Annotated in this window: 215 protein-coding genes, 1 other RNA gene, 2 riboswitches and 1 other annotated feature (1 of these 219 cut by a window edge); of the genes, 194 read left to right on the forward strand and 22 right to left on the reverse strand. The window is 45.2% G+C overall.

Going from position 1 to position 230,686, the window contains the following annotated elements; genetic code table 11:
* Positions 1-215: 215 nt before the first annotated feature.
* The 24 genes from asnS to AAC978_RS00120 all read left to right on the forward strand — a co-directional run bounded on the left by asnS (position 216) and on the right by AAC978_RS00120 (position 21,785).
* Positions 216-1,607 carry an asparagine--tRNA ligase gene (gene asnS / locus AAC978_RS00005; RefSeq protein ID WP_341545909.1) on the forward strand — a complete coding sequence of 464 codons (1,392 nt, stop codon included), beginning with the start codon at positions 216-218 and terminating at the stop codon, positions 1,605-1,607.
* An 18-nt stretch (positions 1,608-1,625) separates the two neighbouring features.
* On the forward strand, positions 1,626-1,934 hold the full coding sequence (locus AAC978_RS00010; RefSeq protein WP_341545910.1) for a hypothetical protein: 309 nt from the start codon (positions 1,626-1,628) through the stop codon (positions 1,932-1,934).
* A gap of 21 nt (positions 1,935-1,955) precedes the next feature.
* Positions 1,956-2,231, forward strand: coding sequence for a hypothetical protein (locus tag AAC978_RS00015; protein WP_341545911.1), 276 nt, complete (start codon positions 1,956-1,958; stop codon positions 2,229-2,231).
* Positions 2,232-2,510: 279 nt separating this feature from the next.
* Positions 2,511-3,683 carry a pyridoxal-phosphate-dependent aminotransferase family protein gene (locus AAC978_RS00020; protein WP_341545912.1) on the forward strand — a complete coding sequence of 391 codons (1,173 nt, stop codon included), beginning with the start codon at positions 2,511-2,513 and terminating at the stop codon, positions 3,681-3,683.
* A 234-nt stretch (positions 3,684-3,917) separates the two neighbouring features.
* The gene (gene sleB, locus AAC978_RS00025; RefSeq protein WP_341545913.1) at positions 3,918-4,604 is read left to right on the forward strand and encodes a spore cortex-lytic enzyme; all 687 of its coding nucleotides are present in this window, start codon (positions 3,918-3,920) and stop codon (positions 4,602-4,604) included.
* A gap of 11 nt (positions 4,605-4,615) precedes the next feature.
* Complete coding sequence (locus tag AAC978_RS00030; RefSeq protein ID WP_341545914.1) at positions 4,616-5,977, forward strand: PepSY1/2 domain-containing protein; 1,362 nt, start codon at positions 4,616-4,618, stop codon at positions 5,975-5,977.
* A gap of 243 nt (positions 5,978-6,220) precedes the next feature.
* Entirely contained in the window at positions 6,221-6,652 is a 432-nt protein-coding gene (locus tag AAC978_RS00035) for a DUF1934 domain-containing protein (RefSeq protein ID WP_341545915.1), read from the forward strand.
* Complete coding sequence (argS, locus tag AAC978_RS00040; RefSeq protein ID WP_341545916.1) at positions 6,649-8,334, forward strand: arginine--tRNA ligase; 1,686 nt, start codon at positions 6,649-6,651, stop codon at positions 8,332-8,334. Before AAC978_RS00035 ends, argS begins: the two co-directional genes overlap by 4 nt.
* Before the next feature lie 65 nt (positions 8,335-8,399).
* The gene (gene rpoE, locus AAC978_RS00045) at positions 8,400-8,846 is read left to right on the forward strand and encodes a DNA-directed RNA polymerase subunit delta (RefSeq protein WP_341545917.1); all 447 of its coding nucleotides are present in this window, start codon (positions 8,400-8,402) and stop codon (positions 8,844-8,846) included.
* A 241-nt stretch (positions 8,847-9,087) separates the two neighbouring features.
* Entirely contained in the window at positions 9,088-10,683 is a 1,596-nt protein-coding gene (locus AAC978_RS00050; protein WP_341545918.1) for a CTP synthase, read from the forward strand.
* Positions 10,684-10,818: 135 nt separating this feature from the next.
* Complete coding sequence (locus AAC978_RS00055) at positions 10,819-11,901, forward strand: lipid II:glycine glycyltransferase FemX (RefSeq protein ID WP_341545919.1); 1,083 nt, start codon at positions 10,819-10,821, stop codon at positions 11,899-11,901.
* A 6-nt stretch (positions 11,902-11,907) separates the two neighbouring features.
* Positions 11,908-12,087 (forward strand): hypothetical protein, encoded by a 180-nt coding sequence (locus tag AAC978_RS00060; RefSeq protein WP_341545920.1) that lies wholly within the window; start codon positions 11,908-11,910, stop codon positions 12,085-12,087.
* A 176-nt stretch (positions 12,088-12,263) separates the two neighbouring features.
* A complete protein-coding gene (locus tag AAC978_RS00065; RefSeq protein WP_341545921.1) occupies positions 12,264-12,425 on the forward strand; it encodes a hypothetical protein in 162 nt (53 codons plus the stop codon).
* Positions 12,426-12,519: 94 nt separating this feature from the next.
* Complete coding sequence (gene alr / locus AAC978_RS00070; protein ID WP_341545922.1) at positions 12,520-13,704, forward strand: alanine racemase; 1,185 nt, start codon at positions 12,520-12,522, stop codon at positions 13,702-13,704.
* Positions 13,705-13,730: 26 nt separating this feature from the next.
* Complete coding sequence (locus AAC978_RS00075; RefSeq protein ID WP_341545923.1) at positions 13,731-14,087, forward strand: response regulator; 357 nt, start codon at positions 13,731-13,733, stop codon at positions 14,085-14,087.
* Between the two features lie 126 nt (positions 14,088-14,213).
* The gene (locus AAC978_RS00080) at positions 14,214-14,885 is read left to right on the forward strand and encodes a hypothetical protein (protein WP_341546332.1); all 672 of its coding nucleotides are present in this window, start codon (positions 14,214-14,216) and stop codon (positions 14,883-14,885) included.
* Between the two features lie 2 nt (positions 14,886-14,887).
* Positions 14,888-15,742, forward strand: coding sequence for a class II fructose-1,6-bisphosphate aldolase (locus AAC978_RS00085; protein WP_341545924.1), 855 nt, complete (start codon positions 14,888-14,890; stop codon positions 15,740-15,742).
* Between the two features lie 10 nt (positions 15,743-15,752).
* Positions 15,753-16,394 carry a fructose-6-phosphate aldolase gene (fsa, locus tag AAC978_RS00090; protein ID WP_341545925.1) on the forward strand — a complete coding sequence of 214 codons (642 nt, stop codon included), beginning with the start codon at positions 15,753-15,755 and terminating at the stop codon, positions 16,392-16,394.
* Between the two features lie 235 nt (positions 16,395-16,629).
* The gene (gene glpX, locus AAC978_RS00095; RefSeq protein ID WP_341546333.1) at positions 16,630-17,604 is read left to right on the forward strand and encodes a class II fructose-bisphosphatase; all 975 of its coding nucleotides are present in this window, start codon (positions 16,630-16,632) and stop codon (positions 17,602-17,604) included.
* Positions 17,605-17,656: 52 nt separating this feature from the next.
* The gene (locus AAC978_RS00100; RefSeq protein ID WP_341545926.1) at positions 17,657-18,367 is read left to right on the forward strand and encodes a M23 family metallopeptidase; all 711 of its coding nucleotides are present in this window, start codon (positions 17,657-17,659) and stop codon (positions 18,365-18,367) included.
* 119 nt (positions 18,368-18,486) lie between these two features.
* On the forward strand, positions 18,487-18,684 hold the full coding sequence (rpmE, locus tag AAC978_RS00105) for a 50S ribosomal protein L31 (RefSeq protein WP_015263800.1): 198 nt from the start codon (positions 18,487-18,489) through the stop codon (positions 18,682-18,684).
* A 136-nt stretch (positions 18,685-18,820) separates the two neighbouring features.
* Complete coding sequence (prfA, locus tag AAC978_RS00110) at positions 18,821-19,888, forward strand: peptide chain release factor 1 (RefSeq protein WP_341545927.1); 1,068 nt, start codon at positions 18,821-18,823, stop codon at positions 19,886-19,888.
* Positions 19,888-20,739, forward strand: a complete 852-nt coding sequence (gene prmC / locus AAC978_RS00115) for a peptide chain release factor N(5)-glutamine methyltransferase (RefSeq protein ID WP_341545928.1) — start codon at positions 19,888-19,890, stop codon at positions 20,737-20,739. Before prfA ends, prmC begins: the two co-directional genes overlap by 1 nt.
* Positions 20,739-21,785 (forward strand): L-threonylcarbamoyladenylate synthase, encoded by a 1,047-nt coding sequence (locus AAC978_RS00120; RefSeq protein WP_341545929.1) that lies wholly within the window; start codon positions 20,739-20,741, stop codon positions 21,783-21,785. Before prmC ends, AAC978_RS00120 begins: the two co-directional genes overlap by 1 nt.
* Before the next feature lie 106 nt (positions 21,786-21,891).
* Here the strand turns inward: AAC978_RS00120 and AAC978_RS00125 are convergent, their stop codons facing one another.
* Together AAC978_RS00125 and AAC978_RS00130 are read right to left on the reverse strand one after the other, a co-directional pair.
* Positions 21,892-22,077: a hypothetical protein gene (locus AAC978_RS00125; RefSeq protein ID WP_341545930.1), complete on the reverse strand. Its 186-nt coding sequence runs from the start codon at positions 22,075-22,077 to the stop codon at positions 21,892-21,894.
* Between the two features lie 273 nt (positions 22,078-22,350).
* On the reverse strand, positions 22,351-22,479 hold the full coding sequence (locus tag AAC978_RS00130) for a hypothetical protein (protein WP_341545931.1): 129 nt from the start codon (positions 22,477-22,479) through the stop codon (positions 22,351-22,353).
* A gap of 73 nt (positions 22,480-22,552) precedes the next feature.
* On the opposite strand from AAC978_RS00130, the gene AAC978_RS00135 reads away from it, so the two are divergent.
* The 33 genes from AAC978_RS00135 (at position 22,553) to AAC978_RS00295 (ending at position 51,972) form a co-directional block, all read left to right on the forward strand.
* Positions 22,553-23,140, forward strand: coding sequence for a manganese efflux pump MntP (locus tag AAC978_RS00135; protein WP_341545932.1), 588 nt, complete (start codon positions 22,553-22,555; stop codon positions 23,138-23,140).
* An 11-nt stretch (positions 23,141-23,151) separates the two neighbouring features.
* Positions 23,152-23,595, forward strand: coding sequence for a low molecular weight protein arginine phosphatase (locus AAC978_RS00140; protein ID WP_341546334.1), 444 nt, complete (start codon positions 23,152-23,154; stop codon positions 23,593-23,595).
* Positions 23,596-23,795: 200 nt separating this feature from the next.
* Positions 23,796-24,245: a ribose 5-phosphate isomerase B gene (rpiB, locus tag AAC978_RS00145; protein WP_341545933.1), complete on the forward strand. Its 450-nt coding sequence runs from the start codon at positions 23,796-23,798 to the stop codon at positions 24,243-24,245.
* 17 nt (positions 24,246-24,262) lie between these two features.
* Complete coding sequence (locus AAC978_RS00150) at positions 24,263-24,811, forward strand: TIGR01440 family protein (protein ID WP_341545934.1); 549 nt, start codon at positions 24,263-24,265, stop codon at positions 24,809-24,811.
* Positions 24,812-24,856: 45 nt separating this feature from the next.
* Positions 24,857-26,110: a serine hydroxymethyltransferase gene (glyA, locus tag AAC978_RS00155; protein WP_341546335.1), complete on the forward strand. Its 1,254-nt coding sequence runs from the start codon at positions 24,857-24,859 to the stop codon at positions 26,108-26,110.
* 12 nt (positions 26,111-26,122) lie between these two features.
* A complete protein-coding gene (upp, locus tag AAC978_RS00160) occupies positions 26,123-26,752 on the forward strand; it encodes a uracil phosphoribosyltransferase (protein ID WP_341545935.1) in 630 nt (209 codons plus the stop codon).
* The gene (locus AAC978_RS00165) at positions 26,749-27,219 is read left to right on the forward strand and encodes a deoxycytidylate deaminase (protein ID WP_341545936.1); all 471 of its coding nucleotides are present in this window, start codon (positions 26,749-26,751) and stop codon (positions 27,217-27,219) included. The genes upp and AAC978_RS00165 overlap by 4 nt, the downstream gene beginning before the upstream one ends.
* Positions 27,220-27,276: 57 nt before the next feature.
* Entirely contained in the window at positions 27,277-28,380 is a 1,104-nt protein-coding gene (gene wecB / locus AAC978_RS00170; RefSeq protein WP_341546336.1) for a non-hydrolyzing UDP-N-acetylglucosamine 2-epimerase, read from the forward strand.
* A 182-nt stretch (positions 28,381-28,562) separates the two neighbouring features.
* Positions 28,563-28,793 carry an AtpZ/AtpI family protein gene (locus AAC978_RS00175; protein WP_341545937.1) on the forward strand — a complete coding sequence of 77 codons (231 nt, stop codon included), beginning with the start codon at positions 28,563-28,565 and terminating at the stop codon, positions 28,791-28,793.
* Positions 28,768-29,136 carry a hypothetical protein gene (locus tag AAC978_RS00180; protein WP_341545938.1) on the forward strand — a complete coding sequence of 123 codons (369 nt, stop codon included), beginning with the start codon at positions 28,768-28,770 and terminating at the stop codon, positions 29,134-29,136. Before AAC978_RS00175 ends, AAC978_RS00180 begins: the two co-directional genes overlap by 26 nt.
* A gap of 11 nt (positions 29,137-29,147) precedes the next feature.
* A complete protein-coding gene (gene atpB, locus AAC978_RS00185) occupies positions 29,148-29,885 on the forward strand; it encodes a F0F1 ATP synthase subunit A (RefSeq protein WP_341545939.1) in 738 nt (245 codons plus the stop codon).
* Positions 29,886-29,998: 113 nt separating this feature from the next.
* The gene (atpE, locus tag AAC978_RS00190; protein WP_015263785.1) at positions 29,999-30,229 is read left to right on the forward strand and encodes a F0F1 ATP synthase subunit C; all 231 of its coding nucleotides are present in this window, start codon (positions 29,999-30,001) and stop codon (positions 30,227-30,229) included.
* A 112-nt stretch (positions 30,230-30,341) separates the two neighbouring features.
* On the forward strand, positions 30,342-30,836 hold the full coding sequence (gene atpF, locus AAC978_RS00195) for a F0F1 ATP synthase subunit B (RefSeq protein WP_341545940.1): 495 nt from the start codon (positions 30,342-30,344) through the stop codon (positions 30,834-30,836).
* Positions 30,830-31,366, forward strand: coding sequence for a F0F1 ATP synthase subunit delta (locus AAC978_RS00200; RefSeq protein WP_341545941.1), 537 nt, complete (start codon positions 30,830-30,832; stop codon positions 31,364-31,366). Before atpF ends, AAC978_RS00200 begins: the two co-directional genes overlap by 7 nt.
* A 47-nt stretch (positions 31,367-31,413) precedes the next feature.
* Positions 31,414-32,922 (forward strand): F0F1 ATP synthase subunit alpha, encoded by a 1,509-nt coding sequence (atpA, locus tag AAC978_RS00205; RefSeq protein ID WP_341545942.1) that lies wholly within the window; start codon positions 31,414-31,416, stop codon positions 32,920-32,922.
* A 42-nt stretch (positions 32,923-32,964) separates the two neighbouring features.
* Positions 32,965-33,810, forward strand: a complete 846-nt coding sequence (gene atpG, locus AAC978_RS00210) for an ATP synthase F1 subunit gamma (protein ID WP_341545943.1) — start codon at positions 32,965-32,967, stop codon at positions 33,808-33,810.
* Positions 33,811-33,845: 35 nt separating this feature from the next.
* A complete protein-coding gene (atpD, locus tag AAC978_RS00215; protein ID WP_341545944.1) occupies positions 33,846-35,243 on the forward strand; it encodes a F0F1 ATP synthase subunit beta in 1,398 nt (465 codons plus the stop codon).
* A gap of 2 nt (positions 35,244-35,245) precedes the next feature.
* On the forward strand, positions 35,246-35,647 hold the full coding sequence (locus tag AAC978_RS00220) for a F0F1 ATP synthase subunit epsilon (protein WP_341545945.1): 402 nt from the start codon (positions 35,246-35,248) through the stop codon (positions 35,645-35,647).
* Positions 35,648-35,926: 279 nt separating this feature from the next.
* The gene (locus tag AAC978_RS00225) at positions 35,927-36,511 is read left to right on the forward strand and encodes a hypothetical protein (RefSeq protein WP_341545946.1); all 585 of its coding nucleotides are present in this window, start codon (positions 35,927-35,929) and stop codon (positions 36,509-36,511) included.
* Between the two features lie 131 nt (positions 36,512-36,642).
* Positions 36,643-37,893, forward strand: a complete 1,251-nt coding sequence (gene murA / locus AAC978_RS00230; RefSeq protein WP_341545947.1) for a UDP-N-acetylglucosamine 1-carboxyvinyltransferase — start codon at positions 36,643-36,645, stop codon at positions 37,891-37,893.
* A 248-nt stretch (positions 37,894-38,141) separates the two neighbouring features.
* Positions 38,142-39,683 carry an ATP-binding protein gene (locus AAC978_RS00235; RefSeq protein ID WP_341546338.1) on the forward strand — a complete coding sequence of 514 codons (1,542 nt, stop codon included), beginning with the start codon at positions 38,142-38,144 and terminating at the stop codon, positions 39,681-39,683.
* On the forward strand, positions 39,667-40,362 hold the full coding sequence (locus AAC978_RS00240; protein ID WP_341545948.1) for a response regulator transcription factor: 696 nt from the start codon (positions 39,667-39,669) through the stop codon (positions 40,360-40,362). The genes AAC978_RS00235 and AAC978_RS00240 overlap by 17 nt, the downstream gene beginning before the upstream one ends.
* 10 nt (positions 40,363-40,372) lie before the next feature.
* Complete coding sequence (locus AAC978_RS00245; RefSeq protein ID WP_341545949.1) at positions 40,373-41,584, forward strand: reductive dehalogenase; 1,212 nt, start codon at positions 40,373-40,375, stop codon at positions 41,582-41,584.
* Positions 41,585-41,742: 158 nt separating this feature from the next.
* Positions 41,743-43,149: a reductive dehalogenase gene (locus tag AAC978_RS00250; RefSeq protein WP_341545950.1), complete on the forward strand. Its 1,407-nt coding sequence runs from the start codon at positions 41,743-41,745 to the stop codon at positions 43,147-43,149.
* A gap of 31 nt (positions 43,150-43,180) precedes the next feature.
* A complete protein-coding gene (locus AAC978_RS00255) occupies positions 43,181-43,486 on the forward strand; it encodes a hypothetical protein (RefSeq protein WP_341545951.1) in 306 nt (101 codons plus the stop codon).
* A gap of 108 nt (positions 43,487-43,594) precedes the next feature.
* Positions 43,595-44,275: a 4Fe-4S dicluster domain-containing protein gene (locus tag AAC978_RS00260; RefSeq protein ID WP_341545952.1), complete on the forward strand. Its 681-nt coding sequence runs from the start codon at positions 43,595-43,597 to the stop codon at positions 44,273-44,275.
* Position 44,276: 1 nt separating this feature from the next.
* On the forward strand, positions 44,277-45,212 hold the full coding sequence (locus AAC978_RS00265; protein ID WP_341545953.1) for a 4Fe-4S binding protein: 936 nt from the start codon (positions 44,277-44,279) through the stop codon (positions 45,210-45,212).
* A 125-nt stretch (positions 45,213-45,337) separates the two neighbouring features.
* Positions 45,338-46,282, forward strand: a complete 945-nt coding sequence (gene spoIID / locus AAC978_RS00270; RefSeq protein WP_341545954.1) for a stage II sporulation protein D — start codon at positions 45,338-45,340, stop codon at positions 46,280-46,282.
* 185 nt (positions 46,283-46,467) lie between these two features.
* On the forward strand, positions 46,468-48,654 hold the full coding sequence (locus AAC978_RS00275) for a DNA topoisomerase III (protein WP_341545955.1): 2,187 nt from the start codon (positions 46,468-46,470) through the stop codon (positions 48,652-48,654).
* Positions 48,655-48,814: 160 nt separating this feature from the next.
* Positions 48,815-49,993 (forward strand): thiolase family protein, encoded by a 1,179-nt coding sequence (locus AAC978_RS00280; RefSeq protein WP_341545956.1) that lies wholly within the window; start codon positions 48,815-48,817, stop codon positions 49,991-49,993.
* A 97-nt stretch (positions 49,994-50,090) separates the two neighbouring features.
* Complete coding sequence (locus AAC978_RS00285) at positions 50,091-50,615, forward strand: murein hydrolase activator EnvC family protein (RefSeq protein WP_341545957.1); 525 nt, start codon at positions 50,091-50,093, stop codon at positions 50,613-50,615.
* Positions 50,616-50,905: 290 nt separating this feature from the next.
* Positions 50,906-51,475 (forward strand): HPP family protein, encoded by a 570-nt coding sequence (locus tag AAC978_RS00290; RefSeq protein WP_341545958.1) that lies wholly within the window; start codon positions 50,906-50,908, stop codon positions 51,473-51,475.
* Positions 51,476-51,546: 71 nt separating this feature from the next.
* Entirely contained in the window at positions 51,547-51,972 is a 426-nt protein-coding gene (locus AAC978_RS00295) for a universal stress protein (protein WP_341545959.1), read from the forward strand.
* Between the two features lie 124 nt (positions 51,973-52,096).
* Here the strand turns inward: AAC978_RS00295 and AAC978_RS00300 are convergent, their stop codons facing one another.
* Together AAC978_RS00300 and nifJ are read right to left on the reverse strand one after the other, a co-directional pair.
* Entirely contained in the window at positions 52,097-52,282 is a 186-nt protein-coding gene (locus AAC978_RS00300) for a DUF3787 domain-containing protein (protein ID WP_341545960.1), read from the reverse strand.
* A gap of 102 nt (positions 52,283-52,384) precedes the next feature.
* The gene (gene nifJ / locus AAC978_RS00305; protein ID WP_341545961.1) at positions 52,385-55,909 is read right to left on the reverse strand and encodes a pyruvate:ferredoxin (flavodoxin) oxidoreductase; all 3,525 of its coding nucleotides are present in this window, start codon (positions 55,907-55,909) and stop codon (positions 52,385-52,387) included.
* A 206-nt stretch (positions 55,910-56,115) separates the two neighbouring features.
* Between nifJ and spoIIID the strand changes: the two genes are divergently transcribed.
* From spoIIID to AAC978_RS00330, 5 genes are all read left to right on the forward strand, one after another.
* Entirely contained in the window at positions 56,116-56,364 is a 249-nt protein-coding gene (gene spoIIID / locus AAC978_RS00310; protein ID WP_015263764.1) for a sporulation transcriptional regulator SpoIIID, read from the forward strand.
* 291 nt (positions 56,365-56,655) lie between these two features.
* Positions 56,656-57,642, forward strand: a complete 987-nt coding sequence (locus tag AAC978_RS00315) for a rod shape-determining protein (RefSeq protein WP_341545962.1) — start codon at positions 56,656-56,658, stop codon at positions 57,640-57,642.
* Between the two features lie 162 nt (positions 57,643-57,804).
* Positions 57,805-58,542, forward strand: a complete 738-nt coding sequence (locus AAC978_RS00320) for a WecB/TagA/CpsF family glycosyltransferase (RefSeq protein WP_341545963.1) — start codon at positions 57,805-57,807, stop codon at positions 58,540-58,542.
* A gap of 71 nt (positions 58,543-58,613) precedes the next feature.
* A complete protein-coding gene (gene sigI, locus AAC978_RS00325; protein ID WP_341545964.1) occupies positions 58,614-59,327 on the forward strand; it encodes an RNA polymerase sigma factor SigI in 714 nt (237 codons plus the stop codon).
* Positions 59,324-60,625: an anti-sigma-I factor RsgI family protein gene (locus AAC978_RS00330; protein WP_341545965.1), complete on the forward strand. Its 1,302-nt coding sequence runs from the start codon at positions 59,324-59,326 to the stop codon at positions 60,623-60,625. Before sigI ends, AAC978_RS00330 begins: the two co-directional genes overlap by 4 nt.
* Before the next feature lie 141 nt (positions 60,626-60,766).
* On the opposite strand, the gene AAC978_RS00335 is transcribed toward AAC978_RS00330, so the two are convergent.
* Positions 60,767-61,888, reverse strand: a complete 1,122-nt coding sequence (locus AAC978_RS00335; RefSeq protein WP_341545966.1) for a glycosyltransferase — start codon at positions 61,886-61,888, stop codon at positions 60,767-60,769.
* Positions 61,889-61,982: 94 nt separating this feature from the next.
* On the opposite strand from AAC978_RS00335, the gene fabZ reads away from it, so the two are divergent.
* Together fabZ and AAC978_RS00345 are read left to right on the forward strand one after the other, a co-directional pair.
* Positions 61,983-62,420: a 3-hydroxyacyl-ACP dehydratase FabZ gene (gene fabZ, locus AAC978_RS00340; protein ID WP_341545967.1), complete on the forward strand. Its 438-nt coding sequence runs from the start codon at positions 61,983-61,985 to the stop codon at positions 62,418-62,420.
* Positions 62,421-62,609: 189 nt separating this feature from the next.
* Positions 62,610-62,984, forward strand: a complete 375-nt coding sequence (locus AAC978_RS00345; protein WP_341545968.1) for a hypothetical protein — start codon at positions 62,610-62,612, stop codon at positions 62,982-62,984.
* Positions 62,985-63,090: 106 nt separating this feature from the next.
* Here the strand turns inward: AAC978_RS00345 and AAC978_RS00350 are convergent, their stop codons facing one another.
* Entirely contained in the window at positions 63,091-63,453 is a 363-nt protein-coding gene (locus AAC978_RS00350) for a DUF2680 domain-containing protein (RefSeq protein ID WP_341545969.1), read from the reverse strand.
* 219 nt (positions 63,454-63,672) lie between these two features.
* Between AAC978_RS00350 and AAC978_RS00355 the strand changes: the two genes are divergently transcribed.
* The 31 genes from AAC978_RS00355 (at position 63,673) to AAC978_RS00505 (ending at position 99,478) form a co-directional block, all read left to right on the forward strand.
* Entirely contained in the window at positions 63,673-65,439 is a 1,767-nt protein-coding gene (locus tag AAC978_RS00355; protein WP_341545970.1) for a helicase-related protein, read from the forward strand.
* A 16-nt stretch (positions 65,440-65,455) separates the two neighbouring features.
* Positions 65,456-66,205: a ComF family protein gene (locus AAC978_RS00360; RefSeq protein WP_341545971.1), complete on the forward strand. Its 750-nt coding sequence runs from the start codon at positions 65,456-65,458 to the stop codon at positions 66,203-66,205.
* A gap of 95 nt (positions 66,206-66,300) precedes the next feature.
* Entirely contained in the window at positions 66,301-66,594 is a 294-nt protein-coding gene (locus tag AAC978_RS00365; protein ID WP_341545972.1) for a zinc-ribbon domain containing protein, read from the forward strand.
* Between the two features lie 243 nt (positions 66,595-66,837).
* A complete protein-coding gene (locus AAC978_RS00370) occupies positions 66,838-67,641 on the forward strand; it encodes a basic amino acid ABC transporter substrate-binding protein (RefSeq protein WP_341545973.1) in 804 nt (267 codons plus the stop codon).
* Positions 67,642-67,823: 182 nt separating this feature from the next.
* On the forward strand, positions 67,824-68,498 hold the full coding sequence (locus tag AAC978_RS00375; RefSeq protein ID WP_341545974.1) for an amino acid ABC transporter permease: 675 nt from the start codon (positions 67,824-67,826) through the stop codon (positions 68,496-68,498).
* Positions 68,485-69,204: an amino acid ABC transporter ATP-binding protein gene (locus AAC978_RS00380; protein ID WP_341545975.1), complete on the forward strand. Its 720-nt coding sequence runs from the start codon at positions 68,485-68,487 to the stop codon at positions 69,202-69,204. The genes AAC978_RS00375 and AAC978_RS00380 overlap by 14 nt, the downstream gene beginning before the upstream one ends.
* A gap of 166 nt (positions 69,205-69,370) precedes the next feature.
* Positions 69,371-69,568, forward strand: a complete 198-nt coding sequence (locus AAC978_RS00385; protein ID WP_341545976.1) for a cold shock domain-containing protein — start codon at positions 69,371-69,373, stop codon at positions 69,566-69,568.
* A 224-nt stretch (positions 69,569-69,792) separates the two neighbouring features.
* A complete protein-coding gene (hpf, locus tag AAC978_RS00390; RefSeq protein WP_341545977.1) occupies positions 69,793-70,320 on the forward strand; it encodes a ribosome hibernation-promoting factor, HPF/YfiA family in 528 nt (175 codons plus the stop codon).
* A 204-nt stretch (positions 70,321-70,524) separates the two neighbouring features.
* Positions 70,525-73,023 (forward strand): preprotein translocase subunit SecA, encoded by a 2,499-nt coding sequence (gene secA / locus AAC978_RS00395; protein ID WP_341545978.1) that lies wholly within the window; start codon positions 70,525-70,527, stop codon positions 73,021-73,023.
* A gap of 149 nt (positions 73,024-73,172) precedes the next feature.
* A protein-coding gene (prfB, locus tag AAC978_RS00400) for a peptide chain release factor 2 (protein WP_341545979.1) occupies positions 73,173-74,280 on the forward strand; the annotation gives its coding sequence in 2 pieces (ribosomal slippage) (positions 73,173-73,241 and positions 73,243-74,280; 1,107 coding nt in all).
* Between the two features lie 80 nt (positions 74,281-74,360).
* Positions 74,361-75,191, forward strand: coding sequence for a transketolase (locus tag AAC978_RS00405; protein ID WP_341545980.1), 831 nt, complete (start codon positions 74,361-74,363; stop codon positions 75,189-75,191).
* On the forward strand, positions 75,184-76,119 hold the full coding sequence (locus AAC978_RS00410; protein ID WP_341545981.1) for a transketolase family protein: 936 nt from the start codon (positions 75,184-75,186) through the stop codon (positions 76,117-76,119). The genes AAC978_RS00405 and AAC978_RS00410 overlap by 8 nt, the downstream gene beginning before the upstream one ends.
* A gap of 264 nt (positions 76,120-76,383) precedes the next feature.
* Positions 76,384-77,070 carry a cell division ATP-binding protein FtsE gene (gene ftsE / locus AAC978_RS00415; protein ID WP_341545982.1) on the forward strand — a complete coding sequence of 229 codons (687 nt, stop codon included), beginning with the start codon at positions 76,384-76,386 and terminating at the stop codon, positions 77,068-77,070.
* Positions 77,060-77,944, forward strand: a complete 885-nt coding sequence (ftsX, locus tag AAC978_RS00420; RefSeq protein WP_341545983.1) for a permease-like cell division protein FtsX — start codon at positions 77,060-77,062, stop codon at positions 77,942-77,944. The genes ftsE and ftsX overlap by 11 nt, the downstream gene beginning before the upstream one ends.
* A gap of 26 nt (positions 77,945-77,970) precedes the next feature.
* Positions 77,971-79,104, forward strand: coding sequence for a murein hydrolase activator EnvC family protein (locus tag AAC978_RS00425; protein ID WP_341545984.1), 1,134 nt, complete (start codon positions 77,971-77,973; stop codon positions 79,102-79,104).
* Positions 79,105-79,315: 211 nt separating this feature from the next.
* A complete protein-coding gene (locus AAC978_RS00430) occupies positions 79,316-80,500 on the forward strand; it encodes a S41 family peptidase (RefSeq protein ID WP_341546339.1) in 1,185 nt (394 codons plus the stop codon).
* Between the two features lie 120 nt (positions 80,501-80,620).
* Positions 80,621-81,643, forward strand: a complete 1,023-nt coding sequence (locus AAC978_RS00435; protein WP_341545985.1) for a hypothetical protein — start codon at positions 80,621-80,623, stop codon at positions 81,641-81,643.
* 142 nt (positions 81,644-81,785) lie between these two features.
* Positions 81,786-83,222, forward strand: a complete 1,437-nt coding sequence (locus AAC978_RS00440; RefSeq protein WP_341545986.1) for a sugar ABC transporter substrate-binding protein — start codon at positions 81,786-81,788, stop codon at positions 83,220-83,222.
* A 169-nt stretch (positions 83,223-83,391) separates the two neighbouring features.
* Positions 83,392-85,443 carry an excinuclease ABC subunit UvrB gene (gene uvrB, locus AAC978_RS00445; RefSeq protein WP_341545987.1) on the forward strand — a complete coding sequence of 684 codons (2,052 nt, stop codon included), beginning with the start codon at positions 83,392-83,394 and terminating at the stop codon, positions 85,441-85,443.
* An 844-nt stretch (positions 85,444-86,287) separates the two neighbouring features.
* Positions 86,288-89,122, forward strand: coding sequence for an excinuclease ABC subunit UvrA (gene uvrA, locus AAC978_RS00450; RefSeq protein ID WP_341545988.1), 2,835 nt, complete (start codon positions 86,288-86,290; stop codon positions 89,120-89,122).
* Positions 89,123-89,424: 302 nt separating this feature from the next.
* A complete protein-coding gene (locus tag AAC978_RS00455) occupies positions 89,425-90,087 on the forward strand; it encodes a GntR family transcriptional regulator (protein ID WP_341546340.1) in 663 nt (220 codons plus the stop codon).
* 35 nt (positions 90,088-90,122) lie between these two features.
* A complete protein-coding gene (gene hydA, locus AAC978_RS00460) occupies positions 90,123-91,490 on the forward strand; it encodes a dihydropyrimidinase (protein ID WP_341545989.1) in 1,368 nt (455 codons plus the stop codon).
* Between the two features lie 278 nt (positions 91,491-91,768).
* Positions 91,769-92,527 carry a maleate cis-trans isomerase family protein gene (locus AAC978_RS00465; protein ID WP_341545990.1) on the forward strand — a complete coding sequence of 253 codons (759 nt, stop codon included), beginning with the start codon at positions 91,769-91,771 and terminating at the stop codon, positions 92,525-92,527.
* 68 nt (positions 92,528-92,595) lie between these two features.
* The gene (locus tag AAC978_RS00470) at positions 92,596-93,573 is read left to right on the forward strand and encodes a 2-keto-3-deoxygluconate permease (RefSeq protein WP_341545991.1); all 978 of its coding nucleotides are present in this window, start codon (positions 92,596-92,598) and stop codon (positions 93,571-93,573) included.
* Between the two features lie 94 nt (positions 93,574-93,667).
* Positions 93,668-94,471: a fumarylacetoacetate hydrolase family protein gene (locus tag AAC978_RS00475; protein WP_341545992.1), complete on the forward strand. Its 804-nt coding sequence runs from the start codon at positions 93,668-93,670 to the stop codon at positions 94,469-94,471.
* A gap of 142 nt (positions 94,472-94,613) precedes the next feature.
* Positions 94,614-95,426, forward strand: coding sequence for a Cof-type HAD-IIB family hydrolase (locus AAC978_RS00480; protein WP_341545993.1), 813 nt, complete (start codon positions 94,614-94,616; stop codon positions 95,424-95,426).
* Positions 95,427-95,704: 278 nt separating this feature from the next.
* The gene (locus tag AAC978_RS00485; RefSeq protein ID WP_341545994.1) at positions 95,705-95,974 is read left to right on the forward strand and encodes a metal-sensing transcriptional repressor; all 270 of its coding nucleotides are present in this window, start codon (positions 95,705-95,707) and stop codon (positions 95,972-95,974) included.
* A 19-nt stretch (positions 95,975-95,993) separates the two neighbouring features.
* A complete protein-coding gene (sqr, locus tag AAC978_RS00490) occupies positions 95,994-97,247 on the forward strand; it encodes a type III sulfide quinone reductase, selenoprotein subtype (RefSeq protein ID WP_341545995.1) in 1,254 nt (417 codons plus the stop codon).
* A gap of 27 nt (positions 97,248-97,274) precedes the next feature.
* Positions 97,275-97,589 carry a TusE/DsrC/DsvC family sulfur relay protein gene (locus tag AAC978_RS00495; protein WP_341545996.1) on the forward strand — a complete coding sequence of 105 codons (315 nt, stop codon included), beginning with the start codon at positions 97,275-97,277 and terminating at the stop codon, positions 97,587-97,589.
* An 18-nt stretch (positions 97,590-97,607) separates the two neighbouring features.
* The gene (locus AAC978_RS00500; protein ID WP_341545997.1) at positions 97,608-98,081 is read left to right on the forward strand and encodes a DsrE/DsrF/DrsH-like family protein; all 474 of its coding nucleotides are present in this window, start codon (positions 97,608-97,610) and stop codon (positions 98,079-98,081) included.
* Positions 98,082-98,377: 296 nt separating this feature from the next.
* The gene (locus tag AAC978_RS00505) at positions 98,378-99,478 is read left to right on the forward strand and encodes a polysaccharide deacetylase family protein (RefSeq protein WP_341545998.1); all 1,101 of its coding nucleotides are present in this window, start codon (positions 98,378-98,380) and stop codon (positions 99,476-99,478) included.
* 97 nt (positions 99,479-99,575) lie between these two features.
* Here the strand turns inward: AAC978_RS00505 and AAC978_RS00510 are convergent, their stop codons facing one another.
* Positions 99,576-100,874, reverse strand: coding sequence for a glycosyl hydrolase family 18 protein (locus AAC978_RS00510; protein WP_341545999.1), 1,299 nt, complete (start codon positions 100,872-100,874; stop codon positions 99,576-99,578).
* Between the two features lie 227 nt (positions 100,875-101,101).
* Between AAC978_RS00510 and AAC978_RS00515 the strand changes: the two genes are divergently transcribed.
* The 25 genes from AAC978_RS00515 (at position 101,102) to glpK (ending at position 131,883) form a co-directional block, all read left to right on the forward strand.
* The gene (locus AAC978_RS00515; RefSeq protein WP_341546000.1) at positions 101,102-102,829 is read left to right on the forward strand and encodes a B12-binding domain-containing radical SAM protein; all 1,728 of its coding nucleotides are present in this window, start codon (positions 101,102-101,104) and stop codon (positions 102,827-102,829) included.
* Between the two features lie 57 nt (positions 102,830-102,886).
* Positions 102,887-104,068 carry an ABC transporter substrate-binding protein gene (locus AAC978_RS00520; RefSeq protein WP_341546001.1) on the forward strand — a complete coding sequence of 394 codons (1,182 nt, stop codon included), beginning with the start codon at positions 102,887-102,889 and terminating at the stop codon, positions 104,066-104,068.
* 23 nt (positions 104,069-104,091) lie between these two features.
* The gene (gene rapZ, locus AAC978_RS00525; RefSeq protein ID WP_341546002.1) at positions 104,092-104,985 is read left to right on the forward strand and encodes an RNase adapter RapZ; all 894 of its coding nucleotides are present in this window, start codon (positions 104,092-104,094) and stop codon (positions 104,983-104,985) included.
* Positions 104,982-106,355 (forward strand): gluconeogenesis factor YvcK family protein, encoded by a 1,374-nt coding sequence (locus tag AAC978_RS00530; protein ID WP_341546003.1) that lies wholly within the window; start codon positions 104,982-104,984, stop codon positions 106,353-106,355. The genes rapZ and AAC978_RS00530 overlap by 4 nt, the downstream gene beginning before the upstream one ends.
* Positions 106,356-106,370: 15 nt before the next feature.
* The gene (whiA, locus tag AAC978_RS00535) at positions 106,371-107,324 is read left to right on the forward strand and encodes a DNA-binding protein WhiA (RefSeq protein WP_341546004.1); all 954 of its coding nucleotides are present in this window, start codon (positions 106,371-106,373) and stop codon (positions 107,322-107,324) included.
* Between the two features lie 2 nt (positions 107,325-107,326).
* The gene (gene rpoN, locus AAC978_RS00540) at positions 107,327-108,730 is read left to right on the forward strand and encodes an RNA polymerase factor sigma-54 (RefSeq protein ID WP_341546005.1); all 1,404 of its coding nucleotides are present in this window, start codon (positions 107,327-107,329) and stop codon (positions 108,728-108,730) included.
* A gap of 126 nt (positions 108,731-108,856) precedes the next feature.
* A complete protein-coding gene (locus AAC978_RS00545; protein ID WP_341546006.1) occupies positions 108,857-109,492 on the forward strand; it encodes a phosphate signaling complex PhoU family protein in 636 nt (211 codons plus the stop codon).
* A gap of 6 nt (positions 109,493-109,498) precedes the next feature.
* Entirely contained in the window at positions 109,499-111,094 is a 1,596-nt protein-coding gene (locus tag AAC978_RS00550; RefSeq protein WP_341546007.1) for a Na/Pi cotransporter family protein, read from the forward strand.
* A 253-nt stretch (positions 111,095-111,347) separates the two neighbouring features.
* The gene (locus AAC978_RS00555; protein WP_341546008.1) at positions 111,348-112,532 is read left to right on the forward strand and encodes a phosphoglycerate kinase; all 1,185 of its coding nucleotides are present in this window, start codon (positions 111,348-111,350) and stop codon (positions 112,530-112,532) included.
* 53 nt (positions 112,533-112,585) lie between these two features.
* Positions 112,586-113,353, forward strand: a complete 768-nt coding sequence (gene tpiA / locus AAC978_RS00560) for a triose-phosphate isomerase (protein WP_341546009.1) — start codon at positions 112,586-112,588, stop codon at positions 113,351-113,353.
* The gene (gene gpmI / locus AAC978_RS00565) at positions 113,350-114,885 is read left to right on the forward strand and encodes a 2,3-bisphosphoglycerate-independent phosphoglycerate mutase (RefSeq protein ID WP_341546010.1); all 1,536 of its coding nucleotides are present in this window, start codon (positions 113,350-113,352) and stop codon (positions 114,883-114,885) included. The genes tpiA and gpmI overlap by 4 nt, the downstream gene beginning before the upstream one ends.
* Positions 114,886-114,957: 72 nt before the next feature.
* A complete protein-coding gene (gene eno, locus AAC978_RS00570) occupies positions 114,958-116,235 on the forward strand; it encodes a phosphopyruvate hydratase (protein ID WP_341546011.1) in 1,278 nt (425 codons plus the stop codon).
* A 230-nt stretch (positions 116,236-116,465) separates the two neighbouring features.
* Positions 116,466-116,690, forward strand: coding sequence for a preprotein translocase subunit SecG (secG, locus tag AAC978_RS00575; RefSeq protein WP_341546012.1), 225 nt, complete (start codon positions 116,466-116,468; stop codon positions 116,688-116,690).
* A gap of 151 nt (positions 116,691-116,841) precedes the next feature.
* The gene (locus AAC978_RS00580) at positions 116,842-118,857 is read left to right on the forward strand and encodes a sodium-translocating pyrophosphatase (RefSeq protein WP_341546013.1); all 2,016 of its coding nucleotides are present in this window, start codon (positions 116,842-116,844) and stop codon (positions 118,855-118,857) included.
* Positions 118,858-119,131: 274 nt separating this feature from the next.
* On the forward strand, positions 119,132-119,590 hold the full coding sequence (gene smpB, locus AAC978_RS00585) for an SsrA-binding protein SmpB (RefSeq protein ID WP_341546014.1): 459 nt from the start codon (positions 119,132-119,134) through the stop codon (positions 119,588-119,590).
* A gap of 312 nt (positions 119,591-119,902) precedes the next feature.
* Positions 119,903-122,512, forward strand: a complete 2,610-nt coding sequence (locus AAC978_RS00590; protein WP_341546015.1) for a molybdopterin-dependent oxidoreductase — start codon at positions 119,903-119,905, stop codon at positions 122,510-122,512.
* Between the two features lie 13 nt (positions 122,513-122,525).
* Positions 122,526-123,104 carry a 4Fe-4S dicluster domain-containing protein gene (locus tag AAC978_RS00595; RefSeq protein ID WP_341546016.1) on the forward strand — a complete coding sequence of 193 codons (579 nt, stop codon included), beginning with the start codon at positions 122,526-122,528 and terminating at the stop codon, positions 123,102-123,104.
* A 3-nt stretch (positions 123,105-123,107) separates the two neighbouring features.
* Positions 123,108-123,941, forward strand: coding sequence for a dimethyl sulfoxide reductase anchor subunit family protein (locus tag AAC978_RS00600; RefSeq protein WP_341546017.1), 834 nt, complete (start codon positions 123,108-123,110; stop codon positions 123,939-123,941).
* 269 nt (positions 123,942-124,210) lie between these two features.
* Positions 124,211-125,827, forward strand: a complete 1,617-nt coding sequence (locus AAC978_RS00605) for a c-type heme family protein (protein WP_445900270.1) — start codon at positions 124,211-124,213, stop codon at positions 125,825-125,827.
* Entirely contained in the window at positions 125,808-126,509 is a 702-nt protein-coding gene (locus AAC978_RS00610; protein WP_341546019.1) for a response regulator transcription factor, read from the forward strand. The genes AAC978_RS00605 and AAC978_RS00610 overlap by 20 nt, the downstream gene beginning before the upstream one ends.
* Before the next feature lie 120 nt (positions 126,510-126,629).
* Complete coding sequence (locus AAC978_RS00615) at positions 126,630-127,316, forward strand: TorD/DmsD family molecular chaperone (protein ID WP_341546020.1); 687 nt, start codon at positions 126,630-126,632, stop codon at positions 127,314-127,316.
* Positions 127,317-127,559: 243 nt separating this feature from the next.
* Positions 127,560-127,856 carry a DUF2325 domain-containing protein gene (locus AAC978_RS00620; protein ID WP_341546021.1) on the forward strand — a complete coding sequence of 99 codons (297 nt, stop codon included), beginning with the start codon at positions 127,560-127,562 and terminating at the stop codon, positions 127,854-127,856.
* Positions 127,857-127,877: 21 nt separating this feature from the next.
* Positions 127,878-128,471 carry a DUF3793 family protein gene (locus AAC978_RS00625; RefSeq protein ID WP_341546022.1) on the forward strand — a complete coding sequence of 198 codons (594 nt, stop codon included), beginning with the start codon at positions 127,878-127,880 and terminating at the stop codon, positions 128,469-128,471.
* Between the two features lie 142 nt (positions 128,472-128,613).
* The gene (locus tag AAC978_RS00630) at positions 128,614-130,200 is read left to right on the forward strand and encodes a prenyltransferase/squalene oxidase repeat-containing protein (RefSeq protein WP_341546023.1); all 1,587 of its coding nucleotides are present in this window, start codon (positions 128,614-128,616) and stop codon (positions 130,198-130,200) included.
* Between the two features lie 198 nt (positions 130,201-130,398).
* Positions 130,399-131,883: a glycerol kinase GlpK gene (gene glpK / locus AAC978_RS00635; protein WP_341546024.1), complete on the forward strand. Its 1,485-nt coding sequence runs from the start codon at positions 130,399-130,401 to the stop codon at positions 131,881-131,883.
* A 93-nt stretch (positions 131,884-131,976) separates the two neighbouring features.
* Here glpK and AAC978_RS00640 read toward each other — a convergent pair whose 3' ends face one another.
* Genes AAC978_RS00640 through AAC978_RS00655 form a run of 4 tightly spaced genes read right to left on the reverse strand, consistent with a single transcriptional unit; the run spans position 131,977 to position 137,140 of the window.
* The gene (locus AAC978_RS00640) at positions 131,977-133,308 is read right to left on the reverse strand and encodes an efflux RND transporter periplasmic adaptor subunit (RefSeq protein WP_341546025.1); all 1,332 of its coding nucleotides are present in this window, start codon (positions 133,306-133,308) and stop codon (positions 131,977-131,979) included.
* Positions 133,309-133,363: 55 nt separating this feature from the next.
* On the reverse strand, positions 133,364-135,742 hold the full coding sequence (locus AAC978_RS00645; RefSeq protein WP_341546026.1) for an ABC transporter permease: 2,379 nt from the start codon (positions 135,740-135,742) through the stop codon (positions 133,364-133,366).
* Positions 135,736-136,440, reverse strand: a complete 705-nt coding sequence (locus tag AAC978_RS00650) for an ABC transporter ATP-binding protein (RefSeq protein ID WP_341546027.1) — start codon at positions 136,438-136,440, stop codon at positions 135,736-135,738. Before AAC978_RS00650 ends, AAC978_RS00645 begins: the two co-directional genes overlap by 7 nt.
* 43 nt (positions 136,441-136,483) lie before the next feature.
* Positions 136,484-137,140 carry a TetR/AcrR family transcriptional regulator gene (locus tag AAC978_RS00655; RefSeq protein ID WP_341546028.1) on the reverse strand — a complete coding sequence of 219 codons (657 nt, stop codon included), beginning with the start codon at positions 137,138-137,140 and terminating at the stop codon, positions 136,484-136,486.
* Positions 137,141-137,367: 227 nt separating this feature from the next.
* Here AAC978_RS00655 and AAC978_RS00660 point away from each other — a divergent pair, with 227 nt between their 5' ends.
* The 4 genes from AAC978_RS00660 (at position 137,368) to AAC978_RS00675 (ending at position 141,661) form a co-directional block, all read left to right on the forward strand.
* Entirely contained in the window at positions 137,368-138,420 is a 1,053-nt protein-coding gene (locus tag AAC978_RS00660; RefSeq protein ID WP_341546029.1) for a sensor histidine kinase, read from the forward strand.
* A complete protein-coding gene (locus AAC978_RS00665; RefSeq protein ID WP_341546030.1) occupies positions 138,410-139,111 on the forward strand; it encodes a response regulator transcription factor in 702 nt (233 codons plus the stop codon). The genes AAC978_RS00660 and AAC978_RS00665 overlap by 11 nt, the downstream gene beginning before the upstream one ends.
* Positions 139,112-139,410: 299 nt before the next feature.
* On the forward strand, positions 139,411-141,237 hold the full coding sequence (locus AAC978_RS00670) for an APC family permease (protein WP_341546031.1): 1,827 nt from the start codon (positions 139,411-139,413) through the stop codon (positions 141,235-141,237).
* An 85-nt stretch (positions 141,238-141,322) separates the two neighbouring features.
* Positions 141,323-141,661 (forward strand): mannosyltransferase, encoded by a 339-nt coding sequence (locus AAC978_RS00675; RefSeq protein WP_341546032.1) that lies wholly within the window; start codon positions 141,323-141,325, stop codon positions 141,659-141,661.
* A 134-nt stretch (positions 141,662-141,795) separates the two neighbouring features.
* Here the strand turns inward: AAC978_RS00675 and AAC978_RS00680 are convergent, their stop codons facing one another.
* Entirely contained in the window at positions 141,796-142,245 is a 450-nt protein-coding gene (locus AAC978_RS00680) for a cupin domain-containing protein (protein WP_445900264.1), read from the reverse strand.
* 202 nt (positions 142,246-142,447) lie between these two features.
* Between AAC978_RS00680 and AAC978_RS00685 the strand changes: the two genes are divergently transcribed.
* On the forward strand, positions 142,448-142,687 hold the full coding sequence (locus tag AAC978_RS00685) for a CDGSH iron-sulfur domain-containing protein (protein ID WP_341546033.1): 240 nt from the start codon (positions 142,448-142,450) through the stop codon (positions 142,685-142,687).
* A gap of 291 nt (positions 142,688-142,978) precedes the next feature.
* On the forward strand, positions 142,979-143,830 hold the full coding sequence (locus AAC978_RS00690; RefSeq protein ID WP_341546034.1) for a ferredoxin: 852 nt from the start codon (positions 142,979-142,981) through the stop codon (positions 143,828-143,830).
* A 71-nt stretch (positions 143,831-143,901) separates the two neighbouring features.
* Here the strand turns inward: AAC978_RS00690 and guaA are convergent, their stop codons facing one another.
* Positions 143,902-145,209 (reverse strand): glutamine-hydrolyzing GMP synthase, encoded by a 1,308-nt coding sequence (gene guaA, locus AAC978_RS00695; RefSeq protein WP_341546035.1) that lies wholly within the window; start codon positions 145,207-145,209, stop codon positions 143,902-143,904.
* 220 nt (positions 145,210-145,429) lie between these two features.
* On the opposite strand from guaA, the gene ssrA reads away from it, so the two are divergent.
* Both ssrA and AAC978_RS00705 read left to right on the forward strand, forming a co-directional pair.
* Positions 145,430-145,779, forward strand: a transfer-messenger RNA (tmRNA) gene (gene ssrA / locus AAC978_RS00700).
* A 254-nt stretch (positions 145,780-146,033) separates the two neighbouring features.
* The gene (locus tag AAC978_RS00705) at positions 146,034-146,180 is read left to right on the forward strand and encodes a hypothetical protein (RefSeq protein WP_341546036.1); all 147 of its coding nucleotides are present in this window, start codon (positions 146,034-146,036) and stop codon (positions 146,178-146,180) included.
* A 128-nt stretch (positions 146,181-146,308) separates the two neighbouring features.
* On the opposite strand, the gene AAC978_RS00710 is transcribed toward AAC978_RS00705, so the two are convergent.
* Positions 146,309-146,875 (reverse strand): TetR/AcrR family transcriptional regulator C-terminal domain-containing protein, encoded by a 567-nt coding sequence (locus AAC978_RS00710; protein WP_341546037.1) that lies wholly within the window; start codon positions 146,873-146,875, stop codon positions 146,309-146,311.
* 308 nt (positions 146,876-147,183) lie between these two features.
* On the opposite strand from AAC978_RS00710, the gene AAC978_RS00715 reads away from it, so the two are divergent.
* The 7 genes from AAC978_RS00715 to AAC978_RS00745 all read left to right on the forward strand — a co-directional run bounded on the left by AAC978_RS00715 (position 147,184) and on the right by AAC978_RS00745 (position 156,457).
* Positions 147,184-148,299 carry a 4Fe-4S binding protein gene (locus AAC978_RS00715; protein WP_341546038.1) on the forward strand — a complete coding sequence of 372 codons (1,116 nt, stop codon included), beginning with the start codon at positions 147,184-147,186 and terminating at the stop codon, positions 148,297-148,299.
* A gap of 23 nt (positions 148,300-148,322) precedes the next feature.
* The gene (locus tag AAC978_RS00720) at positions 148,323-148,673 is read left to right on the forward strand and encodes a hydrogenase maturation nickel metallochaperone HypA (protein ID WP_341546039.1); all 351 of its coding nucleotides are present in this window, start codon (positions 148,323-148,325) and stop codon (positions 148,671-148,673) included.
* A 179-nt stretch (positions 148,674-148,852) separates the two neighbouring features.
* Entirely contained in the window at positions 148,853-150,046 is a 1,194-nt protein-coding gene (locus tag AAC978_RS00725) for an NAD(P)-binding protein (protein ID WP_341546040.1), read from the forward strand.
* 73 nt (positions 150,047-150,119) lie between these two features.
* The gene (locus AAC978_RS00730) at positions 150,120-150,875 is read left to right on the forward strand and encodes a hypothetical protein (RefSeq protein ID WP_341546041.1); all 756 of its coding nucleotides are present in this window, start codon (positions 150,120-150,122) and stop codon (positions 150,873-150,875) included.
* A gap of 36 nt (positions 150,876-150,911) precedes the next feature.
* Positions 150,912-151,592 (forward strand): hydrogenase nickel incorporation protein HypB, encoded by a 681-nt coding sequence (gene hypB / locus AAC978_RS00735; RefSeq protein WP_341546042.1) that lies wholly within the window; start codon positions 150,912-150,914, stop codon positions 151,590-151,592.
* A 741-nt stretch (positions 151,593-152,333) separates the two neighbouring features.
* Positions 152,334-154,538 (forward strand): FAD-binding protein, encoded by a 2,205-nt coding sequence (locus AAC978_RS00740; RefSeq protein WP_341546043.1) that lies wholly within the window; start codon positions 152,334-152,336, stop codon positions 154,536-154,538.
* Between the two features lie 17 nt (positions 154,539-154,555).
* A complete protein-coding gene (locus AAC978_RS00745; RefSeq protein WP_341546045.1) occupies positions 154,556-156,457 on the forward strand; it encodes an FAD-dependent oxidoreductase in 1,902 nt (633 codons plus the stop codon).
* Positions 156,458-156,532: 75 nt separating this feature from the next.
* Here the strand turns inward: AAC978_RS00745 and AAC978_RS00750 are convergent, their stop codons facing one another.
* The gene (locus AAC978_RS00750) at positions 156,533-158,443 is read right to left on the reverse strand and encodes a sensor histidine kinase (protein ID WP_341546046.1); all 1,911 of its coding nucleotides are present in this window, start codon (positions 158,441-158,443) and stop codon (positions 156,533-156,535) included.
* Positions 158,444-158,537: 94 nt separating this feature from the next.
* Between AAC978_RS00750 and AAC978_RS00755 the strand changes: the two genes are divergently transcribed.
* Both AAC978_RS00755 and AAC978_RS00760 read left to right on the forward strand, forming a co-directional pair.
* Entirely contained in the window at positions 158,538-159,263 is a 726-nt protein-coding gene (locus AAC978_RS00755; RefSeq protein ID WP_341546047.1) for a response regulator transcription factor, read from the forward strand.
* A gap of 577 nt (positions 159,264-159,840) precedes the next feature.
* Complete coding sequence (locus tag AAC978_RS00760; protein ID WP_341546048.1) at positions 159,841-161,415, forward strand: FAD-dependent oxidoreductase; 1,575 nt, start codon at positions 159,841-159,843, stop codon at positions 161,413-161,415.
* An 87-nt stretch (positions 161,416-161,502) separates the two neighbouring features.
* Here the strand turns inward: AAC978_RS00760 and AAC978_RS00765 are convergent, their stop codons facing one another.
* Positions 161,503-163,053, reverse strand: coding sequence for a sensor histidine kinase (locus AAC978_RS00765; RefSeq protein WP_341546049.1), 1,551 nt, complete (start codon positions 163,051-163,053; stop codon positions 161,503-161,505).
* 24 nt (positions 163,054-163,077) lie between these two features.
* On the opposite strand from AAC978_RS00765, the gene AAC978_RS00770 reads away from it, so the two are divergent.
* Entirely contained in the window at positions 163,078-163,782 is a 705-nt protein-coding gene (locus tag AAC978_RS00770) for a response regulator transcription factor (protein ID WP_341546050.1), read from the forward strand.
* Between the two features lie 110 nt (positions 163,783-163,892).
* On the opposite strand, the gene AAC978_RS00775 is transcribed toward AAC978_RS00770, so the two are convergent.
* Positions 163,893-164,480 carry an RNA polymerase sigma factor gene (locus AAC978_RS00775; RefSeq protein ID WP_341546051.1) on the reverse strand — a complete coding sequence of 196 codons (588 nt, stop codon included), beginning with the start codon at positions 164,478-164,480 and terminating at the stop codon, positions 163,893-163,895.
* Between the two features lie 190 nt (positions 164,481-164,670).
* On the opposite strand from AAC978_RS00775, the gene AAC978_RS00780 reads away from it, so the two are divergent.
* The 8 genes from AAC978_RS00780 (at position 164,671) to AAC978_RS00815 (ending at position 173,167) form a co-directional block, all read left to right on the forward strand.
* Positions 164,671-165,066 (forward strand): nitrite reductase, encoded by a 396-nt coding sequence (locus AAC978_RS00780; protein ID WP_341546052.1) that lies wholly within the window; start codon positions 164,671-164,673, stop codon positions 165,064-165,066.
* Positions 165,067-165,346: 280 nt separating this feature from the next.
* Complete coding sequence (locus AAC978_RS00785; RefSeq protein ID WP_341546053.1) at positions 165,347-166,498, forward strand: isochorismate synthase; 1,152 nt, start codon at positions 165,347-165,349, stop codon at positions 166,496-166,498.
* 15 nt (positions 166,499-166,513) lie between these two features.
* Complete coding sequence (gene menD, locus AAC978_RS00790; protein ID WP_341546054.1) at positions 166,514-168,166, forward strand: 2-succinyl-5-enolpyruvyl-6-hydroxy-3-cyclohexene-1-carboxylic-acid synthase; 1,653 nt, start codon at positions 166,514-166,516, stop codon at positions 168,164-168,166.
* 103 nt (positions 168,167-168,269) lie between these two features.
* Positions 168,270-169,091, forward strand: coding sequence for a 2-succinyl-6-hydroxy-2,4-cyclohexadiene-1-carboxylate synthase (gene menH, locus AAC978_RS00795; RefSeq protein ID WP_341546055.1), 822 nt, complete (start codon positions 168,270-168,272; stop codon positions 169,089-169,091).
* Positions 169,088-169,927 carry a 1,4-dihydroxy-2-naphthoyl-CoA synthase gene (menB, locus tag AAC978_RS00800; protein ID WP_341546056.1) on the forward strand — a complete coding sequence of 280 codons (840 nt, stop codon included), beginning with the start codon at positions 169,088-169,090 and terminating at the stop codon, positions 169,925-169,927. The genes menH and menB overlap by 4 nt, the downstream gene beginning before the upstream one ends.
* A 105-nt stretch (positions 169,928-170,032) precedes the next feature.
* Positions 170,033-171,388: an o-succinylbenzoate--CoA ligase gene (menE, locus tag AAC978_RS00805; protein WP_341546057.1), complete on the forward strand. Its 1,356-nt coding sequence runs from the start codon at positions 170,033-170,035 to the stop codon at positions 171,386-171,388.
* Positions 171,378-172,481, forward strand: coding sequence for an o-succinylbenzoate synthase (gene menC / locus AAC978_RS00810; protein WP_341546058.1), 1,104 nt, complete (start codon positions 171,378-171,380; stop codon positions 172,479-172,481). Before menE ends, menC begins: the two co-directional genes overlap by 11 nt.
* A gap of 344 nt (positions 172,482-172,825) precedes the next feature.
* Entirely contained in the window at positions 172,826-173,167 is a 342-nt protein-coding gene (locus AAC978_RS00815; RefSeq protein ID WP_341546059.1) for a zinc ribbon domain-containing protein YjdM, read from the forward strand.
* A 61-nt stretch (positions 173,168-173,228) separates the two neighbouring features.
* Here the strand turns inward: AAC978_RS00815 and AAC978_RS00820 are convergent, their stop codons facing one another.
* A complete protein-coding gene (locus AAC978_RS00820; RefSeq protein ID WP_341546060.1) occupies positions 173,229-173,834 on the reverse strand; it encodes a thymidine kinase in 606 nt (201 codons plus the stop codon).
* On the reverse strand, positions 173,797-174,321 hold the full coding sequence (locus tag AAC978_RS00825; protein WP_341546061.1) for a ferritin: 525 nt from the start codon (positions 174,319-174,321) through the stop codon (positions 173,797-173,799). The genes AAC978_RS00820 and AAC978_RS00825 overlap by 38 nt, the downstream gene beginning before the upstream one ends.
* 298 nt (positions 174,322-174,619) lie before the next feature.
* Here AAC978_RS00825 and AAC978_RS00830 point away from each other — a divergent pair, with 298 nt between their 5' ends.
* The 7 genes from AAC978_RS00830 to AAC978_RS16160 all read left to right on the forward strand — a co-directional run bounded on the left by AAC978_RS00830 (position 174,620) and on the right by AAC978_RS16160 (position 180,284).
* On the forward strand, positions 174,620-174,925 hold the full coding sequence (locus AAC978_RS00830; RefSeq protein ID WP_015263685.1) for a zinc-ribbon domain containing protein: 306 nt from the start codon (positions 174,620-174,622) through the stop codon (positions 174,923-174,925).
* Between the two features lie 135 nt (positions 174,926-175,060).
* On the forward strand, positions 175,061-175,486 hold the full coding sequence (locus tag AAC978_RS00835; protein WP_341546062.1) for a universal stress protein: 426 nt from the start codon (positions 175,061-175,063) through the stop codon (positions 175,484-175,486).
* Positions 175,487-175,774: 288 nt separating this feature from the next.
* A complete protein-coding gene (locus AAC978_RS00840) occupies positions 175,775-176,578 on the forward strand; it encodes a methyltetrahydrofolate cobalamin methyltransferase (protein WP_341546063.1) in 804 nt (267 codons plus the stop codon).
* 30 nt (positions 176,579-176,608) lie between these two features.
* Positions 176,609-177,241 carry a cobalamin-dependent protein gene (locus tag AAC978_RS00845; RefSeq protein WP_341546064.1) on the forward strand — a complete coding sequence of 211 codons (633 nt, stop codon included), beginning with the start codon at positions 176,609-176,611 and terminating at the stop codon, positions 177,239-177,241.
* A 52-nt stretch (positions 177,242-177,293) separates the two neighbouring features.
* A complete protein-coding gene (locus tag AAC978_RS00850; RefSeq protein ID WP_341546065.1) occupies positions 177,294-178,271 on the forward strand; it encodes a uroporphyrinogen decarboxylase family protein in 978 nt (325 codons plus the stop codon).
* A gap of 69 nt (positions 178,272-178,340) precedes the next feature.
* Complete coding sequence (locus AAC978_RS00855; protein ID WP_341546066.1) at positions 178,341-178,889, forward strand: DUF2284 domain-containing protein; 549 nt, start codon at positions 178,341-178,343, stop codon at positions 178,887-178,889.
* 870 nt (positions 178,890-179,759) lie between these two features.
* Positions 179,760-180,284 carry a methyl-accepting chemotaxis protein gene (locus tag AAC978_RS16160; RefSeq protein WP_445900271.1) on the forward strand — a complete coding sequence of 175 codons (525 nt, stop codon included), beginning with the start codon at positions 179,760-179,762 and terminating at the stop codon, positions 180,282-180,284.
* Positions 180,285-180,412: 128 nt separating this feature from the next.
* On the opposite strand, the gene AAC978_RS00865 is transcribed toward AAC978_RS16160, so the two are convergent.
* Both AAC978_RS00865 and AAC978_RS00870 read right to left on the reverse strand, forming a co-directional pair.
* Positions 180,413-180,916: a hypothetical protein gene (locus AAC978_RS00865; protein ID WP_341546068.1), complete on the reverse strand. Its 504-nt coding sequence runs from the start codon at positions 180,914-180,916 to the stop codon at positions 180,413-180,415.
* Between the two features lie 173 nt (positions 180,917-181,089).
* Positions 181,090-182,193 carry an aminotransferase class V-fold PLP-dependent enzyme gene (locus AAC978_RS00870; RefSeq protein ID WP_341546069.1) on the reverse strand — a complete coding sequence of 368 codons (1,104 nt, stop codon included), beginning with the start codon at positions 182,191-182,193 and terminating at the stop codon, positions 181,090-181,092.
* A 211-nt stretch (positions 182,194-182,404) separates the two neighbouring features.
* Between AAC978_RS00870 and selD the strand changes: the two genes are divergently transcribed.
* The 20 genes from selD to AAC978_RS00970 all read left to right on the forward strand — a co-directional run bounded on the left by selD (position 182,405) and on the right by AAC978_RS00970 (position 207,191).
* Positions 182,405-183,427 carry a selenide, water dikinase SelD gene (selD, locus tag AAC978_RS00875; RefSeq protein WP_341546341.1) on the forward strand — a complete coding sequence of 341 codons (1,023 nt, stop codon included), beginning with the start codon at positions 182,405-182,407 and terminating at the stop codon, positions 183,425-183,427.
* Between the two features lie 53 nt (positions 183,428-183,480).
* Entirely contained in the window at positions 183,481-184,074 is a 594-nt protein-coding gene (gene yedF / locus AAC978_RS00880) for a sulfurtransferase-like selenium metabolism protein YedF (protein ID WP_341546070.1), read from the forward strand.
* Positions 184,075-184,084: 10 nt separating this feature from the next.
* Positions 184,085-184,342 (forward strand): DUF3343 domain-containing protein, encoded by a 258-nt coding sequence (locus tag AAC978_RS00885; RefSeq protein WP_341546071.1) that lies wholly within the window; start codon positions 184,085-184,087, stop codon positions 184,340-184,342.
* A gap of 159 nt (positions 184,343-184,501) precedes the next feature.
* Positions 184,502-186,280, forward strand: a complete 1,779-nt coding sequence (locus tag AAC978_RS00890; protein WP_341546072.1) for an aminopeptidase P family protein — start codon at positions 184,502-184,504, stop codon at positions 186,278-186,280.
* Positions 186,281-186,301: 21 nt separating this feature from the next.
* Positions 186,302-187,066, forward strand: a complete 765-nt coding sequence (locus AAC978_RS00895) for an exodeoxyribonuclease III (protein ID WP_341546073.1) — start codon at positions 186,302-186,304, stop codon at positions 187,064-187,066.
* Between the two features lie 160 nt (positions 187,067-187,226).
* Positions 187,227-187,333, forward strand: a riboswitch (SAM riboswitch).
* A gap of 84 nt (positions 187,334-187,417) precedes the next feature.
* Positions 187,418-188,335 carry a homoserine O-acetyltransferase MetA gene (metA, locus tag AAC978_RS00900; protein WP_341546074.1) on the forward strand — a complete coding sequence of 306 codons (918 nt, stop codon included), beginning with the start codon at positions 187,418-187,420 and terminating at the stop codon, positions 188,333-188,335.
* Positions 188,336-188,448: 113 nt separating this feature from the next.
* Positions 188,449-189,051: an HD domain-containing protein gene (locus AAC978_RS00905; protein WP_341546075.1), complete on the forward strand. Its 603-nt coding sequence runs from the start codon at positions 188,449-188,451 to the stop codon at positions 189,049-189,051.
* A gap of 503 nt (positions 189,052-189,554) precedes the next feature.
* Positions 189,555-190,637, forward strand: a complete 1,083-nt coding sequence (gene serC / locus AAC978_RS00910; protein ID WP_341546076.1) for a 3-phosphoserine/phosphohydroxythreonine transaminase — start codon at positions 189,555-189,557, stop codon at positions 190,635-190,637.
* A gap of 89 nt (positions 190,638-190,726) precedes the next feature.
* Positions 190,727-191,890: a phosphoglycerate dehydrogenase gene (locus AAC978_RS00915; RefSeq protein WP_341546077.1), complete on the forward strand. Its 1,164-nt coding sequence runs from the start codon at positions 190,727-190,729 to the stop codon at positions 191,888-191,890.
* 19 nt (positions 191,891-191,909) lie between these two features.
* Positions 191,910-193,148 carry a DUF1015 domain-containing protein gene (locus AAC978_RS00920; RefSeq protein ID WP_341546079.1) on the forward strand — a complete coding sequence of 413 codons (1,239 nt, stop codon included), beginning with the start codon at positions 191,910-191,912 and terminating at the stop codon, positions 193,146-193,148.
* A 294-nt stretch (positions 193,149-193,442) separates the two neighbouring features.
* On the forward strand, positions 193,443-194,669 hold the full coding sequence (locus tag AAC978_RS00925) for a PucR family transcriptional regulator (RefSeq protein ID WP_341546080.1): 1,227 nt from the start codon (positions 193,443-193,445) through the stop codon (positions 194,667-194,669).
* The gene (locus AAC978_RS00930; RefSeq protein WP_341546081.1) at positions 194,666-196,702 is read left to right on the forward strand and encodes a molybdopterin-dependent oxidoreductase; all 2,037 of its coding nucleotides are present in this window, start codon (positions 194,666-194,668) and stop codon (positions 196,700-196,702) included. Before AAC978_RS00925 ends, AAC978_RS00930 begins: the two co-directional genes overlap by 4 nt.
* Positions 196,699-197,253: a 4Fe-4S dicluster domain-containing protein gene (locus AAC978_RS00935; RefSeq protein WP_341546342.1), complete on the forward strand. Its 555-nt coding sequence runs from the start codon at positions 196,699-196,701 to the stop codon at positions 197,251-197,253. The genes AAC978_RS00930 and AAC978_RS00935 overlap by 4 nt, the downstream gene beginning before the upstream one ends.
* Before the next feature lie 256 nt (positions 197,254-197,509).
* Positions 197,510-198,214 carry a TorD/DmsD family molecular chaperone gene (locus AAC978_RS00940; RefSeq protein ID WP_341546082.1) on the forward strand — a complete coding sequence of 235 codons (705 nt, stop codon included), beginning with the start codon at positions 197,510-197,512 and terminating at the stop codon, positions 198,212-198,214.
* 16 nt (positions 198,215-198,230) lie between these two features.
* Complete coding sequence (locus AAC978_RS00945) at positions 198,231-200,810, forward strand: molybdopterin-dependent oxidoreductase (RefSeq protein WP_341546083.1); 2,580 nt, start codon at positions 198,231-198,233, stop codon at positions 200,808-200,810.
* Positions 200,811-200,826: 16 nt separating this feature from the next.
* Positions 200,827-201,369: a DMSO/selenate family reductase complex B subunit gene (locus AAC978_RS00950; RefSeq protein ID WP_341546084.1), complete on the forward strand. Its 543-nt coding sequence runs from the start codon at positions 200,827-200,829 to the stop codon at positions 201,367-201,369.
* A 2-nt stretch (positions 201,370-201,371) separates the two neighbouring features.
* Positions 201,372-202,241 (forward strand): dimethyl sulfoxide reductase anchor subunit family protein, encoded by an 870-nt coding sequence (locus AAC978_RS00955; protein ID WP_341546085.1) that lies wholly within the window; start codon positions 201,372-201,374, stop codon positions 202,239-202,241.
* Between the two features lie 289 nt (positions 202,242-202,530).
* Positions 202,531-203,076 carry an NADH peroxidase gene (locus AAC978_RS00960; protein WP_341546086.1) on the forward strand — a complete coding sequence of 182 codons (546 nt, stop codon included), beginning with the start codon at positions 202,531-202,533 and terminating at the stop codon, positions 203,074-203,076.
* A gap of 209 nt (positions 203,077-203,285) precedes the next feature.
* The gene (locus tag AAC978_RS00965) at positions 203,286-205,790 is read left to right on the forward strand and encodes an HD domain-containing phosphohydrolase (protein ID WP_341546087.1); all 2,505 of its coding nucleotides are present in this window, start codon (positions 203,286-203,288) and stop codon (positions 205,788-205,790) included.
* 165 nt (positions 205,791-205,955) lie between these two features.
* Positions 205,956-207,191, forward strand: coding sequence for an LL-diaminopimelate aminotransferase (locus AAC978_RS00970; protein WP_341546088.1), 1,236 nt, complete (start codon positions 205,956-205,958; stop codon positions 207,189-207,191).
* 795 nt (positions 207,192-207,986) lie between these two features.
* Here the strand turns inward: AAC978_RS00970 and AAC978_RS00975 are convergent.
* Positions 207,987-209,009, reverse strand: a complete 1,023-nt coding sequence (locus AAC978_RS00975; protein WP_341546089.1) for a helix-turn-helix transcriptional regulator — start codon at positions 209,007-209,009, stop codon at positions 207,987-207,989.
* Between the two features lie 348 nt (positions 209,010-209,357).
* On the opposite strand from AAC978_RS00975, the gene modA reads away from it, so the two are divergent.
* The 21 genes from modA to yqeB all read left to right on the forward strand — a co-directional run.
* Positions 209,358-210,179, forward strand: a complete 822-nt coding sequence (gene modA / locus AAC978_RS00980; protein WP_341546090.1) for a molybdate ABC transporter substrate-binding protein — start codon at positions 209,358-209,360, stop codon at positions 210,177-210,179.
* A gap of 26 nt (positions 210,180-210,205) precedes the next feature.
* A complete protein-coding gene (modB, locus tag AAC978_RS00985; protein WP_341546091.1) occupies positions 210,206-210,895 on the forward strand; it encodes a molybdate ABC transporter permease subunit in 690 nt (229 codons plus the stop codon).
* Complete coding sequence (locus AAC978_RS00990) at positions 210,895-211,542, forward strand: ATP-binding cassette domain-containing protein (protein WP_341546092.1); 648 nt, start codon at positions 210,895-210,897, stop codon at positions 211,540-211,542. Before modB ends, AAC978_RS00990 begins: the two co-directional genes overlap by 1 nt.
* A gap of 210 nt (positions 211,543-211,752) precedes the next feature.
* Positions 211,753-212,520: an ABC transporter ATP-binding protein gene (locus AAC978_RS00995; RefSeq protein ID WP_341546093.1), complete on the forward strand. Its 768-nt coding sequence runs from the start codon at positions 211,753-211,755 to the stop codon at positions 212,518-212,520.
* Positions 212,513-213,319 (forward strand): ABC transporter permease, encoded by an 807-nt coding sequence (locus AAC978_RS01000; RefSeq protein ID WP_341546094.1) that lies wholly within the window; start codon positions 212,513-212,515, stop codon positions 213,317-213,319. The genes AAC978_RS00995 and AAC978_RS01000 overlap by 8 nt, the downstream gene beginning before the upstream one ends.
* Before the next feature lie 25 nt (positions 213,320-213,344).
* Entirely contained in the window at positions 213,345-214,358 is a 1,014-nt protein-coding gene (locus tag AAC978_RS01005; RefSeq protein ID WP_341546095.1) for an ABC transporter substrate-binding protein, read from the forward strand.
* A gap of 271 nt (positions 214,359-214,629) precedes the next feature.
* Complete coding sequence (locus AAC978_RS01010) at positions 214,630-215,625, forward strand: GGDEF domain-containing protein (RefSeq protein WP_341546096.1); 996 nt, start codon at positions 214,630-214,632, stop codon at positions 215,623-215,625.
* 99 nt (positions 215,626-215,724) lie between these two features.
* Positions 215,725-215,976: a binding site (T-box leader), on the forward strand.
* Positions 215,977-216,107: 131 nt separating this feature from the next.
* Positions 216,108-217,106 (forward strand): ABC transporter substrate-binding protein, encoded by a 999-nt coding sequence (locus AAC978_RS01015; protein ID WP_341546097.1) that lies wholly within the window; start codon positions 216,108-216,110, stop codon positions 217,104-217,106.
* A gap of 386 nt (positions 217,107-217,492) precedes the next feature.
* Positions 217,493-218,413, forward strand: a complete 921-nt coding sequence (locus tag AAC978_RS01020) for an ABC transporter permease (protein ID WP_341546098.1) — start codon at positions 217,493-217,495, stop codon at positions 218,411-218,413.
* 9 nt (positions 218,414-218,422) lie between these two features.
* Positions 218,423-219,217, forward strand: a complete 795-nt coding sequence (locus AAC978_RS01025; RefSeq protein ID WP_341546099.1) for an ABC transporter ATP-binding protein — start codon at positions 218,423-218,425, stop codon at positions 219,215-219,217.
* Positions 219,218-219,412: 195 nt separating this feature from the next.
* On the forward strand, positions 219,413-220,210 hold the full coding sequence (locus tag AAC978_RS01030) for an amino acid ABC transporter substrate-binding protein (protein WP_341546100.1): 798 nt from the start codon (positions 219,413-219,415) through the stop codon (positions 220,208-220,210).
* Positions 220,211-220,324: 114 nt separating this feature from the next.
* The gene (locus AAC978_RS01035; RefSeq protein WP_341546101.1) at positions 220,325-220,984 is read left to right on the forward strand and encodes an amino acid ABC transporter permease; all 660 of its coding nucleotides are present in this window, start codon (positions 220,325-220,327) and stop codon (positions 220,982-220,984) included.
* 18 nt (positions 220,985-221,002) lie between these two features.
* Positions 221,003-221,767 carry an amino acid ABC transporter ATP-binding protein gene (locus AAC978_RS01040; RefSeq protein ID WP_341546102.1) on the forward strand — a complete coding sequence of 255 codons (765 nt, stop codon included), beginning with the start codon at positions 221,003-221,005 and terminating at the stop codon, positions 221,765-221,767.
* Between the two features lie 420 nt (positions 221,768-222,187).
* Positions 222,188-222,934, forward strand: a complete 747-nt coding sequence (locus AAC978_RS01045; protein WP_341546103.1) for a GGDEF domain-containing protein — start codon at positions 222,188-222,190, stop codon at positions 222,932-222,934.
* 327 nt (positions 222,935-223,261) lie between these two features.
* A complete protein-coding gene (locus tag AAC978_RS01050) occupies positions 223,262-225,250 on the forward strand; it encodes a methyl-accepting chemotaxis protein (protein WP_341546105.1) in 1,989 nt (662 codons plus the stop codon).
* A 150-nt stretch (positions 225,251-225,400) separates the two neighbouring features.
* Positions 225,401-225,502: riboswitch (purine riboswitch) on the forward strand.
* Between the two features lie 154 nt (positions 225,503-225,656).
* The gene (locus AAC978_RS01055; RefSeq protein WP_341546106.1) at positions 225,657-227,003 is read left to right on the forward strand and encodes a nucleobase:cation symporter-2 family protein; all 1,347 of its coding nucleotides are present in this window, start codon (positions 225,657-225,659) and stop codon (positions 227,001-227,003) included.
* 161 nt (positions 227,004-227,164) lie between these two features.
* On the forward strand, positions 227,165-227,944 hold the full coding sequence (gene yqeC / locus AAC978_RS01060; protein WP_341546107.1) for a selenium cofactor biosynthesis protein YqeC: 780 nt from the start codon (positions 227,165-227,167) through the stop codon (positions 227,942-227,944).
* Positions 227,944-228,573 (forward strand): nucleotidyltransferase family protein, encoded by a 630-nt coding sequence (locus AAC978_RS01065; protein ID WP_341546108.1) that lies wholly within the window; start codon positions 227,944-227,946, stop codon positions 228,571-228,573. The genes yqeC and AAC978_RS01065 overlap by 1 nt, the downstream gene beginning before the upstream one ends.
* A 163-nt stretch (positions 228,574-228,736) precedes the next feature.
* Entirely contained in the window at positions 228,737-229,564 is an 828-nt protein-coding gene (locus AAC978_RS01070; protein ID WP_341546109.1) for an XdhC family protein, read from the forward strand.
* A complete protein-coding gene (locus AAC978_RS01075; protein WP_341546110.1) occupies positions 229,528-229,842 on the forward strand; it encodes an XdhC family protein in 315 nt (104 codons plus the stop codon). The genes AAC978_RS01070 and AAC978_RS01075 overlap by 37 nt, the downstream gene beginning before the upstream one ends.
* A 109-nt stretch (positions 229,843-229,951) precedes the next feature.
* Positions 229,952-230,686 carry the 5' portion of a selenium-dependent molybdenum cofactor biosynthesis protein YqeB gene (yqeB, locus tag AAC978_RS01080; protein ID WP_341546111.1) on the forward strand. It continues 117 nt past the right edge of the window, so 735 of the gene's 852 nt are visible here — the first part of the coding sequence; it begins with the start codon at positions 229,952-229,954; its stop codon lies off the right edge, out of view.

The raw sequence follows: 230,686 nt of genomic DNA on the forward strand, positions 1-230,686 counted from the left end.
CCTGTTCCTATTAATGTAACAGAAGTAACGTTGAAATATTCTCTATGATCGGTTAAATCCCTTTTTGTTCTAAGCGTGTGTATTGTATTCATGAAGATGAAGGATTATCCTACAAATACGTAGAATAAATCGGGTATAATAATTACTATGAAGTCTAGTTGAGTATCCACTGAGTGAATACGAGATAGCAGGATAGGAAGGGAGAATATCCAGCAATGGAAAACGCCTTAGTCAAGTCGATTTATCGCGATCCACGCCCTTACCTCAATGAAGAGATTCAGATTTCGGGATGGGTGCGGACACTCAGAGTATCTAAAACCTTTGGTTTTATCGAGATCAACGATGGTTCTTTTTTTAAGAATATCCAAGTGGTCTTTGATGAAGCCTTAAGTAACTTTGAGGAAATAGCTAAAGTTACCACGGGTAGTTCCCTAATCATTACAGGACAACTTGTAGAATCCCCCGGAGCCAAGCAACCCTTCGAACTTAAGGCCCAAGCCATAGAGCTTGAAGGAGCATGCGCTGGGGATTACCCCTTACAGAAAAAACGCCACTCCTTTGAATATTTGCGCACAATCGCTCATTTGCGGCCGCGGACGAATACCTTTTCTGCCGTATTCCGGGTTCGTTCTTTGGTTGCCTATGCAATCCATAAGTTTTTCCAAGAGAAAGGCTTCGTCTATGTTAATACACCTATCATCACCGGTAGTGATGCTGAAGGAGCCGGAGAAATGTTCCGAGTCACCACCCTTGACCTAAAGGCTTTGCCGCGAACAGAGGAAGGTCAACTGGATTTTAGCAAGGACTTCTTTGGCAAAGAAACCAACCTAACCGTGAGTGGTCAGCTGAATGCAGAATCCTATAGTATGGCTTTCCGTAATGTCTATACCTTCGGACCCACCTTCCGCGCGGAAAACTCTAATACGGCTCGCCACGCTGCTGAGTTCTGGATGATTGAACCGGAGATTGCTTTTGCTGATTTAGAAGACGATATGGAACTTGCGGAAGAAATGATGAAGTATTTAGTCACCTATGTCTTGGAGAATGCACCGGAAGAGATGGCTTTCTTCAATGAATTTGTAGATAAATCGCTCTTGAGTCGTTTGGAGAACATTGTGAATTCCGATTTCGGACGTGTGACCTACACAGAGGCGATCGAAATCCTGAAAAAAGAGCAGGATCGTTTTGAATATCCTGTCGAGTGGGGAGCCGATTTGCAAACAGAGCACGAAAGATTCCTCACCGAGCATGTTTACAAGAAGCCAGTCTTTGTCATCGATTATCCTAAAGATATCAAAGCCTTCTACATGCGCCTCAATGATGATCAAAAGACCGTAGCGGCTATGGACCTGCTCGTTCCCGGCGTTGGTGAAATTATCGGAGGCAGTCAGCGTGAAGAACGGTTAGAGGCTTTAGAAAAGAGAATGGTAGAGCTGGGTCTTCACCAAGAAGACTATAGCTGGTACTTGGATCTGCGTAAATATGGAGGCACTCGTCATGCCGGTTATGGTTTAGGTTTTGAACGAGTGATTATGTATCTAACGGGAGTTGCCAATATTCGCGATGTCATTGCCTTCCCGAGAACAGTGCATAATGCTGATTTTTAATGAGGAGGAATGAATGTAATGGAAGTAGCTAAGAATGCAGGTGCCTATAATATGGCAGATGAGTCAGGCGTGCTTGCCAAAGCTAGTCTTGTCATTGACATGGACAAATGTGCCGCCAACTATAAGGTGAGGCTTAATATGGGCGGGGATATTATTAAGCGGTTAATGTCAGCTGACAATACAAGAAAATTGCTGGAATGGGCCTCTGATATGGACAATGAAAGAACCTACATAGTGCTAACAAGTGCACTACATGGTAATTTCCAAATGATTAAGCACAGTGCAATTCTCGATATTCTAATCACCGCGGAAGAAGACGTAGTTTAGAGAAAATAAGGAGGTAAGAATTTGAAACTCTTAGTAACCACCGATGCTAAAAAATACATCCTTGACAATGGAAAGAATGCTATTGCCAAAAATGAGGGGTGGCCCAGTGTCAAGCTCGGCGTACCGAGCGAAGATGAGTTAAAGGACTATCAGGCCATTGACTTAGGAGAAGATATCAAGCTTTATACCCATATTAGTATATTGAGCTTGGATGATAATCATAATTTTCGAATTGACTACGGTTTTAAACTAGGCGGTAAGGGTCTAAAGATTAAAAGTCGTTGGATTAAAGCCTAATTCCAGAACCAACTGATGGCGCTTTATGGAGTAAATCATAGGGCGCCTTCCATTTTATTTTCATAAAGTATATTGCCTTACATACTTTCCTTCAGCAATGGAATATATGCTATTTCTCATGTATACAATGTTTTTGACTGGAAGAGGCAGGATAATTGCCTCTGATATAGAACACTTAGTGATTCACTTAGTATGTTCAATAGTTCCCAATCATAGCTGCAATGATAATTTTCGATAGATTAGGAATAATACTGTCGTAAATAAAAGGAGGATGACCCCATGCCAAATCAAGAAATGCTTCTCATACCCGGACCGACACCGGTTGTGGATGAAATATATGAAGCATTAGCCCAAGAGACCTATGCCCACACTGATCCACGGTTAGTTAAACGATTCAAGAACAGCTTGGAGATGACCAAACGCCTTTTTAATACAAAGGGTGAGGTCTTTATTGTGGCAGGTTCCGGTACCTTATCCATGGAGATGGCGATTGTTAATACGGTGGCACCGGGTGAAAAACTGCTGGTGATTAGTCATGGTTTCTTTGGAGATCGCTTTATCCCCATCGCTCAAGCCCATGGCATCCAGGTAGACGTATTACAACCAGAATGGGGACAACACATTGAGATATCTGCCATCGAGGAAAAGCTTGCTCAGGGTGGCTATAAAGCTGTTACGGTGACTCATGTGGATACCTCTACCGGAGTTATCTCAAACCTGGAAAAGCTGGTTCCTGCAGTAAAGAAACACGGCGTACTCTTTATCTTGGATGGGGTATGCGCCTCAGCTGCCGTTGAAGAGGATATGGGTAAGGAATATGGACACCCTGATTACACCATCGACGTGGTCCTGACAGGATCCCAAAAAGCTATTGGCGTGCCGCCGGGGTTGGCGATTGTCGCCTTTGGACCTAAGGCCTTAAAAGCCAGAGAAGCCATGGACAAGGTGGCTGCTTACTACATGGATATCCTTCGGTGGTTGCCGACGATGCAGGATCCGGGAAAATATTACGCCACCCACCCTGTCAACATGATTTATGCCTTAGAAAAAGGGATGGAAATCGTGATGGCTGAAGGACTGGAAGCTCGTTACAAGCGCCATGCTGCCTTAGGAAGAGCGGTCCGAGCAGGGCTTGCCGAGTATGGCATGAAGGCCCTGGCTGCAGAAGAAATCGCTGCACCGACCTTAAGCTGTATCCTTTATCCTGAAGGGGTCAATGACGCAGAATTCCGTGCCAAACTAGCAGCAAAAGGGATGGTCATTGCCGGCTCCCTAGCAGCTCTGGCCGGAAAGGCTTTCCGGATTGGGCATATGGGCAATGTGACCGAAGAAATGTTTGTGAAGGCCATAGAGCTGGTAGGTGAAACACTTACGGAAATGGGCTTCAAAGCTGATACAGCAAAAGCAGTTGAGACCTTTAAAAGGGTCTACAGATCGGGTTTGGCTGAGTAAAAGTGTGAACTGGGGACAGGTCCCACTTCGCATTCGTCCGTATCAAGTGATTCTTTAAAATATAAAGCAAGAGGCGATTGATTATCCGAGAATGATCATGTCGCCTCTTTTTGTTATCTTGATATGCAATTTAATATTTATATTTTTGTTATCTGGGAAAACCCGCATTTTCTGGATAAAAACCCATTTTCTCAGACACACTAAGAAGGAAAATCTAGGTGTGAGGTGAGCGTGATGATCGCAAAAAAGAGAGTTTGGGTAGGGATATTCACCCTAAGCATTGCCTTAATCCTTGCCGGGGTAGCCTATGGGGCACTGGGTGATCGCACCTTAAGTCAAGGGTCAAGGGGTCCTGAAGTGACTGAGCTTCAGAAGCGCTTGGCTTCCTTAGGGTATGTGGTCGGTAAGGTCGATGGTATCTACGGAACCAAGACTAAGGCCGCCATTACTCGTTTCCAAAGGGAACGGGGTTTAAAGGTGGATGGTATGGCCGGTACCCAGACGATTAAGGAGCTCAAATTAATGACCGGAAATAGTACCAATGCCTCCGGAAAATCCGTTGGACCGAAAAACGTGGATATCAACCTATTGGCCCGTTGTGTCAGTGCTGAGGCCAGGGGAGAGCCCTATGTAGGGCAGGTAGCGGTAGCTGCTGTTCTGCTCAATCGCTTGGAGGACCCAGCCTTCCCAAATACGATTGCGGATATCATTTATCAGCCCCTGGCATTTTCTAGTGTTGCCGATGGTCAGATTAACATGGCACCTACCTCTTCAGCTGTGAAGGCAGCCCAAGAAGCGGTATCCGGTGTGGATCCCACGGGGGGGGCCATTTACTTCTTTAATCCGGCGAAGACCAAGAATAAATTTATTTGGTCGAGACCGCAAATAATGCAAATCGGAAATCATATGTTCACTCGTTAGGAGGGGATTCCATGAGAAATCTCTGGATTGGTATTCTAGGAACCGCTTTCGTCCTCTCCCTGGCTTGGGGGTTTACTGAGTATCGACAAGCGGACCAATATGAGAAAGTCAGTGTTAATCAATATCAGCGTTCCCTAAGAGATTTGGCCAGTAACCTAGATCAATTGGAAACGGATTTGGCCAAAGGTCGTGTAGCAGCTACCTCAAGTCAAAAGGTCCTTTATCTGGGCCAAGCAGGTACGATTAGCGAATCTGCAGTTAAAGATTTAGCGCAGCTCCCTGCTGAGGAAAATGGACTAAGCTATATCAGTGAGTTTTTAAATCGCACAGGAGATTTTACAAGGAGTCTCGCATATCAAATCTCTGTCGGACATACACCGACGGCTGAAGAAGACAAGACCCTCACCGATGTCCATGAGCGTCTTTTGACAGTCAATCAAAACGTTCAGGATTTAGTTCAACGTGTGGATACGGAGGGTTTGGCTTGGGTGGATAATCCATCCATCTGGACTCGGGTGGCTGGGTTCTGGCAGACAGAAACTGCGGAAGCCGCCGCGGCAGCAGCTGATGGACCCGCAAGTTCGGTACGCTCCGGACTTGATCAGCTCAATGCCAGTTTGCAAAAGCTCCCGCCATTTTCCTATGTGGGAGAATATGAATCCCGTTCCGTAAGGGAACCCTTAGCCTTACCCAAGCAAGAGGTCGATAAGGATGTCGCCTTAAAAGCGGCTAAAAGTTTTCTAAGTAAAATGGGTTACCCCACCACCGAACTAGAGTTCAGCGGCGTCAGTCAAGGAGCCTTAGGAGTGTACATTTTTAAGCAGGGCAATCTCTTTATGACTGTCAGCAAACGAGGGGGAAAGGTGATTAACTATCGGGATCAACGGGAGTTTAGTGAGAGAACCCTGAGCCCTGACCAAGCCAAGGAGAAAGTAGCCCAGACCCTGAAAGCCTTGGAGTGGGATCTCGTTTTGACTTCGACCGAGGACTACGGAGGCTATCTGCAGCTCGAATATGTACAAGATGAGAACGGTGTTCGCTATTACCCCGATAAATTGCGCATTACGGTAGCTTTAGATAATGGCCAGATCATTGGCTATGATTCTACCCCCTATTACGCCTATCATCAAAAACGCAACTTTACGAAGAAGCTGACCCTCGAGCAAGCTAAAACCAAACTGAGAAAGGGCTTTCAAATCAAGGAGAACCGGATGGCGGTTATTCCTGTCATGGGAAATCGTGAGGTCATGGCCTATGAGTTCCGAGGTAAGTATCAGGATGAGGAATATTTAGTATATATCAACGCCGGTAGCGGTATTGAAGAAAGGATTCAACGGATTATCAAGACACCGAAGGGTGAGTATCTGCAGTGATAAAGCATTTATGACGACAACACTTCGTTGAAGTCATGCCAAAATAGGGTATACTAGAAGACAAGGTGATAATGCTTAGACATTATCACCTTGTTGATTTACCGGAAGTTTTAAGCACACAGAGAATAGAGATTAATATATAATAGTGCTTATCAGAATGAGCTCATACTGTCGAAGTACTTAGTATCCCGAACTGCTTAGCATCTTATAGTAAATAAGGATTGGCTGAGAAAGGAGATCCCCGTGGCTGATAAAGTAATAATTCAGGTTACCAGTAACCAACAATATCCTGAAGGTCAGAATGATCGCATGGAGTTTACCACTGAAGGCACTTCACATCATCGCGCCGGAGCCTTTTACATCATTTACCGTGATACAGAAATAACTGGGATGGACGGAGTGACAACCTCTCTTAAGATCGAGTCTAACCGAGTGACTCTGAATCGAATGGGGGCAATCGATCACAAGCAGGTTTTTGAACGAGGGGTACGCCATGGTTCATCTTACGTTACACCACAGGGTTCTTTGTTTTTTGAGATTGAGACGAAGGCAATGGAGATTCACTTGACAGAGCTGGAAGGAAAGATTACTCTAGAATATGATCTTTTTTCTGGCGATCAGTTAGTCAGTCACAATAGATTGCGAATTAATATAAAGGAGGACGCTCCTCAATGAGTTTGTACATTACTATTAAAGACACCATCTATGCTAACTTAGCAAAGGCTGCGGAGACAGCGCAAAAAAATGGGGAACTCAGCTTTGAAAGCTTGCCTAGCTATGTATTGGAAGTACCCCGCGAAAAGCAACATGGAGACTGGGCCACGAATCTAGCTATGGTTTTGACCAAGCAGGCCCGGAAGGCCCCCCGCGACATTGCGACAATCCTGATTGAGAATCTGGATACAGAAGGAACCTATATAACTTCTTGTGAAATAGCCGGTCCGGGGTTCATTAATTTTCGTTTAGATCCAAGTTGGTTGACAGGTGTCATTCCGGAGGTCCTTAACCAGGGTGTAGACTATGGAAGGGTCAACATAGGACAAGGGAAGAAGGTTCAGGTGGAATTTGTCAGTGCTAATCCCACAGGACTGCTTCATATGGGCAATGCCCGGGGGGCGGCCTTAGGGGATAGCTTAGCTTCTCTGCTAGATATGGCGGGTTATGAAGTCAGCCGGGAATTCTATATTAACGATGCGGGTAACCAAATTCATAACTTTGCCCTATCTCTAGAAGCCCGTTATCTCCAACTTCTTGGTCAGGATGTGCCCTTCCCTGAAGGGGGCTATCATGGGGAAGACTTAATTGATACAGTCAAAGGACTAATTGCCAAGGTCGGCGATAAATATGGCAATGTGGAAGAGGATCTCCGTCGGGAATTCTTGGTTCGCTATGCTTTGGAAGAGAAGCTCACCAACATCCGAGAGACCCTCAATGATATGGGGGTTCATTATGATGTCTGGTTTAGTGAGCAATCCCTTCATGATTCTGGTTTTGTCAAAGATACGATGGAGAAGCTGGAGCAAAAAGGCTATATCTATGAAAAGGAAGGTGCTCAATGGCTGAAATCCACCTTGTTCGGAGATGAGAAGGATGAGGTTGTAGTTCGCAGCAATGGGACACCTACATATTTTGCCGCTGACATTGCTTACCACCGCAATAAATATGAGCGGGGATTTGATCGGGTCATCAATATTTGGGGTGCTGATCATCATGGCCATGTCGCGCGGATGAAAGGAGCTATGTCTGCTTTAGGGTATGATCCGGAAAATCTCCAGATTATCCTTATGCAACTGGTTCGTTTGATTCAAGGTGGCGAAGTCGTGCGCATGTCTAAACGTTCCGGACAATACATCACCTTAAGAGAGTTGATGGATGAAGTAGGGAAGGACGCCGCTCGATTCTTCTTTATCATGCGGGATCCTGATTCTACTGTAGAATTTGACTTGGATTTAGCAAAAGCAGAGTCCTCCGATAATCCAGTGTATTATGTCCAATACGCCCATGCTCGGCTTTGCAGCATTCTGCGCCAAGCCGCTGAGCTTGGCTACACCACCGAAGGAATACCCCAAGCAGACAACCTTAAGGGTCTCGACAGCACAGAAGAGCGAGAGCTCTTAAAGAAGATTGCCGAACTCCCCAATGAAATAGAAGTGGCGGCCCGTTTGACTGAGCCCCATCGTCTGGCACGCTATGTTTTAGACCTTGCTGCACTTTTTCACTCCTTTTATAACAGTCAAAGAGTTTTGGTGGAAGAGGAAGGTATTAGAGAAGCCCGTTTGGGCCTGGTACATTCAACAAAGTACGTTTTAGCCAATGTCTTGGGCATTCTCGGGGTAACTGCACCAGAAAGAATGTAATATAAATGAAGCTTAGCAGGAAATAATTAGGGGCGGGTCGAATATACTGTCTAACTATTCAGAGATTGAAGAAGGGCGGTGTTATATTGACCCATTCCCTACCACAGAGACTCAAACCATCAGATGAAGATATAGCGGTTAGGATTCTTGCAGAACAAGGTCGTCCCATGTATTATCAAGACTTTATTGTCGAGGTATTAAGCCAACAAGAGAGACCTCAACATCCAGCGGCAATCTCGAGGGTATTAACGCAGATCAATTTGGATGCCCGATTTACCTATGTTGGTAATGGAGAATGGGGCCTAAAAGTATGGTCCCCCGGTAAGAGCCCACGTAAGGTTCCGACCATTACTTTACTCAACAAAAGAACGGTCGAAGATGATGTAAATGATGAGGTCGAGTTAGATTTAGATAAGGAATTGCTTTTCGACGATGGTGAAGAAGATGTCGAAGAAATAGTGGATTCAGAGGCGGAAGAAGATTCTTATCAAAAAGATGATTCATGGCGATGAACAATAATCGAGGAAAATTGCAATAAACTGCGGAAAAACCTATTGAATCGCCTTGACAGCCCTTTGAAATCTGGCTAGAATAAGTATAAATGGTAAAAATAAAGCTAGTGCGTCTTGCGGACTAGCTTTTTTTATGTGTATGCGTTCGGCTTTTTCAATGATAATTCATCATTTTACTGCTGTGCGGAAATCTTCATGGATATTTGAAAAGAGAATTTGGTCGAAGAAAGGATGGGGGAAAATGACAAAGTTTATTTTTGTCACAGGTGGTGTTGTATCTTCCTTGGGGAAGGGAATCACGGCGTCCGCTTTGGGATGTTTGCTCAAAAATCGAGGCTTAAGTATAGCTATACAAAAATTTGATCCTTATATTAACATTGACCCAGGAACCATGAGCCCTTACCAACATGGGGAAGTATTTGTAACGGATGACGGAGCAGAAACAGACTTGGACTTGGGGCACTATGAGCGCTTTATTGATGTACCTGTGTCTAAAAATAGCAATGTAACGACAGGAAAAATCTATTGGTCTGTTTTAAATAAGGAAAGACGCGGAGATTACTTAGGTGGAACGGTACAAGTCATTCCTCATATTACCAATGAAATTAAGGAGCGGATTTACCGCGTAGCTCGGGAAAACCATCCGGATATTGTTATTACAGAAATCGGAGGAACAGTGGGAGATATTGAATCCCTACCTTTCCTTGAAGCCATTCGCCAAATACGTAGCGATATCGGCAAAGAAAATGTCCTCTACCTCCATGTTACTCTGATTCCCTATCTCAAAGCCTCGGGGGAGCTGAAGACAAAGCCTACCCAACACTCAGTTAAGGAACTGCGGGGAATTGGGATTCAACCCAATATTTTAGTTTGTCGCACAGAACATGAAATATCGAATGATATGAAGGAAAAACTGGCCTTGTTCTGCGATATTGACAAAGAAGCGATTATTCAGATGGTGGATGCCAAGAGTATTTATGAAGTACCCCTGAATATTCTTGAAGAAGGAATGGACGATATTGTCCTGAAGATTTTGGGACTTGAAGCAAAGCCTGCTGATATGACAGAATGGAAGGCCATGGTCGATCGCATTAATAATCCCCAAAGTGAAACCGAGATTGCAATTGTCGGAAAATATGTGGAGCTTCCTGATGCTTATCTTAGTGTAGCCGAAGCTCTGCGTCATGCTGGAATTGAACATCGCACGAAGGTAAAAATTCGCTGGGTTAACTCCGAAGGGATTGAAGAATCCTCTGCGGAGGAACACCTAAAGGGAGTGTCAGGCATTCTCGTTCCCGGCGGCTTTGGTAACCGCGGAATCGAAGGAAAGATCGAGGCTATTCGCTATGCCCGGGAAAACAAAGTGCCTTTCTTAGGGATTTGTTTAGGTATGCAAACGGCTGTAATTGAATTCGCGCGCAATGTTTGTGGTATGAAAAACGCTAATAGCTCTGAATTTGATGTGGATACGCCATACCCTATTATTGATCTTCTCCCTGAACAAAAAGAAATAGAAGATAAAGGCGGCACCATGCGTCTGGGGATTTCGCCTGTGAAGCTTATCGAGAATACTAAGGTTAGCTCTGTTTATCAGGATGAAGTGATCTACGAACGCCATCGCCATCGCTACGAAGTGAATAACGAATACCGTGCTGAATTGGAGAAGGCGGGCTTAGTGTTCTCGGGAACCTCTCCAGATGGACGCTTAGTTGAAATTACCGAATATCCTGACCATCCTTGGTTTGTAGCTTCTCAATTCCATCCGGAATTCAAATCTCGTCCCAACCGTTCTCATCCGCTCTTTAGAGAGTTTGTCAAAGCTACATTGACGAAATAAGAATCTATTATTCCATGGCTTTATGAGCCATGGAATAATTTTAGGTGAGCCTAAGCAAAAATAAGAAAGTTTGCGTTTGTCTTATTATGGCAAAAATTAACATAGAGATTAGAATAATAACGGGAGGCTGTTGGGATGCCTTATACAGCAAGAATAATTGGCGACGCAGAAAAACAGCGTTTTGATGAATTTATGGCTCGCCACCCCAAAGGCCATGTGCTGCAAACCTGGGGTTGGGGAGAGCTAAAAAGTAAAACCGGTTGGCAGCCTTGGCGGGTGGTTCTTGAGCGCGAAGGGGAAATTGTCGCGGGAATCTCTATCTTGGAACGGAAGATCCCGGTAATTGGCACCCCGATTTTCTACGCTTCACGAGGACCTGTTCTGGATTGGCAGGATGAGTCGTTGTTCGATGCCCTCCTCCTAGAGGTCAGGAAATTAGCCAGAAAGAGGGGAGCAATTTTCCTTAAGGTCGATCCGGATGTTCCATCCTCCGCACAGGATCTTGAAAATTATTTAAAATCCCGTGGCTTTCGCTCGGCAGAAACAGGAAAGGGCTTTGAAGGTGTCCAGCCTAAATACGTCTTTCGACTCGATATTAGCCCCACTGAAGAAACTCTCCTAGCCCAAATGCATCAAAAGACCCGCTATAATGTCAAGCTAGCAACGAAAAAGGGAGTGTCCATCCGGGTCGGCACCAAAGCTGATTTGCCGGAATTTTATCGCGTCCTTAAAGAAACCACCGAGCGAGATAAATTCTTAGTTCGTTCGTACTCCTACTTTGAAGATATGTATGGAGAGCTCAACCCGGCAGGAATGGCCGAGGTATTTATTGCCGAATATGAAGGTCAGGTCATCGCCGGCACCCTAGCCTTAATTATCGGCGAGAAGGCCTGGTATCTCTACGGTGCCTCCTCTAACGCTCATCGCAACGTCATGCCCAACTATCTGATCCAATGGGAAATGATCCGCTGGGCCAAATCCAGAGGCTGCACCCTCTATGATTTCCGCGGTGTTCCCGGACATCTCACTGAAGATAATCCTCTCTACGGCCTATACCGTTTTAAGAAAGGCTTCAATGGCGAGTATACCGAGTTCATCGGCGAATGGGATCTGGTCTACCGCCCTGTGATCTATTCGCTCTGGAATACGCTTGAGCCTATTTACTCTGATGTGGTTAAGGGGATTATTGGGAAGCTGAGACGGAGAAATCGGGGGTAAAGTTGTTTGCTAAGGCTTTCCCCGGTAGGCTTTTCGGAAAGTCGGGTCATGCAGCTTCACGCACAACACTCACTCAGTAGCTCCGGGGCTGACAAACGCGCTTTCGTCGCAACTCCGCCAAACCTCTGGGCAATACCTGATGTAAACCGGTGGCTCCGTTATGCAACGAAAGCGTCGTTTGCCTGACCACCCCTCCACTAAAATCGTTCGCTAATGTGCGTGAAGCTGCGCTTACGGGTCTTTTTAGGGTAGCTCCGTGTGCTCTTCTTTAACTGAGCTAAAAGAAGCTCTAGTTTACGCAAAAGAAAAAACCATAAATTCTTCGTGAAAGTTTTGGTTCCAAATAAGATAACCCAAGGATTTTGATATACGGAAGAGAGCGACTTCAAAGCGAGCAGCTACCCGTTCTTCGCGAAAAGCTTGCAGCGGAGTCGGGTTGGAAACAGGACGTTTCCAACCAGCTAGAGAGCCAAGGAAGGCGATTTAGCTGGGCACCCGACGGAGCGGAGAGCTTGAGCGATTAGAATGGGTGCGCGCAGCTTTCTGAGCGAACGTGTATAGCAAAATCCTGGAGAACAATCCCCTCAAGAATTCCTAGAGAAAAAGGTGGCGATCTCAATGAGTAACGCTTGGATCGATATTAACCTAGACGCCATAGCCAATAACTACCGGGAAATAACCCAACGCCTTAGCCAAGGTGCCCGAGTCATGGCCGTGGTGAAGGCTGATGCCTATGGCTTAGGAGCAGTTCCCATCGCTCAGACACTGCAGAAATTAGGCTGCGAGGCTTTTGCGGTGACGACTGTCGAGGAAGGCCTGATTTTGCGTCAGCACGAGATTCAAGGCATTATTTTGGTGCTAGGACCTGTATCTTCTGAGCAGATGAAGGAGGCTCTCGAAGCTGACCTCCAGCTGACTCTCGGGGATTTTAATATGCTTACTCAATGTGCAACCGTGGCAGCTCAGTTGGGGAAGGAAGCCCAGGTTCACATCAAATTAGAAACGGGTATGGGCAGGACCGGTTTTTTAGAGAAGGATTGGGAGGATCTTGCTGAATCCATAAAGGCAACCGACTATATTAATCCGGTCGGCATTTATACCCATCTGGCGCGGGCCGCACAGCGTGATCGGTCCTATACTCAGCAGCAGCATGCCGCCTTTCAGCGCGGGGTCAAGATTATGGAGCAGCATGGCTTTGTAGGCTTATGGAAGCATATCTGCAACAGTGCTGCTTTTTTGGATTACCCGGAGTGGCATTGTGATTTTATCAGGACGGGGACTCTTCTTGTGGGTCATTTTCCTGCGATCGCCTTTGCCGGTATGCTAAAGCTTCAGGATCCTTGGGTTGCTAAGGCTCGAATCTTCAGCCTACGCCAGGTGCCCAAAGGAACCTTTGTCGGCTATCAAAGCATTTATCGCACCAAAGCCGAGACTCGTTTGGCTGTGATTCCCGTGGGATATACCGATGGCTTTGGGGTACAGCCTCATTTTGTACCTCAAGGATTTTGGGACTTCATTAAGATTATCATTAAAAACTTCCTCGCTCTTTGCGGGATCTATGTGGGTCAGGAGACCGTGGCTTGGCAAGGTCATTCGATTCGCGTCGCGGGCAAGATTGGTATGCAGTTGACAGTTCTCGATGTAGGCGGGCTTCCCTGTCAGGTTGGGGATGAGGTAATTCTGCCCTTAAGACGGACTCAGGCTAATCCTCGCATTCTAAGACAATACTGGTCAGAAGAAAGATTAATCACGAAACGTGAAATAAAAGAAGGATATTTACAAACATATCCAGAATATCCATAATTATTGGCGGAAGGAGATGGTAGAAAATGGCCAACATTCTCGTTGTAGATGATCAAATGGGGATTCGCCGACTTCTTTTTGAGGCCTTTAAGGAAGAAGGTCATAGTGTAAAATTGGCTAAAAATGGCAATGAAGCCCTTCGTTTGCTTAAAGATTTCCAACCGGAATTAATAATTATGGATATGAATATGCCAGTAAAGAATGGGATTGACACTTTAAAAGAGATCAGGACATTTAACAAAGATGTTCAAGTGATTATGATGACGGCCTATGGAGATGTTCAAACCATGGAGAGATCTCAGGAACAAGGGGTGAATTGCTATATTTGTAAGCCTTTCGATCTTTTCGAGCTACGTGATTACGTTCGTGAAATTCTTCAATAGATTAAGTTGAACAAGAGACACCGCAGATAGTTGCAGCGGTTGTCTCTTATTTTTTTAAATTGGAGATGGAGGAAAAACCCCACTACTTGCCGAAGTATAGTTTCGAGGTAGAAAGAGGTGGGAAAATTGATCCTGACGACCCATACATCCGTCGCCATACAGTGCTCTCAATGCGGAGAATTAGAATTTCACGGCCTTTCTCTTTTTGCGTTTTCCGGAAAGGGACGGGTAAACTTATATTGCCGTTGCGGTGAATCCCTGATATCTGTGGCAACACGAGACCGCAAGTATTTTAATACATCTTTCAATTGCGCATTTTGTGGACAGGTTCACTATCTCCGCCTTAAGCGCAGTGCTTGCTGGGGTAAAAATGCTTTGCCATTAGTGTGTCCTGAAGTGGAGGCTTCGGCAGGGTTCATTGGTCCCAAACAAAAAGTCACTCAAGCATGCCAGGAACGTGAGAAATCCATCGCAGAGCTTGCTTCTGAATTAGGATATGAAGACGAATTTGAGAATCCGGAAGTGATGTTGAAACTGCTAGATCATCTCCATTGCCTAGCAAAGGACGGGGCTTTGGGCTGTCAATGTGGTAACCATAATCTTACCTTTGAACTTTTACCGGATCGAATTGAGCTTTATTGTGATATTTGTGAAGCGGTTGGCGTAATCTATGGAGAGAATGCTGAGAACATTCGTATATTTGAGGGTATGACTGCGGTGAATTTAGACGAAAATAAAACCGTGCTGCTGAATTGTACGCAGCATGGACGTTTTCGCAAGGCAATTGAGGAGGAATAAGGATGAGTTTGGTATCTATGGCGGAGCTGTTGCAAGAAGCTCAAAGGGGACATTATGCGGTGGGAGCATTTAACTGCAACAATATGGAGATTGTTCAAGCCATCGTCGGTGCGGCAGAAGCAGAAAAATCCCCTGTCATCGTTCAGGCGAGTCAAGGAGCCATCAAATACGCGGGGATTGAATACATAGCAGCAATGACCAGCTTAGCGGCTGAGAAGGCCAGTGTGCCGGTAGCCCTTCATCTTGATCATGGCACCAGCTTTGCTCAAGTGATGAGTTGCGTAAGAAATCAGTTTACCTCCGTGATGATTGATGGTTCAAAGCTCTCCCTTGAGGAGAATATCGCCCTAACCAATAAAGTGATTGAAGCGGTTCGCCCCTTAGGAGTCTCTGTAGAGGCAGAGCTTGGTAAGATCGGGGGCACAGAAGATGATATTACCGTCAGTGAGAAGGAGGCCCTCTTTACCGATCCCAATGAGGCTGAGCGTTTTGTGAAAGAGACGGCAGTCGATGCCTTAGCCATTGCGATTGGTACTGCTCATGGACAGTATAAAGGGATCCCACAACTTGATTTTGATCGTCTCGCAGAAATCCGTAAGCGGGTTAACGCCCCCATCGTTTTGCACGGTTCGTCAGGGGTTCCGGATGATGCCATTCAAAGAGCCATCTCACTTGGTGTCTGTAAGGTCAATATCGACACCAATATTAGGGAGGCTTTCGTTGCAGCAGCCCGCAAGGTCATGACCGATAATCCTCGTGAGATTGATCCTAGAAAGATGCTGGGACCAGCTCGCGAAGCGACAATTGAGATTATCCGTGAAAAGATCCGCCTTTTCGGAAGTAGCGGAAAAGCCTAAGGAGGATAAAATGGAATTTTTATTAGACTCAGCTAATCCGGAAGAGATTAAGCAAGCCTGGAATATGGGAGTTATCGCTGGAATTACGACGAATCCCAGCTTGGTGGCTAAAGAGGGAAGAGATTTTCACCAGCTTTTAGAGGAGCTAATCGAAATCGTCGATGGCCCGATCAGTGCTGAGGTTATCGCTTTAGATACGACCGGAATGTTGACGGAAGCTCGAGAACTTGCCGCCAAGCATCCCCATATTGTGGTTAAGATTCCCATGACAGAGGATGGTCTCAAGGCAGTAAAAATTCTCAGCGCTGAAGGTATTAAAACCAATGTGACCTTGATTTTTTCGGCGGTTCAAGCCTTGTTAGCCGCACGAGCTGGAGCTACGTATGTAAGCCCCTTCTTAGGCAGACTGGACGACATTGGTGAAAATGGCCTCCTTCTGCTCGATGACATTTGCGAAATTTTTGGAGTTCATGGCTTGGAGACCAAAGTGATTGCTGCCAGTATCCGTAACCCCGTCCACGTCACGGAAGCGGCTAAGCTTGGGGCGGATTATGCGACAGTGCCCTTTAATGTATTACGCCAACTCTTCAAGCATCCTTTGACTGAGGCAGGAATTGATAAGTTTTTAGCTGATTGGCAGAAACTAAAGTAATAAAATGTTGATCATGGATTGGCAAAGCTCTGACAGACGATTTTCGGCTGAAAGAGCTTTCTTTCTGAGCTCTGGCATCCCACCTTGCATCCCCAAAAGAAGTATGGGACAATACATGTGGTACTGATGCTTTTGTTGAAGCAATAAAGATTGACGCAATGGTACTTCATTTAAATTGTTAGTTTAATAATAAGATAAAATAGTTGGAGGGATCATCATGGATAAAGATTTAACCATGGAACGTGAACTTACCATGGAATTTGCTCGGGTGACGGAGGCGGCAGCTCTAGCTTCAGCTCGTTGGGTTGGGCGTGGTAACAAAGAGGCTGCTGATGATGCTGCTGTGCAAGCCATGCGATCCGTTTTTGACACTATCCGTATGAGTGGAACGGTAGTGATCGGTGAAGGCGAAATGGATGAAGCGCCCATGCTTTACATTGGCGAGAAAGTAGGAAGTGGCGAGGCTCCTGAGTTAGATGTTGCCGTCGATCCGCTCGAAGGAACAAATATTGTGGCTAAAGGTCTTGCTGGTGCGATTGCTGTGGTAGCGATAGCGAAAAAGGGTGGCCTTTTGCATGCACCAGATATGTATATGGACAAGATCGCTGTGGGCCCTCTAGCCAAGGGCAAGATCCACTTAGATGCTTCGGTACAGGATAACTTACGCAATGTAGCCCAAGCCTTAGGGAAAAGTATCGATGAGCTTACGGTCGTCATCATGGATCGTCCTCGACATGACAAGATTATTCATGACGTGCGGGAAACAGGAGCGCGTATTCGTTTGATTACAGATGGAGATGTTTCCCCAGCTGTCGCATGTGCAATTGAAGGTACCGGGATTGATATCATGATGGGGGTTGGCGGAGCTCCGGAAGGAGTGCTTGCGGCCGCTGCTTTGCGTTGTTTAGGGGGCGAAATGCAAGGAAGGCTTTGGCCGGAAAATGATGCTGATGTTCTGCGCGCGAAAGATTTAGGTATTTCGGATGTAAGTAAGTTATTAACCATGGATGATTTAGTCTGTTCTGATGATGTATTCTTTGCTGCCACAGGTATTACGGAAGGTCCATTATTAAAAGGGGTGCACTTTACCGCCCAAGGTGCTCTGACTCATACGGTCGTGATGAGGGGTAAAACCGGTACGGTACGCTTTATTGAAGCACGACATAGCTTTGCTAAAAAGCCTGCTTATGCCATGAAGGGTGTCCTCTAGGTATTTTTTGCCTTATCATGGGAGAGACTACCTTTGAGGTGGTTTCATAAAAATGAATACAAGTAAACATAAGCAAAGGGGATTTTTGTTTAAAGGGTGTGCCCTTTTGCTTGTGTGCAGTTTCTGGATCAATGCCGGGATTTCTCTTGGGTATTGCCAAGAAGAAAGCACGGTGGCTCAATTTTCTATTGTCACAATGCAAGAAGGACAGACCCTTGAAGACTTAGCGAGGAAGTATCAAACGACAGCCCAGCAAATACGGTTAGACAACCCAGCGGTTAACCTTCAGCCGGGTGGGACTGTGACCATTCGCGAACAGTTCAACAAAGCTTCAACAGTAACTATTGAGATTCCGGTGGCTGTCGAGGCCCTTTCACGTGGAACTCAACAGATTTGGAACTGGCCGGCCCATGCCCGTATTAGCTCGGATTATGGTTGGCGGAATGGAGAATTTCATCACGGCATTGATTTAGCCATTCCTCATGGCACAAGTGTCTTAGCTGCTCGAGAGGGTAAAGTGGTCAAAGCTCGCTGGATGGATATCTATGGTTTAACCATACTTCTAGATCACGGTAATGGGGTGGAAAGCCTCTATGCGCACAATCAAAAGCTTCTGGTTGAGCCTGGAGACTGGGTCAAGCAGGGTGAGGCTATAGCTATTTCTGGGGATACAGGAAGAAGTACCGGTCCCCATCTTCACTTTGAGATACGTCTTCAGAAGAAAACCATTGATCCTCTACCTTATCTCCCTCGAATCAATTAATGCTACTAAAAAAAATTTCAAGATAGGGTTCTATTCTATTGATTATATCTTGACCTGCATGAAGTCGTTGTGGTACAATGTTCAGAGTTGACGACTCGGTTGGGAAAGAAGGTGACGACATGAAAGAAAAGACACACCCTAAATATGAACAAACCACTATCACTTGTGTATGCGGCGAAGTAATTCCAACCGGCAGCACTAAGAAGGATATTAAGGTGGAAATTTGTTCTAAGTGCCATCCCTTCTATACCGGTGTTCAACGTTTTGTAGATACTGGTGGACGAGTGGACCGCTTTAAGAAAAAATACGGAATGTAATAGAACAACGGCCTGCGGTCGTTGCTAAAGAAAAGGCAGAGCGCACGCTCTGCTTTTTCTTTAGCACTATGTCATTTCATAGATAATATCAAGGTTACTTCGTCAGAACTATTCTAGCTCGCTTGAGGTGTGAAAGATGCAAAATAAATTAATTGAAATTGAAAGGCGCTATGATGAGCTGACCCAGCTCTTAAGCGATCCTGAGGTCATTGCCAGACAAGAAGAGTGGCAGAAGTATGCCAAAGCCCAGTCGGGTATGACGGATATTGTGGAAGCCTTTCGTGAATATAGCTCGGTGGTGAAGAGTCTCGAAGAGACGCAAAGTCTTCTTCAAGAGAAATTAGATCCCGAATTTAAAGAGATGGCCGAGCTTGAACTTGAGGAATTGACAGAGAAGCGAGATGTTCTGGCTGAGCAGATGCGGGTTTTGCTCTTGCCAAAGGATCCCAATGACGATAAAAACGTCATTATGGAAATCCGTGCCGGTGCGGGTGGGGAAGAAGCTGCCCTCTTTGCCGGGGATCTTTATCGTATGTACACTAAATATGCCGAAGGCCAAGGTTGGCGGACAGAGATGCTTAGCGCCAGCTATACGGATATCGGTGGTTTTAAAGAGATTATCTTTCTTGTGGAAGGCCAGGGAGCCTATAGCAAGCTGAAATTTGAAAGTGGTGTTCATCGGGTGCAACGGGTGCCCGCCACCGAATCCGGGGGGCGGATTCATACCTCGACGACCACAGTGGCAGTACTTCCTGAGGCAGAAGAAGTGGATGTCCAGATCAACCCTAATGATTTACGCATTGATATTTTTTGTTCCAGCGGCCCGGGGGGGCAATCGGTTAATACTACCCAGTCAGCAGTACGGATCACGCATATTCCGACCGGTACAGTGGTATCTTGTCAAGATGAAAAATCTCAATTAAAAAATAAAGAAAAGGCTCTGCGAGTTTTGCGGGCACGGGTCCTGGAAAGGGCTCAGGAAGAGGCCGTAGGGGAATTAGCCAGTGAGCGCCGCAGTCAGGTTGGGACGGGTGATCGCAGTGAGCGAATTCGGACCTATAACTTTCCTCAAGGCCGGGTGACAGACCATCGAATTGGCTTGACTCTTCATCGACTCGATGCTATTTTGCTAGGTGAACTTGAGGATGTAATCAATGCTCTAATTACTACGGATCAGGCAGAGCGGCTTAAAGCGGAGGCATAATGCGTATCATCGATGTCCTTTTATGGGGAGAGCAAGAATTAAAACTGGCCCAAGTGGAAAATCCGCGCTGGGATGCGGATCTTCTGCTTGGGCATATTCTTAAGCTAAGGCGTGAACAACTTTATCTGAGTAGGGATCAATTGCTTGATCCTGATCAGGAAATTGCCTTTGCTCAGGTGCTCGAGCGCCGGGTCAAGCGAGAGCCTCTCCAGTATATTTTAAAGTATCAAGAATTCATGGGGCTTGATTTTTATGTGGATAGAAGAGTTCTTATCCCTAGAGCAGATAGCGAGATTCTAGTGGAAAAGATTCTGGAATTAAAAACAACGTGGAGTCCCCTTGAGGATGGAAACCCTCCTGCTATTGTCGATCTCTGTACGGGCAGCGGTGCTCTAGCTATCAGCGTTGCTCATTATTGGCCACAGACGAGAGTTGTGGGGACGGACCTATCACCCGATGCTCTTGAGGTGGCTCGTTTAAATAGTGAACGGCTTGGGGTTCAAGTACAGTGGCGGCAGGGGGATTTTCTGGCCCCGATTCGTAGCGAAAGCTGGGATATCATCATGAGTAATCCCCCTTATATAGCCGTAGACGAATACTCTGAACTTGCTCCGGAGATTGCCGAAGAACCGAGGATGGCCTTTCTGGGGGGCGAGGATGGTTTAGATTTTTATCGCGAACTTGCCAGAGAAGCACCCGCTTTATTGAAAGCTAAAGGAATAATTATAGTGGAAATCGGGTGGCAACAGAGTGAACCCGTGACACGACTTTTTCAAGAACAGGGTTTCGCTACTCAGACTTTTCAAGATTTAGGTGGGAGAGATCGGGTAGTTTTCGCGAGGTGTGAATAATGGAAACAAAACGAGTTACTATTGATGCTCAAAAGCCTGAATTCCAATGGATTCAAGAGGGAGCAAGGTTAATCCGTGAAGGAAAGCTGGTCGCCTTACCCACGGAGACGGTGTATGGTTTAGGGGCCAATGCGATGGATGCTGAGGCCTGTCGGGAGATTTTCCGAGTCAAGGGCCGACCCCAAGATAATCCGCTCATTGCCCATATCTCAGATTTGGATATGGCCAAAAAGTTAACAAAGCATTGGACTCCACAAGCTGCCCTCTGTGCGGAACGGTTTTGGCCGGGCCCTTTAACCCTCGTGCTGGAAAAGACTGATTTGGTGCCGGATGTGGTAAGTGGTGGATTAGGTACTGTGGGTATTCGCATGCCAAAGCATCCTGTAGCCTTACAGTTAATTCAAGAAGCAGGGGTCCCGATCGCAGCTCCCAGTGCTAACCTTTCTGGCAAGCCCAGCCCGACCAAAGGAAGCCATGTTTGGAAGGACTTAAATGGTAAAATCCCCTTAATCTTGGATGCCGGAGCGTGTGCGGTGGGAGTGGAATCCACGGTTTTGGATTTAACCGAAGAAGTGCCCACCATCCTTCGCCCCGGAGGAATTACTAAGGAACAGCTGGAAGAGGTACTGGGAGAAGTGGCAGTTGATCATCCCTCCGAGCTACAGGCTCCCAAGGCACCTGGTATGAAATACCGTCATTATGCCCCAAAGGGGGACTTAACCCTCCTCATCGGCGAACGCACAAAAGTTATTTCCAAGATGGTTGAGGAGATTCGCAAAGGACAATCCCGTCTGAAGAAAGTGGGAATCCTCTGCACCCTAGAGAGCGCAGCGGAGCTTCACTACCACTTACCGGACCTGCTTTACGTCTTAGGCTCAGAAAGCAACCCCGCAGAGGTTGCCGGCAATCTCTACGAAGGCCTAAGGCTCTGCGATGAGCAGGGTATGGATATTATTCTCGCCGAAGGGGTGTCGGATAAAGGGCTAGGCTTTGCTATTATGAATCGGCTGATCAAGGCTTCGGGGCAGAAGGTGCTTCGGGTGTAGGCCTTTGGTTTCACTGAAGTTCGGGTCTTGACTAAAGCGGCTTTTCGCAGAGTAGTTCGAGCCTTGTTTAATCAATCCATTGTGGAATAGTTTGGGTCGTGCAGCTTCACGCACAACACTCACTCAATAGCTCCTGGGCTGGCAAACTCGCTTTCGTCGCAACTACGCCAAACCTCTGGGTAATACCTGAAGTGGCCGCTCCTGCACGTCCATGTGCTCGCGGCATCAGGACATCCATGTCCAAGCAACCGGCGGCTCCGTTATGCAACGAAAGCTCCGTTCGCCTGACCACCCCTCCGCAAAAATCGTTCGCTATTGTGCGTGAAGCTGCGCTTACGGGTCTTTTTTGATAGAAGCGCTTCGTGCGCTCTGCCTTCGCTGAAAAGAAAGGCTCCAGTTCTAGGCTGAAAAAACTAACTCTGCTTCCTTAGGTAATTCACATTCCGGATAAGACAACCCAAGGATTTTGATATACGGAAGAGAGCGACTTCAAAGCGAGCAGCTACCCGTTCTTCGCGAAAAGCTTGCAGCGGAGTCGGGTTGGAAACAGGACGTTTCCAACCGGCTACGAGGCAGGAGCCGATTTAGCCGGTGTCCCGACGGAGCGGAGAGCTTGAGCGATAGAACGGGTGCGCACAGCTTTCTGAGCGAACGTGTATAGCAAAATCATGGTGACAAAACGTCCTTCATTCATGCCAGCCCCCTCCCCAGCATAGAATACAAAGACGCCATTTTGTAATCTATACCTCGAACAGGAGGAATGGGGATTGAATCTTGCCTGGATCTTAGCATTGTCCGTGGCCTTAGGCGCGGACGCCTTTAGTCTAGCCTTAGCCATCGGCCTAGTGGGAGTCGGAAAACGCATGACCCTTCGACTTTCCTTGCTGGTAGCAGTCTTTCATGTGTTTATGCCCTTAGGAGGCCTGCTCTTGGGCCAAACTCTGGGGCTGTTTCTGGGCTATTTAGCAAAAGGAATTGGCTCACTTGTCCTGTTATGGCTGGGCGGAAGGATGCTCTTTCATGTTTGGAGGCCGGAGCCGGAGTGTATACCTCTATCTAGAGCAAGACAGGCTCTGCATCAAAGACAGCTACCCGCGGGGGTATGCTTAAGTGGGGTAGGGCTATATGCCTTAGCAGCCAGCGTGAGTTTAGACGCCCTTAGTGTGGGATTTTCTTTAGGAACAGTGGACAGCCGGATTGGACTTACAGTATTGGTGATGGGAACGGTTGCCGGAATTATGATGGGCAGCGGTCTAGTGCTTGGTCGCTATGTGGGCTCTTGGTTAGGAAAACGAGCCGAGGCCATGGGTGGTCTCGTACTCGTGATGATTGGGATAAGGATGCTAGTGGGATAGGAGTAATCATGGTGCGAATTGTCTTTGTATGTACTGGAAATACATGCCGCAGCCCCATGGCCGAAGGCTTGGCAAGGCAGCTTTTGGGACCGGGAGTTGAAGTAGAATCAGCTGGTCTTGCCGCTTGGGGCGGAGATCAGGCGAATATCAAGGCCATTCAAGTGTTAAAGGAGAAGGGCATCGATATCACCTCTCATCAGGCTCGAGCTGTGAGTAGAGATATTCTTGCCTCAGCCGATTGGATTATTCCCATGACTCAAGCTCATGAGAGGCAGCTTAAGGATGCATTTCCGGAATGGAGCTCGAAAGTGAAACGACTGGGGGCTTGGCATAGCCGAGAGAAATATCAGGATGTCCGTGACCCCTGGGGCGGAAGCGTTGAGACTTATCGACAATGCGCTCAAGAAATAGAGACCTTACTTTATGAGGTCAAGGCAGGACTTGAGGCTCATTAAGGTAATAGGGTTGAATATTTATGGATAAACTAATGGGCGAGAATCATCAGTTTGGTTGATGATTATGAGCTTGGCGTAAAGCCAAGCATATTCTCTAACTATCCTTTTTGTAAATTATATGAAAACTCTTTTTTCATTGGGTGAGCAGGGATTGCCTCATTAATGTAGAAAAATGCAATAGAACATGGAGGTGTGTGACCTTGAAAATCGCCTTAGGAGCAGATCACGGCGGGTACGAACTCAAAAACGAAATCCGAGCCCATTTAGAGAATCAAGGTATTGAAGTCTATGATTGCGGCACGAACTCAAAGGATTCAGTCGACTATCCAAAGTATGGATTTCTTGTGGGTGATGCGATTAACAACGGCAAAGCTGATTTAGGTATCGTGGTCTGTGGGACAGGCTTAGGAATATCTATAGCGGCTAATAAGGTGCCGGGGATCCGTGCGGCTGTCTGCACGGAGACCTATTCGGCTCGGATGGCTAGAGAACATAACAATGCTAACGTCTTAGCACTCGGTGGCCGAGTGACCGGGGTGGGGCTGGCCATAGATATCGTTGATGTTTTTATCAAGACTCCTTTTGCCGGTGGGCGACATGCTCGTCGGGTGGATTTGATCACAGCCATTGAAAAGGGAGAACGTATTTAACACCGGAGGCAGTAATAATGAATTTTGGGGATATCATTAAAGATTGGAATCAAGTGCTGGAGGAATTTTTTGCTCAAGCAAATTTAAAACCCCGTCATATACTTGTGCTCGGTTGCAGTACCAGTGAAGTCATGGGTCATCACATTGGGAAGGCAAGCAGCGCTGAAGTAGCGGAGGCACTGCTTCCTCCTTTATTGGCAAGAGTTAAGCAAAAGGAAATTTATTTGGCCATCCAAGCTTGCGAACACCTCAATCGTGCATTGCTGGTTGAAGAGGCATGTATCGAACAGTATGGTCTGGATCCGGTCACAGTCGTACCATCATTACAGGCTGGAGGATCGATGGCCGTCAATGCTTGGCAGAGCTTTCAATCCCCGATGATGGTGGAAACCATCCGCGGACACGCTGGAATCGATGTGGGGGATACATTTATCGGCATGCATCTGCGTCCGGTAGTGGTACCTATCCGGCCCACGATTAAGGAAATTGGGCACGCACATCTCACTATGGCTAAGACAAGACCGCGGCTCATCGGCGGTCCCAGGGCTATGTATCCCATGGCCTAAAGGGACATGAATAAGGATAAAAAATTGGAAGTAGGAGTGGGAAATATGGATTATATTAAGGAATGGATTCTCCCTCAGGACCCAGAGGTAGCAAAGGCTATCGCCCAAGAAGAGGAGAGACAACGCAATAAAATTGAATTGATTGCCTCAGAGAACTTTGTCAGCCGTGCCGTTATGGCAGCTCAAGGCTCAGTATTAACCAATAAGTATGCTGAAGGATATCCGGGTAAGCGCTATTATGGCGGCTGTGAATATGTGGATATCGTTGAGGATTTAGCTCGGGAGCGCGTGAAGAAGCTTTTTGGTGCTGAGCATGCCAATGTACAGCCACATTCCGGCGCCCAAGCGAATACCGCTGTATACTTCGCTATATTAAAACCTGGGGACACCGTCCTTGGTATGAATTTATCCCATGGTGGTCATTTAACCCATGGTAGCCCGGTCAATCTTTCAGGAGTATATTACAATTTCGTGGCTTATGGTGTGAATCCCGAAACAGAGACTATTGATTATGATGTAGTGCGCAAGCTGGCACTTGAACACCAGCCGAAGCTTATTGTAGCTGGAGCCAGTGCCTATCCTCGCCAAATCGATTTTGCTCAATTACGAGAGATTGCTGATGCAGTAGGTGCCTACCTGATGGTGGATATGGCGCATATTGCCGGACTGGTGGCGGCAGGCCTTCATCAGAACCCCGTTCCTTATGCTCATTTTGTAACCACAACCACTCATAAAACCCTTCGGGGACCTCGGGGTGGACTCATACTCTGTAAAGAGGAATTTGCCAAGGCTATTGATAAGGCTATCTTCCCAGGAATCCAAGGCGGTCCCTTGATGCATGTCATTGCTGCTAAGGCTGTGGCATTCGGGGAAGCTTTAAAACCTGAATTTATGGAATACCAAAAGCGGATTGTGGAGAATGCCAAAATTCTTGCTGCCGCCCTGGCAGATAAAGGCTTCCGTTTAGTTTCCGGCGGTACGGATAACCACCTCATGTTAGTAGATGTAAGACCGAAAGGATTGACTGGAAAAGAAGCAGAGTCTATTTTGGATGAGGTCGGCATAACCGTAAATAAAAACACGATTCCTTATGATACAGCTAGCCCCACAGTGACCAGCGGTATACGTATTGGTACTCCTGCCGTCACGAGCCGGGGGATGGATGCAGAGGCTATGAAGAAAATTGCTGACGCTATCGATAGTGCATTGACTGAACGTAACGAAAAAGGAGCCGCCAAGGCCAGAGAAATTGTTGCTGGACTTTGCGCACAATTTCCACTCTACACAAATTTAGATTAGGAGTTGACAACGATGGCAATAGTTCATGTTCTGGACCATCCCTTAATCCAACATAAATTATCACTGATTCGTGATGAAAATACAGGTTCCAAAGACTTTCGTGAGCTTGTCGAAGAAGTGGCGATGCTCATGGCTTATGAAGTCACTAGGGATTTTCCCCTCCAAGAAGTCGAGGTGAAAACTCCCGTGGCTACTATGAAAGCCAAATCGATCGCCGGTAGAAAAGTCGGCTTAATTCCGATTTTGCGGGCTGGTTTAGGCATGGTCGATGGTATGCTAAAGCTTATCCCCACGGCTAAGGTAGGTCATGTGGGACTTTATCGTGATCCTGAGACCCTTAAGCCGGTGGAGTATTACTGTAAGCTCCCTACCGATGTCGAAGAGCGTGATCTGATTGTGATCGATCCCATGTTGGCAACGGGAGGGTCGGCTACGGCAGCCATCACCTTTTTGAAGGAGCGTGGGGCTAAGCATATTAAGCTGATGTGCTTGATTGCTGCCCCAGAAGGGATTCGTGAGGTTCAATCCTATCATGATGATGTGGATATTTTTGTGGCGGCCGTGGACGACCATTTGAATGATCATGGTTATATTATTCCGGGCCTCGGAGATGCCGGAGATCGGTTGTTTGGAACTAAATGAAAAAGATAGAACGACCCGGTTGGGACGAATATTTCATGCAGATGGCACAGGTCGTAGCAGGGCGATCTACTTGCTTGCGGCGCCAAGTGGGGGCTGTGATCGTGAAGGATAAGCAAATTCTGAGCACGGGCTATAACGGTAGCCCCTCAGGGTTGAGCCATTGTGCCGAGAAAGGTTGTCTCAGGCAGCAACTCGGCATACCCTCGGGTGAGAGAGCAGAGATTTGCCGGGCTGTTCATGCTGAGCAAAATGCCTTAGTTCAAGCTGCAAAACATGGGGTTGTCATTAATGGCGCAGATATTTACACAACAGTCCAGCCCTGTGTTCTTTGCACCAAACTTCTTATCAATGCAGGAATTAAGCGAGTGTTCTATCTTTACCCTTATCCGGATAGTTTAGCTTTAGAGTTGGCAACGGAAGCGGAATTGGAGCTTATTCAACTCAATCCTCAGGAATCGGAGGGCTAGGAATTAACCGAGCCCCAGGTGTTAAAGGAGCGTATACAGGTGGAAGGTAAAAAGGTGATGGTGGTCTTTGGGACACGACCCGAAGCTATTAAAATGGCTCCTGTCGTTCAGGCCTTAAGAAAATCAAGTCTCAGCTGTGAGGTCGCAGTGACTGCCCAACATCGAGAAATGCTGGATCAGGTTTTGGACTTATTTAAAATACAACCGGATTATGATCTCAATCTTATGCAAGCGGGACAGACCTTAACAGATATAACGACCCGAGCTCTTGATGGACTTAAAGAAGTCCTGGAGAAAGCTAAACCGGATCTCGTCTTGGTGCACGGAGATACCACCACTACTTTTGTGGCGGCTTTAGCTGCTTACTATGCACACATTCCCATTGGCCATGTGGAGGCAGGCTTACGTACAGGTCACAAATACTCCCCATTTCCGGAGGAAATGAATCGTAAATTAGCCGGAGCTTTGGCCGATTTGCATTTTGCTCCTACCACAACAGCTAAAAACAATTTATTGCATGAAGGGGTCGACGAGTCGATAGTCTTTGTGACGGGGAATACTGTGATTGATGCCTTGCTGAAAACTGTTAAGTCAGACTATACCTTTGCAGATCCGAGCCTCAGGAGCCTATTAAAATCTAATGAAGGCCTGCGTATGATACTCGTTACGACTCATCGCCGAGAAAACCTTGGGGAACCGATGCGACAGATTTATCGTGCCTTAGCAGCTGTTTTGGATCATTATCCAGATACATATGTCGTATTTCCGGTCCATAAGAATCCTTCGGTTCGTCAAGTCGTCGAGGAAGTCTTAGGGCATAACTCTCGGGTTCACTTGATTGAGCCCATGGATTATGAGCCCTTTGTGAATTTGATGGCCCAAGCGAATATCATTTTGACTGACTCCGGCGGGATTCAGGAAGAGGCACCCTCATTGGGAGTACCCGTTTTGGTGGTTCGTGACACTACGGAAAGACCTGAGGCAGTGGAGGCGGGTACCGTAGCCTTAGTTGGGACTTCTTATGAGAAAGTATTTGAGGAACTTGATCGCCTCTTATCGGACCGAGAAGGATATCAGCAGATGGCTCATGCCACAAATCCTTATGGAGATGGCCAAGCTTCAGAACGAATCGTTGCAGCACTGGTTAAATATCTTTCTTAGAAAATGCTTGTAAGATTGCGAAATTCATTATATTCTTCTTTATATAGCTGATGAATCTAGGTTTTTTCGCAAGTTAAATTATTTCTACTTTGTTGCTATAAAAGGTAAATGTTGTTATTATATTGAATAGATGAAATATTTAATGCTCTTTTTTGATGATTACATTGAGAAGGGAAACAAAGATGGGAGAATCGCGCAGGACTGTACTCAGGGCAATGGCTTTCGGGACGAGTATTGCGACGACCCTTGCCGGACTCGTCGGCGGGGGATTTTTCCTGGGACATTTTTTAGATCAACGTCTGGGAACTGAGCCTTGGCTTTCACTTTTGTTGATGATCTTGGGCTTGGTTTTAGGAGGGTGCTATTTGGTTGTTACACTGAGAAAGTTTGGCGTTATGGATGACAAAAAGTAATTTTATCCTCCTGCTGGTAGGTACCTCTTTAATTCTTATGGGAATTGCAGTGACTGGTAATGCGAACCTTTTTGGCGCGATCCTTGGCTATGGGTTTGGATTTCTATACACGGTATTGCTACATAGGGATACTCTGCGCAGCGTAGACGACGAGGTATTCGTCGCAGTGAATCGGATGCGTCGGAGTTTTTTTGCACGTTTAGGCATGGTTACTTTAGCGGTTGTTGCAGTGGGTCGGTTTCAACCTGACTGGCTGTTTCCTTTGGCTTTAGGGATTCCCTTAGGCCTTGTAGTCTCCCTCATTACAAGCTTGAAGCAAATAACGAAATATGGAAAGGGGTGAAATATTGAACAATGCATGAAACTGTATTATGGGAGATTGGGGGATTTACCCTTCATGGAAAGACCCTAGTCATGACTTGGATTGTAATGGCATTCATCTTAGTTTTTGTGCTCTCTGGAGTGCGCCACCTGACCAGCGGCAAGCCGGGGAAAATGCAAAATATTTTGGAATGGATCATTGATTTCGTTCGCAAACTCATATCTGACAATATGGACTATGAAAAGGGGAAACCCCTGCTTGGTTATCTGGTCACTTTAATTATGTTTGTCTTTTTCTCCAATATGTTTGGCTTGATTCCAAATTTTACGTTTGGTCTTCTACATAATGTAGAATTTGCTCAACTTGGTCACATCTTTGCTGGGGCAGCATTAATGTCACCGACGGCAGACATCAATACGACTTTGGCTTTGGCCATTATGACCATGATCTTGGTCATATACATGGGCATTAAGTACAAAGGAGCACATTATTTCCATCACTTTGTTGAGCCACATCCTGTGTTTTCAATTATTCATGTGGTTGATTTGCTGTCAAAGCCTATGACCTTGGCTTTCCGTCTTTTTGGTAACATCTATGCTGGGGAGGTTCTCATTTCCGTCATTTTGATGCTACCTGGGATTTGGGTCTTAGGTGGGATTTTACCCGATGCAATCTGGCTTGCTTTCAGCGTATTTATCGGAGCGATTCAATCCTTCGTCTTTACGGTTCTGACCACTGCTTATATTGCGCAAGCGGTCGCCGAGGAATAAGAAGGTTCACCTTTGCTAGACAAGGGAAAGTACATGCTTATTTTCAGTGCGGTAATACACACTGAGGAATAATATTTTAAAATTTTATGGGTAATAAGAAAGGAGGAAACTCTGTGGACGTATCTGCTGCTGCTGCACTTGGTGCAGGGATTGCTGCTGGCTTAGCAGCCCTCGGAGCTTCACTTGGTAATGGAAGTATTATCACGAAAACTGTAGAAGGTATTGCACGTCAGCCCGAAGCTAAAGGGGCTCTGCAATCTACAATGTTTATCGGTGTTGGTCTAGTCGAGGCCTTGCCTCTTCTGACTTGGGTACTTGCCTTACTTCTCATGTTCACAAAATAGTCTGGAATACATGGGCTAGATCTTAAGTCCCGGCCCATCAAGAACAAGGGGGAACAATGCGTTCCCCCTTGAAAAAATCATTCGATGGACAAGACTTGAGAGGGGGGTAAATATGAATCCCATACACATTGATTTTACATTAGTAGCCCAGGTCTTATCTTTTCTGCTCTTGGTCTATATTCTCAGAAGATTCGCTTGGAATCCCCTGATCAACATGATGGAGGAACGCCGCAATCAGATTGAGGCTAACATTGCCAATGCAGAAAAAGAACGACTGCAGGCTGAACAAATAAAGCGCGAATATCAAGAAGAAATGCGCAAGGCGCGTCAAGAAGCTCAGGAAGTTATTGCGAAGGCCACAAAAATGAGCGAAGTACGAGCTGCCGAGATTTTGGCTGATGCTCATGACGAAGCCGAAAAAATCAAACAATCGGCTTTAGTGGAAATTGAACGGGAACGTGACCGGGCGATCGCTCAAGTTCAGGCTCAAGTGGCTGATTTGTCTGTGGCCGTTGCCGAGAAGATTATCCGCAAAAACCTGGATGTCAGTGGCCAGGAAGCTATGATTGAGCAATTTATTCAAGAAGTAGGGGAATTGCCATGTTAAAGGGAGCGATAGCTCATCGGTATGCCCAAGCCTTATTTGAAATCGCCCTTCAAGGCAACTTGGACGCGATTGAGGCTGAACTTCAGGAGCTAACACAGTTGATCGAACAGAATGCTGAGGTAGCCCACGTCCTTTACCATCCGCATATTTCTCTTTCAGAAAAGAAAGACCTGATGAAGAAGATTTTCGCTGGCGAATTAAGCGTCACTGTAGGGAACTTCCTGAACTTGCTGATTGACCGGAGACGGCAGAATTACCTCCCGGACATTGCCCAGGAATTTGCCCGACTTGCCGATGGAGCACGTAATATTGTGGAGGCAAAAGTGACGAGTGCCGTTCCTCTCAATGACATCCAAGAACAGCGATTGCAGAAGGAACTGGTCCGCATCACTGGGAAAAATGTACGGATGGTTAAGGAAGTACGCCCAGAACTGATCGGCGGCGTCATGATTAAAATCGGGGACCGTGTAATGGATGGAAGCGTGGCCTTTAAGCTTCAGCGAATTCGCCAAAGCCTCAGCCACGCTTGATAGTAAGGGTCGAGAGAACCTCAAAAAATAGGGGTGAATAGACGAAGATGAATTTACGTCCAGAAGAAATTAGTTCAATCATTAAACAACAGATTGAGCGTTATGATAGTGCAGTTGAAGTCGTGGATGTAGGTACCGTTATCCAAGTAGGGGACGGAATTGCCCGGGTTCATGGTCTGGAAATGGCCATGTCTGGGGAGCTTCTGGAGTTTCCCGGTGGTATTTACGGGATGGCCATGAATCTAGAAGAAGATAACATTGGCTGCATTGTCCTAGGTAAATTTACGGCGATCAAAGAAGGAGACCAAGTCAAACGGACAGGTCGTATTGTGGAAGTTCCCGTAGGGGAAGCCTTAATCGGTCGGGTCGTCAATTCTTTAGGTCAGCCCATCGACGGAAAAGGTGAAATCAAAACCGATAAATTCCGTCCGATTGAAAACAATGCCCCGGGGGTTGTGTATCGGAAATCTGTGCATGAACCTCTCCAAACAGGACTCAAATCCATTGATGCTATCGTTCCCATCGGCCGTGGCCAACGGGAGCTGATTATTGGTGACCGTCAAACCGGAAAAACTGCGGTGGCAGTCGATACCATCATCAATCAAAAGGGTAAGGATGTTATTTGTATCTATGTGGCTGTAGGCCAAAAGGCTTCTACGGTTGCGGGAGTCGTAAAGACCCTTGAGGATCATGGGGCGATGGAATACAGTATTGTCGTCTCAGCTACTGCATCCGAACCTGCACCTATGCTTTACATTGCGCCCTACTCGGGTTGCGCCATGGGTGAAGAATTTATGTACAATGGTAAGCATGTCTTGATCATCTATGATGATCTCAGTAAACAAGCGGCAGCCTACCGTGAATTGTCCTTGCTATTAAAACGCCCCCCAGGCCGTGAAGCCTATCCCGGAGACGTCTTTTATCTCCATTCCCGACTTTTGGAACGATCTGCCAAGCTTTCAGAGGATTTAGGTAGCGGTTCCATGACCGCACTGCCGATCATTGAAACCCAAGCGGGCGACGTATCGGCGTATATTCCTACCAATGTTATTTCCATCACGGACGGCCAGATCTTCTTGGAAACGGATCTTTTCAATGCCGGCTTCCGTCCGGCAATTAACGTAGGAATTTCCGTATCCCGGGTAGGTGGCTCCGCTCAGATTAAGGCGATGAAGCAGGTCGCAGGACAACTGCGTTTGGATCTAGCTCAGTATCGTGAGTTGGCCGCCTTTGCTCAGTTTGGCTCTGACTTGGATAAAATCACCCAACAACGCCTCAATCGTGGTGAACGGATGATGGAAATCCTTAAGCAAAAGCAATATGAGCCAATGTTGGTTGAGGAACAGGTTGTAGTTCTCTATGCAGCCGTAAAAGGCTTCATTGATGAGATTCCTGTCGATAAGATTAAAGAATTTGAAGAAGCCTATCTGCGCTATTTGCGCACCACAAAAGCTGATCTCCTGACGAGAATCCGCACAGAAAAGGCGCTGAATGATGAGTTGAACGCAGAGATTGAAAAGGCGATCAACGAAGTTAAGCAAGATTTCATAGGGTAATCATTTTATCGAGCGGATTATTAAGGGGGTAGGTGAAACTAGGTGGCAAATGTACGTGATATACGACGCAGAATTCGAAGCGTACGGAACATGCAGCAGATTACAAAGGCCATGAAGATGGTGGCTGCATCTAAATTGCGTAAAGCTCAGGAAAAGGTCATCGCTGCCCGCCCTTATGCCCGTCAATTGCAAGAGGTTTTAGCACGACTTGCCCAGGATCATGCGGATGTAACCCATCCCCTCTTAGAAGAACGACCTGTGCAGCGTGTAGGCTATATCGTTATCACATCTGATCGAGGCCTCTGCGGTGGGTATAATGCGAACCTAATTCGGATGACGAATAGTATCATAGCTGAGGAGTCCCGCGAGGTAAGACTCGTCATCATCGGACGCAAAGGACGAGATTTCTATCGACGTAGCAAGATCGAGACCATTGCCGAGTTCGTAGGGCTTAGCGATAACCCATCCTATGGAAAGGCTAAGGAAATTGCTCGGGAAGTCACCAGCCTCTATATCAATGGTGAGTTGGATGAAGTCTATATTCTCTATAACGAGTTTTTAAGTGCGATTTCCCAACGTCCTACAAAAATTAAGCTTCTTCCCATTGAGAGCCCTAAGGAAGAGTCTCATAAGGAATACATTTTTGAACCCTCTCCAGAGGAGATTCTATCGACGCTTCTACCTAAATATGTAGAGACGCAAGTATTCCGAACCATCCTTGAAGGCAAAGCCAGTGAGATGGGAGCAAAAATGACCGCCATGGGCTCTGCAACGGATAACGCCAAGGATTTAATCGAGCGGCTGACCTTGCAGATGAATCGTGCTCGCCAAGCGGCGATTACCACGGAAATTTCCGAAATTGTCGGGGGCGCCAGCGCTCTCGAATAGGTAAGGTCAGAACATAAAAAGGAGGTTTCTCGCCTGTGAATATCGGCAAAATCGTGCAAATCATGGGAGCGGTAGTTGACGTTGAGTTTGCTTCCGAAGCACTGCCAGAGATTTATAGTGCCATTAAGGTCACAGTTCCCGAGAAAAAGATCGATCTCACCCTTGAGGTCGCTCAGCACTTGGGTAATAATACAGTGCGCTGCGTCGCCATGTCCTCAACGGATGGTCTGCAGCGGGGGATGCAAGCGTTAGATACGGGCGCTCCCATTACTGTACCTGTAGGCCCGGCGACGTTAGGTCGGATTTTCAACGTCCTCGGCGTTGCTATCGACAATGGACCTGAAGTTCATACCGAAACGACCTATCCCATCCACCGTCCGGCACCATCTTTTGTAGATCAAGACCCTTCCACAGTGATGTTGGAAACAGGGATTAAAGTTATTGACTTACTCGCTCCTTACTCTAAGGGGGGTAAAGTAGGACTCTTTGGTGGTGCAGGAGTAGGTAAAACCGTCTTGATCCAAGAGCTTATCAATAACATCGCCATGGAGCATGGTGGTCTTTCTGTTTTCGCCGGGGTAGGTGAGCGAACCCGCGAAGGAAACGATCTTTGGAACGAAATGAGAGAATCTGGGGTTATTGACAAAATGGCCATGGTATTTGGTCAGATGAATGAACCCCCTGGTGCCCGTTTGCGGGTAGGACTGAGTGGACTGACCATGGCGGAATACTTCCGCGATGTTCAACATCAAGACGTTCTTCTCTTTATCGATAACATCTTCCGCTTTACTCAAGCTGGCTCAGAGGTTTCCGCCCTTCTCGGTCGGATGCCATCCGCGGTAGGCTACCAGCCCACCCTAGCAACTGAGATGGGTGCCCTGCAAGAGCGGATTACCTCCACACGGAATGGATCAATCACCTCCGTTCAGGCTATTTACGTGCCTGCGGATGACTTGACTGACCCGGCTCCGGCTACAGCCTTTGCTCACTTAGATGCTACGACGGTTCTAAACCGGGCTATCTCCGAGAAAGGGATCTATCCTGCGGTTGACCCCTTGGATTCTAACTCCCGGATTCTTTCTCCCCAAATTCTCGGCGAAGAGCATTATCAAGTGGCACGGAGTGTCCAACAGATTCTGCAGAAGTATAAAGAACTTCAAGATATTATCGCTATCTTGGGTATGGACGAGCTCTCTGAAGATGAAAAACTCATCGTGGCTCGTGCTCGTCGGATTGAGCGCTTTCTTTCGCAACCCTTCCACGTGGCCGAAGTATTTACCGGTTCACCTGGAAAATATGTCCCGGTTAAAGAAACCGTCCGTGGCTTTAAGGAAATTGTGGAAGGAAAGCATGACGATCTGCCTGAAGCAGCCTTCCATATGGTGGGGACCATTGAGGAAGCTATTGAAAAAGCCAAAGCATTGGGGGCATAATTATGGCAGGGACGTTTACACTCCGTGTCGTTTCCCCGGAAGGCAATGTGCTTAAAGAAGAAGCAGAATTTGTGGTTTTACCCGGGGAAACCGGAGAGGTTGGAATTTTGCCTAATCACGCACCCTTGATTACCGCCTTAGGGATCGGGGTCATTCGCTATACTGTCAATGGCAAAGTAGAAAAAATAGCCACCTCCGGTGGATTCGTTGAAGTATCTGACAATAAAGTAACCGTCTTAGCGGATACAGCGGAGCCTGGTGATAAAATTGATCTTGAGCGGGCCATAGCAGCCAAGGAAAGAGCAGAAAAACGCCTTGCCCAGAAAACGGATGGTATCGACTCCAAACGTGCTGAGCTTGCCCTTTTACGAGCTGTAGCCCGGATTCATGCAGCCCAGAATTAAGTTGCTATAATCATCAATATGAAGAAGAGGTTGTCTCTAAGCCAGAGTATACCCAGTTTACTCATAGCTTCGAGACAGCCTCTATTTATATATTTATATAATTAATTTCCTTAGAAAAGACCGTTATCTTGGCTAGGCTTTGGCAAAACTAGATGGTAGAAGCTAAAGTATGAATTCATACTCCGCTAGCTAAAGAAAAGGTGTGAGGAAAAAATGGAGACCCACTTAAAGAGTAGGAGCAGAATCGTAGTATTAGGAGTTATCTTTTTATGCTATACTATGTTTCAGGTTTGGTTCTTTACTCAAGTAGTAGTCGAGAGAGAATTTCGCAGTCCCAGGGAGAGCCAGAGTAGCAATCCTTTGCTTTTAAACTCAGGTCTAGTGGAGGCTCAAAAAGCTGAAGTACGAGTTACCCTCTGGTTTGAACAAGGAAGGCCGGATAGCGAATTCAAGCAGAATCTCCCCCAAGCAGGTTGGGTGTGGACGGAGTCTGATTCAGCTGCTGTAGAAGGATTACCCTACTCCCTCGCTGGTTATAGGACCATTACTTTCGCTGAGGAGCCTGAGATTTTCGCTTGGTATCAGGATATCGAGCAAGAAGTCAGACTAGTAGGTGGAATCACTTATCTCGATGAAAGAATCCCAGAAGTAATAGATATTTCCCATTATGCCCTTGAGCAAAACATTCAACCTCGCCAATTTTCACTATCTGAGGGGACCATTTCCGTTACGGGTTGGCAAGAATCGCTTTCTTCCCCTGTCTTTGCAGGTGAAGACCGGGTGAATATTCAAATCATCAGTCAAGCCTATGAGGGGAAAGGAAGAACGGCTCTGGCTCTTCCGGTTTTATTGGAAGAATTTTAAAATTGCCTAAAAAGGGTGTTTAGCAGGAAATCAGGCGATTGGAAGAGAATATAAGCAAGTCGGATAGATTATTAGTGTATATATGTTGCCATGTAAAGGCAGTGATATGTAATTGGGGGTGCCTAGACACTTTGAACAAAATTATCGTGGCTGGCGGTAGGTCTTTGGAAGGAAAGATTACCGTGAGCGGAGCAAAAAACGCAGTATTGCCAATCATTGCTGCCAGCTTGCTGTCTCCGGAGCCTATACGCATCGACGACGCTCCACATCTCTTGGATGTGGATGTCATGTGTCAGGTTATCGGAACATTAGGAGCTAAAGTGCGGCGCGAGGGCTCGCAGCTTTACATAGAAACACCAGAGATCACAAATATCGAAGCGCCTCATGATTTGGTATCACGCATGAGAGCTTCTATTGTAACTATGGGGCCGGTCCTAGCAAGAACAGGCAGAGTACGGATTTCTCATCCTGGTGGGTGTGCGATTGGCTCCCGACCAATTAATTGGCATCTTAAGGGCCTAGAGGCTTTAGGGGCTGAGGTGCGAATGGATCATGGCTATCTGGATGTAAGCGCTCCCGTCTTAAAAGGAGCTCGGGTCTACTTAGATTTCCCCAGCGTGGGAGCAACAGAGAATATTATGATGGCTGCTGCCGGGGCCCAAGGGATGACCTATATTGAAAATGCAGCTCAAGAGCCAGAAATCATAGATTTAGCAAACTTTTTAAATCAGATGGGTGGTAAGGTTCGGGGTGCCGGTACCAATGTAATCCGCATCGAAGGCGTACGCGAATTCCACGGTGCAGTCCATACAGTCATACCTGATCGAATTGAAGCGGGCAGTTATCTTCTAATGGCCGCCGCCGCTGGTGGAGATATTTTTGTTCAAAATGTCATAGCCGACCACCTCAAACCCCTCTTAGCGAAAATGGAAGAAGCAGGGGTGTACTTCCGCGTCGTAGATGATGGAATTCGTGTAGTCGGTGAAGGTGTCTATAATGCTGTCGATGTAAAAACACAAGTTCATCCTGGTTTTCCCACAGATCTGCAAGCGCCTTTTTCGGCCTTTTTAGCCCGTGCCAATGGTACAGGAGTTGTTACAGAGACCGTCTTTGAGAACCGCTTTATGCACGTAGATGAGCTTAAACGTATGGGCTCAGATATTAAGATTGAAGGACGCAGTGCGATTATTCAAGGTATTCAGCGCCTCAATGCTGCTCCGGTAACTGCCACGGATTTGCGGGCTGGAGCCGCTCTGATCTTGGCTGCTTTAACAGCCGATGGGGAAACCGAGATTCAAGGAGTTCATCACATTGACCGTGGGTACGAGTTTATTGTAGAGAAGTTAAGTGGAATTGGTGCCCAAATCTGGCGTGAAGAATAAGCCATTTTAGCATATAAAATGAAAAGCTTAAGTTATGGAGCGTATCAAAAGATCTTTTGATACGCTCCATTTTATAATTAACTAGCTACTAGTTTCATAATTACTAGTGTTTGAAAAAGGTTTATTATTGAAAATGGCGAACAATTACAAAAAATTGATAACACCTAAAAGGAATAACATAACCCAATCTAACTCAATTGGAATTAGTAAATAAGCGTATATATATTGGAGTGATTATCTTGGAGAATATGTATCGGAGCATTGACCTTCTTAACGAAGTATCGAACCTTCTGGTTCGTTCACCGAGTTGTAGTTGTATACTCGGTGATATTTTAGAATTGATTGCTGACTTGTGGCAAGCAGACGAAATAACAGTAGCCATTAAGAACAGTCAAGGTAAGTTTATACCTATAGTAGACGTCGTGGGAAAAAACCCTCAGTGTATGTTAAGCTCACCAATAGAAAGTTTTTCCAGTACTATGGAGGGACAAACACAAAAAACTAGCTGTAAGAAGGATAAGACGGGGTTATTGCTATCTGAAGAAGGGGATTACTGGCTTATATCGATTCCTTTGTGGGCGTCAAATAAGATTATAGGATTGCTTGGAATATTAGCTAAAAAGAAAAATATTGAACCAGAATTAGATTTAAATATATTACGGGTTATAACCAATCATATTGGTTTTTCTTTAGAGAAGGAATTCTACAAAGAGAAAACTGATTCTATAGAGTTAAGATTCGACTCGATTTTTAATAGTATCACCGAAGGGATTATTTTAGTCCAAGATAAAGAAGTTTACTGTAATTCCAAGGCTAATGAATTATTAAAGATGAACGATTCCTACTCATACAAAAAGATTGAGGAACTATACTCTCATTTAATAAAATTAAGTAAGAATCCTTTTAATACTGCTATATATCTGGATACTTTCCTATCAACCAATAATTACTATCACTTCACAATAGAAACGAGGGAAAACCAGTTTTTAAAATTCTCAAGGTTTAATATTAAGAACGCCTCCGATGAAACGATTGGGTCAGGACTATTGCTAAGCGATGTGACAGAATATAAAGAAAAGGAAAGATTTAGGGATACTTTTATATCTATTTTGAGTCATGAGCTGAAAACGCCCTTGACCATTATCAACGGGAATGCTACTTCCTTACTTAGAGCAGATATTCGATGGGAAGAAGCTGACCGACAAGAGTTTTTAAAAGAAATTTCCGATGAGTGTCATAGGCTGAATGATATGATTGGAGAACTACTGACGATCTCCCTAATCAATACTAAAGAATATAAGGTTCATAAGCGAGCAATGACGATTGGCAGTTTTATTGATAAAGTAGATAAGGCGATTTCTAGAGTATATTCCAAGCAAGGAGGCATTTCCTTTATCGTCCAAAACAAGGATGATGTTATTGAAATTGATGAACAAAAAGTTCAGCAAGTGATCCAGAATTTAATTGATAATGCAGTAAAGTACGGTCCGGCCCAAGTCAAGGTGAATGGCTATGTAAAAAGAGAAGGGGACCGAGCGGTATTTAGCATAGAAGATAGTGGTCCAGGTATTTCTAAAGATGCCTTAGATAAGATTTTTCAACAGTACTATCGAGTTAAATCGGAAAGGACCTTAGTGAATAGTGGTAGTGGATTAGGGCTAAGCATATGTAAGGGCATCGTTGAGGCTCATGGAGGGAACATATGGGCTGAAAGTACATTAGGTAGGGGAAGTACTTTTTGTTTTACACTGCCCCTAAATAAAGCTAAAGCTGGTGATTATTTTGAATAAGAAAGTACTCATCGTCGAAGATGAACAGAAAATCTTGAGATTCATGCGAGCTAACCTTGAGGCCAGTAATTATACAGTATATACAGCGGGAGATGGGGAAGATGCCTTAAGAAAGTATGAGCAATTTTTGCCGGATATCATTCTTTTGGATATCATGCTGCCTAAAATGGAAGGCTATCAGGTACTTCGAGAAATACGTGAATTTTCGAATGTTCCAGTTATTCTCGTCTCAGCAAAGGAAAACGTTGTAGATAAGGTGAAAGGGTTGGAATTAGGAGCGGATGACTATATCGTTAAGCCCTTTGATATTACTGAAATGCTGGCCAGGGTGAAAGCTGTCTTGAAAAGGACTATGACAGATAAACCTGATAAGAATCCGGACATAGTTATCGGCTCATTATTAATTAGCTTAGTAACTCACACTGTTAAAGTGAATTCTAAAGAGATAAAGCTAACACCTACTGAATATAAGCTATTGGTTCTATTAGCAAAAGACAGTGGTTGTGTATTAACTCATACAGACTTATTAACTAAGATCTGGGGTGCTCAATATCAAGAAGAAACCCATTATCTAAGAGTTTGTATTGCGAGAATCAGACAGAAGATTAATATTCCTGAAGCACAACCTGGTTATATTCAGACAGTCCAGATGGTCGGATATATGATGGTAAAAGAGTAGGGGGAAATATATGAATATCCAGAAGCTTAATACCACAGCAGCAGAATTCTATGAAATTGATAAAAATTATGCAAGGTATAACCAAAAGAATAACATTTTCATGCGCTTATTTTGGGATGATGAAATAAAAGGGTTAGAGGAGAGAAGAAAGGAAAATTTTGAACAATACTCTAAAAGTAATAAGCCAGGATACTCGAAATTCGACAAAGCTTTTTTAGCTGGAACCAATAACTTTATGAAGGAGAAAATCGTTCAAAATCTTCATATCTGTGATCAGGAACTAAATGCTTGGAACGGTGACAAGGGCGCTAAAGAAGAAGGAATGGAAACTATTGCCTTGACAAAGGCAATAAAGAAAGCAGCTAAAATGTATGGCGCCTCTGCGGTAGGGATAGCTCAATTAGACCGTAGATGGGTGTATTCTAATTGGTATGACTTGCGAACGGGAGAAAGTTATCCTATACAGTTTTCAGATGAAGCCCCGGAATATATTGATATCCAAGACCCTACGCTTTTGGAGAATAATGTGAGGGTAATTCCAGCAAGTATGAAAACAGCGATTGTCATGTTATTCGAGATGGATTCTGAATGTTTGAAGTATTCTCCCACCTTGCTTCCCTATGCCAATGGTCGTTTCGTATACTCCGAAATGGGTTTGACTATCAATAGTCTAGCTGGATTAATCAGAGAATTAGGCTACAATGCTATACCGAGTGTAAACTGTACAGCTCTTAATATTCCCTTGGCTATTGATGCCGGCTTAGGACAAATGGGGAGAAATGGTAAACTTATTAATCCTTATCTAGGAACCCGTATGCGAATTGCTAAGATTATTACTGATTTGCCTCTGGATTATGATCAACCCATTGATTTTGGCGTGAATGAATTCTGTGAAGCTTGCAGAAAATGTGCAAGAAAATGTCCTATTGGCGCTATCGACTCCAATGCAAGAGTGCGTTCTGGAATAGATGAGTTGAGTAATTCAGGTTACTTACGATGGTCAATTGACCACAAGAAATGTTTTAACTATTGGAGTGAGTGTGGAACAAATTGTAATATTTGTATAACCGTTTGTTCTTACAATAGAGGATATAAATGGACGAAGAGTATCCTGAACTCAAGTAAAGAAAGTAATACTTTGATTGATAATCTACTGGAATCTCTAGATGATTGTGGACCGGATATTTTTGATCCTAAAGCAAATTTTTGGCTTAACGATTAGAATGTCCAGAATTTTTATATAATTTTTATATTCTTAAGTCATTTACAGGGAAAGTTTGATTTGGTTTTGAGATACACGTTTAGGTCATTGTGATAAGCTTAACATACAAAAGGTTTGCTACTTCTTAGCAGAAATCTAAAGTATGGGAGGCAGAATTTATGCCGGGGCAATTAACACGCAGACAATTGTTAAAAGCGATTGGATTTGCCGGAGCAAGCTTGACTTTGGCATCAACAGGTATCTTAGGCGCACCTGGAGTAACTAATGCTGCTGAAGCAACTGCAAAAGCACAAGAAAATGCTAAACGTTACTGGTGGGTAAAAAATGTTGATAAGCCGACTACTGAAATTGATTGGCAGCAGATGCAACGTTTTCGTGAATGGCAGACAACCAGAGGGAGTCTCGCCAAATACCGTGGTGAAGAATTCAATAAAAAGATGAATCAACTGCAAAAGGATAATCTGCTTAAGTTCGAAAAGGAAGGTGTACCTGGTTACACTACTAAAGATATGGCCTTAAAAGAGGCAGTGGGATTTGGACAACCAAAGATACAATTTATGGGCCCACAAACGGCTTCAACACCTGAAGAACGAGGAGTAGCTCGGTACGAAGGTACCCCAGAGGAAAATGCAAAGATAGTTACGGCAGCTCTCCGGCATATGGGAGCTGCAACAGTGGGCTTTGTTGAGTTAGAGACTGATACGACTCGAAAATTAATTTATGCTGAAGAACCAGCACCGAGTAAGAAGCCTATTGTCTTTGAAAACATTGAAGTAGGTTACGAAGACGAAAAAAAGCTAGTTATTCCTGAAAAAGCACGCTACACTATTGTTTTTACTGTTCAGATGTCCACTGAACTTATGAAGTATGGACCAACTGTACTCGGATCTCAGACAACTACTTTGAGCTATACTCGTTTGTACACTATTTATGCACAGCTCCATCAATTTATTAGAGCTCTAGGCTACAATTCCTACGGTGCTACTGCCATAAATGGTTTTGGAATTGGCCCGGCCTTGGCTGTCATGGCGGGTCTTGGGGAATTGTCGAGATTGAATCGAATTATTACTCCAGAATACGGACCCATGGTAAGAATTGCTGCACTCACGACGGATTTACCACTTGCCCCAACCAAGCCCATTAACTTCGGTGTTATGGATTTCTGTAAGGATTGTAAGACTTGTGCTGAGATGTGCCCATCGAAGGCTTTGAGTATGGATAGAGATCCTTCATGGGAAATTAAGGGAGAGTGGAACAGTCCAGGGCATAGAGCATATTTTGAAGACTCAGTGGCATGCAGAAATTACTGGAATCAATGTGGCACGAACTGCGGAATTTGTTTCTCCGTCTGTCCTTATGCAGTAGATGATGAAGCAAGCTTGCACAGGATTGTTAAAGGAACCATTGCCAGTACGACCATGTTCAATTCAGTACTTGTTTCTGCCGATCGCATGGCTTTCCCTGCACAGCCGGAACAACCGCTTAAGAACCCTGAAGATTGGTGGAAGGATATGAACTTAGCCGAGATGGGTATTGATACAAGAAGAGGCGGTCGTAGAATCTAGTATAAAGTATACAATTGATGGGGGTGAAGTTATGCTTTGGCTATTCCTAGGCATTATCATCGGATTTGGATTAGGCGTAGTACTTACACAGGTTAGAGCCGGACGATTTGATGTGAAGTGGTATCAATGGGTTCTTGCAGTAATATCTGTAGTTATGTTGCTACTCACTATAGAAAACTACTTAGGATTAAAGATGGAAATCGAATCCAGTGCGGCTAATTTTGTTTTGTGGGCTATGGGGTTACCTGCAGTTGTCTTAGGGGCACTCATTTGGATTATTCCCATGGTTGCAAAGAAAAGGAAAGCTGCTTCAGGTGGGCAAAACGTATCAGCTTAAGGTGTGCCATTAAAACTTCTTATTAGCATAGAGATTATCAAGAGCGAGGGTTGAATTTTTTTAACCCTCGTTAACTTATATAGATGATGACTGGTTTTGGAGGGACTCATGAAGATCTCTAGAAGAAGATTTCTGGAAAGGCTTGGTGCTATTTCTGCGTTAGGTATATTTGCCCCGTTTTCGATGGTAACTGCAGAGACTTACCAGAGGCCACCAGGGGCACTGAATGAGAAAGAGTTTTTGGCTCAGTGTATTCGCTGTCTCAAGTGTGGGGAGCAGTGTCCTACAGGTGCTATCACATTTAGTCAATCACTCAAGGGAGGGGTTATTGATACACCCATCCTAAGGGATAAGGATCAGTGTAATTTATGCATGAACTGCATTAGAAGTTGTCCAACGGGAGCCTTACGCCCTCTCACAGAAAATCCTGAACTACAGGCCAAGAAGGCCCAGAAGATGTATTCTAAGGAACACGACACACATCCAAGCTTTAACCTTGGAGTGGCTCAGTTGCAGAAAGATAAGTGTATTCTTTATCATGGTAGAAACAGAAAATGTCTTCTTTGTTATGAGGTTTGCCCGTTAAAAGATGAGGCGCTTTATACTGATGACCGAGGAAGGCCTATTATTAATAAAATAGTCTGTTACGGGTGCGGACTCTGTGAGATTGCCTGTCCCCCAATAGCTATAACCATGCCGCTCAGCCGGGAAGACAAACGTTCTCACGAGCTGTTTGAGAGAATCAATCAAGGTTCCTTTTACGAGAGTCGGCTCCCAAGGAGGACTTAAAATGCCAGTACTATGGCTGAGGAGACTGATACAGTTCGGGTCCCTTCTCCTAATCTTTATGATTCCAATCTATGAAAGCTACAAAAGCATCCTCTATCACATACCCAAGGATTCTATCGGCAATCTCTATCAAGAGGGGTTTGGCTCATTAGATTCATTTTTAAAAGGGGGTTATTTAGAACCGGGTCTACTCCTTCTCGATGGGTTGGTTGGATTATTATTCAATAATATCCATGCTGTAAAACGATTTCTTGATGGATTTAGTGGGTTCTTTTGGTCCATAACAATTGGTGGTTTTTCCTTTGTGGATCCTTTGGCCTCGCTACAAGTGCCAAGCAAAGAGTATTCTTGGGATGTGGACTTTTTGATATCGATTACTTTACCTATACTAATCGCCCTTGTTTTCGGAAGAGTTTTCTGCAGTTGGATATGTCCATATAATACCCTGCAGGAGCTTATTCGCTTTGTAGCGAAGAAACTAGGCGTTTCTGGGATAAATAAACAAGTATTAACAGACCACTATTTGCGTTATTGTATTTTAGGAATTGGTTTCGTACTCACAGTATTAGGTGTCGCTGTCTTTCCGTATATCTTACCTTATGTTCAACTAGGCAGAATTTTTTACTATTTGACCTTGAGATCAATTTTTTGGGTGGGTCTTATCTTTGTCATAGTACTTTTACTTGTCGACAGCTTTGTCCAAAAAGGCTTCTGGTGTAATTACCTATGCACTACAGGGGCCTTACTTAGTTTACTGGGAAGAAAGAAATTTGTAACTATTCAAAGAGACAAGAAAGTCTGTCTGGAGAGCTGCACGTTATGCGAAAAGGTGTGTGTCTGGGACTCACACCCCAAATTTGATGATGTGTCGAATTGTACACACTGCCATCTATGTATAAACCAATGTCCATCGAAAGCACTTAAAATTAGAAGTTAAAGAGAAGAAGTTAAGGACACTCATCTTATTTAATGATCAAGGATTCTTCTGCAAATATCATATTGTCCCTATCCTCAGCATAGTGTTAAGCATAGGCTTGGCCCAGGTGAGGAGGAGGGACTTTTGTGCGTAAAGAATGGCTGAAGATACTGGTTCTATTAGTTATCATCATCATATTATTTCCTTGGACGGTCCTCCGCTGGCATCAACAAGGAGAATTGAGCAACGAGGAGTTTACAATTCGGGTCCTCATGCCGGATGGTAAAGTCGTAGTCGAGAATCTGGAGGAGTATTTGATCGGCGTCGTTGCAGCAGAAATGCCCGCGGAATTTGAGGAGGAAGCCCTTAAAGCTCAGGCTGTTGCAGCACGAACCTATGCTGCCAAACGTATCACCCAGCAAACCAGCAATGGTGAAAACTATGATGTGGACACCACCGTTAGCACACAAGCATGGATATCGGAAAACCAGATGAGAGAAAAGTGGAAATGGCTGTCCTTTTGGCGTTATCATGGGAAGATAAAGGAAGCAGTTAATAGTACGAAGAATCAAGTGCTGGTCTTAAATGGACAATATATTGATGCCTTTTTTCATAGCAGCTCAGGTCGGAAAGATACTGAGCGTGCAGAGGATGTTTGGAGCTCATCTAGGCCCTATCTTCAAAATGTCCCTGCAGGAGAGGAAAACCCCAATCGTTTTGTGAAAAGCTACTCCTTTACTCCTAACAGTCTCTATCAAAAGTTGGGTGTCAATGGGTCGGTCAAAGCCTTTGCTGATTCGGATTTCACCATTTTAAGCGAGACAGCAACAGGGCGTGTTAAAGTAGTGCGGGTTCTGGGGAAGAACTATACCGGAGCACAGTTACGCCCCCTCCTTGGCTTAGCCTCAACAGATATGGAGATTCAACTGACGTCCCAGGAGCTTAAGATAACGACCTATGGCAACGGACATGCAGTAGGAATGTCGCAGTATGGCGCCAATGATCTAGCTAAGGCTGGACAAGATTATAAAGAAATTCTCCAACATTTTTACCCCGGCACTAAGCTACTCTTTTTAAAGAAAGCGACCTAGGATAAGGCTGGCTTGCTATTGTTTGTAGTGCAGGAAGCAAAAGGCTGTGTGGCTCACTGATGGCACGCGGCCTTTTAGTATTTCTGCGAACCCAGAATCGCTTGGTTTTAAAACCCTGTGTTATACTAAGTTATATGGGTATCACAAATACAAAACTCAATAAAAATAGCTATAGGAGAGAAACCATGGGAAAAAGTGTAGTCTTGACTGAAAAACCCTCTGTGGGACGTGATATTGCTAAGTTATTAGGTTGCAATCAGAAGGGTAATGGATGCTTCGTCGGCTCCAAATATATTGTAACTTGGGCCTTGGGTCACTTAGTAACCCTTGCTGATCCAGAAGCTTATGGGGATCGGTATAAAACCTGGCGACTAGAAGACCTGCCCATGCTACCAAAGCAAATGGAGTTAGTCGTCATCAAAGAGACATCGAAACAATATGCAGCAGTGAAGCAACTTTTACGCCAACCTGATGTGGATGAGCTCATTATAGCCACGGATGCAGGGCGTGAGGGTGAGCTGGTAGCTCGCTGGATTATTCAAAAGGCAGGCTGGAGAAAATCTATTAAACGATTATGGATTTCTTCGCAGACAGATAAGGCAATCAAAGAAGGCTTTAATAACCTCAAGCCAGGTAAAGCCTATGAGTCCTTATATGCAGCGGCAGAGTGCCGAGCCCAGGCGGATTGGTATGTGGGCTTAAATGTGACACGAGCTCTAACCTGTAAACACAATGCTCAGCTTTCCGCCGGAAGAGTCCAAACTCCGACCTTAGCGCTGGTAGTGGATCGAGAAAAGGAAATTCAGAAATTTATTCCCAAGGAATACTGGACCATCCATGCCCAAGGAAAGGGTTATTCTCTACGTTGGCAAGATAAAAGCAGTGGGCAAAGCCGGATCTTTGATGCGCAGAAGGTGGAGAATCTCCTGAAAAGGTTGTCAGGAAAGCAGGGACGTTTGGCAGACCTTAGGAAAGAGGCTAAAAAGGAGCTACCCCCACTGGCCTATGACCTAACTGAATTGCAAAGAGACGCTAATCGAAAATATGGCTATTCAGCTAAGAAGACTTCCTCAATTATGCAGCAGCTCTATGAGCATCACAAACTGGTAACCTACCCGAGAACCGATTCACGCTACTTGACGGAAGATATTGTGGATACAGTCCCAGAACGCCTCAAATCAATCGCAGTGGGGCCTTATGCAGAATTGGCTCGACGAGTTCTGCGTACCAAGATTGTTACCACGAAGCGATTGGTAGATAACTCAAAGGTCACGGATCATCATGCGATTATCCCCACCGAGCAAACCGTGTTCTTAGGCAAGCTTAGCCAGGAAGAAGCCAGAATTTATGACTTGATTGTTCGCCGCTTTATCGCGGTCCTATCCCCTGCCTTTGAGTATGAACAAACCACGATTAAAGTAGATATCCAAGGGGAAATCTTTACTGCCAAAGGCAAAATCGTGAAGCAGAGGGGCTGGCGGAACGCCTATGAGGGGAATGACTCTATTGATGAGGAAGGGGATCAGGAGGATCAAGAGCAAAGCTTGCCAGATCTAAAAATAAAACAAGATATTGAGGTGCTATCTATAAAATCAGCCTCAGGTAAAACCAAGCCTCCCAAGCGCTACACTGAAGCCACCCTACTATCGGCTATGGAGCATCCCGGTCAGCGACTGGAAGACGCCGAACTACGAGAGACCTTGGAAAAAACCAGTGGCTTGGGTACCCCAGCAACCCGCGCAGATATTATTGAAAAACTCTTCAACTCCTTCTATATGGAGCGCAACGGCAAAGAGATTATCCCGACCTCCAAAGGCATTCAGCTCGTTGGATTGGTTCCCGCCGAACTGAGATCCCCGGAATTAACAGCCAAGTGGGAACAACAACTTAATGAGATTAGTAAAGGGCGTGAAGACCAACAGCGCTTTATCCAAGGGATTAAAAACTATGCGACACAGCTTGTCGGCCAGGTTGTGGGAAGTGGCGAAACCTATCGTCATGACAATATGACAAGGGCCAAATGTCCAGAGTGTGGCAAGTTCCTATTGCAAGTTAAGGGCAAGCGTGGCGAAATGCTTGTCTGCCAAGATCGAGAATGCGGCTATCGGCAGGGTCTTTCCGTGCAGTCAAATGCCCGATGCCCTCAATGCCATAAAAAAATGGAGTTACGAGGGGAAGGGGAAAACAAGCTATTTACTTGCGGCTGTGGCTACCGTGAGAAACTCTCCGCCTTCAATAAGCGCAAAGAACAAGATGGTAAGGGTTCTTACAACAAAAAAGAAGTCAATCAGTACCTGCAAAAGCAAAAAGAGGTCGCTCCGGTGAATACAGCCTTAGCGGATGCTCTTGCCAAGCTGAAGCTTCCAAAATAAAGTCGACTACCATGCCCCATGCTCGAATTCTGATATTATTCCTCTGATGAACTGGATAAAGATTCAGGGTAAAGGTCTTTCCCTTTGGGGAGAGGCCTTTAATTTCTTACTATGAAGTTTGAATATTTTGAATTATAATACTTTTGAGAGGAGTGAGTTCATGGAAGAAGTTGTTATTGTAGGTGCCGCTAGGACACCCATTGGAGATTTCCAAGGATCATTAAAGGATATTTCAGCTGTTGAGCTCGGAATGATAGCGGTAAAAGGTGCTCTAGAAAAGGCTGGAGTGGACGCCAAACTTGTAGAGGATGTCGTCGGAGGAATGGTCTACAAGGCTGGGGTGAAGGGAAATCCCGCAAGGCAGATACAACTTGGGGTTGGTATCCCTCTTGAAGCTGCGGCCACTACTGTTGATCAGCAATGTGGTTCAGCTATGAGAGCTTTAGAGATTGCCACCCAACAGATGTACTTGGGTAAATCCGATGTCAGTGTGGCGGTAGGGATTGAAAATATGTCCCGCGCTCCCCATATACTGCTAAACTCCCGACAAGGTACAAAATTAGGACCTACTAATTTAGAGGATCATCTCACATATGATGCCTTAGTCGATGCCATGATGGGCTACCACATGGGTGTGACAGCGGAAAACCTCGCGGAGAGATACAACATCACTCGTGAGGAACAGGATCAGCTGGCCCACCTCAGTCATACTCGGGCCGTCGCTGCTATCCAAAATGGGTATTTCAAGGATGAAATCGTGCCTGTGGAAATAACCACCCGCAAAGGTACAAAGGTCGTTGAGGTGGATGAGCATCCGCGTGCCGATGTATCTTTGGAAAGCTTAGGAAAACTGAAGCCGGCCTTTAAGAAAGACGGAACAGTCACGGCAGGTAATGCTTCGGGGTTGAATGATGGTGCTGCTGCCTTAATCTTAATGACAGCTAGCAAAGCCAAAGAACTGGAAGTTAAACCGATTGCCAAGATTTTAGCGACTGCTTCTTATGGGGTAGCCCCGGAGATTATGGGGATTGGCCCAGCCTATGCTATTCCAAAGGCTTTGCAGTATGCCAAGCTTAAACTCAGTGATATCGATTATTTCGAAATTAATGAAGCCTTCGCCGCACAATTTCTCGCGGTAAATAGAGAACTGAATCTTGATATAGATAAAGTAAATGCCAATGGTTCGGGTATTGCCTTAGGTCATCCAGTAGGATGCACGGGTGCTCGTATCATCGTATCTATGCTTAGCGAACTAAAAAGACGTGGCGGAAAGTACGGCGTTGCCTCCTTATGTGTAGGTGGCGGGCCGGCTGTGGCAACCGTTATCGAGATGCTCTAGTAACTCAGAAAGATTTCACCTTCCCTTCCCTTGCCTTCCAGATTGTGGTCTATTTCTTCACTCTTTGGGTAAAGATAATCCTAGAGGTGATGTGAGTATGACAATCTGGAGAATCATGATATTGGTGCTGATGATAGGGGTCACTCTACTGGGAACGGAAGCTTTGCTTAAGGGCGAAGAAGTAGCGCAGAGCTCACCCACGCAGAGCTCACCTACTCTTCAAGCTCCTGCTAAAACGGTGAGCGATTTCCCCAGTCCTGTTCAAGGGAAACCTCTGCGGGTTGCTGGGGAATATTATTCTAGCGAAATGGCGACTATGCTTTTTCATCCGGGAACGGATTTTGCACAAGCTGAGGGAGCGGTTATTCGGGTTAAACATGAGGGCAGAGTGACCTATGCGGGGCCAGACCCATTCCTAGGCATTAAGGTTGAGGTAGATTGCGGAGAGGATTGGAGCGTAATCTACGGTGGCTTAAAAAACTTACGCGTGAAGGAAGGGGAATGGGTGCAAGTCAATCAAGCCATTGGCCAGATTGGCTATTACCCAGATATCTTTGGGGATATCGAACAGACTCATCTGCACTATGAAGTGTGGCAGGGGGATTTGGTACAGATTCCTTAGTTACAGTAGTACATTCGTAGACTTATACTCTCTGATATACCAACTCAAAGGGGACCGTTGCTAGCGAATCAACTTCGTTTGCAATGGTCCCTTTAGTATGGAACAAGATGATTCTCACTAAAAATCTGTGATTTGACTCACATCGGGAAAAAGTATTTTTAGGTAATATTGCCATATATTACGCATCCAGTTTATTTACTCTGTTGACCAAGTCTTCATACGAAGGGGATTCAATCCCTGCTAAAGTTTAGTTCAGTGTTCAATTTTTATTGAGAAAGGAGGGAATTAACTTGAATCTCTCGGATAGTGCCCAAATCCCCAAAAGTAATGAGAAGAGAAGTATACTTATAAAATATCTCATTAAATTTAAAGGGCATAAACGAATTACTCCCCTTGTCTCTCCTGCTCCTATAGACATTCTTATTACTTTATTTGGCACTATGTTAGGTATCTCGTTTTTAAGCATCTTGTTGTTTTTCTACAAAATGCCGATGTTAGCGGCTTCTCTAGGGGCCTCAGCGGTATTAGTCTATGGTGTTCCGGATGCTCCCCTATCTCAACCGCGTAACGTAATTTTCGGACATACATTCTCGGCGAGTATAGGCGTATTAGCCTATCAGGTTTTTGGAACAACATGGTGGTCAGTGACCTTAGGAACTGCCCTTGCATTATTCGTAATGTTATTGACTAAAACGACTCATCCACCAGGTGGGGCAACGGCAATGTTTGCTGTCCTCAATGGTGCCGGCCCGATGTATATTGTTGCCCCGATGCTCTTGGGCAGTGCAGTATTAGTTTTGATTGCAGTATTAGTGAATAATTTATCACCTAATCGAAATTACCCGCGCTATTGGTATTGAACGACAAATGCCGCTATTAAAGTGTGAGACTTCGGGCAGGTTAGTTATTAAGTTAGAGGTGGGGTGTTAATATGTTTACAAAGATTCTTGTCCCAACGGATGGCTCGGAGTATTCTCGCAGGGCATTATTAGTAGCCTTAGAGATAGGTAAAAAGTTTAATGCGGAGATAATGTTACTGAATGTGCTGATGACACCTGAAGCTCTGGGATATACCCTATCTGAGGATGAAACTGTAGTTCAACAGCAGTTTAGTTCTAATGGAGAAGCAACATTGGCTGCTACAACTAAAAATGTAGATCTTGAAGGAGTAAAGCTGACTTGTAGTCTAAAACCTGGTTATCCTGCATCAGTGATATTGAAAGAGATAATCAGTGAAAATATTGATTTGGTTGTAATGGGTTATCGTGGCTATACTTCGCTAGCCGGTACATTCATGGGGAGTGTAAGCCAGAAGGTCCTGGCAAAAGCATCACAACCAGTGCTTCTTATTAAATGAAATCCGGCTTCGTCGAACCTTTGAAGCACACATCCAAAAAGGCGAAGTCGCTGGTTACACTTAGGCTGGAGGAAAGTATAAATAAAGAGCGGGGAGGCCCCGCTCTTTTTTAATAACATATTTTCTAAGACAAAGAATTATTATCTACCCAGTCTTTCGCCTCATCGACAGAATCCTCCGTGGGAATGGCGACCTTGGATTCTGCTTTGAGTTCTTTGATCTCGGCTCGCCAAGCGGCAGAATCATGGCGTTCAATGGGATTGGCCATGAATTTTTCTTTAGGTTGGTTGTAGCTGCTTTTGTCGGTCATTACGGAACCTCCTTAATTGATGTCTCCAGTTTAAGATCGCAGTGTCATCCTAAGGGCGGGATGCCTGAGGGGTTTTTTCGGATGGCAAAGGATAAGCAGATTTTAATACTGCTGCTCTGCCATGCGTTTAAGGGTCTTATATTTATCCTGAGCGTGCTCCTCGGCGGCTTGGAACATCTCATCCGCAATTTCGGGGAAGACCGTTTTAAGGGAGGAGTAACGAATTTCGCCCTTGATAAAGTCTTGGAAGGAGTCTTTAGGCTCTTTAGAATCCAGCGTAAAGGGATTTTTTCCTTGATCCTTCAGGCGCGGGTCGTGCCGCCACAGGTGCCAGTATCCCGCATCGACAGCCTTCTTCATCTCCGCCATGCTCGTACCCATACCTGTTTTGATGCCATGGTTGATACAGGAGGCGTAGGCGATGATGATAGAAGGTCCTTTATAGCTTTCAGCCTCAGTAATGGCTTTGAGAGTATGGTTCATATTAGAACCCATGGCGACTTGGGCCACATAGATGTAACCATAGGTAGTGGAAATCAGACCCAAGTCTTTCTTGCGGACTTTTTTACCGCCAGCGGCAAACTTGGCGATGGCAGCAGTTTGGGTTGCTTTGGAGGACTGACCGCCGGTGTTCGAGTAGACTTCTGTATCAAAGATGAAAATATTGATGTCATCACCACTGGCGAGGACATGGTCTAGACCATTGTAACCAATATCATAGGCAAAGCCATCCCCGCCGAAAATCCAGACGGAAGGCTTGATCAGATAATCTTTTTTGGCCATGATTTCTTGGAGGAGGGGATTAGCGGAAATATCTTCTTTCCTGAGCAATTCTAATACACGGGCACTGGCTTTTTTGGATCCTTCCCCATCGCTGAAGTTATCTAACCAGTCTTGAAAGGCCCCCTTCAGCTCGGTGCTAATGTTACCCTCTAGACCCTGACTCATCAGTTGAGCGACCTTCTCGCGGATTTGTTTGGAGCCTAGATAAATCCCATACCCAAATTCAGCATTGTCTTCGAAGAGAGGATTCATCCACGCCGGACCTTTACCCTCGGCATTGGTGGTATAAGGGACAGAAGGTGCACTACCTCCCCAAATGGAAGAACAACCGGTGGCATTGGCGATGATCATCCGATCCCCATAAAGCTGGGTGATCAGGCGAGCATAAGGTGTTTCGCCGCAGCCCGGACAAGCTCCGTTAAATTCCAGAAGGGGTCGGGCAAACTGGCTACCGATCAAAGTTTTTACATCCAGGAGGTCTCGCTTTTCGGTGACCGTCATGGCGAATTCCCAATTCTCTGCTTCCATCTCAATGGCATGATCTGCAGGCTCCATGACGAGGGCTTTACCCGGTGCCGGACAGATATCGGCGCAGTTTCCGCAGCCAGTGCAATCCAAAGGAGAAACTTGAATTCGGTAATGATAACCTTCCAGCTTTTTCGAATTGGGTTTCTTAGTTTTGAAGGTGTCAGGCGCTTTCCCATACTCTGCTTCGTCTAATAGGAAGGGGCGAATGGTGGCATGAGGACAGACATAGGAACATTGATTACATTGAATGCACTTGTCAATTTGCCATTCCGGTACAACTACGGCAATGCCGCGTTTTTCGAATTTCGTCGTGCCCAAGGGGAAGGTTCCGTCTTCCCTACCGACAAAAGCGCTGGTGGGGAGATCGTCTCCGGCATGGCGTTCCATCGGACGTTGAATGGTCTTAACAAAGTCGGGTTCGTCTTTGACGGGCATATCCTCATCGGGAATGTCCGCCCAGGAGGCAGGAACCTTCACTTCAATGAGTGATTCAATGCCCTGATCCACGGCCTGCTCATTCATTTTGACAATATTGGCGCCTTTCTTGCCATAGACCTTGTTTATTGAGTCTTTCAAGTAGAGTATAGCGTCATCGATAGGTATGACCTTTGCCAGCTTAAAAAAGGCCGCCTGCATGACCATGTTAATTCGACCGCCTAACCCGATACCCCGAGCGATGGAGATGGCGTCGATTAGATAGAAATTGATCTCGTTTTTAGCCATATAGCGCTTTAGGGCCGCAGGGAGGTGATCTTCCACTTCCTCCTTGGTCCATGGACAATTCAAGACAAAAGTGCCGCCCTTTTTCAGACCCTTCAAGATATCGTAGTTATAGATGAAAGACTTATTATGGCAAGCAATATAGTCCGCATCAAAAACTAAGTAGGAAGATTTAATAGGATGCTTACCAAAACGCAAGTGGGAAATGGTTGTCCCACCCGACTTTTTGCTATCATATTCGAAATAGCCTTGAACATTGAGATTCGTGTTATCCCCGATAATCTTGATGGCACTCTTATTAGCACCGACAGTGCCATCAGAGCCCAGTCCCCAGAACTTGCAGCGAATGGTGCCTTCTGGAGAAGCATCAATAATTTCTTCTTCTGGTAATGAAGTGTGGCTGACGTCATCGACAATGCCGATGGTAAAGTTATTTTTGGGTTGGTTCTGGTTAAGGTTTTTATAGACAGCCAAAATCTGTGAAGGTGTCGTATCCTTCGAACCCAGACCATAACGGCCACCCACAATAAGGGGCCGTTTTTCTGTTTGGCTAAACATTTGGAGAATATCCAAGTAGAGGGGTTCCCCTGTGGAACCGGGTTCCTTTGTTCTGTCCAGGACTGCGATCTTTTTGACGGATTGGGGTAGAACATCGAAGAAATATTTCGAGCAGAAGGGACGATAGAGATGAACTTTGATCAGCCCCAGCTTCTCTCCTCTTTGGGCGAGGAAATCGATAGTCTCTTCAATGGTGTTGCATACCGAACCCATAGCCACGATGATGTTTTCGGCAGCAGGGTCTCCATAGTATTGAAAAGGATGGTACTCCCGACCGCTTATTTTTTTGAACGCTTTGAAATAATCTTCAATGATATCCGGAACAGCGTCATAGAAAGGATTAGCAACCTCCCGCCCTTGGAAGTAGATATCAGGGTTCTGAGCGGTGCCTCTCAAGACAGGATGATTGGGGTTCAGAGCGTTGTCGCGGAATTGTTGAATCTTCTCATAATCCACGAGCTTGGCGATTTCTTCATAAGGGGTAGTTTCAATCTTTTGCACCTCATGGGATGTCCTGAAGCCATCGAAAAAGTGTAGATGAGGAATTCGGGACTTAATGGCTGCCAGATGAGCTATGTAACCAAGATCCATGGCTTCTTGAACATCATTGGAGCAGAGCATAGCAAAGCCTGTTTGGCGGCAGGCATTAATATCGGCGTGGTCACCAAAAATGGAAAGAGCATGGGTGGCAAGACCCCGGGCACTGACATGAAATACTGCAGGAATCAGATTTCCTGCTATTTTATACATCTCGGGGATCATTAGCAGCAAGCCTTGAGAAGCAGTGTAAGTCGTTGTAAGGGCTCCTGCTTGGAGTGAACCGTGTACTGCTCCAGCTGCCCCAGCCTCGGATTGCATCTCTACAACTTTAACTGGTTGATCAAAAATATTTTTTTTGCTGTGGGCCGACCATTCATCGACTGCTTCGGCCATGGGTGAGGATGGGGTAATCGGGAAGATGGTCGCTACCTCAGTCAAAGCATAGGACGCTTCGGCTGCGGCCTGATTAGCATCCATCGTTTTCATTTTCTTTGCCACGAAACTACCTCCTTTAGACAATGAGCATTTGGCTATAGGCTTAGTATTCGTTATTCAAAAAGTCTCATACATTTTTTTCTTAGAAAAAAATAAGCTTTTATCCTTATACAGCATTTACCAATCACTGACATCCCTTGAGGATGTCTTTTTTAGTTTTATGTGCATATAAATGTATAAAATTTCGTTGCAAAAAGGAGGGCTTCTGGGTGCAAGAATATATCCGCAAACGTGTACTCGATATCGGGAATTACATAATGGAATCGAGCGCCACGGTACGACAAACGGCAGACATTTTTGGAGTCTCTAAATCGACGGTCCATAAGGATGTCACGGAAAGACTGCCCCTAATCAATGAAAAACTAGCCATGGAAGTGAAGCAAATTCTGGAGAGCAATAAAGCAGAGCGTCATATTCGTGGCGGGGAAGCCACTCGGAAGAAATATCAAGAGAATTAAGGGTAATAAAAGGTTATTATTTAAGTGATAGGGTACCCTAAGATAAACAAATCTCAAAAGATATTTGACAAAAGTAGATAAATAAAAATAATAGAGGAATTAGTGTATTTTCATCGAATAAAAGAATGTGGTATATTATGTATAATCTCCCGCAGGGGAGATTGTACTTTTGCGTTTAAGAGGTTAACTTAGGCTGCAAAAGTAATAGCCAACCATGAATGCCGGGAAAGTAAATTTTGGGATTTTTGAGGATGGACAAGCCAGAAGAGTAAGAAAGGGGTACCACAACCAATGTTCGGTATTGACTTAGGAATTGATTTAGGTACAGCCAGCGTTTTAGTTTTCGTTAAGGGAAAGGGAATTGTTCTCCATGAACCTTCGGTTGTTGCAATAGATAAAAATACCAACAAACGAATTGCTGTTGGGGAAGACGCACGGATGATGCTGGGAAGAACCCCAGGGAACATTATTGCTGTTCGCCCCATGCGTGATGGAGTTATCGCTGATTATCAGACCACCGAGCTGATGCTCAAATATTTTTTAGAAAAGGCCGGAGCGCGTCGTTGGCCCTTATTTAAAACACGGGTGGTCGTATGCATTCCCTCTGGGGTTACTGAGGTTGAAGAACGGGCTGTTAAACAAGCAGCTTATCAAGCTGGCGCCAAACAGGTCAAGGTGATTGAAGAACCCTACGCCGCTGCTTTAGGTGCAGGATTGGATATTTCCGGACCTACGAGTAATATGATTGTGGATATCGGTGGTGGAACCTCAGATGTGGCGGTCCTTTCCCTAGAAGGAATTGTTACCAAACGAAGTCTGCGAGTCGGCGGCGATAAGTTTGACGAAGCCATTATTCGTCATATTCGACGTGAGTATAACCTAATGATTGGTGAGCGGACGGCGGAAGAGGTAAAGATAGCCGTCGGTTCAGCTATTCCCGAGGGTCGTCCTGATCATGCTGAAATCGATGTCCGGGGCAGAGATTTAGTCACAGGCCTTCCCAAGACGATAAACGTGAATTCTCGGGAGTGTTATCTGGCCCTCGAAGAAAATGTGGAAGCGATTGTAGGGGCTGTTAAGGAAGTATTGGAGCGTACCCCCCCTGAGCTTTCTGCGGATATTTTGAATAAAGGGATTGTCATGACCGGTGGTGGATCCTTGATTTATGGTTTTGATACCCGCATCTCACGTGAAACAGGACTGCCGGTGACTTTGGCTGATGATCCTATTTCATGTGTAGCTTTAGGAACAGGTAAGGTACTGGAACATAGCTTTTAAGGACTAGATAATCTAAGCAGTTGGTTACAATGGACAAACATAAATAAGCCGAGGAAAGGGGCGGATCCGGTCATGACCGGGGAAAGCTGAGCCTCGGTTTTTATTATTTCTACCATCGACCTCAATTATTGTGAAACTTTTCGTCTTAAGGGGGTTTATTGCATGAAAGCAGATATATTAGGGGTTAAAGTTGACCGGGAGACCATGGCCGAAACCCTCCTTAAAATACAGGAAGCGGTAAGCAGTCATCAAGCCATCCAAGTGGTTACAGCGAATCCGGAGCTTATTTATGGAGCAGGAAAGGATGCCCGGCTGAAGCAGCTTATAAATTCTGCTCAGATTGTTACGCCCGACGGGGTGGGTGTCGTGTGGGCGGCCAAGCGCTTAGGATATCCTGTGGAGGAAAGGGTTACCGGTATCGATCTGGTTGAAGCTCTTTTACCTGTAGCGGCAGAAAAGCAATGGCGCATTTTCTTTTTGGGAAGTCAACCCGGCGTGGCTGAACGTGCGGCTCAAAAGGCCGCTGAAAGATACCCAGGCTTCCAGTGGCAAGCTGCCCACGGCTATTTTAGCCGCGAGGAAGAGCAGGGCCTGGTCGAGCAGATTCGCAGTTTTAAACCAGACCTTTTATTGGTTGGTTTAGGTGCTCCTCGCCAGGAATTCTGGATGTTTTCCCATTTGGATTTAGATACAATAAGCATCGGGGTGGGCGGTAGCTTCGACGCCTTGGCCGGAATCAATAAAAGAGCTCCCCGCTGGATTCAAGACATTCATCTGGAGTGGCTCTATCGCTTAATTAGACAGCCCTCGAGAATCAAACGTCAACTCGTACTTCCTCGCTTTGCTTGGAGGGTCATACGATCCAGTAAAGAACAAGCGCGAACCAGAAAAGCACGATAGAAAAAATAAAAAATTCGACACCGACACAAAAGAAAATCGTATTAACGTATTTATGGATAGGAGGTTGGAAAATGCCTGAATGGGAATTCAAATGGTCCTGGGAGAAGATAACACTCGACCCACAGGCCAGAGAGGACTTTTTACAGGAATCTCAGCCTTTTATTCGTCATGTTTCCATTCAGACCTGTCACCGAACCTTAGACTGGGGTAGAGATGAGGAATTATCGGAGGCTTTAATCGCTTTTAACGAAGCTATCGATCATTTTGAAGAAGAACGCGGGGTTCCTTTTTTAGCCTATGCTCGGCTTCTCATGAAACGCCGGCTTATTGATTATTATCGCAAGCAGCGTTTGCGTGACGCTTTGTCGCTGGATCAAGACGAAGTAGGTCAGGCTGTAGAAATCCATGTGGGCATCCATGAATTCCAGGAGCGTCAACAAAACCAAGAGCGAGCGGCTGAGATTCGAGAGTTCTCTTTAGCCCTTAAACGTTATGGGCTATCCTTTCAAGTCCTAGCTGAAGTATGTCCGAAGCACCGCGATAGTCGAGAAACCCTGCTCAGTGTTGCCCGCACTCTTGCTTTTTCCTCTGAATTATGGGCTCAAGTGGAAAGAACAGGTAAACTTCCCATGCAAGCCTTAACTCTTAAGACCCAAGTCCATCCTAAGGTTCTAGAGCGGGGTAGAAAGTATATCCTCGCTGTAGCCCTATTAATCGCAAATCAACATGACTATATCTATTTAAGGGAATATGTACTCCCAGAGGAAAGGAGGGCTGAAGGATGAACAAAAATAAGGGCGTAGTTTTGGAAAAAAACAACCAGAAGATTACAGTCCTAACCGGCGATGGAGAATTTAAAACACTTAAGTATAAAAGGGATGTCGAGATCGGAGAAGAAATTCAGCTTCCTGCTCAATACAAGGCACCTATCTGGCGGATCGGGGCCAGTATAGCGGCTGTGTTTATTTTGACCTTTATGAGTATCTTCGGGTGGAGTGTTTTTCAACCGAGGACGGCAGTTGCTATGATATCCCTCGACATCAATCCTAGCCTTCAGCTTACTCTGGACCAGAAGGGAGAGGTTTTGGAACTGGAATCTTTTAATTCTGAAGCAGAGCAGTTGATGCTGGGACTTTCCCTTGAAGGGAAGGTCTGGGAAGAGGCTCTGGATGAAATTATTCAGAAATCAGCTGAACTCCATTATTTGACGGAAGAACAAAACTGGGTTGTAGTTGGTTATGCGGCTGAAGAGACAAAGAAAATGCTACCGACTGCTACCATCAAAATGGAGGCAATAACCCAAAAAGTCCAAGAAGCAGTTCAGGAGCAGGGACTTAAACCGACAGTAGCGGCCTATGAATTGACCTCAGCTCAAAAACGACAGGCTCAAGAGACAGGGCTATCTTTAGGGGAGTATGCCTTAGTGGACACCGCCCAGAAGGCGGGTATCAAAGTAGATTCACAGGCAGTCAAAGAAAAGGACCAGCGGGAGAGCCTATTAGAAAACCCTGAGATTCAAGAGCAGTTGCGCAAGGATAAGCATATCATCGAAAGTAATGATTCCTTCACAGAACACTCTATGAGAAGCAAAACAAACAGCAAAGATGCACAAAAGGATGGCTCTAAGGAAGAAAGAGACCAAGAAAAGTATAACGACAACAATAACAATAATAAAAATTTCAATTTCAACAACTACAACAAGTACAATAATTCCAAGGACATGACTAAGGGTTGGGGCAGAGATGACGACAGCAAGGATGATGGCAGAAATAATTCCCGTAGCCCAGGTAACCGAGGAAGCTTGCCGGAACGCGACACTACGAAGGATTCTAAGGAAAATGATAACCCTGAGAAGTCCAATAACAATAAGGTTAATTCAGACACTAGGGACAACAGGAGCGGAAACGACAATAGTTCAGGTAAGGCCGATGAGCGGTCAAAGCATGATGAGAATAGTCAGAATCATGGGGATGAGAGTCAAAGCTCAGAAAGAGATTCCCGGGAAGGGCGAAGCAGTCACCAAAATAAAGATACCTGGAATTTCCTCACGATTTTAGACTATACATATCAGCGAAATAGATAGATGGTAATTAGATAAATGGTAATTAAATAGATAGTGAATAGATTGATGGTAAGCTAAAAATAGATGCTTTTCTAGGGGTAGTTCCGTGTAGGATAATCACCTAGAAGAGCATCTTTTTTGTATATTGTTAACATCATGAATTTAAATCATCAACACTTCACCATATAAATCCTGAGTTTGCCTAAGCATCTCTTGGACGCTGAAATCCTGCCAGCGCTTCGCTCCAGAAGCTATACACGAGGCAGCAAAGTCAGGTTTCTTGAGAAATTCAGCACAGGATTCGGCGAGGGCTTTCGGCTGCTCGGGTGGGACCAGTAACCCATCCTGGTTGTGGCGGATGACTTCGGGTATACCTCCAACAGTCGTCGCAACAATAGGCAAACGGGCTTGCATGGCTTCAAGGAGTACGAGACCCATCCCTTCGCTAACGGAGGGAAGAACAAAAAGATCCATAGCGGGAAGGGCTCGGTAAGCATCAGGTAGATAACCCGCCAAGGTAAGTGGCAGATCAAGGGCCTTTGCTTGGTTTTGGAGTTCTGAGTGGAGGGGTCCGTCGCCGATGATAAGAATATGGATTGAGGGGAATTGACTCCGGAGGATTCGCGCTGCTTCAAGGAGCGTGCTTAAGCCTTTTGTTGGGTGTAGGCGAGCGACAGAACCGATTACTAGGGTACCCTCAGGAATTTGCCATTTTTGGCGAAAACACTGACGTAGATTGCCCCGTTTCTCAAGAGAATCAAGCTGAGGTAGAGACGGGATTCCGTTGTAGATCGTGCGGATCCTTTGCCCGCCACGGGTTGCAACCTCTTGAGCTAAAGCCTCGGAAACCGTGATAATTCCAGAAGTCAAGGGCAGAGTTATGCGATCTAAGGTTAGGGCTAAGCGGGCAGCCTGGGGGGAAAGATAATCTTGCCGAAGGGAGCTATGAACCGTGCTGATCACAGGGGTCTTTAAACGCCAGCCGGCTAATCTGCCAAGAAGATTAGCTCGAGAGCCATGAGTGTGGAGAAGCGAAAACTTTTCTCTGCGTATCGCCTCGATTAGCCTAGGCAAAGGGGAAAGATCCAGAGCATGTTTCATGGGAAAGAGTAGAGTAGGAATTCCAAGCTCTTCAGTTAGCTTGGCGAAAGGTCCGGCAACTAAGCAGCCGGAAGTCAGAGATAAGGAGGTCGAGTTAAGCCCCTGTAGCAAGGTCAATACATGCTGCTCGGCACCCCCGATCTCTCCACCGCCGATTAATTGTAATACTTTGTAGGTAGCCAATGCGGTTCTTCCCTTCTTCGCCAAACTCGGTTATACTAAGGATACACAAAATTGTGACTAGGTACTAAAAGTCATGGGATAGGAGGTCCTAGATATGTTAGAAAGTCAAGAAATCCAAAAAATCATTCCCCATCGGTATCCCTTTTTACTGGTTGATCGCATTCTCGAATTAGAGGAAGGGAAACGCGGGGTTGGATTGAAAAATGTTTCCGGCAATGAGCCCTTTTTCCAAGGGCATTTTCCCGGTTATCCGGTGATGCCTGGAGTGCTGATCATGGAAGCCTTAGCCCAGGTGGGAGCCGTCATTCTTTTAAAGCTACCGGAATACGCAGGACATGTGGCCCTTTTCGCCGGACTTGAGGATGTGCGGTTCCGCAAACAAGTCATCCCAGGGGACCAACTTCGTCTGGAAGTTGAACTCCTAAAGCTGAAACGCGGTATTGGCGTTGCTCAAGGCAAAGCTTTTGTGGGAAACGACGTAGTAGCTGAGGGAACCTTGAAATTTGCGGTAGGCCCGAAATTAGATAACTAAGACGAATTTGAACTATATAAACCATTTAAAAGCTAGGGAGAGCGTTGCTCAGCCCTAGTTTTTTTGCGCTATTTTTAGCACTCTAAGAATTCTTTCCTAATGCTTGATATCCCTGCTTTATAATGCCTATCTTAAGACAAATTACCCTTCAGCAATTCTTGCATAGTCTAGGATAGGAGGGAGAGAAAGATGAATATACAACTTACAGCACTGGGAGCCATAGTGGCCTTGCTTTGGCTTCTCGCTGATTATTGGGAATGGACAATGCCGGCGACTGCAGAGAAAAGAATTGTAGATTGGAAGAGAAACTACTATAGATCCCAAGTCATTGTGAAATTCATCAATCACGAATCCATCGACCAGCAGGAACGCTTCGCCTTTTCCTTGAGACATTTTATTAGAGATATGGAGCAAGAAATGGGAATACCTGTCCATTGTGAGATTGAGTTATCTGGACAAAGGGGTCAACTCACTACGGAAGAGTTACGCCATCTTCAATGTCTAAAGCAAGCGTTTTCCAGCTTTACATGGCGAATGCAGGAGTCGGAGCTTGATCAGAATTAGTAGTGTTGAGCTCTAGTGTTCCATACATAGTTATTTAAAAATAAAGGAATCCCCCAACTTGAGTTGGGGGATCAGAGTTCCAGTTAAAAGTGGGTGCCTTGCAAAGTCAGCGCGTACTTGAAGAAGATTTTGTACCGGGTGTTTTCTGATCGCCATCAGTTTTTTTGACACCATCTTTATGATGTCTTTTCCCGAAGTCATACTTTCCATTAGCCAGATCCTCTTCGACCTTCTTTTGGTGATGCTGGATTTTCGTCTTGATCTCAGCAGCTTCTTCTTTTTCAAGAATTCCTGCTTCGACTTGTTTGTCGAGCAATTGCACCTTGAGCTCAACCATTTGTTGATGGAGAGCTTTGATTTCCGCTAATTTGGCAGGATCAGGTGCAGCAGCTGTTGCTCCCAAGGCGTTACCAGCACCTAATGAGAGAAAGGCTAAGGTGAGTAAACTAACAGCGAATTTCCTCAACAATTTGCACTCCTCCTTTGTGTTTAAGAGACAAGCCCTTTAAACCGGAACGATGATAGATTACCCCAAAAGAGAAAGAAACATATTGGGAAATGCTGGGATGACCGAAAAAAATTAATGGGAAAAACAAGAAGGGGAACAACAGGTGAGGAAGAATAGTGTAATAACTTGGACTTTTGTACTATAGAAGATGGGATTACTATGAAGGAGTGATTTTTGGCGATGTTCTATATTCTGCTAACGGAATCAGAGAAATTGCATATCACTCCTCTTAAAGAAGTGAGCTACCTTCAGGAGAAGACTGAGGTCTTGCTGCCTAGTCTACCTTTGAGTGTTGCCTTGTGCTTGCTAGATGAAATAAGCAACAAAAAAACTAAAGCAGAGAGGTCAACGACTTTTTGGACCAGGTGGAGAAAGGGAGAAGAAAAGGTCCTGAAAAGGGATCGGGATTGGCTCAAGGAGGAGCTCCTCAAAGTTTTGCAGAAAAGGGTAAACGTCTCCCAAGCTTGGCACTGGGAGGGTATGGAGAGTTTCCAACTCAATTCGGAGGAGAAGATTCGGGATAAGAACAGAGAAGATTTTCAAGCTAGAACGGCGGGAAGGTTGCTAGCGAAAGCCGATCTTCAACGGTTGGGGAAGGAATGTCACATCCCTTATGCTGAAGTTTTATTCCTATGCCATGAACAAATTAGCAAAGGGTATGGGGAATGGATCCCTGCGGTTATTAAGGATGGACAAGGCTGGAGATGCCAACGCTGCGGGGGGATAAGGGTAGAGGAATGGGTAAGCATTTATGGGTTAACCGCTACCTGTGTGGAATGTACGGTCTTAGGGGCAGTAAGCTCTCTTCATGCTCTCTATCGAAGTATAGGTCCACCAGATAGAAATTGGGTTAAGGATATTAAGCTTGTCTTCTCGCCACGCTGGGAGCTAAGTAAGGCTCAAAGACTGGCTTCCCAAGATATTTTAAAATATGTCCAAGGTGATTCGACAAGTGAGTGTGTGGAGAGGGAAATCTTGCTCTGGGCAGCCTGTGGAGCGGGTAAAACAGAGGTCTGTTTTCCGGCTACTGCATGGGCACTTGAGCGAGGCAAAAGAGTTCTGTTTGCAGCTCCCCGACAAGATGTGATTCATGATGTAGCGCCTCGTTTGCAAGAGGATTTTCCAGATCTGCAAGTAAGCGTCTTAACCGGAATCAGTCCGGAGCACTTTGCCTCATCTCACTTGGTCATTGCCACCACTCATCAGATACTCCGCTTTTACCAAGCCTTTGATGTAATCTTTCTTGATGAGATGGACGCCTTCCCCTATTATGGCAACAATGCTTTAGCATGGGGAATTCAGCAAGCCTTGCGACTGGGGGGGAAGATTGTATATCTAACCGCCACCCCAACCACAGAGAGTTTGGATAAGGTGAGGCGAGGGAAGATGGGGCTCATTCGCATACCCGCTCGACACCACCGACGGGCTATTCCAATGCCTGAATGGCGAAAAGTTTCCGAGGCTTTGGAACCGGAAAGATTTAGTCGTCATCCGAGTCTGAAGGTATGGGAGTGGCTGAAAGAGTCAGTGCAGCTGGGACCGATTCTCATCTTTGTCCCGAAAATATCCTGGGTTAACTCATGGGTTGATCTGTTGCAAAGTGAATTCCCAGAGTGGACCATTGCCGGAAGCTATAGCTCAGACCCTGCGCGACGGGAGAAGGTCGATGGGTTAAGAAGAAGGAAGTATGATGCCTTTGTCTGTACCTCCATTTTGGAACGGGGAATAACGATTCCTGATGCCCAGGTCGTCGTGCTACAGGCAGACCATGAACTATTTGATGTGAGAGCTCTCGTGCAGATGGCGGGACGGGTGGGGCGAACCCAAGAAAATCCGACTGGAAGCGCACTCTTTCTTGCCGCGGGGAAGACTCCCGGGATGGAAAAAGCGATGGCTTGGATCAGGGAGCAAAATGAAATAGCCCTGACCCAGGGCTTAATTGATTAGGCAAAGGAGGCACCTCATGGCACGTGATACTTACTCCCTTTGGCAAGATTTAAAAGACCTTGTTCGCTCCTTGGTTTATGAAAAGCAAACCAACTGCCTGCTCTGTGATACCTCAGTCAACGGGAGTCAGGTTTTTTGTGGTGTCTGTGAGTCTGCTTATTTTTATCCCCGTCTTATGCGTTGTAGCCACTGCGGTAAGATTACCGAAGGAAATACTGAAGAGTGTCATGACTGTTCCCAAGGAAGGGGCCCCAAGGGACTAAAAAAAGTGGTGGCTTGGGGGCATTATACCGAGGCCTGGCGGGAATTGATTCAGGATGTCAAATTTAAGTCCCAGCCCTATCTCCTCAAAAGACTCGGGCAGCCCTTGGCGGAATTTGCAATTCATCACTTGCCGCCACCGGATGTCTTGGTGCCTGTGCCAATGAATGCAGAAAGAATAGCGGAGCGGGGCTTTAACCAAGCGGCGGCAATTGCCTCGCTTCTGCACTGGGAACTGGGGGTTCCACTATGGGAGGGGCTCCAAAGAGTTCGGACCACTACACCCCAGGTGGGCTTAAGCCGCCAGGAGCGGCTGCATAATTTAGATGGAGTTTTCCGGATGCCGACCGCCGAGAAAAAGGTCATTCAAGGAGCAAAGATATGGTTAATTGATGATGTAACGACTACCGGAGCAACCTTGGAACACTGCGCGAAGGAGCTGAGGGAGAACGGCGCAGAGGAGGTCTATGGGCTTGTTTTGGCTGCCGGTATGGTGAAATCCTAAGAAAAAAAGGACTATCCAGCCTCCAAATTCGATGGTATAATAGGGTCGGATAGGCGTGAGTCTGTTACTATTTTTTAGGTAAGGGGATTATCTTCATGGCGTTTCAAGACAAAGATCTAGTATGCAAAGATTGCGGTACCACATTTGTATTCACCGTAGGTGAGCAAGAATTCTATGCAGAGAAAGGCTTCGAAAACGAACCACAACGTTGCAGAGATTGCCGTAATGCTCGTAAAACAAGCCGTAATGGCGGTGAGTCTCGTCAACGCGAAATGCACACAGTTGTTTGTGCAGAATGCGGAGTTGAAACTCAAGTTCCTTTTCAACCAACTTCAGATCGCCCCGTTTACTGCCGTGATTGCTACCAAGCTCAACGCGTAGGTCGCTAATCAGAGAGTAACCGAGCAATATATCAAAGCATTGGGTGTAGAACCCGATGCTTTTTCTTATCTTCAAGGAAACTAAAATCAATGCGAATAAACATATTTAGGCAAAGTCATTGCATAAACTTACTCCCTTATGTATAATATTTACTAGCCAAAGAGACAAGATATACTTAAAAAAATGGCATGAATTACAAAGTGGATAAGTAAAGTAAATTAAAGTAAGAAGTAAAGGAAGAGGGAAAAGAAATGAAAAAAGGGTTACGTAATGGAGTTATTGCTGTCGTCATGATGAGCTTGCTCGCTCTGACAGGTTGCGGAGCTAGCCAAACTCCAGCTCCGGCTAAGGATCCAGCAACTTCGAATGCTGGGACGGAAAAAGTTTTAAAAATTGGTTCGGCTATTGAGTATGCACCTTTTGAATTTATGGATGAAAAACAAAATGCCGTCGGCTTTGATATCGACTTAATGAATGAGATCGGCAAAGATCTGGGATACACTGTGAAGTTCGAATCTTCATCCTTTGATGGTTTAGTGACTGCTATTGGCCAAGGAAATTATGATGCGGTGATCTCTGCAATGACTATTACTGACGATCGCTCCAAGTCCGTACTTTTCAGTGCTCCTTATTTTGAATCCGCTCAAGTTATTGCTGTGAAAAAGGGCAGTGATATTAAATCCGAGAAGGATTTGACAGGTAAAAAGGTCGGTGTTCAGCAAGGAACTACAGGTCAAGGTGCTGTTGAGGGATTAGGTATCGATCCGAAGAAATTCGAGACTATCGGGGATGCAATCAATGATATGATGATTGGCGGATCTGATGCAGTCGTAGCAGATACACCAACCCTTTACTATTTCATCAAGCAAAACCCAAATATGGATATCGAAATCGTATCCAGTGATTTCCCTAAAGAATATTTTGGTATCGCCTTCAAGCTTGACAATAAGGAATTAGCAGATCAAGTCAATGCTACCCTTAAGAAATTCATGGACAATGGGAAGTATAACGAGATTTATAAAAAATGGTTTAATGAGGATGCACCTAAATTCTAAGTGTTTTATAAGCCAACTATGACCCAAACGCCTAGCAATGCTGGGCGTTTAATTTTTAAGACAAGCTATTGGGGAAAACTGCATGCAGGATAGTTCTTGAATAAGCTTGCTATGGACTGTATAATTATCAGGTAAAAATCAGCCTAGGCTTGATGATCTTGTAAATAAAGGAGGATGTGGGTGTGGAACTCCGTTGGGAATTAATGATTGAGAGTATCAACCCCTTGCTGAAAGGGGCAGTCATTACTTTAGAACTTACGGCCGGGGCAGTGGCTATGGGTATTGTCATTGGGCTGTTTATGTCCCTGATGCGTTTATCCGGTAGCCGGATTGTGCGTGGCTTTGCCATTGCTTATATTGATTTCTTTAGAGGCACGCCCCTCTTAGTACAGATTCTTATGGTATATTTCGCTGTCCCGCAGCTTTTTAATTTTCAAATACCCAATAATTACCAGTTTATCGCTGGGATTGTGGCCATGGGGCTGAATTCCGGAGCTTACATTGCCGAAATATTTCGAGCCGGCATCCAGTCCATCGACCGTGGTCAGGGCGAGGCAGCTCGCTCCTTGGGTATGAGTCAAACACAAGCCATGCGCCACGTTATTCTTCCCCAGGCTTTTAAGCGGGTTATCCCTCCCCTTGGTAATGAGTTTATTGCCTTGTTAAAGGACTCATCTTTAGTATCTATTATCGCTCTACAAGATCTCATGTATACCGGCAAACTTATCGTCAGCCGAACCTACCAACCCTTTGTCATCTACATGGAAGTAGCCTTATTCTATCTGGTGATGACCTTGATTTTATCGCGGTTCGTCAGCTACACGGAGAGGAGGTTCGGTAAGAGTGATAACCGTTAAAAATCTGCATAAACATTTTGGCAAACTGGAGGTCCTGCGCGGGATAGATTGTCATATAAAAGAAAAAGAAGTTGTGGTCGTGATTGGTCCCAGCGGGTCAGGAAAAAGCACCTTTCTGCGTTGCCTCAACAAGCTTGAGGAAACGACCCAAGGGGAAATTACCATCGATGGAATTCCCTTGAATTCAGAAGCTAATGTGAATGCTATCCGCCGTGAGGTTGGAATGGTTTTTCAACGCTTTAATCTGTTTCCTCATAAGACTGCTTTAGAAAATGTCGCCATGGCCCCGGAAATTGTTCGTAAGACTAACAAACATCAAGCCCAGGAGATCGCCTTAGAGCTACTCAAAAAGGTTGGTTTGGAAGATAAAGCGGATGAGTATCCTGATCGACTCTCCGGTGGACAGCAGCAACGGGTGGCTATCGCTCGCGCCTTGGCTATGCATCCAAAAGTCATGCTTTTTGATGAACCGACCTCTGCTCTTGATCCCGAGATGGTGGGAGAGGTTTTAGCTGTCATGAAGGATCTAGCCCGGGAAGGTATGACTATGGTTGTGGTTACCCATGAAATGGGTTTTGCCCGAGAAGTGGGCGATCGAGTGATCTTCATGGACGAGGGAGTGATCATGGAAGAAGGATCACCGGCTGAGCTCTTTGGCAATCCACGGAATCCACGGACCCAGTCTTTCCTGAGCAAGATCTTGTAAAAGTTGGAATGCCTTGCTGATAGAATAAATAGTTAATGCTTTTCATTATCCCGCCAAAAATATTCTCTATAGCTAGGTTTAAGCTAGCTGCGCTTTGGGCATCCTTCCTAAGAGACCAGCTTTCGTTCGCATCGAAGGCTGTGAAGGAACCAAGGAGGTATATTTCGTGCTGGGTAAAGTAAAGTGGTTTAGCAAACAAAAAGGATATGGCTTTATTGAAGGGGATCATGGACAAGACATTTTTGTGCACTTTTCTTCAATTAGCGGTGATGGTTTTCGCACGCTCGATGAAGGACAAGGGGTGGAGTTTGATATTAGTCAAGGTCCACGGGGGGAGCAAGCGACAAACGTACAATTAAGATAAGGGAACTATGGATAGGATAACCAGATACACAGCTTGGGGATAGTTTCTGTGACATGAATAAAAAAGAGAAGTGTTGGCAAAATTACAACAGTTCTCTTTTTTTATTAAGGTTTTGTTAATTTAGTTCAACGGAAAGGAAAATTGGGGAAGGATTTTTGAAGATAAACGGGAATATTATAGTTATTCAAATAAATAGGTATCCAGGATAATAAGGGGGTTTTACTATGAACATCAGCGTTCGCGGCAAACAAATGGAAGTCACCGATGCCCTGAAGGATTACGTTTTGAAAAGGGTTGGTAAGTTAGAGAAATACTCTGATCAGTTCATGGATGTGAAAGTAACCCTGCTGGTTGAAGAAGGCCGTCATCGTGTTGAGGTTACTGCACCCCTTCAGGGGATGATACTCCGCGGTGAGGAAGAAAGTACAGATATGTATACTTCCATCGATCTGGTTGTCGAAAAGCTAGAGCGCCAGATTGATAAATATCGGACTCGGATCAACAAACGCATGCGGACAAAAGTACTGAAAGACCATGAGGTACAACAACCGTCGAATCTGGAAGATGATTCCGAAGAAGTAGTTCGCCACAAAAAGTTCGGGACAAAGCCCATGTCTGTGGAAGAAGCGATTATGCAGATGAACCTAGTTGGCCACAATTTTTATGCTTTTACCAACATGGACACTCAAGATATTAACGTGATCTACCGGAGGAAAAGCGGAGATTATGGCTTACTGGAACCCGAAAAGTAATCAAGGCTCGTGAAAGTTCAAAGCGGATATCTAGGAATGGCCTACTGCAGTAGGCCATTCTTACGTTTATTTGTTTATTTTAGCGCTCTGATATAAACTTTAGTAGAGAATTTCCTATTGTGCGTCCGGGGATTGGCTTGCACCCTGTTGTCGGTAATGATAAAATGAGACGATACCCTTGGACAGATGGAAAGGTGGTCAATAATGGGTTTCTTAGACAAGTTATTCGATGATAATGGACGTGAGATTAAAAAGTACCAAAAAAGAGTTGAGGTAATCAATGCTCTAGAGCCGGAAATTAAGGCTCTGTCAGATGAACAGTTGCGTGCTAAGACCGATGAATTCAAACAACGCTTGGCTGACGGGGAAAGTCTGGATGACCTTTTACCCGAAGCCTTTGCCGTGGTTAGAGAAGCTTCATGGCGGGTCATCGGCCAAAGGCATTACGATGTGCAGCTCATCGGCGGCATGGTCCTCCATGATGGCCGAATTGCGGAGATGCGTACTGGGGAAGGAAAAACGCTGGTAGCAACTCTTCCGTCCTATTTGAATGCCTTAACAGGTCGAGGAGTCCATATTGTAACCGTAAATGATTATCTTGCCCGTCGTGACAGTGAAATGATGGGCCTCATCCATCAATTCTTAGGGCTATCCGTAGGTCTCATTGTTCATGGTTTAAACTATAGCCAGCGGCGTGAAAGCTATGCTGCAGATATAACCTATGGTACCAATAATGAATTTGGCTTCGATTACCTCCGTGATAATATGGTGACCCGGCCGGATGGTCTTGTGCAACGGGAGCTACATTATGCCATTGTGGACGAAGTAGACTCTATCTTAATTGATGAGGCACGGACCCCTTTGATTATTTCCGGTGAAGCGGACAAGCCGACTGAGCTTTATTTCCGCGTTGCCATGATTATTCCCCGCTTAAAACCGGAAGAAGACTATAATGTTAATGAAAAAGACCGGGTGGTGACCTTGACGGAACAAGGGGTCAGCCGGGTTGAAACCATGCTCGCCGTAGAAAACCTCTTTGATGATTTGCATACAGAATTGGCTCATCATGTCAATCAGGCTCTTAAAGCCCATGCCCTATTTAAGCGAGATCGGGATTATGTAGTCAAGGATGGCCAAGTCATTATTGTAGATGAGTTCACGGGACGACTGATGTTCGGAAGGCGTTATTCGGAAGGTTTACATCAAGCGATTGAAGCCAAGGAAAAAGTAAAAATTGAAAAAGAATCGCAAACCTTAGCAACCATCACCTTCCAAAACTATTTCCGGATGTTTGAAAAGCTGTCCGGCATGACCGGGACAGCGATGACTGAAGAGCCGGAATTCAGGAAAATTTACAAACTGGATGTCGTCGTTATTCCCACCAACATGCCGATGATCCGCGAGGATATACCTGATGTGGTCTATCGGACTGAAGAGGGTAAGTTTAAAGCTGTTGTGGAAGAAATTATTGAACGCTATAAAAAGGGACAACCGGTCCTTGTGGGTACCGTATCCGTTGAAAAGTCTGAGCGTTTAAGCGATATGTTGGAGCGTCGTGGTGTCCCACATCAAGTGCTCAATGCCAAGTTCCATGAGAAAGAAGCTGAGATCATTGCCGGTGCAGGGTTAAAAGGCATGGTAACCATTGCCACCAACATGGCCGGTCGTGGTACAGATATTATCCTCGGTGAGGAAGTAGCCCCTCTGGGCGGTCTGCATATTATTGGAACAGAGCGCCACGAATCGCGCCGGATTGATAACCAGCTGCGTGGACGTGCCGGACGTCAAGGGGACCCGGGTTCCTCTCAATTTTTCCTCTCCCTCGAAGATGATCTGATGCGCCTCTTCGGTGCTGAAAACATCATGGGGATGATGGATAAATTGGGTATGGATGACTCCATTCCCATCACCTCCAAGATGATTTCTCGTTCGGTAGAGACGGCTCAACGTCGCGTGGAAAATCGCAACTTTGAGATTCGGAAGCATGTCTTGGATTACGATGATGTCATGAATCTCCAGCGTGAAGTGATCTACGCTCAACGCCGTCAGGTGCTGATGGGTGGAAACATCCAAGAAAGCATTGCGGATATGTTGGAAAAAGTGGTTCGGGAAACGGTGGATATGTTTGGTGCCCAAAGCCCTTATCCGGAAGAATGGGATCTCAACAGCTTCCTTGAGTATGTGGAGAATCTCATCCTACCCAACCATGATATTTCCACAGACCAAGTGGCCAACATGGAAAAAGAAGAAATCGTCGAGATGCTTCTGGAAAGAGCCCGCGCACATTACAAAACTCGGGAAGAGGCCTTCGGCGAAGAGATTATGCGGGAAATCGAACGGGCTGTTATGCTACAAGTGGTGGACAAAAAGTGGATGGATCACTTGGACGCCATGGATATGCTCCGGGAGGGCATTGGTTTACGGGCTTATGGGCAAAAGAACCCCTTGGTGGAATATCGCCATGAAGCCTATGATATGTTCCAAGGCATGATTAGCTCTATCCAAGAAGATACAATTCGCTATATCATGAGAGTGACCCCTCAAGTAACGGAGCAAAAGCAGGAAGAACCTCAGCATGTCCGTACGAATCGAGATGAGGAAGAGGCTGCCCGCCCAGTCCATAATGAAGGACCTCAAATCGGACGTAACGACCCCTGCCCCTGTGGAAGTGGCAAAAAGTATAAGAAATGCTGCGGAGCGTAAAGCGCTTAAATTTGATAGTACCAGAGACCAAGTAAAGTAGGGAAAATTGAGGGCGAAGCACCGGCCGAGGCTGTGCATCGCCCTACCTTATTGATTGTGCTATTACACTAGATCAGTTTAGTGATAAATATTTGGGTGGTGATTGTTAAGTGATATTTGAATGGAAAAGGGAGCTCGAAAGTTTAGAAACGCGCTTGGCAGATTTGAGGGACTCTCTTTGACGTCGCTCAAAGAGCAGATAAGATTAGTATATTAGAGATCGAGTTGCAACGGCCAGATTTCTGGGATCACCCAGAATCCGCCCAAAAGGTGATGCAGGAAATTTCTTATCATCAAGAAAAGTTGAAAACTTTCACCACCTTGAGGCAACAGTTGGACGATCTATTGACCCTCTATCAATTGGCAGTGGAAGAAAACGATGAGTCCCTAGAGGCTGAGATTGAAGAAGGGGTGAAGGCACTCCAACAACGTCTCGAGGGTTTAGAACTAGAAATCCTATTGAGCGGTCCATATGATCGTAATAATGCCATTTTGACACTTCATGCTGGGGCAGGGGGGACAGAAGCTCAAGACTGGGTCTCCATGCTCTATCGGATGTATGTACGTTACGGTGAGCGTCATGGGTATAAAGTAGAAACCATGGATTTGCTACCTGGTGATGAAGCCGGGATTAAGAGCGCTACTCTCTCGATCTCCGGAGAAAATGCCTATGGCTATCTGAAATCAGAAAAAGGGGTTCACCGTCTCGTGCGGATTTCCCCCTTTGATGCTTCGGGGCGCCGACATACCTCCTTTGCTTCCTTGGATGTGATTCCCGAAGTCATGGATGATGGCGAGGAAGTCCCGATTGCTGCGGAGGATCTTAAGGTAGATACCTACCGGGCCAGCGGTGCAGGAGGGCAGCACGTCAACAAGACCAGTTCAGCAGTTCGCATCACCCACATACCCACGGGTATTGTCGTTCAATCCCAAAGTGAACGTTCGCAAATCCAGAACAGAGCCTATTGTATGCGTATCTTGCAGGCCAAGCTCTTGGAGCTCAAACGCAAACAGCAGGAAGATGAAATTTCGGAGATTCGAGGGGAACAGCAGGATATCGCTTGGGGTAGCCAGATTCGTTCTTATGTCTTCCATCCATATAACATGGTGAAGGATCATCGAACTAATGAGGAGACAGCGAATACCGGAGCGGTGATGGACGGCGAGATTGATGAATTTATCGCCGCTTATCTGCAAAAAACAAAAGTTGTGAAATGATAAAAGGCTTGGCGCAAGCCAAGCCTTTTATGAAACCCAAGTGGCGCAAAATGTAATAATAAAATTTTGGAGGGATTAGCGTGACAATTCTTGAACTGAAACGTATGGCCAACCAAATACGCCAAGATATTATCACCATGCTGGTGCCAGCTAAATCAGGTCATCCCGGAGGTAGCTTGTCAGCAGCGGATATACTTACGGTTTTGTATTATCATGAAATGAATGTTAAACCGGAAGATCCTCAATGGGCAGAGCGAGATCGCTTTGTTTTAGCTAAAGGGCATGCCGCACCTGTGCTCTATGCGGCACTTGCAGAGAAAGGCTACTTTCCAAAGGAAGAAATGATGGGACTTAGACAAACCGGTCGGATCCTGCAAGGGCATCCGGATATGAAAAAGGTGCCCGGTGTGGATATGTCAACAGGCTCTTTGGGTCAAGGATTATCCGCAGCCAACGGCATGGCTCTGGCAGGGAAACTCGATAAGAAAGATTTCCGTGTCTATGTGGTATTAGGGGACGGGGAAATGGCAGAAGGCCAAGTCTGGGAAGCTGCCATGGCTGCGGCCCATTACAAACTGGACAATGTAACCGCAATTCTCGATTACAATGGCTTACAAATTGATGGAACTACAGATAGTGTCATGTCCTCTGATCCACTAACTGATAAATGGCAGGCCTTTGGCTGGCATGTCCTAGAGGTAGATGGCAATGATATTGAAGAGCTTTTAGCTGCTTTAGCTGAAGCCAAAAAAGTCAAGGGAAAACCCACCATCCTCATTGCCCGCACCATCAAAGGCAAAGGGGTATCCTTTATGGAAAACCAAGTGGGCTGGCATGGCAACGCTCCCAACGCGGAGCAAGCTGAGCAAGCTTTAAAGGAATTAAGAGAGGAGGCGGCTCGCCTTGGCTAAACAAGCGACACGCGATGCTTATGGTAAGGCTTTAGTAGCCTTAGGAGCAGAAAATGAATCGATCGTCGTCCTGGATGCGGATTTATCTAAGTCCACGAAGACTGCAGATTTTGGCAAGCTCTATCCGGAACGATTCTTCAACATGGGGATTGCCGAAGCAAACCTCATGGGCACGGCGGCCGGTTTAGCCGCTGCCGGGAAAATTCCTTTTGCCAGTACCTTTGCTATCTTTGCTACGGGTCGGGCCTTTGAACAGATTCGCAATTCCATTGCCTATCCCAAGCTCAATGTTAAGATCGCAGCCACTCACGCTGGGGTTACCGTCGGTGAAGACGGGGGCTCCCACCAAGCTGTAGAGGATATAGCCATCATGCGAGCTGTTCCGAATATGACAGTTTTGGTGCCAGCTGACGGAGAGGAAACCCGCCAAGTCATCAGGGCTGCTGCAGAATATAAAGGGCCGGTCTATATTCGTATGGGACGCCTCGATGTTCCCCTGCTTTTTGATGAGAATTATCAGTTTGAGATCGGCAAAGCCAATGTTCTTCGTGAAGGCTCTGACTGTGTTGTTTTTGCTAACGGAGTCATGGTAGCCGCTGCTATGGAAGCTGCCCAAGAGTTAGAGCAAGAAGGTCTGCAAGTGGCTGTCGTCAATGTGGCTTCTGTCAAGCCTCTTGATGTAGAAACGATAATTTCCTATGCACAAAAAACTGGTGCAGTAGTCACCGCCGAAGAACATAACATAATTGGCGGTTTGGGAAGCGCCGTAGCTGAGACACTCGGGGAAAGTGCGCCCACTCCTATGGTACGGGTAGGCATTAAAGATACCTTTGGCGAATCCGGTCGTCCCCTCGAGCTGTTAGAAAAATATGGTTTGACTAAGAAGGAAGTCTTAGCTGCTGTAAAAGCAGTTATGGCAAAGAAATAAATTACATCAAACTCGGCGAAGTCTCGTTCATCAAATCAACCGACCTGTTCTTTATGAATAGGCCGGTTTTTTTGCCTCCAACCTTGATTGCAGCGTAAGTTTTTAGCTGGCTTTTCGTCATTAATAACAGGAAATCCACACCCCATGTCGAATAGTCTTATAGTTTGGGTATAGGAAATCGGTAATATATGGAGAGTTAAACCCATAATAAGGCTGATTTTAGTGGATAGAGAGAACTGTAGGCAAAATTCAAGGAGGATAAAGATGATCCAATTGACTAATGTATCGAAGATATATCCGAACGGCTCACGGGCCCTTGTCGATATTAGTCTAAAAATAGACAATGGGGAATTCGTCTTCTTAGTTGGGCCCAGTGGGGCTGGAAAATCGACACTCATTCGCTTACTCTATCGAGAGGAATTACCAACCCGTGGTCAAGTGACCATGAACGGTAGGAGCATGATTCGTCTACGCGATCGTGAGGTTCCGCAGCTCAGGCGCACCGTTGGCGTGATTTTCCAAGATTTCAGGTTGTTGCCCAATAAAACAGCCTTTGAAAATGTTGCTTTTGCCCTGGAAGTCATCGGTGTGGGCAGGCGGGAAGTAAAAAACCGAACTAAGAAAGCCCTTGAGCTTGTGGGTTTAGCCAATAAAGAGAATTGCTTTCCTCATCAATTATCGGGTGGAGAACAACAACGGGTGTCGGTAGCCAGAGCGATTGTCAATAATCCTGCCCTTTTAGTGGCGGATGAACCGACGGGCAATCTGGATCCGGAGACTGCTTGGGGTATTATGGAACTCCTCTATAATATTAATCGCCGAGGAACCACCATTGTTATGGCTACCCATGCGCGCGAAATTGTCGATCAAATGCAGAAACGCGTGATTGCCATTGAAGACGGTAAAGTGGCACGTGATCAGAAGCAGGGGGCCTATGGCTATGGGACTTAATTCAGTAGGGTACATATTTCGTGAAGTGGGCAATTCAATCCGAAGGAACGCATGGTTGAGTCTTGCTTCAGTGTTGACGGTTACCATTTCCATGGTGATTTTAGGTGCATCCATTTTCTTTTTGCTCAATGCCTCCAATTTAGCTGCGGATTTTGAGTCGGAGTTAGAAATAGCTGTTTTTGCTAAAGATACCCTAGATTCTCAGGAGATTAAAGCTCTAGGGGAAAAGATAAAAGACCTATCCGGAGTAGATACTATTGAATTTGTTCCTAAGGAGCAAGCCTTAAAGGACTTAACTAAATCCATGAAGTCCACCTCCATTGTCGAGGATATCGGAGATACTAACCCTTTTCCGGATAAGTATACTGTCCATGTGGTGGATCCTCAGCAGGTACAAAATGTAGCCGATCGCATCACTAAGCTGACCGGTGTGGATAATGTAGTATATGGTAAAGATGTCGTCGAGCCCTTGCTCAAATTTACAGAATGGTTGCGCTGGGCAGGAACGATTATCGTCGGGCTATTTGCCGTCGCTTCACTTGTCTTGATTTCTCTCAATATCAAGATGAATGTTTTTTCACGCCGCAAGGAGATTGAGATCATGAAGCTGGTAGGGGCGAGTAACGCCTTTATTCGTTGGCCTTTTATCCTTGAAGGACTATTCTTAGGATTAATCGGAGGGCTACTTGCAGTATTAGTCGTCGGTTTAGGCTATGATTGGCTTGCAAGATACATTCAGGACACCCTGACCTTTATGCCCGTAGTCCATGAAACTGAGTTGATTGGGAAGGTTCTCGGCTCTCTCGTGCTGGTGGGTATGGGAATCGGTGCCTTGGGAAGTACCATTTCTTTGCGCAGATTTTTAAAAGTATAAATACGCAATGAAGAGGAGGAAAAAGCATGGCTAAGAAAAAGGGGATAGTTGCCCTTTTACTCACAACCGTAATGCTGGCTGGTTCAGTCATTCCACTTCAAGCTGGGGAATTAGAGGATGCCCTCAACAAACAGCGGGACTTGCAAAGGAAGGAAGAACAAGCCCGTAGTCAGTTAAATAAGCTAACCTTTACTGCAGATAAGCTTCAAGGTCAGATTAAGAATTTAGCCACCCAAATTGCCGTAGCTGAGAGCACGTTGGATACTACCGAAGTAGCTTATAACGAGGCAGCGGAAGCAGTTGCCCTATCCGAGCAAGAGCTAAAAGAGCGGGAGGAAGAGCTAGCTAATCGTCAAGTTGTATTGCGTCAGCGTATCCGGGAGATTTATGAAGCAGGTCAAGTGAGCTATCTGGAGATAATATTTGAAGCTGAGGACCTCAGCGATTTTATTACCCGCTTAGAGTATTTTAATCGCTTAGTTACCAATGACCAAAAGATTCTCACTGATATTAGCATGGAAAGAGCGAGAATTGAAGAAGAAACTAAGCTTCTTCAAGTACGTCGTGATGAAGCAGCCCAATTGAAGGTAGCAGCAGAACAAGCGAAAGCAGCACTGGATGGGAAGAAACGAGAGCATCAGGTGGCGCTGGATTCCAATAAGAAGGCTCAAAATGATATTTTCGAACAAATCGAACAGATGGAAGCGGACTCGAACGCTATTGCCGAAAAAATCCGTAAATTGACTGCTAATTCCGGGGTGGTTCATGGAACAATCAGTACCTATCCCTTGCCTGGGTATACTGAAGTGAGCAGCTCTTATGGATGGCGTATTCATCCCATCACGAAAAAGAAGAGCTTACATACAGGGACGGACCTCCCTGCTCCCACGGGAACGAAGGTTTTGGCTGCGGGTAACGGTGAAGTCATTATGGCCAGTTGGTATGGTGCCTACGGCAATGCTGTTATTGTCGACCATGGGGGCGGGTATACCACCCTTTATGGACATAATTCTAAGCTTGCCGTTAAGGTAGGCGACATGGTCAAGGCGGGTGATGTGGTAGCTTATGTTGGCTCAACCGGTTGGAGTACCGGACCGCATCTTCATTTTGAAGTACGCATTAAAGGAGAAACTACAGATCCTCTACAATTTTTCCGCTAGGCATTAGTGCGAAAGCAGTGCTGACCTGGCGCAAGCCAAGTTTTCTTTAAATAAGTATGTCCCGAAGTGGATAGGCATATAATAAAAGAGACTTGCTTCTGATGGACATCATCAGAATTTAGCAAAGTGAACGAGCCGCCGCCACTTATCTCCTACCAAAGATCAAGGGGAGAGTCACGGTTAAAAATAGGGATCAGAGTAGGAAGGGGATATCGCTTTGCAGGAGAGCAAATGGAAAGAGTATTTGAAAAATATCGGATGGGTTGTCGCGATTGTCAGCTTGCTTTTTACAGTAATCGTCGGAGGATTCATTGTCACCAACTTGGATCATGTGGGCCGTTTGGGGCGGGTGCTACAACTCATTCAAAGTGATTATTTAGAAGATGTACCAGTGGATACACTGATTGATGGAGCCACGAAAGGAATCGTGGACTCCCTAGGAGATCCTTACTCAGCCTATATGAACGCCCAAGAGAACGCAGAGCTCATGCAGCAAATCGAAGGGAAATTTGGGGGTGTCGGGATTATCCTGAGTCTCAAAGATCCTCAGAAACTCGTGGTGCTCAGGCCCATCAAGAACACCCCAGCAGCTAAGGCGGGACTGCTACCCGGTGACGTCATCGTCAAAATTGATGAAGTGGATGCTGCCACGATCGACCAAGAAAAAGCGGTGTCCTTGATGCGTGGAGATCCGGGGACGAAGGTCACGCTAGTTGTATATCGTGAAAGTATCAAAAAAAGTGTGACCGTACCGATAACACGGGAACATATTCAGGTTCCTACTGTAGAAGGCATATCCTTACCGGGGAATCCGGACATAGCCTATATCAGCATCTCGCAGTTTTCCTCTAATTCTGCCCTTGAACTGAATGAAATTCTTGCGAATATGAATATCAGCAAATACAAAGGAATTATTTTGGATTTGCGATATAACCATGGCGGGGAGTTAGAGTCTGCCGTGGGAGTGTCCAGCTACTTTGTTCAACCTGGCCCTATTGTCTATATTGTCGATAAAAACGGTAATACCGTGACTAAAGCTTCCGAGGGTAACTACTTAGGCATTCCTTTTGTCGTATTAGTCAATGAAGAAAGTGCTTCGGCAGCAGAAATTGTTTCCGGAGCGATTCGAGACCGTGGTACGGGTACTCTAGTCGGAGTCAAGACCTTCGGCAAAGGGATCGTGCAGACGATTTATCAGCTGGATAAAGGAACCAGTGTAAAGTTGACCACAGCGAAGTATCTCACCCCTAATAAAGTAGATATCCATAAGAAAGGTATTGAGCCGGATGTAGTCGTGGAGTTGAAGGAAGGGGAGGAAGCAACCCTATCACCCACAACAACAGAATTTGATACCCAGCTTAGAGAAGCCCTGAAGGTGCTTCGTCAACAGCTTTAAGCTCTCTTGTTTAAAAGCAGGACAGATCATCTGTCCTGCTTTTTGTGACCTGTCCCCAGGTCACATTTTTTTTGGGTGAGCATACACTACACCGCAAGCTAAATTCGAGGGGGAAAGGACATGGGGAATAAACCCAATGGGCGACATTACTTTGTAGAGGGGATTACCAACCGCGGCTACATATCACTATTGCCCAATATGATGTCAGAATGGGAACGTACTTATGTCCTCATGGGTGGGCCGGGAACGGGTAAATCTACCTTAATTAAAATGATTGGACTGGAGTTACTGGACCGGGGGCATGACGTTGATTTCTTTCGCTCTGCTTGGGATTCGGACTCAATGGCCGGTGTGCTCGTCAGGCGCTATAACTGGGCGATACTGGATCAGTATGAAATAACCCCTTTACACTGGCGTGCTCCTGGAGTCATTGAACACTTCATTGATTTTTCAAAGTTCTGTCATGAAGCAAAGCTGAAACAAAAAAAACCAGTTATCCTCGAATTTGAAGCTAAGATCAATAAAGGGCAGCAAAGGATAAGTGAAATTCTTGCTGAGGAATTTGGCGAACGTATGCGCGAAAAAAGATATTCATCGGCTCAAAATGAGGGACGGCCATGGCTACCCAAACTCCATGCGGCAGATCTCTTCAAGGATGCTAAAGGACCCTGGACTAAGGCCCAGGATGCGCTAAGAAAGATACAAAAGAGCGCGGTCCAATCCTTTTTTCTCCACGGAATTCATACGGAGGGTTGGTTAAATCTTGCTCCTTATTTTTTAATGGATTATGATCAGATCCGCTTTAGCGGGGAAGAGGCATATGAAGCCATGGAATGGGTTCTCAAAGAGTCGGAATCTTTAGGGCAGGTTATTGATATTGTTTTACATCCCCTTTATCCTGATGAGATACTAGGCATTGTATTTTCTGAGCGGAATTTAGTTATTTGGCAGGGAGACCCAGAGTGTCTAGGTGATCAGGGCTTAGGTCGTCCTTTTAGCAATGATTTAAAGGAGGCTCTCCTAACTACCCAGAGCTTCAGAGATCAATTAAAAAAAATATATACCGAAACAGTTGATTTTGACCAAGTGGATGAAACAAGAGCAGACTTAATGAATTCTATCCTTAGAGATATGACCTTTTGACAACATTTAGCTTTCATATTTAAGCAAATCAGGGGAAAACTAAATTCGCGCAAAAGCACCAGAGAAAAGGTGCTTTTTTGTTAACAGGAAAATGGAGTAGGTTAAGATAAAAATGGATCGACCCTGGAAAGGAGCGGGTTCCATGAAAAGATATCTTTGGCTTGTCCCTTTCATCATGTTGAGCATGATTTTAACCGGTTGCAATATGCAAAACATGTTAGGTAACTTGATGGGGAACAAAGAAAAGACCTCAAGCAAATCCTCGCAGCAGCAAGAAGAGAAAAAGATTATTGCAGTTGCCTTGAATGAGGAAGACCCTAACAAAGCCATGTTTCTGCTGGGTATTCAGGAAATGGCTGCCAAAGAAGAGATGGAAGTTAAAGTCCTTACTGAAAAAGAATTAGGGGATTCCGAGGCCCTGAAAGAAGCTAAGATTCTCATCTATCAAGATGGGGAGCAGTCCTTTTTAAAGGATGCCGAAAAGAATGATATTCCAATTTTGGCCTTAAACAATTTACCTCCGGGAGTTAAGGCGCAAGGGGTAATTCTTCCGGACCCAGTTCAAGTAGGCACCTTGATGGCGCAGCAGATTCAGGGGAAGATCACGGAAGGACAGGTAGTATACCTGCAAGGAGAGTCCGAGGATCCACTAACCCAGATGAGCTTAGCGGCTCTCAAGCAAGAAGCTAGGAAAAATCCAAAGATCGTCATACATAGCATTGCGAACCCTCCGGAATCAGAAGTAATAGCGATTCAAGGCCTGAGGGAACAATTGCAAAAAGAACCGGGGCAAGTGAAGGTCATCTGTGCCCAAAATGAGAAGTTAGCATCCCAGGCCTATCAGCTGCTCAAGTCGCTGCAACTCACTGAAAAGGTTTTTCTCATTGGTGGACAAGCTAACCCTCAGTCTCTACAGCGTATTGCCTCAAACGACCAGATTGCCGACATCGATACAGCACCCTATGTCCAAGGAGTCAATGCCCTGCAATGGGCTCAAAAAATCATGAATAAAGAATCCATCGACATCACTCAATCCATTACCGGAGATCAAGGGGAAGTAGCAGCAAAGATCATTCCTGTAAAACCTGTCACCGCAGAAAATCTATCCTTAATCCAAAAAAGTTATACCAAGGCAGCTCAAGCGCAAAAAGAATTGGAAAAGAAGCAAGAAGAATCTCAAGCAAAGAGTGCTGGAAGTAAAGGGGCTAAGGAAAGTAAAGGCAATGTTGATAGTGGGAATAGCGGAGATGGGAAAAGCAGCAAGAGTAAAGAAGGAGATTCCCAGGATCAAGGGCAGGAAGGTGCATCCTCTCAAGGAAAAGAAGGAAGTCAGGGTGTTATGCCTGAAGGGGTAAAGAAAGTGACAGAAAAAGTCCATACCGAGATTATTCGGGAATACCTTGATGATAACGGCAAGGTTCTGGGAACAGAGAAGAGTGCTAATGACCAAGTACGCACGATTCCGCCGGAAATGTTGCTTAAAGAGCAGCAAAAGCAGCAAGGTGGGCAGCAAGGACAACAAGAGAAGCAAGATGGAAAGTCTTCAGGATCAGAGAATAGCGGTGATCAGAAATCCTAGAATTACCATCTGAAATCACAAAAAAACCGAACGTATTTTCGGTTTTTTGTTTTGTTTCCCGTACAAGAAGTGGTATAATTTTGTTTAGAATGATTGAAGGGTTGTCAAAGTTCTTATTTGAAAGCAAGAACATAAATAGTGTATCAAGGAAAGGAGATTGGGGTACCCCATGGAGTTTCGTTTACATTCCCCATATAAGCCCGCCGGTGATCAGCCACAGGCGATTGATGCTCTGGTTGAAAGTATAAATACTGGCAGACGCCATCAAACTTTGTTGGGAGTCACCGGTTCAGGGAAAACCTTTACAATGGCCAATATTATTGAAAAAGTGCAGCGCCCAACCCTTATCTTGGCCCACAATAAGACCTTAGCCGCTCAACTCTACAGCGAGTTCAAGGAATTCTTTCCTGAGAATGCTGTGGAGTATTTTGTGAGCTATTATGATTATTATCAACCGGAGGCCTATGTACCCTCCAGTGATACTTATATAGAAAAGGATTCCTCGATCAATGAAGAGATTGATAAAATGCGCCACTCTGCTACGGCGGCATTGTTTGAAAGACGTGATGTAATTGTAGTGGCAAGCGTATCTTGTATCTATGGTTTGGGTTCTCCTGAGGAATATCGTGACCTGATGGTTTCCCTGCGACAAGGGCAAGAGATTGATCGCAATGATATCCTGAAGAAGTTGATTTCAGTCCAATACGATCGCAATGATATGGCTTTTGAACGCGGGACCTTCCGAGTCCGTGGCGACGTCGTCGAAGTCTACCCGGCTGGGTCCAGTGACCATGCTATGCGCATTGAAATGTTTGGTGATGAAATCGAACATATCTACGAGATCAATGTTCTCACCGGGGAAATTATCGGTGAACGGCGACATGTCTCCATTTTCCCGAATTCTCACTATGTTACCGCTCGTGATAAAGTCTTGTTAGCTGCCGAAAATATCGAGCAAGAGTTGGAAGAGCGACTCAAACTCTTCAAGGAAGAGAACAAGTTATTGGAAGCTCAGCGAATCGAGCAGCGAACCCGCTACGATTTAGAGATGCTGAGGGAAATGGGCTTTTGCAACGGCGTCGAGAACTATTCCCGCCATTTGACCTTTCGCGAACCGGGAGAAACACCCTACACCTTGCTGCACTTTTTTCCAGAAGATTATCTCATGATGATTGACGAATCTCATGTGACTCTGCCCCAAGTCCGCGGAATGTATGAAGGGGACCGCTCCCGTAAGTCCACCTTAGTGGAATTTGGTTTCCGGCTTCCTTCAGCCTTAGATAACCGTCCGCTGAAGTTTGAGGAATTTGAAAAACAGGTACCCCAAAGGGTTTATATTAGCGCTACCCCCGGTCCCTATGAACTGGAGAATTGCCCGCAGATTGTCGAGCAAATCATCCGACCTACGGGACTATTGGATCCGGAGATATCTGTCCGGCCGACGAAAGGTCAGATTGATGATCTGATCGGTGAGATTAACCAGAGAATCGAGCGGGATGAGCGGGTCCTAGTCACCACCCTTACCAAGAAGATGGCTGAGGATTTAACGGATTATCTTAAAAACCTCAATATGTCGGTTAAATACCTCCACTCCGATATTACGACCCTAGAGCGGGTAGAAATACTTCGGGAACTGCGCCTAGGAGATATCGACATTATTGTCGGGATTAACCTTTTAAGAGAGGGGTTGGACCTTCCGGAGGTTTCCCTAGTGGCTATTCTTGATGCAGATAAAGAAGGTTTTCTGCGTGCCGAACGTTCTCTCATTCAGACCATCGGACGCGCCGCCCGCAACGCCGAAGGTAAAGTTATCATGTACGCCGATCAGATGACACGGTCTATGAAAATTGCTATCGAAGAAACCGATCGACGCCGGGCGATTCAAAAAGCCCATAACGAGAAGAACGGAATTACCCCGCAAACCATTCGTAAAAAGATCTACGAAGTCCCTGAAGCCACCAAAGTCGCGGAGAGGAAAGCAGCCTACGCAGCTAAGTTGCCCGCTGAAGAGCTGAAGGAGCTTTTGAAGAGCCTTGAACAAGAAATGCGCTTAGCGGCCAAAGATATGGACTTCGAGCGAGCAGCTCAGATCCGCGACGCCATCATCGAGCTAAAAGGGGAAGAAAACAAATATAAACGATCTACCCAAGGGCGTGACCGTAAGAAGGAGGCGTCGGCACCTGCAGGCCGAAAGAGTGGGGCTCGAAAGAGGGGCAAGTAAGTTGGGCCTTTGGCTCGGCTTGGTCGATGAGAGCTGGTCTCTAGGGCGTTGCTTTGGCTAAGTCGATTAGAGCCAGTCTCCAGGGCTTTGCTTTACACGTTCACTCTATAAGCTGCGCGGAGCAATCTAATCGCTCATGTCTTCCGCTCCGTCGGTACCTGCGCCGCTAAGTTTTCGTCTGTGGATTGCGGCTTGGGCGAAACCCTCATCCGGGTTTCGTCCCGGCTAAATCGGCTCCTGCCTCGTAGCCGGTTGGAAACGTCCTGTTTCCAACCCGACTCCGCTGCAGACATTTCGCGAAGATTGCTTACCTGCTCGCTTAAAAGCCGTTCTCTGCTGTAAAGCAAAGCCCTTGGGTTTGCTTCATTCTGATTATGCCTGGGGATAGCTTATAAGCAAGGTGAGAAGAGGGGCTAAGAAAGCTCTCCGCAGGTTTTGGGAGTAGCCCGAAGAATCCATTATACAACCATAGTCACCTGTATGAGCAACTGGATAGCCAACGTGGACCCAAGAGGCTGCTTAAATATCATAAGAGCTGACCCAAGGATTTTGCGTTACAAGAGTGCGCGACTTCTAAGCGAGCAGGATGCCAAACTTCGTGAAAAGCTTGCAGCGGAGAAAGGTTGGAAACAGGACATTTCCAACCAGCCATAGAGCCAAGGATGGCGATTTGGCTGGGGACCTTTCGGAGCGGAGAGCTTGAGCCTTAGTTTGGCACCGCGCAGCTTACTGAGCGAACGGTGTAACGCAAAATCCTGGAGACAGACCCTGACAATATAAAAGTATCGAAGAGCACACCTATACAACTACCCCAAAGAAGCAAACTAACCTGAGGAGGACCATAATGACCCAGAACTTCATCAAAGTACGCGGCGCCCGCGCCCATAACTTGAAAAATATCAATATCGATATTCCCAGAGACCAGCTCGTGGTTGTCACCGGCTTATCCGGCTCGGGGAAATCCTCGCTAGCCTTCGATACCATCTATGCCGAAGGTCAACGACGCTACGTAGAATCCCTATCCTCTTATGCCCGGATGTTCCTTGGGCAAATGGACAAGCCTGATGTTGACTACATTGAAGGGCTTTCGCCTGCCATTTCCATCGATCAAAAGACAACGAACCGCAATCCTCGCTCCACCGTGGGAACGGTTACGGAAGTTTATGATTATTTACGTTTGCTTTATGCGCGGATCGGCCATCCCCATTGCCCTAAATGCGGCATGAAAATTAGTCAGCAAACCGTACAACAAATGGTTGATCAGATCATGGCGTATCCAGAGCGGAGCAAGCTTCAGATTTTGGCGCCCTTAATTAAGGGTAAAAAAGGGGAGCATGTCAAAGTCCTTGACGATGCTCGAAAGGCTGGTTATGTACGGGTGCGCGTGGATGGTGAGAATCGGGATTTAAGTGAAGATATTAAGCTTGAAAAGAATAAAAAGCATTCTATAGAAGTTGTGGTTGACCGTATAGCCTTAAAGCCGGAAAGCGCCGCTCGTTTGGCGGATTCTTTAGAGGTAGCCTTGAAACTGGGCGAAGGGAATGTCCTTGTGGACATCATCGGTGAAACAGAGATTCTCTTCAGCGAGAATTTTGCCTGCCCGGACTGCGGTATTGCCCTTGAAGAAGTCTCCCCACGACTCTTCTCCTTTAACAGCCCCTATGGAGCCTGCCCTGATTGCACCGGATTAGGCGCTAACTTAGAAGTAGATATTGACTTGATTATTCCTGATAAGAAGCTGACCCTCAAGGAAGGAGCCATCGTGCCTTGGGCTAAATCTCAATCGAATTATTATCCTGCTATGCTTGCGGCTGTCAGTGAGGCTCTTGACTTTACCATGGATACTCCCTTGGAAAACCTCTCAGAGGAACAATGGAAGGGGCTGCTTCATGGCATTGAGAAACCTATAAAGTACAAGTTTATGAGCTTCTTTGATGATAAACCGAAGGTGCACTCAGGACCCTTTGAAGGGTTGATCCCTTTTTTTGAGCGCCGTTACAAGGAATCGTCTTCCGACTATGTAAGGAGCGATATAGAAAATTATATGGGCGAGCGAGCGTGTCCGTCTTGCAAAGGGAAACGTCTAAAACCGGAAGCTCTTGCAGTCACCGTTGGAGAACTTTCCATCGATGATTACACGAGGTTGCCCATCACTGACGCCCTAGAGTTTATCAACCAACTTCAGCTCACTGAAAAGGAAGAAACTATCGCCCGCCAAATCCTCAAAGAGATTCGCGAACGCTTGGGATTCTTAATCAATGTCGGACTCAATTATTTGACCTTACATCGAGCTGCGGGAACGCTCTCCGGTGGAGAAGCGCAGCGGATTCGCTTGGCTACCCAGATTGGCTCGAGCTTAACCGGAGTTCTTTACGTCCTAGATGAACCTAGTATCGGCTTGCACCAGAGAGATAACGAAAAACTTTTAACTGCCTTACAGCATTTAAGAGATTTAGGAAATACATTACTGGTGGTTGAGCACGATGAGGATACTATGTTGGCTGCCAATCACATTATTGATATCGGTCCGGGGGCAGGAGTTCACGGCGGGCAGATTATTGCCGAAGGTACTATCGAGGATATCAAAGCTAATCCGGCTTCCATCACCGGCCAATATTTGACCGGTACGCGGAAAATCCCTGTACCGGTGGAGAGAAGGCACCTCAACGGTAAGTGGCTAGATGTGAAAGGTGCCCGGGAAAACAATCTGAAGAATATCAACGTGCGCATTCCGCTTGGGGTATTTAATGTGGTTACCGGCGTATCAGGTTCCGGGAAGAGCACTCTAGTCAATGAGATTATCTATAAAACTTTGGCTACAAAACTTAACCGCGCTACTAAACTTCGTGCAGGTCTTTTCAAAAGTATGGAGGGCTTAGAGCATCTGGATAAGGTCATTGATATTGACCAATCTCCCATTGGTCGGTCGCCTCGTTCTAATCCGGCGACCTATACCGGGGTATTTGATTACATCCGTGAGCTTTTCTCCCACATACCCGAAGCCAAGATGAGAGGCTATTCTACGGGACGCTTCAGCTTCAATGTGAAAGGCGGACGTTGTGAAGCTTGTAAAGGAGATGGCATCATCAAAATTGAGATGCATTTTCTCCCAGATGTCTATGTTCCCTGTGAAGTGTGTCGGGGAGCTCGCTATAATCGTGAGACCTTAGAAGTGAAGTATAAAGGGAAAAGCATTGCGGAGGTCCTCGACATGACGGTAGATGAGGCGGTGGAGTTTTTCCAGGCAGTACCGAAAATTCTCCGCAAAATTCAAACCCTCCAAGATGTAGGATTAGGCTATATTCGCCTTGGACAACCTGCCACCACGTTGTCCGGCGGGGAGGCTCAGCGTGTAAAACTAGCTACCGAACTAAGTCGTCGCAGTACCGGTAAAACCATTTATATCTTGGATGAACCCACAACCGGACTGCATATGGCGGATGTAGACCGTTTGCTGGAGGTACTGCATCGTTTAGTGGATGGCGGGGATACCGTCCTGATTATTGAGCATAACCTCGATGTTATCAAAACTGCAGATTATCTTATTGATCTTGGTCCTGAAGGGGGCAATGGGGGCGGTCAAGTCCTCATCACTGGAACTCCCGAGGAAGTGGCCGCTTGCTCTAAGTCATATACTGGGAAATTCTTAAAGAAGTATTTGAACAACGGACTTAATTGATATACTCGATAGATAAGCCACGAGAACGGTAATGAACTGCCCTGTCAAGTATTCAGTCAGTGGGCTATTCATTATTAGGACCTTGTGGCTTATTTTTAATGAAAAAAAGTATAACCTAAGGAGAGAGCCTCTAGCACAATGGGCGTCCGTAAGCTGAATCCAAAACAATAAATATTTTGCATGTTGGCAGGAGTCTAAATAAAGAAGCCGAATATTCATATAAGTGGGCTGTCGACAGAGTACAGTTATCATCTTGTTGGTCAACTAAATACAAATTAAATAAGAGGTGAGCACTTTTGGCCGTGGTTAAGAATATGCCTTTCCATCTACAGGTCTATCAAATTTTAAGAGAATCAATCCTTACCGGAAAATATCGTCCAGGGGAAAGATTACTAGAACAAAAACTTGCTCAAGAACTTGAGGTTAGTCGAAGCCCTGTCCGTGAAGCTTTGCGTATGCTAGAGCAAGATGGACTAGTAGTGACCATGGATAATGGGTCAGGAACGGTGGTCAATCCGATGGAGGTCGAGGATATCGAAGAAATTTACCAGTGCCGGATTGCGACTGAGCCTTATGCAGGATATCTTGCTACTCTGAGGATTAAGGTTGAAGAGATCGAAGAGCTAAATCAGCTTGTTCAGGAGGCAGAATTGGCCTATCAGAACAAGGACTCGGAACGTGTGGTTGAGTTGAATACCCTGTTCCATGATCAAATCGTTCGAATCAGTGGGAATCGCAGACTTAGCGAAATCGTGGATAAGGTTCGTTCCTTAAGTATTTTGGCTAGAAATACTGAATTCATGCTGTATTCAAGACCGGGGGATTTCTTAGATGAGCACAAGGCCATTGTAGAAGCCTTGGCAAAGAAGGATCCTCAGCGAGTCGAATCCGTAATCCGTAAACATATTGAAAATGACTGGAAGTATTACTCCCAACATAATCAAACGGTCGCAGAGACACCTTAAAATTCATGATTAAAGCAGAATACTAGGAGTGATTCATGATGAAACGTACTTTGCTTAGAAACGGTATTATTGTCACGGCCTCAGATCAATTTCTCGGAGATTTATTGATTGAAGATGGAAAGATTGCTGCCATTGGCAAAGAGCTCAAGTTGGAGGCTGACAAAGTCATTGATGCTGCCGGAAAATATATTTTCCCTGGTGGGATTGATGCCCATATTCATATGGACGTGCTATGCAGTGATGGAAGTGTCTCTGCAGGCTATGACACCGATTCTGTAGCTGCAGCGGTGGGAGGAACGACCACGATCCTGGATTACGTCATCCAGGAAAAAGGCAATTCACTTTTGGAGACTGCAAACCTGTGGAAGGATCATGCTAAGCAATCAGCCATTGACTATGGATTCCACCTCATTATTACTCAACCTAACGACACAAGCCCCCAAGAGTTAGATACTCTCGTGGAACAAGGAATTACCTCCTTTAAACTCTTTATGGCTAACCAGATCGCCATGTCGGATAAAGAACTTTTTAATATGATGAAAGAGCTAAAGAAGCGGGGATGTACAGCAGCGATTCATGCAGAAAACAAAGATATCATTGCAACTTTGCAAGCGGAGTATGTAGCCCAAGGAAAAACTTCTCCAGCTTATCATGGCAAAACCCGTCCTGAACTGACGGAGGTAGAGGCTATCAATCGAGCCATTACCCTCGCAGAATTAACGGGGTGCCCTACCCTTATTGCACACATCAGTACAGCTAAAGGCCTTCAACTTGTTCAAGAGGCTAAGGCAAGAGGAGTACAAGTTTATGCAGAAAGCTGCCCCCATTACCTGTTGTTATCCGATGAGAACTATAACTTAGAAGGGTATGAAAGCGCCAAATTTGTCCTATCTCCACCCTTGAGAAGTTCAGAGAATTTTAATGGACTTTGGCAAGGTATGTTGAATGGAGCAGTGGATATTATCTCTTCAGATCACAATGGCTTTAGTTATTCCACTCATAAGCAGCTGGGGCAAGATGATTTTCGTAAGATTCCCAACGGTGCCCCCAGTATTGAACATCGCTTTGGTTTAATTTATAGCTATGGATTAGAAAAAGGAATGGATCCCTGCCGATTTGTTGAATTGGTTTCCACAAACCCGGCAAAGATCTTTGGGCTTTATCCTCAAAAGGGGACCATCTCTCCCGGAAGTGATGCAGATCTCGTTATTTTCGACCCAGAAGCAGAACACGTGATTTCTGCAGAGACCCAATATCAAAAATCAGACTATACACCCTATGAGCAAAGAAGGTTACAGGGAAAAGTTGATACTGTCCTCCTTCGAGGTGAGTGCATCGTCAAGGAAGGAAAGTATGTCAGTGGCCTTGATTATGGGCAATATCTTAAGAGAAGCACAAGGTAACCTTTATCTCAATTAGAATCAAGAGATATTGCAAGTTTAGAATAGGAAATCTAAAATTTTGGTATATTCTTAAGTAGAGGACCGACCGGTTTGGTTGGTCCTTTTTAGTGCTTTTATATGGATTCTTCTTTGAATTTTCAAAGTAAAAATATTTTAAAATATTTAGATTAAGAAAAGAGGATTTTTTTAGAATATGCAGAATATATAGCGTGTAAACAGTTTACAGAATTCTGTCGACAAAGAAATAGGCGCTAAATTACTTTATGAAGGAGGACCCAATGATGCAAAAAACTATGTATGACCCAAAAGAACAAAAGAAGATAGGTATGCTTACTCCATCTTCAAACACAGCCCTTGAACCTATTTGCTCAAGAATGGTTTCAGGTTTGGAAGATCAAGTAACCATGCACTACTCACGTTTGGTGGTCACGAAGATTTCTTTAGAAGAGGATGCGCTTTCCCAATTTGATATGGATCCATTTCTCCGTGCAGCAGAATTGTTAGCTCATGCTGATGTAGATGCTATCGCCTGGAATGGTACTTCAGGTGGATGGACAGGATTTGATTTCGACAGACTGGTCTGCGAAAAAATCACCGAGGCTACAGGAATTCCGGCAACTACTTCGATGCTCGCAATGCTCGATTCCTTCGAAGAAAACAATGTAAAATCACTTCACATGGTTACCCCTTACATTCCTGAGATTGATGCACTGATCAAAAAGCAGTTTGAGGAAAAGTGCGGTTACAAAGTAGTCAATTCTCGCGGCTTAAATCAAACCGTCAACCGTTCCTTTAGCCTTGTAACTCCTGAACAGATTGATCAGATGTGCAAAGAAGTCAGTGTTGAACCTGCTGATGGAACAAGCATTATTTGTACCAATTTAAGATCCACCTGGCAAATTGAACAACTCGAAAGAGATTACGGAATTACCGTTTATGACAGTACTGCAGTCACTGTATGGAAAACACTAAAAATGGTCGGCATTGACCCGAGTGTCGTTAAGGGTTGGGGAAGACTGTTCGAAGCAAAAAACTAATAGGGAATAGTTTATACCAAAATATAAGAATCAACAATACCAGCTGTTGAATATTGGAGGAAGCTAAGATGAAAATAATGAAGACCGTTCAAAAATTCCCCGGTGGCTTAATGGTTATTCCCCTTCTATTGGCATGTGTTATCAATACCGTAGCGCCGCAACTACTGCAAATTGGCGGTTTTACCTCCGGGCTGCTTTCAAGTGCCGGTGTTAAAACATTCGTTGGTTTGTTCTTATTCGTTTCTGGTGCGACAATCAACATTAAACAAGTCGGTGTTCCCGTGTATAAGGGTGCCGTACTAACTGTTTCTAAAGTGGGCATCGGTCTGGCTTTAGGGATTCTCCTTGGTAAGATCTTTGGACCTTGGGGAGTATTAGGCATTACCCCATTGGCAGTAATGGCTGCACTTGCCAACTGTAATAGCGTTATGTATGCTATTCTCGCTGGACAAGTTGGAGACTCCACAGATGTTGGTGCCGTTTCCGTATTGGGATTGGATGATGGTCCTTTCTTCACCATGATGGCTCTAGGCGCAGCAGGTATGGCTACTATTCCTTTCATGGATATGGTCGCAGTCGTTGTTCCCTTAATCTTAGGACTTATTTTAGGTAACTTGGATGAAGAAATCCGTGATCTTTGTGAAAAAGGTACCCCATTGGTTATTCCTTTCAACGGTTTCGTTCTCGGTGCTGGCATGAACCTTCGTGATGTTGTTAAAGCTGGGGTTCCTGGTGTTATCTTAGGTCTTGTTTCTCTGATCGTTACTGGATTCTTCTGCTACTGGGTTTATAACCTTTTCTTCGGAAGAAAAAGAAAGACAGCTGTTGGTTTTGGTGTAGGAAATACTGCTGGTAATGCTGTTGTTACACCAAATGCTATTGGTCAATCTGACCCGTCGTGGGCTCCTTATGCGGCAGGTGCAACTGCTCAGGTTGCTGCAGCTTGCGTTGTAACTTCTATTCTATGTCCGCTCATTACGACTTATCTACACAAGAGAATTCAAAAGAAGTATGGTGAGGTACCACCTCAAGTTGCCGCGAAATAAAAGCCAAAAAGAATTGCATCAAGTTTTTAGGAACAGATGACTTTCGGGCTCCCTGGAGGGCATCTGTTTCTTGCTAAGGAGGCTAGGTCAATCAATGGAACGTTATGTTCGTTTTAATAATGGCAGCAAAATCAGTTATGGGATTGTTAATGGAGATCAAGTTGTAGAATTAGTTGGAGATGAGTTATCTCACTTTCAAGAGACGGAAATCATTCATGACCTTTCCTCACTCAATCTATTACCCCCATGCTCACCGACGAAAGCAGTATGTGTGGGCTTAAATTATAAAGATACTATTTTGGAGCCTGGAGCAAAATGGCCAGTGGAGCCGTTGCTTTTTATAAAGCCATCCACAAGCCTCGTCGCTAACGGGAAGAGTATTGTAAAATGGCCAATGACAGAGCACCTAAACTTTGAAGCAGAATTAGCTATAGTTATCGGGAAAGAAGCTCATCTTGTTCCGGAAAAGGAAGCACATCATTATATATGGGGATATACCATCGCCAATGATGTAACTGCGAAAGATCTTCAGAAATCGGACGGACTCTGGGGACGTTCCAAGTCCTTTGACACCTTTTTGCCTTTAGGACCTTGGATAGTTAGCGGCATCGATCCCCATAACTTAACCATTACTTCCTATTTGAATGGTGAGCAAAAACAAAAAGGGAATATAGGTGATCTAATATTCGGGATAGAATATCTGGTCAGTTTTATATCTCATATCACCACCTTGCTTCCAGGGGATATTATTCTGACTGGAACACCCGGGGGTTATGGTAAAACATTAAACGTGGGTGATAAAGTCGAGATCGAGATCTCCGAGATTGGCAAGCTTTCAAATCAATGCGTAGAGTGCAAGGAAGCCTGGAGCATGCCGCCGAGAATTAAGGAACAATAGTTCTATATACGTTTAATTTTAGGATGACGTAACCAGTGATTAAGGGTTACGTCATCATTTTTAAAGCATGAACGCGTTCTTGAGCTGTCGAGAGGATTCCCTATCCCACTTGTCGAAGTAATCTCCAGAGGAGATGAACGAATTGAAGATTAAACTGGTGGCAACTGATTTAGACGATACCTTATTGCGGGATGATCTTACTCTATCCCAACGAGTCATTGATGCCATTCGGCAGGCGAAGGAGCAAGGAGTTTATGTAACCTTTGCAACAGGAAGAATGCCTGTGTCAGCAAGACCCTATGCTGAACAGCTGGGGTTAGATGTTCCGATTATTACGTACAATGGGGCTATGATCCAGGAAGCGATCAGCCATAAGATACTTTATCGCAAGGTCATTCCAGTAGAATTTGCCCGAGAAATTGTTCGTTATTTGTTAGGAGAGGGGCTTCACCTTCATATGTATCGAGGTGACCAGGTGCACGTACAAAAAGCGAATGAGTGGTCTGAGGCCTATGGACAAAAAACTGGGGTCCAAGTGGAAGAAGCTGATCTCCTTGAGATTCTTCGAGAAGAAAAGGAAGGGGTAGAGAAGATCATAATTTTTGCTGATCCCGATGAACTAAAGATTTGGCGAGAGAAGCTCCAGGTTATGTTCCCTAACATGCTCCACCTCACCTCATCGAAGCCATATTTCCTTGAACTAAATCATCCAGAAGTCAATAAGGGTAATACCTTACTGAACTTTGCCAAGGGACTAGGCATTAAGCCGGAAGAAGTTATGGCCATTGGCGATAGCCTTAACGACCTCGAGATGATCCGTTATGCAGGGCTAGGGGTGGCAGTGGAGAATGCACATCAAGAAGTAAAGGATGTCGCTAAGGTTATAACATCCTCCAATGAGGAAGATGGTGTAGCAAAGGCTATTGAGGACTATGTGCTAAAAGAAAATAGATAAAGTAGATATGTAAAATAGAATGGTAAAGGTAGATGGCTAATGAAATTTTTCGTTAGCCATCTACTTTTTATTTGGGATTAAGCTTGTTTAAAGGCTGTGTTGAACAGCATATAGGTCTGGAAAATAAGTTAAAAAATTACTCTGAATTTTATGCTGATTATGTATTGACAACACTATTAGTGAAAGAGTATACTAATTTCGAAGACCCCCATACCGGGAGGGGGTACCAATTTCATAAAATAATGATGAAGGGGATTATTGAGTAAGGAGTTGTTAGAATGGCCTTAAGTGAAAAAGATGACATATTATTACGTTTAAAAACAATTAAAGGCCATATCAGTGGTATCGAAAAGATGATCGAAGAAGAAAAAGAGTGCGCAGATATTCTTGTTCAATTTGCGGCAGTAAGCGGTTCTATGAACAAGGTAAAAAGCATGCTCAATAAGCATTTCGTTGATCGTTGCTTAGACAAAGCCATATATGAAGAAAAAGATATAAAAGAAGAAGTCAATAGAATTCTAAACAATATCCTAAAATTTAATGAATAATTGGGGAGGGGGCAGTTCTATGAAAAGAGTACTCATTCTAGGTGCAGGCACAGCGGGAACGATGATGGCTAACCATCTTAATAGAAAGCTTAACAAAAAAGAATGGACTATTACCATAGTGGACCAATATGAAAAACATTACTATCAGCCGGGGTTCCTCTTTATTCCCTTTGATATCTATTCTGAAAAAGATGTCATTAAGAGAAAGACGGACTTTATTCCTAAGGATGTAGAATATATCAAATCGGCCATAGAATTGATTGAAGCGGATAAGAATCAAGTTGTGTTAAAAAATGATTGGGTGATTCCCTATGACGTGCTGATTATCGCGACGGGATGCGAAATCGTACCGGGAGAGGTCGATGGCGTAATGGAAGCATGGCGCAAAGACATCTTTGATTTCTACACCATCGAGGGATCAGTTGCCCTGAGAGAGAAGTTTAAAAATTGGCAGGGTGGAAAGCTAGTTGTTCATGTTACTGAAATGCCGATTAAATGTCCAGTGGCGCCTTTGGAATTTGTCTTTTTGGCGGATTGGTTCTTTAGAGAAAAACTTAAGATGCGCGACAAAGTGGAACTTATTTATGTTACTCCTTTGGATGGTGCCTTCACTAAGCAAAGATGCTCGGATACCCTAAGCTACCTATTCCCTAAGAAGAATATAAAAATGATCAATAACTTTAGCATCCCCCATGTCGATGAGAAAAATAAGAAGCTTATTTCGATCGACGGCAAAGAGGTAGACTACGATCTCCTAGTGACGGTACCCGTGAATATGGGGAGCTCTGTAATTGAGCGCTCAGATCTGGGCGATGAATTGAACTTCGTTCCCACGGATAAGCATACCCTGCAATCGAAACAGCATGAGAATATTTTTGTGATTGGAGATGCCTCTGATCTTCCCGCTTCTAAGGCTGGGTCTGTTGCTCATTTCGAGGCAGAGATATTAACCGAGAACATCTTGAGCTATATTGCGAATAAACCCCTAACAGCTCATTTTGATGGTCATGCCAATTGTTATATTGAATCTGGCTATAACAAAGCCTTGTTAATTGATTTTAATTACGATATTGAGCCCGTGGAGGGAACCTTCCCCTTGCCTGGAGTCGGACCCTTCTCACTTCTCAAAGAATCGAGAATTAATCACTTAGGCAAATTAGCCTTTAAGACAATCTACTGGAACATGCTGCTAAGAGGAATCCCAATTCCCACAGTTACAGCTGAATTAAAAACTAGCGGAAAAAAACTAAATAATCCAGCTAATCTATCCTAACCAAAAATTTAAAGGAGGGCTTTAAACATGAAAAAGGACATCGCGGGCTTTTCAGTTGATGTAACAGAAGAAGGTTATTTGGTAAGTAGCGCTCAGTGGAACAAAGATATCGCCGAAGCCATCGCCAAGGAACTTGGGTTAGGGGATCTAACACCGGGTCACTGGAAAGTGATTGAGTTTCTCCAGAAAGACTTTGCCGAGACAGGCAAAATCCCAACCATTCGCAGGGTAAACAAGGTCGGTAACATCGGTACTCAAGAACTCTATGCTTTATTTCCCGAAGGCCCCCTTCTTAAAGCGACTAAGGTAGCCGGAATGAGCAAGCCAGTAAGTTGTGTTTAGAAAGGAGTAGGTTCCACAATGAGCGACGAAGGAAAAATTAAAAAAGTCTCAATAATTATCTCTCAAGGGTCCTTAGAAGGAGCGTATCCCGGATTGATTATGGCCAATGGCGCCAGAATGATGGGAATCGAGGTAAATGTATTCTTTACCTTTTTTGGCTTGAACACAATTACCAAAAGTAAAATGAACAACATTAAAGTGGCTACAGTAGGGAACCCGGCCATGGGTATTCCTTCTCTCATTGGGATATTGCCTGGAATGTCTTCTATGGCTACGAATATGATGAAAAAGCAGATGGAAGAATTGGATATCCCACCGATTGGCGAATTCATCGAAATGATCTCTGATGCCGGCGGGAAAATCTATGCCTGCTTAGCCACTGTGGAGATGTTTAAACTAAAGAAGGAAGATTTCTGCGACCAGTTGGATAGCATCCTCACTGTCGGGGATTTCTACAATCTTGCCGCTGGTGGTCAAATTATCTTCACTTAAACAATTCTTGTCCGCCTAGGTTATTCACTATAGTATAAAATTGGAAAGCACCGCTGTTTGGCGGTGCTTTTGTCATTAATCAATGAGATGTGCAATTTAGGCTTTGGTAACTTGGCATAATCCTTCCTTATAGGGTGGGAATTTCATTAAATTTTAAATATTAAATTTCTATTAACTTGCTTTTTCGTGGAACAAAATGAGCGGGTTATACGTCTATTATTAATGAGTAAGAATTCTTGCTTATTAGTAACTATTCGACAGAGATGATGAGACAGCAGAGAAGAGGGGCGTATAATTTGAGAAGAGAAAGTAGTATGTGGCGAAAATGCGGGCTAATTTTCCTTATCATGGGATCGCTTATCCTAGCCGGGTGTGACACATCCTTGGAATCACTGACTATGGTCAAAGGAAATCCTGACATTCGGGACAAGCAAAAGCCTGGGAAACTGGAGATACCTACCGAAGAACCGTCAGAAAGACCTTCCGAAGAACTCCCAGAAGAACACGAATCCGATAAGGTCGATGGTAAATCTTCAGAAGAACCAGCAACGGAGGAGCTGAAGGATGATGGTACCATCGATCCGAATGATAGTGATGATGAAAGCACTCCAGTATTTACAGAGATATCCCCTTCGGAATACCCCGCCAAGGACCCGCTAAAGCAAGCTCCGGTACCGGCGCCCCCGGGCACACCGATCCGCACCTTTTATGAATTATCCGGCACCCCACCTACCGCACCGGGATTAGCCATGAAACATCGGGTTTTTAAAGAAGAGCCTCCGAAGATAGTATATTTGACGATTGATGATGGCCCTTCAGAGAATACGGCTCCTATACTAGAGGTTCTCAAGAGAGAAGGGGTAAAGGCTACGTTCTTTGTGATCGGGACCCAGGTGGAGAAGTATCCGGAGTTATTCAAGCAAACCTATGCACAAGGCAATGCTATTGGTAATCATACCTATTCTCATAACTATAGTGAGATCTATCGCAGTCCGGAAGATTTTGTTGCCAACCTTAAGAAGAATGAGGAATTGATTTATCGACTCATTGGTATTCGCCCGCAAGTGATTCGTACCCCGGGAGGTACCCACGGCAATTTCCACATTAGTTATTATAACGCGGTGGATGCTGAAGACTATTTAATGTATGACTGGAATGTCAGTACAGGGGACGCCACTGCTCCAGTGGTGTCTGTAGAAACGATCCTAGGCAACATCAAGGAACAAGTTCCGGGGAGGGATCGGGTAATCCTTCTTATGCACGACTCTTATGGTAAAGGAACTACAGTGGAAGCCTTGCCCCAGATTATTCAGTTTCTCAAAAAGCAGGGATACGAGTTCGGTGTGTTATCCCCTGAAGTTGCTCCCATTCTTTTCCCGGGAGGGTTTTATAGTTGAAATTTTAGATTTAAAATACAAAAGAGGCCATCTAACGAGATCATTCTCGGAGGAGGCCTCTTTTGCATCATGTCATCCTAAAACACGGGATAATGAATCACTCGAGTCTATCCTGAATCACTGTATAAATTTGGGGATCATCTCCGCCGGGATGCCAAATAGAGATCCCACGGATATTATATTCATTGACAATATCCACAAAGGTAGAAAAGTTGACTGCGTTAGTGAACCAGACTTGATGGGATACTCCATTATCTGTATAGCTGAAGTGAGGACCATTTTGGGAATCTTGGATGATCTGCGCTTGGTGTTGCTGGGCGAGACGGATAGCAGCATCATAGGTAACACTGCTCCGACTGGTCCCCCAATCATAACCGTAGGTGGGTAAACCTGCTTCGAGCTTGGCACGAGGGATGACGGTTACTGCGTAGTTCAAGACCTGGCGAATCCAACTTGCTGGAGCAATCGATCCCGGGGTATCCCAACTGTAATCGTAGAGCATGAGACGAACGACGTCCACAGCGCCCCCGATTCCCGGGTAATCATGACCGGCACTGCTGCCCGGCTCGTCAGCCCTAGTTTTAGCTTGAATTGCGACGTATAGCTTTTTATTATAGGGTGCCAAGGCCGCTTTGAGCTCCCTTAAGAATTCTACGAAGAGGTAACGATCAGCCGCAGCGATATTTTCATAGTCAATCTCAATTCCCTCATAGTTCATGGAGCGAACTTTATTAACGATAGTCGTAATATGGTGCTGGCGAACGGTAGGGTTGTTTAGCATGGTCGAGACAAGTTGTTGATTAAAATTGTTGGCGATCAGGGGGATAAGTTCAATGCCATGGGAACGTGAAAATTCAATAAGGGAGGAGTCTTCTCCATTAGGATAAACAATCAGATCACCGGTAGGAGTAAGCTCATACCAGAAGGGAGAAAGAGTTGTAATCAGCTCGGCATGCTGACGAACAACAGCCATAGCCTCCTGCTGAACCCAATAAGGAATCCAAGCAGAGAACGTATGCCGTTTGCCGGGGGCTTTGGGGATTTTTATGCGCTGTCCAATTCGTAATTGATAAGGATCCACTCCAGGGTTGGCGGCGATGATTTCATCCACAGAAACCCCATAGCTTAGGGAAAGCTTATAGAAGGTATCCCCAGCCTTGATTGTATAGAGAATGTAGTCCGGTTGGGGTCCGGGCTGAAATAATGCATTGTAAGTAAGAGGACCAACGATGCCATCGGGGATCAGACCGCGATCCCTTTGAAATTGTTTAACAGCCGCCTCTGTCCTTACCCCAAAGATGCCATCAATGGGTCCTGGAAGATAGCCTAGTTCACTTAAGCGTGCCTGTACCTCAGACACATCGCTACCTCGAGAACCTCTTCTTAATATTCTCATAGTAATCACCTCATACCTGCGCTATACCATAGAACAGTATATTCATAAGCTCCATGAAAAGGTGACATTACACCATGCATTAGACACACCGTGAGGATATTTCTTCTGTACTGATGGAATTAAAACCATTAATATATTATAAAATTTTCGTTTAGGATAAAGTTTGGCATCGTAATTGCAAAGGTCGTCGGTTAAAGCTATACTAGAGAGGAAAGGAGTCGATCCTTTTGCGAATTTTACTGGTCGGATTAAACGCAAAATATGTACATACCAATTTGGCGATACGGTACCTGCGTGAGAGTGTAAAGGGTGAGTTTCCTGAGGTTAGGATTCGTGAGTTCACCATTAACGAACCGATAGAGCGGATTGAAGCGGAAATATATGAAGCCAAGGCAGATGTCATTGGCTTTTCCTGTTATATTTGGAACTTGAAGGAGACCCTCGCTGTGATCCGCCAGCTGCGACCCACCTCTCCTCGTACTCGAATTCTCGTTGGAGGACCCGAGGTATCCTTTGAGGCCGATTGTTTTTTGAGAGAAAATAATGAGATCGATGCAGTGGTTTTGGGCGAAGGTGAAGTGACCTTCCTTGAACTTCTTCGTGCTTGGGAGTTAGGAGCGAATCCGGCGGAAGTAGCAGGATTGGCTTGGCGGAATCCCCAGAACCAAGAAATCATGATCAATCAATCCCGCCAGCAACTGATCATGACTGATCTACCTAATCCCTATGCTGAGGAGGAAGATTTTCAGGGGCGCCTTGCCTACGTTGAGACCATTAGGGGCTGTCCTTTTAACTGTCAATATTGCCTTTCTTCCACATTCCAAGGGGTTAGATATCTTCCGTCCGAACGATTTCGGGAGATTATGCGTCGTGCTTTGCACTGTGGAGCACGTACAATTAAACTAGTGGATCGCACCTTTAATGTAAATAAGGTGCATTCCTTCAGAATCCTCGATATTGCCCGGGAAGAGGCGGCTCATTACCCAGCCGAGGCAGGGATTCGAGTTCATTGTGAAATGGCAGGAGAGCTACTCGATGCGGACTGGTTGGATTATTTGCGAGATTATCCCAAGGATTTGGTTCAATTTGAAATCGGGGTGCAGTCTACGAATCCCGAGACCCTCTCAATCATCTGTCGCCCCCAGCATTTTGATCGGTGGGCAAAATATGTTAGAGAGATTCAAGAAATGAACAAAGCCCATCTACATCTGGATCTTATTGCGGGGTTACCCAAAGAAGGTTGGTCTAGTTTTCGGACATCCTTTAATGAGGTGTATGCAGTACAACCGGATATGCTGCAATTAGGTTTTTTAAAAGTTCTAAAAGGCTCTGGTTTACGGGAGAAAAGTGAGCAATATGGATTGATCTATGCTCCCGATCCTCCTTATACTATTTTGCAAACGGCAGACTTAAGCCATGAAGAAATACTGAGGCTCCATCGTCTGGAAGATATTCTTGATCGCTATTATAATTCGGGGCGGTTTGGCAGAACCCTAACCTGGGTTGTTAAGCAATACCCTACCCCCTTTGATTTCTATCATGAGTTCGCGGAATATTGGCGTAAGCAGGGCTGGTTTAAGCAGAATTGGTCGGGGAAGGCCCTTTTTGAAAAACTATGGCACTACTGGTGTTCACAAAAGTCTAGTCCTGAGTCGGCAAGTATGATCTCCATTCAGGAGAGGCTGAGGTATGATTATTATCTTTGGGAACGGCCGAATTTCGTCCCGGATTATCTGCTTCCTGCTCAAGGGAATTTGCCACCGGATTATCCTGGGCAAAAACAATCTCTGCAACAGGATCGACGCTGGGAGAACCTCATCGCCGAGTATAACCAAATGGACCGTCGACAATGGCAAAGGGCAACTGCCGTGGACTATTTCCATGAACCTCAACCCCAGTGGGTACTTTTCTTCTATAAAAATGGCAAAACCAGTTGTTATCCAATGGATACCTAAGATAACAGATCAAGAATCCTTAAAAAAATTTTCAAAACAGATTAAAGGAGCATTTCTATGGTTAAGGGTTTGGCCAAGCGAGTTCTTCATTGCATTCTTATCATCGGACTTCTAACGCTTCTACTCTCAGGCTGTGGTGAGGATCCACAGCAAGGCTTGCCGGGAGGAGCCGCTCCGGCAGTGATCGAGCTGTGGCATTCCTTAACAGGAGCGGAGGCTCAAGAGTTGGGGAAACAAAGCCAAAGGATTATGGACGCTCACCCTGAAGTGATTATCCGACTAGAATATATAGAAGAAGGAAGAATGGTTAATCTTGCTTATCTTGCGCAAGCGGGTGGGGAAGGACCGGAGATTTTCCTTACCTCTTCCAAAGCCTTAACCGATCTTTTCCATCAAGGGGCCTTAGCCCCAATCATCGGTAACTCGGATCCGTTCCTTGGCTTAGTAACCCAATTTAAGTATGGGGATAAAACATTTGCACTACCTCTTACCGTCGATGTTCCTTTATTCTATTATCGTACTGATCTCGCCCCGTTGCCGGCTAATTTGGCGGAGTTCCCCACAACCAAGGGAGTACTTGCGCTAACGGCCCTGGATACCAAGACCCTAAGTCCTTGGTGGTTAGCCCAAGGAGGAAAGTTAGCTAGCAATGGCCAGCCTGCTCTTCAGGATCCGGCTAATTATATCTTTCTTCAACAGCTTTTGGCCTGGCAAGAGGGAAACCTCTTAGTCGTTGATCCCAATGCTTGGAATCTATTCATAAATGCTCAGGCTGCCTATACCATCGCCTGGGCTAGTCAGGCCCAGGGAATAGCGACGACTATTCCTTGGGGAAGCGTACCCCTTACTCAGTTGACGTCCGGAAAAGGGGAGATTTTAGGGGGAAAAACGATTGGCATCGCCAACTCCTCCATCAAATCCACAGAGGAGCTAAACCCTCTCATTCGTTTGGTTGAAGAGGAACTGCTTTCACCGGATGCCCAGTGGGCTATCGCTATGGCCGGAAAACGATTTCCAACCAGCAGTTCTTTTTATAGTCGTGAAGAAGCCCAAACAGGACTTCTTCGCCAAGTAGGGTTAAGTTTAGCTAGGGCCTGGTCCTTACCGAGTAATGCTATGGAAGGAAAGCTTATGCCCCTCCAAGATCAAGCTTGGCAAAAGGCTTGGAACGGAGTAAAGCCAGAGGATGCCCTTAGTTGGGCTCAGACGGAAGCTGTTAAAGTGCTTCAAGTAAAATAATCAGTAGAGAAGGGGGAGTAGCTATGTCGACAAAGCAAGTACGATTGTTGGTTATCACTGGACTCTCGGGAGCGGGGAAGACCCAGGCAATGCAGAGTCTCGAAGATCTGGGCTTCTTCTGTGTGGATAATCTACCCCCATCCTTGATTCTAAAATTTGCCGAGCTCTGTGTTCAGTCGCAGGGCAAGGTAACCCGCGCGGCCATCGTGTGCGACCTACGCGGGGGGGAGTTCTTTACTTCCTTAGCCGAGGCTTTAGAAGATTTACAAAGGTCCGGCTTTCAGTATGAGATGCTTTTCTTAGAAGCTTCGGATGAAGTCCTCGTTGGCCGGTATAAGGAATCTCGACGGAGACACCCACTTTCCCCTAGCGGTGGAATTCTTGAAGGGATTCAAAAGGAACGTCAAAAGCTCATCGAGCTTCGTGGTATCGCCCATAAGATTATTGATACCTCAAGTCTCTCCTCTCAGCAACTGCGTCACCAGGTGGCAGAACTGTTTGGCAACGAACAGACCTCAGGACCCTTAGCAGTTTCGGTGGTCTCCTTCGGATATAAATATGGCATCCCCCTCGACGTGGACCTGCTTATTGATGTGCGCTTTTTACCCAATCCTTTTTATATCAGCGAGCTCCGGCCACTTACTGGGCAACATCCTCAAGTCCAGAAATATATTTTTAGTAATACCTTGGCTCAAGAATTTGTAGACAAGTATCTGGATCTGTTAGAGTATATTCTTCCTCATTATGTGGAGGAAGGGAAGCGACATCTAGTGATTGGTGTCGGTTGCACAGGGGGACAGCATCGTTCCGTAGCTATTGCTGAACGAATCGGCACTTTTCTTCAAGAGCATCATTACACTATGAACGTTAATCACCGGGATGCTGCCCGTAATCGGAAGGGTGATAAGACTAAATGAAAAGCAGACTGGGTATATCACTCCCCAACTCTTTGAAATGGCTTTATCCAAATTTAGGTGTCAAACGTTGGTTTTTACTGGCAGTTCTCGGCGTGTTCTTATTTGCAGCGGGTTTTTCCGTAATGAATGATGGCATAGCTCTAGGTTATATAGAGTTGCAATTTCGCGAAGCCATCTATCGACTGACAGGCAGTGCTCCACGTACTGCTGTGCCGATGGGTCTGGTGATTAGTGCTTTGGGGGCTGCGGCCATGGTGATTGGCTTTCAGCGTATGCTCCGATCTATTATCTCTGTGTTGTTGCCTGATGAAGAAGCTCGGATTGTTGATGTTATGTATTCCCGTCAACATCTCCGACGCGGTCCGAAGATTGTGGTCATCGGTGGAGGAACCGGCTTATCAAACCTCCTTAGAGGCCTAAAAAATTATACCCGTAACCTCACTGCTATTGTTACGGTATCCGACGATGGCGGGAGTTCAGGAATGCTGCGCAGTGAAATGGGTATTCTTCCCCCGGGGGATATTCGCAACTGCCTCGTCGCGCTCTCCGATACGGAAAATATCATGGAAAAACTTTTTTCTTATCGCTTTGATACCGGTACGCTCAAAGGACATAGCTTAGGCAATCTGTTTTTAGCAGGGATGGCCGATACCTTTGGCGACTTCCAAAAGGGGGTCGAGCACGTAAGTAAGGTTTTCGCCCTTAGGGGCAATGTCTATCCTTCGACTTTGGAACAAGTAGTTCTAGGTGCAGATTTGGCTAATGGAACCACCGTGAAAGGGGAAACCCAGGTCAGGGATACTCAAGGTCGCATCATCAGGGTTTATCTGGAGCCTGAGGATTGCGAGCCCGTGCCAGAGGCGTTAAAGGCTTTGGACGAAGCGGATCTTATTGTCTTAGGGCCAGGCAGTCTCTATACCAGTGTTTTGCCGAATCTATTAGTAAAAGGCTTAAAAGAGAAAATTCGCGATGCCGATGCTCCCTGTGTCTATATCTGCAATATCATGACAGAACCGGGAGAAACAGACCAATTTCAAGTATCAGATCATTTGCAGTCTTTGGTCGATCACTGTGGTCATGGCTTAGTCGATGTTGTCTTAGCCAATAGACAGGAGATACCCCAAGACCTTCTGCAGCGCTATGCAGAGGAAGGCTCCTATCCGGTTCATGGCAATGCTGCCAGCGTGGAATGGCTGGGGGTTAAATACGTGGAAGCAGATCTTCTCCAAGAGGGTGAAACCATTCGCCACGACCCTGACCGTTTGGCACGAATGCTTATTCGACTTCTCTTTCGCTTAAAGCCCATGGGTGAGAGGATCGCTCTAGTGGATTCCTATCTATTAAGTCAGAAATTAAGGGAAGAATCCTAGAAAGGAGGGGGAGGAATGTCCTTCAGTGCCGAAACCAAGGATGAATTAGCACGCATCGAGGAAAAGAAGAGATGTTGTAATGTGGCCGAACTTGCAGCGCTTGTGCGTATGGATGGGACCTTGCAGATCTCTAATCAAATCTACGCACTGAACGTGACCACCGAGAGTGCCCCCGTAGCGCGTAAGGTATACCGGTTGGCTAAAAACATATTGGATCTACCGGTGGACATTATGGTGCGCAGGAAGCTGCGCTTAAAAAAGAATAACTCCTATATGGTTAAAATTTATCCAAGGGACTTAAGCGATTTTCAACAACTCGGGCTTATTGATGAAGAAGGTGAAATCCTACCGGGCATACCCGACTTCCTCGTCAAAAGGAAATGCGATAGAATTGCCTATTTACGCGGAGCCTTTCTGGCCGGGGGATCCATCAATAATCCTGAAGGAACATATCATTTGGAGATTATCACCAATGACGCTCTTCATGGGGACGCTCTTTGCCAACTTCTCAATCGATTTCAGTTGGGCGCTAAAGTGAGTCTGCGTAAAAATTGGCATGTTGTATATATTAAGGAAAGTGAGCATATTGTTAAATTTCTTGCTCTCATCGGAGCTCATCGCGCGCTTTTAGAATTTGAGAATGTCCGCGTGCTTAAAGATATGCGCAATCAAGTCAATCGTTTAGTTAATTGTGAGACAGCCAATCTCAATAAAACAGTAGATGCGGCTGTACGGCAAGTGGAAAATATTCAGAAGGTAGCCAACACCATTGGTCTTCAAGCTCTCCCGGATCCCATACGGGAAATAGCTGAGCTACGGCTGGAATACCCTGATGCCAGCCTCAAGGAATTAGGGGAAATGTTGAACCCGAAGGTAGGCAAATCAGGAGTGAATCATCGCCTACGCAAGATAGACGAGCTTGCTGATAAGCTAGAGGAACAGCAAAAGCGGGTGGGGAAAGGAGGATAAAAGTGCGGATAGGGTATGGCCTAAATCTAGAGCAAACACAGAAGTTAGTTATGACACCAGAGTTGCGCCAAGCGATTGCTGTACTGCAGCTGTCTGCCCTTGAGCTTTCTGATTATGTGGATCAGCAGATGTTGGAAAACCCACTCTTGGATGTCGTTGAAGATTCCGGTGATAAAGGAACAGAAGATCCTCAAGAAGATTCCCCCCCTTCCGAGAAGGAAGGGAATCCGGAGGATAGCGACTGGGATATGAATTGGGAAGATTATTTTCAGCATCAAGAGGAACGGATAAGCAGAGAGTATGACCCTGATGCCGGGCAGAACAAAAGGTTCGAGCCCTTTTTGGCAACAGCTCCTTCCCTACAAGAGCATTTGCTCGAACAGATTCATATCCAAAAGACATTGGCTCCTCATGATTTGCTTGAATATATTATCGGGAATTTAGACGAAAACGGCTATCTGCTCCTTTCTTTAGAGGAAATAGCTAAGCAGCTTCAGCGTCCCCTAGAGCAGGTAGAAACAGGTCTAACAATCATCCAAGGTTTGGACCCTTTAGGTGTAGGAGCAAGGAATCTCGAAGAATGTCTGAGATTGCAGCTTCCTTTGCTAAGCCATTACCCGCCCGAGATGCCAAGATTTCTCAAGCACCTCGAGGATTTAGCCGCCGGACGTTTGCAAAAGATCGCCAACCAACTTAAGGTGACTCCTCTGCAGGTCCAGTCAATGTCTGATCTCCTCCGTACACTTGATCCAAAGCCCGGTCGGCGTTTTTCCGGGCCGGGAGAGGTTCGTTATATTATTCCGGATGTGGTGATCGAGGAAGTTGAAGGAGAGTATATTATTCTAGTCAATGATCTCACTGTACCACGCTTGGGGATCAATCAAACCTATAAAAAAGCCTTGAGCCAGAGCAGTGAATCGGAAACCCGCAAATTCGTGGAGCAAAAACTCAATGCTGCTGCTTGGCTCATTCGCAGTATTGAACAAAGGCGCCTGACCTTATATAAAGTGGCTGATGCTCTTGTGCGACGCCAAGAGGAATTTTTACGACGAGGGGTACGCTACTTAAAGCCTCTCAATCTTAAAGATATTGCGGAAGAAATTGGGGTTCATGAATCTACGGTGAGTCGGGCAACAGCCAATAAGTATGTGCAGACCCCCCGAGGAATTTTTGAATTTAAGTTCTTTTTCGCAACCGGTTTAGGTAGCGAGGAGGGTATGTCTACAGAAGCAATTAAGCAAGCTTTAAAGAATATTATTGCTGAGGAAGACACTAAGGCTCCTTACTCTGATCAGAAGCTCTCCGAAATCCTCGGGGAAAAGAACATGAAGATTTCACGCCGAACCGTAGCAAAATACCGTGACGAGCTTGGTATCCCCTCAACAACTCTGCGCAAGCGATATTAATACGTGGCTCGACGTTTGGATGGTGTGTATTCTAAAAATTGGAGAATATAATAAAACAGAGCCGATCTCTCCTAAAGGCAACCCCGAGTGCTTTGGGTAGAGAAGTTTTATAGAGGAGTGTTGGGGATGACGTTTACGCGCTTAAGCGGGTATGATCGGGCATTAATGGAGATAAGGGCGATGATTCTCGAGCTAGCCCAAGGGGTAAAACATCTTTTGAGTAGAGGCCTCAGTCATCTTGAAACTCCAGATGCTTTGCAGGATGTGGACTGGCGTACAGAAGATGATAAAATCGATGCCATGCGGGACAAAGTGCTCAATCGCATCCTCGAGATGATGACCCTTCAGCAAATTAGGACCCAAGACCTTCGCTTCCTGCTGGGCTATCATAGAATTGCCCAAGAGCTGGAAAGAATCGCCGATTATGCCTGTGATATTGCTGAGCTCGCTGTGCTCAGTTCTAATATGGAGCATCTTGAGGAAGTTTTACAAATGGCCAATCAGACTCAGCAAATGTATCTGAGAGTAGTAGAAACGATTGAAAATGAAGAGGATAGCGTAGAGGCTCTGGATCAGATGGATGATGTATTGGATGCCACTTATGGTTTTTTGCAGAGGCAATTTCTCATGGGTGACCAGAGTGTGAAAACAGGCTCTTTAGCTTTCGCTCTCATTTTTGCGCGGACTATGGAGCGCATGGGAGATCATATATTGAATGTGGCTGAGGCTCAAGTCTATATCAAGACAGGCAAAAAGTTCTAGCTAGGGGTGATCAATATTAGTTTTAGTGCATGGGTTGCTTTCCTAGGTGGATTAGGGATCTTCATGTTTGGTATACATACGACTTCTTCCGGCTTACAGATGTTTGCAGCTAATCGACTTAAAGAGCTACTTGAATCCCTAACCAAGAAGAGCTACTTAGCAGTGCTTTTTGGAATCGTCATGACAGTAGCCTTCCAAAGCAGTACGGCCACTACTGTCCTTGTGGTGGAATTTGTTAATGTGGGACTGATGAGCCTCGGTCGGGCCTTAGGGATTGTTTTAGGCTCAGCGTTGGGCACTTCACTCTCCATCCAGCTCATTGCTTTCAAAATGCTTAATCTAGCCTTGGGTTTCATATTCATAGGCTTTATTCTATACCTTGTTGTAAAAACACCTCATATTAAGCCCTTAGGCCAGGCCATGATCGGTTTTGGTCTTATTTTCGTGGGAATATCCATTATGTCCGGTGCCTTCGCTCCATTAAAGGATATACCACAGGTTCAAGAATTTCTTGCTCATTTGGGTGTCAAGCCCTTCTTTGGAATCCTTGTGGGTCTAGTTCTTACAACCCTTATGCAGAGCAGCACTGCTACTGTAGCCATTCTCATTTCCCTGGCCGATCAAGGATTGATTAATCTAGGTGCGGTTATTCCTTTGGTTTTAGGAGCTCATATCGGTGGCACTGTAACGACCCTGATCTCCACGTTGACTGCACAGAAGCAGGATGCCCGTCGAGTTGCCTTGGCCAATACACTCTACAAGGTCCTTGCCACCCTTCTTGTCCTCCCCTTCTTGCCGGAAGTGGCAGATCTATTAATCTGGCTGGGAGGAGACCTTAAGCGTCAGGTGGCCAACTCTCATCTTGTCTTCTCAGTCCTGATGATTATCCTCTTCATGCCACTAAATAACCAGATTGCAAAAGTCATGGTTCGGATTTTGCCTGACTCTTCACGAGGGATAAAGAAGATTCAGTTCAGACATATTGACGAGACCTCTTTGGAAGTACCTGCTATTGCGTTGACACAAGTTCACCTGGAAATCCAAGGGATGGGCAAGTCCCTACGGGATGAGCTAATGGCGCGGATTCCTACAAGTGTTCTGGAGTGTCGTGCCCTGCCAAGTAAAGGTTCTCCCCTCGAGCAAGATTTTCAATGGTATTATCAGCATATTTTCCGTTTCCTGGCAGCCTTATCTGCTAAAGAGGTAACTGCCCAACAGCATGAGGATATTCTCAATACTCAATTCATTCTCAAAGAATTTCAATACGTTGGAGATGCCTTATTTGACCTGTCCACCCATATTGGAAATGTAACAAAGGAAAACCGACAGGAAGCCGAAGAAATTTGGGGAGATATGAAGGAACTTTACGAAACTGTGCTGAATAATTACAATCGGATGCTCGGAGCACTAAAGTCATGGGATAGGGATTTGGCAGGAGAAGTCATCCGCGAACATCCCGATATAGTCCGTTTGCAGAGAGCACTACAGTTTGGAATCTTGGCAAAAACAACTCAGTGGGAAAACCTAGATATCGTGAATTTACTTTATCGCATCGATAAGCATAGTGTAAATATTGCCCAAGTCGTGATGGGACTGGTTTAAAGAGTAAGATTTTCCTTTGGGCGGTATACTAAGATGATAGAAAGTGCTAAACTAATACACGGTGAAATCTTCATTATGCAAGATAGTTGGGGTCGTGCAGCTTCATGCGCACTACTCATTCAGTAGCTCCATCACTACGGTACTCGATTGACGCTTTCTAGCAATTTTACATACACTTACATAACAACGAACTACCCGAAAGGCTTCACCCAAAAGGAAAATGGAGCAAAAGAGGAAAGGAGAAATATATATAATGGTTAAGAAAGGGCTAAAAGATATTGCGGTTCAGGGGAAACGCGTTTTTGTGCGCTTTGATTTTAATGTCCCCATGGATGATCATGGAAATATTTCGGATGACACGAGGATTTTAGCAGCTTTGCCGACGATTCAGTATTTAATGGCCGAGGGCGCTAAAATCATTCTTGCTTCTCATTTAGGACGCCCCAAAGGTAAAGTGGACCCGGAATACTCCCTGGCCCCCGTGGCCCAACGCCTAAGTGAATTGCTTAACCAACCTGTTGCTATTGCTCCAGATTGTATTGGTCCAGAGGTAGAAAAGGAAGTAGCTCGGCTAAAAGAAGGAGAAGTCCTCCTGCTTGAGAATGTGCGATTCCACGCAGCGGAAGAAAAGAATGATCCTGAGTTTGTCACACGTCTTGCTAATTTAGCTGATGTTTTTGTTAATGATGCTTTCGGTACGGCCCATCGGGCACATGCCTCAACGGAAGGAATCGCCCATCGAATTCCCGGTGTCGCTGGTTTCCTACTTCAAAGAGAGATTGAGAGCATAAGTCAAGCTATGGAGGGAGCAGAGCGGCCTTTTGTGGCAATCATCGGTGGAGCTAAGGTGAGCGATAAAATTGGTGTTATCGAGAACCTACTTAGCAAAGTAGATGTTTTGATTATTGGTGGCGGAATGGCGAATACCTTTCTCAAAGCACAAGGGTATGAGATGGGGAAATCCTTAGTTGAAATGGATAAGTTACCCTTAGCCCAAGAAATTCTCGCTAAGGGCGAAGAACGGCGAGTCAAGATCCTTTTACCTCAGGACGTTGTTGTCGCGAAGGAGTTTAAGGATGACGCACCCTATCGCATTATCTCCATTAAGGATATTACTGAAGATGAAATGGCTTTAGATATCGGGCCGGAAAGTGCTCGAGTCTTTGGTAACACCATAATAGAGGCCAAGACGATTGTGTGGAACGGCCCTATGGGTGTTTTTGAGATGGACAATTTCGCCAGAGGAACTGAACGGGTTGCTCAGGCCGTCGCCAAATGCCCGGGGATGACTATTGTGGGTGGCGGAGATTCTGTGGCGGCTGTGGAGAAAATGGGTGTCGCCGATCAAATGAGCCATATTTCTACTGGCGGAGGAGCTTCCTTGAAGCTTCTAGAGGGAAAAACCTTACCCGGTGTAGCGGCACTTCAGGATAGATAAAGTTCAGATAGAACGATGGATTATCAAATCTTCATTTGAAGGGAGCTAAGTCAATGCCCATACGACATCCTATTATTGCAGGTAACTGGAAGATGAACAAAACCATCCGGGAAGCTCAGGACTATGCAGCAAGGCTGCTCGGTCTTCTGGGAGAAATCACCGAAATTGATGTTGTGGTGTGTGCTCCCTTTACAGCCCTTAGCACCCTCAAGGATGAATTGGAGGAAAGTGTTATCCATATTGGGGCTCAGGATATGTCCTTTGCCAGCAATGGTGCCTATACGGGTGAAATTTCTGCTGATATGCTAGTGGATACAGCTTGTACTTATGTCATTATTGGACATTCGGAACGCCGGGAAATCCTCCGAGAAACTGATGATGACATTGCTAAGAAGGTGAAAGCGGCTCTTAAGGCTGGGCTGACCCCGATTCTCTGCGTGGGGGAAAACTTGGCACAGCGGGAAGAGAGAAAAGCTTTTGCTGTCGTTCGTAGTCAGGTAGAAAAGGATCTCACTGAGCTGGCTCCCGCTGATTTGAAGCGAGTAGTCATTGCTTATGAACCCATATGGGCGATCGGAACCGGTAAATCGGCCACCAGTGCTGATGCACAAGAAATGTGTACCATGATTCGTTCTACTCTAGCAGGGATTGCCGGGGCGGTTGCTGATGAAGTCAATATTCTCTATGGTGGAAGCGTCAATGCTGATACCATTGCCGAGCTTATGGCGCAGCCGGATGTGGATGGAGCCCTTGTAGGTGGTGCCAGTCTCGATCCGGAAGGATTTGCCCAGCTCGTTCTCAAAGCGGTGACCGCCCTATGAAGCCACTTGTCTTAATGATTCTTGATGGATGGGGTTATAGTCCACAAACAGAAGGCAATGCCATTGCACAGGCTCAAAAGCCTCATTTTGATCATCTGTTTAAAGAATATCCCCATACGTTCATTACAGCTTCCGGAGAACAAGTTGGGTTGCCGATAGGGCAGATGGGGAACTCGGAAGTAGGACATTTAAATATTGGAGCCGGACGGGTGGTTTTCCAAGAATTCACGCGGATTTCTAAGGCGATACGGACTGGAGAATTTCCTCAAAATTCTGTACTGAAAGAAGCCATGGAGCGTGTCAGTGATGGGAAGAACGCTTTGCACCTGATGGGTTTGCTCTCTGATGGAGGGGTTCATTCCCATATCGAGCATCTTTTTGCTCTCTTAGATATGGCGAAAGAAATCGGTGTGAAAAAGGTATTCATTCATGCGTTGCTCGATGGTCGGGATGTTCTGCCTCAGAGTGCTAAAGAATTTATGACCCTGCTCAATGTAAAGTGTCAGGAACTAGGGGTGGGGAAGGTGGCCACCGTGAGCGGTCGCTATTACGTGATGGACCGGGATCAACGTTGGGAACGAGTTGAAAAGGGCTACCGCGCCATCGTGGATGGTGAGGGACTAAAAGCTCCCAACCCCATGGCGGCAATTGAACAAGCCTACGATGTTCGAATCACTGATGAATTCGTAGTACCCACTGTTATTGTAGATGGGGAGGGCAAAGCCATTGGACCTCTGCAAGACGGAGATAGCTTGATCTTTTTTAACTTCCGATCGGATCGGGCGCGCGAGATTTCTTATGCTATTCTGGATGAACAATTCGAAGGGTTTGCAAGAGGGAAACGGCGAAACGTTCACTATGTCGCTATGACAGAATATGATGAGCAACTGAAGGTGCCTGTAGCTTTTCCTGCTCAGAACTTAGAAAACACCCTAGGCGAAATTCTGGCCTCTCATAATAAGAAGCAACTTCGGATTGCCGAGACAGAAAAATATGCTCATGTGACCTTCTTTTTTAATGGCGGAGTGGAGGATCCCTGCGAAGGGGAAACTCGCTGCTTAATCCCCTCGCCAAAGGTTGCTACATATAACTTACAGCCCGCCATGAGTGCCTTTGACATTACGGAGGAACTTTTAAAGCGGCTAGAAACGGAAGAATATGATATCATTATCCTGAACTTCGCCAATTCGGATATGGTTGGACATACAGGGGAATTTACAGCTACAGTTGAAGCCATCGAGGCTGTTGATCAATGCATTGGGCGAATTGTTCCGGAGGTTTTAAAGCGTCAAGGTGCAGTGATCATCACCGCAGACCATGGCAACGCTGAGTCCAAAAAGGATTTGCAAACGGGTCAACCCCTGACAGCCCATACAACGAATCCCGTGCCCTTGATCTTGGTCAGTGACCAGTTCAAAGGCAAAGCCCTGCGTGAAGGAGGAGCACTTCAGGATGTGGCTCCCACAATTCTCGAGCTTATGGGGATTGCACAGCCACTAGAGATGACGGGAATATCTCTGTTGAACGGTTAATTCAGTGATTGAGTGAGTATTGTCTATATCTATCTTCTAAGTGGAATACTATTATAGGGAGGATGGTTAATAATGAGTTATATTGAAGAAATTTATGCCCGCGAGATTCTTGATTCCCGCGGTAATCCCACTGTTGAGGTGGAGGTTGTCCTTGAAGACGGAGCTATGGGCAGGGCGGCGGTTCCCTCAGGTGCATCCACGGGGGCTTTTGAAGCCGTGGAGCTTCGTGATGGGGACAAGGGTCGTTATCTAGGCAAAGGAGTTCTCCAAGCCGTACATAATGTGAATGAGTTAATCGCTCCAGAGCTAGAAGGCCTTAATCCCTTCGATCAACCGGCTATTGACCGGGAACTGATCGCTCTTGATGGAACAGAGAACAAAGGTAATTTGGGTGCCAACGCAATTTTAGGCGTTTCCTTAGCCACCGCAGCCGCGGCAGCTGAATCCATCGGACTCCCTCTTTACCAATACTTAGGAGGCGTCAACGCCAAAGAACTCCCTGTACCGATGATGAACATTTTGAATGGCGGTAAGCATGCAGACAACAACGTAGACATTCAAGAGTTCATGATTATGCCTGTAGGAGCAAAAAGCTTTAGAGAAGCCTTGCAAATGGGAACCGAAGTGTATCATAGCCTAAAGGCCGTTTTAAAGGAAAAGTCACTGGCCACCGCTATTGGAGATGAAGGGGGTTTTGCACCTAGCTTGGAATCCAATGCGGATGCACTTCTGGCGATTATGGACGGTATCCAGCGTGCCGGTTATACTCCCGGAAAAGACATTGCCTTAGCACTTGATGTAGCGGCTACCGAACTCTATAAGGATGGCATGTATCATTTAGAGGGCGAAGGGCTAACCAAAACGACCGATGAAATGATTGCATATTATGAAGCGCTTATTGAACAGTACCCCATCGTTTCCATTGAAGACGGCCTATCCGAGGAGGATTGGGAAGGCTGGAAAAAGCTTACTGAGAAACTGGGGGATAAGATTCAGCTGGTGGGAGATGACCTCTTTGTAACCAATCCGGCACGATTGGCTCGCGGAATTAAAGAGAAATGCGCCAATTCAATTTTAATTAAACTAAACCAGATCGGAACCCTGACGGAAACCCTCGACGCCATTGAGATGGCTAAGCGGGCTGGGTATACCACGGTTATATCCCATCGTTCCGGAGAGACAGAGGATGTCACCATGGCCCATGTAGCTGTCGCCGTGAATGCCGGTCAGATCAAAACCGGGGCTCCGGCTCGAACTGAGCGGGTAGCAAAATATAATGAGCTACTGAGGATTGAAGAAGAACTTGGCGAAACAGGAATTTATCGTGGTCAAGAGGCCTTAGGCCGTTAAACAAGACTTTGAGTCTGTTGTTAATCGTTTCAAATCTACTATTGACCTATCTTCTATTGCCTTTTGCCAAATTTCTGTGCTAAAATAGCGGTACTGACTATATCAAATAGAAACCGCCACTTAAGCAGCCTGGACAAGTCGAACAGGAGAGAAGTGGCGGTTTACCTGATATGGGAATATTAAATGGTTCCGACTAATTTTGCATAATTCGTTTTGGAGGTGAATCTGATATGGTAATTTTCCTCACTATACTATTAGTCATTAGTTCCTTAGGCCTAATCGCCACAGTCTTACTTCAATCCGGCGTTAGTGCAGGTTTGGGGGCGATTGGTGGGGCTAGTGAGTCTTTCTTTGGTAAAAAGAAGGGATTAGATGCTGTTTTTCAAAAGTTGAGTATTATCTCAGCCGTTGTTTTTCTGCTGAGTTCACTAGGGGTAGCCTATCTTATGAAATAAGTCAGGGCTCTTTTTACTTTTCTACTATAGGGCATTAATATTGGCCTAAGGGCAGCAAATGGGTCGACAGTGTCGGCCATGAGCAAGCCAAGTTTTCCTTAAACTTGGCTCATACATAATTATCTATTTATTATTAGGAGGTTTATTGACAATGGATTTTGCTTCAATGCCTGTTTGGGCTATCCTAGCAGGTTTTGTTGGGCTGGCTGTTGCCTTCTTCTTTGCAAGAAGCGTTTTAAGTGAAAGCCCAGGAAATGCACGGATGCAGGAAATTTCCCAGTACATCCAAGAGGGTGCTATGGCATTCCTCAATCGCCAGTACAGGACATTAATTCCCTTTGTAATTATTATCTTTATTATCCTAACCTTTGTCAAAAACTGGCAAACAGCCGTTTCCTTCCTAGTAGGGGCAGTGCTTTCTGCAGTCGCCGGTTATGTAGGGATGGGAATTACCACTCGCGCTAATGCTCGTACTACCGAAGCAGCGCGGACAAGCCTCAACAAAGCCCTTGGCGTATCTTTCCGTGCCGGAGCTGTTATGGGTCTTTCTGTAAATGGTTTAGGCCTGATTGGTGTTGCGGCCCTGTATTTGTGGTTCAAAGATGCTGAGATTATTAACTCCTTTGCCTTTGGAGCTAGTGCTATTGCCCTGTTTGCTCGTGTCGGTGGAGGAATTTATACAAAAGCTGCTGACGTTGGTGCAGACTTGGTGGGTAAAGTTGAAGCGGGAATTCCCGAAGATGACCCGCGTAACCCTGCTGTTATCGCCGATAACGTAGGTGACAACGTTGGTGACACCGCCGGAATGGGAGCTGACCTTTTCGAGTCGTATGGTGCGACCACTATTTCAGCGATGTTAATCGGTGTTGTTGTCTTTAATTCTGTTGAAAATGGTGCGCCCGGTCTGATGCTTCCGCTGATGATTGGGGTAGTAGGAATCCTTTCCTCTATTATTGCTAGTTTCTTTGTTCGCACAGGAGAAAATGCTAATCCTCAAACAGCCTTGAACAAAGGGTTATGGGGTACAAACTTACTGACCGCGATCGGCTCCTTTGCTGTCGTCCATTGGATACTTCCTGATTCCTTCCAAGTTAATGATACTTTAACCTTAACCCCTAATGGTGTATTTATTGCCATCATCTGTGGTTTGGTCGTGAACGTCCTGATCGGTTTATTAACCGAGTACTATACCTCGAATCAAAAACCGCCTGCGCAAGCTATTGCTAAAGCATCTGAAACGGGTGCGGCTACTAACATTATTCAAGGTCTGGCTACAGGTATGAAGAGTACAGCTCTACCGATCATCACGATCTGTGTTGCTATCTTTATATCCTTTGAAGTGGCAGGAATCTACGGTATTGCTATGGCTGCTATGGCTATGCTCTCTACAGCAGGTATTATCGTGGCCATCGACTCCTTTGGACCGGTTGCTGATAATGCCGGCGGTATTGCGGAAATGGCTGAGTTAGATCCCAGCGTCCGTCAAACTACCGATAAGTTGGACTCTGTAGGAAATACTACGGCTGCTGTGGCTAAAGGGTTTGCCATCGGTTCTGCAGCTTTAACTGCACTGGCCCTGTTCAGCGCCTTCTCTGAGCTTGCCCATTTGGAACAGCTTGATCTTCTTGTCCCGACGACGATCATTGGCTTATTCATTGGTGGTGCACTGCCCTTCCTCTTCTCTTCCTTCTGTATGGAAGCAGTAGGTAAAGCTGCTTTTGAAATGATCGGTGAGGTCCGCCGTCAATTCCGTGAGATTCCCGGTATCATGGAGGGAACAGGAAAACCGGATTATCGGGCTTGCGTGGATATCTCCACAAGAGCTGCTATTCGTCAAATGATTGTTCCCGGTCTTTTAGCCGTAGGTTCACCCATCCTCGTCGGCTTCTTGCTTGGTAAAGAGGCCCTCGGCGGTATGCTGGCCGGTGGAACCGTTACCGGAGTGCTCATGGCTATCTACATGGCGAATGCCGGTGGTGCTTGGGACAATGCTAAGAAGTACATCGAAGCAGGTAATCAAGGCGGAAAAGGTACACCTACTCATGCTGCTGCAGTTATCGGGGACACAGTCGGTGACCCCTTCAAAGATACCGCTGGCCCATCCTTGAACGCTCTGATTAAGGTTATGGGTACCATTTCCCTTATCATCGCTCCATTCTTAATCTAAAACGTAAAATTGTTTATCGGGGGCGTCGTAAAGCTACTTGAAAAAGTGGTTAGCGGCGCCCCTTTTTATTCTCACATCATTTAGGTATCGATCGATATTCTTAATTATTGCACCAAATCAATATTAAACAGCAAACGACTTGTCATTAAAGCTATGGCAGTGCCACGAAGTGTCCCAAATGGATGAGAGGCCTATACTGGAAAAAAACGAGAGTCTATGCTATACTAAATACCTAGTTTTTAGTATGCGATATTGATTTGTGAGGAGGGTCCTTGTGGCATCTGAAGGGATTAAAGTCATTTCCGATAATCGAAAGGCTTACCATGATTACTTCGTGGAAGAAAAGCTTGAAGCAGGAATTATCCTCACAGGAACCGAGATCAAATCTATCCGTAATGGACGTGTGAACCTTAAGGATAGCTATGCCCGTATTGAAAACGGCGAAGTATGGCTTCATCAGATGCACATTAGCCCTTATGAGCAAGGGAACCGCTTTAATCACGAACCCTTGCGCAAGCGCAAGCTTCTCTTGAATCACTCAGAGATTATTAAGCTCATTGGCAAAGTACAGCAAGAAGGATTGACCCTTATTCCCACGAAAATCTACCTCAAGCATGGCCTAGCCAAAATTGAACTTGGCGTCTGCCGAGGGAAGAAGAATTATGATAAACGTCAGGCCATCGCCGAGCGGGATGCGAAACGTGAGATGGAGCGGCATTTTAGGGATAAGTAAGGGTGAGGGATATTAGGCTAATTCTTATTGTGAAGTAAAGCTCCCGTGCAGCTATCTTGGCTGTGCTGGGAGCTTTTTGGTAATGTTTAAGGAATTAAAGGAACTCTATGCGGTTTTCAAAAGTTTTGTTGACTGGAGCCTAAGAGGGCGTTTATTAACAAAAATTAATATATTAAAAATTTAATAGAAATAGATTAGCTCATTTAATTTTGTTAAACTTTGCACAAGAAGTACTGTTTTCTAGGTAAAATAATGGACTCATTAGAAATGACTGTTCATTATCTATGAAAAAGGAAAAGGAGGAAGGTACACATGGGGAACATTCTTGATGGTATTGTTAACAAAAAGATTAACCGCAGGAATTTTCTAAAAGCCAGTGCTATTGGAGCAGCAAGCTTGACCTTGCCAGGTTGTAGTAGTAACACCCTCACTAATGCAGGTGTTGATGCCACAGCGGCCAATAATGAGGGCGAATGGATTACAGCAGGGTGTTGGCATAACTGTGGAGGGAGATGTCTCAACAAAGCGTTGGTAGTCGATGGGGTTGTGGTCAGACAGAAGACAGATGATACCCACCCTGATTCTCCTGATTATCCACAGCAAAGAGGTTGTCATCGCGGTCGCTCCCAGAGACATCAAGTATTTGGAGCGGATCGATTAAAATATCCCATGAAGCGCAAAAACTGGGAACCGGGCGGTGGTAATAAAGAGCTGCGGGGAAAAGACGAGTGGGTACGCATTTCCTGGGATGAGGCCTTAGATCTTGTTGCTAAAGAGTTAAAACGCATCAAAGAAAAGCATGGAAATAAATCAATTCTTGGCACAAGCAGACTGTTGAATTATTACGGTGGCGGTCTTGTCAGATGGGGGTCCTCTTCATCAGGTGCATGGGGCGTGGTTCAAGAGTGCATGACAGGTTTCTTCTCATGGAAAGCCAACGATAGACCTGACTGGAGAAATGCTAAACTCATTGTTATGTGGGGGGCCAATCCGGCTCGCTCTAATCTGGGAAATCCAACATACAATTTCATGCAGGCAAAAAAAGCTGGAGCCAAATTTATCTTTGTAGATCCATATATTACACCATCCGTAAAAACCTTAGCTGATAAGCATATACCTTGTCGACCGGGCACGGACACGGCATTGCTTCTAGGAATGGCCTATCATATGATAGAAAATAATTTGCAGGATCAGGATTTCCTTGATCGCTGTACTTTAGGGTTTGATAAAGATCATATGCCTGAGGGAGTGGACCCTAAAGAAAACTTCAAAGATTATGTGTTAGGAACTTATGATGGGGTTCCCAAAACTCCCGAATGGGCTTCAGAAATCTGCGGAACGGATCCGAAGCTGATTAGAGAATTCGCAACGGAAGTGGCTACAACGAAACCCGTGATTTTCAATTCATCTTTTGCGCCTTCTCGTACCTACAGGGGACAGCAATACTGTCAGGCATTTCTTACAGTCGGTTGGATGACTGGTAACGTAGGAAAACCCGGTTCTGGTGTATGGACTATGAACTATGCGGCAAATCAAGGTTACGGTGGTAAAACCCTTGTAAAAGGAGGAGGTAGGGGTCTTCCCCCTGTAGTCAATCCATTATTTCCAGATGCCACATACGGAGCATACGACGGCTACCGGTGGGCAAATCCGACCAACCCTGATGCCAATGGAATGTCTTATTGTGAAACCTATGATGCCATATTAAAAGGTGAGTATACGGGAACGGGCGGCAGAGGTAAAGTTCCTTGCGATATTCGTTTAATTTGGCTGGTTCGCGATGGAAGTGGCTATAATTTCCTCAATCAGTCCTCAGGCATTAACAAGGGTATCGAGGCATTCCGCAAAGTCGATTTTGTAGTAACTAACGATATCGTACTCTCAAGCATATCCAAATATGCGGACATCGTCCTCCCTACAACCACTGAGTGGGAAAAGGAGGGTAAGATCTACCAAGGGAATCCAGAAGCTATCTTTATTAACCAAAAAGTAGTGGAACCCCTTTTTGAAGCAAAAACAGAAGAATGGATGGATCGTGAGTTAGCTAAACGCCTTGGGCTGAATGCAGATGAGATTTATCCCATCACCGAGAAACAACAATTCTTCAACAGCCTTGCCGGAGCTGAAGTGATTGGTGGGGATGGGGAAACATACGAGAGTCTGGTAACCATTACGGAAAAGGATATCCAAGAATGGGGTGTCCAAGGTAAACCACAACTAGGAAAGATGGCGTTGAATGACCTGATGGAGCAAGGTGTCTACCAAGTAGAGAGAACGCCTGGTGATAAATTGACTGTGATCCAAGGGGAAGACTTTGTCAAAGACCCTGTTGCCAATCCTCTCACAACCAAAAGCGGTAAGCTCGAAATCCACTGCCAGGCTCTATCCGATAAGATAGCATCCTATGGTTTGACCACAGTGCCGCCCATTGCAATGTATCAACCACCATTAGATGGTTTTGAGGATACATTTGAAGATTGGAAGAACAAAAAGAAAGGGAAGTACCCCTTCCAACTCGTTACTATACACTACGGAAGACGTTCTCACTCAGTATTTGACAATATTCCACAACTCAGAGAAGCCTATCCTCAAGATTTTGCGATGAACACAAGAGATGGGCAAGCGCTTGGGCTTAAAGATGGAGATACAGTTTTAATTGAGAGTGAATATGGTAAATGCATCCGTCCTCTTACCCTCACAGAGACCTTGATGCCAGGTGTGGTAACCTTAGGAGAAGGTGCTTGGGTAGAAATGGATGATAAAACAGGGATCGATAAAGCAGGAGCAACAAACGTTCTCTGCGGAGCTCGGTTAAGCGGACAAGGGGAAGAACCTTGGAATACAACCATTGTTCGTATTGAGAAATATATGGGTGAACCATTAAAAGCGGATGCACTGTGGGAGCAAAGAATCATATTATAGGAGGTGACACCTGATGGGACAATTAGGATTTTATTATGATATGACTACTTGTATGGGATGTAAGGCATGCCAAATCGCCTGTAAAGATAAAAACGATCTCAAAGTTGGAGAGCTATTCCGTAGAGTGTATGAATTCGAAAGTGGTATGTACCCTGATGTAGGAGCATATTACCTTTCAATGGGTTGCAATCATTGCACAGAAGCAAAATGTGTCAAAGGTTGCCCTACAGGGGCCATGCACTTTGATGATGATAGCACGGTTCAACATGACAAGGAGCTATGTATTGGCTGCAAATATTGTGTTTGGAACTGCCCATACAGTGTCCCTCATTATTTTGAAAGCAAGAATGTCGTCGGAAAGTGTGATTCCTGTAAAGACTTACGTGATGCAGGACAGAACCCCGTTTGTGTGGATGCCTGTATTATGCGTTGCTTGAAATTCGGAGATATGGATCAGATGAAAGCGGAATTCGGAGAGGAGTTGGTCAAGGAGTTACCCGTTCTTCCTTTAGCTTCTAAAACCGAACCCTCCTTCTTGATTAACCCCAAACCCGAAGCATTAAAGCCTGGTTATAAGAAAGTGGGGGTGTAATCTATGGGAGAACATTTTGCCTTGACCGTATTCTCCATCTTTATCCAAGCAGCCGTAGGGGTTATGCTTTTTGTGGCTATCGGTCGAATCGTCAACAAGGAAGGGGTATTCAAGAATGCCATTATCGCCGCAGCAGGCCTAGGCATCATAGGAATGTTAGCCTCTCTGTTGCACCTAGGACGTCCTTTAAGTGCTGTAAATGCTCTGCTTCAATTTAGTACCTCTTGGCTGAGCCGCGAGATTTGGTTTACCGCAATTTTCCTTGGTTTAACTCTTGCAGCCACAGTAATTCTCTACGTTAAACCTCAAGCCGCAAGTGCCATAACGGGATTATCAGTAGCCGCTGCTCTCGTGGGTATAATCGATGTATTCTCTATGGCGAAGATCTACAGTTATGCCAGTGTTCCAGTATGGGAAAGTGCTACTACCACTGTTGAGTTCTATACTGCTGCCATTTCCATGGGCGCAATGATCTTCTTGGTTCTAGGCATCAAGGAGGCAGGAAAGATGAAGAAATTTGTAGCAATATCCGTAGCTGGGGTTGTAGCTGTTCAAGTAGTTGCAGTATCCCTTTACTTCATTTCCCTAGGAGCTAGCACCAGTACCGCATTGCAAACAAGCCTTGTCATTCTCGGCAGTTTAAAGACGGCTACTATAATCAAATGGTTGTTCATCCTTGCTGGGGCTGGGTTAGTTCTTTGGATGGCTAAAGACGAGTTGTCCAAATCCGTTTCCAATGCTGTTGTTGGTGGTGCAGCTTTGATTCTGGTTGGTCAAGCGGTCGGAAGATATGTATTCTACGCGGCTATGGTTGTGTCTGGAGTTGGGTTAACCTAATCGGTATCCCCTCTTTTCATTATCCATAAAAGGGAGTATCTTTTTGTCGATACTCCCTTTTCCCATTATCGATTCAGTAAGTATAAATTTGAGTATATAAGTTTGAAGGCGCGATAAGAAAGAAGTCCATATCAAATTGTTTGAAGCAACTGTTATAATAATAGTATCTGTCGGAATAGCTGGAGGTGGTTGGGTTGAAGTTAAAGGATATCCGCATACGGACCCGATTTATCATACTGCTGGCAGGGATTTTGGCCGTTTCACTACTTATGAATGTTGTATGGATTTTTATTACTCAAGAAAAGCAAGCCGAAAGAGAAATGCAAGAAAAGGCTTATGTCCTATCGCAACAAATGGATGCTGTATGGGATTTTATGGTGATCAATCAAGATGTAATTAACTATGATGCCGATGGGGACTATAATTTTAAAAAGCTACATTGTTCTTTAGTGGGCAAGAGCATTGGCAAACTGTTTGGTAAAAAAACGGGTTACACTATTCGCTATACGAATTTCCAACCACGCAACAAGGCGGATGTTCCCGATGAATTTGAACTGGATGCTTTAAATCTTTTTGCCCAAGATAAGTCGACCGCAGAGTTCTATAAGGTGACAGAATATGAGGGGAAAGAGGCATTTCGCTATACCGTACCTATGCGAATTGAGGAGAACTGTCTAGAATGTCACGGGGAACCAGCTGGTGAGTTTGATATTTTGGGCTATCCTAAAGAAGGTTGGCAGACCGGGGATTTAGCAGGTGCAATGAGCATCGTTATGCCTATCGATATGTATAAGTCAAACATCCAATCGAATGTGGTTAAGCAAGTAGCCTATATTTCGCTGCTTACCTTTCTTCTCGTATTAATCATCTTCTACGCCATGTCAAAATTGGTTACCAAACCACTAAACCAATTAAAGGGCGCTATGGAACATGTTCGAACGGGTGATCTAAAGGTGGATTTAGAGGGTATCGAGGCCCAAGGGGAGTTTCGTGATCTTGCCGAGCATTTTGAAGTTATGACTGAAGAGCTTCGAAATTTGTACAGTGGACTTGAAAACAAGGTTGAGTTGAGAACTCAGGACTTAGCCCGAGCTATGGATGTACTTGAGACCCAACGTATTCAATTAGAGGCCGTGAATCATCGGTTACAGGAGGATAATCAGTATAAATCGGATTTCTTGGCGATTATGAGCCATGAGCTGCGGACACCGCTGACCTCGATTATTGCTTTCGCCGAAGTATTGGAAAGAGGTAAAAACCCTAAAACAGAAAAAGAAGAGCGGATTGTACAGGAGATAAAAGGAAATAGCCAAGTTCTCTTAGGTATGATTAATAATATTCTTGAGATGGCACGCATCGAAGCAGGTAGAAAAGAGCTGGTTCTAGAACCCATTGACTTGGTGGACGTAATTAACGCTGTCGAGAGTGTCATTGGGCCCTTAGTGGAGAAAAAGGGTATCTCCTTCTCTAGCATCGTCTATCGGGATGTGCCCCTGATCCTGGGTGATCGGGATAGCTTACGCCGGATCGTGGAAAACCTGGTAAGTAATGCGATGAAGTTTACACCCAATGGCGGTCAGATTAAGGTGTGGGTGTCTTATGATCAAAAGTACCATGAAGTGTTAATCAACGTTCAAGATAACGGCATTGGCATTAGCAAGGAGGATCAACCCTATATCTTCGAGAAATTTGTACAAAGCGATAGCTCATTACATCGTCAGTATAATGGCAGCGGTTTAGGGCTAGCCCTAACGAAGGAATTGACAGAGTTACACGGTGGCTGGATTCAGGTTGAAAGTGAATGCGGCAAAGGAAGCCTGTTTACGGTAGGAATCCCAGTAAACGAGGGAGAGGGAGGGACTCTGGATGAAGATTATGTTGGCTGATGATGAAGAGAGCATTCGCATTGTGGTAGAGCATATCGTCACAGAAGATGGCTATGATTTTTGTTACGCCTCAGATGGCCTGGAAGCCTTATCAGTCTACGATGCTAAACAGCCAGATCTCGTAATCCTTGATGTGATGATGCCGAAAATGAATGGCTTTGATGTGTGTGCTGAGCTTCGCAAGGGAGGTAGCATGGTTCCCATCATTATTCTATCGGCTAAAGGGGATATCGTCGACAAAAGTGTGGGGTTCAAGGCAGGAGCTGATGACTATTTGGTCAAGCCCTTTAGTTCCTTAGAGCTCTCTCTGCGTATCGAGGCTCTTTTGCGGCGGCGAGGGCACCAGAGTGGGGCAAGCACAGAGAATAAGCACAAAGGAAGATTCAAGTATGGGGAATTGGAGATCTTTTTTCATCGTTATGAAGCTAAACTAAAGGGAAGACGTGTGGAGCTTACACCCAAAGAGTTTAAGATCCTTGCGTACATGGCCAACCATCCGGGGGAGGTATTCACTCGGGAACAACTCCAGACCTATATTTGGGGAGAAGACTATGTAGGGGAATTGACAAGTATCGCCGTATTCGTCCGCAAGATTCGGGAAAAGATTGAGGAGGAACCTTCCAAACCCAAATACCTTCAGACTGTGTGGGGGATTGGATATAAATTTGGTGATAAGGAGTAAAAGCGGGTCTAAGCCTCAGCAACATGAAGCTATAACATGTAACCTAGGGATTAAGAGCAGTAGTAACAATTAAGGAATAAGACAATAACAAGACGATCATATGAACAGGCGGTATGAAAAATGAATCAACAAAATGATGCTATTACAATACTTTTAGCCAATCGAAGTTATCTATATAGATTATTGCAACGGATTTTTGGTGGAGAACCCCAAGCAGAAATACTAAGGGTTGCCACAGACTCACACACCCAAGAGGCCTTACAGCTTTTGCTTCAGGATGATGAGCACCTCTTCGATAAACACTTTGAAGTTTTGAGTGAAGTTGCTAGAGCAATGGAAATTGATCCTGAGCAAACCATAGACAAGTTGAGAAGTGAATACACTTATTTGTTCATTGGCCCCAATAGTTTGCCCGCTCCTCCTTGGGAATCCGTCTATCTGACTAAGGAACGAGTCCTCTTTCAAGAATCTACGCTGAATGTTCGTAGGGCTTATCTGAAGTACAACTTTTTGCCCTCGAATTACCCTCATGAGGCGGATGACCATATCGGTTTAGAAATGGACTTCATGGCTCATTTATCGCAACTAGCCCAGGAACATTTTGAAAAGCGAAGTATTAAGGATTTCATAACGGTCGTAGAGGATCAAAAGGCCTTTCTACAAGAGCATTTACTATTGTGGATTGGTGACTTTGCTGAGGACATCCAAAAAAGTAAAACCCACAATTTCTATCCGCCCATGGCTGACTTAACTAAGCAAGTTCTTAAAATCGATGCGCAGCTGTTAGACGAACTGCTTGGTCTTTAATGCCACCCGCAATGCTGACTGAGGGGAAAGTTTTTGATCGAAAATCATAATAGCAGAATCTGCACAAACACGAGGAATCCCCAAATATGGGGCTTCCTTTTCTTGTTCTTGGATGACAATTGGGGATAGATCCCATTATTCACCATTATCCACTCGTTTGATTATCATTATCATTTATAGTATAGTTGAAGAAAGCAAAACGAAAAACTAAGAATATGATATGGCAAAAGGAGTGTGGGTCCCATGTCTATACTACTCATTGGCGGACTTGATCGTATGGAAAAGGATTACATACATATTGGCTCAAAGCGTGGGCATAATGTAAAAGTCTATACTCAGCTCCCCACACGTTTTGAAAAAGTGATGGGGGCTCCCGATGGAATTGTCCTCTTTACCGGAACAGTCTCTCATGCCATGGTCAAGGTAGCGGTTAAGATAGCCAAAAACCGGAACATTCCCATTATCCGCAGCCATAGTAGTAGTTTAAATGCTCTAGAACGGGAGCTCTGTAAATTAGAAGAGAATGCGTTAGTAATTTAATGGTTTTTTGGAGGTGGTATGATGAGCAAAGCGTATGTTCGGGATTTTTTTAGAGCTTTGGATCAACTTGAAGATAGAGAACTTCTTTACTATAAAATCCGATATGATATTGCTCCGACCTTAGCTGGCATCAAGCCCTCCTCATTGATGACTTTTTTTAATCATAAACGAGAAATGTTAACCCTTTGGGATTGCTATAAGGAAGAGATCTGCGAGAAGCTTCAGGTTCGCTATTATGAGCTTCGACGTAAGGACGAACGTTGCATCGTATTATTTTATCGGGATGAGTCCCTAACCGACTGTCTTATGATCTGGAAAAATAAAGCCTTTCTCAAAGAACAAGGCTATGGTGATTTGCAGCAGATTGAGGATGGGCTATGCTTGTTAAAGAAGCGTTTTGAAGAAAAATGTCCCCACGAATTAGGAATTTTCTTAGGTTACCCTGTGGAGGATGTTACCGCCTTTATCGAGAGTAATGGAGCACCTTGCCTAGCCTGTAAGTATTGGAAGGTCTATCAGGATGTAGAAAACGCCTTGAAGACCTTTGAGGCTTATGATATTGAGCGGGAAAAGGTCGTTGAAGCAGTTCTTAGCTTGCAGAGAAAAAGTGCATAGAGCAGAGTAATGAAAAGCCAACACATCTTAATTATTGGATGTATTGGCTTTTTGCGCAATATCTAGAATTATTCGATGATTGAAGTTGGCCTCCTGTTTTCTACTTTCTAACATTATTTGTTTTATAGCATAAGATGCAGAGATGGATGGAGGTGAGCGATTGGATTATGGTAAGATTTTAAATGAATCTATAGATAAAGCGACCCATTATGTATCAGATGGTGTGGAGCAGATTTTAGCGGACAAACTGGATCAAGACCATGGTGTCTCTCCAAGTCCAGGGGCAACGGCGCTAGCTTCTTTAGCCTTGTTGGCTTTAGGACGAGAATTTAAAGGTGCGCAGCAGCGAGGGATTCAGTGGCTGTGGCAGAATAACAGGGGAGGCTGGGGGAAGGTTCCCGGAGGTCAGCCCGATGAAGAAATAACGAAGATTGCTAGATTAGCACTGCAGGGGAGTCAGGGAGGATGGATGACTAAACTCCAGGTTTTATCCCAGGCTAGGCAGTTCTCACAGATGATTTTAACCTTAGGACAAAGGGTAGTACCCGGTCTGGAGGGGCCCACACCTGAGGAGATTGTGATTCCCAATATTCTAGAAGAAAAGGTTTTAGCCAAATTGCCCATCTATGGCCGACCGGTAGTGATAGCAGCTTCACTCCTTGCTACTGAATCCCAGGAGGGATTGATGAGAGGAGTTCGATACCTTCTCAACACCCAAATGCCAGATGGTTCTTGGTCTGAAGATATTATTGGTACTAGCTTAGCCGCACTAGCTATTATGCGTTTAGGCGGAAATCTAGAACCCTGTCAAAAAGCTGGACGCTGGCTTTTGAGTAAGCAGTATGTCAACGGAGGATGGCCTGCATTTGATCAACTTAAAAATTGGGCCATGGGCTGGGCAATCGGCATCACTGCGGAAATAGAGGATAAGTGGGGAGGGAATCCCTGGTTGCAACGAGGTGTGGCTTGGCTTAAGCAGGCTCAGAATGCAGATGGTAGCTATGGCAGCACACCACCCTATACTCATCCGGATTTAGATGATACGGCAGTAGCCTTAATTGGCCTCCGTCAGGTAGGCGTAGCAAATTCTTTAGGAATTCAGTTGCTTAAAACAATGCAAAATGACGATGGAGGCTGGGGTACCTTTCCGAGTTTTCAAGGAATACCACCACAGATCACCTCAAGGTTTCCTGTGTATATTCCAAGCGCCGATGTGACGATCCATGCCTTAGAAGCCTTATGGCAGCAAACACGATCCCAAGAAGGAGCCATTTACCGAGGGCTTACTTGGTTACTATCCCAGCAGGATGTTTATGGAGCTTTTCCCTCCTCTTGGTATGAAGGGTCGATCTATAGTACTGCTCAGGCTATCGAACTTTTTAGCAAATGGAAATTTAATTGGCAACAACTCTATCTGACACGAGACATTATGGAGGCAAGGCAAAAAGCCATCAACTTTATCATACAATCCCAGGGAGAAGATGGTGGCTGGGGCTCAGCAGCAGAGACGGGGTTGGCCTTGTCAGGCCTCTTGCGCTATAGTAGAGTAGTTCCCAAGGAGGTCCTTGATAAAGGGATCATCAATCTTACTAATTCACAGAATATCATGGGTTCCTTTACACCTTCATATAAGGCGATCTACGCTAAAGGATGGGACTATGAGGAGCCTATTAGCACAGCTCTTACCGCCATTCGTGCCTTAAGCAGATATAATAAATCAAGTGAATGAAAGGGACAGATCCCTTGATTCAATCTACAAAGGAGGGCTATGCCCTCCTTACTTGGCGTATAAGGCATTAATTCTGCATCGGCTGCACCAATTATAAATGAAAAAAGAATGGGGTAAAGATGCTGCCCTTTAAAAAGGATTCTTCTCATGATATAAAGAAAGTAGAAGTTGTAAAGTTAGAGCTGTGAGGCGAGAAGAATGAAAAGATACATATTAGCTTTGGATGAGGGGACAACCAGTTGTCGGGCGATCCTCTTTGATCAGGAGAGTCATATTGTGGGAGTGGCCCAGAAAGAATTTACCCAGATCTATCCTCAACCAGGCTGGGTAGAGCATGACCCTGAAGAAATCTGGAGCACTCAGTATGGTGTCATTGCTGAGCTCTTGGCTCGTTACCAGGTGAAAATTGAGGAGATTGCAGGAATCGGCATCACCAATCAGCGTGAAACCACGGTGGTGTGGGATAGGCACACAGGCAAACCAATCAGCAACGCTATCGTTTGGCAGTGTCGAAGGACTGCTCCCCTCTGTGATGAATTGAAGGCTAAGGGATTAGAACCTTTGTTCAAGGAAAAGACTGGCTTAGTTCTGGACGCTTATTTCTCGGGAACGAAAATCCGCTGGCTTCTCGATCATGTGCCCGGTGCCCAGGAAAAAGCAGAAAAGGGCGACCTGCTCTTTGGGACCATGGATACTTGGTTAGTTTGGAATCTAACCAAGGGTCGGATTCATGTTACCGATTATTCCAACGCTTCCCGCACTTTGCTTTATAATATTAAGACTCTGGAGTGGGACCCTGAGCTGCTTCGCGAGCTTAATATTCCTGCAGTGATGCTTCCCAAGGTCAGGCCCTCAAGTTTCAACTACGGAGAAACGGCACCGAAAGGTTTCTTTGGGTATCAAATCCCTATCGCTGGAATTGCCGGGGACCAGCAAGCAGCTTTGTTTGGCCAAGCTTGCTTCGAGCCGGGCATGGCGAAGAACACCTATGGTACAGGCTGTTTTATGCTGCTGAACACTGGGGAAAAGGTCCGTGAATCTCGACATGGCCTTGTAAGCACCATTGCCTGGGGTATTGAGGATAAGGTTGTCTACGCCCTAGAAGGAAGTGTTTTTATTGCCGGAGCAGTGATTCAATGGCTACGGGATGAACTAAAGCTCATCGAAACGGCAGCTGATTCCGAATATTTTGCGGCCAAGGTGGCAGACAACGGTGGCGTCTATGTAGTGCCTGCCTTTACAGGCTTGGGCGCTCCATACTGGGATATGGATGCTCGGGGAGCAATTGTTGGCCTTACCCGAGGCAGTAATAAGAACCATATTATTCGTGCTGCTTTAGAATCTATGGCCTATCAAACGAAAGATATCTTAGAAGCTATGGAGGCAGATTCCCAGTTACCCCTTCAACTTCTGAAAGTGGACGGGGGAGCAGTAACCAATAATCTCCTCATGCAGTTCCAGGCGGATCTCCTGGGTGTAGAAGTAGAGCGGCCTCAATGCATTGAGACCACAGCTTTAGGGGCTGCCTATCTTGCTGGTCTAGCTACGGGCTTTTGGAGCGATAAAGAGGAATTAAGGGGGAAGGCTAGGATTGACCGTTCCTTTAAGCCTCAGATGCAGGAGGAGCTGAAGGAAAAGTATTACCAAGGCTGGAAAAAGGCCGTTAGACGAGTCATGGATTAAGTAGAACGATAGCCCGCGGTGTCCTTCATGATGAAGAGACCACTGCGGGCTATTTATATGACGGTGATGATCTTGTAACTCATTCCATCAATCTTACAAGGCTTTAATCTTCTTCCCTTCCTTGAGTCCCGGTAGATCCGTATCTAAAAGGACTTGTTCACCGGTGGCTAGTCCCTCCTGGATAATAACCTCACGATTGTTTTCCATGCCTTTAACCACGGGCTGAATGGTGGCGACTCCTGCACGAACTACCCAAACCGCCTCACCCTCTCCATAGGGGAAAAGGGCTGATTTAGGAACCATGATTTGAGCGGACTCTTGATGAGTTATAAAATCCACATCCAGAGTGCTGCCGATAATCAGAGGTGTTTCACTCTGTAAAAGGATGCTTACCTTAACTCGATTCTCCTTGAGGCCCAAGGGAGAAATACGTTCCACCGCCGCAGGCTCGACATATTCGATCTGTCCCGCCAAGACTAAATCCTCCAAGCTACTATCCTGTACTGTTTTCACCGAGTCTCCCGGCTTGATTGCAGAGGCCTCGCTGGCTAAAACATAGCTTTCTACCTTATATGAAGAGCTTTGATAAAGATTGAGCAAAAGCTGTCCTGGGGTAACCCATTCTCCTTCCTTCAGGTTCAAGTCCTTAATGAAGCCATCAGCGGGAGCAGTCACATGGCCCTGGGCAATTTGTTCCTCCAGTTGGGCAATTTGGGCAGTAAGGGCTTCTATCTGACCGGCGTAAAACTGTTCAGTGCCTTGTTGAGGCTGGTGCTGTTCATAGATTAATGCCAAGGCCGTTTTCTGTTGGGTCAAGAAATTCTTGGCCCTTTCCGCTTGACGCTGGGCTTCTTCATATTGCACCAGAGGAAGAGCCCCTGCCTCATAGAGAGCCTTGCTGCGGGCGAGATTTCCTTCCTGGGCCGAATTATCCTTTTCAGCCTGGGCAATCAACAGATTTTGCTGCTGAATTAAGGCCGGATAGGGATTGCTATAGGCTTGGAGACGTTGCCCTTCCACGCTTTTGCGCTGTGCCTCTAAGGCTTCCAACTGATAAGTAAGGTCCTGGGTATTGAGCTCCAGAAGAACCTGTCCCTGCTCGACCTTATCCCCGTTTTGTACCGAAACAGAGGTAATCTTCGCGTTCACCGTATTATACTGCGGCCACTCCCGGGCTGCCAAAATTTGCCCCTCTTCCGTAAAGCCCTTAATAAATTCCTGAGGCTGAACTGTTATAAGTGTTCCGGACAAGGGTTTTAGACTATTAACCGCCACAGTGGCTAGGATGAGGAGAGCAATAATTCCGTAAATGAGTATTCTTCTTTGCTTGGACTTTTTAGCGCTGACTTTTCCGGTTCCCAGCGGACCTTTCTTGAAAAAAGTGAATGGTATTTTTTTTAAGAGAGAGGGACGTTCAACTGACATAAGAATACCTCCTCAATAGAATTAGTCGTTGCGTTTAGTTAACCTCAAGCTTAATCTACTCTTTCGTTGCTAAAATCTCCACAAAAGACATAGCCTTGATTTTAACATAAGTGCGATTCTGGGCAATCCAGACGGAGAGGGCAGTGCCACCGACAGCCCCAAGGAGCGCTACAAGGGGGATTTCCGTGGGAATGGAGTAGAGATCTGTGCTCATGGACTGTCCCATTGCGGCCAGAAGGCCATAAGAGAGAGGAATTCCCAAGATGACCCCAAACAGTGTGAGTAACCATTGCTCGGAAGTAATCACTTTCAGCACTTCTTTTGAGGTCAAACCGAGCACTCGTAGAGAGGCTAGCTCCCTTTGGCGCTCGGAAAGAGAGATGATGCTGGAATTATAGATCAAAGCAAAACCGGCAAAACCGGCGATCAAGGCCATAAAGTAGACGGTAAAGCCATAGGAAGCCATCATTTCCTCGATCTTGTCTGCACTCTCTTGAACAGATTCGATGTTACCCACCTGGGACGCATCCCGGTATTTGCTTTTAAGAGCGGGGATCGCCTGTCCATCCATCTGGATGAGTACGGAGGTGGCAATCTCGCCTTGTTGTAGAAAGTCTGCCAGAGCACCGATCTCCATAAAGGCGTTAAGGCCTACATATTGAGGAATTACCCCGCGCACGACTAACTGTCCCTTCTTTTCAGCATGGAACTGGCGCTGCAGTGGGCTTTCGACCTGGATAGCATCCCCTACCTGCACTTGGAGAAGATTAGCCAAACGTTCCGAGAGTAAAACCCCGTCTTGCGGAATCGGTACCTGTTCACCTTCTTTATTTAACACGTTGTAGAGAGTGGAACCATGGTTTAGACCGAGCACAATAACCTCTTTCTCATGCCATTGATTGCGCAAAGTGACAGGAACCTCTAAGAGAGGCTCGAGGTGAGTGATGCCGGGTTCGTGGGCCAGAGTATTTTGTAGGGAGTTAGCAGGCCCGGGCCTGTTGAGGGAGATCTTGACATCATAGGTTTGGATTTGTCGGAATTGAAATGTCGTTAGCTTATCGATCATGTTATCCATGGACCAGGAAACTGTCATCAGGCTAAAAATTACAGCCATACCGACCACCGTAAAAATGCTGCGCATGGGTGAGCGGAAAGCATTGCGAACCCCCATCTGACCTTGGGAAGACAAACGACTCCATAACCAAGTCAGGTTTTCGAAGGGCGTTTTACCGGCGGAAGCGGGAGCCGCTGGGCGCATGGCATCGGCGGGATTTAAGCGCAGGATGTCCAAACTGCTTTTTAGGCCACTGAGGAGACTGAAGCTTAGAGAAAGTGCTAAGCCTAAGAAAAGATATTTCCAGGAAAAGCTGCTTGCCATGCCAGGTAAAGCGAAAAATTCTTCATAAATAGTCATTAAGGGAAAAGTAAGGGCAATTCCAGCCAAGCCCCCTAAGATGCCGCCGATTCCCCCAATCAAAAGGGGATAAGACAAATAGTGCAGGATGATCTCGCGATTCGTGAACCCAAAGGCCTTCAAGTTGCCGATATTCATTCGTTGCTGTTCAATCAATCGTCTCAGCATGGTATAGAGAATGATGGCGGCCACCGCAAGAAAGACTAGGGGCAAGGTTTGGGCCATGCTACGCAGGGAGCTTAACTCACTTTCGAGGACGGCATGACTGGTCTGATCTCCGCGAGGAAAAATACTTTGCACCCCATAAGGCTTCAGTGACCTTTCCAGAAGCAGCTTGACATCCTCAAATCTAGCCTCAGGCTCCAAGGTAAAGACGATATCATTGACCTGCCCTGATTCTTTGGCCAAGGCCTTAAGTGAGCGTTGGGGAATGTAGGCGATGCCAAAGGTTGAGGGGTCAGGGTAGAGTTCTTGAGCGGTACGCATAGCATAGATGAACTCGGGGCTCTGGGCAGTTCCGACCACGTTAAAGCTGGATCGCTTCCCTTCGAGAATCAAGGTTAAAGTATCACCCAAGGCTAGGGAATTAGCCGCCATAAACTTAGGGTCCACGAGGATTTCCCTTTTGTCATCTTCCGGCCATTGACCGCTAAAGAGCTGAACTCGGTTCACCTCCGGCTGCTGGGAAAAGTTCATGGAGATCAGGCGGAGGTAGCGACTGCTTTCAGCATCCTCCTCCCAAAGACGGGCGTCCTTGACGATTCGACCTTCAACCTTATCTATTCCCGCTAGGCTGGCCAGCTTGGCTACTTGGCTCTCGGGGTAACCGTTGAGCTTAATAAAGCCATCCGCAAATTGGGTTTCGGCATAAAAGTGATCCTGAGCTCGCTCCAGATTTTCGATGATAATCGAATAGGAAGTGTAGGTGATTAAGCCGATCATGATCACAATGATACAGGCCAGATAAACCCCGCGGTTTGACTTGATTTCACGGAATAATTTTCTTCGCAACATTACCATTGCAGTTCCTCCGGCGGCAGGGGGTGCTCATTGACTTGGATACGGTCAAGTCGACCATCCTTGAGATAGAAAACACGGTGCGCCATTTTAGAGATCTCTGAATTGTGGGTAATGAGGATAATAGTTTTTTGGTATTCCTGGTTGAGTTTTAGCAAGGCTTTGAGGACTTGAATGCCGGTCTCAATATCTAAGGCTCCCGTGGGCTCATCACAAAGGAGCAAGGCCGGATTTTTAACGATAGCCCGAGCAATGGCCACCCGTTGTTGCTGTCCCCCGGAAAGCTGGGAAGGGAAATGATCCGCCCAAGCCGCGAGTCCCACATCGTGTAGTACTTCTTCCACAGGCAGGGGATCCTCGGCAATCTCTGCCGCCAGCTTCACATTTTCCGCAGCCGTCAAATTGGGCATCAGATTATAATGCTGAAAAACAAAGCCCACCGCATTGCGACGATATAGTGTTAATCCCTTATCATCCAGCTCATGGAGAGGCTGATCCTGATAGTACAGTTCACCGGAAGTGGGCGGGGACATGCCTCCCACAATATTGAGTAGGGTGGTTTTACCGGATCCGCTCTGCCCGAGGATAACAATGAACTCTCCGGTCATGATTTGAAAGTTAAGTCCTTTGAGTACCTCGACCTCGATTTCCCCGGTCTGGTAAACTTTGCGGATCTCTTTACCTTCCAGCAGTATAGCCATAAAGCTTCCTCCTCAAATGGTGACGATTGAAAATGATTAACGCTTACTCGTTGCTAACGACTCGCTTTTCTAAACCATGTGCGAAAAGGTAGAGAAATTTATCAATCAGGTCCAGATAACGGCTATCCTCTAAGATTGAGCCCTGACTGTTTTGACTGAGGGTAAGATAGGCGTCAAGAAGAGCCTTGTTTAAGGCTTGCATCATCAGTAGGGCAGCCGTGAAATCCGTCGTTGGATCAAGCTGTCCCAGCTCATAGCCTTTGCGCAACATTTCTCCATAGAAATCCAGGGATTTGGGATTTTGCTCCGCCAGCACTTCCTCCCGCAGTTTTTGATTGTTATCCTTAATAAATCGATCCCCCAGGGCTAAAAGCTCGGGATGCTCTTGAGCAAACTCGATGCCCACCATAAAAAGCCTGTGCAAGATCTGAAAGAAGTCGAAGCCCTCGCCATGCAGATTGGGAATTCTATCCTCAAAATACTGGAGTTTTTTTTCTACCGCCAGATTAAAAATATACTTATATAGATCCTTAAGGTTTTTAAAATACTGATAGAAGCTACCTCGCGGAATTCCAGCTTGCTCAATAATTCGAGCGATGCTCGCTTGAGCAAACGGATATGCCGAGAATTCGCTCATGGCAGCCTCAGTGATGCGCTCTCTTTTTTCTTCGGGTAGATTAAAAAAAGTCTGGGTTGGCAAGATCAGGACATCTCCTTTCCTGATTTATGTCTTAATTTTTTATACTCTTATGACGTGCTTTTTTAAATATGACACCACTGTCACCACAATATTATGACAGGTGCGTCATATCGTCAAGTGTAATCTATTAATGAGAAAAATTTAATTTATGTTCTTTAGTTAATTGAGAAACTCCCCTTGCCCAACGACATAAAGACGAGTAATATCAACCTAAAGGTGATGAAATAATGAAGAATCTATCCTTAACCTTAACAGACACCATCAAAACCATTGGTATACTTACCGCTGCCACCCTGTTATCCATGGGGCTACGCGCGCTGGAGATTGGGGATCCTAATGTTATTATGGTGTATATCCTGTCCGTACTTATTATTTCACTAGTAACTAGGGGATATGTCTATGGTGTTGTGGCATCCGCCTTATGTGTACTGCTGTTTAATTTCTTTTTTACCTACCCCTATTATACTTTTCATGCTATCCAACGCCATTACCCTATAACTTTTGCCATTATGCTGGTCGTGGCTTTTCTGACCAGCACCTTGACCATCCGCGCTCAAAACCAGCTTGTGGAGTCGGAAAAGGAAAAAATGCGTAGCAATCTCCTGCGGGCTATATCCCATGACCTCCGCACTCCTCTAACCGGGATCTTGGGTGCAAGCTCTACCCTTTTAGAACACGTCGATTCCTTAGATAAACAGACTCAGCAACAATTGCTTTCTAACATTAAAGAAGACTCTCAGTGGCTTATAAGAATGGTTGAAAATCTACTGTCGGTGACAAGAATCAAGGAAGAAACCATGAATGTCACCAAAACCCCGGAAGCTGCTGAGGAGATTGTTGCGGAAGCAGTACACCGGATCCGCATAAGGTTCCCGGAACAGAAAATAAGGGTACGGGTACCTGATGAGCTGCTGATGGTCCCTATGGATGGGATCTTGATCGAGCAGGTTTTGATCAATCTTATTGAAAATGCCATTAAGCATTCACCTGAGAATACGGACATCGAGGTCACGTTAAAGAAGCAGAAAAGCAATGCAGTATTTGAAGTGATTGACTCCGGAACAGGCATAGTCAAACAGGATTTTCCTTATCTCTTTGCAAGCTACGTTCCCAGTGGAAAACGCAGCGCCGATGCGACAAGAGGAATGGGGATTGGTTTATCTATTTGTATGTCCATTATTAAGGCTCACCATGGAACCATGGAGGCAGCCAACAATGAGACAGGTGGGGCAGTTTTCCAGTTTACACTGCCACTGGAGGGGAAGGAAATTGAACAATAACCCTTTAATACTCATCGTTGAGGATGAGGGTGGGATTAGTAATTTCATATCAGCGATCCTTGAATCGAACCATTATAAGGTGATAAAAGCAACAAAGGGTAAAGAAGCCATTGCTATGGCTGCTTCCCATGGTCCGGACTTAATTTTGCTGGATCTCGGGTTACCCGACCTGGACGGCCTTGAAGTCTTAAAAACGATTCGTCAGTGGACAAGTATTCCTATTGTGGTGGTCTCAGCTCGTGGGCATGAGCGTGAAAAGGTAGAAGCTCTTGATTGTGGTGCAGATGATTATATCACAAAACCCTTTGGGACCATGGAACTCTTAGCACGAATTCGCACAGCCCTTCGGCATAATCTAAGCAATATAATGAACAGCTTTGCGGAGAATGACAAAGTCGTGGTGGGAGACCTCACCATCGACTATGGCAAAAGACGTGTGACCCTTGCCGGGAATGAAGTTCATTTGACTCCCATTGAGTATAAAATTATCGTGCTTCTTGCTAAGCATATCGGTAAAGTCCTCACTCACGATTATATAATGAAGGAGGTATGGGGACCCTATACCAATGAAATACAAGCCCTCCGGGTTAACATGGCCAATATTCGAAGAAAAATTGAGCAAAATCCCGGGGAACCTCAATATATCCTTACAGAGGTCGGAGTAGGTTATCGTATGGTTGAAGAGAGATAATAGCCCTGAACACATTGTAGTTTGAAAAAGAAATATACTGCTGAGTTTTGGAGAAAATAAAACCAAAGCTCAGCAGTTTTCTATTTCTCGGGATAATCTCTTTTCTTTGTTCGATGACTGCTAGCCGTAAGACTCCCTGCTGTTAGGCAAGCTCCATCTGGAGCCAAGAGGATCTTTATAGAATCTTAATGTGTTCGGCGCCAATCTTAATCCTGTCTTAACTTTATTGATGTTATAAAGTAGAGACAGAATGCAAAATGATTTGCTTAAGTGCTTAGCTTAGAAGGAGAAAAATTACCATGAGATCCTCTATAAAAAATCATTTAATTGGGCGACCGTTGAAATCAACAGAGTTGGGAGAACAAAAATTAAACAAGAGAAAGGCCTTAGCGATTCTTTCTTCAGATGCCTTATCCTCCGTTGCCTATGGCCCGGAACAAATACTCATTGTTTTAGCTACACTTGGAGCGGCGGCCTTTTGGTACTCTATACCCATTGCCATAGGGGTATTGATTCTTCTCGTCGCCTTGATTTTGTCCTATAGACAGATTATTTTTGCTTATCCCCATGGTGGCGGGGCCTATGTGGTCTCGAAAAATAATTTGGGTGTAACTCCAGGGCTAATCGCTGGAGGGTCCTTGCTTGTGGACTACATTTTAACAGTTGCCGTAAGTGTCTCGGCAGGTACGGATGCTATCACTTCAGCTTTGCCGGCCTTACATGAGCATAATGTGATCATAGCCGTGCTGTTTGTTCTTTTCTTGACCCTTCTAAACTTAAGAGGAATAACCGAGTCCGCAACCATCTTAGCTTATCCAGTGTATCTATTTGTATTTGCTTTATTCATCTTGATTGGTGCTGGTTTATTTAATGTTTTTACAGGACAGGTGCCTCCAGAACTTCACACACAGGTCGGAACGCCAGTGGTAGGAATTAGTTTATTTTTAATTCTGAAAGCCTTTGCCTCAGGTAGCTCAGCCTTAACTGGAGTAGAAGCCATATCCAACGCCATTCCAAATTTTAAAGAGCCTGCTCCCAATAATGCTGCCAAAACACTCATTGCTATGGGGGTTTTCTTAGCCATCTTATTCTCCGGAATTGTCCTACTCGCCTATTTTTACGGTGTTGCCCCCAGTGCCGAGGTGACCGTGGTATCTCAAATCGCTGAGAATGTATTTGGAAGAAATGCCATCTATTACTTTATTCAAGGAACAACTGCCCTTATCCTGGTTCTTGCAGCTAATACAGGGTACTCAGCTTTCCCCTTGCTGGCTGTTAATCTTGCCAAAGATAAATTTATTCCCCGGATGTTTACCATCAGAGGGGATCGTCTTGGCTATTCGAATGGAATTATCATTTTAGGATTCTTATCCATCCTGCTTATCATTGCCTTTAAGGGACAGACTGAGCATCTTATTCCTCTTTATGCCGTAGGGGTATTTATCCCCTTTACCCTGTCTCAGACCGGTATGATGGTCAAATGGTATAGAGAAAGGCCAACAGGTTGGCTTCCTAAGTTGCTTGTCAATACCATAGGGGCTTTCATTAGCTTCACGGTGGCGATGATCTTTTTTATAACGAAGCTCAACCAAGTGTGGCCGGTATTTTTCTTCGTCCCCTTGATGATTTATATGTTTCGTCAAATCCATAAACATTACGAGGAAATAGCCGAGCAACTCCGGGTGAGCACAGCACTGCCCGACTTGACTCCTCGAGGGAATGTCATCATCATTCCTGTCGCAGGGATCACCCAAGTCGTTGAGCATTCCCTAAACTATGCTAAATCCTTGTCGGCTAACCAGATTATTGCTGTTCATGTGACCTTTGATAAGGAAGAAGAAAAAAGGCTGGAAGAAAAGTGGGAGAAATGGGATACAGGGGTGCGTTTGGTCACCTTGTTTTCTTTGCATCGCAGTATCGTGCAGCCCCTAACTAAATTTATCGATGCTGTTGAGCGCAAAGCTCTGGAAGGTAATTATCAAGTGACTGTTCTGATTCCGGAATTCATCCCCAAAAAGGGCTGGCACAATATTCTTCATAATCAATCGAGCTTGTTGATTCGCACGGTATTGCTTTACAGACGAAATTTTGTTGTCACTATAGTACCTTACCATCTTAAAAAGTAATGATATCTCATGCTATAATTGAGAAAAGATGGAGTATATATTAAGAACAGAACGACAAGATGAGTAGAAAGCGAGTGGATTAAGCATGGATAACCTCAAGAGCAATCTTAATAAAGCGTTGGATACAGCCAAGGGAACTATCAATGAAACTGTCCGCAAAGCTGAGGAATTTCTCGAAAGTGACCAGGTTAAATCAAAGGTCAATGAAGTGAAAGATTTAGTAGAGGATAAAGCGGAAGGTATCGCCGCTCGAGCTGATGGGCTTAAAGATACCCTAGAAGATAAGCTGGAAAACATCGCGGACCGCGCCGAAGAATGGAAAGACGCTGCTGAAGCGAAAGCGGAGAGAATTGTTGATCGAATCGAAGATAAAGCAGAACAATATAAAGATAAAGTAGAGGGTTTATTCCGTAAGGATAAATAATTCTCCCCTCGCCTCATTCTAATAAACTAATAAAAGATCACTGCAGAAGTACACACCTGCAGTGATCTTTATTCTTAGAAAGAACTTTGTCCTGGTGATCAGTCGATCAGTCGATGAGTTAATGAGTTGATTAGTTAGTACGTGTGATGCTCTTCGGCGTCCCTTTTTGTTACGTGAACAGTGCCGTGTGGATGTTGAGGTGGTGCATAGATAGAGTACAGCTTAAGGGGGACACGACCAGTATTAATCACATTGTGCCATTTCCCGGCCGGGATGAATACAGCATAATTGTCGCCTACTCCTTGCTGGTAATAAAGTCTGTCTCTACTGTCTCCCATCATAACAAGGCCTTGGCCCTGTTCAATACGAAGAAATTGATCAACATTAGGATGGATTTCCAGGCCTATGCTATCGCCCACATTGATACTCATTAAGGTAAGCTGGAGGTGCGACCCGGTCCACAAAGTGGTACGGAAGGTGTTATTTTGCAACGTAGCTTGTTCAATATTTACGACAAAGGGATTTGGTCCGCAGTCCCTTGAAGGAGGAGAGGGATGGCCATAGGGGTTATATCCATTGTACATTTAACTCAGCCCTTTCAGAAATCATAAGATAGATTCATAAACCGATATACCAATAAGGCAATTCTTATAAAATATCAAGATCATGTCCTGATTTTTTCCACTAAATGGTATATAGCATTGTATTCTATGATATTTGTCTTAAGTGTATGTCTAGGCCTTTTTCGTGATAACCTAATAGAAATTGTCAAAGGAGTGAAATATATTGGATACACCAGTCATCGCGCAAAAAACACCTATTCCCGTTGAACTGAAAAAGGGTGAGGAGTATTATTACTGTACTTGTGGGAAAAGCGCTACTCAGCCTTTCTGTAATGGAGCACATCAAGGAACATCCTTTGAGCCCATGGCATTTAAAGCAGAGGAGGATGGAACTGCCTATCTTTGTGCATGTAAGCATACCAAAAATCCTCCATACTGTGACGGGACCCATGAAAGCCTCTAATATGTGCAGTGTGATAAGAATGCACTATAGTGTATTTGTAATGGTGTAGCAATTTGAGTAAATTTTTTTTGTGTTAATAAAAGAGATGAGGGAAGTTAAATCACTTCTCCCATCTCTTTTGCTATTAATAGACAAGCAATACATAAAACAAGGGATTTTTATAATATCTGCAGTTATGGAGTTTAGGACTGTGCTGCTAAATATTCAGAATATTTAACTAAAATACTGAATTAAGCAACAGATAAGTAGTATAATGTTGCCATAGATAAAGGAAATATGAGGGGGAAGAGGATGAAGAAAAGAATCACGGCCATGTTTTTTAGCGGAACTGACACCACCCAGAAAATCGTCAGGGGAATTGCTAAAGAGTTAACTGAGCTAGCAGAGTTGATTGAACTGACTGAGCTGACTGACCTGGATGAGATGATCTCGTTTAATGAAATGGATTTCACCTTGCCCGAAGCAAGAGAGCAGGCTGTTACCTACACGAAAGGCGATCTCGTCATTTTGGGGGTTCCGGTTATCGCGGGGAGGGTGCCTAACGTTTTGTTAAAATACCTGAACACAGTGAGGGGTCAGGGGGCCTTGGGAATTCCGGTCGTAGTCTACGGCAATAGAAATTATGATGATGCCTTAATCGAGCTTAAGGATATTATGGAGGACAATGGCTTTGTTGTAATTTCCGCAGGGGCCTTCGTCGGCGAACATTCCTTTTCCAAGGAACTCGCCCAGGGTCGTCCCGATGATAGGGATATGGCTGTGGTTAGGGAATTTACTCGCCGGATCTATGAGAAAATGAATACTGATCAATCTTTCCCAGATCTCAAGGTCAAAGGGATGAAGCCCTACCGCCCTTATTATGTAGCAAAAGACAAACAGGGCAATCCTTTTGATTTTCGTAAGATCACCCCGAAAACCAGCAGTTCCTGTACCGACTGCAAGCTTTGCGCCGAACTGTGTCCGATGGGCTCCATTGACTTTGAAGATGTGTCCCGCATCATCGGACCCTGTATCAAATGTTGTGCTTGTGTGAAAAAATGCCCAGCAGAGGCTAAGTATTTTGATGATGCGGGTTACCTAAACCATAAGCAGGAGTTGGAGGAAGCCTGCACTCTCCGCAGGGAACCGGAGCTGTTTAGTTGAGTAGGTTCTTAAAAAAACACGAGCGACCATTCCCTTGAAGGGTGGTCGCTCGCTCGTAGGTGTGCCCGGTACTACTCCCACTCGATGGTGGCGCAGGGTTTAGGGCTTAAATCATAGCAGACTCGGTTAATGTCGGGAACCTCTTTTAAAATTCGATCCGTAATTTTGAGAAGAATGGGCCAGTCGATCGGTTCGATGCTGGCGGTCATGGCATCAATAGTATTGATGGCTCGAATGATCACAGGATACTCATAACTGCGGGCATGGTCCTTGACGCCCACAGATTTAAAGTCGGGGACAATAGTAAAGTATTGCCAAACTTTTTTATCTAAACCGGCAAGCTCAAACTCTTCTCTTAAAATGGCGTCGGATTCTCTGACTGCCTCTAAGCGTGTTTTGGTGATAGCACCGAGGCAACGTACCCCGAGGCCAGGTCCGGGGAAAGGTTGTCTATAAACCATGGTTGCGGGCAGCCCTAGCTCAATACCGCAGGCTCTGACTTCATCCTTGAAGAGATGATATAGGGGTTCTACTAAATCAAACTGAAGATCATCAGGTAACCCACCCACATTATGATGGGATTTTACAACGCTGGCGGTTTTCGTACCGCTTTCTACTATATCCGGATAAATGGTTCCCTGAGCCAGGAATTCGATGCCTTCCAATTTCCGTGCCTCTTCTTCAAAGACGCGAATAAATTCAGCGCCAATAATTTTGCGTTTTTCCTCCGGATCGGCGACATCTGCCAACTTGTTTAAGAAGCGTTCGCTAGCATCCACATAAACGAGGTTGGCATCCATTTGATTCTTAAATACCTCAAGGACACCTTCTGATTCACCCTTGCGCATCAGTCCATGATTGACGTGCACACACACTAACTGTTTGCCAATAGCTTTGAGGAGCAAAGATGCAACCACTGAGCTATCAACGCCGCCTGATAAGGCGAGTAAAACCTTTTTGTCACCCACCTGTCTTTTGATTAGCTCTACTTGATCTTCGATGAAGTTTTTCATATTCCAATTAAATACTGCTTGGCAAGTATCAAAGATAAAAGAACGCAAAACTTCATTCGTCTCGTCGTCGGTTTCCGGCCAGTTTGCTAGAAGGTGTTCACCTTTTGCCGGCTCATGATTAACGACCAGAATGGGATAACCGGATGCATAGATTCCATGATCGACGTCAATTTTTACGCCATCGATGTGATTGTTGGTCCCTCCGTTGATAATAATGCCTTTAACGTTTGGCAGCTGGGCAAGCTGCTCCGGCGTAATATCGTGAGGGTGAATCTCACTATAGACACCAAGATTACGAATTGCCCTTGCCATAGCGGAATTATTCCGGCTACCCAGATCCAATAGTACAATCATGTCCTGCTTCATTTTAGCCTCCAAAGGTTAGAGTTTTTTAAATAAGGGGGCTGTTTTCCTGTCTTGTCAACAGTTAAACTCCCCAAAAACATCCTAACACAGGAGTCGACAATGGTCCATAATCTACAATGGAATTAATATCAAAAAAATCTAATTAAAAACTAGAAATTGAAAGATGTACCGCTGTTATTTAAACTAAAAACTGATATACTATGAATGTAACATCAAACACGGGGACGTTTTAGACTCGCTCGGGGAAGCGGTGGCAAGAGTTGCGCGTCGAGATTCCACCTGGTCTCGTTAAACGGTGGACCTTAATAGTTAACAACGATAATTACGCTCTAGCAGCCTAAGTGCTCTAGCATCCTGCCTTCAAGGCCTACGATGAGGGGTCAGGGTGTCAAATTAGTAGGACTGCTCTAATGACAATTCTCGGAGTCATTAGCTAAGATTATCGAGATAGCCTTGGAAGTATCCTGCCTTCTGGAGACCAAGAGGCGAATTTTAAAGAGAAGGATACACGCGTAGACGCTTTTGTGGCAGCTCTTCGATACAGGGGTGCAATTCCCCTCGTCTCCACCAAATAAGCACTCAACTATTGATACAATTAAAAGCCCAGTGTTACTGGGCTTTTCAGCTGTTTAGGAGAGAAAATGCATCGTTTTAAGCGGTGCCTTTTTGTGTTTATGATCCTTTTCGTTAAAAGATGCATCCCCTTTGAGGGCGAAAGCTACCTTTCGTAGTAACAGAATTGAGAATACATGAGAGGGATATCATTACTTAACCGGCAAAATTCACAGTATTCATTCTAGAGCAGGCTAAACTATCAGCAGTATATGACAAAGACCAAAGCAACCATGCATATCAGCCATAAGCCTGGCGAGCAAATGGAAGTCGACTGGGCTGGTCAAACAGCGGGAATCATCGAAGACCTACCCTCCCTTGGCGACACTAAGTACGGGACTTTCCTACCATCTCGCTAGGGTGGCTATTCAAATTCTCCTAGGAATTATTATACTTCCTCTATCTGCCCAAGGAAAAAGTATGGTTCCATTATCATGCTTAAAAAGATTTTCATTTAAAAATCTTATAGGTACTTAGGATACCCATTTCAGCTAGAACAGCAGCGTGAGTCGTCAATAGGAAAGTAAAAAGCCAGTGCCTTGGGACGGCACTTTACGATAGCTTCTGCTATTAATTTCTTTCCTTCTGTCATCCCGCTTTGTATCCAATCAATATAAATACCCACAGCGCCGTGACAGTAAAAGTCGATAGCCATTTTTATGTCCGGAGAGATAACCTTGAGTCCATATTCCTTCTGTAAAGCAACTACATAATAATTTACGCACCAACGATAGTAAAATTCCGGGAAATTACTAGGGTTGCCTTTCTTGACTATGGACGAAAAAAATGAACTGTTTTCCCTTGTGAAATCGAGAACAGAGAGTATTCCCTCATAGGAACGCATGGCATGTGACTTTTCGATTCCCTCGACAAAATCATACAGTACAAAGTTGATAAGATCGTACTTGTCCTCAAAATGGTTGTAGAACGTTTGCTTGGCCGTTTGTGAGGAATTAAGTATATCTTTGACGGTGACTTTAGCGAGAGGGCGTTTTTTTGCTAGGGAGAGAAGGGTGTTTTTATACAATTCTTTCGTTGCTTTACATACGGACATACTGTTACCTCCACTAGTACTAACTATGGGTTCTTAATACCTGTGGTTTGAAGAAAGTTACAGATATCACTAAGTTTATTCTAGCAATAAAATTCATAAAAACCAATAGACTTATTCAGCAAAAAGTCAACGATTTAGACTTTGAAATTATATCGTCTGTTGACCGTTTAAAGGAATGGAAATACATTAAGATTGTACAATATTTCATTAACCTCTGTATTTCCTAAGGTAATCCCGTTGAGAAACAGGGAGTCATGCATATTAAATAGCAACAAAATTCAGTAAAACATTAAAGGAGAGATGTTAGCGTGTTAAAAGTTGAAAACCTAACTCAAGCGGAAATTGAAGAAAACTATGTCAAGCTGCGCGACAGGATGAACGAGTTGAGCTTCGGCTATTGTCCGACGGAATCCGGTGTCGAATTCGTTCTGCTTAAACGCTTTTTCAGCCCAGAGGACGTTGCATACTGGCTGGAGATGGAGAGGGATACTTACTTCACTGCTCAGCGGTACGCAGAAATAACTGATCTATCCATTGAAAAGGCATCTGAAATTCTTGAAGACATGTCCCATAGGGGACTGCTCTATAGAGTACGTCGCGGCGGAAGAGCTGAGTATTATGTTGTTCCGGTAGCTCACGGGGTATATGAGTTTAATCTTAATCATCTGGATGAGAAAGAATGGACAATGGGGCTTGCCAGCCATTTTGGGCAGGGTATGCTTCAGCAGGTATATGACGTAAACATTCCCTTCTATCGTGCCGTTCCTATCAATATGGACGTAGTCAAGGGCAGCGAGGTCTATCCTTACGATGATATTGTGAAGCAAGTCAAACAGTATAACGTTTTTGGCGTCTCTCCCTGTACCTGCCGCCAGCTCAACAAAACTTGCGGCGCGCCGGATATGGGCTTTGAAATGGAGACCTGCATCACTTGCGGTGAAATGGCGGAGTTTTATATCGAAAATGGCATAGCACGGGAAATTACCATTGATGAAGTGCTGGACATTCTGAAGCGAAGTACTGAGAAAGGAATGGTTATTCAGTGTGTCTATTCCAAGAACAGCGAGATAGTGTGCTCCTGTCATGTTGACGGCTGTGGTATACTTCAGGCTGCCAAACTCTTCGGCGGCCCTGCTACAAAGAACATCAGCAACTATTACCTGGAGCAGGATCAGGACGTCTGCATCAGTTGTGGTAAGTGTGTGGAGCGGTGTCCAATGCATGCTATAACCATGAATGAAGAAAACAAACCTGTCTCTGACTCAAGCTGTGTCGGTTGCGGTCAATGCGTTCAAGTCTGTCCGGTGCAGGCTAAAGTGCTGGTGAAGAAAGAATCCGTCGAAGTGCTGCCTGATTCGATCTTTGACGCTTACAGTGAGATGCAGGAATATCGTAAGTCTTTTGGAAATCTCTCGAAAAAATAAACCTGTCTGTGAGGTAAGGTTTTATGCATGAAATGGCAATAACTGAAAATGTTGTGGAGATTGTACTGAAGCACGCCGAATTGGCAGGAGCCAAAAAGGTTGTGCATGTCAGACTGAAAATTGGCGAAATCCGAGATATAATCCACGATATGATGGAAAAGTGTTTCAGATACATTGCCAGGGGGACAATTGCAGATGAGGCCGAACTGGAAATCATCAAGATCCCTCTTGTGGTTCGTTGTGTTGAGTGTGGGAAGGAGAACCAGGATTATGTCGGTAATTATGCCGATATGAAGTGTAATCACTGTGGTTCAAACAATCTTGAACTAGTAAGTGGAAATGAGTTTTTCATCGAGGATATAGGGATTTTATAGGAGCCTCGTTGGGGTGAAAGAAGCACAGGAAGTCACAAGTCTGTGCTCTCTTTATCCCACTGGTAAACTCGATTCATGCTGTGCTTGTGATAAAAAGTATTCAGGCGAAATAATGATGAAGACAGAGCAGTTATGAAGAATGCAAATATATCGAAATGATACAAGGAGGTTAGTTTATTATGAGTAGTTTTGACACTGAAACCATCATAGTTGGCGGCGGTGCTGCGGGAATGAACTGCGCTTATGGGCTCAGGAAGGAGAACCGGGCTTATACACTTATATGCGACCGCATGGGCGGGCGTATCATGTATGATCCCGAGCTTGACATGAATTATGGTGCGGTTTTTTACTTCGGAAGCTACCAGCATATGTTGAGTTCAAAGATTCTGACACCCGGATCCGATGTTCTTCCAAGTTTGCGTCAGGGATGCTGCCACCCGGATGAACACAAGCAATTCTCGGCAATCTCAGCTCACACTTTGAGCCATGCCGGCAGTCTGTTGAAGTTTATGCGCTATATGAAGAAGGAGTTCTTGCCCCATTACGTTAAGTTCAAGAAAGAGTGTGAAACCCGCGAATTAGCCTCTGTTCTCAAGGACGATCCCTTTATTAGTGATCTATTCTACAAAACAGCTGATCAGATGATTGAAGAGGTCGGTTTTCAGAAAATTGCCGATGATCTTGTGAGTCTGTTTGCCCATGGATGCACAGGCACCCCGATCAAGAAGCTGTCGGCTCTGGATTACTTGAATTGTGTTCAGGCTTTGGTTATGGAGTTGAAGCGTTTTACTTTTGAAGCGGATCGAATAACCCGGGAATTGTCCGAGAAAAAAGGAAAAGTTGTTATTGATATGGTGAACGGCGTTGAGAAGATCGAAGGTGGCTGGCGCGTTACTACCGTCAATGGCGACAATTTCACAGCGAAGCACCTTGTCTTGGCTACGCCCGCCAATGTGACTAGAGACTTGCTCGCCAATGTAAAGGAAGTAAAACCATTGAAAATAAGAAATGCTTCCGTATTGCATGCTTATCTAATCAAAGGGGAAATGAAAGCCCGCTACCAGAAGCACACCGTCCATATCTTTAATGATTCCATCCCCATTATTTTTACCGCATGGAAGCGTCCGGGCATCTATGAAATTTTCACAGAAATACCTTTTGAAGAACACTTTAATAAATATTTTGATGAATGGGAGGTTTTAGGTCATCAGCATTTTGAGCATGCACTGTTTACTAACCCAAACCTGGTACTTCCACAGAACCTGGCGCCCGGGTTAATCATGGCTGGCGATCATAATGGTTTGGGAATGGAGCCTGCAGCCATCAGCGGTGTGTATGCCGCCAACAAAATACTTGGCAGAACCCAGGATTAATGCCGCAGCACAGAAATCTTAAGCTATTTATGAAAAAAGATACGGAACTAATCTGAAAATGGAGGAAAGAAGTATGGAATTGATTCAATCATTTATAAGCAATTATACCGGTTGGTTTATACTCATCTGTCTAGCGGTACTTGGAATTTTATTAGTTGCCGGGTTATGGAAATATGGGTTAGGGCTGCCTTTAACAGACAAAGAGAAACAAATGAGTCTAGCCGGTGATGAATTGCTGAAAAAAGATCAAACAATGCGGCTGCAGTTAGCGCTAACGATTAACGCACCCCGGGAAAAAGTCTGGCCTTATTTGGCGCAGCTTGGACAAAGACGAGCAGGGTTTTATAGTTTCGGGGTTTTGGAACGAATTTTTACGTTTCATATCTATAACACATATAACATTATAGAAGAATGGCAAAATAAATATCCAGGCGAGTTTATGTTTTATCACCAAGATGGAATTGGCTCAGAAATCCAAGAAGTTAAGAAAAATGAATATTTTACATCCATTTCTGATTCGCGTAACCCATCTAAATTCCAAGGAGCTATAGGTTTTATTCCCCCATTCTCCTTGAAATATTTTGCCTGGACCTGGAATTTCCATCTGTTGGATGCAGGGCAGGGGAAGACACGCTTTATTACCCGTTGTGATTGTAGCTTTGCCCCTTTTAAGGGTTGGCGCAAATTTCTTGTTATCTTTCTACTTGGAACTCCGTCCTTCGTAATGTCCAGAAGAATGATGGAAGTAATAAAAGCTTGTGCTGAAGGCAGAACAAAAGACAAGAGATTTTTTAGTAGATTTGGGACTTCCGCATCCAATGTAAAATAGTAGTAAGATCGCTCAAATGAAAGGAGAGCTTAAGTTATGGAAAAAATAAAGATTATCGAAGTTAAAGAAAGCATCTTTGAGGACAATGACAAAGAAGCTAACCGTCTTAGAGAACGCCTGCGTGGGAAAAAAACATTTCTTTTAAACCTGATGTCTTCGCCAGGAGCAGGAAAAACCACGACCCTAATGCGTACTATTGAAAGATTAAAAGATGAAATGCGTATAGGCATTATGGAAGCTGATATCGATTCCGCGGTGGATGCAGAAACCATTGCCACCACTGGTGTCAAATGTATTCAGCTCCATACTGGTGGCATGTGTCATCTAGATGCAGGTATGACCGAACAGGGTATTGATGAACTAGGTACGGAAGACCTTGATTTTGTCGTTCTGGAAAATGTGGGAAACTTAGTCTGCCCGGCGGAATTTGATACCGGTGCTTCCAAGAATGCTATGATTTTAAGCGTACCGGAGGGAGACGACAAACCTTTAAAGTATCCGTTGATTTTTCAGGTGGTGGATGTCCTGATTATCAACAAAATTGATGTTCTTCCTTACTTTAACTTCAACCGGGAAGCTGTTTATCAAAGAGCTAAGAAATTAAACCCGACGATTGAAATCTTTGAAGTATCAGCCATCACCGGGGAAGGATTTGATGCTTGGGCGGATTGGATACGTCGTAATGTGGCAGAGTGGAACAATGAGTCGTTGGAGTAAATTGCCTTTCTATTGATTTTATGTATACTAATATCGCGACGAAATATGTGCGATGGAACGCATCTCTGGATTTTTCACCCCCCAAAAGCAAGGTGCACCCCCTTTATTAAAACGGAGGTGCATCGTTAATTTGTATCAATAGTTGAGTCATTAGACAAAATTTTAAGTAATAAAAGATGCCATGCGGTCAATTCCGCATGGCATTAGTAATTTCGTGGCATATGGTGCCTGACTTTTACCTCTTGAACGTTTCGTATAGAGCGATCGGGCTGACGCCTAAAGCCGTGACATCATGACAGCCAACTGACCTCATCCGGAACAAGAACTCAGCTTCTTTACTGTTAGAGTCTAAAACCCTAACAAGGATGTCCCCTCATATTGGCAAGCGCTTGCCAATATGAGGGGACATCCTTGCTTTTAAGAGTTATTCTGGTCACCCAGAGCGTGGGTTGTGAAGAAGTAAGAGATGAGGCCCAAAAGAATATTGACCATGCCAATTCACTAAGGCAATACTGACTAGCACATAAGCAGCAAGTAACTTAAGTGAACCTTAATCACCTCAACCCATTCTTAAACCCACCTTAACCAAATTGCAATTACAATAAAAGTGTTCGCAAGATAAGAAAAATAAGGAGGGAGTAAAGGGCAAATAAACAAATGATTTTTCTTAGTAAGTACGGTAGTCCAAGGAGCATAGGGAAAGGAATGATACATAACGTGAGAAGAATAATCGTGGGTCTAATGGCATGGGTACTTGTTTTCAGTATTGCCGGGTGTTCGAATACGGCTCCTCAATCGTCAAGTGTGACATATGTCGGGACTGCACAGGGATTCGGCGGCGAAGTCGAAGCCAAGGTTACAGTGGATCAAGACGGAAAGATCACGCAGGTTGCTCTAAGCGGGGAAAACGAAACGCCCAACAGAGGCGGAACGGCGATGAAGACATTAGAGCAAGCCATCGTTGCAGCCAACGGAACAAATGTTGATGGCGTATCAGGGGCCACATTCACGTCCAAAGCCGTTATTGACGCCGTAAATAAAGCTTTGGCAGATAAGGTCATTGCTTCTGAAGAACCGGCAGCAGCGATCGCTTACACGGCCGGTACCTATACCGGAAAAGCGTTCGGCTTTACAAGTTATATCACGGTGGAAACGGAATTTTCAGCCGATAAAATCCTGTCCGTAAAGGTGAAGGACAACAGCGGTGAAACTCCTTATCTAAGGGATTTATGCGCTGAAAAGATACCAAATGAAATCGTCGCCCGTCAAAGCCTCGATGTTGATGCCGTAAGCGGCGCCACATGGGGTTCGAAGGCGATTATTGATGCCGTGGCGGATTGTGTTCAGCAGGCCGGTTCGGCTGATGTGGTGTCAGCCTTAAAGAAAGTCAGCATACCTCGGCAGGCCGGTGAGGACAAGGTCTATGACGGTTATGATTTATGTGTCGTCGGCGGTGGAGGTTCCGGATTGATTAGCGCTGCAGTTGCCGCTTCCGATGGTTTGAAGGTAATCGTCATTGAAGCAGCCGACAGGTGGGGCGGCGTTTCGGAAATTGCCGGGGGCGGTACGCTGGCAATCGGCACAGATCTTCAGCAAAATGCCGTGCAACCGGACGGCAGCGTAAAAGATTTGTATAAAGAAAAGGGAACGACAGTTGCCGGCGAGCTTGAAAAATTTATCCAGCAATATCAGGATTCGACCCATTATCAGGCCGATTACCTGATGATCAAGAATTTCCTCCTAGCATCAGGTGATGCTGCCGACTTTCTGTCGGAAGAATATGGTATGAAATTCACGGCAGTATCCCCCAATAAAATCAATTATCCAGCTAAGGGAACACGATGGAACGCAGTCGCGAAACAGCTTGAAGATCAAGGGGCAACCATGCTTATGGCGACCAGGGGCGAACATCTCATCATGGGTTCTGACGGTAAAATTACTGGAGTTACAGCAGTAAATCAGGATACCGGCGCCAAAATAACCATTAATTCCAAAGCAGTAGTATTGGCTACTGGTGGCTCGGCTAACAACACAGAGTTAATGAAGCAATATCTGGCAGATTATAATGATGAATATATGAACTGGGGATCGCCCACGGCCAATGGCGACGGTGTCCAGATGGCCTGGGAAGCCGGCGCGGAACAGGCGGCATTCGGATCCCAGTCCCATAATGAAGGATTGCCCATTGAATTGCACGACTTGTTTGATCTTGATATCACCAATGGCAATTGCCTGTATGCCAACCTAGTTTACGAACCGATGCTCAGAATAAACAGGGATACGGGAAGACGGATCTCTGATGAAACAATTATGTATACGCCGCACTATCAGGGCAATACGAGCATGATTTCCAAAGGAGCGTTGGTTATTGTCGATCAGGCTGCAATCGACAGCTTAATGGAAAATGGTTCAAAAACCAAACCCTGGCGGTCAAAGCTATATCAAAAGCCAATGAACCAACCGGATTATACCGGTCTGAATCTTCAGCAGCAAATCGACGAAGTGGTGAGTTATTCCATGCAGCATGATTCGGGATACGCTTACAAAGCCGGCACAATCGAAGAATTAGCCGGAATGCTCGGATTGGATCCGGATGTGGTTAAAAAGGAAGTTTCCAAATATAACACTGCTGTCGGAACAGGCGCCGATCCCGAATTTGACCGCGATCCTTCTACCCTTGTCTATCCCGTAGCAAACGGCCCGTTCTATGCTTTTGAAACCAAGATTCGCAATCTCGGTACATGGGGCGGGATCAAAACAGATGAAACTTTAGGCGTATACAACACCAAAGGAGGGCTGATTCCGGGCCTGTACTCCACTGGTTTTGATGCATTAGGATGGGTCGGAACGTCCTATTTCGTTGATACCACAACCCTTGGCTGGATGACTGCATCCGGTTATATGGCCGGAAACTCCGTAGTTGACTATGTAAACAACAAAAAATGAGATAGGAGATGAGTGCTATGAAACCAATGTCACGCAGGGATTTCTTCAAAGGGGCTTCTGCTTCGGCGGTCACCCTTGCCGCCACCGGTATTCTGGCCGGCTGCACTGCTTCCACTGCAAGCAAAGCCGGTACCTACATCCCAGGCACCTATTCAGCGACTTCCCTGGGAATGGACACGATTACTGTCACAATGATCTTTGAAGCTGAGTCTATTGTTGACGTCCAGCTGGATGTCAAGGGCGAGACCGATACCATCGGTCAGGCAGCCGCGCCAGTTCTCCGGCAGGCTGTTTTAGACAAGCAAAGCGCAGAAATCGATGGGGTTTCCGGAGCTTCTATTACCAGCGATGCCGTCAAAAAAGCTGTAGCTGCTTGCATCGCTCAGGCTAAGGGTGAGTCGGTTGTGATTCCGGAGGGAGCTCCAGTCTCGGAAGGCGATCTGCCTCCTGGCATTACGGCGGCCGAACTGCAAGCTTCTACCTGCGAACTCGGTGAGATTACGGGCGCAGAAGATGGAGGCACATACGACGTCATTGTCATCGGCGCCGGAACCTCCGGAGTGCCTTGTGCTCTGAAAGCGGCGGAAGACGGCGCAAAGGTCTTGGTTTTGCAGAAGGAGGATGGCGTTGTCGCCCAAGGCAATACCTGCACCGGGATTATTCCGGGTGAATCTAATGCCCCGGCCATGCTGCAGCTGGAACAGGAAACTGCTGTAAGTTGCAATTACCGCAGTGACCGCGATCAGGTGAGGGTCTATGTTCAGAATTCAGGAGAAGCTGTTCAGTGGTATTATGATACCGCCATTGCTTCAGGCTATCCGGCAACCATTGCTCCTGCAGTCTTTGATTACGGCAGTCCTTTCGGAGCTTACAAGAAAATCAGCGTCAGAAGCGCAGGCAAGCCAGATAACACGGGCACAGTCCTGGCCAGCATATTAAAGGCCAATGCCACCAAGCTGGATGTTCGTTACAGCACCCCTGCCGTTCAGCTCATAAAGGAGGGCGGTAAAGTTACCGGTGTCTATGCCAAGGACAAATCTGGCAAATATTATAGGTTCACCGCCGCCAAAGGTGTCGTCCTGGCAACCGGCGACTATCAGAACAATGACGCTATGGTCGCCAAATACTGTCCTGATGTAAAGGACTTCCACAAAAAGCAGTTCCACAAGACCGGCGATGGCATCCTGATGGGCATTGCCGCAGGGGGCACCATCGAACCAATCGGCCATACCAAGATGATCCATGACTTCGATTCCGGCACGATGTTTGACGAGCCTTTCCTACGGGTGGATATGTACGGCAAGCGCTTTCATAACGAAGATGTGGATATGAGCTATGCCAATAACTATATGCGCCATTACGATAAGGAAAACACAGGCAAGTATTGTCAAATCTTTGATGACAATTACGAGGCCCAGGTAACCGGCTGGGGAGGTAGACCTACTCCCAAAGCAGGGATGCAGGTTTACATGCCGGAGGTTGATGTGGAGCGCAAAGGTGTGACAGCCGAACTAATTGCAACTTACCGTGCCAATACCCTGGATGAGCTGGCTACTAAGCTGGGGATTCCGGCTGATAAGCTGAAAAAAAGCGTTGACCGCTACAATGAGTTGGTTGATCTGGGGTATGACGCCGATTTCGGTAAGAATCCCAAGTTCATGAAAAAGATCGAGACCGCGCCTTACTGGGGTATCAAAAAGAACCTTCGTGTTTCCGCTCTGTGCAGCGGTATTAATATCAATTCTGATTTCCAGGCGCTGGATGAGAGTCGCAACCCCGTCGAAGGTTTGTATGCCATCGGCAACTGCTCCGGCCAGTTCTACGGCAGCCCGGATTATCCTTTGCATCTTGCCGGTCTGTCCATCGGCCGTTGTGTAACCGCAGGTTATGTACTAGGCAAGACCCTGGCAGTCAAGTAAGCCCTTTCTGATGTACTTCATTTTGAAAAAAAGAGCTCCGCTTTTTTCGGGCGGAGCTCTTTTCATAATTCTGATTTAATTTTTCAAGCCCCCGGCTTTGGGAAGGATGATGGTAAATGTGCTGCCCTTGCCGGTGGTGCTTTCAACTTTTATAATGCCCCCATGGGCACGCACGATATCATTGGAAATTGTGAGGCCAAGGCCGCTGGAAGCAGTGCCTTTTTCAGAATGGCTGAAATAACGGTCAAAAATGTGCGGGAGATTCTCCAAAGGAATGCCGTCCCCGGTATCTGAGACTGTGATGACGGCCTGGCCGGAGCCGGAGTGCAGGCGAATGGTGATCTCGCCGCCGGCAGAAGTGTGCCGGACAGCGTTATCCACGATATTTTGGACCGCCTGTTGCAGATAATAGGGATCACCTTCCAAACTTACGACATCCTCTGGCAGGTCAGTTGATAGTTTGATGCCTATAGAGCCGGTCAGTGCAAGTGTGGTATCAAAGACCCTCGATACAACTGCATGGAGAGAGACGGTATCCCGCATGAACTTGACACGCCCGTCCTCCAGCCGTAGCGAAAGAAAAAGGTTGTTAACCATTGTGCCTACATAGCTGACAGTCTCATCAATCTGGTTTAAGCAGCGCTCAGTCCGTTCAGGGTTTGTGCAGATGGAATCTCTGGCCATATCGGTATAGCCACTGAGTGAAAACAGGGGTGTCTTTAAATCGTGAACCATGTTGGCCATGAAAGCGTCATGTGCCTTCTGCTCCGAGGTAAGTTTTTCGTATGCGTTTTTCAGTTCTGCAGTACGCTTTTCTACAGCAATCTGCAGGTGGCCGGCCAATTTTTCCGACTCGTTAAATTTGCGAGCGAAGATGCCGTTGATAGCAATGACAAATGCTATCGCATAGAAAGAAGCCGTAATGCCGCCTAGCCTGTACAACAGGTCGGCAGTGCCCCGTGCCACCAGATTCATGGCACATGCGGAGGAAAAACAGCGGAAAGCCAGTGTGCCGATAGCTCCGGCTAGTAAAACGGCGCTGTCACTCCGGCTTTTATAACTGCCCTTGACAATAATGACGGCTTCCAGCAGATTGATAAGAATGCGGTAGATCTGATGTAGATCAGAAAAATACGATGTGCCTGCCAACGGCAGCATAACGGCGGAAGCAACAACCACATAGTCAATATATTCTCGGCGGAACAGCCTAGTGGAAACAAAATTGCGCAGCAGGAAATAGTTCAGAACCGCCACAAGCAGTGCATAGAAGATTAAGTGAAGGTTACCGTTGATTGCAGCGGGTAGTACTGGCAGATTGACTCCGCCCAACAGAAGAAACTTCAGTACATCGTTTTCCTGCAGGAAAGGAAAATTCCTCAGGAGAATATAGGAAAAAGTCGAGTAGACCATCGCGGCAAGCACCAGCAAATATTTCTCACTGCGTTTCTGCAAATAAAGGCTGACGGCATACAGCAGCAGAGCAAAAGACAGGCCGACGATAAAAATACGCAGAGTTCCCTCGTTCTGGATGGTGGAAAGAATGTTACGGTAAGAGCCGATAAAAATACTTGCATCAGAAAAGTTGGAGTCGGCCAATGCTGAGAGGGTAATTTTTATATTGATGGTCTGGTCTCCGTCGGGTAGATCCAGTATTGATACCAAATGGGATCCGTAGGCAATCACATTCTCTGAACTGCCGTTGATCAGAAGCTCGACAGCGCTGCCGCGCGGCATATACAGGGCATAAGGAGAACTGCCGTCGCGAAAAGTCAGGGTAGCGGTAGAAATGATTTGGCTATTATCGGTGAAGGTTTCCCAACAATCGGTGAGAAGATAGGTTTCATCTCCTAAATCACGAAGATCGATGACGCCGCCGTTGTCAACGTGGACTTTGGGTGTATTCAAATTGATCTGGAGAAGCAGGCAGAAAATAGCAGCGGTTCCCAGTATTAATAGTAAGGCGCGAAGCCATTTTTTTGATTCCAAAGCGTCACCTCAACAGTACTGCGAGCGGGTTAATCATTCTGATTAATAATCCAAGAATATTTGGTAAAACAGCAAACAATCATATACAATTATTATGAAAGTAACCGAATGCCTTGTCAACGCCTCTGCAGGGAAGGAGACTGTTATGGATAAAATTCTTTTGGTTGAGGACAACCAGGAGATCGGTGGAATTATACGGTACTACCTGGAGAAAGAATATGACGTAACTTACATTCAAAGTGCGGAAGACGCGCTCCTGCTGACAGACCATATTAGATTTGATGCCATCCTGTTGGATGTCATGCTGCCTAATATGGATGGCATTACACTCTGTCAACAGCTGAGAAAGAATATTTACTGCCCCATCATTTTTATTAGTTGCCTCGGAGATGAAGAAACAATTATTCGCGCCCTGAAGATGGGAGGCGACGATTATCTGGTGAAACCTTTTAAAGGTCCCTTGTTGATCGCTCATATCGAGGCCAATTTACGGAGGAGCCGTATGCTTCGCGAAGAAAAAGAAATTCGCGTGCGAGACATCATATTGGATCAGGAAATGCACGCAGTCTTTCGGAACGGGCAGGAAGTATTGCTCTCGCCCCTTGAATATGAAATCCTGTACTACTTGATGCAGCACAAGGGAAAATTAATCAGCTTTAAGGAACTTTATTCTGAAGTCTGGCATCAGAGCAGTATCGGTGACGTCCGGACGATTTTCGTCCATATCCATAATCTGCGCAAAAAAATTGAACCGGACCCTGATAATCCTCAATATCTGAAAACGGTGCGTCATGACGGATATGTTTTTGTTAAGGAATAAACCGCCTTTAATAAAGAAAGAAAATTAAGGTTGTTAAATCTATGCCGCTATTAACCTATTAAAGTGTCTAAAAAGACGGATTGATATAGTGACACCCCGGTTTACATTGTTAGCCGGGGTTCTTCTTTTTTTTGGACAAACTGTGGATGGGTTGGGGATAGCTGGATGATTAAGAGTTCATGTTCAATACATGGGATATAAGCTGAGCATTTATGCATGAGCAAGCAGGGCGTAGAAAAACGGGATTGAAAACAGTTTTGTCAGCAGAGCGCGCAGAATTTAGGGAAGATTGCCGAAACAGGTGCTAAGTTTTTGTTTTTCATGCTCAAAAGGACCTATGGATCATGGCAGATAGACGTATCACCCTTTGGTCCAGAACTTTAAGGTTATCTTAAGCTAAAAAATTCACAATGTGGTATATGATAGGCTTATAGCCAAAGTAAAGTATGAAGTGGAGTCGTTCGAACAGAAAAAATTGTAATGCATCAGGGGAGGTGAGCGTGGAATTCATAAGACGTCACAAATACCCCGTATAAGTTTTCGTAGGTAAATAAAAGCATGGAAGGAAGGATTGAAAATGTCTGTAGAGAAAAATGAGGAATTCAAATCTAAAGATGTTTCCCGTAGAACTTTCTTAAGAAACGCGGGAATATTAGCCGGCAGCACAGTTGTTGGAGCCAGTGTTTTCCTGGGCGGGTGCAGCACGCCTTCAGCATCCCAACCTGCCTCAGAGTCCAAAGACTGGATGCCTGCTACCTGGGACGATGAAGCTGATGTGGTTATCGTCGGTTCTGGCGGTGGACTGGCTGGTGCTGTTACGGCAGCCGAAGCTGGCATGGATGTAATTGTTTTAGAAAAGATGAATCGAGTTGGTGGCTCAACATCAATGCACAGCGGTGTTATAGCCTGTGGCGGTGGTACGTCTATTCAGAAAGCAGCCGGTATCACAGAAACTCCTGAGGCCTATGCCAAGTACCTATTAGCTTGCGCCAAAGGACAAGCGAACGAAGAGTTGGTTACCGTCCTATCCACCGAGTTCCGCGATACATTTGAGTGGCTGGCCGGACTAGGCATTCCTTTTAGCCCTGATAATATGTATTGCACCGGTGCCGAGCAAGAGCCCTATTGCGCCAATGTCACGCCACCCGTGAAGCATGGCGTAATAATAACTGACAAGGAACATCCGCTGGGTGGCGCGCTCATTCACGAGTATGTGACCAAGAAGGCTGAAGAACTTGGCGTGCGCCTCCTTATGGAAACCTCCGCAACTAAGTTGATTACAAATCCTGATGGCGAAGTTGTTGGTGTTGGGGCCGACAGTGGTGGCAAGAGCATCAACATCAAAGCCCGCAAAGGTGTGATTTTAGCTGGCGGCGGAATGTGCAATAACCCGGAAATGATGGCCCAGTATATGCGTTACGGTGCACTACGTATGGCTGCCGGTGGCAAAGGCTCCACAGGTGACACTATTAAAATGGCTCAGGCTATCGGCGCCGATCTCGTGAATATGCACGAATCCTTGACTTCTCCATCCACAGCAGTAAAGCTTGGCACCACTACGCGCGGCATCGAGCGTGAAAGCTTCCCCAGCATCATCGTTAACAAATGGGGTCAGCGTTACGTCAACGAGGATTATCATTCCGATACGGTTGGTAAGCTATTTCAGGGTCAGGAAGACGGTCTGAGCTGGCAAATCTTTGATGGGCAGTCCGTAGGAGCCGTGAGCGCACAAAATAAGGAGGCGCTGATTAAGGCCAATAGCATTGAGGAATTGGCAGAAAAGACCGGTATTTTCGAACTCGGATTGGTAAACACCCTAAACCGCTGGAATCAAAACGCAGCCAACGGTGATGATCCTGACTACCAGAAGAAGGGCGGCACCGTAAAGCCGCTTTCGGCTCCATTCTATGCTTTTAAATTGCCTTGGACGATTGCCATAGTTGTGCAATATGGTGGTATCAAAGTAGATGAGAAATGCCAGGCTATCAATATCTTCGGGAAACCGATCTCCCGCCTCTACGCTGCAGGCATCGACGCCGGCGGATGGTTGGGGCGCAACTACCCTGGCAGTGGCCACGGCGCAGGCGGAGGCTACGCTATGTCCCGTATTGCCGCTAGGCAGCTCGTTGAGTATGCGAACTGGGATAAATAATTAATGCGAACCGGCACTGGAGAAAGGTCCGGTGCCGGTTCGCATATCGTCTATATCCCGATACACCCACGCACACCTCCATGCACCCTAACCAATTTCTTTTATTTTGGCGGGGAGAGTCAACGTGAACGTACTGCCGTCTCCAGGTGTGCTTGTAACAACTATATTACCGCCCATTCCCTTTATGATCTGGTCAACAATATACAGGCCCAGCCCGCTAGAGTTAACCCGTTTGCCGCCGCGGGAACTTTGATAGTATCGGTCAAATAAGAGGGGTAATTCCTCGGCGGGGATCCCCACTCCTGTATCGCTTATACTGATTATTACGGTGTCATTTCTTTGCTCGCAGGAAATCCGCACTTTTCCTCCTGCCGGCGTATATTTTATGGCATTCTCCAACAAATTTTGCAACGCTTGTTCGAGCCGGAAGGCATCGCCCACAATTTTACCCTCGCCGTTAAACGATAGGCTTATGCCCTGCTTGTCCGCCGCGGGCCTTACCGCCTCGAGGGCGGACAGATACGACCTTGAAACATCAATCAATTCGCTTTCAAAATGGATTTCCCCCTCCTCCAAGCGGGCGACCAGAAATAGTTCCTCTATAAGGTGGTTCAAAAATGCCGAGCGCTCACGCATAACTGTAACCCGCTTTTCCCCTTCCTCTCCTGTCAGAGGCATATCCAGATAGCCCCTTAATACAAACAATGGGCTACGCAGGTCGTGGAATATATTGGTCATCAGCGTATTACTTCTTTTGTGCTGCGCGATAATAGTCTCATTGGCTTGCTGTAACTCTTTTGTGCGTTGCGCTACTATCGAGTCGAGATTAGCGTTAATTGCCTCGAGTTGTACGACTAGCTTGTCACTTTCATTGAATTTAGTAACAAATTTAGCGTTAATCACAAACATGCAGGCGAACACAAAGGCAAGGAAGTCCAGTTGTGAAGAAACTACAAAATGGGACAATGAGTTTTCTGGCGTACCTGGTCCGATAGCCAGCAGAAGATAACCACGCAGTCCAAAACGGGCAGCGAGTCCCACCAACAGCGGTAATGCCTGTTTTTTTCCTGCTATGTAGGCCTGGCCAAGGCAAAATAAGGCTACAGCATAAGGCAGTGTAGCGATGAACCGCTGTAAAGTCGTGTCCGGCCATGAGAAGCGGATGATCAGCAAGACAAGATAAATCAGCAGCAATCCACGAGCGGTCAGGAAGAAATTCCATCTACCCGGCAGCTTCGTGTCGGTTAACCAGAAGCAAAGGGCATAGCAGGTCACGACGATAAAGATATTAAAGGCGGTCTCCATAGTGGAGAAAGCAGGCGAAGCATTGCCTACCGTACCCAACAACGTACGTAAACAGGTGATAAGGGCAATATAAAATAACCATAGCAGGTAACGCTCACTGGATTTTTGTATATATAGCGAAAGGCTATATACGGCAATCATGAAACAAACTCCACAGGCAAACGTACCCAACCAAAAGGGGGTGAGCATTTCCGGCGGTTTAAAGCTTGCGTCCAGCGCCAACATGCCATATTGAACTACGTATGTGATAACAAGGTAATAGACGAGGGCAGTAAGAAACTTGCGCGTCCCAGGTTTCTCCAATATAATGAACTTAGTCCTTCTGTCGTTCATAAACTTCACACTCCGGGGGTTTTTATGGCCAGAGTACTTTTAGTCGAAGACGACCAACATATAGCTGGTATTATCCAGTACTATTTAGCGCAAAATAGCGCCTATAAAACTGACCATGTCGCCGATGCGCCCACGGCTTTGGCAGCTGTCCGCGAGCGCAAATATGATATTATTTTATTGGATATTATGCTACCTGAGGTTGATGGCATTGAGCTATGTTCCCAGATGCGCAAGAGTCTTTTCTGCCCGATCATTTTTATCTCCTGCATTGGTGATGATAAAACCATCATTGAGGCCTTACACATGGGAGGCGACGACTATCTGATTAAACCCTTCACCTGTGAAATTCTTCACGCACACATGGAAGCCAACCTGCGCCGCATGTTGCGTGAAAAACACTTCCCACCGGCAACGCTTGAGGTACATGGGTTGCTTCTCGATTCTGCCACGCACTCTATTGTAAAAGAAGGTATAAGACTGGAGCTTTCTCCTATTGAATATAACATATTGCATCTCTTGATGGAACACCCGGATACGCATTTTACGCTGGAGCACATATATGAGCTTATCTGGGACAGGCCCAGCCTTGGCGATTCGCGCACAGTGATGGTTCATATCCATAACCTACGGAAAAAGATAGAGGACGATATGGGCAGGCCGACATTCATCTGCAGCGCCAGAGGAAAGGGGTACTATTTCTCAGCAGGAAACGATACCCGCAGCCAATGATAAGTGTCCCCTTATCCCTGTATCTCACGAGAATCTACGGGTTGTCATAACATCTTTTGTTGCTAAGTCGATTGCTTTTGCAATCGACTTTTATAATGCGCGTATTGTGTTTACTCGATTCCTTCGCTGCTCAATTTAACAGAACCAATATTTTGATAGATATTACCTTCTCCTAAGGACTTGCGGAGCATTGACCGGGCTTTATGCAACCGCCATTTGACTAATTCGCTGGATATATTGAGGATCTCCGCTACCTCTTTGGTGGAACATCCATTAATTTCTCTAAGGATGTAAATTTCACGCTGCTGATCGGGAAGTTGAGAAATCGCCTTAAAGAGGATATCTCTTATGGCAGTTTTTTGGCAATTCTGATCCGGGTCCTGATTTGCAGCATTCTCGACTTCGATTTCTTCAGTGGGGTTTTCCTTTCGTACACACGTCTTACGTTGGTAATCTATCGTAGTATTAACAGCAATCCGATATAACCATGTGGAAACCTTGGATTGCCCATGGAATGATTGTCTTGACTGAAATGCTTTTAAAAAGGTTTCTTGAGTTAAGTCCTGAGCGATGTGATAATCCCCTGTCATTCCAAAAATCAAGTTTATAATTTTAGCTTCATTTTCGCTAATGATGTCTTCAAAGTCATATATATCGCTTAGATTTTCAAGGCGATAAATATTTTCACGAATGCCCATCTGCTAATTCCCCAATCCCAAAGTGTGTTTTCGCTATTTTTTAAGTATAAATTCTGCGTTGAGTAAGGGCAAGCAAAGATTTCCTATACCTTTTTTAAACGAGAAAAAACAAAAAGTGCTATAAAACCCCTATCCAATGATATAATTTTACCGTCTAATAAGTGAATGCAAATTGAAGGGAGATTTTATTGTGAATAATCAAATAGGATTTACGAAGATGAGTGCCTTTAAAGCCTATTCGAAGATGGACAAAGCTTGTGCTTCAGGATGTCAATGTACTCCCCTGTGCCAATTATATATGTCCAAGGAAATACTGAGTAAGTCTGCAGAAAGCGGTAAGAAAACATCAGAAGATATGCCAAAAGACATCCTCGAGATGTTTAAAGCACTGCCAATTATCCCCGAACGTTATAACCCCATGGATCTTCATGATGCTTTCGAAGCAGTTCAGAGTATTTGTGATGATTGCCCAAGTGAAGTCCACGGCAAACATTGTGTGGTAAACGTCGTTCTGACAGGTCTTGGAGTTTTAGTTTATGGACAGGATTTTGTCACGGAAAAGGATCGCGCAAGTCTCAATAATTGAAAATAATTCAATCTAATAGCCCGCTAGCCATGAACTGTGTTTTTAGCAGATTCATGGCTTTTTTTCTGGCTCAAATCTTCGTAGTTCGATAGTGCTGATTAAATTCAAGGTGAGAATAGTGGATTTTGGAACCTATCTATTTCCCGAAAATTACTAATATTTTATATTGACAAGATATTGGAACAAGAGTAATATCCTACTTGAAAGAATGAACTTAGGTTCATTTCTTGACCAAACGAATTTCAAGTCCTAAATGAATTTCGGGTAGGAGATAATGATTTTGAAATACCATGAGAAGGAACTGAACTTAAATGATGCACTTTCCTTTTGGCAGAGCTTTGAGGATGGGGAACGGCTGTTGTTCTATCATCCGCAAAAACAACAGCTTATTATGGGCGCCAAACGCCTAAAAACCTTTGGGGTGGGAGAGAGTTATCAGGGTTATCCCTATGTCTTTTCCACAAGAACCTTCTTTCCCTCACTTAAGGACCCAAAATGGTCGGGTTTGGGTAATGAAACCATAGCTTTCCAATACTACTTGGTTGAGCAAAACGGTAAGCAAAGGCTTTGTTACGCAAATGAAATACCTAGTATTCTTGAAAAGGAGATTATCTCCCGTAGGCATGATTATGAGGTTCTTGCCAATGACTATAAAGAGTGGCAAGAGCTATTCAAGCCTGTAAGACAACAGATCCTTGCTAAAAAAGTACAGAAAGTGGTGATTTCGCGAGAGGTAAAAATTCAATGTGCAACAACCGCATCTATTGAGAGTGTCTTAAAAAATCTGATGGACAAAAATCCGAATTCCTTCGTTTTTGCCTATTTTAAGGATGGGAAGACGTTCCTTGGGGCCACTCCGGAAATACTCGTGGAAAAAGAAAAGGAACAAATTATGAGCTATGCTTTAGCAGGCACGATCCCACGAAATGCCGATGAAGCAGATGAGAAGCAAAAATCGCTACTCCTAAAGGATCCTAAAAACCGTCATGAGCATCAAATTGTCCTTGATTCTATAGCAAAGGTGATGAGGACCTATAGTGATGAAGTCATGATCGGGGAGACTACGACTTTAGAACTTAAGAATTTATATCACCTAAAGACTCTTATCAAGGCAAAGACCAAGGACAATAGCTCCTTAACCGATTGGGTTTCACGCTTGCATCCTACACCCGCCTTAGGCGGGTATCCGGTGAAGGATGCCTTAGAAATCATAGCTCGTTATGAAAACCATGAGCGGGGATTATATGCTGCACCCATTGGTATCATGAATGAAGATGGAGATGGCATCTTTGTGGTAGGAATCCGTTCAGCCCTTATAGCTGGGAATGCGGTGTATGCTTATACAGGCTGTGGCATTGTAGAAAGCTCAGACTGCGAAGAGGAATATCAGGAGACTATCAATAAAGCAAAAACAATCTTGGAAAGTCTATGATGAAGGTGAACAACTATGACAAATTACATTGCAGCGTTGGTTGATGAATTATATCAGCTGGGAGTACGCGAAGTCGTCATTAGTCCCGGGTCACGCTCCACACCGTTATCTGTTCTTTTTTGTGAACACGGCTTTCAGGTCTATGTCAGCATTGATGAACGATCGGCGGGATTTTTTGCTTTGGGAATAGCCAAAGAAAAAGAACGTCCTGTGGTCCTTGTCTGCTCTTCAGGTTCTGCTACGGCTCATTATTTCCCTGCTATCATTGAAGCAAAGCATTCTCATGTTCCCCTAATAGTCTTAACAGCAGATCGACCTCCTGAATTGCGTCAAGTGGGTGCACCCCAAACCATTGATCAAATCAAGCTTTATCACGAGTATGTCAAATATTTTGAAGAACTGGCCCTTCCTGAAGAGACTGAAAGCATGCATCGGTATGTGCGTGGGGCAATGCGCAAAGCTTATGTGAGTTCCATGACAGGAGGATATGGTGTATCCCATATCAATATTCCACTACGTGAACCGTTAAGTCCCAATTTAGATGATGTGAACTTTACCTCGGGTCGCCTAGCCTTTCCTTTCGAATGGAAAACAGGAGACAAGCTACTAGATATAGATAGTTCGGTTTTTCAGGATAGAAAGGGGATCATTATCTGTGGGGGCGATGCCTACGCGGATTACCATCGTGAGGTCTTAGAGTTGGCAGAGCGCTTAAAAGCGCCCCTGCTAGCCGACCCTATTTCCAACTTTCGCAATTATGACAGTCCCCTTATTATCGATAGCTATGATGCCTTTTTGAAATGCGATTCTGTCAAGAAGGAGTTAAGGCCCGAATTTATTATTCATTTTGGACAGACTCCCGTTTCTAAGCGTTTACAGCAATTTGTAGCCATGCATCAAGACGTCCAGTATTTTCAAGTTAATGAGACCTTCCAATACAGAGATCCCTCCTTATCCATCAATCAGTACATCCTCTCCTCACCTCAGCACTTTGCTCAAGCAATTCAGGTTCATAACGCAAGTAATGAATACTTAGGCCTGTGGCGGCATTACCAAGCTAGAATGCGCAGGCGCCTCAATCTCGCTCGAAATGAAGAGGGTCTATTTGAAGGAGAATTGGTGCAAAGGCTACAAGACATCCTGCCCGATGAAAGTCGCTTATTTGTCGCCAACAGTATGGCGATTCGTGATGTGGACTATTTCTTAGAGGCACGCCAGCAACAAATCAAAGTCTTGTGCAACCGAGGGGCCAACGGAATCGATGGCATGGTTTCCACCGCTCTTGGGGTTTCCACCAGTCAGCATTCCACCGTGCTGTTGACCGGAGATTTAGCATTCTTTCATGACTTAAATGGCCTGATGATCGGAAAAAACCATGAACTGAATCTAATTATTGTCCTCTTGAATAATAATGGCGGTGCGATTTTTAAATATCTACCCCAAAGAGAGAACAAGTACTTCGACTTTCTGTTTATGACTCCTCACGGGATCGATTTTAGTGGACTTAAGACGTTATATAATCTGACTTATTATGAGCCTGCTAATTATGATAGCTTTGAGCAGGATTTTCAGGAGGCACTCACGTTGAAAGGGGTTAAGATTCTCAATGTGAAGATTGATGCTGATTTAAGCAAAGATTTGCATGATCGATATACGAATCTTGACTAAATCTTGACCAGAACTTGAATAGAGGAGTCAGACTCGAGAATTATGCGTCAAGGAATTATGACGAAAAAATCACGGTATGGGAGAATCAAGCAGGAGAAAAGTAATGCTAATTGTGATTGAAGACCTCCAATATTACGTAGAAGTAAAGGGTTCTGGACAACCTATAGTTTGTTTTCATGGTTTTTCAGAGAACTCAAGCACCTGGGAATCAATTCATTTGAAGGACCGGCAAATGGTCCTGGTGGATTTAATCGGCCACGGCAAGAGCGACAAGCCCCATGTTCTTGAACCCTATACCTTAGCGGTGGTGCTACCGCATCTCCATGAACTGATCCACCAGTTAGGTTTTGCTAAATACTCTATACTCGGCTATTCCCTGGGTGGGCGTTTTGCCTTGGCCTATGCCCAGACTTACCCAAGGGAGGTCCAAGGGTTGATCCTTGAGAGCTCATCGTATGGTTTGTGCCATAGGGAAGATCGGGCACAGCGGCGCCAACAGGATATTTGGTTAGCCAAGGCGATTGAAGAAAAGGGGATAGAGTGGTTTGATCAATACTGGTCTAAACTCGACCTCTTTGCCTCCCAAACCCAATTGCCCCAAGCAATCCGTGCAAAAATCAGCGCAAGACGCCTCAGGAATGTCTCCCATGCACTTGCCAATACTTTGCTGGGAAGTGGACAAGGAATCTTTCCCTGCTTGAGGGATAAAATCTTGGATTTATCCATGCCCATCCTGTTCATCAATGGGGAATACGATGAGAAGTATAAGAAAATCGGGCAAGAGCTCATGAATCAAAACCCCAAAATCAAGCGGGAGATTATCCCCGGTGTTGGCCATAACACCCATGTTGAAAATCCCGCTGCTTTTATGAAAGCGGTCAATGAGTTTTTGTCTTATCATGAATATTTGGAGGTATCATTATGAAAATTGCTTGGGAGCCGTCGAGCACAAAATACGAAGACATTGTGTATGAGATCTATGAAGGGATCGCAAAAATCACCATTAACCGACCAGAAGTCCGAAATGCCTTCCGTCCCAAAACCGTCATGGAATTGATTCATGCCTTTACCGTTGCTCGGGAAGATAGTCAAGTCGGTGTAATCATTTTAACAGGAGCGAACCATGGTCAGGGTCAAGATAAAGAAGCTTTTTGTTCTGGGGGAGACCAAAGGGTGCGAGGCCATGGTGGGTATGTAGGAGAGGATCAGATTCCCCGGCTTAATGTTTTAGATCTTCAGAGTTTAATTCGAGTGATTCCTAAACCTGTCATTGCTATGGTCAACGGCTTTGCCATTGGTGGCGGACATGTCTTGCATATTGTGTGTGATCTAAGTATTGCTTCGGAAAACGCCAAATTTGGTCAGACGGGACCGCGAGTCGGGTCCTTCGACGCCGGTTATGGTGCAGGATATCTCGCTCGTATTGTCGGCCATAAAAAAGCCCGGGAGATCTGGTATTTATGTCGTCAATATACTGCTCAAGAAGCCTTGGCCATGGGCTTAGTGAATACAGTCGTTCCCTTTGAGCAATTGGAAGGGGAAACAGTAAAATGGGCCAAGGAGATATTGCAGCATTCACCTACAGCCCTGCGTTTCCTCAAGGCGTCCTTTAACGCGGATACCGATGGGTTAGCCGGTCTCCAGCAATTAGCCGGAGATGCTACCCTCCTGTACTATACAACGGATGAGGCGAAAGAAGGACGGGACGCCTATAAAGAGAAACGCAGACCTGATTTTCAGCAGTTTCCGAAGTTTCCTTGAGAGCGCTGATGAATAGCGCTAATGACTTAAAGAAAGATGAATTGGAATTAGGCAACAAGTCATCATGGTTTATTTGAGACTAAGGAATAAGCGAGGTGGAGCAAAGTGAACTGGCTTAAGAAGCATGCTCTGGAAAAACCGAACAAGAAATTCTTGAATGAGCTCACCTTTAAGGAAGTGGACCGTCGCGTCACCGACCTGGCGGGTCGTTTGGCTCCCTTTGTCAAAGATGAAACCAGAGTAGCTCTTTACTCTCGCAACTCTGTGGAAATGGTCCTGTTTTATCTGGCCTTGCAGGCTTTGCACATCGAAGTGTTCATGATGAATACCCATTTAACCCCGGAGGAGAGGGCAAAGAAGTTAAATGTCTTAAATATCAAGGTAGCTTTTTCTGATGATGATACCTTTCTTTCCTTTCAGAGAGTTTTTGACGCTGAATTAGATATAAACGTAAAATGTGCAGAAGAATATGATCCTCGACACATTGCGGTCATTATGGATACCAGTGCTACCACTGGCGAATACAAGTCGGTCCCACTTCGCTGGAAACAGTTTTTTGCCCATGTGGATGCCTCTCAACAAACTCTTCGGGTAACGGAAAAGGATAACTGGTTATTGGTACTTCCTATGTATCATATCAGCGGCTTAACCATCTTAGTGCGCAGCTTATATAATGGCACTAGAGTCACCTTGATGGAAACCTTCGAGGAAGAGCAGGTTTTAAAAGGGATAGAAGAGGGTTCTATTAATATGCTATCCCTCGTCCCCACCATGTTAAAAAGGATCGTAGATCGTATCCACCACCATCATTTACGAGTGGTTTTAGTGAGTGGCGAATTCATTCCCAGGTCTTTAGTAGAAACTTGCCTGAATAAAAAGATCCCCATCTTTAAATCTTATGGAATGACTGAGACCACCAGTCAGTCCACGACCTTTTGCGTGTCAGAGAATCCTTCTAAGCTGAATTCCGTGGGCATACCTCTACCGGGAGTCACAATCCGTATTCATGACCCGGACCCCGAGGGAATCGGTGAAGTACTTATTCAGAGTCCAATGGTTATGGACGGATATCTTAGCCAAGAACCAATCGAGGGTTGGGTCAACTCGCAAGACCTTGGCTATGTGGATGAGGAAGGCTATCTCTATATCCTTGATCGGCGTAAAGATATCATTATCTCCGGAGGAGAAAACATCTATCCTCAAGAAATCGAGAACCTTTTGTATGCCCACCCTCATGTATCAGAATGCGCCCTTGTCGGAATGAAGGACGAAAAATGGGGCCGGGTCCCTGCTTTATTTGTAGTATCCACCTTGGGGGATGAAGAGATTATGAACTATCTGTCCAAAAGACTCGCCAAATACAAACTCCCCAAAAGGATAATCCATTTGCGGTCACTCCCAAAAAATACTACGGGGAAAATACTCAAAAAGAATCTGGAAGAGATGATTTATGAGGATTGAAAAGATTGAGGTCTTTCATTTGAGGTTACCGATGAAGTTTGCCTTTAAATCCTCTCAAGCCTCGCTGATGCATCGAGAAACTCTCGTGATAAAGGTGACCGATGAGTTGGGGAATTCAGGGTATGGAGAAGTGGTTGCCTTTAATGAACCCTTTTATACTCGGGAGACCCTTCCTCAGTCCAAAGAGCTACTGCTTAAGGAAGTTCTCCCTCATCTTTTGCAAAAGGAAATCCAACACCCTTTTGAGATTCACTCTTGGCCGGATATGATCTACCCAATGACTGGAGCGGGAGTGGAGAACGCTCTTCTCGATGGGTTTGCCCGGCGGCACCATCAGTCCATTATGGAGATTATATTCGATGAGGAGACCCAGGATACGATCTATGGGGGGATGGTCTTGGGAGATCTGGATCTTACAACCTTACTCACTGAGATTGAAAAGTATCTCCGAGAGGGTTATATCCGTTTTAAAATAAAAATAAAGCCTGATGATGGCTTTGCTAAACTAAAGGCCATCCGTGCAAGATACCCTGATCTTATGCTGTTGGGCGATGCCAATAGAAGTTTTAAGGCAGATCAGATTCCCGAACTATTGAAAATAGATGAACTGGGCTTGATATGTCTTGAAGAACCCTTGGGGTTTGGTAGCCTATCTGCTTATCAAAGACTTCAAGAGCAAATGACAACTCCTCTATGTCTGGATGAAAGCATCCAAACCTTAGAGGAGTTGATGGGGGCAGTGGAGTTAAGGGCTTGTCAGGTAGTGAATCTTAAGGTGGGTCGGGTTGGTGGCCTAGCCTATGTTAAACAAATGATAGAGGTTTGTCGAAAGCACAAGGTTCACTATTGGATAGGGAGCATGATGGAAACTGGCATATCGAAAATTCTCCACGTCCATTTGGCGAGCTTAAAAGATAACTATATTCCCGGAGACTTATCCTCATCCCGACGCTATTTTGCCAGAGATGTGATTCAGCCTGAGATTGTAGTTCAAAAGGGCCGCATCCATGTGCCGAAAGGGCCTGGGCTAGGGGTAGAGGTTGACGAAGAAGCCTTACTTTATTATTCGATTGACCATAGAGTCTTGGATTGAGGCAAAAGGTTTGAAGAGACTCCGCATAGGTGCTAATGATCGTTTTTAGGTCATTAGCACTTTTATTGTTTGAATCAGCTAATAAAAATGGTTGGCATTTCAGGATTTTATTGTATGAAATTTCCTTCAGAGGGGGATTCACCCCCACTAAAGGGCTAGTCAAGTCCATACTGGATTTAACCGGACTTTGGCACTAAATCCGTATAGAGGCGGGGGGCAAATAGTCAAGCGCTTGTCAATTTGAGGGGACATGCTCGTATAAGAGTGTGTGCTGTTACAAGGCTTTTTTGTTTTAAGACCGATTTTTGTGTATACTGTTAACAAAAGAATGGAGGAAACATAGAATGGCTGATTTTCCCAATTGCCCAAAATGCAATTCATCATATACCTATACTGATGGAAGTGGTTTCGTTTGCCCGGAATGTGGACACGAGTGGAGTGCAGAATCGAATACCGAGAATAATGAAGATAACAAGATTGTTAAAGATGCAAATGGTAATGTTTTAAGCGATGGTGATACAGTGACCATTATTAAGGACCTTAAAGTAAAAGGAAGTACTTCATCTATAAAGATCGGTACAAAGGTAAAAAACATACGCTTGATCGATGGAGATCATGATATTGATTGCAAAATTGATGGGTTTGGAGCTATGCAATTAAAATCCGAATTCGTTAAGAAGGTATAAATGGACACCAAAATTGTGTTAAAAAAGTCGATTGCTTTTGCAATCGACTTTTATTTTAATCCTATTGTGGCTTTCTAACCAGGCCTTGCTGATGATGCTTACGACATAATGATATGTATTTGTCATCAGCCCCTAAAACAATTTGGTCTCCCTCGCGGATGATTCCGTGTTCATTATAACGGGCATTATGGGTTGCCTTGCGTCCGCACCAGCAGACTGTTTTTATTTCAATGATTTTATCGGCGAGTTCGAACAGGCGCCGGCTCCCCTCGAATAATAATCCTCGGAAATCGGTCCGCAAGCCGTAACACATGACCGGAATGTGCAGAGTATCGACTATGTCGGCGAGGAATTCAACCTGCTGTTCATTAGCAAACTGGATTTCATCAATAATAATACAGTCGTATTCTTGTAAAGCCTTAACAGGCATTTCAATCAGTGCTTCTAAGGTGAGGCAGGGGCCTTCTAAACCACTACGAGACTTTATCAGATTCCCATCCCGTGTTTCAATAGCTGGTTTAGCAATCAAAGCCTTCTGTCCTTTATCAATGTAATTATGGTATACCAATAAAGCATTGGCAGTTTTGGAACTTCCCATGGCCCCGAAATGAAAATAAAGTTTTGCCATATTATGCTTCCATGGTCGTGAGTAACGCGGGAGCCACATAAACTCTGGTCCCTAGTTCCTGGTCCATAAGGTATAGAGCTTTTCCATCCATACCCATGCTTTCATATTTCCCTATATTCTTATTGGCGTTATCTTCCTCCTCGACCTGCTCATTGACGAACCATTGGAAAAATTGATCTACCTTGAAGTCCTTCTCCTGTCTTGCGACATCAACAATATTGTATATCTTAGAGGTGACGAATTCCTCATGCTTAAGTGTTTCAGTTAATACATCCAGGACCGAGTCCCATTCGTGAGGGGGAGCTTTGATTGGCTCTAACACAACCCGACCGTTAGTTTTGAGAATGTAATTATAAATAATCATGGCATGGGCGTTTTCTTCATAAGACTGCACATAGTACCATTTTGCAAATCCGCTTAGGCCCTTGGCGGAAAACCATGCTGACATAGATAAGTAGAGCTGAGCTGAATATAATTCGTGGGTGACCTGTTGGTTTAGCAGAAGTTCAACATTCTCTTTCATCATTTATACCGCTCCTTTTCTAAAGCTATGTACATAAGGCAGCAATCGCTAACCTTCATGAAATTATATTATCATAAATTATTAAGTTTCACTAATAGGACAAGGAACAATGGTCCTTTTTATAAGGAGCACGATTATGTTCTGTTTTAAACAAATCGTTTGACAAATTTGTAAATTATGGCTATAATAAAGGAACTCGTTAATATTGTGGATTTACGAAAAAACTTCCCTGTTGCCTAGAGCTCCAGGAAGACTGAAGACTTCCCAGGTGGCGGGTAATACGATTTTGGAGGTTTTTTTAATGTTTGAAGACAAAGTTTTATCCTGTAAAGACTGTGGAGTAGATTTCGTTTTCTCCGCTTCCGAGCAAGAATTCTATGCAGAAAAAGGGTTCACCAACGAACCTGGACGTTGCCCATCTTGCCGTGCAGCTAGAAAGCAACAATCCAGAGGCAATGGCGGATATTCTTCACGTCCACAACGTGAGATGTTCCCTGCAGTTTGTGCTAGTTGTGGAAAAGACACCACAGTGCCTTTCCAACCCTCTGGTGATAAACCCGTATATTGCCGCGATTGTTTCCAACCACGCACCCGTAACAACTGGTAATTGTTTAAGAGAAGCCTTCCTGGAGTTAGCTCCGGGAAGGCTTTTTTATTTATTTGGTTTAATTTACAAAATCTTTGTATATTATATTTAGATTGATTAAGATCTATGGTATATTCAAGGAAAGGGGGTGACAAGTTGCTTAAGAAGATTTTACTTGCTTTTGACGGTTCGGTAAACGCTTTGAAGGCAGCTGACTATGCCATATCCATGGCAAAATGCAACGATGGCTCAGTAGAGATCCTTCATGTACGGGAGACAGTCACATCCTATCCAAGCAGAGTTGTTTTTGATTCAAACGAAATGGAGAAGGAACTCATCACAGAAGCTGAAGAAGTTATTGCTCAGGGTATTGCCAAATTTAAAGATTCTGGTGTCGAATTTACGACTCTAATAAAAACAGGTGATCCAGCAGAAGTCATCTGCGATGAAGCAGAGAAAATGGGAGCTACGGAAATAATTATTGGGAGTCGTGGCATGAATGCCGTATCACGGTTCTTCCTTGGTAGCGTTAGCCTTAAAGTGCTTTCTCGTGCTCATTGTACTACTTTAGTCGTAAAGTAAGACAGATTTCACAGATTTAGTAGTATATTAGGGATATATGCATATTAATTACATATGAAAGTAGTTTTTTAAAGCAGCTCATATGTACTGAGTCTGCTTTTCTTTAACAGGATTATTCAACAGCATGGGAGGTGTATTGTCGAATTATAGAAAAAAATTATTATAAAATCCCATAAAATTCACAAAATTATAAAAGGGATATCTACGGCGGACGGCGAATACATAGGGTACAGTTGTATAGACAACCGCACTTATGTAGTGAAGAATAAAATCAGGAGGTTGATTCGTGTGATTCTTATAGGAGAGAAAATTAATGGGGCGATCCCATCCGTGGCTAAAGCTATTGCCGCTAAAGATGCAGATTATATTCGTAATCTAGCAAAAGTGCAGACCGAGGCGGGTGTCGACTATCTTGATGTTTGTGCCTCGGTAGATAATGATGTCGAGTTAGAAACCATGAAGTGGCTCATCGATCTGGTCCAAGAAGTATCAGATGTCCCCATTTCCATAGACAGTCCTAACGCTCATATCATTGCTGAGGCGATTAAGTATTGCAACAAGCCGGGTCTGATTAATTCGGTGTCCATGGAAGGCGATAAGATTGACTTGATTTTCCCATTGATTGCCGATACAAAATGGGAATGTGTAGCGCTTCTGAATGATGATACCGGGATTCCTCAAGATGCAGAAAAGCGTTTGGAAGTTTTTGCGACTATTATGGATAAAGCAAAGCAATACAATATTGTACCCAAGCGTCTGCACATCGATCCTTTGGTGCAAATGCTCTGTACTTCAGAAGATGGTATCCTAGCTATTATGGATGTCATGAGAGAAATCAAAAAACAGTATCCCCAAATCCATATCACCGGAGGAGCCAGCAATATATCCTTCAATCTTCCCGTAAGAAGATTAGTAAATCAGGCTTTTATCGTCATGGCCATGAGTGCAGGAATGGATAGTGCCATCATTGATCCGACCAAAGAGGATTTAATGGGCATGATTTTTGCGACCGAAGCTCTTCTCGGTCAAGATGAATACTGCATGGAATACATTGGAGCCTATCGGGAAGGTAAATTTGGCGTCAAAAAATAACATAAGGATTAAAAACAAGGAGGAATTAAAATGTCAAAAATCGCAGAAGTCAAAGCTATGGTAGAAGCGGGTAAAGCGAAACTCGTACCGGGTCTTGTTCAAGAAGCTCTTGATGCAGGTAATGCGGCGGGAGATATTCTTGAGGGCATGATTGAATCCATGGGTGTCGTTGGGGATAAGTTCTCCTCAGGGGAACTTTTTGTACCAGAAATGCTCATGGCAGCCAAAGCTATGTCGAAGGGCGTAGAAGTCCTGAAGCCTCATCTCACAGGCGATAGCGCTAAGTCCTTAGGCACATGCGTTATTGGTACAGTCGCAGGAGACCTCCACGATATCGGCAAAAATCTCGTGGCTATGATGTTGGAAAGTGTTGGCTTTACTATTGTGGATCTAGGAGTGGACGTATCTGCTGAAAAATTTGTCAATGCTGCCAAGGATAACGCGAACGTTAAACTTGTAGCTTGTTCCGGTCTCTTGACCACCACGATGCCTGCTATGAAGGAAACAGTCAATCTGCTGAAAAGCAGTGGCCTTTCCGGTGTCAAGGTAATCGTCGGTGGCGCACCGGTGAGCCAAGAAATGGCTGATATGATCGGTGCTGATGGCTTTGCTGCTGATGCGGGTGGCGCAGCTGTAAAAGCGAAGGAATTAGTAAGCGCTTAATGGCGTAAATGAACCTATAAACGGGACCAAGAGAATAGGGAGGCGGATATTCATGTTAACCAAAAAGCAAAACCTATTGGAAACCATTCGCGGCGGTAATCCGGATCGTTTTGTCAACCAGTATGAGTTTATGGACATCATCTTGGAAAACCCTATCGACTTCATGGCTCCTCCCGGAGGCGAAGTCAAGACGGGTTGGGGAATCACCTTCAGATGGCCCGAAGGACAAATCGGTCAGTTCCCTGTCCATGATGAAGAGCATAAGGTTCTTAAAGATATCACCAAATGGAGAGAGCAAGTCAAAGCCCCTGTGATTCCTGATACCGATGAAGCATGGGCTGCTGCCGTTGAGCACGCCAACAGAATCGACCGCAATGAGCAATTCGTTACGGCCTTCGTAGCCCCCGGGGTTTTCGAAATGTGCCATCACTTGATGAGCATGGAAGATGCTTTGATGGCCTTATATGAAGAACCGGAATATATGCACGAGCTGATCGACTATCTTACAGAATATGAACTGAAACTAGCAGAAGTCATCTGCCGTCGTCTTAAACCCGATGCCCTCTTCCATCATGATGACTGGGGTAGCCAAAAGAGCACCTTCATTTCCCCAGCGATGTTTGAAGAATTCTATGTTCCTGCTTACAAGAAGATCTATAGCTACTACAAGCAACATGGGGTTGAGCTGCTGGTTCATCACAGCGATTGCTATGCCGCAACCTTCGTGCCTTTCATGATCGAAATGGGCGTTGATATTTGGCAAGGTGTCATGACCACTAACAACACTCCTGAGCTCATCAAAAAATACGGCGGAAAGATCAGCTTTATGGGCGATATCGACAGCGGTGTCGTTGACTTCCCAACTTGGACACTGGAAATTGCCGCCAGAGAAGTGGAAAGAGCATGCACCAATTGTGGAAAACACTATTTTATCCCCTGTCTAACTCAAGGCCTGGGATTTAGCTCCTTCCCCGGAGTTTACGATTGTGTAAGCGAAGAAATCGATAAGTTTAGCAAGAAAGTGTTCTAAATCATCAATAGCAAAGCCTTCGGAGCTGGTCTTCGGAGGCCTTGTTTTTCCACGAGGAGAGGTGAATATATGAGTTCTGGCATCGCAGATTTAATGTCCTACATAAAATCCCTCGGTGTAGATCATTGTGCACATATTCGTACCCAAGATATTCCCTTTAATATTGATTTTAGAAAGCCCTGCGAGCAAAACGTCTGTGGGAACTACCAGAAAAACTGGATGTGTCCCCCCGCTGTGGGAGATTTTGAAGAGCTTCGCCAGAAGGCTCTATACTATCAAGAGGGCATTCTGTTCCAAAAGGTGTATCAGCTGGAGGACTCCTTTGATTTGGAAGGAATGCAAGAGGGGACGGCAGAACACACCAAGATATTGTTGAATGTAATAACTAAGCTCAGGGAAATGGGTCTCTTTAAAGACTTCTTGCCACTCAATGTGGGGCCGTGTACTGCCTGTGAGCGCTGCTCTATACTTGATGGCGATGAATGTCGCTCTCCGGATGCAGCTATTGCTTCGGTGGAGTCCTATGGAATCGATGTAACGAACTTACTCAAGCAATACGGAATACCTTATAATAACGGTAAAAACACCATGTCCTGTGTAAGTCTCATCTTGATTTGAAACAAACAGTTTCTGCCTATTACCTTGGCAGAAACTGTTTGTTTTACTGAGGCATGTGTGGGCAAGGTTACTCATCCTGTGATTTCCTTAATGATGACATTAAGAATTCAGATGGTTAATATTAGAGGATTTGTGAGAAGAATGTCAAATTGTCATAATAATGGCACATGTAGGCACTTTCACAAAAAAGGAGCTAAAATCATCATGAATACAACCTTAATGAAAATCTCAACCATCGGAAGCTCCCAAGCGGTTGCTGATGAATTGTATCGTGTGGTGTCAATTTATTTTGGGCATAAAGTCGAAATGAAAAATCGGTATTCGATTAAAGAAATGCCCGCTGTTTTAAACGACGACCTCTATATTGCACTTCCTACAAGAGTAGAGGAAGCCTCAAAGTATGTGAAGAGGGAACAGATCTTTCCTTTGGAACTCATCCCAGAAGACATGCTTTACATCAGACTTGCCCGAGTTCCCGCAGGCTCCAATGTCGTTATTTTCAACAATAATTCTTCCCAAGGTAAGGCCATAGAGAAATACCTTCTGGAACATGAAGTTAATCATGTTCAATATCGAATAGCACCCTATGCTGAAATGGATGATACCCAGATTAGGGAAATCTTACAAGCTGCTGATTATATCGTTGGTATGCATGGCTTTGTAGGAAATCGGGATATCCTTTGGACCAAGTATGGAGGTTATTTTGACAGAAATAAGGCCTCTGTCATTGAATTTAATCGAATCATAAAACCCGAAGATATTCTGCACCTAACGGAGAAGGTCGTTGAATTTAACTTTAACCAAGTTCTCTTCAATACACAAAGTATAAGCTTTGACTTGAATGCTCATATCGAAGAGGTCACGAGTTCGATGGAGGGTATTGTTGATTTTCTAGCTGAGACGAATGGGCGGATTTTAGAAGCGGACAGCCAAGTGAAAAAACAAGTGAATCGAATTGACGAGACCATTGAAATTACAAAAGAACTCAATACCAACGCCCAAAAAATTGAAGAGCTTATTGATACCATAAAAATGATATCCGACCAAACCAATTTGCTCGCCCTCAACGCAGCTATTGAGGCGGCTCGCGCCGGAGATGCTGGGAGAGGATTCGCTGTAGTCGCCGATGAAGTTAAAAAGTTAGCGGATAAAAGTAAACAATCCATCCAATTTATCCAGCAGCAGGTGACAAATATTAGGCAGACCAATAACCGTACCGTGCCGTTACTGCAATTTCTGGCTAGTGAAATAACGGAAATGGATGAGATTATTAACAAGATCCTAGCAAGTTCCACGGTCAATCAAACGGAGGCCCAGTCAATTTCTGAGGCGCTAAGCCGTGTGACACGGATCAGTGAACAGCTTACCAGTGAATTTGTTGCCTTTAGTTTTTAGAGAACTGTTTTTAGAAAACAAGATGTTAAGCTGACAACACTAGAAATGCGACCTTTCAGGTATAACCTGAGGGGTCGCATTTTTGTCTTTTCCTATGCCGATTTTGCTTTTTTAGAAGGGTAGCTTTGTTAGTGTGGTATTGCAAAAACTAAGCGTTCGTTTTGGGCTTCCTCAGCAGGACCTAGGACCAGATAGTCAAAGAGAGTCATATCGAATTTCTCGCAGTTAAGAATGATATCGCTCTTACCATCCTCAGTTTCGCGTAAATACATCCGGATGTCCAGATTGCCTTTTCTTCCCTTGTCGGTATAGACTTCAAAGAAAAGGGCATCATTTATCATTTTCTTTGCCCGGTCCATTGTTTCAGTACTAGCCAAGACAATCGACTGGTGCAGAGTTGTCTTTTCAAGAACGATTTCCTTCTCGACTTTAATATCGGTAATATTGATGGACATAAAGGTTCCATCATCATGTTTGTATTGGTGGTTTAGCAGATAATCGGTATTGAGTTCACCGACACTAAGATTCTTCTCCTTGGCCAAGTCTTCCAGTGTAAGCTGTGTGTCTGAGGAACATCCAGTTAAAGCAACAACCATGACAAAAGCAAGAGCTACAATAATTTTTTTAAGCAACAAAAATTCACTCCTTCAATATATGAACTGCAATTCGTGTGGCTATCAGTAATTTCGATTTCCGATAGTAATTTCCTGCATATCCGACATTATATTTATAATATTTAGATAAGATTATTCACTGAAGAACCTTCATTGCAAAACATTCGATTTGATTATTCACTGCAAATTGCTTACTTCGCTAACTCCTGGACAGCCTCAATAGCACGCTCTGTCTCTGCCAGGGTGTTAAAATGTGAAAAGGAGAAGCGAATCGATCCATCAAGGTCAAGTTTCTTGTGTATGAGCGGGGAGCAGTGAGCTCCGGCTCGAACACAGATGCCATAGTTTTCATAAAGAAGACTGGCTCCTTGGGCGCAGTCATAACCTTCGATATTAAGTGAGACAATAGGCACACGCACCGGTGCTTGCATATCCCCATAGACGGTGACCTTAGGCAAGTTAACCACAGCTTGAGCAAAGGTACGGGCCAAGGCATCAGCTTGTTGATAAATAGTCGTGAGACCTGTGGAACGGATGTAACGCACCCCTGCCAAAAGCCCGGCGATACCATGGACATTTTGGGTACCGGCCTCTAAGGCGTCAGGTAGCTCCTCGGGATGACGGGGGTCGAAGGTGTGGTGACCGCTTCCGCCAACCAACAAAGAGGAGGGTTGAAAACCTTCCCCAAGGCAAAGCCCACCAGTACCTTGGGGTCCATAGAGAGATTTATGACCGGTAAAGCACAGTGCAGAGATTGTTTTATGCATTCTGATCGGCAAAAGCCCTGCACTTTGCGAGGCATCCACGATCAAGCGAACGCCACGGGCGGCGCATAACTCGCCGATGGCTTCGATATCAAAAACATTTCCGGTTACATTGGAGGCGTGGGTCATGACAACCGCTTCTGTATCGGGCCGGAGGGCAGCGGTTATCTGATCCAGAGGGATGCGCCCTTTCTCATCGGCGGGGACCACAGTATAGTTCCCTTGCCGATAAACAGGTCGCAAGACGGAATTGTGATCAGTTGCCGAAGTGACGATATGTCCGCGGATGCTACCGATCGCAAGGTTTAGAGCGGCAGTGGCATTGGCGGTAAAGATGACCCGCAGGGGGTCCTGAAGACCGAAAAAGTCAGCAAGCTCCATTCTGGCATCCATTAAGGTGCGCAGAGCATTTAAAGCAGGAGGATGTGCTCCCCTGGAGGCGTTGCCTAAAGTATTCATGGCTTGTATTACTGCCTCTTTAACTTCAGCTGGTTTTTGCAAAGTTGTAGCGGCATTATCAAGATAAATCATAATTTCCTCCACTATATGAGATGCTAACACTTAATAAGCGGGACGATAGTACCGCAATTCGTTATCGCTAAGCAGTAAGAATCAGTTCTATTATAGTATAAACCAAAAAAAAGCGTTATGATAGAATTGTTATTCTTTTAAGCTACGAAGGAATCCCCAAATAGTTTGTGGAATACTTTGTAGGATGAAAACAGGAAAGGGGATTCTATTCTTGAAATCATTTTTATCAAGCTGTACCACGGGTGGTTGCGGAGCAAAGATAGGCCCCGGTGAGCTATCGAAGGTTCTTTCGGCGTTACCCGCCTTTCATAATCCGAATCTCCTTGTAGGGTTTGATGCCTCTGACGATGCCGCAGTTTATCAGATGAGTGAAGATACAGCTATTGTTTCTACGGTAGATTTCTTTACACCCATGGTAGAAGATCCGCGAACCTTTGGCAGGATCGCTGCCGCCAATGCTTTAAGCGACGTCTATGCAATGGGGGGATCGCCTCTTTTTGCTCTCAACCTTGTCTGTTATCCTGAAAGGGAAGAGCTCCAAGCTTTAGGTGAAATTTTAGCAGGCGGGGCAGAAAAACTGTTAGAAGCCGGAGCGGTCCTTTGCGGTGGGCATTCCATCTACGATCGAGAGCCGAAATATGGCTTGGCAGTCACGGGTTACCTCAATCCGCAGAAGATATGGAAGAACAATACTCCCCAACCGGGAGATCAACTGATACTCACCAAGCCCGTAGGAGTTGGTATCATAATGGCAGCTTTGCGCGGGGAGATGGCAGAGCCTGAGGCTATCGAAGCTGCCCTGACCTCTATGCAACGCCTTAACAAATATGCCGCCGAAAAAATGCACCACTTCCCTGTTCACGCCTGCACGGATATTACCGGCTTTGGCTTGCTTGCCCATGCTCGGGAAATGGCCGGGAAAGAGACCTCGGTCGTTCTCTATCCCTCTCAACTACCCTACATGCCCCAAGCCTACACCTATGCAGAAGGTTATTTACTTACTGCTGCCGGTCAGCGCAATCGAAATTTTATGGAGGGTGCTGTGGACTTTGGCGAGACATCGTTTCCTTTACAGGAATTAATGCTTGATCCTCAGACTTCCGGCGGTTTACTGTTCAGCGTACCCAAGGCTTATGGGGAAGAGGCCTTAAGTGCTATCCAGGAGGCAGAGCCTCAGGCCAGAATCATTGGTGAGGTTCTACCGCGTTTTGACTTGCCTATAATCTTGAGATGAGAAATCAGCAAACAAACCAAGCTAAGGGGAAACCCAATGAGGAGGGAATAATAATGACAACCATTGATGCTTTAGGTCAAGTATGCCCTATCCCTGTGATCCGCACCAAAAAGGCTATCGAAGGATTAGGTGAAGAGGGGGGAGTTGTCGCAGTATTGGTCGACAACGATATAGCACGCCAAAATCTGCAAAAGATGGCCTCGGGAATGGGTCTACAAAGTGAATACACGCAAAAAGAGAATGGCGTCATTGAGGTGACGATAGTAGTCGGTGAAGGCTGTGTGCTGGAGAATGACCAGACCGCTGAGGATTCCGGGCTAGTCATCGCTATCGGACGGGATACGATGGGAGAAGGCAGCGAGGAGCTCGGGCGAATCCTCCTCAAGAGCTTTATTTTTTCTTTGAGAGAACTGACTCCGCCACCCACTCATCTCCTTTTCTTTAATTCGGGGGCCCAGCTGACCAGCAGTGACTCGAACAGCTTGGAAGACCTGAAAGCTATGGCTGATCAAGGCACCAGCATTCAAACTTGCGGTACCTGCACCAACTATTATGGCATCTCCGATAAGCTTGGAGTTGGCGAGATTGCCAATATGTACGGCATCGTGACCATCATGGCCGGAGCCAAGCGCTTGATCAATATTTAGGGGGTATTATGTGCTCTACATCATAACGTTCCCCAACACTCATATGTCTATTTTAGCTGAGAAATCCCTGCAGCAAGGAGGTTTTTCGGTAGGCGTTATGCCAATACCCTCCAGCATTAAAGCTGGCTGTGGTATTGCTTTGCGGGTCACCGATGCCCAATCAGCAAGTGCTCATTTGTCAGAAAATGAAATCCTTTTTGCGGAGATCTACCAAGCGATAACCACTGAGAAGGGAACAACCTATCAGCAAATCAATTGTGATTCTTGATAACCACTAGGATAATTAATATAGACTAATTTCACTAATGTTTTAATTAGTTTAATTTTATTTAAAATATAGATGTCGATTATAAAAGATATAGATGTTCTATTATAAACTTAATATATTAATTCGGACTAAAATAATAACTGCAAATGAGGGAATAAAATGATGGTACAAGAACGTATTGCAAAACTAAGAAAACTAATGCAAGAGAATCAGATGGACGCCTATATTGTGCCGAGCTCTGACTCTCATCTCAGTGAATATGTAGCAGATCACTTCAAATGCCGGGAGTGGATCTCGGGCTTTACCGGCTCCGCAGGTACAGCGGTGATTACCTTATCGGATGCAGGTCTCTGGACAGACGGCCGTTATTACATTCAAGCCGAAAAACAGCTCCAGAATTCTGGAATCCGTCTGTTCCGTGGAGCAGATCCCCGGGTTCCTAGTTATACAAAATGGTTAAAGGACCTTTTGCCGACAGGTGCATCTGTGGGCTTTGATGGACATGTCTTCTCCGCTAAACAGGTTCAAGATATGGAAAAGGAATTCCAAGGTCAAGTCACCTTAAAATTCGGTTCCGATTTAATCGGGCAATTATGGCAGGATCGTCCTCCACTACCGACCACAGATGCCTTTATCTATGATACAAAATATGCCGGTCGGTCCCGTGGGGAAAAGTTAAACGAACTCCGTGAAAAAATGAAGGGCAAGGGAGCCAATGTTCACGTACTCACAGCCTTAGATGATATCGCCTGGCTTCTAAATATCCGAGGTGCTGATGTCCCGAATAACCCAGTGACCATAGCCCATGTCTTAGTCACTGAAGAGGCTTGCTATTTATGTATCGATGAAGCTAAGGTTTCCGGTGCCATGAGAGCAGAGCTAGAGGGCGAAGGTATCCGGATAGCAAAGTACGCAGCCATCGTGGAGCTCCTGAAAGGGTTGCTAGCTAAGGATTCTGTTCTCTTTGATCCTGAATCGCTCAACGCTGTTCTTTATCATGCCATCCCTTCCGAGGTGAAGAAGGTGGAGGGAGCAAATCCTACCGCTCTGCTCAAAGCCGTTAAAAATGAGACCGAGTTGGAGAACCTTCGGACGAGCTCTATCCAAGATGGGGTTGTCATGGTTAAATTTATTAAGTGGCTCAAGACCAATCTCGGCAAAGAACCGATAACTGAGCTTACCGCCGGGGATTATCTGGATAATTTGCGCCGAGAAAACAAGGAATGTGTCGGCCTTAGCTTCGATACTATCGCCGGACACAAGGATCACGGGGCCATGATGCATTATAAAGCCACCCCTGAAAGTGCCTATACCCTAAACCCAGAAGGATTCCTCCTCGTGGATTCCGGCGGTCAATACTTCGGAGGGACCACAGATATCACTCGCACCCTTGTTTTAGGCCCCCTGACCGAAGAAGAGAAAAGAGATTATACCCTCGTGTTGAAGGGCCATATTGCCTTAGCTACCGTGAAATTCCTCCATGGCGCTACAGGCTCTAATCTAGATGTTTTGGCGAGACAACCTATCTGGAAATATGGACTCGATTATAAATGCGGTACCGGCCATGGCGTGGGGATGTTCTTAAATGTCCATGAAGGTCCCCAAAGATTGAGCCAAACTCCCAACACTGTAAAGCTTGAAGAAGGTATGATATTGACCAACGAACCTGGTATTTATAAGGAAGGCAAATTTGGCATTCGTACCGAGAATATGATGGTGGTCGTTAAGGATGAAGAGACCGAATGTGGTCAGTTTATGCGCTTCGAGGCCCTGACCTATTGCCCGATTGACATTGCGGGCGTGGACCAGAGCCTACTCACTGATGAGGAAAAAGTGTGGCTCGCTGACTATAACACGATGGCTTATACCAAACTGGAGCCGTATTTGGATGATGAAGAAAAGGCTTGGTTAGCTCAAGAGATTGGGACTAAGCTGTAGCAATATAGGGGAGAGAAATAGATGAAACTTATTTCATGGAATGTTAATGGCATCCGAGCCTGTCTGAACAAGGGCTTTATGGACTTCTTTGAAAAGGAACAAGCGGATATCTTTTGTCTTCAAGAAACGAAGATTCAAGCAGATCAGGTTCCTTTTCAACTGGAGGGGTATCACCAGTACTGGAATTATGCTCAGAAGAAAGGCTACTCTGGTACAGCCGTGTTTACAAAACAGGAGCCCTTGCAGGTCACCTATGGCATCGGCAAGGAAGAGCATGATCAAGAAGGCCGCGTCATTACTCTAGAATTTGGGACCTTCTATCTCGTAACGGTTTATACCCCCAACTCTCAAAAAGAATTAGCGCGCTTAACTTATCGCATGACCTGGGAAGAAGAATTCCTAGCTTATTTAAAGAGCTTGGAAAAAACCAAACCCGTTATCTTCTGCGGCGATCTCAACGTTGCCCATACAGAGATAGACCTTAAAAACCCTAAAACCAACCGCAAGAACGCTGGTTTTTCCGATGAGGAGCGGGCTAAATTCACCGAGCTGCTAGAAAATGGCTTTATCGATACATTCCGCTACTTCTACCCAGATAAAACTGAGGCCTACACTTGGTGGTCGTACATGTTTAACGCACGAGCCAATAATGCGGGGTGGCGTATCGACTATTTCTGCGTCTCGGAAGCCCTCAAGGACCATCTGAAGGATGCCCTCATTTATTCCCAAGTCATGGGCTCCGACCATTGCCCCGTCGGCTTAGAAATCTCTTCACCATTTTCCTGAGACTTGCTTTCCGGGGGTGTTCCCTACATGTAGGGAACACCCCCGTGACGTTCTGAGTCTTCTCAGGCTTTTGTTATAGATCAGTTGACATAAATAAAGAGATGTAATAATATAATTTCTATAGCGTTGACCTACTACCTTAAATTAAATACAATCCAATATCTTATCAAGAGTGGTGGAGGGACTGGCCCAATGAAGCCCAGCAACCGGTATTCCCTAGAATACAGCGGTGCTAATTCCTGCGATGGAGCCATTGATAGATGAGAGAGGAACTTAAGACCGCAACCTCTTTCTTGTAAAGAGGTTTTTTTATTATCACTTATGTGTTGAAACACTTGGAGGAGAGATAACATGCCGATCAATGTACCCGATGGCTTACCGGCTGCCGAAATACTTACCCAGGAAGATGTTTTTATCATGGAAGAGGGTCGCGCCGAGCACCAAGATATTCGACCCCTGAGTATTGTGATTCTTAACCTTATGCCCAATAAAATAATCACCGAAACTCAGATTCTTCGCTTGTTAGGGAATTCCCCCCTGCAGGTTGATATTACTCTCCTCTATCCGGAAACCCACCTGACCAAGAATACCCCAGAGGAATACCTGATTAAGTATTATCAGACCTTCGATAGTATTAAGGACAAGAAATTTGACGGGATGATCATTACTGGTGCCCCCATTGAGCAAATGTCCTTTGAAGAAGTAGATTTCTGGCCGGAGCTCCAAAAGATAATGAATTGGAGTCAACACAATGTGTTTTCGACACTCTTTATCTGCTGGGGAGCGCAGGCTGGGCTTTACCACTTTTTTGGGGTTCCCAAGTATCCCTTGCCGGGGAAAATGTTTGGGGTATTCCCTCATACCCTCAATCGCCGGGATGTCCGTTTGCTCAGAGGCTTTGATGATCTGTTTTATGTGCCTCATTCTCGGCATACGGAAGTCAGAAAAGAAGATATCCTAAAGGTACCGGAGTTGGAAATCCTTTCTGAGTCTGAGGAATCAGGGGTGTATTTAGTCGGGACCAAGGGCGGACGGCAGATTTTCGTGACCGGTCATTCTGAGTATGATCCCCACACCTTGAAATCTGAGTATGATCGCGATGTGGCACAGGGACTCGCCATCAATGTTCCTCAGAATTATTACCCTGGAGATGATCCGAGCAGGCAGCCCACCGTCAAGTGGCGAGGCCATTCCAATTTGCTCTTTGCTAACTGGTTGAATTATTACGTCTACCAAGAAACCCCCTATAACTTGGACGAAATAAAGTGAAAAAGTATCTTAAGATAATATATCAGGGTCAAGGGTAAGAAGATCCGAAGAATCTAAATAAATCCCCAAATAGAATTCAAACTAATCATCAGACAAGAAAGAAGGATGCAAAAATGTCAAACTACGCACAGGATCGGGAGGCTGCTTGGCAGCTTCTTAATGAATATGTAAAAAGTGAGACCCTATTGCGACACTCGCTGACGGTAGAAGCAGTGATGCGTCATTTTGCTACCCGCTATCAAGAGGATCCGAACCTCTGGGGTAATATTGGCCTCCTCCACGATATTGATTATGAGATGTACCCCGATCAGCACTGCCGCAAAACGAGGGAAATTCTCACTCCCAAAGAATTAAGCGATGAATTCATCCGGGCCATCGAAAGCCATGGCTATGGCCTAGTCCATGATGTGGAACCCCGAGAGAATGTCGAGAAGGTTCTCTTTACCATTGATGAACTGACCGGTCTGATCTCGGCAACTGCCTTGCTTCGCCCCAGCAAAAGCATCCATGATTTAACCACAAAATCTGTCAAAAAGAAATGGAAACAAAAGAGCTTTGCTGAGAATGTCAACCGTGAAGTCATCGAAGAAGGAGCAAACCGCCTCGGTAAAGCTCTTGATGAGATTATCGAAGAAACCATCAAAGGAATGCGCACGATCGCTTCAGAAATTGGCTTAGAAGGCAACATCGAAGCAGGTCAAGAAGTTGGAAAATAAATACGCTAGCAAAAATATACAAAATAGCTCTTGACAGTCGAAGTGTAATAGATTAGAATCATAACATCGTTAAACTATAGCTGAACACAATGAACGGACGTCCTACGCTGATTAGGTATAGAGAGCTGACGGGTGGTGCAAGTCAGTCTATGAAGCCAATGGATTCCATCCGGGAGTGGCCAATGATGAATTGTGACGGGTTCCGCCCGATATTGCGGACATAAGTTGGCCGTATACGGCAACATGGGTGGCAACGCGGGAGTAACCTCTCGTCCCTAATTTGGGACGAGAGGTTTTATTTATTTTCCGCAATGCACTGCTTTTGCTTCTTCAGTTTGGAGAAGCAAGGTGGCATTCATCATTGTCCATGTGCTGAGATCGGCTAGAACTTGGGTGGCACCGCGGAATACCCGCCCCAATACTGGGGTGGGTTTTGTTTATTTTTAATTACCCAATATATGTTAATACACATAAATATTTATAATTAAGGGGGATATTACAAGATGAAGAAAGTCTACAATTTTTCGGCGGGCCCTGCTGTTCTGCCCCAAGAAGTCCTTCAAGAAGCAGCCACAGAAATGTTGGATTACCAGGGAACAGGTATGTCCGTCATGGAAATGAGCCATCGTTCCAAGACTATTGAAGGGATGATGCAGGAAGCAGAACAGGATTTGCGAGATTTGCTCCAGGTTCCCGACAATTATAAAATCCTCTTTCTTCAAGGGGGAGCATCCCAGCAGTTTGCCATGATCCCCATGAATCTCATGAAAAATCGAGTTGCAGATCATCTCAATACCGGGCAATGGGCCAAGAAAGCCATCAGCGAAGGAAAAATTTTTGGGAAGATCAATGTTATCGCTTCCTCAGAGGATCAAAACTATAGCTACATTCCCGATCTTAAAAATCTAAAGTTCTCTGAAGATGCCGACTATGTCTATATTTGCCACAACAACACCATCTTTGGTACCAAGTTTAACGAGCTTCCGGAGGTGGGGGACAAACCCTTAGTGACGGATATGTCCTCGGATTTCCTCTCTGAACCCATCGATGTTTCTAAATACGGCCTGATTTTTGCCGGAGCACAAAAGAACGTAGGACCTGCTGGAGTCGTGATTGTAATTATCCGCGAGGATTTGATCACCGAGGATGTTTTAGCCGGAACCCCTACTATGTTGAAGTACAAAGTGCATGTCGACAATAACTCTGCCTACAATACACCACCAGTCTATGGTATCTATATTTGCGGCAAAGTGTTCAAGTGGCTTAAGAAGCTCGGTGGATTGGAAGCTATGAAGAGAATCAATGAGGAAAAGGCTGCCGTCCTTTATGACTACCTGGACAACAGCATGATGTTTAAAGGAACTGTAGTCAAGAAGGACCGCTCCTTAATGAATGTTCCTTTTGTAACCGGCTCTGAGGAATTGGACGCTAAATTCATCAAGGAAGCAAAGGCTGCAGGATTAGAAAATCTTAAAGGTTACCGCACAGTCGGAGGAATGAGAGCCAGTATCTATAACGCCATGCCCATGGCAGGAGTCCAAGCTCTCGTCGACTTTATGAGAAAGTTCGAAGCAGAAAACAAGTAATGAAGGAATCCTGTGTCGTTTCGAAAAACAGGAAGTAATTTATGTGGGGAACGGCACAGTGTCGTTCCGAAAGAAGAGGAGTGTTTAATATGTTCAAAATCAATTGCATAAATAAAATTTCGGAAACAGGTTTAGGGCTTTTTACAGATCATTACGTGAATGTCGATCGTCACGAGGATGCCAATGGAATTCTTGTGCGCAGTGCAAAGATGCATGACCTGGATCTACCCAACACCATCGAAGCAATTGCTAGGGCAGGGGCCGGAGTCAATAATATTCCCCTAGAAAAATGTGCTGAAAAAGGAATCGTCGTCTTTAATACCCCGGGTGCCAATGCCAATGGTGTAAAAGAGATGGTTTTAGCCACGATGATTATGGCCGCCCGTAATCTTATTGGTGGAGTAAACTGGGTAACCTCCTGCCAGACCGATCCTGATGTGGCTAACCTCGTGGAAAAGAACAAGGCTAAGTTTGTCGGTACCGAAATCAAGGGCAAAAAGCTGGGAGTCATCGGCTTAGGCGCTGTGGGAATTCTCGTCGCCAATGCTGCCAATAAACTGGAGATGGAAGTCTATGGCTATGATCCTTATATTTCCGTGGAGCATGCTTGGAAGCTTTCTAAATTTATTAAACCCATCAAATCCGTAGATGATATCTTCCGGGAATGCGATTTTATCACGGCCCATGTCCCCTTAACAGATTCCACCAAGGGTATGTTCAATAAAAATGCCTTCGAACAAATGAAGGATGGAGTCATCCTCTTGAACTTCTCCCGGGATACTTTAGTTGAAGAGGATATGCTGCTAGAAGCACTCAAGACAGGTAAAGTCGCCAAATATGTTACGGACTTCCCTAATCCAAAAGTCTGTGGGACTGAGGGAGTTATCGCTATTCCACACTTGGGAGCTTCTACTGCTGAGTCGGAAGAGAATTGTGCGGTGATGGCCGTCGAACAAATGATGAATTATCTTGAGAATGGAAATATTAAGAACTCCGTAAACTATCCCAACTGTGATATGGGAGTCTGCACACAAGCAGCCCGGATTGCCATCAATCACAAAAACGTTCCCAATATGTTGGGACAATTCACCTCAACCTTAGCCAAAGAAAATGTGAATATCTCCGATCTCATGAACAAGAGTAAGGGCGGCTATGCCTATACGCTCATCGATATCGAGACTCAAGCCGAACTGGAGATGATCAATAAGCTTCGGGAAATCGAAGGGGTCTTACGGGTCAGAGTCATTAAGTAAGCACGACGGAGGGAAGAAGATGGCAACCATTAGACCGTTCAAAGCCTTAAGACCTAGGAGAGATATCGCCCACCAAGTGGCGGCCCTCCCTTATGATGTCTATAATCGAGAGGAGGCTCTCGAGGAAGTACGGAAGGAACCCCTTTCTTTTTTGCAAATCGACCGCGCTGAGACGCAATTTCCCGAGGATTTTAATCCCTATGATCCTCAGGTCTACCAGAAAGCTAGTGAGCTTCTGCAGAAAATGATTACGGAAGGTATTTTCGTTAGAGAAGAAAAAGCCTGCTATTACATCTATGAGCTCACCATGGATGGGCGAGCTCAGACGGGCTTAGTAGGGTGCGCAGCCATCGACGATTACTTGAATGATGTCATCAAAAAACATGAAAAGACCAGAGAAGATAAAGAGCTTGATCGTATCAATCATGTGGATGTATGTAACGCCCAGACCGGTCCCATCTTTCTGGCTTATCGTTCGCAGGCAGTGATCAATGAAGTGATTGAGCGCGTAAAAAAAGAACCGCCCCTCTATGATTTCACAGCCCCCGACGGGATCAAACATCGGGCTTGGGTGATCACTGAAGAACACGATCTGGGAAAAATAGAGACGGGCTTTGCGGCTATTCAAAGCATTTATATTGCGGATGGGCATCATCGTACCGCTTCAGCCGTCAAGGTTGGACTCAAACGCCGGGCAGAAAACGCTGATTATACGGGAGAAGGGGAATTTAATTTCTTCCTTTCGGTGCTCTTTCCCCATGACCAGCTCATGATCTTGGACTATAATCGGGTGGTCAAGGATCTCAACGGCCTCGGTAAGGAACAATTTCTGACTGAGATCACCAAGTCCTTTATGCTGGAAGAGCTAGGGGACACTCCTTATAAACCCAACGCTAAAGCAACCTTTGGTCTGTATCTAGAGGGAACCTGGTATAAACTGACGGCTCGGGAAGAGATTCGGTCGGCTGATCCTGTAGAAGGCCTCGATGTATCTTTGTTGCAGAATCACCTTTTGAAGCCGATTCTTCAGATCATAGACGTTCGAACGGATAAACGCATTGACTTTGTAGGCGGAATTCGAGGGTTGAAGGAGCTAGAGAAAAGAGCGAACAGTGATATGAAGTGTGCCTTTTCCTTATATCCGACCTCCATCCATGAGCTGTTTGCTGTCTCGGATGCAGGACTGTTGATGCCCCCCAAATCCACTTGGTTTGAACCAAAATTGAGGAGTGGGCTATTTATCCACGAACTGGAGTAATGATTGAATCGAGTAAAGTATTCACAAAAAGGATTTCTTAGTAGGAGTGATTTAAAACACATCCTGAGGATCCGATATGGTGTATCCTGAAAGGAGAGGTGCAACCACTCAAAGAGTAGTTCGCCCCTCCTTTTTGCTTCATGCATAGGGTGGACATGTTTTGAAACATGTCCACATAAAGGTATAATATTATAACAAAGGCAGTTACCTAGTTTCACTGATGTAGATGGAAGCTAGGCAAGGTCGTTATACTTTCTGACAGCAAATTAGATTACCAGGAAGGAGGACAAGAGTATGTATGTTGAGGAATCCTTAAAGCTGCAAAATGAGCTTCTAACCACATTGGTTATAGGCGGTGGTCTAAAAGAACTTGTAGAAAGCCTCTCAAGCTTCATAGAAAGGGGTGTAATCATCACCAACCCTTCTTATCGAGTTCTTGAATCGACTTTCTCGAATAAGGGCTTTAAGCAGGGGGATTGCTTCGACGTCTTTACTCTAAATCCTCCTATACCAGGGCGTGTTCAGATCGTGGCAGGAGAGGAAGGTCTTGAGGCTCTTACTCTTGAACTAAGTCATAACTCAAAACGCTTGGGATTTCTCTTTATTTGCAATCCAGGCACCGATGACGATAATCGATTAAAAGTCCTCACTCATCAGGCTCGGAACCTCTATGTAATCGAGATGCAAAAGCAAGAAGAACTACTGGAAACCGGCCGCCATTACCGGGATGCCTTCCTCTTTGATCTATTCTATGGAAATATGGAAGATAATGAAGATATTATCTCGAGAGCAAAATTATGGGGTTGGGATTTTACCCAACCTTATGTGGTCACTGTTTTTGAATTGGAGAATTATGAATCCTACTCCGAAGATCATTATCTGGTATCCAGCCTTTATGATATCATCGAGTCCGTTGTTCAACCCTTAGATAAAGCTGTCATCGTAATGAAAAAGAACGAAGAAGTTATCTTAGCTGTGCCTTATGCAGAAAAGAAGCGCCGTGATTTTAAGGAATTTAACAATATGATAGTTAACCAAGTATTAGCTCAGGCTGAGGAGCGTATCGTATCGCGAAAGGTCCGAGTCGGGACAGGGAGGAGATACGATCAGCCTTCCGAGTTATTTCGGAGCTATCAAGAGGCCAAGGTAGCAGTCAGGCTTAGTGTCCTGCTTAAGGGCAAAGGGAATATGACCTACTTCCGCGATCTGGGCGTCGAAAGGATTCTTTACAACCATGATAAGCAAGAATTATTGGAGTTTTATCGGGAGATCTTAGTGGACTTGGAAACTCACGATAAGCAAAAAAACGAATTGGTTGAAACCTTAGAAAACTATCTATCTCATCATTGCGACTTAAAAGCCACGGCCAACGCCCTTTTTCTTCATCCGAACTCTCTGCGCTATCGACTAAAGCGCATTGAGGAGATTTTAGACGTTAATCTTGAAGATTTTGACACCATTGTAGCCTTGATCATTGCTTTCAAAATCAAGCATCTGATTGGTTTTAAGGAGAGATTATGAGCGAAGATCTGCAGGTTTTCCATAATGTCTGCCCTCGCAATTGCTACGAGACCTGTGGGATTTTATCCACGGTGGAAAATGGGAGGCTTACGAAAGTCGAGGGAGATCCCAAACACGGATATACCCATGGACGGCTTTGCGCCAAAGGGTATGCTTATACAGAATACGTTTACAGTTCACAACGCTTAAAATATCCCTTGAGACAATTTCCCAGGGGATCAGGGAACTGGCAGCGTATAAGCTGGAGTGAAGCTCTGGAGATGATTGCTTCTAAAATGATTGATCTCCATGATCGCTATGGTTCCAATCTCGCTTGTGGCTATGATAAATATACGGGAAACATAGGAATCCTTCACCAAGCTACAGAAGGTATGTTTAGGGGACTAGGATCCCATACTAAAACCCATGGCGATTTTTGCTTGGCAGCTGGAGAAGATGCACTACATTATAACCGTGGCAAAACTGAACTTCGTGATCCAGAGGAGATGGCCAAAGCGAAGGCCATCGTCCTCTGGGGGGTAAACCCAGCTCGGACGGCCATTCATCAATGGAATTTTATTAATCGAGCTCGGGATAAAGGGGCGAAACTCTTAGTGATTGATCCCCTGTTTACGCCGACTGCAGCTCAAGGTGATATCTACCTTCAGATTCGCCCGGGCACTGATGGACTCTTAGCCATGGCCGTCTTGAAATATCTGAACAAGCAGGGACTACTCGATCAGGATTATATTCAAAAGCATCATGGCTGGGAGGCTTTTCAAAGCTATCTCAACGAAGAGGTTTCCCTTGAAGAGGCTAGCCTAGTTACTGGGGTGCCACTTGAAGGAATTCGGGCCCTGGCTGAACATTATCTAGAGCCTCCCTGCGCTACCTGGGTGGGATATGGCCTTCAGCGTTATTCCAACGGCGGACAAACTGTCCGGGGAATTGATGCCTTGGTTGCTTTGACAAAAAACCAGCACCAGGTAGGAGGAGGGCTCTATTATTCTAACTTCCTTAAGCTATTCCCGGAGATGATAAAGAACTTTATAAGACCACAAGAGGAAAAGGATATCGTAGAACGAAGTCTTGATATTAATCACTTTGCTCAAGAGGCCTTAGCCTTAAAGGATCCTCCCCTTAAACTTCTTTGGATCGCTAGCCATAATCCTCTCAGCCAAGCCCAAAATCTGCAACACTGGCAGAAGCTTTTTAGACAACTAGAGCTTATTGTGGTGGTTGACTTATTTATGAATGAGACGACGGCTCAAGCGGACCTTGTATTACCTGCTGCGACCCCTTTTGAAGAGTATGACTTGCATAGCAGTTACTGGCACCAATGGATTGCTATTAACCAAAAGGCCATTTCGCCTTTTTATGAAGCCCGAAGCGATCTGGAGATTGCCCGTAGCCTCACGCAAGTTCTTAATGCCCACAGACCAAACTTCTCTAGCTTCCCTTATCTGCACACAGCACTCGATTGGATTAAGGAGGAGTTAACACCGGAAGTCCTTCGCCGGTTAGGAATAGACAGCTGGGAGGATTTGCTGCAAAGACCACGTAAACTTAAACTTGATGAAGCCGCTGACAATATACAAACCTATTCAACGGAAACGGGTAAGTTCCAACTCATGTCAGGGAATGCAAAGAAAAACCAATTGCCAGCTTTGGTGCGTTTTCAAGAACAGAGGATAGCGTCGTCATATCCTTTACGTTTATTGACTCCTCAGAGCCTACTTAGGATTCATTCCCAATATAGGGGGCTTACCTGGTTGGATCTTGAACAAAAGACGACTAGGGTGGAGATCAACCCTCAGGATGCTGAGCAGCGGGAACTCAGGGAAAAGGATCATGTGATTGTCTTTAATGACCGTGGTTCATGTCTTAGGAGAGTGAAAATCAATTCCTACCTTCCGCGGGGACTTGTGGTGATGGCCCAAGGGGATTTGACGAATCAACTGTTAGCAGGACAGAGCACAGATATGGGGATTCGTACGGCTGGAGCAAAAGGAGCGGCCTTTTACGATTCTTGGGTAGAGGTGAAAAAGAAATGACCCAAATTACGGCCAAGGGATTTCTCTTTAACGTGGATCGCTGCATTGGTTGCCATGCCTGTGTTCTGGCTTGTAAAAATGAAAACAAAACAGCTAGTGGAGTATCTTGGCGCCGAGTCAGCGAGAATGGAGAGGGTTCAGGATCTTATCTTTCTATTTCTTGCAATCACTGCTCTAGCCCGGAGTGTTTTCGTGTCTGCCCCGAGAATGCCTATGTCAAACGAAGAGACGGTATCGTCCTGATCGATTCCAATCGCTGTGCAGGATGTCAGACCTGTGTAACAGCGTGTCCTTATGATGCTCCGCAATTTGATAATGAAGCCAACCGAACCAGTAAATGCAATTACTGTATCGATCGGCAAAAACTAGGCCTACAGCCAGCCTGTGTGACAGCTTGCCCGACTGGTGCCTTGCAAATGTTAGATGTCAGTAAAAATCTAGGTAAAGAAACTGTCTCTACAGTAAAAGGCTTTCCTGATATTCGACTGACGAAGCCCTCGATTCGGTTTTATCCTCCGAAGGAAAAGAAAAGGTTTTGGCTCAAGAACTAGTGTTGGCTTATATACTAATACCGGTTTTTTAGCTCCACCTGTCATACTGAGTGATGAGCGAAGTATCTTTACCTAATTGAGCAGCAGCTAATCAAAGTGGAAACACTGAATAGCTGCTGCTTTTCTATATACAGCCAGAATTTTATTTAGAATAATTATTAATAATTTTTATAGCATACAAAAATGCACATGCTTTTTTTGTAACACCGTACAAAAGGATTTGTGAAATAATGATTTTGTAAAGGCGGTGTAAAAAATGATTAAAGAAAACTCAATAGCACAGATTGAACCTTTACTTGATATGCGAATTTTCCTCTATGACCTTCTAAGAAGGGCTTTCCTCCAAGAACCTAACCTTGAATTTCTTACTTTCCTTAAGGATAGTGGTCTTTTTGAGAGCTTTCCTTTCCAAGAGGAACACGAAGACATCACTCGGGGTGTTGATCAACTTCTAGTCTTCATGCAAGAGAAAGATCTAACAAGTTTAGAGGTTCTTGATTTCCTACACTGGGATTATACCCGTATGTTTATAGGTCCTGATCGATTGCCGGCTCCCTTATGGGAATCTGCCTACCTCAACGAGGAGCGGCTCCTTTTTCAAGAGCAAACCCTACAAGTCAGACAGGCCTATCTTAAGTATCATTTCCTACCTAAGCATTTTATGCAGGAAGCAGACGACCATCTTGGCTTGGAATTGGATTTTATGTATCAGCTGACTCTACGAGCAAAGGCAGCTATGGCTGAGGAGAAGCTGGATGAGTTAAATGAGATTTTTTCAGATCAGAAGGACTTTTTAGAGAACCATCTATTGAAGTGGGTTCCAGGATTGACCTCAAAGATAAGTGAAACTGCTAAGTTCACTTTTTATCCGGGAATCGCCAAGATTCTTAAAGGATATCTCGCCTTGGATCTAGAGGCTCTGAGTGAGCTTTTGGATATAACTCGTCGTTGCGTTAAATAATTTGGAGGTGAAAAAGGTGGCTAATCTCATTGAGAAAGCAAAGAATTACACCATGAACAGAAGAAAGTTTCTGGGATTAACAGCAACTGTGACAGCTGGAGCAGCAGTTACTTTGACTGGGTGCGGACTGACGTCTGTAGATTCCACCACAGCTTCGGCTCAATTGGCTGGAAAAGAAGGGGAATGGGTACCTGTCGCCTGCTGGCATAACTGTGGAGGTCGTTGCTCTAACAAGGCCTATGTGGTAGACGGCGTTGTAGTTCGTCAAAAGACAGACGATACTCACCAAGATACACCGGATTATCCACAGCAAAGAGGATGCAACCGTGGTCGTTCCCAACGAATGCAAGTCTTTGGTGCCGATCGTCTTAAATACCCTATGAAGCGCAAAAATTGGGAGCCAGGCGGTGGTAAAAAGGAACTGCGCGGTAAAGATGAGTGGGTTCGTATTTCTTGGGATGAGGCCTACGAAATTGTCGCCAGTGAAATCAATCGCATCAAGGATCAATATGGAAACCGTAGTATCTTTGCCTCTAATGCAGGCGACTTCGGTCGAGTGCTCTCCCTAGCGGGTGGTTATATCGGTTCTTGGGGAACCAGCTCCTGGGGTTCCTGGCGTTGGGGTCCTGAAAAGTTCGGTATGGCCGAAGGATTCTTCGAGCAGAGCATCAATGACCGGATGGATCTCCGTAATTCACAGCTAGTGGTCATCGTCGGAGGTAACTCCTCTTGGAGTGCTGCCGGTAATCCAACCTACCATTATCTCCAAGCGAAAAAAGCGGGAGCGGAATTCGTTTTCCTCGATCCCATTTATTCCGATACAGTGGAGCTACTGGATGCTGATTGGCTTCCCATTATGCCCTCTACGGATCATGCCCTGTTCTTAGGAATGGCTCATACTCTCCTCAAAGAGGATAATCCTGCTACGAATCCTCTGATTGACTGGGACTTCTTGAATAAATATACTGTTGGCTTTGATAAAGATCATATGCCCGAAGGTGCCGATCTAAAGGAGAACTTCAAGGATTATGTTCTGGGGACCTATGACAATACTCCAAAAACAGCAGAATGGGCGGCAGAACTCTGTGGTATATCTGCCGACAAGATCCGCGAATTAGCTTTGAGAATCGCAAAAACTGAACGTGTAGCCTTATTGACAGCCTGGGGTCCTGCTCGTACCCATAACTCTGACTCTTGGCCGCATATGTTTATGACCTTTGGAGCAATGACAGGTAACATGGGTAAATCTGGAGCCATGACCGGAGTAAGCTGCCACTATTCTACCGCCAACGGTGGAACTTGGCTGGTTACAGCTGGAGGCAATGGCTTACCCCCTGTACCCAACCCGATTAAAGAAACGATCAACGATAATGAAATGTGGCTGGCCATTCTCGATGGTAAATATGTGGCTGGAAAAAATGATGTCCGTGACGTCAATATCCAAATGATTTACCATGGTCCAGAAGCCCATCTCCAAACCCGCTCTGGACAGACCAAAGGGATCGAGGCCCATCGTCATGTGGAATTTGTTCTTTCCACCAGTCATTTCTTGACCACGAATAGTAAATTTGCTGACGTGGTACTCCCTGTGACCACAGAATGGGAAAAGATCGGCGGTTTCGGAAGCTTCTCCAATCGGGAGACCTTGATTTTCTGGCGTCAAATCTCAGAACCCCTTTATGAAGCGAAGAGTGATATTCGCATTGCCTATGAATTAGCAGAAAAGATGGGGCTGGATGCCAAGCAGATTCTGCCCATCGACGAAAAGCAGATGTTCTATAACCAAGTATCCGGAGCAAAGGTCGTCGCCGCTGATGGCAAGACTATGGAAACCTTGGTTACCTTGACTGAAGCTGATATCAAGGAAATCGGCGCAACGGGAACTCCTCAACAAGGTCGAATTTCCTACCAAGAACTAAAGTCTAAGGGAATATACCAAGTCGAGCGTAAGGTCGGAGACAACTTAGGATTTATCGCCTATGAGAGCTTCGTTAAAGATCCTGTGGCGAATCCGCTGAAAACAGCTAGCGGTAAGTTAGAAATCCACTGCCAAGCTTTGGTTGACTTCGTTAACGGTAAAGGCTTCACTGAAATCCGCCCCATTCCTACCTATAATCCAGCCCAAGAAGGTTATGAAGCAACTTTTAAGGATTTCAAAAATAAAATTAAAGGTGATTTTCCGCTCCAAGTCATCAATCCTCACTATCTGAGACGTTCCCATAGTATTTTTGATAACGTTACTTGGCTTAGAGAAGCCTGGCCGAACCCTGTATTCCTGGCGACTAAGGATGCAGAAGAGAGAGGCATCAAAGAAGGAGATACTGTCCTGATCTCCAGCAAACACGGCAAGACCCTGCGTCCTACCCATGTGGTAGAATGGATTGCTCCCGGAGTTGTTGGTCTACCCCATGGAGCATGGGTAGAGATCGATGAGAAGACTCAAGTGGATAAAGCAGGCTCTGACAACATTCTGACCGGACCTATTCCTACTGGACAGGGGATCGGTGCTTGGAACTCCACCATTTGCCAAGTGGAAAAATGGGATGGAGAGCCCCTGACTGAAGACGTTAAATGGCCACAACGGATCGTTTTATAGAAAGGAGTGAGTGACCTTGGCACAAAAAGGATTTTACTATGACCAAACCACCTGTATCGGATGCAAAGGCTGTCAAGTAGCCTGCAAGGATAAAAATGATCTAAAAATCGGTGTTCTCTACCGGAAGGTCTATGATGTAGAGACGGGCAAGTTCCCGGACCCCCGTCGTCTCCATATCTCCATGAGCTGTAATCATTGTGATGAACCGAAGTGCGTCGCTAACTGCCCTACCGGTGCTCTTGAGAAGCGTTCAGAGGATGGCATTGTCATTCATCACTATGATAAGTGTATTGGCTGCAAGCTCTGCACCTGGTCCTGTCCTTATGGCGCTCCTCAATACAAGGAGGAAGAAGGTAAAGTAGGCAAGTGTGATTTGTGCGCTGACCTTCTGGCCAAAGGTGAAAACCCTGCCTGCGTGGATTCATGCGTCATGAGATGTCTTAACTTCGGAGATATTGATGAGCTCCGTCAAAAATACGGCGAAAATGCCGATGCCCCTGCGTTGCCTAGCTCCAATACGACCCGACCTAATATCGTCATCACTGTGAAGGAGGTGTAGGGATGATTTTTGCAGAAGAATGGCCATTGATGACCTTTACTCTACTCAGTCAGCTGGCTATCGGCATGTTTATTATCCTCATGCTAGTTAAAATCAGCCTAGGCAACCGTGATGCTCAGGTATCCAAGGCAATCCATACTGGATTTACTGTTGTAGGCCCACTCACGATTCTGGCTTTGATTTTTTCTGTATTCCACCTCGGCGATCCCCTAGGTGCTCCTCGCTCCCTCTTCAACCTGGGATCATCTTGGTTAAGCCGTGAGATCATCACAGCCAGTGGCTTTCTCATACTCTGGTTCGCTTTCTGGTGGTTATCCCGCAACGGGAAAGATAGTAACGCGATCGGTTGGGCTGCAGTTGTACTAGGCTGTGCCGCGGTATTCAGCATGGCCAGCATTTACAGTACCTCGATCCGTCCGGCATGGGATAATGCGAATACCTATATCGCCTTCTTTGGGGCTACACTAGCTATGGGCGTTCTAGGCAGTGCGGGTATCCTCGCCTTCGGACTCAAAGGGTCATCTGCTGTTGGTTTAATCAAAAGCTTAAAGAACATGGCTTATCTGGGGGCTGCTGCAGTCCTTCTGCCTATGGCCTACCTGCCGATCTTTATCTCTGGATTAAGTGGCGGAGGAAGTGCTGCAGAAGCTTCCGCCAATATCCTGAGCGGAAGCATGGGCATGCTGGTCAGCAGAGGAGTTCTCTCTGTCGCCGGTGCCGGGCTGCTCATATACGCTCTACAGCAGGGTGCAAAAGGGAAGAAGCTTTCCTCCGGTGCGATTTACCTTGCTTTTGTGCTGGTTGTTGCCGGCGAGTTTATCGGTCGTTATCTCTTCTATGCTATGGGTGTTTCGCCAATGATCGGAACCTAATAGCACGAGCGTCGAAGGAGTGAATTGTTTTTTGTAATGGACTTTTGAGTCGTAAGACTTAGAGGTCCATCTTTTATAACATAGAAGACATTCCTAAAACTTAGAATGAATCAATTGCTCTTCATTTAGCTAGTCACTTTTATTGAGGTCTAGAATGAGAGCAATTAAAAAAATCATAGGAAGGCAAATTTCCCCTTGACATTTATAATAATTCTAATATAATAATAAACATAAAGAGCCTTAACAACTAGCTCAGATATAATATAAGAATGAAGGAGAGATTTGAACGATGAAAAAATTTGTTTGTGCAGTCTGTGGATACATTTATGAAGGAAATGAAGCTCCGGAGCAATGTCCACAATGTAAAGTAGGTAAAGAAAAGTTCGTGGAGAAAACCGAAGGTAATCTTCAATGGGCTGATGAGCATAGAATTGGGGTAGCTGAAGGTGTTGATCCTGAAGTTATCGAAGGCCTAAGAGCAAACTTCATGGGTGAATGTACAGAAGTTGGCATGTATCTGGCTATGAGCCGTCAAGCAGATCGCGAAGGATTCCCTGAAGTTGCTGAAGCATACAAGCGCATTGCCTTTGAAGAAGCTGAGCATGCAGCAAAATTTGCGGAACTTCTGGGTGAGGTTGTTGTAGCGGACACCAAGAAAAACCTTGAGATGAGAGTAGAAGCTGAATATGGTGCAACTCAAGGTAAAAAGGATCTCGCAACCTTAGCAAAGAAGCTCAACTTGGATGCTATCCATGATACCGTCCATGAAATGTGTAAAGATGAAGCCCGTCATGGCAGAGCCTTCTTGGGACTTCTCAATCGCTACTTTAAATAAGGAAAAACCTCGTCACGTGTAAGTTCAGTAAAATTCGGCAAACGTTCAGAGTAATAGAGGCAAGGGCAGTGGAAGCACGCCCTTGTCCCTTTATATTTCTGAACGATATGTCGAATTATGCAGGATTATAAGTTTATTTGAAGAATTGTAAGTTTGTAAGATCTAAAAAATTTAAAGTTTTTTTATATTTCTCTGTAGGAGGAATGGCCATGGCACCCGATGTTCGACAAGTCAAGCTTGTGTCGATATTTAATCTTCTTAATCAACTCGGCAATAAAAACACCCTTAAAGAATACTTGAATGGAGTAATTGATTTTCTCGCGGATTGGACCGGATGTGAGAAAATCGGTATTCGAGTTCTCGGCGAAGGCGATGCGGCCTATTATATGGTCCATCGGGGATTTGATGAGGATTTCATCTCTTCAGAAGGCTGTATTTCGATTCATGAGGATGAATGTGTCTGTTCGCGAGTGCTGAGACAACAATTTATCGAGGATGACCAGCCTTATATCTATGAAACGGGCACTTACTATGCTCGCAACTTTACTCAGCACATTGGAGAATTGAACCCGGAACAACTTGCCGATTTCCGCGGAGTATGTGCCATAAGAAGATTCAAGAGCCTGGTTGTAATTCCCTTATTTCATCAGAAAACGATTATCGGAGTTATTCATATGGCCGATACCCAAGAGGGTAAGTTTGCAACGGGCGACCTACAATTCATTGAAACCATCAGGCCCCTGATAGAAGAGGCGATTTATCGGCACAATCTGGAGGAAGATTTAAAGAATACAGTGCGCAGATATGAAGCAGAGGAAATGGTCATTCGTAAGCTTAAGTTTGAAGAGCGTCTAGCCAGTATTTCCGCTCGCTTTAACCAACAAGAGGATTTTAAAGTAGCTGCAGAAGAATCCTTAATGGACATTTTGGAGTTATTTAAGGCAGACTACGTCTGTCTGCGTCTTGGTAAGAGCTTAGATGAATACGCGAAGGCTTGTAGATCTGAAAGACAAAATTACAAAAGTCCAATTACAGAGGAATCCTTCCATGAATTAAAGAAACGTTGGGAAAAGGGCGAGATTCTTTGCCAGAAACCTGCCTACCAAGGGGAATTTCAAGAGATCGGAATGTTCTCTGAGGAAATTTTTGATAAGGATTCCATCTTAGCTTTCCCGCTCAACTTTAAAGGTTCTTTATTGGGAGCTTTCATTATTGTTAATATTTCTTCAGGAGGACTTCCCTTTCAGGAAATACTCAACCCCCTAAAACTGGTTACCGATACTCTTGCCAATGCCGTGGAACAAGGAAGAATTCATCAGCAATTAATGTGGTCAGAAAACCGTTACCGCACCATCTTCGACCATTCAGGAAGCGCTGTGCTGATTGTAGATGAAAATCTTAAAATACTTCTTTCCAACGCTCAAGCGCAGAAACTTTTAAGGCTACCCCGGGAAGCGCTGGATCATCAAGCTTATTTAACAGAATTTCTCCCGGATCGTGAAGTAGAGCGTCTGAAGAACTATAACCGAAAGAGGCTACTCAAGGACCCCGAGGTGCCTACTCAATATGAAGCTCGATATAAGGACAGTCAAGGAAACATTAAGGATGTGATATCTTCTGCGGTCCATATTCCACAGACCACTCAAACTGTTCTTTCGATTATCGATGTTACGGAACAGAAGAGGGCAGAAGCGGAACTGCATTATTTAAGTTTACATGATAGCTTAACCGGTCTCTATAATCGTATCTTTTTCGATCAGCAATTACGTAAGTATGAAGTGGAATCAAGTGAAAAGACACTCTGTTTAATCATGTGTGATGTGAATGGTTTAAAACTTATCAACACGACCTTTGGTAGCGAAGTTGGGGACCAAGTGCTTGTTGTAACAGCAGGGCTTTTGGAAGCGTGTTTTCCGGACAGATTGGTAGCGCGCATCGGCGGCGATGAATTTGCTGTGATCATTGAACAAGATGAATCGATTGATCTTGAACAGGCTTGCCAGCAATTCCGTAGGATAATAGAAGAATACAAAGAGGATCGTGTGGGCTTCCCCTTGGATCTCTCTTTAGGGTATGCTTGCTCTAAAAACTCTGGATTAAGTGGAAGCCAACTGGTGAAAAAGGCCGATGATGCCATGAACAGAGAGAAGCTGCATAATGACAAGAGCGCACGGAACTCTCAAGTACAAATACTTTCCAAAGCTCTGGAGTTTCGGGATTTTATAACGGAAGGTCATGCGGAACGGGTGCAGAATCTAATTTTGGCGACAGGGGAATCCGTAGGCTTATCCAACCAACGTTTATCTGATTTAAAGCTTTTTGCCCAATTTCATGATATTGGCAAAGTGGGTATTCCTGATCATATTCTCTTTAAGAAAGGACGCCTTACCGAGGATGAGTGGAAAACCATGAGGGAGCATTGTGAAATTGGCCATCGTATTGCTCAGTCTGCTCCTGATATCTATCCCATATCCGAATGGATTCTTAAGCACCATGAAAACTGGGACGGTTCAGGGTATCCTCTAGGTTTAAAGGGTGAAGAGATTCCTATCGAGTGCCGAATTCTCGCTGTGGCAGATACCTTTGATGCCATGACAAATGATCGACCCTATCGGAAAGCGCAAACAGTTGAGGCTGCTATCAAGGAGATCATTAGCTGTGCCGGAACCCAATTCGATCCCCGTATTGTGAAACACTTCGTGGAAACAATCTAGCTCGACGCACCTAGGATAGCTTGAAAAAGTTGCCAAGGACATAGAAGAAAGTCTATAATGTAAAACAGTAAAATCAAGCATTAATTTAGCAATAATCTAGAAGTGTCAAACAAGAGACTTATCTGAATCGACGAGATGGGATATTCGAAGGGAGCTTGAGAAATCATGGCAAAGCTGAATGAAAATTATTTAAAACTACCGGGCAGTTATTTGTTCTCAGAAATTGCGCGCAGGGTCAATGAGTTTAAAAGTCAACATCCAAATGTAGATATGATTCGCTTAGGAATTGGCGATGTAACGAGACCGCTGGCACCGGCGGTAGTAGAGGCTATGAAGAATGCTGTTGATGAAATGGGCAAGCCAGAGTCCTTTAGAGGGTATGGCCCGGAACAAGGCTATGATTTTCTCATTGAAAGAATTATTGCCAATGATTATCGCCCTCGTGGTATTGAATTAGGTAAGGATGAAGTCTTTGTAAGTGATGGAGCTAAAAGCGATACAGCTAATTTTCAAGAGATATTCGGCTTAGATAATGTCATGGCGGTAACGGATCCTGTCTATCCTGTGTATGTGGACAGCAATGTCATGGCCGGACGAACCGGTATGTACGATACGGAGAAAGGGCAGTATGGAAAAATCGTCTATCTTCCTTGTACCGAGGAAAATGGTATGAAACCCGCTCTGCCAACCACTCCTGTGGATATGATCTATCTTTGTTTCCCCAACAATCCTACCGGTATGACGTTGACTAAAGAGGAATTGAGGCTCTGGGTTGATTATGCACGAGAGAATAACGCGATCATTCTCTTTGACTCAGCCTATGAAGCCTTTATTCGTGAAGAAGAGGTTCCCCGCAGTATCTACGAAGTCGAAGGAGCACGCCAAGTCGCAGTAGAGTTCCGTAGCTTCTCTAAGACAGCGGGCTTTACCGGAACACGTTGTGCCTATACCGTGGTGCCTAAGGATGTACTAGTCTATGACTCCCAAGGCCAAGGACATAGCCTTAACAAGCTCTGGCTAAGAAGGCAGACAACCAAATTTAATGGCGTATCCTATCCGGTTCAAGCCGCTGCTGCCGCAGTGTATTCAGAAGAAGGGAAAAAGCAGATCAGAGCTACCATAGATTATTACATGGAAAATGCCCGCATCATCCGTGAAGGGCTGAAGGAAGCCGGATTTAAAGTCTTTGGCGGCGTCAATGCCCCCTATATTTGGATGAAAACTCCCCATAATATGGGCTCCTGGGAGTTTTTCGATAAGCTGATGGCTGAAGCACACGTAGTAGGTACCCCAGGCGCAGGCTTCGGAGCTAATGGCGAAGGATATTTCCGTCTCACCGCCTTTGGCACCCGCGAAAACACTGAGAAGGCCATTGAGCGGATTAAGACTCGGATGAAGTAAGGCTGAGTCAGCCTTGGCCTTGTAATACCTAGTGGATATATGAAAGCCAGTCCTCTTAAGTTTGTAAGGGGGCTGGCTTTGTGCGTTGTATGTTGCTCTGAACGATAGAGTCTCCAGAATTTTACTTTACTCGTTCACTCGATAAGCTGTGCGCACCCGTTCTAATCGCTTAATCTACCCGCTCCGTCTGGTACCCCGCTAAATCGCCATCCTTGGCTCTCTAGCGGGTTGGAAACGTCCTGTTTCCAACCAGACTACGCAGCTAGATTTTCGCGAAGAACGGTTAGCTGCTCGCTTAAAAGTCGTTCTCTACTGTAAAGTAAAATTCTTGGGATGGATTCAAAGTACATTAAGAATATTCTTTGCAGATTGTAGACAAGCCTAAATAGCCCATACCCATATTAATACTTAGGGAATGGTCTGCAGCTTGCGCTTCACTCAATAAAGACCAAGGAAGCTGCTAGGTATGAGGATTCGAACCAAGTTTAATCCGTGCTCACGAAGCGTCCCCAAGGTAATCCGTACTCAAGAAGCGGCCCAAGGAGCTTGCTTTACGCCAAAGAACGGCTTCTAAGCGAGTACTACCCGTTCTTCGCGAAAAGCTTTCAGCGGAGTCGGGTTGGAAACAGGACGTTTCCAACTGACTAGAGAGCCAAGGATGGCGATTTAGTCAGGAACCCGACGGAGCAGAATGCTTGAGCGTTAGAACGGGTGTGCGCAGCTTACAGAGTGAACGGGTAAAGCAAGCTCCTGGAGACACCCCAAAAATCGTGGGGTCCAACAGCAGGCGAGCCCCTAAACCTCCCCCATAATCTTCCCCATCTCCGAAATATCATATCCGCCAATCCCCGCCACCTCATTGCGGAAGCTATCGGACTTCAAAATGCTTAACAAAGCCTGAAAGTGAGGCTTCACGAGATCTTCCATAAGCATGACCATGTCATAGCGTTCTTTATGTAAGGGTACAAAATCAAGGGAGCTGACTTGCATAGCCGCTTTCTCAATTCCTAGGCCGACATCTGCTTCCCCGCGGGCCACGCGGCTGGCCACGGCCATGTGAGACATTTCCTCGTCGGCATAACCTTGAACCCTTTGGTGAGGGATATCGGCCAAGCGAAGCTGCTCATCCAGAAGAACCCGTGCCCCGGAGCCTCGTTCGCGGTTGACAAAGCGGATATCCGGCCGAGCCAAATCACTCCAGGTAAGAATTTTCTTCGGATTGCCTTTGGCTACATAGAATCCCTCCATGCGATAAACGATGTTCACGACGCTCGCAGGATACCCAGGCAAAAGGTAGCGAACGTAGGGGAGATTGTACTCGTTAGTATGGCTGTCCCATAAGTGAGTCGTCACCACATTAGCTTGTCCGTGGTAAAGAGCTATCAGTCCATCGAGGCTACCGCTATATTGGCGGAGAAAACTAATATGCGGAAATTGTTTTTGCAAGTGTCGAGTTAAAATATCCAGGAGAATATCCTGGCCACAGATAACCAAGCTTCCATTTTGAAGGGAGGAGCGGCGGGCGTAATTAGAGTGGGTCGATGTTTCAGGGAATTCATTAGGATTATCTGCCATGGTTGAAACAGGTGCATACTGAGGATTGCTAGGGGATTGCTCTGATGTCGTTGTAGCCGGCTGCGCTAAATAGCCTCCTTTAGATTTACGAATGTAATCTTCCAAATCGGAATTTTGAATGCGAAACTTGCGCCCGATCCGATAGGCGCTTAGGTCGCCGCGTTTAATCATTTCGTAGACTGTGAACTTCGATATTTTAAGGATATTCGCGACTTCCTCAGGAGTGTACGTGACATTAGACAAGGGTAGCTCCCCTCTCATTACTGCATGACTATGCAGTGTTATTTATAGCCTACTAGTTACTGGCTGCTGATAAAAGACCAAGTAACATTTTATATGTGTAGAGTTGAGTGAGTTTTCTTCGGGCAATTTATTATTGATATTTATTATAACATATCATATAATGTGAGAGAAGTTCAGTTATGTTTGGTTTAGTTTGGATGAGTCAAAGCCAATGCATTTGCCTTTGGTGAGGAAATGCCCGACCAATTTGTTTGAATCATGTTATGTTTGGTTGATTTGAATATAGTTTGAATCTACCTCTATTTCTTAGTATAGGAATTAAAGAATTTTGCGTAGGAGGTAAAAAGGATGAAAAGATTATTAAGAACAATGGTTATGGGTAGTCTGATTTTGTCCCTTCTCTTAGTTGGTTGTGACAGCGGTGGTAATAGCACCAATGGTTCTAATGGAGCGGCTAACACGCCTCAAGTAAAACCAACCGAGCTAATAATTTCCGCAGCGGCAAGCTTAAAGAGCTCCATGGGAGAAGTGCAAACTCTCTATGAAGGGAAGAATACTCAAGTCAAGCTTATTATAAACTATGGTAGCTCCGGCACCCTCCAGCAACAAATCGAGCAAGGGGCACCGGCCGATCTCTTTATTTCAGCTGGCAAATCCCAGGTGGATGCACTGTTGGAAAAGAACTTAATGGTAAAAGAAAGTGTTGTAAATTTACTGGGTAATGAATTAGTTCTTGTGGTAGGAGCAGATAATACAGAGGTTAAATCCATCCAAGATCTAAGCAAAGACGGCGTTGTCAAGATCGGAATTGGCACACCGGAATCTGTTCCGGCAGGAAAATATGCCAAGGAGGCTTTCACCTCCATAAAGCTTTGGGATAGCTTGCAACCAAAATTTGTTATGGCCAAAGATGTGACCCAAGTATTAAACTATGTGGAGACTGGTAATGTGGAAGCGGGTGTGGTCTACAAATCCGATGCCCAAGGATCAACAAAAGCCAGAGTTGTAGAATCCTTCCCTGCCGATAGTCATAAACCCATTATATATCCTGCAGGAATCGTCTCTGCTACTACACATAAGGCAGAAGCTGAAGCGTTCTTAACCTATTTACAAAGTAGCGAAGCTCAGGATATATTTACTAAATACGGATTTAAGATTGCTGGAAAATAGATTACAACTAACATTGAGGGTTTGCGATGGACTTTGATTTTTCACCTATAGTTTTATCTGTAAAGGTTGCAACAGCTGCGGTATTAATCGTAGTCTGTTTTGCAATTCCCATTGCCACGCTTATGGCCAAGCGTCAGTTTCCGGGGAAGACCATTGTGGAATCACTGCTGACACTACCCTTAGTGTTGCCACCTTCGGTGGTTGGTTTTGTTCTCCTTTACATGTTTGGCAAGAATGGCCCCATCGGTAAGCTGTTGGCGGAGTTTTTTCAGGTGACCGTCGTTTTCAGCATCTGGGGTGCAGTCATTGCAGCGGCCGTTGTCTCTTTTCCGATGATGTATCAATCAGTAAAAGCTGCGATCGAAAGCGTAGACTCGCAGCTAGAACAAGCCGCCCGGACCCTTGGTGCCGGGGAGATGAGAATCTTCTTTACGATTACGATTCCTTTAGCTTGGAACGGTGTAGTGGCCGGCTTTGTTCTGGCTTTCGCCCGCTCCCTCGGCGAATTTGGTGCAACCCTCATGCTTGCCGGCAATATTCCCGGCAAGACCTCAACCATGCCCCTAGCGATTTACTTCGCTAGTGAAAGCGGCAACACACGGGAAGCCTGGATTCTGGTCTCGATTATGGTGTTGTTTAGCTTTCTGGTTATTTTTGGCCTTAATCATTGGGGCAAAGGGAAAGAGAACGCTAAGTCCGATGGGAGGGTGGCGTAATGGTCAAAGTACAATTGCAACGGAAGCTTCCTACTTTTACCCTGGAAGTCGACTTTGCAGTAGATAACCATATTCTTGCCATCGTCGGCCCCTCCGGAGCTGGAAAAACCACAGTACTCCAATGCTTGGCAGGACTGCAAATCCCTTCTCAGGGTGAGATTATGATTAATGGCAAGACCATCTTTTCTTCGGAGCGAAACGTCAATCTCCCTGTGCGCAAACGGCGGATTGGCTATGTGTTCCAAGATTACGCCCTATTCCCCCATATGACTATCGAAAAGAATGTTCTCTACGGGAAGCCAAAGCAAACCCAATCTTCTCATCAGTCCATGGGCGTCACAGAGATACTTGATATTCTTCAAATTGGTCATTTGCGACAACGTTTTCCCCGTCAGATATCAGGAGGAGAAAAGCAACGGGTGGCCTTAGCCCGGGCGTTAATGACCGAACCGGAGCTTTTGCTTCTCGATGAATCCCTCTCCGCCCTAGATCCTGATACTCGAGCCCTGCTTCAGCAAGAACTGCTTAAGGTTCAACAACAGTGGCAGATCCCCTTCATTATGGTAACCCACGATCCCCGTGAAGCGGAGGTCCTCGGTAGCCGGATTCTGCGGATTGATAAGGGTGCCCAAGAGACTCTTAAATGAAAACTGGGGACAGGTCTCTGTTTTCATTTATCCATGCAAAGACACATCGGTGGTTACTTTGGTGGTGTCAACTGTGGTGCCCCTGGGTCGCACGAAGGAAAGTGCCTCTTCTCTATTTTAGAGAAGGGGCACTTTTTATGTCTAAACACTCACCCATCCCCGCAGGTTTCAATACACTATTACATAATGAAAGGAAAGGGGGAAGGGACATTGAGTAAGGTTGTGGAGCTACATAATCTAGGCATGAAATATCAATCCCTCAACGGCGAAATCTCGGCACTGGAAAATATCAATTTCGATGTTGAGGAAGGTGAATTTGTCAGTATTGTTGGTCCAAGCGGATGTGGCAAATCAACCCTCTTATCTATTATAAGCGGACTGATTTCCCCCACAGAGGGCAAAGTGCTTGTCGATGGAGAGGTCGTCAAGGGAACATCGCCCAAGATGGGCTACATGCTGCAGAAGGACCATCTCTTTGAATGGCGGACCATCCTGCAAAACATCCAGCTCGGGCTAGAGATCCAAAAGAGTCTAACCCTTGAAGCTAAAGCTCGCACTGAGCATCTTCTAAAAACCTATGGCCTTTACGATTTTCGCAACAAATACCCTAGCCAGCTTTCAGGCGGGATGAGACAGCGGGCAGCTCTCATTCGTACCTTAGTCACCAAACCCCAAATCCTCCTATTGGATGAGGCTTTCTCTGCTTTAGACTATCAAACGCGCCTAGCTGTCAATGAGGATATCTACACCATTCTCAAGAAGGAAAACAAAACCGCCCTCATCGTCACACACGATATCGCCGAAGCCATTAGTATGGCAGACCGTGTTGTAGTACTTACGAAAAGACCCGGGACCATTAAAAAAGTTTATCCCATTGACTTGAAGTGTGAAAAACGCTCTCCTTTAAAGTCGCGTGATATGCCGGCCTTCCAGACCTACTTTCAAGCGATATGGAAGGAGCTGGATGTCCATGTCTAGCATTTCGCCGGAGCATAAAGCCTATCTTCGTCAAGTTCGCCAAGAGCGGATTAAGGTCAGACTAACTCAATTATTGATACTGGTGCTTGCCTTCGGGCTGTGGGAGTTCTGTGCTCAACTAAAGATTGTCGATCCCTTTATTACCAGTCAGCCTACCAGAATCTTCAAGACCATAATCAACCTACACCAAGAAGGGGTACTTATCCATCACATTACGGTCACCTGTGTAGAAACAGTGATTGGTTTTTTGCTGGGAACTATCTTGGGAACGATTATTGCCATTATCCTTTGGTGGTCGGAGTTTATCTCTAAAGTCTCTGAACCCTATCTTGTCATCCTCAATAGCCTGCCGAAAATTGCCCTCGGACCCATTTTTATCGTATGGATTGGCGCCGGTCCGGCAGCCATCATCGTGATGACTTTGGCCATCTCTCTTATCGTCACCATCCTCGAAGTTCTTAATGGCTTTATAGCTATTGACCAAGAGAAAATCAAATTGGTTCAGACCTTTGGGGGGACAAAAACTCAAGTCCTCACCAAGGTTCTTCTCCCTGCCTCCTATTCAACCATCATCAATGCCTTGAAAATTAACGTGGGTCTATCTTGGGTGGGTGTAATTGTCGGGGAATTTCTCGTCTCCAAGGCCGGTTTGGGCTATCTGATCGTCTATGGAGGCCAGATATTCAAGTTGGATCTGGTCATGACCAGTGTCTTTATCTTAGGAATAGCTGCAGCATTAATGTATCAGGGGGTGGTTTTGTTCGAAAAGCTTATTATTAAGCATCCTGAAGGAAAGTAGTCTGAATATTTAGGGGAGGGTTATTATGAAACGTCGATTTGGCATACTTATGGTGTTGATTTTAGCCGCAGCATTAATTCTCACTGGCTGTGGAAATAGTAGTAGCAAGGATAATCAACTCACAAAGATCAGAGTATCAGAGGTGACCCATTCCATCTTTTATGCTCCACAATATGTAGCCTTGACCCAAGGCTTCTTTAAAGAAGAGGGATTGGATATTGAGCTCACCAATGGCGGAGGAGCAGATAAGGTCATGACCGCTGTTTTAACCGGTCAAGTTGAGATTGGCTTTGCCGGTCCGGAAGCCTCTGTCTATGTCTATAATGAAGGCAAAGAAGATAATGCTATTGTTTTTGCGCAATTAACTAATGGTGATGGCACCTTCCTCATTGGTCGCGAGCCGGACTCCGATTTCCAGTGGAGTGACTTGCAGGGCAAGACAATCATTGGGGGGAGAAAAGGTGGAATGCCGGAAATCATTCTCCAGTACGTTTTGCGCAATAATGGCTTAACCCCAGGCAAAGATGTTTTTATAGATACCACTATGCAATTTAATGCCATGCCCGGTGCCTTTCTAGGCGGTCAAGGTGATTATGTTATTCTCTTTGAACCTACAGCTTCGGCTATGGAAAAAGAGGGCAAGGCCTATATTATCGCTTCCTTAGGTAAAGAAAGTGGAGAAGTGCCCTACACAGCTTATTTTGCCAAGAAGAGCTATATGGAGAAAAACCCCAACATTATCCAAAAATTTACCAATGCCGTTTATAAAGGCCAACGTTGGGTAGAATCCCATTCGCCTGAGGAAATAGCCAAAGCCATCAAACCCCATTTCCCCGATGCGGATGAACAAATTCTTACCACTGTTGTCAAACGCTATAAAGAACAGAACAGTTGGAAGAAGGATCCTATCCTTTTAGAAAAGGATCTCCAGGTTTTACAACAAGCACTGCAGGATTCCGGTGAATTAAGCAAGAAAGCTCCCTATGATAAAATAATTACCCCAGTATTTGGAGAGACGGCCCTCAAGAATGTAAAATAATTTGTCGTAAAAATGGTGAGGAGAGAATAATTTGGGAATATTCCGAAATATTCTCTCCATTTTATATTTATTCATTGCTTGATGGGATAATCGAGGTTTATTTAGGCTATTTTGGCGTAAAAGAATGGACAAAGACAAATAAATTTCAGATGAGAATCTTCAACCTGTAGTATACTATTACTATATGCTATATATAAAGAAGTTTTATAATCGCATAATATAATGCTATGTATGTCATGAAATTATTGATTATTTTATAGAAGGTGTTCTAATGTCGACTTGGCTTATAGCCTTTGGAATTTTTATTGTTGGTGCAATCCTTTGGCATGTTTCCAAATACCATCGTTTCCTTGTTGAACGTGTGGACGAAATTCAGGTCATGAAATGTGCCTTTGAACACACGGCAGTCGGGATGGCGATAGTTCGTCCGGACTTCCAATACATCAAAGTTAACAAAGCGTATGCTGGTATTATTGGATACTCCGTTATGGAACTGATGGCTACAGTACATAAGGATTTTATTCATCCGGAAGATCGTGAAAAGGACACTCCTTTTGTTAATGAAATTTTATTAAGTAAAATAGATTCTTTTACCTCGATTAAGCGCTACATTCATAAACAAGGCCATATTGTTTGGGTCAGGGCCACCGTTTCGGTTGTCCGCCATGACAATGGTGATATAAAGTATTTTATTACCCAAATCCAAGACATTACCCATGCCAAAAAAGCTGAGGATGAGCTGCGCAGATCAAAGGATGAGGCAGAAATTATTGCTCGTACAGATTATCTGACAAATGTGCTAAACCGCAGAGCCTTTATTGAGCGGCTACAGGAAGAATTAAAACGAACAAAACGCACGGGAAAGAGCTTTGCTATGATTATCGTGGATGTTGATCTCTTTAAGAGAGTCAACGACTGCTATGGACATTTAGCAGGAGACTATGTTTTGCAGAAATTTGCCGAGTGTTTAGGGACTATGGTCAGGCCCTATGACTTCATTGGTCGCTATGGTGGAGAAGAATTCGCTATTTGCTTACCGGGTACCGATATTGAACAAGCCGCCGTTGTAGCGGAACGGATGAGGGAGAACGTCGCAGCCCTCCAAGTAGAATATATGAATCATCGGATTCGAGTCACAGGTAGCTTTGGCGTAACTGTTTACAATCACGAATCTCCTGAAGACGTAGATGCACTGATCGAGAGGGCGGACTCTGCGATGTATGTAGCCAAGAGTCACAAAAATACGGTCTATCAGTGTGTTTCCTAGCCAGATGAAAACCGGGGACAGGTCCCGGTTTTTATTTTTACATCTTAAAAATAAGTGATAACTACCTGTTGATTTGGGAAAAATAATGTGTTAAACTATTCTAAACTGTTGACGGGGAAGTAAAACCGCAAGACCAGCCTTAAAGAGAGCCGGGAAAGGTGGAAACCTGGTAGGTAACGGAGCGGGTAAATGGGCCCCTGAGGGCGGAGCGAAAAGCAATGAGTAGCTTACGACGCACAGCCGGCGTTATTGGGCTAAGGGTGTGATGGCACCCTGCAAGAGAGGATGTATGGGCACCGGTTTTCATACATCAATTAAGGTGGTACCGCAGGTTAAGCGCCTGTCCTTAAGGTTAGACTTAAGGACAGGCGTTTTTTGTTTTGGTACAACCGTCCCATGCATTGACGCGGATGGATGGGAATTGCAGGGAAGAACCCTCAAATCTTTAATCAAAAATTTGAAAAAGAGTGGAGGATCTTCAAATGAAAAAGAAATTTGCGGGAATCTTAAGTGGAGTATTGGCATTATCTTTACTGGTCTCAGGTTGTGGCGCTAGTAATACGGACCAAGGAAAGGCTGCCAATGATGGTAAAAAAAGCGTCGGGATTGTTCAAATTGTCGAGCACCCCTCCCTAAATACCATTCGTGAGGCTACTATTGCCGAATTAGCAAACCAAGGTTTTAAAGATGGTGAAAATACTACTATTGACTATCAAAATGCCCAAGGTGACCAAACCAACCTCAAAACGATTGCCCAAAAGTTTGTTTCCAATAAATATGACCTGATTATTGCTATTGCCACTCCTTCGGCTCAAGCAGTCGTCAGTGAAACCAAAGATATTCCTGTTGTTTTCTCAGCCGCCACAGACCCCATTGGGTCAGGACTCGTTAGCAGCATGGAAAAGCCCGGTGCAAATGTTACAGGCACCTCCGACCGAGTCTCTGCTGAAAAAATCATGGAGCTAGCTGAGAAGATTACCCCCGGCATAAAAACCGTCGGAGCCCTCTACAACACCAGTGAGACCAATTCCGTGTCCGTCATCGAAAACCTCAAGGAGTATGCAGCTAAGAAGAATATTAAAGTAGAAGTAGCTACCGTAACCAACAGCTCCGAAGTACTCCAGGCAGTCAACGCCCTCACCGGTGATGTAGATGCGATCTTTATCCCCATCGACAATGCTGTCGCCAGCGCCATGCCCGCTGTAGCTCAAGCTGCCAATAAAGCGAAAATTCCCGTCTACGTGGGAGCTGATTCCATGGTCAAAGACGGCGGCCTAGCAACCTATGGCATCAATTACACCATCCTCGGTCAAGAAACAGCAAAAATGGCCTCCGAAATCCTCAAGGGCAAAAACCCCGGAGATATCCCTGTAAAATCCATGACTGACATGGACATCTACCTCAACCAAAAAACAGCCGATGCCATCGGCATCACCATCCCTGCCGATGTCATTAAAGAAGCTGCAGAAGTATTTAAGTAATAAAAGAGCGACCCCACGTCCTTCGCGAAAAGCCAGCAATATAATCGAGGGACCTGACCCCATTTCACACATTGTTACCTTAAAAGAAGACCCAAGGATTTTGATATACGGAAGAGAGCGACTTCAAAGCGAGCGGAGACAAAACTTCGCGAAAAGCACGCAGCGGAGTCGGATTGGAAACAGGACGTTTCCAACCGCCTACGAGGCAGGAGCCGATTTAGGCGGATATCCGACGGAGCGGAGAGCTTGAGCGATTAGTTTTGTCCGCGCAGCTTTCTGAGCGAACCTGTATAGCAAAATCCTGGAGATCCCTTAAAACCAAACTTATACTGTGCTAAGGACAAAGACTAACTCTTAGCAAAGACGTAAAGGAGCGACCACCACCAATGAACTTCGCCCTCCAAGGCTCTATCGAACTCGGAATTATATATGCAATCATGGCCCTAGGCGTATTCATATCCTTCCGCACCTTGAATATGCCGGATATGACGGTTGACGGAAGCTTTGTCACAGGTGCGGCTATCTCCGTCGTCTTGAGTATGAATGGCCATCCCTTTCTGGGACTGCTACTGTCCTTTATTGTCGGCTGCGGTACCGGATGTATCGCTGCCTTTCTTCATACTAAATTAAAGATCCAAGCTCTCTTGGCGGGAATCCTCGCCATGCTTGCCCTGTATTCCCTTAACCTGAAAATAATGAGCGGACGAGCCAATATTGCTCTTATGAATAAAGCCACAGTGTTCAGCGAATTCGAAAAGTTGGTGAGTGGAGATTATAGTCGACTCATCTTTGCAGCTATCATGATTGTCCTTTGCTTGATTGTCCTCTTTCTTTTCTTGAATACCCGCTTAGGTTTTTTGGTGCGGGCGACAGGAGATAATGATCAAATGGTGAGGGCCCTAGGGGTAAACACCGACCTAACTATTTTTGTTGGCCTAGCCATAGCCAATGGCTTTGTGGCTGTTTCAGGGGCCATGATTGCTCAATATCAATCCTTCGTGGATGTAGCTATGGGCGTTGGTATGGTGGTCATCGGACTGGCTTCGGTTATCATCGGGGAAGTTGTTTTTGGTATAAAATCCTTAATGCGGCGACTGATTGCCGTCGTATTAGGTTCAATACTTTATCGTCTAATTATTGCCGTCGCCCTTGAGTTGGGCATGCCGGCCGGAGATTTAAAACTTGTCTCCGCAGTGATTGTTGCCTTAGCTATGTCCACTCCCATTCTAAAAAAACAATTTGCTACCATGAAAAGACGACATTTCTCCCATCAACGTTCCAAAAAGAGTTTGCAGTGGAAGGAGTGATCGATTCAAATGCTTAAGCTTAAACAAGTAAGTAAAACCTTCGGTATCGGTAGTAGCAACGAAAAGCGGGCACTGGATCAGGTAGATCTTACACTGCAATCGGGTGAATTTGTGACCGTCATTGGTGGGAATGGTGCAGGGAAGTCCACCCTCTTTAACTGCATCTCCGGCATGTATGAGGTTGAGGAAGGACAGATCCTCCTTGACGATCTAGACATTACTTTCTTTCCCGAATATAAGCGTTCCCGAGCCATTGGTAGGGTATTTCAAGACCCCCTCAAGGGGACGGCCTTTGATATGACCATTGAACAAAATTTAGCGATCGCCTTAGGGAAAGGTCAGTCCATTAGCCTCCGCCCAGGCATCACGAAGAAAGAGCTGGATTTCCTCAGAGAGCGTATTGCTATGCTCGATCTGGGTCTGGAGAATCGCATGAAGCATAAGGTAGGACTCTTGTCCGGAGGACAGCGCCAAGCCTTGACCCTGCTGATGGCCACCTTAGTTAAGCCCAAGATTCTGCTGCTCGACGAGCATACAGCGGCACTTGACCCAGCCATCGCCAAGAAGGTGATGAGTATAACTCGACAGATCGTTGAGGAAGAAAAGCTCTGTACCCTCATGATTACCCATAATATGAAGGCATCCTTAGAATTCGGCACACGAACTATCATGATGCATGAAGGAAGAATCATCATGGATATTCAAGGCCAGGAGCGGAAACAGATGACTGTAGATCTCCTCATTGACCAATTCGAATCTCGCAGCGGCACCGCCCTCGATAATGATCGCATGCTGCTTGGTTAAACTGTAATAATGCGAAAAGGGACCTGACCCCTTTTCGCATTATTTTTTCTAATTCTATAAGAAATAGCGCTTGAGCAAGCCTGACGAAGATAAATGAGTTTATCCTGCAATAATGTGCATGTTCACTGTTTTACCTCTTTAGCGTGTTAAAGTAAAATGGCATCATGATTATCCAAGAGAGAAGGAGTTGTTCATATGAAGAAGTTTATTGCCTTGGCAATGACTGTCGTTATGTCAGGATTAGTTTTAACCGGTTGTGGCAGTGCTAGCACCGGAACCCCAAATGCCGAAAAGGCAGCAACCCCACAAAAGATCGTGGTTGGTTTGGATGATACCTTTGCCCCCATGGGTTTTCGCGATGATAAGGGCGAATTAGTCGGCTTTGATGTCGAGATGGCCAAAGAAGCCGCTTCCCGCTTAGATATGGAAGTAGAATTCAAACCTATTGATTGGAATAGTAAAGAAGTAGAACTCAATAGCAAAAAGATCGATATGATTTGGAACGGTTTAACCATTACCGAAGAAAGACAGAAAAACATCCTCTTTACACAACCCTACATGGCTAATCATCAAATCATCGTCGTTCTCCCAGACTCAGATATTAAAACTAAAGCGGACCTCAGTGGCAAAGTAATCGGGACCCAAGAAGGTAGCTCCAGCCTAGATGCTATCAATGCAGAGCCTGAAGTGGCTAAGACCTTTAAGGAAATTAGAACCTATGCCGATTATGTGGCTGCTCTCAATGAATTAAAAATTGGCCGGGTAGATGCCGTGGTGGCTGATGAAGTCGTATCCCGCTATTACATGAGCAAGAAACCGGGCGAATATGCTGTTATTGAAGACAACTTCGGTGAAGAAGAATATGGTGTTGGACTCCGTAAAGATGATACTGAACTCTTAGGCAAGCTGCAAGGCGCCCTGGATGCGATGAAGGCCGAAGGAGTATCGGCTGAAATCGCCAAGAAGTGGTTTGGTGAAGACATCATTAAGTAATTAAGAAACGATCCGTTTCCGACAAGATGAGGCTGATGGGTTATCCATTAGCCTTTTCTGTGGTATTATAGGTTTGTCCATAGAGACCCAGAGAATAATTTGAGGAGAGACAAGATGGACTATATTTTACAAATTCTCGGCCCCATGCTCGACGGCACGGTGGTCACCTTACAAATATTTTTTGTGACCATTATAATGTCCTTGCCCCTAGGATTGTTGCTGGCTTTAGGGCGAATTTCTCGTTTTAAGCTATTGAATTCAGGAATTAGTATCTATATATGGATTTTCCGTGGCACGCCTTTGATGCTTCAGCTCTTATTTGTCTATTTCGGCTTGCCTTTTATACCTGTGATTGGGGAAGTTCTCACCCTCACAGATTTTCAAGCGGCTATCTTGGCTTTTGTCTTGAATTATGCAGCCTACTTTGCGGAAATCTTCCGGGCGGGTATTCAGTCCATCGACCGGGGCCAATATGAAGGGGCTAGAGCTTTAGGTATGACCTATAGCCAGCTCATGCGCCGTATTATTCTTCCCCAAGTAATCAAACGGGTCTTACCTCCTCTGAGCAATGAGACCATTACCCTAGTTAAAGATACCTCTTTGATTTATGTTTTAGCCATGAATGATTTACTACGCACCACGAAAGCTTTGGTGCAGCGGGACTTTACTATGACCCCCTTCATCGTTGCCGGCATCTTTTACTTGATTATGACTTTAATTCTGACTTATGGCTTCCAAAAGCTGGAGAAGCGTTATGCGATCTACGATGAATAGGGATTGGGGTGATCTGGGATGAAAATGATCAGTGCCTTAAATATTGAAAAGAAATTTGATAAGTTAGAAGTTCTGAAAAGCGTCACTTTGGAAGTGTACAAAGGCGAGGTAGTTGCCATTATTGGTCCTTCCGGATCTGGGAAAAGCACCTTCCTTCGCTGCCTTAATCGGCTGGAAAACATTGATGGTGGAAGCATTGTCATTGAAGGTGATGAATTAGTAACCACAACTTCTGATGGAAAAGTAATGTACGCCGAAGAAACACAGGCACGCATGATCTGCCGTAAGATGGGGATGGTTTTTCAACAGTTTAATCTGTTCCCGCACCTGACCGTTTTGGATAATGTCATCGAAGCACCCATAACCGTAAAGGGTGTTAAGAAGGAAGAGATTATCCCAGAAGCTGAGGAACTACTGCGCAAGGTAGGCTTGCAAGATAAGCTAGGCAGCTATCCGTCACGACTATCCGGTGGCCAAAAGCAACGTGTGGCTATTGCCCGTGCCTTAGCCATGAAGCCTGATATCATGCTCTTTGACGAACCTACCTCCGCACTGGATCCTGAATTAACCGGAGAAGTGCTCAAGGCCATGCGACAGCTTGCTGAAGAGCATATGACCATGATCGTCGTGACTCATGAAATGGGCTTTGCTCGTGAAGTGGCAAACCGAGTGATATTTATGGACAATGGCGAAATTATTGAGCAAGGGGATCCAGAAGATGTGTTTGGAAATCCTCAACACATGCGTACTCAAGCTTTTTTGAATCATATGAGTGCAAAGTGAGATTAAAACTATAGAAGGTAGCAATGTCTTGACATTGCTACCTGTTTTATATTATTATCTATTTAAAATTATTATTTTTTCTGAAAAAGAGGATTATATCGCAAGATGGCGAATATTAGGATTTAATTAGGAAATGTAAGATTTTTACTTATTTTTATTAAGTAATTTATACCATTTTGTATTTATTAACACTTTATAATTTTGGTTACGTAACATCCGTTTATTAAGTTGTTTCGCTATGGTTTTGGCTATAATCGTAAGAAAAATCACTAACTAATGACCTCTATCGAATTATCACTAATGAACCATCACTAATGAGTTAGCACTAATGAATTAGCACGGACAAGTAAGATAAGCATGAGCGCTTGTGCAGTAGGAAACATTCTGGTTGACCGATTGTCGTCGAAAGGTGTGGGTGGTATGGATATAATTAAAAATAGCCTTAAGAAGCTATTTTTAGCCTATCCAAGTTTAATCCTCGCACTTTCAGGCGTATGCCTCTGGATTTTTGTCTATTTGATTTATTGGGTTTTGCCACTGAATCAGGCACGTTGGGTTTGGTTTTTCGTTGTGGCGGTCCTCATCTATAATGGAATCTTGTTAGGCAATTTCGTTAAGACTCTAGCAGTTAAAGGATATACAGACGCACTTACAGGTCTGCCCAATAAAGGTTTTATGTATCTACGGCTCAATATTGATATTGAAAAATACACACGAAGGCAAAAAGATTATTCATTAGCCATGATTGATATTGATCGTTTTAAGAAAATTAATGACACATACGGCCATCTTGCGGGCGATAAAGTCATCAAAGAAGTAGCAGACATCATAAAGCACAGTGTAAGAGCTAGCGATTCAGTGATTCGCTGGGGCGGTGAGGAGTTTGCAGTATTACTCCCTGAGACTAGTGAAGAAGGGGCTGCCAGTCTCGTCGATCGAATCCGCACAGTGATCGAATCTCATGATTTTGGCCCTGCCGTGGAATCTCACAAAGTGACGATCAGTGCGGGAGTGGTTTCTTTTAAAAACCTTCAAGAAGTCAGACAAAGAGAAAAGCATCTTACGAATCCAACAGATCTCATTGTCAATTTTTCAGACCGAGCCTTGTACCAAGCTAAGCAAACACGCAATACGGTCTGTTGCTTCAACCATGGGATTATTGCTTAACCCATCAGCAATATAAAAAGCATAATGAAACACAAGTCGAAGGTGAAGAGCCTTCGGCTTTTTTAATTGATCATAGATCATTGCTCAGGGGAGGCGGTACCCTCATTACTTGATCGAAGTGTCGAGAGTGGAAGTCGAAAGTTGTTGAAAAAAGAGTTAAATTAAGATAAAAGATAGCATTGACATATTTCTTGTTGTATTTAATAATAAAAACATGAAGAAATAGGAAATAGAGTGATAACTTACCTTTATCCGTTTAAAATTGTAAATGCCTCTATCACAGAAAAGGAAAAGGAAAGAAAAAAAGAAAGAAAGAAGAGGATTAAGTTGAAAAGTATTCGAACACGATTAGTTGTTTATTTTACCATTTTAGTATTGCTTTCAACGGTAGCGTTGGGCATTGTTGCTACCCTGAGAGCAAGTGATGCTCTTACCGTTGAAGGGGAAGAAGCTCTCGTCTTACTGGCAAGTGACGCGGCCAAACTAACAGAAAGTCGCCTGGAAACCCAAAGTACATATTTACAGATGATTGCCTCACGAGAAGACATTCAGACCATGGATTGGCAAGTCCAGCAGCCTATATTAAAAGGGCAATTAGCTAATACGAAATTCTTAGACATCGGCGTCGTTCAGATGGATGGCTCCGTCAGCTATTCCGATGGCTCGACCAATAATTTGGGGGATCGGGATTACGTTAAGAAGGCCTTAAACGGGGAGTTGGCTATATCAGACATAATCATAAGTAAAGTAACGAACTCCCTGGTCCTCATGTATGCTGCACCAATCAAGAAAGATGGTCAAGTGGTCGGAGCTTTGGTGGGTCGCAGAGATGGCGACGCCTTAAGTCTCATTACTGATGATACCGGGTATGGGGAAAATGGCTATGGCTATATCATCAACGGCAAGGGTGTTGTAGTAGCCCACCCTGATCGAGATAAGGTGTTCAGTCAATTCAATCCCATCGAAGCAGTAAAGGAAGATCAATCTCAAGCATCAGTTGCGACACTATTTGAAAAGATGCTAGCAGATAAGCAAGGGGTTAGTGAATATTCCTTTAACGGCGGAGATTTTTATGCGGGCTATGCCCCTATTGAAGGTAGAGACTGGATATTTGTGATAACTGCAAGTCAAAATGAAGTTTTAGCAGCCATTCCCACCCTGCGCATGAGTATTTTATTCGCTGCAGCGATCATTTTGTTAGTGAGTATAGGTCTGGTTCTTATCATCGGAAATTCTATCGCTAAGCCCATTGTTAAGGTGGCAAACCATTCCGAGAAAATCGCTAATCTGGATGTTACCCACAATGTACCTGAAGATTTGCTTAAACGGCAAGATGAAATTGGCGACTTAGCCAAAGGATTCCAAGTCGTTACCACAAGCCTTAGAGAGTTTATCAGCGATGTAAAAGCATCCTCTGAGCAAGTCGCTGCTGTCTCTGTACAATTGACTTCCGCGACCCAACAAAGCTCTATTGTTGCCGAAGAAGTAGCGAAAGCTGTTGTGGAAATCGCCAGAGGGGCTACGGAGCAAGCTAGCAATACGGAAGAAGGCTCAACAAAAGCGTCGCACCTTGGTCAAGCCATTGAGAACGACATGTCCCATACTAAAGCCTTAAACGGCGCCGCTCGGGAAGTGGTTATCGTTGTCGATGAAGGCCTCAAGGAGATTGATGATCTTTCTCGTATTTCTCAAGAAAGCGATTGCGCCACCCAAGAAATCTACACTGTTATCATTAAAACGAATGAGAGCTCTCAAAAGATTGAACAAGCCAGTAACGTCATCGCTTCTATAGCTGACCAAACCAATCTACTGGCCCTCAACGCCGCTATCGAAGCAGCCAGAGCAGGAGAGGCAGGAAGAGGATTTTCCGTAGTAGCCGAAGAGATCAGGAAGCTTGCCGAGCAATCCTCGACTTCTACTAAGTCCATCGATATGGTGGTCAAGGAATTGCAGCATAATACCCAAGAAGCAGTCAAGACCATGGAGAGAGTTTCCGCTATTTCAAAGCAACAAGCAGAGAAGGTTATTAGTAGCAAAGATAAATATCGCTTGATCGCAGAAGCCATGAATGAAGCCATCAAAGCTGTGGAAGAACTGAATGTATCTAGTTCAGTAATGGAAAAGATGAAAAGTGAGATTCTTCTTTCCCTGCAGAACCTTTCGGCAATCGCTGAAGAAAATTCCGCTGCCACAGAGGAAGTCACGGCCTCCATGGAAGAACAGACGGCATCGATCGAGGAAATCGCTGCTTCTGCTGAAGGTATGTCCGATTTAGCTAAGAATCTTAATACAATTATCGCGAGATTTAAAGTATAGGATCTGCTTGAGGCAAGGCAACCGTAAAGGTAGCTTTGCCTCATTTACGTATGAGAGGCTACAAGTGTTTTTTCGAACCTTTTCTAATATTTCCTAGACAATGTTCGAAAAAACTATTGACCTTCGATAAAGTCTTAGTTACAATAAGGACTGTACTAATTTCATACTGTTCATATATCCGCAGAGATAGGGTCTGCAAGTTTCTACCAGGCTGCCGTAAATGGCCTGACTATGAGCAAAAACTGTGCCGTGCTGCGCATCATTAGAGCCCAGGCGGAGTGTTTTACTCATTTTTTTGAGTCAAGCACTCTGCTTGGGTTTTTGTATTCCTGTCGGTCGCTAGTCGGGTTCTGTTTAAGCTCAAAATGAAAAGAAAGAACTGCATCAGAAAGAGGAGGAAATTCCTGTGGCCAACCAAGCAAAACATCCTGTCGACGAAGTACTACCTTTTGGGCAACTTTTCCTTTATGGCTTACAGCACGTACTCGCCATGTACGCCGGAGCAGTAGCTGTTCCTTTGATCATTGCCGGGGCAGCAGGATTAACCAAAGAACAAACAGCTTTTCTAATTAATGCGGACTTATTCACTTGTGGTATCGCAACTTTAATTCAAACCATCGGTTTCTGGAAATTCGGCATCCGTATTCCCGTTATTCAGGGTGTTACCTTTGCCGCCGTAACACCCATGGTCATGATTGCTCAAAGTCAAGGCATGACAGGGATTTTTGGGGCTGTCATAATCGCCGGATTGTTTACCCTCTTAATTGCACCCTTTTTCAGTAAACTGATTCGCTTTTTTCCGCCGGTCGTCACGGGAAGTGTCATTACCATTATCGGTATCTCACTCCTGCAGGTTGGTGTAAACTGGGCAGCCGGAGGTGTCGGCAACCCGAATTATGGTTCGCTGACCTTTTTAGGAGTAGCCGGTATTGTGCTTTTGACCATTCTGCTCGTCAATAAATATTGTACAGGTTTTCTTGCCAATATTAGTGTGCTAATCGGTCTGGTAGTTGGAATGATTGTGGCCGTTCCCTTAGGGCTTGTAAACTTCAGTGGAGTAGGCAACGCGGCTTGGATCGGTATTGATACACCTTTTTACTTTGGATTACCTACCTTTGAGTTGGGAGCAATCATCGCCATGATCCTCGTCATGCTCGTTGTGATGGTCGAATCTACCGGAGATTTCCTCGCTATCGGTGAAATTGTCGGTAAAGATATTAGTGAGGATGACTTAACTCGCGGCCTAAGAGCGGACGGCCTATCCACTATGCTCGGCGGAATCTTTAATGCCTTTCCTTACACCGCTTTTGCGCAAAACGTAGGTCTGGTGGGCCTCACCGGCATCAAGAGCCGTTTCGTAGTCGCTACCTCTGGTCTAATCTTAGTTGTGCTCGGTCTATTTCCTAAAGTGGCTACAGTCGTCGCCTCCGTCCCCAGTGCAGTCCTCGGAGGTGCAGGCATAGCTATGTTTGGTATCGTAGCAGCCAATGGAATTAAGACGTTAAGCAAGGTGGATTTTAGCAATAATCATAATCTATTTATTGTTGCTATCAGCATCGGCATTGGGCTCATTCCTTTGGTTTCTCCTAACTTTTTCTCTCTCTTCCCAGCCTGGACCCAAACCATTCTCCACAGTGGAATTACCTTAGGCTCCATTACCGCGATTGTGCTTAATGCCTTCTTCAATGGACCTACTTCCGGAGCAAAGAAGGAAGAACACATGGATGAAGTTGTGGCAAGTACCGCGAAATAGAAAACCACTAAATGATATGAATAGCAGGAAAACGTGGGTGGGGAGAAATCTCCACCCATTTTGCAAGAATTATGGTAATACGGCTTGCATCACTAAAATGATTCTGCCATGATTAATAAAAAGAGACATGTAGAAATAAGGCGGGTTGAGGTGAGGATAAAATGCTCAGACAAAAAACAGTCACCTTATGGGAGATGACAGGTTATGCTGAAGTGATTGTCTTCATTGGTGCAGGAGGAAAAACTACTGCACTGCAAGCCTTGGCTCAAGAAATTCATTCCCAAGGGCGCCGGGTCATTGGGACAACTACGACCAAGGTTTACCCCATGCCCAGCTCCTTTTGGCAGAGCTGGGAGCGTCCTGATATTCCACCTCCACAAGGGATCGACAAGCCTTGCTTTTGGTACAGGGGAAACGGTGAAGAGAATAAATGGCTGGGACCTAGGGTGCAGATCGTGGACCAAGCCCTGAATGAGCGAACGAAGGATAGTGGGGTTTGGCTCGTTGAAGGGGATGGAGCACGGGGGAAAAAACTAAAATGTTGGAATCAGCATGAGCCTCAGATACCCTTAAAAAGCCAAGTAGCTATCCTTCTAATCTCCGGAGGACTTTGGGGGAGAACTCTCACCGAAGAGGAGATCCACCGGTCGGAAGAATGTCCCGAGTTTCTAGGCGGACTCTGGGCTTCTGAAAATGCTGCAGATTATATTCTTAATTCCCCGGTATTTTATCCTGAGTATAAAGAGTTGTCTTGGATTGTCCTTTTTAATGCCTTCAACGACCCATCCTACTCTAACCTTGAGGGAATCAGCCAGGCTGTACTCAAGAGTCTGGAAGGGCAATTTATAAACTCTCGTCCCAGTCGGACTCAGCCCCGGCACCTTCGCATAGCGGAGGGAGATGTCAAGAAAGGGAGCTTAACATGTTGCGATTTGTGGTAATGGCTGCAGGAAAGGCTTCGCGAATGGGACAGGACAAGCTGTCTCTGCCCTGGGGGGATACAACCATTCTTGGCCATGTGCTCCGAACCCTTAAATTGGCGATTCGAGAACATTCTAGAGGAGCGAACCATCAGGAAGTTCATTGCGAAATCCTTGTGATTGCCCCTAAAGCTTGCTCAGCCTATCGTCTTGGTGAAGAGGGTAACTTCTTAATACATGATGATTTTATAGCCAGTAATTGTCAGTGGATTCAATCAGAGCTAGGACAACCCTTGTCTCAGACAATCCGTAGCGGTTTAAAAGATTATTCCTTAGACGGACCCGGAATTTGTTTTATTCCCGGAGACCAAGTGGGCATGGATGAACAGACCCTAGCACGAATGATTCAAATTTTTATTGAAGAAGTACCGGATTTCTTGGTCCCTAAAGCCCTAGAAGTCATAGGTTCCCCCGTATTTTTCCACTCTCGTTATATTTCTGAACTAATGAATCTCCAAGGCGAACAAGGGGGCAAGCAGGTCCTAAATCGCTATCGAGAACGCTGGGTAAGCTTTCCTGTACCCGATGGTTTTTTTCTCGACATCGATACTATGACGGAATATCTCTCGCATCGCCCTAAGCTAGGCTAGGAAAGCACCTTGCTAAGAAGATTTTGCATTCTAAGATTCGAATAATAATGGGTGACAAAAATATTGATACGCTAAATTTAATAAGCTATATCTGACAGAAACTGTTACGTATCAAGTCAGAATGCTAACTAAACTTTTATGAGCTGTAAGGTGGTGTGATAATATGAATCCAGAACTCATGCAAAAAGTGAATAGTCTCATCCAAACGAAGGAAAGTGGTATTCTGGGGACCGTTATCACCTGTGAGATAAAGGATTTACCTCGTGGGAGCAAATTTCTAGTCAATAGCAAAGGAGAGCTTCTTGCCGGAGAGCTGCCGGAGGGCTTGCTTTCCTTGCTACATGAACCGATTCAAAGGGTATTTCTTCAGAGAAAGGCGGAGCGACTGCCCATCGGGAGTACCCTTTCCTTGGAGCTAAGCGATTCTTATTCTTCCCTAGAACTATTTTTAGATCCGATTATCCCTACCCATCGTCTGATCATTCTGGGTGGAGGCCATATCGCCCTTCCCTTAGTCCAGATGGGAAAGCTTCTGAATTATGAAGTGACCGTCATTGATGATCGTCCCTCCTTCGCCAATAAGGGACGTTTTCCTGAAGCGGACCAGGTGATTTGTCAGGATTTTCAGAGTGCTCTTCAGGAATTAACCTTCGACGAGAGTACCTATGTCATCGTCGTGACCCGCGGACATCGCTATGATCAAACCTGCTTAGAAGAAGTACTCAAGCGGCCTCAAACTGCCTATCTGGGGATGATCGGCAGCCGCCGCAAAGTAGCAACGATTATGAACAATCTAAGAGAAAATGGCTATAGTCAAGAGGTCCTCGATCGAGTCTATACCCCGATTGGCTTAGATATAGGAGCGCAAACTCCAGAAGAAATTGCAGTCAGCATCATAGCCGAGATGATTATGGTCGACCGCTATGGCTTCAGTCAAGGAAGGATGGGTGCCACTTGGACCATAAAGTCATTGAAGCAATCAGTCAATTAAATGGAGAGAAAGCAGTATTAGCCACGATAGTGAGTACAAAAGGCTCTACGCCGAGGAAAGCAGGAGCTCAAGTCCTCTTTTTCCAAGATGGAAGGACTATTGGCACCATTGGCGGGGGCTGCGGGGAAGCCGAGGCACGTGGTCACGCCTTAAATGCTCTGCACAAGCAAGAACCACTTCTGATCCAAGTGGACTTAACTCATGAAATTGCCGAACAGGATGGGATGGTTTGCGGAGGAACGATGGATATCTTTCTTGAACCACTCCTAGGTTTCTGAGCATGCGGACGTCCTATACTGCACTTAACCACCTTGGGTTGGGTATCCGCTGCCTCTAGAGATGGGAGCAAACGTGGATTAGTTCAGTGAGAAGGGGTAAAGAAATGATATGATGACTCCAGGAAATTTAGCCGATCCACCCGTTGTCCTCATTCGAGGGGCGGGGGAGCAGGCCAGCGGGGTGGGATGGGCTTTGCATAGAGCAGGCTTCCGAGTGGTCATGACCGAGATCGCACAGCCCTTGATGGTGCGCTGGCCCGTGTGCTTCGGCACTGCTATCCTCGAAGGATCTTGGGAGGTCGAAGGAATCCGAGGCATGCACATCGAATCTCCTCAAGATTGTCCGAGGGTTTGGCAACAAGGAGGAATTCCAATCCTTGTCGATCCGGACTTAAAGCACCTTCCCCAGATTCGACCGGATATTTTGATCGATGCTATTATGGCCAAACGCAATTTGGGAACGACCATCGCTAGTGCGCCTCTTACGATCGGCATGGGACCGGGTTTTTGCGCCGGCAAAGACGTACATAGGGTGCTGGAAACCAACCGCGGCCATAACCTCGGGCGCCTAATTAATTCCGGTTATGCCGAGCCTAATACGGGTATTCCTGAAGCAGTCCTGGGTTATACCAAGGAAAGAGTTCTTTATGCACCGGGTGCGGGCATCTTCGAAGCCAAATGCAGAATTGGGGAAGAGGTCCGGGTGGGAGATATCCTAGGGCTGATTCAACAAGGAGAGCAAATCACCCCGGTTCAAGGGAATCTGGGTGGGGTAGTACGAGGATTGCTGCGCTCGGGAACCGTCATTATAATGAACGAAAATAATGATGCTCGCATCAAAGTC

Origin of the sequence: Desulfitobacterium sp. THU1 (assembly GCF_038181555.1) — a bacterium.
GTDB lineage: Bacteria > Bacillota > Desulfitobacteriia > Desulfitobacteriales > Desulfitobacteriaceae > Desulfitobacterium.

Coding starts and splice junctions, on each gene's coding strand:
- serC (WP_341546076.1), top strand. CDS start 189,555: ATGAAGAAAGTCTACAATTTTTCGGCGGGCCCTGCTGTTCTGCCCCAA.
- AAC978_RS00765 (WP_341546049.1), bottom strand. CDS start 163,053: ATGAACGACAGAAGGACTAAGTTCATTATATTGGAGAAACCTGGGACG.
- AAC978_RS00330 (WP_341545965.1), top strand. CDS start 59,324: ATGAACAAAAATAAGGGCGTAGTTTTGGAAAAAAACAACCAGAAGATT.
- AAC978_RS00745 (WP_341546045.1), top strand. CDS start 154,556: ATGAAACCAATGTCACGCAGGGATTTCTTCAAAGGGGCTTCTGCTTCG.
- AAC978_RS00165 (WP_341545936.1), top strand. CDS start 26,749: ATGAAAAAGATAGAACGACCCGGTTGGGACGAATATTTCATGCAGATG.
- AAC978_RS00680 (WP_445900264.1), bottom strand. CDS start 142,245: ATGTACAATGGATATAACCCCTATGGCCATCCCTCTCCTCCTTCAAGG.
- AAC978_RS00730 (WP_341546041.1), top strand. CDS start 150,120: ATGGAATTGATTCAATCATTTATAAGCAATTATACCGGTTGGTTTATA.
- AAC978_RS00775 (WP_341546051.1), bottom strand. CDS start 164,480: ATGGGCATTCGTGAAAATATTTATCGCCTTGAAAATCTAAGCGATATA.
- AAC978_RS01025 (WP_341546099.1), top strand. CDS start 218,423: ATGCTTAAGCTTAAACAAGTAAGTAAAACCTTCGGTATCGGTAGTAGC.
- glyA (WP_341546335.1), top strand. CDS start 24,857: ATGGATTATATTAAGGAATGGATTCTCCCTCAGGACCCAGAGGTAGCA.
- AAC978_RS00265 (WP_341545953.1), top strand. CDS start 44,277: ATGCCAGTACTATGGCTGAGGAGACTGATACAGTTCGGGTCCCTTCTC.
- metA (WP_341546074.1), top strand. CDS start 187,418: ATGCCGATCAATGTACCCGATGGCTTACCGGCTGCCGAAATACTTACC.
- AAC978_RS00675 (WP_341546032.1), top strand. CDS start 141,323: ATGGATAACCTCAAGAGCAATCTTAATAAAGCGTTGGATACAGCCAAG.
- AAC978_RS00645 (WP_341546026.1), bottom strand. CDS start 135,742: ATGGTAATGTTGCGAAGAAAATTATTCCGTGAAATCAAGTCAAACCGC.
- AAC978_RS00280 (WP_341545956.1), top strand. CDS start 48,815: ATGGAAGAAGTTGTTATTGTAGGTGCCGCTAGGACACCCATTGGAGAT.
- AAC978_RS00510 (WP_341545999.1), bottom strand. CDS start 100,874: ATGAGAATATTAAGAAGAGGTTCTCGAGGTAGCGATGTGTCTGAGGTA.
- AAC978_RS00890 (WP_341546072.1), top strand. CDS start 184,502: ATGATGGTACAAGAACGTATTGCAAAACTAAGAAAACTAATGCAAGAG.
- AAC978_RS01015 (WP_341546097.1), top strand. CDS start 216,108: ATGAAAAAGAAATTTGCGGGAATCTTAAGTGGAGTATTGGCATTATCT.
- AAC978_RS01005 (WP_341546095.1), top strand. CDS start 213,345: ATGAAACGTCGATTTGGCATACTTATGGTGTTGATTTTAGCCGCAGCA.
- AAC978_RS00470 (WP_341545991.1), top strand. CDS start 92,596: ATGAAAATAATGAAGACCGTTCAAAAATTCCCCGGTGGCTTAATGGTT.
- AAC978_RS00870 (WP_341546069.1), bottom strand. CDS start 182,193: ATGATTTATCTTGATAATGCCGCTACAACTTTGCAAAAACCAGCTGAA.
- AAC978_RS00245 (WP_341545949.1), top strand. CDS start 40,373: ATGAATATCCAGAAGCTTAATACCACAGCAGCAGAATTCTATGAAATT.
- AAC978_RS00930 (WP_341546081.1), top strand. CDS start 194,666: ATGAGCGAAGATCTGCAGGTTTTCCATAATGTCTGCCCTCGCAATTGC.
- yqeC (WP_341546107.1), top strand. CDS start 227,165: ATGCTCAGACAAAAAACAGTCACCTTATGGGAGATGACAGGTTATGCT.
- AAC978_RS00815 (WP_341546059.1), top strand. CDS start 172,826: ATGGCTGATTTTCCCAATTGCCCAAAATGCAATTCATCATATACCTAT.
- whiA (WP_341546004.1), top strand. CDS start 106,371: ATGTCCTTCAGTGCCGAAACCAAGGATGAATTAGCACGCATCGAGGAA.
- sqr (WP_341545995.1), top strand. CDS start 95,994: ATGAAAAGAGTACTCATTCTAGGTGCAGGCACAGCGGGAACGATGATG.
- AAC978_RS00845 (WP_341546064.1), top strand. CDS start 176,609: ATGTCAAAAATCGCAGAAGTCAAAGCTATGGTAGAAGCGGGTAAAGCG.
- AAC978_RS00225 (WP_341545946.1), top strand. CDS start 35,927: ATGTTTCAGGTTTGGTTCTTTACTCAAGTAGTAGTCGAGAGAGAATTT.
- AAC978_RS00465 (WP_341545990.1), top strand. CDS start 91,769: ATGATGCAAAAAACTATGTATGACCCAAAAGAACAAAAGAAGATAGGT.
- AAC978_RS00920 (WP_341546079.1), top strand. CDS start 191,910: ATGGCAACCATTAGACCGTTCAAAGCCTTAAGACCTAGGAGAGATATC.
- AAC978_RS00640 (WP_341546025.1), bottom strand. CDS start 133,308: ATGTCAGTTGAACGTCCCTCTCTCTTAAAAAAAATACCATTCACTTTT.
- AAC978_RS00600 (WP_341546017.1), top strand. CDS start 123,108: ATGGGAGAACATTTTGCCTTGACCGTATTCTCCATCTTTATCCAAGCA.
- AAC978_RS01020 (WP_341546098.1), top strand. CDS start 217,493: ATGAACTTCGCCCTCCAAGGCTCTATCGAACTCGGAATTATATATGCA.
- AAC978_RS00850 (WP_341546065.1), top strand. CDS start 177,294: ATGTTAACCAAAAAGCAAAACCTATTGGAAACCATTCGCGGCGGTAAT.
- AAC978_RS00295 (WP_341545959.1), top strand. CDS start 51,547: ATGTTTACAAAGATTCTTGTCCCAACGGATGGCTCGGAGTATTCTCGC.
- alr (WP_341545922.1), top strand. CDS start 12,520: ATGAGTAACGCTTGGATCGATATTAACCTAGACGCCATAGCCAATAAC.
- AAC978_RS00360 (WP_341545971.1), top strand. CDS start 65,456: ATGGCACGTGATACTTACTCCCTTTGGCAAGATTTAAAAGACCTTGTT.
- AAC978_RS00250 (WP_341545950.1), top strand. CDS start 41,743: ATGCCGGGGCAATTAACACGCAGACAATTGTTAAAAGCGATTGGATTT.
- sleB (WP_341545913.1), top strand. CDS start 3,918: ATGATCGCAAAAAAGAGAGTTTGGGTAGGGATATTCACCCTAAGCATT.
- yedF (WP_341546070.1), top strand. CDS start 183,481: ATGACAACCATTGATGCTTTAGGTCAAGTATGCCCTATCCCTGTGATC.
- AAC978_RS00855 (WP_341546066.1), top strand. CDS start 178,341: ATGAGTTCTGGCATCGCAGATTTAATGTCCTACATAAAATCCCTCGGT.
- hpf (WP_341545977.1), top strand. CDS start 69,793: ATGAACATCAGCGTTCGCGGCAAACAAATGGAAGTCACCGATGCCCTG.
- AAC978_RS00825 (WP_341546061.1), bottom strand. CDS start 174,321: ATGATGAAAGAGAATGTTGAACTTCTGCTAAACCAACAGGTCACCCAC.
- AAC978_RS00150 (WP_341545934.1), top strand. CDS start 24,263: ATGAATTTTGGGGATATCATTAAAGATTGGAATCAAGTGCTGGAGGAA.
- AAC978_RS00345 (WP_341545968.1), top strand. CDS start 62,610: ATGAATATACAACTTACAGCACTGGGAGCCATAGTGGCCTTGCTTTGG.
- AAC978_RS00660 (WP_341546029.1), top strand. CDS start 137,368: ATGAAGAATCTATCCTTAACCTTAACAGACACCATCAAAACCATTGGT.
- modA (WP_341546090.1), top strand. CDS start 209,358: ATGAAAAGATTATTAAGAACAATGGTTATGGGTAGTCTGATTTTGTCC.
- AAC978_RS01045 (WP_341546103.1), top strand. CDS start 222,188: ATGGATATAATTAAAAATAGCCTTAAGAAGCTATTTTTAGCCTATCCA.
- AAC978_RS00220 (WP_341545945.1), top strand. CDS start 35,246: ATGGCAGGGACGTTTACACTCCGTGTCGTTTCCCCGGAAGGCAATGTG.
- AAC978_RS00130 (WP_341545931.1), bottom strand. CDS start 22,479: ATGAATGAAGGACGTTTTGTCACCATGATTTTGCTATACACGTTCGCT.
- prmC (WP_341545928.1), top strand. CDS start 19,888: ATGCGTATCATCGATGTCCTTTTATGGGGAGAGCAAGAATTAAAACTG.
- AAC978_RS00990 (WP_341546092.1), top strand. CDS start 210,895: ATGGTCAAAGTACAATTGCAACGGAAGCTTCCTACTTTTACCCTGGAA.
- secA (WP_341545978.1), top strand. CDS start 70,525: ATGGGTTTCTTAGACAAGTTATTCGATGATAATGGACGTGAGATTAAA.
- AAC978_RS00925 (WP_341546080.1), top strand. CDS start 193,443: ATGTATGTTGAGGAATCCTTAAAGCTGCAAAATGAGCTTCTAACCACA.
- AAC978_RS00895 (WP_341546073.1), top strand. CDS start 186,302: ATGAAACTTATTTCATGGAATGTTAATGGCATCCGAGCCTGTCTGAAC.
- wecB (WP_341546336.1), top strand. CDS start 27,277: ATGGTGGTCTTTGGGACACGACCCGAAGCTATTAAAATGGCTCCTGTC.
- AAC978_RS01010 (WP_341546096.1), top strand. CDS start 214,630: ATGTCGACTTGGCTTATAGCCTTTGGAATTTTTATTGTTGGTGCAATC.
- AAC978_RS00020 (WP_341545912.1), top strand. CDS start 2,511: ATGCCAAATCAAGAAATGCTTCTCATACCCGGACCGACACCGGTTGTG.
- AAC978_RS00965 (WP_341546087.1), top strand. CDS start 203,286: ATGGCACCCGATGTTCGACAAGTCAAGCTTGTGTCGATATTTAATCTT.
- AAC978_RS00175 (WP_341545937.1), top strand. CDS start 28,563: ATGGGAGAATCGCGCAGGACTGTACTCAGGGCAATGGCTTTCGGGACG.
- AAC978_RS00255 (WP_341545951.1), top strand. CDS start 43,181: ATGCTTTGGCTATTCCTAGGCATTATCATCGGATTTGGATTAGGCGTA.
- glpK (WP_341546024.1), top strand. CDS start 130,399: ATGAAAAGATACATATTAGCTTTGGATGAGGGGACAACCAGTTGTCGG.
- AAC978_RS00940 (WP_341546082.1), top strand. CDS start 197,510: ATGATTAAAGAAAACTCAATAGCACAGATTGAACCTTTACTTGATATG.
- AAC978_RS00100 (WP_341545926.1), top strand. CDS start 17,657: ATGAATACAAGTAAACATAAGCAAAGGGGATTTTTGTTTAAAGGGTGT.
- AAC978_RS00970 (WP_341546088.1), top strand. CDS start 205,956: ATGGCAAAGCTGAATGAAAATTATTTAAAACTACCGGGCAGTTATTTG.
- hypB (WP_341546042.1), top strand. CDS start 150,912: ATGGAAAAAATAAAGATTATCGAAGTTAAAGAAAGCATCTTTGAGGAC.
- AAC978_RS00625 (WP_341546022.1), top strand. CDS start 127,878: ATGAGCAAAGCGTATGTTCGGGATTTTTTTAGAGCTTTGGATCAACTT.
- AAC978_RS01040 (WP_341546102.1), top strand. CDS start 221,003: ATGAAAATGATCAGTGCCTTAAATATTGAAAAGAAATTTGATAAGTTA.
- glpX (WP_341546333.1), top strand. CDS start 16,630: ATGGAACGTGAACTTACCATGGAATTTGCTCGGGTGACGGAGGCGGCA.
- AAC978_RS00285 (WP_341545957.1), top strand. CDS start 50,091: ATGACAATCTGGAGAATCATGATATTGGTGCTGATGATAGGGGTCACT.
- AAC978_RS16160 (WP_445900271.1), top strand. CDS start 179,760: ATGGAGGGTATTGTTGATTTTCTAGCTGAGACGAATGGGCGGATTTTA.
- AAC978_RS00770 (WP_341546050.1), top strand. CDS start 163,078: ATGGCCAGAGTACTTTTAGTCGAAGACGACCAACATATAGCTGGTATT.
- AAC978_RS00650 (WP_341546027.1), bottom strand. CDS start 136,440: ATGGCTATACTGCTGGAAGGTAAAGAGATCCGCAAAGTTTACCAGACC.
- AAC978_RS00030 (WP_341545914.1), top strand. CDS start 4,616: ATGAGAAATCTCTGGATTGGTATTCTAGGAACCGCTTTCGTCCTCTCC.
- AAC978_RS00260 (WP_341545952.1), top strand. CDS start 43,595: ATGAAGATCTCTAGAAGAAGATTTCTGGAAAGGCTTGGTGCTATTTCT.
- menD (WP_341546054.1), top strand. CDS start 166,514: ATGACAAATTACATTGCAGCGTTGGTTGATGAATTATATCAGCTGGGA.
- ftsX (WP_341545983.1), top strand. CDS start 77,060: ATGGGACTTAATTCAGTAGGGTACATATTTCGTGAAGTGGGCAATTCA.
- AAC978_RS00615 (WP_341546020.1), top strand. CDS start 126,630: ATGAATCAACAAAATGATGCTATTACAATACTTTTAGCCAATCGAAGT.
- AAC978_RS00235 (WP_341546338.1), top strand. CDS start 38,142: ATGTATCGGAGCATTGACCTTCTTAACGAAGTATCGAACCTTCTGGTT.
- AAC978_RS00915 (WP_341546077.1), top strand. CDS start 190,727: ATGTTCAAAATCAATTGCATAAATAAAATTTCGGAAACAGGTTTAGGG.
- AAC978_RS00740 (WP_341546043.1), top strand. CDS start 152,334: ATGGCATGGGTACTTGTTTTCAGTATTGCCGGGTGTTCGAATACGGCT.
- gpmI (WP_341546010.1), top strand. CDS start 113,350: ATGAAGCCACTTGTCTTAATGATTCTTGATGGATGGGGTTATAGTCCA.
- AAC978_RS00755 (WP_341546047.1), top strand. CDS start 158,538: ATGAAAGTAACCGAATGCCTTGTCAACGCCTCTGCAGGGAAGGAGACT.
- uvrB (WP_341545987.1), top strand. CDS start 83,392: ATGGAGTTTCGTTTACATTCCCCATATAAGCCCGCCGGTGATCAGCCA.
- AAC978_RS00075 (WP_341545923.1), top strand. CDS start 13,731: ATGGCCAACATTCTCGTTGTAGATGATCAAATGGGGATTCGCCGACTT.
- AAC978_RS01065 (WP_341546108.1), top strand. CDS start 227,944: ATGGCTGCAGGAAAGGCTTCGCGAATGGGACAGGACAAGCTGTCTCTG.
- AAC978_RS00705 (WP_341546036.1), top strand. CDS start 146,034: ATGACAAAGACCAAAGCAACCATGCATATCAGCCATAAGCCTGGCGAG.
- AAC978_RS00315 (WP_341545962.1), top strand. CDS start 56,656: ATGTTCGGTATTGACTTAGGAATTGATTTAGGTACAGCCAGCGTTTTA.
- AAC978_RS00365 (WP_341545972.1), top strand. CDS start 66,301: ATGGCGTTTCAAGACAAAGATCTAGTATGCAAAGATTGCGGTACCACA.
- AAC978_RS00905 (WP_341546075.1), top strand. CDS start 188,449: ATGTCAAACTACGCACAGGATCGGGAGGCTGCTTGGCAGCTTCTTAAT.
- AAC978_RS00530 (WP_341546003.1), top strand. CDS start 104,982: ATGAAAAGCAGACTGGGTATATCACTCCCCAACTCTTTGAAATGGCTT.
- menB (WP_341546056.1), top strand. CDS start 169,088: ATGAAAATTGCTTGGGAGCCGTCGAGCACAAAATACGAAGACATTGTG.
- AAC978_RS00690 (WP_341546034.1), top strand. CDS start 142,979: ATGAAGAAAAGAATCACGGCCATGTTTTTTAGCGGAACTGACACCACC.
- AAC978_RS00935 (WP_341546342.1), top strand. CDS start 196,699: ATGACCCAAATTACGGCCAAGGGATTTCTCTTTAACGTGGATCGCTGC.
- secG (WP_341546012.1), top strand. CDS start 116,466: ATGGTAATTTTCCTCACTATACTATTAGTCATTAGTTCCTTAGGCCTA.
- rapZ (WP_341546002.1), top strand. CDS start 104,092: ATGTCGACAAAGCAAGTACGATTGTTGGTTATCACTGGACTCTCGGGA.
- AAC978_RS00275 (WP_341545955.1), top strand. CDS start 46,468: ATGGGAAAAAGTGTAGTCTTGACTGAAAAACCCTCTGTGGGACGTGAT.
- AAC978_RS00425 (WP_341545984.1), top strand. CDS start 77,971: ATGGCTAAGAAAAAGGGGATAGTTGCCCTTTTACTCACAACCGTAATG.
- atpB (WP_341545939.1), top strand. CDS start 29,148: ATGCATGAAACTGTATTATGGGAGATTGGGGGATTTACCCTTCATGGA.
- AAC978_RS00580 (WP_341546013.1), top strand. CDS start 116,842: ATGGATTTTGCTTCAATGCCTGTTTGGGCTATCCTAGCAGGTTTTGTT.
- tpiA (WP_341546009.1), top strand. CDS start 112,586: ATGCCCATACGACATCCTATTATTGCAGGTAACTGGAAGATGAACAAA.
- AAC978_RS01035 (WP_341546101.1), top strand. CDS start 220,325: ATGGACTATATTTTACAAATTCTCGGCCCCATGCTCGACGGCACGGTG.
- argS (WP_341545916.1), top strand. CDS start 6,649: ATGAGTTTGTACATTACTATTAAAGACACCATCTATGCTAACTTAGCA.
- hydA (WP_341545989.1), top strand. CDS start 90,123: ATGATGAAACGTACTTTGCTTAGAAACGGTATTATTGTCACGGCCTCA.
- prfA (WP_341545927.1), top strand. CDS start 18,821: ATGCAAAATAAATTAATTGAAATTGAAAGGCGCTATGATGAGCTGACC.
- modB (WP_341546091.1), top strand. CDS start 210,206: ATGGACTTTGATTTTTCACCTATAGTTTTATCTGTAAAGGTTGCAACA.
- eno (WP_341546011.1), top strand. CDS start 114,958: ATGAGTTATATTGAAGAAATTTATGCCCGCGAGATTCTTGATTCCCGC.
- AAC978_RS00500 (WP_341545997.1), top strand. CDS start 97,608: ATGAGCGACGAAGGAAAAATTAAAAAAGTCTCAATAATTATCTCTCAA.
- fsa (WP_341545925.1), top strand. CDS start 15,753: ATGGAATTTTTATTAGACTCAGCTAATCCGGAAGAGATTAAGCAAGCC.
- uvrA (WP_341545988.1), top strand. CDS start 86,288: ATGACCCAGAACTTCATCAAAGTACGCGGCGCCCGCGCCCATAACTTG.
- AAC978_RS00320 (WP_341545963.1), top strand. CDS start 57,805: ATGAAAGCAGATATATTAGGGGTTAAAGTTGACCGGGAGACCATGGCC.
- AAC978_RS00710 (WP_341546037.1), bottom strand. CDS start 146,875: ATGTCCGTATGTAAAGCAACGAAAGAATTGTATAAAAACACCCTTCTC.
- AAC978_RS00370 (WP_341545973.1), top strand. CDS start 66,838: ATGAAAAAAGGGTTACGTAATGGAGTTATTGCTGTCGTCATGATGAGC.
- AAC978_RS00475 (WP_341545992.1), top strand. CDS start 93,668: ATGGAACGTTATGTTCGTTTTAATAATGGCAGCAAAATCAGTTATGGG.
- fabZ (WP_341545967.1), top strand. CDS start 61,983: ATGTTAGAAAGTCAAGAAATCCAAAAAATCATTCCCCATCGGTATCCC.
- AAC978_RS00605 (WP_445900270.1), top strand. CDS start 124,211: ATGAATGTTGTATGGATTTTTATTACTCAAGAAAAGCAAGCCGAAAGA.
- AAC978_RS00960 (WP_341546086.1), top strand. CDS start 202,531: ATGAAAAAATTTGTTTGTGCAGTCTGTGGATACATTTATGAAGGAAAT.
- AAC978_RS00955 (WP_341546085.1), top strand. CDS start 201,372: ATGATTTTTGCAGAAGAATGGCCATTGATGACCTTTACTCTACTCAGT.
- AAC978_RS00620 (WP_341546021.1), top strand. CDS start 127,560: ATGTCTATACTACTCATTGGCGGACTTGATCGTATGGAAAAGGATTAC.
- asnS (WP_341545909.1), top strand. CDS start 216: ATGGAAAACGCCTTAGTCAAGTCGATTTATCGCGATCCACGCCCTTAC.
- menC (WP_341546058.1), top strand. CDS start 171,378: ATGAGGATTGAAAAGATTGAGGTCTTTCATTTGAGGTTACCGATGAAG.
- atpF (WP_341545940.1), top strand. CDS start 30,342: ATGAATCCCATACACATTGATTTTACATTAGTAGCCCAGGTCTTATCT.
- menH (WP_341546055.1), top strand. CDS start 168,270: ATGCTAATTGTGATTGAAGACCTCCAATATTACGTAGAAGTAAAGGGT.
- AAC978_RS00555 (WP_341546008.1), top strand. CDS start 111,348: ATGGTTAAGAAAGGGCTAAAAGATATTGCGGTTCAGGGGAAACGCGTT.
- AAC978_RS00545 (WP_341546006.1), top strand. CDS start 108,857: ATGACGTTTACGCGCTTAAGCGGGTATGATCGGGCATTAATGGAGATA.
- AAC978_RS00590 (WP_341546015.1), top strand. CDS start 119,903: ATGGGGAACATTCTTGATGGTATTGTTAACAAAAAGATTAACCGCAGG.
- AAC978_RS00820 (WP_341546060.1), bottom strand. CDS start 173,834: ATGTGGCTCCCGCGTTACTCACGACCATGGAAGCATAATATGGCAAAA.
- AAC978_RS00610 (WP_341546019.1), top strand. CDS start 125,808: ATGAAGATTATGTTGGCTGATGATGAAGAGAGCATTCGCATTGTGGTA.
- AAC978_RS00435 (WP_341545985.1), top strand. CDS start 80,621: ATGGGGAATAAACCCAATGGGCGACATTACTTTGTAGAGGGGATTACC.
- rpmE (WP_015263800.1), top strand. CDS start 18,487: ATGAAAGAAAAGACACACCCTAAATATGAACAAACCACTATCACTTGT.
- upp (WP_341545935.1), top strand. CDS start 26,123: ATGGCAATAGTTCATGTTCTGGACCATCCCTTAATCCAACATAAATTA.
- ftsE (WP_341545982.1), top strand. CDS start 76,384: ATGATCCAATTGACTAATGTATCGAAGATATATCCGAACGGCTCACGG.
- AAC978_RS01030 (WP_341546100.1), top strand. CDS start 219,413: ATGAAGAAGTTTATTGCCTTGGCAATGACTGTCGTTATGTCAGGATTA.
- AAC978_RS00355 (WP_341545970.1), top strand. CDS start 63,673: ATGTTCTATATTCTGCTAACGGAATCAGAGAAATTGCATATCACTCCT.
- AAC978_RS00720 (WP_341546039.1), top strand. CDS start 148,323: ATGCATGAAATGGCAATAACTGAAAATGTTGTGGAGATTGTACTGAAG.
- sigI (WP_341545964.1), top strand. CDS start 58,614: ATGCCTGAATGGGAATTCAAATGGTCCTGGGAGAAGATAACACTCGAC.
- AAC978_RS00485 (WP_341545994.1), top strand. CDS start 95,705: ATGGCCTTAAGTGAAAAAGATGACATATTATTACGTTTAAAAACAATT.
- AAC978_RS00055 (WP_341545919.1), top strand. CDS start 10,819: ATGCCTTATACAGCAAGAATAATTGGCGACGCAGAAAAACAGCGTTTT.
- AAC978_RS00200 (WP_341545941.1), top strand. CDS start 30,830: ATGTTAAAGGGAGCGATAGCTCATCGGTATGCCCAAGCCTTATTTGAA.
- AAC978_RS00760 (WP_341546048.1), top strand. CDS start 159,841: ATGTCTGTAGAGAAAAATGAGGAATTCAAATCTAAAGATGTTTCCCGT.
- AAC978_RS00830 (WP_015263685.1), top strand. CDS start 174,620: ATGTTTGAAGACAAAGTTTTATCCTGTAAAGACTGTGGAGTAGATTTC.
- atpA (WP_341545942.1), top strand. CDS start 31,414: ATGAATTTACGTCCAGAAGAAATTAGTTCAATCATTAAACAACAGATT.
- AAC978_RS00595 (WP_341546016.1), top strand. CDS start 122,526: ATGGGACAATTAGGATTTTATTATGATATGACTACTTGTATGGGATGT.
- AAC978_RS00670 (WP_341546031.1), top strand. CDS start 139,411: ATGAGATCCTCTATAAAAAATCATTTAATTGGGCGACCGTTGAAATCA.
- AAC978_RS01000 (WP_341546094.1), top strand. CDS start 212,513: ATGTCTAGCATTTCGCCGGAGCATAAAGCCTATCTTCGTCAAGTTCGC.
- AAC978_RS00050 (WP_341545918.1), top strand. CDS start 9,088: ATGACAAAGTTTATTTTTGTCACAGGTGGTGTTGTATCTTCCTTGGGG.
- AAC978_RS00300 (WP_341545960.1), bottom strand. CDS start 52,282: ATGACCGACAAAAGCAGCTACAACCAACCTAAAGAAAAATTCATGGCC.
- AAC978_RS00630 (WP_341546023.1), top strand. CDS start 128,614: ATGGATGGAGGTGAGCGATTGGATTATGGTAAGATTTTAAATGAATCT.
- AAC978_RS00010 (WP_341545910.1), top strand. CDS start 1,626: ATGGAAGTAGCTAAGAATGCAGGTGCCTATAATATGGCAGATGAGTCA.
- AAC978_RS00520 (WP_341546001.1), top strand. CDS start 102,887: ATGGTTAAGGGTTTGGCCAAGCGAGTTCTTCATTGCATTCTTATCATC.
- AAC978_RS00495 (WP_341545996.1), top strand. CDS start 97,275: ATGAAAAAGGACATCGCGGGCTTTTCAGTTGATGTAACAGAAGAAGGT.
- AAC978_RS00440 (WP_341545986.1), top strand. CDS start 81,786: ATGAAAAGATATCTTTGGCTTGTCCCTTTCATCATGTTGAGCATGATT.
- AAC978_RS01070 (WP_341546109.1), top strand. CDS start 228,737: ATGAATCCAGAACTCATGCAAAAAGTGAATAGTCTCATCCAAACGAAG.
- AAC978_RS00725 (WP_341546040.1), top strand. CDS start 148,853: ATGAGTAGTTTTGACACTGAAACCATCATAGTTGGCGGCGGTGCTGCG.
- AAC978_RS00085 (WP_341545924.1), top strand. CDS start 14,888: ATGAGTTTGGTATCTATGGCGGAGCTGTTGCAAGAAGCTCAAAGGGGA.
- AAC978_RS00120 (WP_341545929.1), top strand. CDS start 20,739: ATGGAAACAAAACGAGTTACTATTGATGCTCAAAAGCCTGAATTCCAA.
- guaA (WP_341546035.1), bottom strand. CDS start 145,209: ATGAAGCAGGACATGATTGTACTATTGGATCTGGGTAGCCGGAATAAT.